Source organism: Amycolatopsis sp. NBC_01307, from assembly GCF_035975215.1.
Taxonomy (GTDB): Bacteria; Actinomycetota; Actinomycetes; order Mycobacteriales; family Pseudonocardiaceae; genus Amycolatopsis.
Genome location: NZ_CP108403.1, coordinates 8,318,209 through 8,543,280, shown reverse-complemented (window position 1 = coordinate 8,543,280; position 225,072 = coordinate 8,318,209). Strand labels below are relative to the sequence as shown.

Sequence of the window (225,072 nt, the reverse complement as noted above, 5' to 3'; positions counted from 1 at the left end):
CCCGCGTCGGTCGCCGGTACCACCTTCGGTGCGACCCAGGGATGAGGCTCGTGGGACGATTCCCGGGGTTGTCCGTACGACGGGAGGGCTGGGGGCCGTGACGTCACCGGAGCAGGGCCGGCTCGCCGGTCCGCTGTCGATGTCCGTGGCCAACCTGTGCCACCGCCTGCAGTCGCAGGTGTCCGCGCGGACGTCGGCCGGGTTCGCCGAGGTGCTGCGCCGGCTCGGCGCGCCGCTGCAGGTGGCCGTCGCCGGGCGGATCAAGTCGGGCAAGTCGACGCTGGTCAACGCGCTGATCGGGCGCCGGGTCGCGCCGACCGACATCGGCGAGTGCACCCGGCTGGTGACCCGCTTCCAGTACGGCACGGTGGACCGCGTCGAGATCGTCTTCACCGACGGCCGCAAGCAGGTGCTCCCGTTCGCCTCGGACGGGATGATCCCGGCCGAGCTGGGCGTCGACATCACCAAGGTCTCGCACATCGAGGCCTACCTGACCAACGCCGTCCTGCAGGGCATGACGGTGATCGACACCCCCGGCCTCGGCTCGCTCGACGCCGCGTCGGTGTCGCGCACCGAGCTGCTCCTCGGCGCCGCGAAGCACCGCAAAGACGACGACGAAGAGGGCTCCGACGACCTCGACGACACCTCGCGCAACGCCGTCGCCGGCGCCGAGGCCGTCCTCTACGTCGTCACCCAGGGCGTCCGCGCCGACGACCAGCAGGCGCTCGCCGCGTTCACCGCGGCCACCGCGAGCCGCGAGGCCGGCCCGGTCAACGCCATCGCCGTGCTGAACAAGGCCGACACCATCGCGCCCGAGTCGGTCGAGGGCTCCGACGGCGACATCTGGAAGGCCGCGACGATCCTCTCGGAGAAGCAGGCCTCGACGCTCAAGCCGCGCGTCGCCGACGTGCTGCCGGTGATCGGGCTGATCGCGGAGTCCGCCGAGTCGGGCGGCTTCACCTCCGCCGACGCCGAGGCGCTGCGGGCGCTGGCCGACCTCGACGACGACGTCCTGCAGACCATGCTGATCTCGGCCGACATCTTCACCAGCTGGGAGTGCGACGTCCCGGCCGGCACCCGGCTGCGCCTGCTGGAGAAGCTCGACCTGTTCGGCGTCTCGCACGCCGTCGACGTCATCCGCAAGGAACCGGAGATCACGGCGGGCGCGCTCCGGCGGTCCCTGCTGGACGCGTCCGGCCTGGAAGCCGTGCGGCAGCGGCTGTCGATCGTGTTCGCCGCCCGCGCCGACGGGATCAAGGCGGCCGCGGCGCTCGCGTCGGTCACCGCGCTCGCGCACGCCTCCGGCGACCCGGCCGAGCGCCAGCGCGTGCACGACGCCATCGAGGTGCTGCTCGCCAAGCCCGAGGCCCACCAGCTGCGGCTGCTCGAAGCGCTGACGCTGGTCGCCTCCGGCGCCGTCGACATGCCCGAAGACCTCTCCGAAGAGGTGCTGCGGGTGGGCAGCAACGCCGACATCGGCGCCCAGCTCGGCAAGCCGGGCGCGCCCCGGCCGGAGCTGGCCGCGCACGCGCTGGAGCGCGCGGGCTGGTGGCGGTCCTTCGCGTCGTTCGGCGCGACGCCCGCGCAGAGCCGCGTTGCGCACGTGGTGCACCGTGCATATTTCCTGATCTGGCAGCAGGTGCGCGAGCCACAGGCCTGACGCTTGTTTCACCTTGCCGACTTCTCCTGGAGAAGCGGCTTTTCCGCGTACTGTGGAAAGCGTGCAGCTGGAGAACACGACATCCTGGCGAGCGGGCTGGAGCAGCGAGACGGAGATCGACGTCGCGCTGTACATCCGTGACGCCTTGGCGCTGTCCGTTTCCGAAGGACAGGTCCTGCCGCCGGTGGAGCCGCAAGTCCCGGTGCACGTCCCGCCGGAGATCGACCGCGCCGCCGTCCAGGAGCAGTGGGCGGACTGGTGGAACGACCTCCTCGCGTTCCTGCGCGGCCGGGTGGACCCGGACCCGCGCAGCCCGCGCAACCGCTACGGCAGGCCCGCGCTCGCCCACGATTCGGCGATGCGCCAGGCGATCGAGTACTTCGCCCCGGCCGCGTCCCGGCACTTCGCCAACGCGCGCGGCCCGGCGCTGCGCGGGGCGGGCGAGCCGTCGGGCACGACCCCGTGGGCACCCGGCTTCTACCGGCGCCAGATCGTCGCCGGCGAGCGGCTCGGTCAGCTCGTGCGGGAGGCCGAGGTCCGGCAGGGGCGGCGCGCGTACCCGTTCCGGCTGAACGTCATCGAGATCTCCGTGGCCGGCTCGATCTGCCTGCGCACGGCCGACGACCAGCTGCTGGTCTCGTCCCGGTTCGCCGAGGACGGCCCGGGGCTGGAGGCCAAGCTCCGCGAGGTCATCAACGAGCTGGTCTGACCCCCGGCTTTCATAAACCGAGCGCGCGGTCTGATAATGGACGGCATGGAGACGACCGTCGACGAGCCGTCGTGGCTGCGCACCGGGTCCTGGGTCGGCTGCCCGCTGGCGGGCGCCGCGCTGGGCGTCGGGGTGTGGGCCATCGCCGCGTGGGTCACCGGCCTGCCGGCCTTCCCGTTCCAGGGTGTGTTCAAGGTGCTCACGAAGCTGCCGCAGCCGTGGGCGACGCTCGCCGCCGTCGCCGGCGGCCTGGTGCTCGGGTTCGCGTTCGCGGTGATCTGGGCGCACGACCGGCTGGTCGTCACGGTCTCGCCGGCCCGCGTCACGCTGGTCCGCGGTGAGAAGACACGGCGCATCGAAGCCGAGCTGGACGCCGTCTACCTCGACGGCAAGGAGCTCGTCCTGCACACCGTCGACGGCCGGGAGATCGCCCGGGAGAAGACCGACCTCGGCGGGCCCGAGCTGGCCAGGGCGTTCGCCGAACACGGCTACCCCTGGCTCGACGAACCGCCGGCCGAGCGATGAGGACGGTCGACCCCGCGAAGCACGCGGCCAAGCGCCGGGCGATCGTCGACGCCGCCGCCGGGTGCTTCGCCGAGAAGGGCCTGGAGCGGACGACGACCGCGGACATCTGCCGCGCCGCGGGCATCAGCTCCGGCAGCCTCTTCCACTACTTCCCCACCAAGCGCGCGGTGTTCACCGCGATCTTCGAGGAAGACGCGCGCGACACGGCCGAACGGCTCGCCGCGGCGGCCGAGGCGGCCGACCCGTGGACCGCGCTGCTCGACGTCGCGCTCGCGCTGGCCGCCGAGGTCGCGCACCCCGCCATCGCCCGGCTGGTGCTCGAGGCCGCCGCGCAGGCCGCGCGCGACGACGAGTTCGCCGCGCTGATCCGGCGCAACGAACGCGCGCTGGCCGACGGCCTCGCCGTCTTGATCGAGCGGGCCGTGGCCGCCGGGCTGATCGACCCCGGCGTCCCGCCGCACGCCGCGGCGGGCTGGGTCGCCGCCCTCGCCGACGCGCTGATCACGCGGGCGGCGTTCGACCCCGACGTCGACACCGCGGCCGAACTCGCGGTCCTCCGGACGATCTTGATCCGGTTCCTTCGCCCGGTTTCGCCCCCGGATGGCGTCTGAGTGCTCCAAACTGGTGGAATCTGCGGTGAGCCGGACGGGGTGGTGCGGGTGGCGTGGTTTCGGAAGGACGGCGTGGTGGATGCCGACGAGACGCCCACCGGCCAGATCCCGGCGCTGAGCATCGCGCAGATCATCGAAGAGGCCGACGCGGAGAAGGGAACCGACGGCGCGAAGCCGGCGTCGGACACCGATGTGCACCCCTTGCAGCCGGTCATCACCTCCCCGATCGACCTAGAGCACGCACTCGCCGATCGCCAGGCCTTGATCCAGATGTGCTTGTACGCACTGGATCGCGCCCGCAGCGGCGGTGTTGTCGAACGGCTCGAAGAGGGGCTGGCCGCGATCGGCGTCCAGGCCCTGCGGCCCGACGGCGAGCGGTTCGACCCGGCCCGGCACGAAGCCGGCGGCGCGCTGCCGACCGAAGACCCGTCGCTGGACGGCGTCGTCGCGGAAACCGAGGTCACCGGCTTCGCCGACCACGACCGCCTGCTGCGTGCCCCGATCGTCATCGTCTACGCGAAGAAGACCCCGTGAGCGCACCCACCGCGCCGAGCCTGCCCGCGCAGGTCCAGGCGGCCCGTGACCAGCTGCTGACCGTCGTCCGCGACGCCGACCCCGACGCCGCCAGGTGGGTCGACGCCATCCGGAAGGCGCGGCCGAAGAAGCCGGCCGTCGTGGTCGTCGGCGAGACGAACCGCGGCAAGAGCTCCCTGGTCAACGCCCTGCTCGCGCGACCGGGACTGTCCCCTGTGGACGCCGACGTCGCCACCGCCACCTACCTCGTGTTCGACCACGCGGAGACCTGGGGCGCGCAGGCCTGCTACCCCGGCCAGCTGGCACCGGTGCCGATCGACCTCGGCCAGCTGATCAACTGGGTGTCGGCCGCGCACGAGCTGCCGCCGGGCCAGATCCCGCCGCGCTACGTCGAGGTCACCGGCCCGGTGCCGCTGCTCGAACGGCTTTCGCTGGTCGACACCCCCGGCGTCGGCGGGCTCGACTCGATGCACGGCGAGCTGGCCAAGGAGGCCGCCGCGGGCGCGACGGCGCTGCTGTTCGTCGTCGACGCGTCCGCGCCGTTCACCTCGACCGAGCTGCAGTTCCTGCGCGACGTCGGCGAGCGCGTCGAAACCGTGGTGTTCGCGCTGACCAAGGTGGACATGTTCCGCGGCTGGCGCGAGGTGCTGGCGGCCGACCGGCAGCTGCTGGCCGAGCACGCGCCCCGCTTCGCCGACGCCGTGTTCCACGCGGTGTCGCCGCGGATGTTCGAGACGGCCGCGAAGGCGCCCAACGAGCAGATGGCCGCGATGCTGCGGGAGAAGTCCGGCATCGCAAGCGTCCAGACGGCGTTGCAGGAGCTGCTGGTCGGCCGCTCGGCGATGCTCGGCGAGGCCAACACGCTGCGCGCGTTGTCCAGCGCGCTCGCCGTGCTCAAGGCGAAGCTGCAGGCCGAGAGCCGGGCGCTGTCGGCGGGCGAGGCCGAGGCCGAGCAGCTGCGCGAACGCCGTGACCAGCTGCAGGCCGAACGCCGGACGTCGACCCGCGGCTGGCAGCTGAAGCTGCGGGGCGAGGTGCAGCGCACCCGCGTCGAGGTGCTGCACGAGAGCAGCCGCCAGATGCGGGACGCGCAGACCCACTTCCGGCAGCTGATCGATGCCGCGAAGCGCGACGAGCTGACCGCGTTGCCGCAGCAGGTCGACATCGCGCTGCAGACGACGTCGCAGCGGATCTCGATGCTGCTTTCCCAGCGGCTCAACCAGGTCACGAACGTCTCGCTGTCGGAGCTGTTCTCGCCGGAGGAACTGGACGTCATCCGCGCGCAGTTCGCGCGCGCCGGCGGGCCGCCGGTCGTGCTGCGCCCGCCGGACAAGAAACCGCCGACGGCCGAGGACAAACTGCTCGTCTTCATGGGCATCTCGGGCGGCGTCGGTGCGGGCAAGGTGGCCGCGCTGCCGCTGGCCGGCGTCGCGATCCTCAACCCGGTGGTGCTGCCGGTGACGATCATCATCGGCCTCGGCGCGGGCTGGTGGATGGCCCGCACGCGCAAGCACGCGGCCGACAAGCAGCACATGAAGCAGTGGCTCGTCGAAGCCATCGCGGACGCCCGCTCGACGCTCGACCAGCTCGTCGCCGAGCAGCTCATCGAGGCCGAGCAGCAGCTGTCGATGGCCCTGGACGAGGCCCTCGGCCGGCGCATCGACGCGATCGAGGCCGAGCTGAAGGAAGTCGACAAGACGATCAAGATGGGCGCCCAGGAACGGGCGAAGAAGATCGCGATCGTCTCGAAGCGGCTGAAAGAAGTCAGCGACGGCCGTGACCGGGCCGAAGCGTTCCTGACCCGGATCCGGGCATTGCGGGACAAGCCGGCCTGAGCGCGCGTCCGGTTGTGGTGGGGAACCGAACCGGCCTACGGTGAGTCATACCCTCAGACAGCAGGTCGGAGAACGGCGTTACCCGGTTCGAAGGGGGAAGTCCCATGTGGGTCGACGAGAGTGGCGGCAGCGACACCGACGCCAGTGGTGCCGAGGCGATGACCGTGCACGTCGACGGCCAGGAGTACCAGGCCGAGGTCAACTACGACGTGAACGACGACGGCGTCAACGACACCGCGATCGTCGAACACGACGACGGCACGGCCCAGGCCTTCATCGACACGAACCACGACGGCCAAGCCGACCAGTACGCCGTCCTCGACGAGACGGGACACGTCGTCGAGCAGGCCGTCTACGACGAGGCCAGCGGCGAGTGGATCCAGTCGGAAGGCGGGGGCCACGACGACTCCGACTCCGGCACCGGCCACGAGGACAGCTCCGGCGGCCACATCCACGCGGACATGCCGGACGGTGAGGTCGACGCGGGGGCGGCGACCATCGACACCGACCACGACGGACACAACGACACCGCCGTCGTCGAGACGAAGAGCGGCGGCACCATCGCCTTCACCGACAAGGACGGCGACGGCGAAGCGGACATCGCGGTGCAGGTCGACGCCGACGGCACGTCCACGACGTTCGAGCACAGCGGCCCCGGCCAGTGGACCGAGGTCTCCAGTGGACTGCTGGATTCGGGCAGCGACCAGCAGATCGGCGACCCCGCGGGTGACGCCGAGTGGGGCGGCGCCGGCACGCAGACGCTCGAGGGCGTCGCGCACATCGACTCCGGCACCGGGCAGTGGATCTCGCCCAACTGAAACGTTACCCAGGTCACAGTTTGAAAGCCCGGCGCACGCGCGCCGGGCTTTTTTCATGTCGCAAATGAAAACAAGCAGGTCACGGGTGTGAGGCCGCCCACCGCAAGATTTACTGCGAATGCACCGATCCGGTGACGTCTGAATCGATTCCCTTATCGTTCTTGTGAGAGAACGTACACGTCAGCTCTCGGTTACCTGCCGGTCATGCGGCTACTCTCGGGGAATCCCAAAAAACGCACACCGGCTTCGCCAGCCGGTGTGCGAAGCCATTCGGTCGCCGGCAACGCAGCCCGCTCCGGAACACAGCCGTTCCGAGCGGGCTCATTTGTCGTCGGAAGTCAGGAGCAGAGATGACCGCAGTCGCCATCCCCGGACTGGACACCGCGCCGACGACGCACACCGGCGTGCTGTCCTTCGTCCGGGAGGTCGCCGAACTGACCACCCCGGACCGCGTGGTGTGGGTCGACGGGTCTGACGAAGAAGCCGCCCGGATCAACCAGGAGCTCGTCGAAGCCGGCACGTTCGTGCAGCTCAAGTCGAAGCCGAACTCCTTCTGGGCCACCTCCGACCCCAACGACGTCGCCCGCGTCGAGGACCGGACCTTCATCTGTTCGGAGCGTCCCGAGGACGCCGGTCCCACCAACAACTGGACCGACCCGGCCGAGATGAAGGCCACCATGACCGAGCTCTTCCGGGGCTCGATGCGCGGCCGCACGATGTACGTCATCCCCTTCTGCATGGGCCCGCTCGCCGACGAGAATCCCAAGCTGGGTATCGAAATCACCGATTTCGCCTACGTTGTCGCCTCGATGCGCGTGATGACCCGCGCCGGCCGCGCCGCCCTCGACAAGTTCGTCGGGCCGGACGGCAGCGAGCGCGAATTCGTGCCCGCGCTGCACTCCGTCGGCGCGCCGCTCGAGCCCGGTCAGAAGGACTCTTCCTGGCCGTGCAACGAAACGAAGTACATTTCGCACTTCCCGGAGGAGCGCGCGATCTGGAGCTACGGCTCGGGTTACGGCGGCAACTCGCTGCTCGGCAAGAAGTGCTACTCGCTGCGCATCGCCTCGGTGATGGCGCGCGACGAGGGCTGGCTCGCCGAGCACATGCTGATCCTCAAGCTGATCTCCCCCGAGGACAAGGTCCACTACGTCGCGGCGGCGTTCCCGAGCGCCTGCGGCAAGACCAACCTCGCGATGCTGCAGCCGACCATCCCGGGCTGGCGCGCCGAGACCCTCGGTGACGACATCGCCTGGATGCGCTTCGGCGAAGACGGCCGGCTCTACGCGGTCAACCCGGAGTTCGGCTTCTTCGGCGTCGCGCCGGGCACCGACTGGCACACCAACCCGAACGCCATGCGCACCATCGAGCAGGGCAACACGGTCTTCACGAACGTCGCCCTGACCGACGACGGCGACATCTGGTGGGAGGGCATGGAGAACCAGCCCGAGCACGCCACCTCCTGGAAGGGCCAGGAGTGGACGCCGGAATCGAGCGAGAAGGCCGCGCACCCGAACTCGCGCTACTGCACGCCGATGTCGCAGTGCCCGATCCTCGCCGACGAGTGGGACGACCCCAAGGGCGTGCCGATCTCGGCGATCCTGTTCGGCGGCCGCCGCAAGACCACGGTGCCGCTGGTCAACGAGGCCCGCGACTGGCAGCACGGCGTCTTCATGGGCGCCACCATGTCGTCGGAGACGACGGCCGCGGCCGCCGGCGCGGTCGGCAACGTGCGCCGCGACCCGATGGCGATGCTGCCGTTCCTCGGCTACCACGCCGCCGACTACTTCAAGCACTGGCTGACGTTGGGCAAGAACGCCGACGCGAACAAGCTGCCGAAGATCTTCTACGTCAACTGGTTCCGCCGCGGCGACGACGGCCGCTTCCTGTGGCCGGGGTTCGGTGAGAACTCGCGCATCCTGAAGTGGGTCGTCGACCGCGTCGAGGGCAAGGGCAACGCGGTCGAGACGCCGATCGGCTTCGTGCCGCGCGCCGAGGACCTCGACACCGAGGGCCTCACCGAGTCGCTCGAGGACATCCAGGCCGCCCTCGACGTCAAGCCCGAGGAGTGGCGCGCGGAGCTGCCGCTGATCGAGGAGTGGTTCGACAAGATCGGCGACACCGTGCCGACGTCGCTGCGTGACGAGCTCGACGCGCTGGCCCAGCGCCTCGCCTGAGTCTCTCTGCCGAGAAGGGGACGTCCCGTGTGGACGTCCCCTTCTCTGCTGTCACCGGGGCTTCGCCCCGGGCCGGGGGCTCCGCCACCCGGACCCCCCGAAAGATCCCAGGTAGGTTCGCGCCATGAGACCGTTCCGCTTCGGGGTGGCACTGGTGACGCCCGGCTCACGGGCCGGGTGGGTGGCGAAGTGCCGCCAGGCCGAGGACCTCGGTTACGACGTCGTCGGCGTGGTCGACCACCTCGGGCGGGTCGCGCCGGTGCCGGCGCTGCTGCTGGCGGCCGAAGCGACCGAGCGCGTCAAGCTGAACACCTACGTGCTCAACGCGAGCTTCCACAACCCCGTGCTGCTGGCCCGCGACCTCACCGGGCTCGACGAGTTCACCGGCGGTCGCCTCGAGATCGGGATCGGCGCGGGGTACGTCCGCGCGGAGTTCGAGGCCGCCGGGATCGAGTGGGGCACACCCGGACAGCGGTTCGCGCGGCTGAAGCGCGTGGTCGCCGAGATCGAGCGTGCGTACGCGGGTCGCCCCCGGCCGCCGCTGCTGCTCGGCGGCCGCGGCGACCGGATGCTGGAGTTCGCCGCCGAGCACGCCGACACCATCGCCTTCACCGGCACCGCGCCCGGCGCGGCCGAGGGACGGCTGGCCCTGGCCGGTCCCGCCGCGGTCGCCGAGCGCGTCGACTTCGTGAAGCGGGCGCTCGGCGGTCGTGACACCGAGCTCAACCTGATGGTCCACCTCGTCCGGATCACCGACGACCGGCAGACGGCGCTCGAAGAGGCCCACCGGCTCGTGCCGCACCTCGGCGCCGACGAGCTGGGCGAGCTGCCTACCGTCCTCATCGGCTCGGCGGAAGCGGCGGCCGAGCAACTGCTGCGCACGCGCGAGACGCTCGGCATCAGCTACTTCACGGTGATCGAGGACGACCTGACCAGGCTGGCCCCGGTGATCGAAAAGCTCCGCTGAGTACCGTGTCCCTATGACTGGGGACTTCCGCTTCGGCGTGAACATGGTCGTGCCGGACAGTCGCGCCGCGTGGGTCGGGAAGTGCCGCCAGGCCGAGGACTTCGGCTTCGACGTCGTGTCCGCGGCCGACCACCTCGGGTTGGCGCCGCCGTTCCCGGCGCTCGTGCTCGCCGGCGAGGTCACTTCGCGCGTCAAGCTCAACACCTACGTGCTCAACACGCCGTTCTACAACCCGGTGCTGCTCGCCCGCGACGTCACGGGCACCGACCGGTTCACCGACGGCCGCCTGGAGCTGGGGCTCGGCGCGGGGTACGTCAAGCAGGAGTTCGAGGCCGCCGGGCTGCCGTTCCCGTCCGCCCGCGAGCGCGTCGACCACCTCGAACGCACGATCCTCGAACTCAAGCGGTCCTACGCCGACCCGGAGCACAAGCCCGCGCCGGCGCGTCCGGAAGGCCCGCCGCTGCTGCTCGGCGGCCGCGGCGACCGGATCCTGACCCTCGCCGCCGAGCACGCCGACATCATCGGCTTCACCGGCACGGCCAAGTCGCCGGACGCCGGCGCGCTGGTCCCGGCGAGTGCCGAGGACATCGGGGAGCGCGTCGAGTTCGTCCGGTCGAAGCTCGGCGACCGGGCCGTGGAGTTCAACCTGCTCTGCCACTTCGTGAAGATCACCGAAGACCGCGCGGGCGCGCTCGAGGACCTCGCGAAGCTGACGCACGGCGTGCTGAGCGCCGAGCAGCTCGCCAGAGTCCCGACCGCGCTGGTCGGCCCGCCCGCCGAGGTCGCCGAGCAGCTCCACGCGCACCGCGAGCGGTTCGGCCTGACCTACTTCACCGTCCTGGAGCACAACATGGCCCAGTTCGCCCCGGTCCTCGAAGCGCTCCGATGATCGACGCGAAGGGGATCGGCGTCCGCGCCGGCGACATCTGGCTGTTCGACGACCTCGACTTCAGCGTCGACGCCGGTGAGGTCGCCGCGATCGTCGGGCCGAACGGTGTCGGCAAGTCGACGTTGATGCGCTGCTTCTACGGCATGCAACGGCCGCAGCGGGGGCGTGTGCTGGTGGACGGCAAGCTGCCCGACGAGCGGGACGTCGAGTTCCGGCGGAAGGTGTCGGTGCTGTTCGACGACTCCGACTTCTTCGCCGAGCTGACCCCGTTGCAGCACCTCGACCTGCTCTCCGGCACGTTCGGCGCCGACCTCGGCGACCACCAGGACCTGCTGCGCGACGCGGGCCTCGGTGAACGCATGCACGTCACGTCCGGGCACTTCTCCGCCGGCCAGCGCCGTCGGTTGCTGCTGCTCGGCGTCACCGCGCGGCCGCACCGCGTCCTGCTGCTCGACGAGCCGGAGCGCGCGCTGGACACCGCGGGCAAGGAGTGGCTGGTCGAGGTGATCGCCCGGTCGACGGCGGCCGGCGCGGCGGTCGTGGTGGCCACCCACCACCCGCCGCTGCTGGAGGCCGCGGACAGCGTGCTCGAACTGTGGTGACCGTCGCGCCGCGGCGGATGAAGATCCCGGGCCGCAAGCGCTTCGGCGGGATCTTCAGCGGCGACACGGCGTCGTTCGTCTTCCTGTTCGGCTTCGGGTTCCTCTTCACGGCGTTCTTCCACGTCGACGGCTGGCGCCCGGCGGTCTACGGCTCGTCGCGAGTGGACTTCCCGGCCGTCCTCGGCCTGCTGACGCTGTGCTGCGCGGTCGGCTGGCGCGGCCTGCTGCGCCGCGGGTTCGCCTGGGTCGAGCCGGCCGAACTGACCTGGCTGGACTTCGCCCCTGTGGACCGCGGCCGCGTGGTCGCGCTGCGGCTGCTCGGCGCGTGGACCGGCGTCGTGGCGGTGACCGGTTACCTGGCCGCGCTGCTGCTCGCGGTCGGCGGCGGCGGGCTCGACGAGTGGCGCGCGGGGATCGCCGTCGTCGCGGCGACCGCCGTGATCGCGTACGTGACGGCGCGTCGGACGGCGTTGTGGTTCGACGCGGCCGGCCCGCTGGTGCTGGCGGTGCTCGGGCTGGCGATCGCCGCGTTCCACCTCGGCGCCGCCACGGTGGAGTTCGTCGCGGCCGGCGTGGTCGTCGCGGCCCTGCCGCTGGCGTTCGGCGGCGAGCCGGTGACGCGCGCGGGCCGGTCGGCGCTGCTCGCCGGCTGGGAGGGCCGGGTGCTGCGCTCGGTCGCCGTCACCTTTCTCGACCCGATGATGCTGCTCCCGCCGTCGGCGCCGGTCGGGCGGATCTCCGTGCGCCGCCCGACGCCGCTGCGGCTGGCCGTGGCGGAAATCGTCGGCCGGACCAAGTACGCGGGCGCGGCCGTGCTGGTCGGCTTCGCGATCGTGGTCGCGCACATCGCGCTGCCGACGCTGCCGGGCCCGGTCCTCGTCGGCCTCGGCGCGTACCTCGCGTTGACGCCGTTCAGCGCCGGGCTCGGCGAGCTGTGGCGCAACCCGGGACGTCGCCGCTGGCTGGGCTCCCCGGACCGCGACCTGGTGCTGGCGAACGGCCTGGTGCTCGCCGGCGTCGGCCTGCTGTGGGCGGTGGTGCTGTACGGCGTCACGCTGGCGGCCGGGACGTCGTTCGCCGGGCCGGCGTGGCTCGCGGTGCCGCTGTCGGTGCTTTCGATCCTGCGCACGGTCACCCGCAAGGCCGTCGACTACGGCAACCCGGCGTTCGTGGACACCCCCATGGGCCCGATGCCCGCGAACCTCGTCCGCCAGCTCTTCCGCGGGCTCGACCTGCAGGTTATCGGGATCGTGCTGCTTTCCTTGCGCATTTGACCTACCCTCGATGCGACGAATGGAGCAGTCATGGGTGGCGGACACGCGTCAGGGGTGGGGCGCCGGGCGACCAGCGAGTTCCCGCCGGGCTGGAACGACGAGCACATCATCTCGGTGGTGAAGGACGTCGCGAACGACCCGAGCGAGGCCCGGCGGCAGCAGCGGAACGGCCGTTGGCGGTGTGCCGGCGAGCGGTTCAACGTGCACATCGTCGTGCTGGTCGAGGAGAACGGCTACGTGCACACGGCCTACCCGGTGGCGGGCCCCGGCGTGACCCGCAACCCGGACGCGGCCCGCGACCCGGCGAACCCGACGGTCGCCGACCTCAAGGAGAACCGCATCAGCTTCTTCGCCGACAGCGTGCTCACGATGCTCGGCGACCGGCTCTCCCCCGAGGACTTCACGCACTACCGCACGCTGCTGTGGTCAGGCGAGTGGGAAGAGCTGGCGGACGTCCTGGCCGCGCACGCGGCCAAGGTGGACCTGAAGTTCTCGGCCGACGAGCTGTCGGACTTCGAGAAGCTGCTGAACAGCTACGACCTGCCGGTAGCGGGCTGCGCGTTCCTCAACGACCGCGACCACATCCTGACGCAACTACGCCAGAGCTAGGCGAAGGGAGCCGGGCCAACTGCACCTAGCTGGCCTGCGAAAGCGGTGGTGACGCGGCCGGCGCGACGGCCGCGCGCAGCTCGTCCAGCGGCAGGCCGACGGCGTCCGCGATGGCCGTGACCGTGAAGAACGCCGGCGTCGGGATGCGGCCGGTCTCGATCTTGCGGAGCGTCTCGACCGAGATGCCGGCTTCCCCCGCGACGTCGACCATGCTCCGGCCGGCCCGTGCCGTCCGCAGCGCCTGACCGAGGCGTTCGCCTCGCTCGCGCTCTTCCTCCGTCAGCGGTACTCGCACCATGAAACCAATTCTAATACCAGTAGTTATCCACTGCCTGTGGACAACTCTGTGCACAGGTGTGGAAAAGCCCCGCCGAACCGGAGTTCGGCGGGGCTTCCACAACACCTGGTGGCGTCAGGCGCCCGGAGGCACCGGAAGTGCCACACCGGGCAGGCTCTGGTCGTTCGGCACAACACCGTCGACCAGGTAGGCCTCCACGACCTTGTCCACACCCGCGTTGCCGCCGGCGTAGATCCCGTGGTCACCCTCGCCGGTGATCGTCAGCATCCGCGAACCCGCGAACGCCTTGTGCGCGCGGCGCGCGCCCTCGATCGGCGTCGCCGGGTCGTGCTCCGACTCGACGATCAGCACCGGCGGGACACCCTTGCCGTCCAGCACGGGCAGGGGCGCCGGGGTCTTCTTCCAGAACAGGCACGGCTGGATGAACCAGCCGGCGCCCAGCAGCGGCTGCTGCTTGTCGATCAGCTTCTGCGAGTCCTTGATGGCACTGTTCGTCGTGCCGGTCCACGGACCCTCGTTGCAGGGGATGCTCCAGAAGCTGGCGTCGTACGAGTCGCCGTCGCTCGGCACCATCAGCGGCTGCGGGCCGAAGGTGGTGGTACTCGTGTCGCCGGCCTTGACCTTCTGCGCGGCCGCGGCCTTGGCCTGCGCCGAAGCGCCGCCCTGGGTCAGCGTGCGGACGCTGACCAGGTAGTCGGCCAGCGCCGGGAAGGCGCGCTTCGAGTAGATCTGCGACGCGATGAAGGCGTCCAGGCCGTTGGCCGACACGCTCGAACCGTCGGGCAGGGTGACCGCGCCCTGAGTCAGGGCGTAGCGGACCTGCTCGTAGGTCTGGCGGGCCGCCTCGCCGGTGGTGCCGAAGTGGTAGAGCTTGTCGTACTTCGCCACCCACGGGAGGAAGTCGGACCGGAAGCGGCGCTCGAAGCCGAGCGGCTGCCAGTCGAACGACTTCTGCCAGGTCGTCGTGAACTCCGTCGAGGAGTCGAGCACGAACCGGCCGGTGCGCGCGGGGTAGGCCTGGGCGTAGTGCGCGCCCATCCAGGTGCCCGCGGAGTAGCCGACCCAGTTGATCTTGTCGCGGCCGAGCAGCACGCGCAGCAGGTCGATGTCCTTGACCGTCTGGTCGGTGTTGATCAGCGGGCCGAGCTCGCCGGACTTCACCTGGCACGACTGCGCGGCGTACTTCGTCGCCTGCAGGATCAGGTTCAGGTTCGCGCGGTCGCGGTCACGCGGGTCCAGGTCCGAGCCGGTGCCGATGGCGCCGCCGCACGTGATGTTCGTGCTCTTGCCGGTGCCGCGCGGGTCGAACCCGACGATCTCCTGGTGCTCCCGCAGCTTCGGCTGGTTGCGCAGCCGCGCCGGGAAGTTCCGGCCGGGCGCGCCGGGGCCGCCGGGGTTGGTGACGACGCTGGCCGTCGCGTCGCCGGTCGCCTTCAGGCGGCTGACGGCGATGGTCAGGTCGATCTGGGCGTTCGCCTGGTACCAGTTGCGCGGCGTCTTGTAGGTCGCGCACTCCATGTCCTCGGCGCCCGCGGGCGGGGCCGTCGGCAGCTCGGAGGGGACTGCGCACTTGTGCCAGTCCAGCTTCTGGTTCGCGTACTGCACCGGGATGTTCGTGGAGTTCCGCGGCAGCTTGGCCGCCGCGGCCTCCTGACCTGCGAACGCAGGCGTGAACCCGGCCAGCAGGGTGCCGGCGATCGCCGGGATCACCACCGCGTAGCGGAGTCGTGTCATACGGTTGCCCCTTTGGATTTTCTTCAAGTGGAGTCGCGCTATTGATATAGGGCGGGTAACGACGGGGCAACCGACGTTGGTCGGGGTGTTGGCCGGCAACGCGGTACGCGGCGATCAAATCGATATCGGACAGACGTGACGTCCCGTCAGCCAGGTTCTAAGGTCAGGCGGTCGGTTACGGGAGTGTTAGGTGAGGTCCGATGTCGACTGTGAAGCACGACGACGGGAAGGTGCGCGGGAAGCCCTTCAACCCGTGGTACCTGCTCTTGATCGTCCCGCTGCTGGTCCTGGTCACGCCACTGTTCAACATGGACGGTCCGCGGCTGTTCGGGATGCCGTTCTTCTACTGGTTCCAGTTCCTCTTCGTCGTGGTCGGCGTCCTCAGCACGTGGATCGTCTACCTGATGACGCGGGAGAAGCCGGCCGGTGACGCCCCGGACAAGCTGAGCGTCGACGACCTGGACGAGGGGGACGCTCGATGAGCAACCTGCAGTGGCCGGAACTGATCATCTTCACGGTCCTGTTCCTGCTGGTCACCGTGCTCGGGTTCATGGCCGCGCGCTGGCAGCGCGGCGGCGGGCTGGACCACCTGGACGAATGGGGCCTCGGCGGCCGCAAGTTCGGCTCGTGGGTCACCTGGTTCCTGCTCGGCGGTGACCTCTACACGGCGTACACGTTCGTCGCGGTGCCCGCGCTGGTGTTCAGCGCCGGCGCGCTCGGCCTCTACGCGCTGCCGTACACGATCGTCGTCTACCCGATCGTCCTGCTCCCGGCCCTGCGGATGTGGTCGGTGTCGCGGGTCCGCGGTTACGTCACCCCGGCCGACTTCGTGCGCGGCCGCTTCGGCTCGCCGATCCTCGCGCTGCTGATCGCCATCACCGGCATCGTCGCGACCATGCCGTACATCGCGCTGCAGCTGGTCGGCCTCGAAGCCGTGCTGCGGACGATGGGCATCAACGGCTCCGGCATCGTCGGGCACCTGCCGCTGCTGATCGCCTTCATCATCCTGGCGGTCTACACCTACCAGTCCGGCCTGCGGGCGCCCGCGCTGATCGCGTTCGTCAAGGACATCCTGATCTACATCGTCATCCTCGTGGCGATCATCTACCTGCCCTCGAAGCTGGGCGGCTGGTCGCACATCTTCGACACGGCGGCGGCGAAGCTCGGCACGCCGAACCCGGCCACCGGCAAGCCGGCCGGGTCGATCCTGCTGAACGCGAACAACCAGCTGCAGTACGCGACGCTGGCCCTGGGTTCGGCGCTCGCGCTGTTCCTCTACCCGCACTCGCTGACCAGCGTGCTGGCCTCGCGCGGCCGCAGCGTCATCAAGAAGAACATGGTCGCGCTGCCGGCGTACTCGCTGGTGCTGGGCCTGCTGGCGCTGCTCGGGTACGTCGCGATCACGGCGGGCGTCAAGCCGCTGACGAACGCGGCGACCGGCAAGCCGGACGGCAACACGATCGTCCCGGTCCTGTTCGACAACCAGTTCTCGTCGTGGTTCGCCGGCATCGCGTTCGCCGCGATCGGCATCGGCGCGCTGGTGCCGGCCGCGATCATGTCGATCGCCGCGGCGAACCTGTGGACGCGCAACATCTACAAGGAGTACATCCGCAAGAACGCGACCCCGCAGGAAGAAGCGAAGCAGGCGAAGCTCGCTTCGCTGGTCGTGAAGCTGGGTGCGGTCGCGGTGATCATCCTGATCGACCCGCAGTTCTCGATCGACCTGCAGCTCATCGGCGGCGTGCTGATCCTGCAGACGCTGCCGGCGGTCGCGCTCGCGCTGTACACGCGCTGGTTCCACCGCTGGGGCCTGATCGCGGGCTGGGTCGTCGGCATCGGCTGGGGCCTGATCATGCTGTATGGCATCCCCAACCCGGCCAACGGAAAGCTCCACTTCGGCGGTTCGGCGTTGTCGCTCGGCAACCTGTCGATCTTCGGCTGGCACCCGTTCTCGGGCTCGCTGGTGCAGATCTACGTCGGCTTCGTCGCGTTGATCGCCAACCTGGTGGTCGCCGCGATCGTCACGGTGATCGCGCGGCAGATGAAGGTGTTCAACGGCACCGACGACACCAACCCCGCGGACTACCTGGCCGACGAGAACGACAAGAACCTGCGCCCGATCGGCGCGGCTCACTGAGCGGTGCGTCTGAGGATCACCGTGCGGGAAACGAGGTAGAGCACCACGCCGTTGAGCAGGTGCCAGAGGAAGTGCGAGCCGGCCGGGACGTAGTCGCAGACGTCCCGGTCGAGCGTGCGCAAGCTCAGTGACAGCGCGAAAATCGCGCCCGCCACAGCGAAGTGCGTCCAGGAGGCGTCGCGCGAGAAGGCGAGAAGCGCGACGACGACGCCGAACGTGATGAGCGCGGAGAGGTAGAGCCCGCCGCCGAGCAACGCCGTGACGACAGTGAGCACGAGGAACGCGGGTGCGGCGAGCCAGGCGAACCGCAGGTAGAACACGCGCGCGAACAACACGACGTACACCAGCACAAAAACGAGAATGCTCACCGAATCCGCGACGCCGGCCCAGCGCGTCGCGAGCAGGTGAAACGCTGTGCTGGCCGCGAAAACGAGTCCGATCAGCCCGGCCAGCAGCCGCCCGGCGCGGTCCCCCGCGGCCAGCCGCCACACGAGCACGGCGGCCACCAGGAACGCCAGGTTGCTGAGACTGTTGAGCGGCTCACCCCAGAGCCCGGGCGCGACCCGTTCGCAGTACCCGTCGACGTAGTCCGTCACGGTGACAGCCAACCATGACTAGCGTGGAGTGTATGAGCGACGCGGTGAGCCGGTTCCCGGTGACGGAACTCGAAGACCTGCCCGACGACCTGCGCGAGCGCGTCGGCGTGATCGCGGAGAAGTCCGGGTTCACGCCGAACATCTTCCGCGCGCTCGGCCACCGGCCAGCCGAGCTGCGGGCGTTCCTCGACTACCACGACGCGCTGATGGAACGGTCCGACGGACTCAGCAAGGCCGAGCGCGAGCTGGTCGTCGTCGCGACGTCGGGCGCCAACCACTGCACCTACTGCGTCGTCGCGCACGGCGCGATCCTGCGCATCCGCGCCAAGGACCCGGAGCTCGCCGACCGCGTGTCGAGCAACCCGTGGCAGGTGGAGCTGGACGAACGCGGCCGCGCGATCGTCGACCTGGCGCTCGCGCTGGCCCAGGACTCGGCGCTGTTCGGCGAGGGCGACCTCGAAGCCGCGCGCGAGGCGGGCCTGACCGACGACGAGATCTGGGACGTCGGCGCGATCACGGCGTTGTTCGCGATGTCGAACCGGCTCGCGCACCTGACGGCGTTGCGGCCGAATCCGGAGTTCTACACGCTCGGCCGCGTCCCGCGTTAGAACTCCCGGCGCCAGATCTCCTCGGTCAGCTTCGGACCCCAGCCGTCGAAATCCGCTTCTTCGACGAGTTCGAACCCGGCCGCGCGGTAGAGCGCCCGCGCGGCGTCGAGGATGGACACCGTCGACAGCTCCATCACGCGGTAGCCGTGGGCCCTGGCGAACTCGACGCACTCGGTCACCAGCCGCTTGCCGACGCCGCGACCCCGGGCCGACGGCTCCAGCAGCAACAGCCGCAGCTTCGCGGTGTCCGCGTCGGAGCCGCGGGCGCAGCCGATGCTGCCGACGCGCTCGCCGTCGAGCTCCGCGATCCAGAAGCCCTGGCGCGCGTCGTCGTGCACGGCGAAGTCCGCGACGATCCGGGCGACCAGCCCCTCGAACCGGTTGTCGAAGCCGTACTCGCGGGCGTAGAGCGCGCCGTGCCGCTGCACCACCCAGCCGAGGTCGCCCGGTCGTGGCGGGCGGAGGACGAGCGCCGGGTCGCGCCGGCGCTCGCCGACGACGTCGCCGATCGTGCGCATGGCGGCCAGCACGCGCCGCTGGTCTTCGTCGGCGAAGCGCCGGAGCAGGCCACCGATCTGTTCGGTGGAGCGGCGGTTGAGCAGCGCGAAGGCGTCCCGGCCGGCGGCGGTCGGCCGGACGAGCTGACGGCGGGCGTCCTCGTCGGACCGTTCGCGGGTGATCAGACCGCGGCCCTCGAGGCGGGCGAGCAGCCTGCTGGCGTACCCGGCGTCGAGGTCGAGGCGTTTCCGCAGGTCGGTGACGGCCAGCGGGTCGCGCTGGGTCAGCTCGAAGAGCACCCGGGCTTCGGGGAGGGAGTACTCGGCGTCGGCCGGGCCTTCGTCCAGCACGCCGATGACTCCGGTGTACAGCCGGTTGAAGGCGCGAACCGCGGCGACCCGTTCGGCCAGCTCAGTGTCGTTCATTGACCACCTCAACAAAGTCGTTGACGGAGTCAATGATCACGCCATGAGGCGGCGCAGGCAAGAAGGTTTCGGGGAAATGGGAAACCCCGTGATGCTGCCAGGTCGGGGGTCCGCCAGCATCACGGGGTCGTAGGGGGTATCGACGCGGATTTGCGCGGCGTTACACCTTCACCAGTTTGTGGGCTAGGTCACTCGAATGGGCGACCGCCACTGGTGAGTTGGTCAGCGCATGTAGCCCGAGCGGGCCTGCGCGATCGCGATGAGTTCCTGACGAACCGTCGCGGTGGCAGCGGTGTCGATCGCCCGGTCCAGCGCCCGGCGAGTGCGAACCTCGGCGCGACGGGCTCGGAGCTTGGCGGCGATGTTGTTCATCGGTTTCTGCATCCCCTTCGGAGGGTCTCGGTGGCTTGTAGCTCTAGTATGCACCTTTTTTCACAAGGAAGCCAACGAATGTCCGGTGATGTGGCGCACTCGCCGATGAATCATCGGCAAATTTGAGAAAGAGCCGAAGAGATCATGGTGTCGGGGGTCACGACGAGGCAACCCCTCTGTCGTTGTCTACGACTGTCTAGTGATTCACCGATACTTGGCTAGCGACGCCCATAGACCGCGATACGGCCAGGTCAGGAGCGTCAGGCGCGGTCAGTCGCGGCTGAGCAGGTAGTGCCCGAAGTGCGGGACGGTGAAGGCGATCTGTCCCCGCTCGGCGGAGAACACGAGGCCCTTCTTCATCAGGCTGTCACGCGCCGGCGACAGCGACGACGGCTTCCGCCCCAGGAAGACGGCGACGTCGGCGGTGCCGGCGGCCTCGTCGCGGCCCTGGGTCAGCTCGGCCATCGCCAGCAGGTACTCGCGCTCGGCCGGCGTCGCGCGCTCGTAGCGCGAGCCGAAGAACCCGACGGCCAGCTCGGACTCCGCCTCCGGCGCGGCGACCTGGACGTCCTTGAGCGTGATCGGGTCGGCCGGCGCCGCGTCCCAGGCCGCCTTGCCGTAGGCCTGGATGAAGTAGGGGTAGCCGCCGGACGCGTCGAAGAGCGCGTCGAGCGCCTCCGGCTCGATGCTGGCGTCCTCACGCTCGATCGGCGCCATCACGGCGAAGTCGGCGTCCGCGCGGTCGAGCCGGTCGATGCGCGCGTAGCGGAAGAGCCGCTCGGAGTAGGACTTGGACGCCGAGAGCACTGCGGGCACGTGCGGCAGCCCGGCGCCGACGACGACGAGCGGCGCCCCGGACTGCGAGAGCTCGTGACAGGCGGCGCAGAGCGCCGAGACGTCGTCGGGCTGCAGGTCCTGGATCTCGTCGATGAGCAGCGCGACGCCAGTGCCGACGTCCGCGGCCAGCTCGGCGACGTCGGTGAACAGCTCCACGAGGTCGATCTCGATGTCGCCGGAGTCGGCCCGCCCCTGCGCGGCGGGCACGTCGATGCCCGGCTGCCACCGGTCACGCAGCTTCGCGTCGGCCTTGTTGGCCCGCAACGCGAACGCCTTGAGCACCCCGAGCACCTCTTCGACCCGATCCGGCGCCCGGTGCCGCACGGCGAGATCCCGGATGGCCCGGTGCAACGCGGCGGAGAGCGGCCGCCGCAGTTCGGCGTCCGGCCGCGCCTCGATCTTCCCGGCCCCCCACTTGTGCCGCACGGCCATCGCCCGCAGCTCACCGAGCAGCACGGTCTTCCCGACCCCACGCAGCCCGGTCAGCACAAGACTGCGTTCAGGCCGCCCCCGCGCCACGCGCTCCAGCACCACTTCGAAGGCCTTGAGCTCACGCTCACGCCCGGCCAGCTCGGGAGGCCGTTGCCCGGCGCCCGGCGCGAAGGGGTTGCGGATGGGGTCCACTCTGCCAAGCTATCGACGTATCTAGCGCCAGGACGATATTCGGCCATAGACAGCTAGCGCGTGTCGCCGGAGTTCGACCGGATGGCCGAACGATCACCAGCCGGGCTCGCGGGCCACACGTCGGCGTGACGGCCCCACACCGCGGCGCTGATGGCCCCTCCGCAGGCCCCGCCAACAGCAGCAGTGACAGCCTCACGGGAACCCGAGCGGCCCTTCGCCCCCACTGGCGTCCCCCACCCATCCCTGGGGGGCAGCCCCGTGTCCAGCGTATCGCCGCCCACCGACGAACCGGCTCCGTCGCCGCGATTCCGGCCCAGTTGTCCACAATCGCCACGACCTGTGGACAACCACGACCGGAAGCCGCGAGGAAGGACCACGATGTGGCACCGTGGGTGGCGTGACCGAATTGGCCGTGGGCGCGGTGGTGGCCGGCACCGTGTCGATCATCCCGAGGCCCGGCGCCATCGGGTTGTTCGTGGACCTGGGCGGTGCGCCGCAAGGATTTGTCGACGTCTTGAGCCTGCCGAGGCAAGCGACGGACTGGCCGCCCGTCGGCACGAAGACCACCTTCGAAGTCCTCACCCGAAGCCCGAAACAGATCCGTTTGTGGCCGCTCGATCCGCGATTCCGAGCAGGGCCGTTCGACAACGGCGTCTCCGAAGACGAGTGGCAGGCGCGGAAAGCGCGCTACCCGGTCGGCGTGAGCCTGACCGCGGAGGTGAGCGACACCTACATCTCGGACGGTTCTTACGTAGTCCGGTACGAAGGCGGCTGGTCCTCGATGGAAGGACAGGGCGAGCTGTCCGAAGTAGGCACCCGCGCCGAATACGAGATGGTCAGCCACCTCGACACGACCCGGCGCACACTCCTGCGCCCAGCCGGTACATAGAGACGAACAGGTCTGCAGCCCTGCTCGTCTCTACCCCCAGCGCGCACTACGACGCAGCGCTAGTCGCTCAGGTTCCGCTCCGCGTAGATCTTCATCGCGTCGCGGACGAACTCCGCCGTCGCGCCTTCGAACCCGTAGCGCGGGTCGTCCGCGTACAGCTGTCCCAGGCCCGCGAAGTAGCCCGCGGACACCGACGAAACCGCCGGTCGGAGCCACGCGTGCAGCCGGCCCGTGATCGCTTGGACCTCGGCCGAGTCCGGGGAAAGCCCGGCCGTGCGGGCCGTGCCGAACGCCGTGGAGACGTCCACCTGCTCCTGCTGGTGGGCCTGCTTCTCGTCGGCCGACAGGGAACTCCACCACCGGTCCCCCGTCGCGTACGCCGTAGCGCCCCAGCGCCGGGTGACCTCTTCCTGGTACTGCGTGTGGTCGAAGCCGTCGAACACTTCTTCTGCCATCAGTCGTTCACCTCCCTTCAGTTTCCGTAGCGTCGTGCGGACCGACGCGATCTGCCGCCCGATCCGCCGCTGCTCCTGTTCGAGCAGGTCCAGGTGGGTCTCGAGCGCGGCCGCGCGGTCGCGTTGCCCGTCGAGGACCTCGGCGATGGCCGGGAGCCCGAGGCCGAGATCGCGCAGCAGCAGGATCCGCTGCAGCCGGACGAGCGCGTGCTCGTCGTAGTAGCGGTAGCCGTTGCCGCCGATCCGGCTGGGCTCGAGCAGGCCGACCGCGCCGTAGTGGCGCAGCGTCCGGCTCGTGGTCCCGGCCGAGCGGGCGATGTCCTGGATCGACCACTCCATGACGTCGACGATAGAAGTTGACGCAGCGTCAAGGTCAAGCGCTAACGCTTTCTAGTGTTCTCTAGGAACGACACGATATTCGCCCAGACAACGCTAGGAGGGTTCGGCGCCGGGCCGAGCGGGCATTCCAGCTGTAGGTTTGACCAGGAAGAAGCCCGGACCAGGAAGGCAACGACCGTGATACTCCGTCGTGTGGCTCGTCCACTGATCGCCGCGACATTCGTGTACGGCGGGATCAACGTGCTCCGGAACACGCAGTCGCACGCGAAGACCGCCGAGCCGTTCCTCACGGACGCCTTCGACAAGCTCGAAGGCGTCATTCCCGAGCAGGTGCCGCGCGACCCGGCCACGCTCGTCCGCATCGACGCCGCCGTGAAGATCGGCGCAGGCCTCGCGTTCGCGACGGGCAAGGCGCCGCGGCTGACGTCCGCTCTGCTGCTCGGCAGCCTGGTCCCGACGACGCTGGCGGCGCACAGCTTCTGGACACTCCAGGACCCGGCCGAGAAGAAGAAGCAGCAGATCCAGTTCCTGAAGAACGCCGGCCTGGCCGGTGGGCTGATGCTGGCCGTCGCCGACACCGCGGGCAAGCCGTCGGTCGGCTGGCGGGCGCGTCGCGTGGCGAAGGACGCCGGTCACGGCGTCGAGAAGCTGGGCCGCAAGGCCGAGAAGCGCGCCAAGAAGCTGGCGAAGAAGGCCGAGAAGGCCCTCCCCAACTGACGAACGCGAAAAGGGGCCGTCCCAACCGGGACGGCCCCTTTCGTGTGCCTTACTTCTCCAGGATCGCGGTGACGCCCTGGCCGCCCGCCGCGCAGATGGAGATCAGGCCGCGGCCGGACCCCTTCTCGTGCAGCAGCTTCGCCAGCGTCGCGACGATCCGGCCGCCGGTCGCGGCGAACGGGTGCCCGGCCGCCAGCGACGAGCCGTTGACGTTCAGCTTCGCCCGGTCGATCGAGCCCAGCGGCTCGTCCAGTTCCAGCTTCTCCTTGGCGAACGCCGGGTCCTCCCACGCCTTGAGCGTGGCCAGCACCTGCGACGCGAACGCCTCGTGGATCTCGTAGTAGTCGAAGTCCTGCAGCGAAAGCCCGGCGCGCGCGAGCATCCGCGGCACGGCGTACGCGGGCGCCATCAGCAGGCCTTCCTCGCCGTGCACGTAGTCGACGGCCGCGGTCTGCGAGAACGTCAGGTAGGCCTGCACCGGCAGCTTGTGCGCCTTCGCCCACTCCTCGGTGGCCAGCAGCACGGTCGACGCGCCGTCGGTCAGCGGCGTCGAGTTGCCGGCGGTCATCGTGCCGCCCGGGCCGCCGAACGCCGGCTTGAGCTTGGCGAGCTTCTCCGCGGTCGAGTCCGCGCGCAGGTTCTGGTCGCGCGCCAGCTTGAGGAACGGCGTCACGAGGTCGTCGAAGAACCCGCGGTCGTAGGCGGCGGCGAGGTGCTGGTGGCTGGCGGCGGCCAGCTCGTCCTGCGCCTCGCGGGTGACGTCCCAGATCTTCGCGGTCAGCGCCGCGTGCTCGCCCATCGACAGCCCGGTGCGCGGCTCGGAGTTGCGCGGGATCGCCGGGACGATGTGCCCGGGGCGGATCTTCGCGACGAGCTTCAGCCGGTCGCCGAGCGTCTTCGCGGCGTTGAGCCGGATGAGGATCTGGCGCAGGTCCTCGTTCACGGCCAGGGGCGCGTCGCTGGTGGTGTCGACGCCGCCGGCGATGGCCGAGTCGATCTCGCCGAGCGCGATCTTGTTCGCGACGTTGACGATGGCCTGCAGGCCGGTGCCGCACGCCATCTGCACGTCGGACGCGGGTGTCGCGGGCGAGAGCTTGCTGCCGAGCACGCTTTCGCGGGCCAGGTTGAAGTCCTTCGAGTGCTTGAGCACGGCGCCGGCCGCGACCTCGCCGATCACCTCGTCCTGCAGCGAGAAGCGGCTGACCAGGCCGTCGAGCGCGGCGGTGAACATGTCCTGGTTCGACGCCTTCGCGTACGGGCCGTTCGACCGCGCGAAGGGGATCCGGTTGCCGCCGATGATCGCGACCTTGCGGACGGCTGGTGCTTTCTTGGGCGGCATGAACGTCACCTCTCTGGTCGGCTCTCTCACACTGTAACCTACTCGCAAGTAGGTTAGACTGCGACGTGACGCAGACTGCACGGGAGGCAACCGATGGCTGACAGGTACCAGCAGTTCACGAAAACCCCGTTGGGGAAGTTCGTGGTGCCGAAGCTCGGCCTGCCCAGCCCCGCCACCCTGCGCCGGTACCAGCCCGGGCAACCCGCCCTCGAGGGTCCCGCACTTCTCGGCGCCGCGCCCGGCGGACGCCTGGAGAAGAAGGTCCGTGACCAGCTCGCGGACGCGGGCATCACCGTCGTCACCACTTCGGGTGACAGGCATGCGGCGCTCGTCTTCGACGCCACCGGCGTCACCGAGCCCGGCCGCCTGCGCGAGGTCTACGACTTCTTCCACCCGGTGATCCGCAGCGTCGGCCCGTCCGGCCGCGTCGTCATCCTGGGCACCCCGCCGGAGCAGGTCGAGGGCCGCGAGCGCATCGCGCAGCGCGCTCTCGAGGGCTTCGTGCGCTCCGTCGGTAAGGAGCTGAAGCGCGGCGCGACGGCTCAGCTCGTGTACGTCGCCGAAGGCGCTGAAGACGCGACGGAGTCGACGCTGCGCTTCCTGCTGTCCGCGAAGTCGGCCTTCGTCGACGCCCAGGTCATCCGGATCGGCGCCGAAGGCAAGACGGCGACCGCGCCGGCCAGCTGGGAGAAGCCCCTCACCGGCAAGGTCGCGCTGGTCACCGGCGCGTCCCGCGGTATCGGCGCGGCGATCGCCGACGTACTGGCCCGCGACGGCGCGCACGTCGTCGCCCTCGACATCCCCGCCCAGGGCAGCGACCTGTCGAAGGTCGCCAACAAGATCGGCGGCTCGGCGCTGCAGCTCGACATCACGTCGCCGAGCGCGCCCGCGAAGCTCGCGGAGTACCTGAAGGAGCGTCACGGCGGCGTCGACGTCGTTGTGCACAACGCGGGCATCACGCGCGACAAGACGCTGGGCAACATGAGCGAGAGCGCGTGGGACTCGGTGATCGCCGTCAACCTCGCGTCGCAGCTCGCGGTGAACGACAAGCTGCTCGCCGACAAGATCCTGAACGAGAACGGCCGCGTCATCGGCGTCTCGTCGATCGCGGGCATCGCCGGCAACGTCGGCCAGACGAACTACGCGACGTCGAAGGCGGGTGTCATCGGCATGGTGAACGTCGGCGCGCCGCAGCTCGCGGAGTACGGCGGCACGATCAACGCCGTGGCGCCGGGCTTCATCGAGACGAAGATGACGGCGGCGGTCCCGCTGTTCATCCGCGAGGCCGGCCGCCGGCTGTCCAGCCTCGGCCAGGGCGGCCTGCCGGTGGACGTCGCCGAGACGATCGCCTGGTACGCGAACCCGGCGTCGGCCGCGGTGAACGGCAACGTGGTCCGCGTCTGCGGCCAGGCCCTGCTGGGGGCCTGACGTGGCGATCCGCGAACTCGACAGCACGCCGAGCCTGGCGACGCTGTACCCGAAGGCGCTGCTCGGCGGCGTCCTGCGCAAGCCGGCCGGCTCGTCGCTGCCGGACACGGAGCTGGTGCGCACCGGCGTCGTCGTCGACCCGGCACACCTCGCGGCGTACAACACGGTGTGCGGCTTCCGGCTGAGCGACGAGCTGCCCGCGACGTACCCGCACATGCTGGCGTTCCCGCTGCAGATGGCGCTGATGACCGAGCAAGGCTTCCCGTTCCCGCTGCTGGGCATGGTCCACGTCGCGAACCGCATCACCCAGCACCGCGCGCTGCGGCTGGGCGAGCCGCTGACGGTGCGCGTCCGCGCGGAGAACCTGCGCCCGCACGAGAAGGGGCGTCAGTTCGACGTCATCAGCGAGGCCCAGGTCGGCGACGAGACGGTGTGGACGGACGTCAGCACGTACCTGCGCCGCAGCGGCTCTACTGGCACTACCTCTCGCCGCGAGCAGCTGGCGCCCCCGACCCCGGACGCGATCTGGCGAGTCCCGGGCGACATCGGCAGGCGCTACGCGGAGGTCTCGGGCGACCGCAACCCGATCCACCTGCACCCGCTGACGGCGCGCCTGTTCGGCTTCCCGAAGGCGATCGCCCACGGCATGTGGACGAAGGCCCACGCGCTCGCGGCGTTCGAGGGGCGTCTGCCGGAGGCGTTCACGATCGACGTCCGCTTCAAGCAGCCAGTGCTGCTGCCGGCCAAGGCGGGCTTCACGTCGTGGGCCACGCCGGAAGGCTGGGCGTTCGAGCTGTGGAGCAAGTCGAAGCCCCACCTGGACGGCACGATCACCTCACTCTGAGGGCGGTGTGTTTGTGTAGGTGATGAACTGGCTTGGATGAACGATCGCTGACAGGTGGAGGGTGAAGGTCGCCAGCTCCACCCACCTCCGTCGGTGTCCGGTCTTTGCCTCCAGCCGGACCGAGCGGTCGATCCTGCCCAGTTCATGCCGCGCATCGAACTCTGCGAAGAGTTGGTGTGCCTGGTGGCCCGGGACGCTGAAGACCGACGCAAAGTCCGGCTCTTCGTCGCTCCTCGGCCTTAGCTGCCTGCGCGTTCGTTCCCACCGAAGTGGCTCGAGCTTCGGCTCGCCCAAGACGGCCAGTCGCAGATCTTGGACCACGATCGATTGGGCTCCGGTATTCTGCAAGACGAGTGGGAGCAAGATGATCGCCCGGTCAGGCGTGTTGGATCCGGAGAATGTCTGAGGTGCGAAAGACCTCAGCCGTCCTGTCCGTGCGTTCAACCACCAGAACGAGATGACCGTGAACGCCAGCGCGCAGATCGAGACAACGAACGCTGCGGCCGTCACTCCGACGGCTTCCAGACCTCGCCCTCGATGAGGTCGTTGAAGCCCAGCCAGACGAGGTTCATCAGCCAGGACGCCAGGACGCCGTCCGAGATGTCGGGGTGGTCGAGGGCCCAGTCGGCCAGCGACTCGGCCGCCCCGACCAAGGCCGCGGACAGGCCTTCGCCGGAGAACTCGGCCTGCTCGCCGACGCCCTTGCGGGTGCCGGCGGACACGACGAGCGCCGCGACCAGCTGGATCGCGCGGGCCCGCATGTCGGTGACCTCCGCGGCGAACGCGCCGCCGACCGTCAGGGCCTGGCGGTGCAGCACCGTCCACGACTCGCGGTACTCCGCGACGAACCGGTAGAACGACCGCAGGCCGTGCCACAGCTGCATGTCCGGCGGCAGGTCGGGCTTCACGCCGGCCTGGATGGCCTCCAGCAGCCGCGTCGCCTCGCGGCGGATGCACGCGCCGAACAGGTCCTCCTTCGAGCCGAGGTAGGTGTAGATCATCGGCTTCGAGACGCCGGCGACGTCGGAGATCTCGTCCATCGACGCCGCGTGGTACCCATGGCGCGAGAAGACCTGGACGGCGGCGTCCAGGATCTGGCGCTCGCGCACCGCACGGGGCAGCCGCCGAGCCCGTTCGGGCGGACGCTGATCATCCTCTGACACGCTGGACCTCCCTGTTACTGACCGGAGACGGTACCGGGCGTTGACCCGGTGGGGTGATTTCGGCACGCTTGCCCGCCTACCTACTGGCGGGTAGCCTTACGCTCGGGTAACTGGAGAGGGAGTGACCATGGCCGACAATGCCGGGATGACCAGCGCCGATCAGATCGTCGGCCTCCGCGGGGCGGCGTTGCTCGACACCCTGGAACGGCTCGACCCGCTCGGCCCCGAGGCGCACGCCCTCGACATCAACACCCTCGCCGACGCGGTCAACCCCCGCGATCTCGGCAAGGACGACTTCCGTCGGCTCCTGAACGCCCTGTTGCGCCTGGCCGAGCGCGCCCCCGCGTTCGACCTGAGCAAGGTCGACCCGGCGCGCTTCGCATCGCTGGTCGCCGCCGCTTCGCGCGCCCAGCTCGAAAGCGTCGTCGCCGAGCGGCCGCTGCGCGAGCGCGTACTGGACGAGATCTTCGCCCGGATGGGCGCCCACATCCGCCCCGACCGCGCCCGCGACCTGCACGCGGTCGTCCACTGGCGCATGGCCGGCGGAACCGGCGACGGCGGCTACGACCGCTACGAGACGGTCATCTCCCACGGCTCGTGCACGGTCAGCCGCGAGATGCGCGAACGCCCCCGCGTCACGATCACGATCGCCCCGGTGGACTTCTTCCGGCTCATCACCCACCAGGCGACACCCGCAGTGTTGTTCGTCACGGGAAAAATCAAAGTCAAAGGTGACCTCGCCTTTGCCGCCGGCCTGATCGGATTCTTCGATCTTCCGAAACCCGCCTGACCGGATACACTTTCGGCCGTGCCCCGAAATGCGGAAGACCGCCCCTGGCGATCCCGCCTGCGCGCTTCCCGCCGCCCGGTCCGCATCCGGGCGAGCCACGCGATCAACGGCTTCGCCGAGAAGCTGGTCATCGGCAACCTGACGGCCGGCCAGTTCGTCCAGGTCCTGGAAACCCTGCACATGCTGGGAAACGCGGGCGCCGGCATCGAGCTGAGTTCACTGTCGACAGACGTCCTGGTCGACGTGGTCCGCCGAGCATCCCGCGACCAGCTGAAGGCCATCGCCGACCACCCGGAACTCCGCTCGGTCTTCCTGGACGAGATATTCCGCAGAATGTCGGAACACTTTCTCCCCTCCCGCGCTCGTCACGTGGACTTCGTAGTTTCTTGGCGCTTTTCCGACGGCCAAGGCGAAGACGGCTACGACCGCTTCCAGACGGTGATCGAGGACGGAGTGTGCGTTTCCAGCACAGACCTGTCCCGCAGCCCGGACACCACAATCACCCTCTCAGTGGACGACTTCATCCGCATGGCCACGGGCAACGCAGCGGTGGCGGCGATGTTCGTGACGGGCAGGGTGAAGGTCAAGGGCGAGTACGCCCCGGCGGTCCGCTTCTCAAGCTACTTCGACATCCCGAAGCCTGGCGGTGCGTAGGGGCTCGTCAACGCGCCGACGAGCCCCTACGCACCGCCGTTCGTGACTAGCTGTCGTTGGACGTCACGATGTCGATCACCCACTCAACGACGGCCTTGCCCAGCGCGTAGATCGCGCCGCGCGCGAAGGTGGACGGCCAGCTGGGCTCTCCGCCGGCTCGCGCCGGCTCACCGGGGCGCGAGCCGGCGGTCGCACGGGGACGCGAACTGCCGGCCGAGCGCTTAGACTTGCTCATGGAGCTCCTAACTTGTTTGCCCAGGTGAGGGGTTCTGAAGGGGAAGGCCCGCCGGTGATCGCTTCCAGGCAGACCGGCTGGCTTTCCCCGACTACGTTGATTGACCCAGATGTCTCGACGAGACATCTGGCGCGGGGGCGTGCACGCGGCCGAGTGGTCACGTTGCGTGTTCGATGAGAAGTTCTCACATGCTGTCCCCTTGCTGTCGCTTCATGCGTTGTCACCGCATGCAACCGTCACTTCATGCAAAACGTGCCGCCCGTCACAAGCCTGTTCTGGGATCGTGGCCCGGGCTTGTAATGCCCGACCGTCTGCGTGCCCCGGCTTGATGTGGCGACGATGCCGTTACGGGCGCGATGCCGGTAGCGATGATGTAAGTAGTATGACCTGCAGTTCGATAGCGTTGATAGAGGGTTTCGCTTCTTTCTCTTCGTTGTCGGCGAGTGATGGCAATCCCGTTGCGCCGGTCGACTTGGAGGCAATCCCTGAGGCAATCTCTGTTGCGCCGGTCCCTTTCGTGTTGATCTCCACGGCTTGATGCAGGCTGCATCAAGCCGTCTGGCACGGTCGCTGAAACTTGGCCATGCTCAGCTGATACTTGACGAGTTCGCGCAGCTTGAGAAGCTCGGGCAAGGTGCAGGGGGCCTGAGTGTGACCGCCCTCCCGTGCGAGCGAGTGCAGCTTCCTCAAGGTTTCAACGTCGGGAACCCTGTGTGCATTCGCGAAGCGTGACAGCAATGCAGGGGAAACCCACAGCTGCCCCGCTCGGGCAGCCTGCGTCTGCTGCTTCATGCAACCGCACAGTTGCACGATGAGATCCGCGAGCTCGCGCTGCTCGGGAGTTGAATTCAATGGGTAGTTTCCCCCAGTGTCACCTAACCTCATCTGCTTCCTCTCGAATTTGGGCGCGCTTAACAGAGGTGGTGGCCCCGGCTCCTGTTGCAGGCGGGGCGTCTTGGGAATGTGTCCGCTTGGCGAGTCGGCGTTGGCGGATCAGCCTGTTGCGGATCAGCGTGTTTCAGTGTGTAGACAGTCCAGCTTCGACCTCTCCTACCTGCAGGATGTTGCGGGCCCTGCTCAGATGGGTGACAACCCGTACGGGTTGTACCGTAGCCTACTTCGCGCGCTTCAGGGCGCGAAGCGCCTCTGATGTCACGAAGTTCGCGAGAGGGCTGGAGTCGGCGTCGCTGACGAGAGCTGAACCGTTTCCCGGCGAGGGCGTGACTGCCTGGACCTGTTTGCTGAGGTCAAAGCAGTCACTGCTGGAGTACTAGCTACCGCGCCTCGATGTCGAAATGATCTTGAATCGAAGATGAGCCTTGGAGTGTTTACAAAAATTGTAAACACTCCAAGAGGTGGCTCTCCCGTGCTACAAAGGAAGAGCGATGGAGTCTTCCGATCCAGGAGTCTCCGATGTGTGACTGGAACGTGAACAGAAAGTGATGGTGGATGATGCTGCCTTCGTGGAAAGACCCCAACCTGGGGACGATGAAGCGCGTTGCCTTGTGGCTGCTGGCCGAGGTCGGCGAAGGGAACGAGTTCACCAAAGAGCAGATGCGTTCAGTCTTTCCCGGTGTTTCGCAAATTGATCGCCGCATGCGTGACCTGCGCAGCTTTGGCTGGCGGATCGACACGAACCGGGAAGACCCGACCCTCACGGCTGCACAGCAGCGCTTCGTGAGCAGCGGTCAGCCGGTGTGGGAGAAGGGAATGGCGTCGCGGATCGCTTCCGCGTCGGCCATCGGAGCAGTGCAAAGGCGGGAAATCATCTCCAATGACGGCAACATGTGCCGCTCGTGCGGGATCACCCCCGGCCAGGTCTATGCCGGCACCTTTGAAGGCGCCCAGCTCGACATCGCCCGGCGGGATGTCATCGTGTCTGGTGAGCAGACTGAGATGCAGCTGGTGACAGAGTGCAACAGGTGCCGGGTTGGCGCGAAGAACCTCGTTGCTGACCTTCCTGCAGTGGTGGATCGCGTTAACGCGCTGTCACCGGACGAACGAGAGCTCCTCGCCGGCTGGATCGCTGCCGACGAGCGAGTCTTCAGTCCTGCTGAGCGAGCGTGGGCCGAGTACCGCGCCCTGCCGGAGGACGCTCGTGCTGTGGTGCGCACTTCTCTGGGCTGACCAGGGGGTGTGACACGGGTCCGGTTATGGTTTGTAGCTGCCGCGGCACGTAGGTCGTACAGGAGAAGCATGATCAAGGATTACGGTCGGCCGCCCCGGTCTGACGAGAACCAGTCCCTTATCGAGCGTCGCCTCAAAGAAGTCACCGAGACCGGCGGCCCGCGTGAGACGCAGACTGTCGACTGGCGGGGCGGCCAAGCCCACCTGGATGTCATCCAGCTGCCCGCCGGCGACCTCTACTACAACCCGGCGACCCATCGCATCCGCGCACAGCGAAGTCATGATCCGCAGCTCGACCAGCTGGTTGACGAGGATCCCTGGAGCAGTGAGAGCCAGGACTACCTCGGGTATCTCCTGCAGGCGCTGCCGGCAGATCCCAGCAGGACCGATCCGACCTTCACTGAGCTGCTGGAAAGCCTTCGCGAGTACGATCAGACTGAACCAGGCCTGATCACGCGAGACGGCGTGCTGGTGAACGGCAACACGCGCCGGGCCGCAATGCTGAAGATGGGCGGGCCACAGCAACCCATCAGGGTTGCTGTGCTGCCGGAATCCTGTGACTGGGAGGACATCCGGGACGTCGAGCTGTCCCTTCAGCTCAGGAAAGAGCACCGCCGCGACTATTCCTACATCAACCGGCTGCTGGCCATCGACGAGCTGGTGAACCAGGGCCTGCCGATCGCGAAGATCGCCGCGATCTTCCGGACCACCGTGCCGGCCTGCAAGCAGGACCAGTGGGTCTTCGCTAGCATCAAGTCGTTGATCGAACGCAGCGAGGTGAACGGGCACCGCATTCCGCTCGTAGCGTTCGAAGATCACCAGGAGAAACTGAAGGAACTGCACAGGCGTTACCGGAAGGATCTGTCAGCGAACGGTGAGCGTGCAGAGCTGACCAAGGAGTCGCGGCTCGCGGCGATCATGCTCGGCTTCTCGAAGACCGATGTCCGTTTCATCGAGTCGGACTTCCAGTCGCGTTACCTGGACAAAGTTCTGCCCGCTGAGCTCAAGCCCGAGTCGGCGTCGGCGACGGTGGCCATTCCAGGTTTGGGTGTCTCGGTGAAGGGCGCGTCGGACGAGGTGGCAGCCGCCCGTGAACTGACGAACACCGTGCTCAAGGCGCGCACGGTTGAGATCACACACACCAGCGGGTATGCGGGTGAACCGGTCGAGGAAGCTGCGGAACTCAAGGAAGCAATGAACCAGGCGATCGAGCGAGCCGGCCGCCAGATACAGCTGCGAAAGCGCAAGCAGGCGGCGCCGGACCGGCTGAATTCCGCAACGGCGGAGATTGATCAGTGCATCACGGAGCTGGTCATGTCGCGCGCGTCCCGGGCGCTCGACGAGGAGGCGTTCAATGATGCGCTTCTGAGCTTCCGCCGAAGCCTGCGTGGCCTCGCTGTCGAGACGTCCCGGACGGTCGAGGAGCAGAACGAAGGGGTTGCGTGGCTGCGCCAGATCCTCGAACTGGAGTCCTGAGTGGAGGAAACCGTTTCTAGCCTGCTCATCGGTTTCGACCTGACCCGGACACAGGCGAAGTTGCAGACCGTAGGCCAGTTCCGGGAGAACCTCGCTAGCCTTCTTGCTGCTTTCCCTAACGGCCAGATGACAGAGCATCTTGTTGCGCTGATCCCGATCGACGAGTTCATCGGAAGTGTCGAGGTGCTGGCCGAGTGGCCGGCGCCGGAGTCGGTCGTCTGGGAGGATTCGTTCCGCAACCTGGTCATGGAGATGATCAGTGACGCGGAACGGTCGGAACGTCTCCTCGACGGTGAGGAAGACGACCTCGTCGTCCGCGAAGACGAGGTCGTTGACCAGCTCGAGCCCGGCTGGTCTGGCGACCTCACGCCGTTTCAGCGGCGGGACGTAGCAAAGCTCGTTTCGCTCGGCCATGGTGCGAACTTCAGCGTTCCCGGCGCGGGTAAGACCCGCGTGGCTCTGGCGGCGTTTTCCGCTTTTCGCCGGCGCCGTCGCGTACAGCGTCTACTCGTCGTCTGCCCGAAATCCGCGTACGAGGCGTGGCAGGAAGAGGGAGAGAAGTGCTTCGCCGACACGCTCGATGTCCAGGTCTACGACGGCAGGTCGTCGTTGTCCGCGGACGTGCTGCTGGTGAACTACGAGCGCCTGGATCGATCGCAAGGGGTCATCACCAGCTGGCTGCAGGAGACGCCGACGATGATGATCCTGGACGAAGCGCACCGAATGAAGCTCGGGAGCGCCGGCGTGTACGGAGCTGCGTGCATGGCCTTGGGCCCACTCAGCATGATCAGGATGATCCTTACCGGTACGCCCGCCCCGAACGGTCCCCGAGATCTCGAAAGCTTGATGGCTTTCGTGTGGCCTGGCCGCGGGAGGCGCGTGGTCACCAACGCGATCGACGGCGGCAATCTGATCCATGCCAGCCGTGTGCTCAAACCTCTGTACACCAGGACCACCAAGAAAGAACTCGGGCTGCCGCCGGTGTCGTTGAGCATGCGCATGGTCGACCTCCCTCCACTGCACCGGGAGATCTACGACGCCATTGTCGGGCGGTTCTCTGCCAGAGCTGAGCGGAGCAGGTCCGGTTTTGATGCGCTCGGCCGGACTGTGCTGAGGTTGATCATGGCTGCGACGAGCCCGGCGCTCCTGGCCGAGGGGGCCTCCAAGTACGAACCACTGTCACTTCAGGTTCCGCCGCTGGAGGTCCCGCCCAACGATCCGCTGCACCTGCTGCTCGGATCACTTTCCGAGTACGAGATGCCGCCGAAGTACCAAGAGGTGCTGGCGATCGTGAAGGAGAACGCTGAGCGAAAGCGGAAAACACTGGTGTGGGCCAGCTTCGTCCGCTCCATTAGCACCCTCGAAGTTCTTCTCGCCGACTTCCAGCCGGCTGTCGTGCACGGGGGCACCGTCGATCGTGAAGAACAGATTGAGGCCTTCCGCAATGATCCAGATTGTGCAGTGCTCATTTCTAACCCAGCGACTCTGGGTGAAGGCATCAGCCTGCACCAGGTCTGCCACGACGCTGTCTACGTCGACCGCGACTTCCAGGCCGGCCGGTTCCTGCAGAGCTTGGATCGTATTCACCGGCTAGGTTTGGCGCCTGACACGGAAACCCGGATAACCGTTCTGGCGACGCGCGGAACCGTCGACGAGATCGTGGCGATGAGGCTCGGGGAGAAGCTCGAGTTCATGGGCAAGCTTCTCGACGACGCTGCTGTTCAGCAGCTCGGCGACCCGTTCGAGGAGCCGTCCGTTGTCGCGGGCATGGACTCTGCGGACGTCAATGCGCTGCTCACCCACGTCCGGAAGCCGGACGCTAGCTGATCTTGGCCCGGTTCTGGCTGAACTTCTCGTGACGGTCGTGGTCTTCCTGCCCGATGAACGCCTTGAATTCACCTAGTCGGTAGGTCAAGGTCGAGTCGGATGCCCGCTCGTAGGGAACGTGGAAGTCACGGCGCAGCTGAGCAATACGTTCCTCCAGCTCGGCGACCCCATTGCGAAGCTTGGCCCGCTTGATGATCACCTCGGCGGGGACGTATCCCCCCAGCTCCTGCAGAACCTTGTACACGGGGTCGTGGCTCGAGGTCTCGCGCGAAACGGTATTGCCCTCGTGTTTGAGAGCCTTCATGATCGCCGTTCCCACGGCTTCGGCGACCGGGGGAGGGAAGGCATTGCCGATCTGCCGGTAGCGAGTCGTCTTCCGCCCGGTGAACGTCCACTCGTATCCGGGAAGCCAGCCCTGGATGCGGGCTACCATTTCGTTCGTCAGTTTCGGGCCAGGAGCTTGGTTTTTCTCGGTCCTGAACCGGGCGTCTGATGCCGGCGGGGCGTCGGCGAGGCCCATCGCATCGACGCTGAGCTCAGCCCAGGCGCGCTTAGCTCTGGTCGGCCCCAGATCGGCGCCGCCATGTTTCTTGGAGCCACCGACGATGGTGGGACCGATCTTGTCAGCGTCTTCTATCCATTGTTCGAGCCCTTCCCAGCCGTCCGCGCCCATGAGGTCGGAGATGGCGGCGCTGACCGTGAGCTGCTTGGCGACCGGCTCCGGCCATTTGAAGTACTTGGCATCCTCTTCCTGCATGGCAACGAGGACGAACCGAGGGCGCAGCTGGGGGACTCCGTAGTCGCACGCATTGAGCAGCCGCCACTCGGCGACGTACTTGAACTCGGCGAGACGATCCAGGACGTACTGCCGGTAACCCGAGAAGCGGGGCAAGCTGAGCCCGCGTACGTTTTCGAGCATCAGGGCGCGCGGCCGGACCTTGTCGACCTGCTCGACGGCCCAGGCAAAGAGGTCACGTTCGTCGCTCGCGCCCAGCTGCTTTCCGGCGATCGTGAACGGGGGACAGGGAACTCCGCCGGCCAGCAATGCGACCTCGTGGTGCTCTTCGGGGTTGAAGACAGCGGGGTCGGCGACGTCGCCCTGCAGGACGATGTCGCGCTTTTCCTCGTTGATCTCGATTTGCCCCCGGATGTTCGTCCGCAGGGTCTGGAAGGCGTTGGCGTCGAGCTCGACGGCCAGGCGGTGCTTGAACCCCGCTCGGTCGAGGCCCAGGGCTTGGCCACCTGCGCCTGCGCACAGCTCGACGACTTCGAAGGAGCTGTCGTCGGATGCGCGGGTCATCGGAGTCCTTCCGGGGGTGGCGTAGCGATGTGGCGCCTGAGACTATCTGGCGCATGCCGCGCCGTGTAACGCCCCCGGCAGCTGAGAACGAGGCGAAGCCGAAGCCCTACCCTGCTGCCGCGAACGAGGGCCGATCTCGCAACATGAAAGCCAATCGGCGAACCGACACGAAGCCCGAGGTGACTCTTCGTAAAGCGCTGCATCGGCTCGGTTACCGGTATCGCAAGGACTTGCCGATCGTGCTCGATGCCGTACGAGTCCGCCCTGACATCGTCTTCACCAGCCGCAAAGTCGCAGTCTTCGTTGATGGCTGTTTCTGGCATGTTTGCCCCCAGCACGGCAGGCAACCGACGAGCAACGAGTGGTATTGGACGCCGAAGCTCCGGCGTAACGTCGACCGCGACAAGCTGGTCACGGGCGCGCTCGAGGAGGCTGGCTGGCAAGTGGTGCGGATTTGGGAGCACGTGCCGTTGCCAGACGCCGTCACGGCTGTCGAGAACGCGATCACGTAGGGCGAACACGCGTTCGATCCTAACGCTGACCTCTTGCAACGCCCAGCAATGCTTGCATGGCGTGTCGGTCGTACGGGTTGTCAGCCTTCGATGACGCGGCCTTCGATCACCGGGTGCGGCTTCTCCTCCGAGGACGACGACGAAGGCGGCACCACCTCGCTGTCCACCACCATCACCGGCCCGCGGCGTTGGTTGGCGAACTTCAGCGCTCGCTTCTCCATCCGCTTCAGCCACAGCCGACGGGCCACCGCGCGTGACGGCGGCAGCATCAACAGCAACCCCAGGACGTCACTCACGAACCCCGGGATCAGGATCAACACCCCGCCCAGGCCGACGAGCATGCCGTCGGTCAGTTCCTTCTCTGCCGAACGCCCGGCTCGGGATGTCTCGATGAACGCGCGCATCGCCTTGGCGCCTTCGCGGCGGGCCAGCCAGGAGCCGATGAAGGCGCCGGCCAGGAGGAGGCCCAGCGTGCCGAGCACGCCGACGGCCGAGCCGACCGCCCAGATCGCGGCGATCTCGGCGAAGACGTAGAGCAGGAACGCGACAGCCATACCGGGACAACGAACGAGCTGTCCGATTTGCTCCCGGGTCCGCGGGCCACCGGCTAGTCTCACCGATCGTGTCCGACTGGCTCGCTGGCTCCTGATCGCGCTCGCCGTGCTTGCCGCGGTCGCGATCAGCGTGAGACGGCGACGGTCTCGGCTCACGTTTCCGCAGCTCAGGGTGCATTGAGATGTCCGTTCTCGCGTGGCTGTTCATCGGGATCGTCGTCGCGGGCGTGACCGCCTGCGGGTTGCTGTGGTTCCTCGGCTGGCCGCACTTGCCGAATGCCGCAGTCTTCGACGTCACCCAGGTGCTCGACCTGCTGAAGATCGCCCTCTGCGTGGTCGCCGGATTCGGCGGGGTCGTGCTGCTGGCCGTCAACTACCGCAAGCAGCGGGCGACCGATAACGAGCACGCTCTCGCCGTCGAGAAGGCCGAGCGCGAGACTACGCAGACGTCCTCTGCGGTTCGAGAACGCGCGCCTGCCTGGTTGAACCTCCGCAACGTCGAGTTGCGCAGCGGCACCAAATCCCCGAGCGGTGCGTCCGGCGGTCAGCGCAGGAGCGTCTCGATCATTGATCGCAACCCCAGCGCCAAGCGGTGGGATTCCCCGGTGCGCAGCAGGTGGAGCATCAGGTCGCTGTGCAGCGAGCCCAGCAGCAGGTGTGCGATCAGGTCCGCGTCCAGCGACGGGGCCGCCGCGGTGAGCAAGCCTGCCACGTGTGCGTGCCACGACAGGTAGATCGGGCTGTTCAGGCGGTCCGTCGACGCCTGCTCGAACGCCGCCATCACCGTGACGTTCTTCGTCGCCAAGTCGACCACCGCGTCGAAGAACGCCGCCAGCCTCGACGCCGGTGGGGCGCCCGGGCCGAGCGGCGGCGGTCCGTCGGAAAGGGCCGTGGACAGCGCTCGGACTCGCTCCTCCACCACCGCGCGCATCAGGCCTTCGCGGTTGCCGAAGCGGTGGAACACCGTGCCCTTGCCGACGCCGGCCGCCTGTGCGACGCGGTCCATCGAGACGTGCTCCAAGCCTTGGGTGGCCAGCAGTTCCTCGGTCGCGCGCAGGATCGCGCGGCGGTTGCGGGCCGCGTCGGCGCGTTCCATACATGCTCCTCGACAAGTTGACTGGCGGTCCATATAGTAGGCGACCGTAAGTTGACCGATGGTCCAGTTGCTGGGGAGAACCAACATGCGAGCAGTGGTGCAGCACGGCACGGGTGGTCCTGAAGTGCTGAAGGTCGAGGAACGACCTGAGCCCACGCGCGGCAAAGGCGAGGTGCTGATCCGCGTCGAGGCGATCTCGGTGCCGTTCTACGAAACTCAGCTGCGGGCCGGGATGCTGCCCGGTGGGGAGCCCGCGGTGTTCGGACACGAGGCCGCTGGTGTCGTCGTCGAGGCTGACGATCCGGAATTGATCGGCAAACGCGTTGTCAGCATGTCTTACGTCGGTGGCGCCTACGCCGAAGTCGTCGCCTCGAGCAGGTACACCCTGGTTCCCGCGCACGTCTCCGCGGAAAGCGCGGTCGCCGCCGCCGTGCCCGCGTCGGTGGCGCTCGTCCTGTTTCGCACGGCGGACGTCGGCGACGGCGAGACCGTGCTGGTCGAAGCCGCGTCCGGGTCGATTGGTGGTTACCTGACGCGGCTGGCGAAGGACGCGGGCGCGCGGGTCGTCGCGACCGCGGGTGCGGGGAAGACCGTGAAGGGCGCCGACGTCGTGCTCGACCACGACGATCCGGACTGGCGAACCCAGGCCCCCGACGGGATCGACGTCGTCTTCGAGTCGATCGGCGGGCCGCGGGCGGCCGAAGTCCTGCCGAAGGTCGTGCCGCGTGGGCGGGTTCTCGCGTACGGCCTGCTCAGCGGTGAGTTCCCGGCGATCACGGTCGCGATCTCATCCCACGTGGGCTCACGCTGATCGGCTTCGGCGGGCCGGACGCCTACGGCAAGGACGCCGGTGCCGCCACCGGCGAGGCGCTGGGCCTCGTCGGTGACGGCACGCTGACACCCGTGATCGACCGGACGTACGCGCTCGATGACGTCGTCGAGGCGCACGCCCGGGTCGAGAGCCGCGAAGGCGTCGGCAAGGTCCTTCTCGTGCCCTAGCTCGGAATCTCGTCCAGGTACGCCTGCGCCTGGAGCGTGAACAGGTCCGCGTAGCCCGCCTTCGCCGCCATCAGCTGCTCGTGCGTGCCGTACTCGGCGACCTTTCCGTGCTCCAGCAACAGGATCCGCTCCGCCTGGCGCACGGTCGAGAACCGGTGCGAGATGTACAGCGTCGTGCGGCCCTCGGACAGTTCGCGCAGGCGTGCGAACAGGTCGTGCTCCGCCTGCGCGTCCAGGGCCGACGTCGGCTCGTCGAGGATCAGGATCGGCGCCTCCCGCTGGAACGCCCGGGCCAGCGCGATCTTCTGCCACTCGCCGCCGGACAGGCTGACGCCCTGGTCGAACCAGCGCCCCAACGGCGTTTCGTAGCCGTTCGGCAGCCGCTCGATGCGCTCGTCGGCCCCGGCTCGGCGGGCCGAGTCCTCGATGTGGGGCCGGTCCTCGAGCCGGGTCTGGTCGCCGAGGCCGATGTTCTCCGCCGCCGTGCCCTGGTAGGTCACGTAGTCCTGGAACATCGCGCTGATCCGCGTCCGCAGCTCGTCCGGGTCGTACTCGCGGATGTCGACGCCGTCGAGGCGGATCCGGCCGCCGGTCGGGTCGTAGAGCCGGCAGAGCAGCTTGAACAGCGTCGACTTGCCCGCGCCGTTGCGGCCCACGACAGCGACTGTTTCGCCCGGGCGGATCTCGAAGCTGACGCCGTCGAGCGCCGGCTCCTCCGCGCCCGGGTAGGCGAAGGTCACCGAGTCGAACTCGATGTGACCCTCCACTGTGGACGGCATGGGCCGCGGCTTCTCGGGCGCCGTGATCTCCGGCTTCGTGCCCAGGAAGCGGTAGAGCGTGTCGAGGTAGAGGTTGTTCTCGTACATCCCGGAAAACGCCGTGAACAGCCCGGACACCGACGTCTGCACGGACGTCGCCGCGGCCGTGTACAGCGCCAGGTCACCGAGCGTGAGTCGCCCGCCGACGGCCTCCAGCGCGATGTACAACGCGATCGCCGAGCCCACGAACGTGCTCAGCAGGCCCCAGGACGTCGAGCTGATGTTGCGGTTGATCGTCAGCTTCCGCTGCCGCTCGTAGGAGACGACGCCGAGCCGGCGGAACCGGTCGACGAAGTACGGGCCGAGCCCGAACAGCTTCGTCTCCTTGGCGTAGGTGTCCGTCGTGACCAGCGAGGACAGGTAGTCCATCCGCCGCTTGATCGGCGACATCAGGAAGGTGAGCCAGAACGCGCGCGAGCCGTACTTCGACTGCGAGATGAACGCCGGGATCGGCGCGAGCAGCGCGACCAGCGCCAGCAGCGGGCTGACGGCCACGAGCAGCGCGATCATGCTGCCGAACGTGATCAGCGTCCGCACGAGCCCCAGCGCGGAGTTCATCATCGACAGCGGGCGCGTCGGCGCTTCCTGCGCGGCCTGGCGCAGCATGTCGTAGGACGCCGAGCCCTCGAAGTAGGCCAGGTGCAGCTCGCTGGCGTGCGCCATCACCTGGTGGCGGATGGTCAGGGTCATCCGCTCCTGCAGCAACGTCTGCGCGATCGACGTCACCGCGCTGCTGACCGCGGTCGCGACGAGCACGCCGAACTGGAACAACGCGACGTTGACGATGTCCATCGTCGTGCCGCGGTGCTGGATCGCCGCGACGACCGAGTCGAGCAGCAGCTTCGCGATGTACGCGGTGGCCGTCGGCAGCAGGCCCGACAGCAGCGTGATCAGCGCCAGCAGGATGGTCAGGATCGGGCTCGCCTGCCAGGTCAGCTTCACGACCTTCGGCAGGCCGCGGACCGTGCCCGAGACCGACGTCTTCGCGCGTTTCAGCCGGGAACGCCAGTCCTTCGGCTGGTCGTCCTGCTTGGGCTCCGGGATGTCGACCGGGCCGGTCAGTCCGCTGTCCGGGACTGTCGAGATGGCTCGCCGCCGGCCGCGCCGGGCGATCGCGAACTCCATCCCGCCCCCACCACCCGGGATCATTCAGCCTCCAACGCGCCGTGCAGGAACAGATCGACCACCTGGCGCGTGGTGGGCGCGTCGTCGTCCGGGGCCATTCGGCGGCCGCCGAACAGCATGGTGAGGAACAGTGCGGCCAGGTGCTCGGGCGACAGCCGGAGCCGGTCCTTCTCGGGCTCGAACAGCTCGGTCATCGCGCCGCGCATGGCGGCCATCGACTCCCGGCGGCCGCCCTTCCAGCTGCCGCGCAGGCGCTGCTCGGGGTCGCGGTGTTTGATCCGGCCGGACGCGTGGAGGGCGCCCATCAGCGCGCCCATCCGCTCGAGGTGGGCGCCGAGCGCTTCGGCGGCTTCGACGAGCCGGTCTTCGAGCGGCTGGTCGACGGGGATTTCGGCGATGGCGTCGAGGACGTGGTCGGGACGCAGGGCTTCGGCCGTGCAGGCGTCGAACAGCTCGTCCTTGTCCTTGAACGCGCGGAAGATGGTGCCCTCGCCGATGCCGGCGGCGCGGGCGATCTGGCTCGTGGTGACGGTGGCCCCGTGCTCCATCAGCAGGGGCAGCACCGCGTGCACGATCATGCTGCGCCGGGCTTCGGCGCTCATGCCCGGCGCTCTACGCCGGGTTTCGGGTGCTGGTGTCATGGCACCAGTGTGCGGAGTGAGTGCTCACTCCGTCAAGCGAGTATAAGTTGGCTCTCATGGGTGTGGTCTGGGCGATGGCGTTCCCGATGCTGCTCGTGCTGCTGTTCCTGCTGGCCGTGCTCGAGGTCTGGGGCCGCCGGTTCCTCCCGTGGCACCGCCGCGGCGACGGCCAGCGGGTGGCGAGCGTGGCCGCGACCGAGGAGGTCGAAGCGCTGCTCGGCGGCACGAAGCACCACGACCTCGAGCAACGCCAGGTCCAGCTGATGCTGGTCGACGACGAGGCCGACGGCGCCCCGCCGCGCACCCGCGTCGACCTCGACGCCGGGAAGTTCGTCGTCCGAGAGCCGTGAAGGCCTCCTTACCGGCCGTAAGAGCCGGTAAGGAGGCCTTCACGGACGATCAGTAGGTCATCGCCATGGCCGGGTCGGCCAGCAGCGCGCCGACGTCGGCCAGGAACTCCGAGCCCTGCTGGCCGTCGACCACGCGGTGGTCGAAGCTCAGCGACAGCTGCAGCACCTTGCGGACCTTGATCTCGCCGTCCACGACCCACGGCTGGTCCTTGATCGCGCCGAGGCACAGGATCGCGGACTCGCCCGGGTTGATGATCGGCGTGCCGGTGTCGACGCCGAACACGCCGACGTTGGTGATCGTGATCGTGCCGTTCGCCATGTCCGCCGGGGACGTCTTGCCCTGGCGGGCGACCTCCGTCAAGGCGGTCAGTGCGCCCGCCAGCTCCTTCAGCGACAGCGAATCGGCGTCGCGGACCTTCGGCACGATCAGGCCGCGGGGCGTCGCCGCCGCGATCCCGAGGTGCACGTAGTCCTTGTAGACGATCTCCTGCGCCGCCTCGTCCCACACCGCGTTGATGTCCGGCGTGCGCTTCGCCGCCAGGCACACGGCTTTCGCCGCGAACGTCAGCGGCGTGACCTTCACGCCGGCGAACTCCCGCGACTTCTTCAGCTTCTCGCGGAACTCCATCATCGGCGTGACGTCGATGGTCAGGAACTCCGTGACGTGCGGAGCGGTGTACGCGCTCTGCACCATCGCGGCCGCGGTCATCTTGCGGACGCCCTTGATCGGGACGCGCCGCTCGCGGGTGGCCGGGTCGTAACCCGAGTCCACAGTGGACACAGTCGCGGCGGCCGGGGCGGAGCCGTTGGCCGCCTTGTGGACGTCGTCCCGCGTGATGACGCCGCCGTCGGCGGTGCCGGTCAGCGCGTGCAGGTCGACGCCCAGCTCCTTGGCCAGCTTCCGCACCGGCGGCTTGGCCAGCGGCACGTAACCGCCCCGAGGTGCAGGGGCAGGAGCGGGCGCAACAGGGGCAGGAGCAGGGGCGACAGGAGCAGGTGCGGCGACGGCGGCCGCGGGAGCAGGCGCCGCGCCCTTCCGGGCCCGCCGCTGCGTGACGACGGCCTTGGAGCCGTAGCCGACCAGCGGCTTCATCTCCTCTTCCTCGGCCGGAGCCGAAGCGGCGGCCGGAGAAGCGGCCGGAGCCGGAGCCGCCGCGCCGCCCGGGTCGACGTCGATGGTGAGGATCGGCGTGCCGACCTCCACCGTCTGGCCCGGCTCGACGTGCAGCTCCGTGACCACGCCGGCCCACGGGATCGGCAGCTCGACGGCGGCCTTCGCGGTCTCGATCTCGACCACGATCTGGTTGACCGTCACCGTGTCGCCCGGCTTGACGTGCCACGAAAGGATGTCGGCTTCGGTCAGCCCCTCGGCCGTGTCGGCCAGGGGGAACTGCTTGAACGTTGGCATGACGCGGAAATCCCCCTTACCAGGCGAGCGAGCGGTCGATGGTGTGCAGCACCCGGTCCAGGTCGGGGAGGTAGTGCTCCTCGAGCTTGGCCGGCGGGTACGGCGTGTCGAACCCGGTCACCCGGAGGACGGGCGCCTCCAGCGAGTAGAAGCACTCCTGCTGGACGCGCGCGGCGATCTCCGACGTCAGCGACGACTCGGACGGCGCCTCCGACAGCGCGATCAGCCGGCCGGTCTTGCGCACCGACTCGAACACCGGGCCGAGGTCCAGCGGCGAGAGCGTGCGCAGGTCGATGACCTCGAGGGACTTGCCCTCGTCCGCGGCCGCGGCGGCCGCGTCGAGGGCGACCTTCACGGTCGGGCCGTACGCGACGACCGTCGCCGTCGTGCCCTCGCGCACGACCTGCGAGGAGAACACCGGCGACGGCGTGCCGGCGACGTCGATCTCCGCGCGCAGCGCGCCCGAGTGGTAGAGCCGCTTGGGCTCGAAGAACAGGATCGGGTCGTCCGACTTGATCGCTTCCTGGATGCCCCAGTAGGCGTCGACGGCGTTCGAGATCGAGACGACCTTCAGGCCCGGGATGTGCGCGAACAGCGACTCCGGGGACTCGGAGTGGTGCTCGACCGCGCCGATCCCGCCGCCGAACGGCACCCGGATCACGACGGGCATCTTGATCTTGCCCTGCGTCCGGTAGTGCAGCTTCGCCAGCTGGGACGAAATCTGGTCGAACCCGGGGAAGATGAAGCCCTCGAACTGGATCTCGCACACCGGCCGGAACCCGCGCACGGCCAGGCCGACCGCGGTGCCGATGATGCCCGACTCGGACAGCGGCGTGTCCAGCACGCGCTGCTCGCCGAAGTCCTTCTGCAGGCCGTCGGTGATCCGGAAGACGCCGCCGAGCTTGCCGACGTCCTCGCCCATGATCAGGACCTTGGGGTTCTCTTCCATCGCCCGGCGCAGGCCGAGGTTGAGCGCCTTGCCGATGGTGAGTTTCTGGAGGTCGGTCATCAGTGCTCACCCGCCGCTGCGAAGCCGTCGAGGTAGGACAGGAACTCTTCGCGCTGCGCGTCCAGCACCGGGTTGCCCTCGGCGTAGACGTTGCTGAAGATCCGCTCCGGCGGCGGCTCCGGCATGTTGAACGTGTACTCGCGCAGGTCCGCGGCGAAGGCGTCGGCCTCGGCCTGGACCTGGTCGAAGAAGTCGTGGTCGGCGCCGCCCTTGCGGGCCAGGAAGGCCCGGACGCGCTCGATCGGGTCCTTGAGCTTCCACTCTTCGAGCTCGTCGGAGAGCCGGTAGCGCGACGGGTCATCGGTCGTCGTGTGCGCGTCCATCCGGTAGGTGAACGCCTCGATCAGCACCGGACCGTTGCCGTGGCGGCACTCGTCGAGCGCCCAGCGGGACACCGCGAGGCAGGCCAGGACGTCGTTGCCGTCCACGCGGATGCCGGGGAAGCCGTAACCGCGGGCGCGCTGGTAGAGCGGCAGGCGCGACTGGCGTTCGGTCGGCTCGGAGATCGCCCACTGGTTGTTCTGGCAGAAGAACACCAGCGGCGCGTCGTAGACCGCGGCCCAGACGAAGCCCTCGTGGACGTCGCCCTGCGAGGTCGCGCCGTCACCGAAGTAGCAGATCGTGGCTTCGCCGTCGTCGTCACCGACCTTGCCCTCGAACCGCTGCCCCATCGCGTACCCGGCGGCGTTGAGCACCTGGTTGCCGATGACGATGCAGTACGGGTGGAAGCCGTGGGCCTTGTAGTCCCAGCCGCTGTGGTCGGTGCAGCGGAAGATGCCCAGCAGGTCCTTCATGTCGACCCCGCGCGCGTACGCGACGCCGTGCTCGCGGTAGCTGGGGAACGCCATGTCGTTCTGCTTCAGCGCGCGGCCCGACCCGATCTGCGCGGCCTCCTGGCCGAGCAGCGGGACCCAGATGCCGAGCTGGCCCTGGCGCTGCATCGCGTTGGCCTCGCGGTCCGCGCGGCGGACGAGCACCATGTCGCGGTACAGGTTGCGCAGGGCTTCGTCGTCGATGTCGTCGACGTACTTGTCGAACTGCGGCGACGGGACCCGCTCGCCTTCGGGGGTGAGCAGCTGAGTCAGCTCAGCGCCACCTTCGCTGGTCGCTCGCAATCCGGCGATCACCTGCTCGGGGGAAGGCTGGGCCGCGACGGCGGCCGGTCCATCTCCAGGCTCCGGGTGCGTCCACTGTTCGGACGGCATGGGCGTTGCTCCTCGGTGTCGGTGCCTCTGGCGGCCGCTTGTGGCGACCACAGCGACTGCACCGGCGGGGACCAGCGTTTCGGGTCTCCGAAGCGCTCGGTCACCGTCGGCGTTGACGGTTCACGCCGACATCCTGGCACGAAGGTCCACGTCTTGGTCAGACGCGGTTGCTGATTTGTTGCTGAGAAACGGGCTCTGAACAGGCAAAACGCTAGGAAGCCCGAGCATTGGACCTACGAGAGTATGGCGCCGGTCCGCGCGTTCACCAGGCTCGCACGCGTGGGTGCGTACCTGTGCGTGTGCGTCTTTGTGCCCTGCGGAGTCGACCTTGTGATGTGCCGCACGCCGGAACCCGCGTGGCACGATGGACGCCGTGGAGCACAAATCCGTTCGTGAATCCGTCGTGTCCGGCTGGACCGACGACGTCATCCCGAGCCTGTCCGGGCTGGTGGCCATCCCCGCCTTGTCCCCGGCGTTCGACGCCGACTGGGCGAAGACCGGGCACCTGGCCGCCGCCGTCGAGCACGTCCGCGCGTGGATCGCCGCGCGCGACCTGCCGGGCGCGACGATCGACGTCGTCGAGCTGCCGGACCGGACCCCCTTGCTGCTCGTCGACGTCCCGGCGACCCCGGGCGCGGCGGCCGAGGGCACCGTCCTGATGTACGGCCACCTGGACAAGCAGCCCCCGGTGGGCGGCTGGTCCGAGGGCCTCGACCCGTGGACGCCGGTGATCCGCGACGGCCGGCTGTACGGCCGCGGTTCCGTCGACGACGGCTACTCCGGCTACGCGGCGACGACGTCGATCGAGGCCGTGCACGCCGCCGGCGGTGAGCACGCGCGCATCGTCGTGCTGCTGGAGACCGGCGAGGAGTCCGGCAGCCCCGACCTGCCCGCCTACGTCGAGCACCTGGCCGACCGGATCGGCGATGTCTCGCTGGTCGTCTGCCTCGACGCCGGCGGCAGCGACTACGAGCGGTTGTGGCTGGTCACGAGCCTGCGCGGGATGCTGCACCTGGACGTCAACGTCCAGCTGCTGGGCTCGGCACAGCACTCCGGCGTCGCTTCAGGCGTCGTCGCGAGCTCGTTCCGCATCCTGCGAAGCCTCATCGAGCGCCTCGAGGACAGCGCCACCGGTGAACTGCTGCTCGACGAGCTGAAGGTCGACGTCCCGGCGGACCGGCTGGCCGAGCTGGAGGCCGTCTCGAAGGACTTCCCGGAGGCGCTGTCGAAGGCGTTCCCGCTGGTCGAAGGTGGTCGCGTGATCACCGAGGACGCGCTCGAGCTGATGCTCAACAACGCGTGGCGCCCGACGCTGTCGATCATCGGTGCCGACGGCTTCCCGAAGCCGGCCGACGCGGGCAACGTCCTGCGCGAGAGCACGACGTTGACGCTGAGCTTCCGCCTCCCGCCGACGGTCGACGCCGCGAAGGCGCTCGAAGCCGTGAAGCGCACCCTGACCACGGACGTCCCGTACGGCGCGAAGGTGACCTTCGGCGACAACACGCAGTCGGAGGACGGCTGGAACGCGCCGTCGGAGGCGCCGTGGCTGACGGCGGCGCTGCAGACGGTCAGCGAAGGCGTCTTCGGCCAGCCCCACCGCGCGACGGGCATGGGCGGGTCGATCCCGTTCATGGGGCTGCTGTCGCGCAAGTACCCGGAGGCGCAGTTCCTGGTCACGGGGGCGTGCGGCTCGGACTCGAACATCCACGTGCCGGACGAGTGGCTGCACCTGGAGTACGCACAGCAGGTCACGGAGGCCGTCGCGCACATCCTGGACGCCCACGCCCGCGGCTGACCCAAGTCGAGCTTTCGCTACGAAAGTGTTCCGGAGGAGGCCTCCACAACACTTTCGTAGCGAAAGTGCGGTATACGGAGAGTTACGCCAGCCGGGTCAGGTGGACCGAGACGTCCAAAGTGGACTGCCCACCCCCGGTGAAGATGCCCTTCAGCGGCGCCACGTCCGCGTAGTCCCGTCCCATCGCCACCCACACGTGCCGCGGTCCCACCGGGATCGCGTTCGTCGGGTCGTACGCCCACCAGCCGCCGGTCCAGACGTCGACCCAGGCGTGTGACTCGCCCTCCACCACTTCGCCGAGCTTCGCTTCCCGTCTCGTGTGCAGGTAGCCCGACACGTACCGCGCCGGGATGCCGATCGCGCGCAGCATCACCAGCGTCACGTGCGCGAAGTCCTGGCAGACGCCTTCGCGCGCGTTCCACGCGTCCGTCGCCGTGGAGTGCACGCCGGTCGTGCCCGGCTGGTACTTCAGCTGCTTGTGCACCCATTCGCACACCGCCAGCACCGCCTCCGCCGGATCGAGGCCGGTGCGCAGCGCGCGGGCCTCGCGGGCCAGCGCGAGGTCCCGCGGGGTGTAGTCGGTCGGCGTCAGGTACTCCGTGCGGTGGTCGACGACCGTGTCGCTGCGGAGGTCCTTCCACGACGCCACGCGGATCGGCTCGGCCTCGTCGGCCGTCTCGACCACCGACGTAGCCAGCACGGTGAACTCCGTGTGCGGCGCGTGGAGGTCGAACGACGTCACGACCGTGCCCCAGTAGTCGGTGTACCGGTACGCGCGGGTCGCGGGCGTCGTCTCGATGCGCGTCGCCACCGTCGTCTGACGGCGGTCCGAGCGCGGGGTCAGCCGCGCCTCGTTGTACGACTGCGTGGCCGGCGTCGCGTACCGGTACCCCGTCCGGTGGGCCACCCGAAGCTGCCAGGTCACAGCGAAACCTCCGCACCGCTCCACGCCACCCACGGCGACGTGCTGAAGTACTGCATGGACACGGCCTCGCCGATCTCCTTGATCGACGTCTGCAGCGTCCCGAGCCGCCGCGGCAGGTCGGTCAGCAGGTCCGACGGGCGCAGGAACTCCAGCTCGCTGCGGGCCCGGCCGAGTTCGCGCAGCGCCTCGGTCTTCTCGTTGTTGCGTGACCCGCCACCGGTGTCGAGCCGCTGCAGGCACTCCTCCGCCTGCCGCAGCGCGTGGAACACCGACCGCGGGAACAGCGTGTCCCGCAACAGGAACTGGACGACGCGGCCCGCGTCGAGCGCGCCGCGGTAGGTGCGCAGGTAGGTGTCCTGCGCACCGGCCGAGCGGAGCACCGTGATCCAGCCGGGCGACGACGCGCGGTCCGACACCCGGGACAGCAGCAGCCGCACGACCATGTCGGCGCGTTCGATCGACCGGCCGAGCACCATGAACAGCCAGCCGTCGTCGCGGCTCATCGTCGAGTCGGCGAGGCCGGCGAACATCGCCGCGCGCTCCTCGACGAACGACAGGAACGCGTGCGGCCCGGCGCGCCGGGCGTAGCGCTGGCGGTCCGGCACCGCGTTCCACGTCGCGTTCAGGCATTCCCACAGCTCGGTCGAGACGACCTCACGGGCGCCGCGGGTGTTCTCGCGCGCCGAGTTGATCGAGCCGACGATCGACGCCGGGTTGTCCTTCGCGTACGCCACCAGTTCGGTCAGCTTCCAGACGTCGAGGGACTCGGTGCCCTCCGACTCGATGCCCAGGACGGCGAGCAGCTGACGGCTCGCGTGGTCCGAGTCGACACTCGCGTCCTCCAGCAGCTGGTGGACCGAGACGTTGAGGATTCGCGAGGTGTCGTCGGCGCGTTCGACGTACCGGCCGATCCAGTACAGCGACTCCGCGTTGCGTGCCAGCACTTCGAACCCCCTAGCTCTGCTGTTGCTGCTGTTGTTGCTGCTGCTGTGACAGAGACAGCTCGGGACCCTGCTCCGCGACCATTCCGTCCACAGTGGACACCGCGCCCAGTGCCGGTTGTTCCAGCTCGCGTTCGGCGGTGGACGTCCGGGAGGCCAGCACCCACGTGTCCTTCGAGCCGCCGCCCTGCGACGAGTTGACGACCAGGCTGCCTTCCGGCAGCGCCACCCGGGTCAGCCCGCCGGGCAGCACGAAGATGTCCTTGCCGTCGTTGACGGCGAACGGGCGCAGGTCGACGTGCCGCGGCGCCAGCCGGTCCTCCACCTTCGACGGTACGGTCGAGAGCTGCACCACCGGCTGCGCGATCCAGCCGCGCCGGTTCGCCCGCACCTTCCGCCGCAACGCCGTCAGCTCCGCCGGCGTCGCCTCCGGCCCGAAGACGATGCCGTACCCGCCGGAGCCTTCGACCGGCTTGACGACCAGCTCGTCGAGGTGCGACATCACGTAGTCGAACTCGTCCGGCAGCCAGCAGCGGTAGGTGTCCACGTTGGGCAGCAGCGGCTTCTCGCCGAGGTAGTACCGCACCATCTCCGGCACGTAGGTGTAGACGAGCTTGTCGTCCCCGACGCCGTTGCCGATGGCGTTCGCGACGACGACGTTGCCCGCGCGCGCCGCGTTGAGCACGCCGGCGATGCCGAGGACCGAGTCCGGCCGGTAGTGCACCGGGTCGAGGAACTCGTCGTCGATCCGCCGGTAGATGACGTCGACCGGGCGTTCGCCCTCGGTCGTCCGCAGGTAGACGACGTTGTCACGGCAGAACATGTCGCGGCCTTCGACCAGTTCGACGCCCATCAGCCGGGCCAGCAGCGAGTGCTCGAAGTACGCCGAGTTGTGGACGCCGGGGGTGAGCACCACGACCATCGGGTCGGCGACGTTCGCCGCGGCGGCCGCGCGCAGGGCCCGCAGCAGGTGCGACGCGTAGTCGCCGACCGGGCGCACCCGGTGCTGGGCGAACAGGTCCGGGAAGACCCGCGCCATCGTCCGCCGGTTCTCCATCACGTACGACACCCCGGACGGGTTCCGGAGGTTGTCCTCCAAAACTCGGAAGGTGCCCTCCTCGTCGCGCACCAGGTCCACACCGGACACGTGGATGCGCACGCCGTTGGGCGGGTTGATGCCGTACGCCTCGCGCTGGAAGTGCTCACACGACGTGATCAGCCGACGCGGGAAGACGCCGTCGCGCAGGATCTGCCGGTCGCCGTAGATGTCGGCGAGGAACGCCTCGAGCGCGCGGACCCGCTGCGCCACCCCGCGTTCGAGCTTCGACCACTCGGCCGCCTGGATCACCCGCGGCACCAGGTCCAGCGGGAACGGCCGCTCCTGACCGGACAGCGAGAACGTGATGCCCTGGTCGACCATCGCCCGGTCCAGCGCGAGCGACCGCGAGTTGAGGTCGTGCGCGTCGAGCGCCGCGATCGACTCGTACAGCGCCCGGTACGGGCCGCGGACCGTGCCGTCGTCGGCGAACATCTCGTCGTAGGCGTCCGCGTGCGGACGTTCCGGCGAGAGGTAGCCGTCGAACCGGGCACCCGGCCGGGTGATCCGGCGGGTCGTCGCCTTCCGCGCGCGTCGACCGGAGGGGGGCAGCCGGGGCGGGATCGCGTTCATGAACGACATCCTCACCTACGTGCCCACCAACGCGCGACACTCCCACGCTGGTTGAAGCGTTGCGAAACTTCGCTGTAACTCGACAGTGCTGTGCTTTGGTATGGATGAGTGGCAATATGCGTGCTCTCACGAACTGAGAACTACGAGGAGTGACGACGTGGCCCGAGGACCCCAGCTCAAGGCGCTCGCCCTGTTGCCGGCATTCGCCCTGGTCGGACTGACCATGGCCTGCGGCGCGGGTGGTAGCGGTGCCGGCGACGTCGGCTCGAGCAGTGCCGCTCCGGCGGGTACTGGATCGGGTGACGCAGGCACGGTCGCGAAGGACGACGCGCTCGCCGCGCTGGTGCCCGCCGACGTCAAGACCGACGGCAAGGTCCTCGTCGGGCAGGACCAGAGCTACCCGCCGAACGAGTTCCAGGACAACGGCAAGGCCACCGGCTTCGACGTCGACCTCGGCACCGCCATCGGCCAGGTGCTCGGCGTGCAGATGGAGTTCCAGAACTCCTCGTTCGACGGCATCATCCCCGGCCTCGGCGCCAAGAAGTACGAGATGGGGATCTCGTCGTTCAGCATCAACGCCGACCGGCTGCAGTCGGTCGACATGATCTCCTACTTCAGCGCCGGCACCTCGCTGGCCGTGCTGAAGGGCAACCCGGACGGTCTGAAGGTCGACGACCTCTGCGGCAAGAAGATCGCCGTGCAGAAGGGCACCACGCAGGTCGAGGACCTCGACAAGAAGAACGCCGCCTGCACCAGTGGTGGCAAGCCCGCCATCGAGGTCACGCAGCTGCAGGCCCAGACCGACGTCAACCTGGCGCTGACCGCCAAGCGCGTGCAGGGCGAGCTGGCCGACTCCCCGGTCATCGACTACGCGGTCAAGCAGACCAACGGTCAGCTCGAGTCGGTCGGCACGCCGTACGACACCGTGCCCTACGGCATCGTGCTGCCGAAGAACAGCGGTGACTACGGCAAGGCCGTCCAGGGCGCGATCCAGAAGCTGATCGACAGCGGCGCCTACAAGAAGATCATGGACAAGTGGGGCCTGAACGCCGCCGGTGCGGTCACCAAGTCGGAGATCAACCCGGCCAGCTGAGATAGGACTTAGTTCGCGTGTCCAGTTCCTCCGAGGCGTCCCCCGCTGGGGCGCCAATCGACGCCGAGCCCATCAAGGCCGTCCCGGTGCGCCACTACGGGCGCTGGGTGGCCGGCGTGATCATCCTGTTCGTCGCGTTCATCGTGCTCCGCAGCGTGATCACCAACGACGCGCTGCAGTGGCCGGTCGTCGGGGACTACCTCTTCGACGACCGGATCCTGCGCGGCCTGCAGAACACGTTGATCCTGACGGTGATCTCGATGCTGATCGGGATCGTCGGCGGCATCCTGCTGGCCGTCATGCGCCTTTCGCCCAACCCGCTGACGTCGGGCGCCGCGGCGCTCTACGTCTGGCTGTTCCGCGGGACCCCGCTGATCACGCAGCTGATCATCTGGAACTTCCTGGCGCTGGCCTACCCGCGGCTCGGGCTCGGGGTGCCGTTCGGCCCCGAGTTCGTCAGCTGGGACACCAACCAGCTGATCACGCAGTTCACCGCGTCGCTGCTCGGCCTGGGCCTCAACGAAGCCGCGTACATGGCGGAAATCGTGCGAGGCGGCATCCAGTCGGTCGACGACGGCCAGCTGGAAGCGGCGGGCGCGCTCGGCATGAGCCGCACGCGGACGTTGCGGCGGATCATCCTCCCGCAGGCCATGCGGGTGATCATCCCGCCGACCGGCAACGAGACGATCTCCATGCTGAAGACGACGTCACTGGTCGTGGTCATCGGGTACTTCGAGCTGATGGTCGCGGCGCAGACCATCTACTCGCAGAACTACAAGACCGTGCCGCTGCTGATCACGGCCGCGGCCTGGTACCTGTTCATGACGTCGGTGCTGACGCTGATCCAGATGCAGATCGAGAAACGGTTCTCGCGTGGCACTTCGCGCGGTGAGGCGAACAAGACCAGGTGGGCGGGCCGGATGCTCGGTTTCCGGTTCGGCTCCGGTGGCGCGCAGGGTGGAGCGGGGGTGTCGGGATGACCCCGGTCGTTTCCGCGCAGAAGATTCGCAAGAGCTTCGGCACCGTCGACGTCCTCAAGGGCATCGACCTCGAGGTGCAGGAGCGTGAGGTGCTCTGCCTGATCGGGCCGTCCGGCTCGGGCAAGTCGACGCTGCTGCGCTGCATCAACCACCTCGAGAAGATCGACGCCGGCCGGCTCTACGTCGACGGCGTGCTCGTCGGCTACCGGCAGCGCGGCGACAAGCTGCATGAGCTGCGCGAGAGCGAGGTCGCGTTCCAGCGCAAGGACATCGGCATGGTGTTCCAGCGGTTCAACCTCTTCCCGCACATGACCGCGCTGGAAAACGTGATGGAGGCGCCGATCCAGGTGCGTCGCGAGCCGAAGGCCCAGGTGCGGCAACGCGCGCTGGAGCTGCTGGACCGCGTCGGCCTCGGTGACAAGGCGAAGAACTACCCGGCGCAGCTGTCCGGTGGGCAGCAGCAGCGCGTCGCGATCGCCAGGGCGCTCGCGATGAAGCCGAAGCTGATGCTGTTCGACGAGCCGACGTCCGCGCTGGACCCGGAGCTCGTCGGCGACGTCCTGGGCGTGATGAAGCAGCTCGCCAAGGACGGCATGACCATGGTCGTCGTCACGCACGAGATGCAGTTCGCGCGTGAGGTGGCGGACAAGGTGCTCTTCATGGACGGCGGCGTCGTCGTCGAAGAGGGCCCGCCCGACCAGGTCATCGGGGACCCGCGGGAGGAACGGACCAAGTCGTTCCTCGCGCGCGTGCTCAACCCCAACGCCTGAGGATCTCGCGGCGGAAACGGTGTTCCGGCACCGTTTCCGCCGCGGTTTCGCTACCTTGGTGGCGGGGCGAGGGGAGATCGGGCCATGTCGACCGAAAGCGCGCTGCCGCCGTTGGACCCGTTCGCGGGGATCCCCGACAAGCGCTACGAGGTCAAGGCCTCCGAGCTGCTGAAACCCGGCAACGGCGGGTTGCTGCGCTGGCGCCGGCAGGCCACGAACGCGCCGATCGTCTACGTCGAGGACGCGTACATCACCGGCACGCTGGACCTGCGGGCCGCGGACCTGAAGTACCTGTTCCGGTTCGAGCGCTGCCGGTTCGAGCAGCCGCCGGACGTGCGCGAGGCGAACCTGCTCGGCCTGGTCTTCCGCAAGTGCTGGCTGCCCGGGCTCAAGGCCCGCAACATGCGCAGCCGCAACGACGTCCGGCTGATCCGCTGCGTCGTGCAGGTCGACGGCGACGACCGCGAGATCGAGGAGACCACGGTCCAGCGCGGCGACGACCGCGAACGCGGCATGCCGAACGCCGCCGTCAACCTGACGGACGCGGTGATCGAAGGCTCGATGGTGCTGACCCGGACGGTGATCTCGCACCCGCACGGCAAGGCGATCCAGGCGGACCGGCTGGTGCTCACCGGCGCGCTGCTGGCCTACCGGATGGTCGCGAACGGCGAAGTGCGGCTCCCGGGCCTGCGGACCGGCGGTAACGTCAACTTCTCCGGCGCCACGCTGAACAACCCGGACGGCTTCGCGCTCAACGGCAACGGCCTGCACATCGGCGGCAGCCTGCTCTGCGAGGTCGACAACTACGGCCCGGCCAGTCAGCGCAAACGCTTCTCCGCCACCGGGATCATGTACCTGCCGAGCGCCACCGTGGACAGCGACATCATCCTGCGCGAGGCGAAGCTGACGGTGTCGCAGCAGGGCCCGATCGCCGTCGACGCGTGGAAGTCGAACGACCCGTACCTCGACCCGCGCCCGGCGCTGGTCGCCGACCGGCTGAGCGTCGACGGCAACCTCGAGCTGTCCGACGGCCTGCAGGCGCTGGGCACGTTGCGCATGGTCAACGCGCGGATCGGCGGCTCGCTGCGGCTGGCCGGCGCCGAGATCAGCGTCGTGCGCGGCAAGACCCCGCCGTACTACGACCGGGCGCTGCACCTGGACGGCACCGAGATCGGCGGCGACATCGAGGCGACCAGCCTGCGCGTGCCGGCCGGGCAGCTGCGGCTGGCCGACGTCACCATCGGCGGCAACTTCCTGGCCTGGAACTCGATGTTCCGCCACCCCGGCCGGGATGTGTTCTCCGCGCGACGCTCGAAGATCGCCGGCAACTTCCAGCTCACGGACGCCACGATCCACGGCACGCTGCGCCTGCAGGGCCTCGAGGTCGGCGGCAGCATCAACCTCGCGGGCACCCGGCTGACGGACCCGGGACGTCGCGCGACCAGCAGTTTCTCCCTCGACGTCCGCACCGGCCGGATCGGCCGCGACCTCCTGCTGCGCGACGACAACAGCCGCCCGTTCGTCGCCGAAGGCGGCGTCAACCTGGACGGCGCCCAGGTCGCGCGGCGCGTCGACATCCGCGGCGCCCAGCTGGGCTCGTTCCCGCCGTTCAACGTCGCTCTCGACGCCGGCGACGTCGCCGCGGACGAGTTCACGTTCACGCCGAGCAGCCCCCCGGCAGGCCGCGTGGTGCTGCGCCGCGCGCACTGCGGGACGTTGACGGACAACGAGGCGTTCTGGGCCTCGACCGAGGGCATCGAGCTGGAGGACTTTCGCTACGACGCCCTGAAGAAGGGCATCCCCCTCGACGACGACAAGTCCCTGGACCACCGCATCGAGCTGCTGCGCAAGGCCATGCGCGGCTACCGCCCGGGCCCGTACGACCAGCTCGCGCACATGCTCCGCGCGGCGGGCAACGAAGAGCACGCGTCGACGGTCGCCCTGCGCAAACAGCAGTTCCGCTACGAGGCACTGGCCCGCGGCTTCAAGTTCTTCGGCCCCGGCGTCCGGCTGTGGAGCTGGCTCCAGCGGTCGATGGTCGGCTACGGCTACCGCCCGGTCCGCGCGCTGGGCTGGCTCTTCACGCTGCTGGTGCTGGGCAGCCTGTGGTTCGGCCTGGGTACGGACGACTGCGTCAACTGGCCGGCCACGGACCAGGCCCACCAGATCATCGCCAACGGCCCCCGGTGCGTGGTGAACCAGCAGGACACGGGCCTGCAGTGGAACCCGGTGATCTACACGGCGGACCTGCTGGTCCCGATCGTCGACTTCGGCAACAAGTCCCGCTGGTACATGCACGGAGCGGACAACTGGGTAGCGGCGGGCTTCACGGCGTCAGGCTGGATCCTGGCGACCACGGTGGCCGCGGGTGTGAGCCGGATGCTGCGCCGGGAGAACTGAGTCTCGCGCTCTCTGCCGATCTCTAGAACCAGCGCGATAAGGCCCCAGAAACCCCAAGCCACTCCTCGACACCCGCACACCTGCCAGCTGCGGCGCCCGCTCGGACCCCCAGACAGCCCCCACCACTCCCTGGGGGGCGTCCCACGTCCAGCGTATCGGTCACCCCCGACAGAACCGGCTTTTCCGGCCGCTGGGCGTCGAGTTGTCCACATCGCCCGAAAGTCATCCACAGGCAGCTTCGCTGAACTGCGGTCGGTGACATACCCTCGGTATGTCACCCTCGACGCGGAGGTCACCATGAGCCAACCCGACGCCACCGGCCGGATCGAGGTCGGCGCGACTCCGGCAGCCGTGTACGACCTGGTCAGCGACCCGGCGAGGCTGGCCGACGTCGCCGAGGAGTACGCCGGGCACCGGTGGGTCGGCGGGGCGCGCGGGCCCGTCGTCGGCGCCCGGTTCCGCGGGCACAACCGGCGTGGCCTGAGGCGGTGGAGCACCTTGTCCACCATCACCGACGCCGATCCGGGCCGCCGGTTCGGCTTCGAGGTGACCTCGGTCGGGTTGCCCGTCGCGCGGTGGCAGTACGACTTCGAACCCGCCGGTGCCGGCTGCGTCGTCGTCGAAAGCATGTGGGAGCGGCGGCCGGCGTGGTTCCGCGTGCCGACGTCGACGGTCACCGGCGTCTGGAACCGGCGCGAGGCCAACACGGCGAACATCGCCGCGACCCTCGCGCGGCTCAAAACCGCCGTCGAAGCTAGTCGATGAAGCGGGACCAGAAGGGTATGTAGCGCGGGCCGTCCGGTGGGGCCGTGCAGATGCCGCCCGTGCCGAACTCGCGCTGCAGGTAATCCCGCAGGTCGGAGCCGTACACGACGATGTCGGTCTGGTACACCGACAACACCGGGTAACCGGACGTGCCGGCGAGACCGGGCAGGTAGCGGTGGCCGCACACCGGCACGAGCTGCGGCACGTCGGCCAGGCGGTGCCCCGCCTCGCGGACCGCGTCCTCGGGGCCGACCGGGCGCGTGCCCCAGTCGGGCAGCCAGAAGCCGTTGTGTTCGACGTCGTACAGGACGCCGTCGACCGGCCAGGCCAAACGTTTGCGCAGCTGCTCGGGGTTGCCGCAGCGCCAATCAGGCCAGCGGTCGCCGATCGGGACGCCCGCGGCGAGGAACGTGCGGTGGTCCGCGGCGAAGCGGAAGCCGAACCGGCGCTCGACGTCGTCGAGCTCGGCCTCGCTCAGCCCGGGACGCACCGGTTCCCGGAGGTTTTCCTGCAGGTGCCGCGCCTCCTCCGGGGAGAGGGCGCCGGTCGGCTGGACGGGAGTCATGACCCAAGAGCGTAAGTGGCGCCCGACCCCGCCGCGCGTTCTTTTCTGCTCTCTTGACGTGCGGCCAGGGGTGACCCCGGTCGGGTGAGTTTGTTCTCTCATCGGCTGGACTCCGGAACAGAGCGTGAGCGCGTGTAGTTCACTCTTGCCGTGACATCTCCCCGACCGCAGGCCCGCGTGCGCGCTCCCGAGCTGCGCGGCGACGTCTGGCTGAACACCGGCGGCCGCCCGATCACCCTGGCCGAACTGCGCGGCCGCATCGTGCTGCTGGACTTCTGGACCAGCGGCTGCGTCAACTGCCTCCACGTCCTCGACGAGCTGCGCCCGCTCGAGGCCGAGTTCGCGGACGTGCTGGTCACGATCGGCGTCCACTCGCCGAAGTTCCTGCACGAGGGCGAGCGCGCGTCCATCGAGGCCGCCGTGCGCCGGTACGAGGTCCACCACCCGGTGGTCAACGACCCGAAGATGGAGCTGTGGTCGCAGTACGCGGTTCGCGCGTGGCCGACGCTGGCGGTCATCGACCCCGAGGGTTACGTCGTCCACGTCGCCGCCGGTGAAGGGCACGAAGAGGCGCTTCGCCGCGTCATCGCCGACCTCGTGAAGAAGCACGAAGCGAAGGGGACGCTGCGCCGCGGCGGCAGCCCGTACGTGCCGGTCGAGGAGCAGCAGAGCGAGCTGCGGTTCCCGAGCAAGGCCGTCGCCACCGCCGAAGGCCGCATCCTGGTCGCCGACACCGGGCACCACTCCGTCGTCGAGTTCGCTTCGGACGGCGAGACGGTCATCCGGCGCTTCGGCAGCGGAGAGCGTGGCGGGCAGGACGGGCCGTTCGACGTCGCCACGTTCACCGAGCCGGCGGGCATCGCACTGCTGCCCTACGACGTCGCCGAGCGCGCCGGCTACCACGCCGTCGTCGCCGACACGGCTGGTCACCGGCTGCGCGGCCTCGACCTGATCACCGGCGAGGTGACCACGGTCGCCGGCACCGGCGCGCAGTGGCGCAACGGGCCGGACTCGGGCAAGGGCGTCGAGGTCGAGCTGAGCAGCCCGTGGGACGTCGAGTGGTGGGGCCCGGCCGGCGGCGTCGTCGTCGCGATGGCCGGCAACCACACGCTGAGCGTGTTCGACCCGGTGTCGGGGAGCATCCGCCGCTTCGCCGGGACGACCGTCGAAGGCCTCCGCGACGGCGACGTCAGCGAAGCGTTCTTCGCGCAGACGTCCGGCCTCGCCGCCGACGGCGACAAGCTGTGGCTCGTCGACGCGGAGACGTCCGCCCTGCGCTGGATCGAGCCGGCGGGCGACTCGTTCACCGTGCAGACGGCGATCGGGATCGACCTCTTCTCCTTCGGTCACACCGACGGCCCGGCCGACAAGGCGCTGCTCCAGCACCCGCTCGGCCTCGCCGTGCTGCCCGGCGCGCGGATCGCGATCGCCGACACCTACAACGGCGCCGTCCGCCGCTTCGACTTCTTCACGCGTGAGGTGACGACGCTCGCCACCGGCCTCGCCGAGCCGCAGGGCCTGTTGCTGACCGACGGCCGGCTGCTGGTCGTCGAGTCCGCGGGCAACCGGATCGGCCCGGTGCCGGCGAGCGAGCCTTCGGTGGTCACCGGCGACGCGCACGCCGTGCGCCGCCCGCCGACGGTCCTCGCGCCCGGCGAGATCGACTTTTCGGTCGTGTTCACCGCGCCGCCGGGCGAGAAGCTGGACGACCGGTACGGCCCGTCGACGCGGCTGGAGATCAGCGCGTCACCGCCGGAGCTGCTGGCCGACGGCACCGGCGCCGGAACCGAGCTGACCCGCAAGATCCGGTTCGCGCCGGGGGTGACCGAGGGTGTGCTGCAGGTCGTCGCCCAGGCGGCGAGCTGTGACGACGGCGGTGCGCACCCCGCGTGCCGGATCACCCGGCAGGACTGGGGCGTCCCGGTGCGGTTCGAGGAGGGCGGGGCGAGCGAGCTGAGCTTGGTCATGGCCGGGGAGCCGCGCGACGCCGAGTAGGATGCGGACCGTGTCTGACGGGCCGAAACTCGAGATCCAGATGCTGCACGACCGGGTACTCGTGCGGCTGTCGCCGGAAGAGGGCGAGCGGCGCAGCAGCGGTGGCATCGTGATCCCCGCCACCGCGCAGGTCGCGCGCCGCCTTTCGTGGGGTGATGTACTGGGCATCGGGAACAGTGTGCGGAACGTCAATCTCGGCGACCGCGTGCTCTTCAACCCGGAGGACCAGCTCGAGGTCGAGATCCAGGGCGAGGGGCACCTGGTGATGCGCGAACGCGACATCCACGCCGTAGCGACCGAACGGACCGAACACGGCACCGGGCTCTACCTCTAGAGCCCGCGGAGGGCAGGGCGTGGCAGACGACGAGGCGCACAACCGCGCCGACGCGCGCGAAGCACCGGACGCCGGCCAACCGAAGCCACCCGCCACGAGGGGTGCGACTGCCGCGGAGCTGCCTGTCGCGAACCGGGCCACTGCCGGAGAGCCACCCGCCACGAATGGGTCAGCTGTGGAGCCACCTGCCGTAAACGGGTCGGCTGCCGCGGAGCCGGGTGCTGCTTCGGACTCGCCGACGGAGGAGCCCGCGGCCGAGGTGCCGCCTGCCGAGGCGCAACCCACCACCGAATCCGACCCTGCCACGGCGACCGGATCGGCCGACGCTGAGCTGCCCCTCGCCGTCGCCTCCGGGTCGTTGCGGAATGAGTCCGCCGCCGGGGAGCAGTTCGCCGCCGATTCCGAGCCAGCGGCGGCGGCCGGTGCTGAGACGCCATTTGTCGCCGACTCTGGGGTGTTGCCGGACGGGCCCGCGAGCGAGGCGCGGTCCGCCGCCGATTCCGAGTTGACCGCCGTGGACGGATCGGCCGGTGCCGAGGTGCCGCTTGTCACTGGCCCCGGGTCGCTGCGGGAACGGCCTGAGGGCGAGGCGCGGTTCGCCGCTGATTCCGAGTCGGCGGCCGCGTACGGAGCGGCTGGTGCCGAGGTGTCAACCGCCGCTGATCCCGGGGTGTTGCCGATCGGGCCTGAGGGCGAGGTGCGGTTCGCCGCTGATTCCGAGTCGACCGCTGCGGACGGAGTGGCCGGTCCAGCCGCCGCTGATTTCGGGGTGTCGCGGGGCGGGTCTGCGGGTGAGGCGCAGCTCGCCGCTGAATCCGAGTCGGCCGCCGTGGACGGAGTGGCCGGTCCAGCCGCCGCTGATTCCGGGGTGTTGCCGGTCAGGCCTGCGGGCGAGGTGCAGTTCGCCGCCGAATCCGGGGTCGTTGTGGCGATCGGTTCGGCCGGTGCCGAGGTGCTGACCGCCGGCGACCCCGCGCTGTCGCCGGAAGTGCCTACGGTCGAGGTGCCGTCCGCCGCCGGTGGATTCGGGAGCCCTGTGGCTACCGAGGCCGCTGCGGAGGTGCGGCCCGCCGCTGAGTTCGGGCCGTTGCCGGAAGGGGCCGCGGTTGAAGTGGCGCCTGCCGAGACGGGGTTCGTTGCCGAGCCCGCGTTGCAGCCGGACGAGCCCGCGGCGCCGGCCACAGACGGTGCCGAATCTGTGCAGTCGCTGAATGAACCAGCCGCTGCTGCTACGGACGTGGCGCAGCCAGGGCCGTGGCCGGATGAGCGCGCCGCTGTCGAGGGTGGGCCGCGGTCTGGGCTGTGGTCGGTTGAGTCTGTTGGAGATGCGGCGCCGTCTGGGGCCTGGCCTAGTGAGTCCGCTGGGGATGCGGGGCCGCCTGGGCCGTGGCCCGATGAGCGGGCTGCTGCCGCTGCTGAGACTGTGGCCATCGAGGCGGTGCCTGGTGCTGCGCCTGTCGACGATGCCGTTGTCACCACTGATCTCTTCGCTGAGGACCTGCTTGGCGAACTCCTCGAGAACCCCGCGGCCCCGCCTCCGCCGGAGACTCCGGCGCGGAAGCTGCGCAAGGGTGTCGCTCGTACGATGATGATCGTCGGGCTCGCGCTGGGGCTCTTCGTCATTCTCTACGCCGTCGACCTTCTCTCCAGTGCCGGTGATGTGCCGCGGGGGGTTACCGTGGCCGGGATCGGTGTCGGTGGCATGACCCATGCCGAGGCGGAAGCCAAGCTGCGCAAGGAACTCGAGCCGCGGCTTACCCGGCCGGTTGTTGTGCACGGTGGGGATGTTCAGGCCGAACTCGTTCCGGCGCGTTCGGGGCTGGGGCTCGACTGGCCCAATACCCTCGGGCTCGCCGGGCACCAGCCGCTTAGTCCGATCACCCGGATCATGTCCTTCTTCACCAGTCGCGAGGTCGGTGTCGCTACCCGGACCGATGAGAACCAGACCAGTCAGGCCGTCCGCGCGCTGGCCGACGGCAAGCTCGACCACGCCGCCACCGAGGGCGCTGTGGGGTTCATGCCGTTGCCGGGCAGCGATGGTGGCGTCACGCCCTACCCGATCCTGCCGCGCCAAGGGCAGCAGCTGACCGATCTCGCGGGCGCCGTCCACGCCGTCACCGAGCACTGGCTGGACCCGGGTGGCGTCAAGCTGGCGATGGCCATCACGCCGGTGCGGGCGACCGCCGCCGGGGTGCAGGCCGCGTTCCAGCAGATCGTCGTGCCCGCTGTGGCCAAGCCGGTCGTCGTGCACGGGCAGGGCAAGGACGTGCCGCTCAAGCCGGACGCGATCGCCTCCTCGTTCCAGTTCGCGCCCGTCGAAGGCGGTGCCGTCGAAGTGCGGATCGACCAGGGCAAGCTGCAGGCCGCGCTCAAGGACGGCCTGGCGAGCACCGAGACCGACGGCAAGGACGCGCAGATCGTCTTCGCCGGCGACCAGCCGACCGTCGACCCGTCCGAAGACGCCCGGAAGATCAACTGGGAGAAGACCTTCCTCCCGTTGATCGACGTCCTCAAGAAGACCGACGGGCGCGATCTGCCCGTCGCCTACAACGCGTCGAAGCCCAGCGTGACCACCGAGGCCGCGGGGGCGCTCGGCATCACGGAGGTCATCGGCGAGTTCACCACCGCCGGGCTCACCGGCCCGGCGACGACGAACAACCGCACGCTGGCCGATCGCGTGTCCGGCACCATCGTCAAGCCCGGTGAGACGTTCAGCCTCGGCGGCCGCTCCGGCCCGCGCACCGCGGACAACGGCTACGTGCCCGCCCCGGCCAACGAAGACGGCACCGGTCCGACCGTCGTCGGTGGCGGCGTCTCGCAGCTGGCGTCCACTTTGTACAACGCGGGCTACCTCGCCGGCCTCGCCGACGGCGGTCACCTCGAGCACGACACCTACCTCGACCGCTACCCCGTCGGCCGCGACGCCAAGGCGATCAACGCCGACGGCAGCCCGGTCGAGCTCAAGCTGACCGACGACGCCCAGACCGGCATCGCCCTGCAGGCCGTGGTGTCCGGCGACTCCGTGACGGTCCGGATCTGGGGCACCCGGCACTACCGCGTCGAGGGCTCGACCGGCGGGCAGACGCCCGGCGACCCACCGCCGGTGCAGTTCGGGGGCGCCACCCCGTGCCAGCCGTCGATCGGCACGCCCGGCTTCAGCGTCACCGACACGCGCGTGCTCTACGACGTCGCGAGCGGCGCCGAGGTCCGCCGGACGTCGCACACCGCGACCTACGGACCGCGTCCGACGATCCTGTGTTGAGTTGTCAGCGAAGGACCATGCAACCCGCCTCCTCGAAGTCGCGCAGCCACGACGGCTCCCGGAAGTTCTTGTTCCACCGCAGATCCAGCTTGTCCAACTTGGACAGTCCGGCCACCGACGCGGGCAGCGTCACGAGCGAGTTCTCCCGCAGGTCCAGCTGACGCAGCTCGCTCAACGCCCCGATCGACGCCGGCAGCTCGCGCAGCCGGTTCCCCCGCAGGTGCAGCTCCCGCAGGGAACCGAGCGCGCCGATCGACTCCGGCAACGCCGTCAGTTCGTTGTGGTAGAGCCGGAGTTCGCGCAGCGACGCGAGCCCGGAGAGGTCGGGCAGCGATTCGATCCGGTTGTCCGTGCACCCGAGGTACCGCAGCTTTCCCAGGCGGCACAACGACGACGGGAACTCCGTCAGCCGGTTGTCGCTGACGTAGAGGTACTCGGTCAGCCCGGCCAGGTCGCCCAGCTCGTCCGGCAACGCCGGGAACCGGTTGTGCCCCAGGTCGAGCGTGTGCAACGACGACAACGCGGAGATCCCCGGTGGCAGCTCGGTCAACGAGTTCGTGGCCAGGTTGAGCACGCGCAACCCGGTCAGCCGCCACAGCGACGGCGGAACGACGGAGATCTCGTTCGCGTACAGGCTCAGGTGCTCCAACGCGGAACCCAGCGCGGGCACGGACGTCAGCCGGTTGCGATCCAGGTCCAGGCGCGTGACGTCGTCCGGTACCGACGGCACCGAAGTCAGCCCCTGCCCGCTCAGATCGAGCCACGTCATGAGCCCTCCCGGCGGCGGGTCGCGGGCAGCAACGCCCAGGTGGCCGCGTCGTCCGGCGTCGACACCTGGATCCGCAGGCCCGGCACCTCCGACACCGCCAGCTCGGTCAGCCGGAAGTTCAGCCGCCCGGCCCGCGGGTGGTCGAACCGCCGCAGCCGGGCCAGCGGCTCGGCGACCTCGTTGCGCGCCCACAGCTCGGCGAACTCCGGGCTCAGCGCCGAAAGCCGCCGGATGTCCTCCGCCCAGCACGGGTCGCCGAGGTGCCGGCCGTACTCGGCCCGCATCCGCGCGACCATGTGCGGCACCTCCTCGTCGTAGTTCAGCAGGAACGCCCGCGCGTTCGGTTCAGTGACGCAGCACCAGAGCAGGTTCTTGTGCAGGCACGGCAGGCTGTGCCACTCCCAGAACAGCTCTTCGTGCGCCGCGTTCGACACGAGGATGTCGAACCGGCCGTTGACGACCGTGGCCGGCAACGGTTCCAGTGCGCGCAGGACCTCGCACACCGCGTCCGGCACCACCTCGACCGCCGACGGCAGCCGTGAAGGGGTCAGCTCCGCCAGCCGGTAGAGGTGTTCCCGCTCGGTGTGGTCCAGCCGCAGTGTGCGCGCGACGGCGTCGAAGACCTGTGCGCTCGCGTTGATCGGCCGCCCCTGCTCCAGCCACGTGTACCAGGTGACGCCGACCCCGGCGAGCAGCGCGACCTCCTCCCGCCGCAACCCGCTCGTGCGACGGCGCAGGCCGGGCGCGAGCCCGACCTCCTCGGGGCCGATCCGCGCCCGGCACGCCTTGAGGAACCGGCCGAGTTCCTCTCGGTGGCTCACGGGGACCTGCGTCTGGGTCATGTCGGCATAGTGCCCGAGGGGTACGACAGTTTTGGAACGAAGCAGGTGCCGCCAGTACCAGCATCACCGGACTCTCGGTACCGCAAGCGAAAGAGCCGCAGGGTCAGGGGCATGACACTCACCACCCCGGCCCCGGCCGTCCCGGGCCGGAGCACGCGGCCGTGGTTCATGCTCGGCGTGCTGCTGCTCGGCCAGTTCATGGCGCTGCTGGACGTCACCGTCGTGAACGTCGCCATGACCGACATCCGCACCGACCTGCACGCGTCCGGCGCTGCGCTGCAGCTGGTCGTGTCCGGCTACACCGTGGGCTACGCGATGCTGCTGATCACCGGCGCCCGGCTCGGCGAGCTGTACGGGCGACGCCGGATGTTCGTCACCGGCGTCGTCGCCTTCACGGTCTTCTCGCTGTTGTGCGGCTTGGCGCCCGGTGCGGGAACGCTGATCGTCGCCCGGATCGCCCAGGGCGCCGGCGCCGCGCTGATGATGCCGCAGGTCATCAGCGTCATCCAGGCGCAGTTCAGCGGTCCCGCGCGGGCGAAGGCGCTCAGCGCGTACACCGCGGTCATCTCGGTCGCGTTCGTCGCCGGCCAGGTGGTCGGCGGCGTGCTCGTCGGCGCGGACCTGTTCGGCGCCGGCTGGCGGCCGATCTTCCTGGTGAACGTGCCGATCGGCGTGCTCGTCGCTGTGCTGGCGGCGAAGCTGGTGCCCGGTGGCGGCGCCCGGAACGGCCGTCGGCTCGACTTCGCCGGGCTCGCGATCGCGGTGCCGGCCGTGGTCCTCGTCGTGCTGCCGCTGGTGCTCGGGCACGAGACCGGCCGGCCCGCCTGGACGTTCGCCTCGCTGGTCGCCGGCGCCCTGCTGGCCGTGCTGTTCGTGGTCGTGGAACGCCGGGTGCGCGATCCGCTGGTGAACCTCGACGTGCTGCGGATCCGCGGCGTCGCACCGGGCCTGGCCGCGCTGGCCGCCGGCGTCGCGTCGTACGGCGGTTTCCTGTTCTGCCTGGCCCTGCACCTTCAGACCGGATTGGGTGACACGGCGTTGACGGCCGGGCTCACCATGGCGCCCGGCGGTGTGGTCTTCGGCCTGTGCGGGTTCTTCTGGCACAAGCTGCCCGCGCGCGTCCACGCGGCGGTGACGCCGATCGGGTACGCCGGATCCGCCGCGGCGTACGCCTTGCTGGCGCTGAGCCTGCGCGACGGCGGCCACGGCGGCGCGCTGTTCTTCGTGGCGCTGATGCTCTTCGGGCTCTCGATGGGACCGGCGTTCGGGTCCCTGATGGCGCATTCGCTGACGCACGTCCCGCTCGCGAGCGCGGCGGACGTCAGCGGGCTGCTGACCACGACGTTGCAGCTGGGCCAGGTCGTCGGCGTCGCGACGTTCGGGAGTGCTTTCCTGACCCTGGCCGGGGGTTCGTCCGCGCACGCCATCACCACGACGATGACCGGGGCCGCCGTGCTGCTGCTCGTCGGAGCCGGGTTCGCCGTGGTGCTGGCGCGCGCGTCGGTCAGGCGTTAGCGCGGCTGCCGCCCTTGATCCGCGCGTAGATCGCCGAAGCCGCGATGACGCCGACGACGGCGGCGACGATCTGGAAGACGTGCCGGATCCAGTCGATGCCGTTCGTGTCCCGGACGCCGAACACGCCGGCGAGCCAGTTGCCGATGAACGCGGCCACGATGCCGACGACGATCGTCAGCCAGATCGGAATCTTCTGGTCGCCGGGCGCGAACAGCCGGCCCAGCACGCCCAGGATCAGGCCCACGATGATCGTCGAGATGATGCCCCAAAGTCCGCCGAGCACGGGTGCCTCCTCGGATTGCCGAATAAGAACAACCGTGACACCGCCCGGCGCCGCCTGCCCGTTTGAACCCTCGATGGGGTGACACACAAAAAGATCCGGCCCGGCCCGCCCCCGACGGCGAACCGGGCCGGATCGGCCTGGTGGTGGTGCGCTGGTGCGTTACCTCGATACGCCGCGTCGGCCGTAGGCCCCGGCGGCGATGCTGACGCCGATGGCGGCGAGGACGACCTGGGTGAGGATCTCCAGCCAGTCGATCCCGTTGGTGTCGGCGTAGCCGATGCCACGCGCGATCGCCGTGCCGATGAACGCGGCGACGATACCGATCAGGATCGTCAACCAGATCGGGATGCTCTGCTTGCCCGGTGCGACCAGCCGCCCGAGCACACCGATGATCAGGCCGATGATGATGGCGCTGACGATGCCGGCGATAGTCATCGCTTCTCCTCTCAAGGGATCCGCGGTCCCGGTGTTCCGGGGCTCCGCGGCTCGATGGTCGGAATGCCCCGGGTGGGTGACGGCGAAACACGGTGTACCGGGAATTACCCTCCTCGCCGCCGCATCGTTACTACGTCTGCCGGACACGGCGAAGGGGCCCTCCCCAGCGGGAAGGGCCCCTTCGGGCGTGACTCAGAACGCGGCTTCGTCGAGCTCCATGAGCGCGTTGTCCGCGGCCTCCACGATCGCGCGACGCGCGGTCAGCTCCGGCAGGACGCTCTTCGAGAAGAACGACGCCACGGCGATCTTGCCCTCGTAGAACGGGACGTCCTTGGCGGACGCGCCCGCGTCGAGCTTGGCGATGGCGACCTCGGAGTGCTTGAGCAGCTGCCAGCCGATGAGCAGGTCGCCGACGGACATCAGCAGCCGGACCGTGTGCTGGCCGACCTTGTTGATGTTCTGCGGGTCTTCCTGCGACGCCGTCAGGTAGCCGATCAGCGAGCCCAGCATGCCCTGGGTGTCCTCGAGGGCCTGCTTGAGCAGCCCGCGCTCGTTCTTGAGCCGGCCGTTGCCCGCCTCGGACTCGATGAACTTCGTGATCTCGCCGGCGACGAAGGCCAGGGACGCGCCCTTGTCGCGGACGATCTTGCGGAAGAAGAAGTCCAGCGACTGGATCGCCGTGGTGCCTTCGTACAGCGAGTCGATCTTGGCGTCGCGGATGTACTGCTCGATCGGGTAGTCCTGCAGGAAGCCGGACCCGCCGAGGGTCTGCAGCGACTGCACGAGCTGCTCGGTGGCGCGCTCGGAGCCGACACCCTTGACGATCGGCAGCAGCAGGTCGTTGACGCCGTGCGCGACCTTCTGGTCACCTTCGCCGGTCCACAGCTGGTCCTGGAACGACGCCGTGTACAGGTACACCGCGCGCAGGCCCTCCGCGTACGCCTTCTGCAGCATCAGCGAGCGGCGGACGTCCGGGTGGTGCGTGATGGTGACGCGCGGCGCGGCCTTGTTCAGCATGTTCGGCAGGTCGGCGCCCTGGACGCGCTCCTTGGCGTACTCGAGCGCGTTGAGGTAGCCGGTGGACAGCGTGGCGATGGCCTTGGTGCCGACCATCATCCGGGCGTACTCGATGACCTGGAACATCTGCGCGATGCCGTCGTGCACCTCGCCGAGCAGCCAGCCCTTGGCCGGGGTGCCGTGCTGGCCGAAGGTCAGCTCGCACGTCGTCGAGGCCTTGATGCCCATCTTGTGCTCGACGTTCGTGACGAAGGCGCCGTTGCGCTCGCCCAGCTCGCCGGTCTTGGTGTCGAAGTGGAACTTCGGCACGAGGAACAGCGACAGGCCCTTGGTGCCGGCCTTGGTCTCGATGCCGGGACCCTCGGGGCGGGCCAGCACGAGGTGCATGATGTTTTCGCTCATGTCGTGCTCGGCGGAGGTGATGAACCGCTTCACGCCGTCGATGTGCCAGGAGCCGTCCTCCTGCTGGACGGCCTTGGTGCGGCCGGCGCCGACGTCGGAACCGGCGTCCGGCTCGGTCAGCACCATCGTGGCGCCCCAGGCCCGGTCGATCATCAGCTCGGCCCAGTGCTTCTGCTCTTCGGTGCCGTTCTTGTTCACGATCATCGCGAAGTTGGGGCCCGCGAGGTACATGAACAGCGGGGCGTTGGCGCCGAGGATCAGCTCGGACGCGGCCCACTGGACGGTCGGGGGCAGGCCGAAGCCGCCGAGGTCCTCGGTCAGGCCCAGGCGCCACCACTCGCCGTCGAGGAGCTGCTGGTAGCTCTTCTTGAACGACTCGGGGATCTTGACGCTGAAGGTCTTCGGGTCGTACACGGGCGGGTTGCGGTCCGCGTCGGCGAAGGACGCGGCCAGCGGGCCGGACGCGAGCTTGTTCAGCTCGGCCAGCACCCCGCGCGCGGTCTCCTCGTCCGACTCGGCGAGCACACCCTTGCCCAGGCGCTCCTGAACGCCGAGTACCTCGAAGAGGTTGAACTCCAGGTCTCGGACGTTGCTCTTGTAGTGGCCCATGTCGTCACTCCAATGTGTTCGGCTCCCCGGCCGGGCACACACTCGCCTTACTCGCCGGTAACTTCAGGATATTACCTGCGGGTAACTGGAGCAAGCAGATCCGCACTTCCGAGTACTGGAAATCCCCCGAAAAGTGGGCCTCGAGCAGCGTGACCCGGGTCAGCGGTTGCCGGGGATGGCCGTTGTGTCCGCCGTCACCGGCACGTGGCCGTCGTCCGCTCGGACGATCAGTATCCCGCCCCGGAAGGCGATCGTCACGGCGTGTGTCCGGTCGCGGGCCGAGAGCTTCCGCAGGATGCTCTTCACGTGGGTCCGCACGGTCTCGACGGACAGGAAGAGCAGCTTCGCGATCGCCGAGTTCTCGAGCCCTTCGGCGACCAGCTGCAACACCTGGTATTCGCGCCTGGACAGCGGCATCCCGCCGCGCGGCGCCGGTGGGCTGTCGTGGGCGAGGTCCCCCTTCGGCACGGTCGAGCGCTTCGGCCGGGCGGTGAGCGCGGCCAGTCCGGGGTCGATGTACCGGCGCTCGGTGTGGGCCCGCCGGATCGCTTCGGCGAGCCGTCGTGAATCGATCGACCGCGGCACGATCGCGTGCGCCCCGGCGGCGATGGCGGCCGCCAGGTACTGCTGCGTGCGATTCGCGTCACGGACGAGCGTGACGATGATCAGCGCCGGGTCGCCGGCGTTGAGCAGCTTCGTCAGGTGGCAGTTCGGATCCAGCGCCGAATCGAGCACGACGACGTCCGGTTTCACCTGCTCGCACAGCTGCAACGCGGCGTGGTGGCTCGCCGCTTGGCCGGCCCAGTGCAGCCCCTGGCTGCGGTGGACCAGCGCGGCGAGGCCGTCGCGGTAGATCGGGATCGGATCGACGACAGCCACGCCGAGACTGCGCCCGCCGGGTCCGGCCGGCCCGGTGGGCCTGCGGGTGGGCTCGATGCCGTGCATCGTGGGCCTCCGTCTCTGCGCCGTCGCTCTTGGGACGCCGGACGTGTCCCCTCGGTTTCACGCGATCCGGCACCACCCGGTCCCCCCTGCCGGGACCGGCCAAAAGTGACTCCCTCTGCTTGGTACGAGTCGCAAGTTCGCAGCTCATGACGCCAGTTCCCCCTCATGGCCCAACCCGCCGGTTACAGCAAACTCTGGGTAGAAAACCCCTCCGGGACGACTGCTCGACCGGGAGCAGAACGACCTGATGGGGCGGCGGGTGCTACTGAGGGTGGCCCGTGTCGATTCGCGTCCTCCCGGCTCGTCCCCCTCTAACGTCCAAGGTGCCGGTTGGATGCGGGTTGTGACTGGTCAGCAGGGTGCGAGCGGGGCTAGCGACTCACGACCGCGGCCCGTAGCGCGGCGAACTCCGCCGCCAGCCCGTCGGGCGTCCAGTGGGCGTTCAGGCCGCTCGGGTTCGGGAGTACCCACACGTGTGTCCCTCCGATGAGCAGCTCCTGCGGGCCGACGCGCGCCTTCGGGAAGCCGAACGCGGTCCGGTACGCCGTGATCCCGACCACGGCCAGCCACTGCGGCCGGAATTCGAGCACCTTCGCGGTCAGCACTTCCCCGCCGTCACGCAGTTCGTCGTCGGTGAGCTCGTCCGCGCGGGCGGTGGCCCGGCCGACGACGTTCGTGACCCCGAGCCCCAGGTCGAGCAGCTTGTCCTGTTCGGAGGGGGTGAACCGCCGCGGGGTGAAGCCGCCGCCGTGCAGCGCCGGCCAGAACCGGTTCCCGGGCCGCGCGAAGTGCTGCTTGAGGGCGCCGGAGTAGAGGCCGGGGTTGATCCCGCAGAACAGCACGTCGAGGCCGGCCGCGATGACGTCCGGAATGGTGGTGCCGTACGCGGCGGTCAGCTGGTCCTTGGTGGGTCGGGTGTTCACCCGTCCAGTCTCCGGTACGACTTTCGGACCGGCACGGCACAAGTCCCCCTGCCCGCGACGTCGATCACCCATCCGGTTCCGCGTGTTCGGCTCGTCGTCCGGCTCGCGAACCGGCTGCCCGCGACGTCGTCCTGACCTCGGCCGACCTGAGCTTCGACGCCTGGCTCTCCGCGGACCGGACCTGGTTCGCCGCACGGGCTCGTTGCCGGGGGTAGCGAATTCGCCACTGACCTGCGTACCCTGTGTGATCTCCCGCACAGCGTCGTACCGAGGAGGATTCGTGCAGCTTCCGATCGTCCTCGGGCTGGTCGCGCTGGTCCTGGCCGTGGCGGCCATCGTGGTCGTTCTCGAGGACCGCCGTGCCGCGAAGCGTGCCGCTCTGCAGCGCAAGGCTCGGTTAGCGCGTCTGGGCGAGGTGGATCCGCTGGCTCCGGGCCGGCTGCACGTCGACCGTTGAAGGCTTGGCCCGCAGCAGGGCCAGCAGGAGCGCTCCGAACACCCAGCCGACGCCGGCGCCGAACGTGTTGTTCACGAGGTCGTCGACGTCGAAGATCCGGTAGACGTACGGCGCGGTGCCGAAGTTCGCGGTGACCTGCGTGATCTCGATGAGCAGTGACGCCGTGAAGCCGATCAGCGTGGTGCCGACGAGCCCGCGGCGCCACAGGATCCGCGCGAACACGCCGAGCGGGACGAACAGCAGGACGTTCATGCAGGCCTGCTGGAACGTCTGCGTCATGAACCACTGCGACAGCGGCTCACCGTGCTTCAGCAGCTCGGTGTGGATGTCGGTGATCCACTGGAACGGGTGCAGCTGCACGGTCTGGCTCAGCCGCCGGGTGCCGGGCCCGGGCAGCGGCAGGAAGACGACCGCGAAGGTCATGCACCCGTAGAGCAGCACGGCCGCGGTGGTGACGATGCCGCGCAGCCGCAGGCCACCGTGCCGCGCGAGCTGGGTGAGCAGCTGCGGCACCAGCACGACGGTCCACAGCGCGAAGAAGCCGATGAGTCCGTACTGCAGGGCGGTGACCTGTGCGTTCGTCATGCCACCGACGTTATGGATCTTGCCCGGGGTGCCGCTTCGGTCGAACAGCCGGACGCCGGACACCCCCATCGGCCAACTGGCCGACCCGGCGACGGGCCGATCGGTCAGGGCCGGTGGCCGCGACAGCCGGTGTTACCGGACGCCGGCGAACTCCGGCTCGCTCGTTCGCGTGCGGCCGAATGGCTGGTCTTCCCGATGTGCGTTGCGCCACAGCTACAGGGTCACGGCCCGGCCGTGCGACTCGTGGACGCGGTCCGCGCGGCGGCCGCGGAAGCCGTCGCTGTGCACGTCTTCGAGGGGAACGCCGCGCGAGACGTGGCTGCGAGCGACTCCGTTTCGTGCCCACCGGAGACAGCAAAGACGTTCGGGGCAACGGCCGCCGCCATCTGGTGTGGCTTGCGCTCACGCGGGAATGACCGCGACGCTCGGCACGTAAGTCTTGTGGGGGAAACGAAAGGAACGCTCATGGCACCGGTCCGGGTCGGCATCGTCGGGCTCAGCGCGAACGGCGGCTGGGCCGCGACCGCGCACGTGCCCGCGCTGGCCGCGGTGGAGGGCTACGAGCTCCGCGCGCTGAGCGCGAGCAGCGCCGAGTCGGCGCGCGTGGCCGGCGAGAAGTACGGCGTGCCGCTGACCTTCGGCGACGCCGGGGAGCTGGCGCGGCACCCGGAGGTCGACCTGGTCGTCGTCGCCGTGAAGGTGCCCGAGCACCGGGCGCTCATCGAGCCCGCGCTGGCCGCGGGCAAGCAGGTGCTGAGCGAGTGGCCGCTGGGCGTCAGCCTCGCGGAGACCCGGGAGCTGGCCGAAGCCGCGAAGGACGGGCAGACGGCCGTCGGGCTGCAGGGCCGCTCCGCGCCGGCGTTGCGCTACCTGCGTGACCTCATCAAGGACGGCTACGTCGGCCGCGTGCTCTCGACGTCGTTGATCGCGTCCGGCGGGAACTGGGGCTCGAGCGTCCGCGCCGGCCGCGACTACCAGCTGCACCCCGAGGGCGGGGCGACGCTGCTGACCATCCCGTTCGCGCACACCGCCGACACGCTGCACATGGTGCTCGGCGGGTTCGCCGAGCTGTCGGCCACGATGGCGACCGTCCGGCCGCGGGTGCGCGACGAGGTCACCGGCGACGCCGTCCCGATGACCGTGCCCGACCAGATCGCCGTCTCCGGCGTGCTGACCGGCGGCGCGATCGTGTCGCTGCACCTGCGTGGCGGGACGTCGCCGGCCACGGACTTCCTCTGGGAGATCAACGGCACCGAGGGCACCCTGGTCGTCGAGGCCGCGGACCCGCTGTTCTGGATCTCGAAGCTGACGTTGCGCGGCAGCCGCACCGGGACGCTGGAGCGGCTCGCCGTGCCGACGCGGTACGAGCTGCCGCAGCTGGCCGGGCGCGCGTCCGAACCGTCGTACAACGTCGCGCACGCCTATGCGCGGCACCTAAAGGGCGACCTGCCGGACTTCGGGCACGCGCTGCGCGTGCACCGGGTGCTCGACGCCGTCCAGCGGTCGGCCGACGCGGGGACGCGGGTTCACCCGGACGCAGAGTAACTGTTACCGGCGGTTGTAGCTTTTCCGCGGACCCGGACCTACTCTCGGGTAATGGACGACGTTGTCTACGACCGCGCGGGCCACGGCGAACCGCTGGTGCTGATCCACGGCATCGGGCACCGCCGCCAGGCGTGGGCGCCGGTGTTTCCGCTGCTCACGCCGCATCGTGACGTCATCGCCGTCGACCTGCCCGGCTTCGGCGAGTCGCCCGAGCCGGCCGGCGGTTACGGCGTCGAGCCCGCGCTGGTGATGTTCAAGGACCTCTTCACCGAGCTCGGCCTCGACCGGCCGCACGTCGCGGGCAACTCGCTCGGCGGGCTGCTTTCCCTGGAACTCGGCCGCGCCGGGCTCGTCCGCAGCGTCACGGCCCTGTCGCCGGCCGGGCTGTGGAACCGGCGGCAGAAGCTCTACGCGATCGCGACGCTCAAGGCCCACCGCGCGCTCGCCCAGCGCACCCCGCCGAACGTCGTGCGCCGGCTGGCCGCGACGGCGGCCGGGCGGAAGGCCCTGGTGGGGATGATCGTCGGCCGCCCCGAGCTGCTCTCGCCCGAGATCGTCGCCGAAGACGCGCACGCGCTCGCGACCGCGCCGGGCTTCGAGCCGACCGCCGCGCAGTCCCGCGGCAGCTTCCGCTTCACGGGCCCGGTCACCGGCGTCCCGGTGACGATCGCGTGGGCCCAGCACGACCGGGTCCTCGCCCGGCCGCGCGTCGCCGAGCTGCGGAAGGTCGCGCCGAACGGGACGTTCACGCTGCTGCCGGGCTGCGGGCACGTGCCGATGAGCGACGACCCGGAGCTGGTCGCGAAGACCCTGCTCGCCGGAAGCCGTTAGATGACATTCGCTTTACGTCCGTCTTTTGACCCTGGTAGTTGACTCCGCCGCGAGGCAGAATCCTCCGCCGTGCGCCCGTGTGGGGACCTTGGGCGCGAATCGGAGGAAACACGCATGAGGCTTTCAACCCGGCTCGTGGTGCTCGCCGCGGCCGCGCTGGCGACGACGGCGGTGACCACCGCACCCGCGTCCGCGGGCCAGCGCCCGGATCCGACGACGGACGTCCGGATCATCACGTTCAACGACTTCCACGGCAACCTCGAGCCGCCGTCGGGTTCCAGCGGCCGGGTCACGCAGTCGGACGGGACCACAGTGGACGCCGGCGGCGCCGCTTACCTGGCGACGCACGTGAAGCAGCTTCGCGCGCAGGTGCGCAACTCGCTCGTGTTCTCCGCCGGGGACAACGTCGGCGCGTCGCCGGTGGTCTCGGCGCTGTTCCACGACGAGCCGACCATCGACTTCCTGAACCAGATCGGCGTGAGCGCGTCCGTCGTCGGCAACCACGAGTTCGACGAGGGCTACAAGGAACTGCAGCGCATGCAGTTCGGCGGCTGCAACCCGACCGACGGTTGCCAGTTCGACAAGAAGTTCAAGGGTGCGGACTTCCCGTTCCTCGGGTCCAATGTGTACTTCACCAACGGCCTGCCCGCGCTGCTGCCGTTCACCGTCAAGTTCGAAGGCGGTGTGCCGATCGGTGTCATCGGCGCGACGCTGAAGGACCTGCCGACCGTCGTCACACCGGAGGCCATCAAGGGCCTGAAGTTCGGTGACGAGGTCGAGGCGATCAACCGCACCGCGAACCTGCTCGACTTCCTCGGCGTCAAGTCCCAGGTCGTGCTGCTGCACCAGGGCGACAGCACCGAGATCGAGGGCCCGAACGACTGCCGGGTGCTGCCCGGCCCGGCCACCGCGATCGCGAAGGCGGTGACCCCGAAGGTCGACGCCATCTTCACCGGGCACAGCCACCAGCAGTACAACTGCGTGATCAACGACCCGGCGGGCCAGCCGCGCACGGTCATCCAGGGCGCGTCGTTCGGCCGCCTGCTGTCCGTGGTGGACCTGAAGATCAACCTGAAGACGCGCGACGTCGTCCGGTCGGCCACGCAGGCCCACAACGAGATCGTCACGCGCACGGTGACGCCGGACCCGGCCGTCTCGGCGCTGGTCGCCGACGCCAAGGCGAAGTCGGCGCCGATCGCGAACAAGCCGGTCGGCACCATCACCGCCGACCTGCCGGCGGCGGGCAACGCGGCCGGTGAGTCCTCGCTCGGCGACGTCATCGCCGACGCGCAGCTCGCGGGCACGCAGTCGAACAACGCCGTCATCGCGATCACCAACCCGGGCGGCATCCGCGCCGACCTGACGTACAAGTCGTCCGCGAACAACGAGGGTGACGGCGTGGTGACCTACGGCGAGGCGTTCACCGTCCAGCCGTTCGCGAACATCATGCAGACGATCACGCTGACCGGCGCGAACCTGAAGAACGTGCTGGAACAGCAGTGGGCGCCGGGGGTGAACCCGAAGTTCCTGCAGATCTCGAGCTCGCTGCACTACAGCTACTCGGCCGCCGCGCCGCAGGGCTCGCGGATCTCGAACATCACGGTGAACGGCACGCCGGTCGACCCGGCGGCGACGTTCCGCGTGTCGGTGAACAACTTCCTCGCCGCCGGCGGGGACGGCTTCACCGAGTTCACCAAGGGCACGAACCTGGCCGGCGGACCGGTGGACCTGGACGCGCTGATCGCGTACCTGGGCGCCCACCCGAACCTGGCCCCGCCCGCGGCGGACCGGATCACCCTGCTGCCGTAGCTCCGGTATTTCCAAGACGCCGGGTCGACAATGGACCCATGACGACTTGGGAAGACGTCGTCCGCCTGGCCTCGGGACTGCCCGAGGTCGAGGCGGCGACCTGGTACCGCACGCCCGCGCTGAAGGTGGCGGGCAAGGGGTTCGCGCGGCTGCGCACCGAGGCCGAAGGCGGCCTGGTCGTGATGTGCGGGCTCGACGAGAAGGCCGCGTTGCTGGAATCCGGCGACGCGGCCTTCTTCACGACACCGCACTACGACGGCTCCGGCTCGATCATCGTCGACCTCGGGAAGGTCGACGTCGATCAGCTGCGTGAGCTGCTCGAAGAGGCGTGGCGGCTGAAGGCGCCGAAGCGGCTCACGACTTGAGCTCGCCCTTGAGCAGGCTCATCAGGATCATGTCGTGGCGCTCGCCGTCCATCGCGACGAACGCCTCGCGGTGGCGGCCGTCCTCGGAGAAGCCGACCTTGCGGTAGACGTGCCGGGCGCGCTCGTTCCCGGCGACAACCCAGAGCGTGATCATGTGCAGGCGCATGGCGTTGAAGCCGTAGCGGCACATCAGGCGCAGCGCTTCGGTGCCGTAACCGCCGCCGTTCCGGTACCCGGCGTCACCGATGTAGACGTCCAGCTCGGCGTTGCCGATCTCGGGCTCGGCGTCCCGCAGGTCGATGACGCCGATGAGCTTGCCGTCGGCCTTGGCCTCGATCCCGAGGACGACCAGTTCGTAGCTGTTGACCGGGCGTTCCTCGGCGCGCTTGCGCAGTTGCGCGAGGGAGCGCGGGTGGCTGTTGTTCATCCACCGGCCGACCTCGGGGTCGTGAACCCACCGGTGGATCTTCTCGGCGTCCTCCGGCTCCAGCGCGCGCAGCCGGACGAGCTCCCCCTCGAGCATCGCTCCCCCTAGTCCCGCTTGAGCAGCAGGAAGTCGTGGACGTTCAGCAGGCCGAGGAACTGCCGGACGGGCGTCGGCATGGCCTGGCGCGACTCATCATGCACGAGCCGGGCGCCGTGCACGCGGTGGTTTTTCCGCCGGGTGACGACCGTGCAGCCGCCCTCGGCCAGCACGTTCTTCACCCAGTCGGCGTCCGGCCCGTAGGTCAGCGCGACGACGTAGCCCTCCGCCGTGCCGAAGACGTTCACCGGCGTCCGGTACTCCCGGCCCGACTTCCGTCCCTTGTGGACGATCATGCCGAACCCGGGCGCCCAGTTGACGACGTACTTGTTGACGCGGTTGGTCGCGATGCGGTTGAAGCGGGCGAGACCCTTGGGGAGCACCATGGCGGCCATAATATCAACGTGCGATGAATTAAGCGACCGGACGACCCCGGCTCCCGGGCCGCCGTCGCCCGATGGTGGGATACGGGGCATGCCGACCGAATGGCCGCTGCGCCAGGACCCGGAAGCACCGGTCATCATCGCCCTGGCTCTGGTGGCCGACGCCGACGCGCTGGGCTTCGTCGTCCTGGACGACGAAGACGACTGGTTCATCAGCGACGGCACCGAGCTGTCGGAAGACGTGCTGGTCAACCGCGAGAACTTCGGCAAGCTGTCGGTCCGCGAGGCCCTCGAGCTGCTCCCGCAGCTGGCCGCGCTCGCGGAGCTGCCGACGGGCATGGCCGCCGACTGGGACCCGGACCACCGCGCGTGGCTGCTGTCCTCGGTGACCGGCTCCGACGACGAGGACGAGGACATCCGCCTGCTCGCCCAGCGCCGCGCGGCCTGGGAGTTCGAAGGTTCGCCGGACGACGAGGTCCAGATCAGCAGCGGCCTCACCGAGCTCCCGACCGGCTCGGAGCGTCCGGTCCGCGCGGTCCGCCAGGTCGTCCGCGAGCAGGACGGCACGTGGCTCTTCGTCGGCTTCGAGGTCCCGGAAGCGGAAGACTTCGAGGTCGAGGGCCTGGAGCTGGAGCACGTCGCGAAGCTGTACCCGGACGTCCGCACGGTGCTGAAGGCCGCGCCGGGCCAGGTCTACGACCGCGAGACGCCGGACGCCGAGTGGGAGCTCGTCGAAGGCTGAGAAAGTCCGGCGCGGTTGTCCTGGAGACGTCCGCGCCGTTCGTCCTTACAGTGAGAGCCGGCGATCGGCGCCGGCCGACCTCTGTGAGGAGCTGTCATGCCCAAGTACGCCGCCATCATCTACGCCTCCGACGTCGACCCGACCCAGCCCGAAGCCGCCGGCATGATGCGGGACTACGACGAGTTCGGCGCGGCCGCACAGGCCGTGATCCGCGGCGGCGCGGCCCTGTACCCGACCGCCACCGCGACGACCGTCCACGTCACCGGCGGCAAGGGCGGCGACATCGTCACCACCGACGGCCCGTACGCCGAGACGAAGGAAGCCCTCACCGGCTTCTACCTCATCGAGTGCGCCGACCTCGACGAAGCCGTCAAGGTCGCGGCGCAGATCCCGGGCGCCTGGGACGGCGCCATCGAAGTCCGGCCGGTCGTCGAATTCGGCAAGTGACCTTCGCCGGTGACGCGGTCGCGCGGCTGGTCCGGGACGAGGGCACCCGGGTACTGGCCACGCTGGTCCGCGTCACCGGCAGCGTCGACCGCGCCGAAGACGCCGTCCAGGACGCGGTGGTCCGCGCCCTCGAGACGTGGCCACGCGACGGCGTCCCCGCCAACCCCCGCGGCTGGCTGCTGGTCGCGGCCCGCAGGCGCGCGGTCGACGTCGTCCGCCGCGAAGCGAAGCGCCTGGGGAAGGAGGCCGACGCGATGCCGGCCGTCGACCCGTCCCCCGACCCGTCCCCCGACCCACTCTCGGTCCGCGACGACCTGTTGAGGCTGGTCTTCACGTGCTGCCACCCGGCGTTGTCCCTGGATGCGCAGGTCGCCCTGGCCCTCCGAACGCTGGGCGGCCTGTCGACGTCAGAGGTGGCCCGCGCGCTACTGCTCCCCGAAGCGACGCTGGCGAAGCGCCTGACGCGCGCGAAGCAGAAGATCGCGCAGGCCCGGATCCCCTACCGCGTGCCGTCTGCCGAAGAACTGCCCGCACGCCTGACCGGCGTGGCGTCGACGGTGTACCTGATCTTCAACGAGGGCTACACGGGCCGCGCGTCGTTGACCACCGAGGCGGTGCGCTTGGCCCGCCTACTGGTCTCGCTGATGCCCGACGAGCCGACGGCGCTAGGTCTCTTGGCGCTGGTACTACTGCAAGACGCCCGCCGCGAGGCCCGCTTTTCGTCGGGCTCGCCGGTGCTGCTGGCTTTCCAGGATCGCTCGCTCTGGGACTCTGAGTTGATCAAGGAAGGCGTGTCGTTGGTGGGCGCGGGCCTACGTCGAACCCCCTCGGTGCCGAACGCGTACGTCATCCAGGCGGCGATCGCTGCGTGCCACGACCTCGCGCCGACATACGAGGAGACCAACTGGGACGCGGTGATCTCCTGGTACGACGTGCTGTTGTCGATCCAGGACACGCCGGTAGTGCGCTTGAACCGCGCGGCCGCGGTGGCGGAACGGGACGGCCCCGCGGCGGCTTTGGCTTTGGTGGACGCATTGCCGGGCCTGGAGGACTACCCGTGGTGGCACGCATCGCGGGCGGAGTTATTGCACCGCTTGGATTCCCCGGCGGCCTCCGAGGCGCTGGATCGCGCGGAGGCGACCGGACTTCCGGACGGTCACGCGGCGCACCTGCGTCAACGGATAAATCAGTTGCGCCAGACCCGGACAATGGACTCATGAGTTTGAAAGAGCGATTGGTCGACTGGACCGACTTGGAGGAAGCGGAATATTATCTGGCGATCGAACTCGGCGTATTTCGCGGTGACGAAGAGTGGGTCGGGATCAAGTGGATCTTCTGGTCCGCGAACAAGCTGGGCAACGGTCTCTACAAGGCACTGCTCGGGTTGGTCGACGCCGGCGTGCTCGAATACCGCGACGAACCCGACCATCAGGTGCGCTGGTGTCACGCTCGTGAATCGGAAAGCGAAAAGCCCCGGATCTGAGACCCGGGGCTTTCGACTGAGAGCGGATGACGGGAATCGAACCCGCGTATTCAGCTTGGGAAGCTGATGTTCTACCATTGAACTACATCCGCAGTGCGTGGCAAGCATACACGGCGTGGTGATCCCCCTGTCCAGACCCTCCCCTCCTTGACGTCGGCGCGTCAAGTGACAACACTTGTTGTCGACGTCGGAGGTGTGCCGGATGGATGATCCCGAGCTGTTCCGGGAGGGCGGGTTCCGGCTCGCGTCGCGGCTGTTCATCGAAGGTGACATCCGGGGTGACGAGCGGCAGGTCGCCCGGCTTCGGGAGTTCGCGCAGGTCGAGGATCGGCTGGCCGATGACGTTGTCGCCTGGATGGCACAGCAGCCGAGGGGCCAGGGGCACCGGCTCTTCGAGGACGCTCTCAAGAACGGCGCCGGGGCCGAGGGGCCGCTGGAGGCCTTCTTCGCCGCCGTTGAAGCGAAGCCCTATTGGGTTGATGACGAGCGGCTCGAGCGCGGGGCGAAGGCCATCACGCGGGCCGGGTTGCTCGGGCTCTTTCCGCTTGGCGACATGTCGCTAATGGGTGGCTACCTCGCCTCGCGCGCGACGAAGTCGCTGGTCGGGACCGGGGAGATCGAGTACAAGGCCACCCGGCGGCTCGTCGAGACCGCGGCCTGGTGGATCGATGTCACCACGCCCGGTGCCCTGAAGCACGGCGCCAAGGGGTACGCGTCCGCTCTCCGCATCCGGGTCGTGCACGCCCACGTGCGCGCCGCCATGCATCGGCGGGACGACTGGGACTACGCGGCCTGGGACAAGCCCGTCAACCAGGTGCAGACCGCCGGCACGCTGCTGCTCTTCTCGCTCGTCTACGTCTTCGGGACGCAGCTGCTCGGCCTTCGCTACTCCGCCCGCGAGCGCGGCGACATCCTGCACCTCTGGCGCTACATCGGCTGGCTGATGGGCGTCGACGACGAGCTGCTGCCCAGTGACGAAGAGGACGCGTGGCGGCTGCTCTGGCTGCTCGCCGCCACCGAGTTCATCCCCGACGACGACTCCAAGCGGCTCGCGAAGGCGCTGGTCGAGGCCAACGCCGCCGTCGGAGAAGGGCGTGGGGCCGTCGGGAAGGTGCTGTCGCACGTCTCCGTCGCCGTGCACTCCTCGATCTCGCGGCTCGTGCTCGGGAAGACCAACGCCGACTTCCTCGAGCTGCCGAACGACCTTCTCGCGCAGGCCGTGATCGTCACCGCGGCGGGTGTCAACTTCGCCGCCGAGACGGTGCGGCGGTTCATTCCCGGGGCCACCGCGCTGCAGGAACGGATCGGCGAGGCCGGGCGGCGTGGGTACGTGAAGCGGCTTGAGAAGCTCTTCTCGCCCGATGCCACCTATGCGCAGCACATGCGTGCGGCCTGAACCCACCGGATAGGCTTTGCGACGTGCTGCTCAGTGACCGTGACCTTCGCAAAGAGCTCGACGCCGGCCGGCTCGGCATCGACCCCTTCGATCCCGGCATGGTCCAGCCGTCCAGCGTCGACGTCCGGCTCGACCGGTTCTTCCGCGTCTTCAACAACAGCAAGTACACCCACATCGATCCCCAGCTGCAGCAGGACGAGCTGACCTCGCTCGTCGAGAAGGAGGGCGACGAGCCCTTCGTGCTGCACCCGGGCGAGTTCGTGCTCGGCTCGACGTTCGAGCTCGTCACCCTGGCCGACGACCTGGCCGGCCGCCTCGAAGGCAAGTCGTCGCTCGGACGGCTCGGGCTGCTCACGCACTCGACGGCTGGCTTCATCGATCCCGGCTTCTCCGGGCACATCACGCTGGAGCTGTCGAACGTCGCGAACCTGCCGATCACGCTCTGGCCGGGCATGAAGATCGGCCAGCTGTGCATCTTCCGGCTGTCCAGCTCGGCCGAGCACCCGTACGGCTCCAGCGAGGCCGGCTCCCGCTACCAGGGCCAGCGCGGGCCGACGCCGAGCCGGGCGTACAAGAACTTCCACCGCGTCGACACCTGGCGCTAAGCCGCGACCTTCTCGTTCCAGTCGATGTGGTGGTTCCACATGAACGCGTTCGGGTCCTCGCTCTGCGGCTTCGCGAACGCGCGCTTGATGAAGAAGTCGCGGATCACCCGGCCGACCGGGCCGATCACCTTGTCGTCGCCGTTGCGCTTGCCGCGCGCGACGACCGCTTCGACGCGCTCGCGCCGCAGCCCCTCGTAAGTGGTCAGCGCCTGGGCGATGTCCGGCACGTCGCGCAGGCACTTCCCCAGCGTGACGGCGTCTTCGATGGCCATCGACGCGCCCTGGCCCGCCGCCGGTGACGTCGCGTGGGCCGCGTCGCCGATGATCACCATGCGGCCGCGGTGCCAGATCGGGACCGTCGGGAAGTCGAACGTCGGCCAGGCCGGGTAGACGTCGCGGGTCGCGCGGATGATCTCGGCGGCCGGCGTCCGGTCGCGCGACACCAGGTCCAGCAGCTCGGTGCGCAGTTTCTCGCCGGCGAGCGCGGCCAGTTCCGAGCCGGTCGGCTCGGTCTTGCGGGCCGGGTTCGCGAACCACCAGACGCGGCCGTCCGGGCTGACGACGTGGCAGAAGAACAGGCGCCGGCCGAAGACCATGTTCAGCACGCCCGGCTCGTCCGGCAGCGTCAGGCCCTCGGCGAACCCGCCGGTGTTGAGCAGCGGCACGTACCGCGGCGACGGCGCGTCCGGGTCGATGATCGTCCGGACGCGGGAGCGCAGGCCGTCGGCGCCGATCAGCAGGTCGCCCTCGGCGTGCGAGCCGTCCGAGAACTCGGCCCTGACCTGCGAAGACGTCTGGTTCGCGCCGATCAGGCGCTTGCCGTACCCGGCGTGGATCCCGCGCCGCGCGGCTTCGTCGCGCAGGGCGACGTACAGGTCCGAGCGCAGCACCGTCTGGCTCACGGTGCCGTCCGGCAGCGTGCCGCCGAGCGGGAACTCGGCCAGCCGCGTGCCGTCGCCCAGGCCGATCGACATCCGCGGCGAGTCGAAGCCCGTGCTCTTGACGACGTCCTTCAGGCCGAGCGGCAGCAGCGCGTCCAGGCCGTTGACCGCCAGGGTCAGGAACGCGCCGACGCCCTCGGCGCCGCGGTCGTAGGCCTCGAACAGCAGCGGCTCGTGGCCGGCTTCGTGCAGTGCGATGGCGGTGATCGTCCCCGCGATCCCGCCCCCGATGATCAGCGCCCGTGTCATGTCCTTCGTCTCCTCGAAACTCTTAGAAACTAATTCGTTCTGTCGAACTAAAGAGTGGGCTACGCTGGTCGCCGTGTCAAGCGAGCGAGCGAAGCTGGTCGAAGAGGTCCTGCTCGGGGCGCGGGAACTCTCGACGGAGACGGTCATGTTCCACACCGCGATCGCCGAGACGCGCGGGCTGTCGCCGGTCGAGAGCAAGGTGCTGGACTACCTCGCCCGGCTCGGCCCGCAGATGCCGAAGGAGCTGGCGCGGCTGTCCGGGCTCGCGCCGGCGTCGGTGACGGCGCTGGTCGACCGGCTCGAGCGCAAGGGGTTCGTCGCCCGCGAGCCGCACCCGGACGACCGGCGCAAGGTCCTCATCGCGCTCGACCCGGGCGCGATCGAGCGCAGCGTGCACCTCTGGGACCACCTGGTCGCCAAGGTCCTCGATCTCTGCGAGCGCTATTCCGACGACGAGCTCCGCACGGTGATCGGGTTCGTCGCGGCCGCCGCGGCCATCACCCACGAGTCGACGACGCGGCTCACGCATTCCCCGGGCGGGTGATCACCGGGGTCAAAAAGGGCGGGAAAGACGGGAGCGTGTCAGGCTCCGAAAAGTCGCCTCGGCCCCCGGGAGTACCCGTATGTCGCTGTCCAGGAAGTCACTCCACCTCCTAGTGGTCCTGGCACTGGTCCTGATGGCCTCGGCAATCGCTCCCCTTGCGGAAGCGGCGGTCGTCAAGCCGTTCCAGCTGAACTACGACGAAGTCGTCTACGGCGATTTCCTGTACGCGGGCAACGGCGTGGTGCGGTGCCCGGTGAACGCGGACAACGCGCCGACGACCGGCACCGGCAACACCCCTGCGACCTGCGCGAACACCGCCGATCGGCGGGACACGCTCGTCAACGACAACTTCTTCATGCAGTGGGCCGACGTCGACGCCGACCGCGGCACGTTCGATTCCGCCAAGGCGACGGTCACCATTCCGCCGGGCGCGAAAATCCTCTTCGCGCGGCTCAACTGGGCGGGTAACACCGGCGCTTACACGACGTCGCCGGGTGTTTTGTCGCCGACGAAGATGTGCCAGTCGCGCAACAACAACACCGCCGCGATCGTGCCGCCCGGAACACCCGCGAAACAAGACGTCCGGCTCACCGTCGGCGCCGGGAAATCCGTCGACGTCCCGCCCGCGGTCTACACCGAGGACCCGCTCGACACGTTCAGCGGCGGCCAGTACTACTCGGCCTACGCCGACGTCACCAAGCAGTTCGCCGACGCGCCGACCGGGTCCGCGCTCGACCTGACCGTCGGCAACGTCTGGGCGCCGAAGGGCTTCAACTGCATGGGCGGCTGGTCGGTCGCCCTGGTCTACGCCTACCCCGAACGCAACGCCGACTACGCGCCGAACAAGCGCGAGGTGTTCATCTACGACGGGCACGTCCGGCAGAACAGCACCGACAAGCCCACGACCACGACGATCACCGGGTTCCGCGCCGCCGCCGCGGACGCGCACGTCGGCGTCACCGCCTACGAGGGCGACTGGGGCATCTCGGGCGACCAGTTCCTGATCAACGACAAACCGGCCGCCGAACCGTCGGCGGGCGGGACGTCGAACTTCTTCATCTCGAACGCCGATGGTGCCGGCGATCCCGCGGTGAAGAACAACTTCAGCGTGGACGCGAAGTCGTTCAACGTCGACACCATCCCGGCCGGCGCGACCAGCGCCAAGCTCGGCTTCGCCACCACCGGCGACTCCTACCTGGCGCAGAACCTCGCCTTCTCGACGCCGGTGCCCGAGCTCCAGATCAGCAAGCGCGCGGAACCGGCCCAGGTGCACCCGGGCGAACCGGTCACGTTCACCATCGTCGTGACCAACCCGAGCGGCGCGCCGGCGTCCGGGGTGAAGGTCGCCGACGACGCGTTCCCCGCGTGCAGCAAGGACATCGGCTCGCTCAAGGGCGGCCAGACGGTCAGCTACACCTGCACCGCGACCGCGCCGGACAAGGACTTCACGAACACCGCGAAGGCCACCGGCACCAGTGCGCTCGGCGATCCGCTGGACGGCACGGCGACCACCTCGGTGAACGTCATCCACCCGGCCATCGGCATCACGAAGATCGCCGACAAGCCCGCTTACCGCGCCGGCGACACCGTGACGTTCACGCTCAAGGTCACCAACACCGGCGACGCCAACCTCACCGCGCTGCAGGTCGCCGACCCGAAGACGCCGTCGTGCGCGCAACGGCTCGCGGGCGTGCTGAAGCCCGGCGAGACCCGCACCCTCACCTGCACGACGAAGGCACCGGTCGCCGACGGCGTCAACACCGCCACCGCCAGTGGCGTCGACGGCCTCGGCAAGCAGGTCACGGCCACCGCCGACGCGCCAGCACCGACGATCGCCCCGGCCATCGACGTCACCAAGACGGCCGGCCCGACGGTGATCCACGCCGGTGAGGCCGTCACGTGGACGATCACCGTGAAGAACACCGGCGACAGCCCGCTCGCCCCGGTGAAGCTCACCGACGACACGACGACGTCGTGCTCGCGCACCATCGACAGCCTCGACGCGGGCGCGTCGCAGACCTACAACTGCACCGCGAACCCGTCGAAGACCACGACGAACACGGTCACCGCCACCGGCACCGACCGCTCCGGCCAGCCGGTGACCGACACCGCGTCGGCCACCGTCACGGTGATCAGCCCGGCGCTGACCATCACGAAGGACGCCTCGCCGACGACCGTCCGCACCGGTGACCAGATCACCTTCACGATCACCGTCACGAACTCCGGTGACGTGCCGCTGACCGACGTCACCGTCACGGACGACCGGACCCCGGCGTGCGCCAAGACGTTCGGCACGCTGGCGCCGCAGGCGAAGCAGACCTACACCTGCACCACCCCGGCACCGGCCGACGACTTCACGAACACCGCGACCGCCACCGGCAAGGACCAGCTCGGCCGCGAGGTGAAGGTCACCGACGACGCCGTCGTCGACGTGATCCACCCGGCGATCGCGATCGTCAAGGACGCCGCGCCCGCGCAGGTCCGCGAGGGCGACACCGTGACCTGGACGATCACCGTGACCAACACCGGCGACGTGCCGCTCACCGACGTCGGCGTGGCCGACGACCGGGTCGCCCCGTGCGCGAAGCCGCTCGGAACCCTGGCGCCGCAGGCGAAGCAGACCTACACCTGCACCACCGTCGCGGGCGCCGCCGGCTTCACGAACACCGCGAAGGCCACCGGCACCGACCCGACGAGGCGGCCCGTGGACGCGTCCGACGACGCCTCGTTCACCGTGCAGCACCCGGCCGTCACGATCACCAAGGACGTCCCCGGCGGGCCCTTCCGCCAGGGCGACACCGTGCCGTTCCGGATCACCGTCCGCAACACCGGTGACGTGCCGCTGACCGGCGTCCAGGTGACGGACGCGCTCGTCGCCGGCTGTGCGCAAGCCTTCGACGGCACGCTCGAACCCGGTGGCACGTGGGGCTTCGGCTGCACCGGCACCGCGCCGGCCGACGACTTCACGAACACCGCGCAGGTCACTGGCACACCGCCGGTCGGCCCCGCCGTGACCGCGTCCGACGACGCCGCCGTCGACGTGATCCACCCGGGCATCGCGATCACCAAGGACGCCGACCCGAAGGTCGTTCGCGCGGGCGACACCGTGACGTTCACGCTCACCGTGACGAACACCGGCGACAGCCCGCTGCGGGACGTCTTCGTGGCCGACCAGCTCGCGCCGGAGTGCGCTCAGCGTCTCGGCACGCTGGCGCCGCAGGCGAAGCAGACCTACACCTGCACGCTCGTGGCCGGCGAAGCGGACTTCACCAATACCGCCACCGCCAACGGAACCGACGGCACGAACCGCCCGGTGACGTCGACCGCCGACGCCGCGGTGGACGTGATCCACCCGGCGATCAGCATCACCAAGGACGCCGCGCCCGCCCAGGTTCGTGAGGGCGACACAGTGACGTTCACGATCGTCGTGAAGAACACGGGCGACGTGCCGCTGACCGAAGTGTCCGTTGTGGACAGCCGGACGCCGTCGTGCGCTCAGACCATCGGCTCCCTCCTTCCCGGTGCCGAACGGCACCACTCCTGCACCGTAACCGCGGGCACCGACAGTTTTACGAACACGGCGACCGCGACCGGAACGGATCCGACCGATCGCCAGGTCACGGCCACCGACGACGCGTCCTACACCGTGCTGCACCCGGGGCTGGCCATCACGAAGGACGTCAAGGGCGGCCCGTTCCGCGAGGGCGACGCGGTCACGTTCACGATCACCGTCGAGAACACCGGCGACGCCCCGCTCACCGCGGTGACGGTGACCGACGAGCTCGCGCCGGCCTGCGCCAAGACGTTCGAGACGTTGGCCCCCAACGAAAAGCAGACCTACGACTGCACGATGACCGCGCCGGCGGACGACGTCGTCAACCGGGCCGAGGTGACCGGGCAGCCGCCGACCGGGCCGCCGCTGGACGCCGACGACACGGCCAAGGTCGACGTCATCCACCCGGCCGTGAAGATCACGAAGGAAGCTTCGCCGACGACAGTGCGCGAAGGCGACGAAGTCACCTTCACCATCGTCGTGACGAACACCGGCGACGTCCCGCTGACCAACGTGTCCGTTGTGGACGATCAGACGCAGTCGTGCCCCCGGACGTTCGACACCCTGGCGCTCGCCGGCGTCCAGACCTACACCTGCACCACCACGGCCCCGTCGGACGACTTCACGAACACCGCCGGTGTCAACGGCACCGACCCGACCGGCCGCCCGGTGACCTCGACCGCCACCGCCGCGGTCGACGTCATCCACCCGCAGCTCGCGCTGATGAAGGACGTGACGCCGTACGAAGTCCGCGAAGGCGACACCGTCACCTTCTCCATCCTGGTGAAGAACACCGGTGACGTGCCGCTGACCGACGTGACGGTCGCCGACGACCGCACCCCGGCCTGCGCGCACACCGTCGCGACGCTGGCGCCCGACGCCGAAGAGACGTACACGTGCACCACGGTGGCGGGCCGGGACGGCTTCACCAACACGGCCACGGCCACCGGCCAGGACCCGACGAACCGGCCGGTGACGGCGACCGACAGCGCCACCTTCGTCGTCCAGCACCGGGCCTGAGCATCACCAAGAACGTCCGCGGCGGCCCGTTCCGCACCGGCGACTCGGTGCCGTTCGACATCGTGGTGACCAACACCGGGGACGTCGACCTGCACTCGGTGACCGTCGCCGACACGATCGCCCCCGAGTGCGTGCGCAGCATCGGCGCGCTGCCGGCCAAGGGCGTCGAGCGCTACGAGTGCACGATGACCGCGCCCGCCGACGACGTCACGAACGTCGCGAAGGTGACCGGAACGCCGCCGACGGGCGACCTCGTGACCAGCGAGGCGCAGGCGGACGTCGACGTCATCCACCCGGCAGTCAAGATCGACAAGTCGGTCTCGCCCGCGCAGGTCCGCCCGGGCGACGAGGTCACCTACACGATCGTGGTGACCAACACCGGCGACGTGCCGCTGTCCACTGTGGTCGTCACCGACGACAAGACGCCGGGTTGTGCCTTCACCGTCGCGAAGCTGGACGTCGGGGGCAAGGAGACGCACCAGTGCTCGGCGACGGTCCGCGAGGACGTCACCAACGTCGCGTCGGTGACCGGCGACGACCCGACCGGGCGCCCCGTCACGGCGACCGACGACGCCAGTGTCGAATGACCCGATCGCGCCGAAATGCTCGGTCGAGATCGGCACGCTCGCGCCGGGAGAATCGTCGAAACCGATCTCCTGTTCCGTGACGATGGGCAATGACGACGTCACGAATACGGTGACCGCGACCGGCCACGATCCGAACGGAAAACCCGTCACGGCGACCGACGACGCGCCGGCCAAGGTGGCGAAACCCGCGATCGACCTGCAGAAGAAGGCCGACCCGACGATCCGTCCGGGTGGGACGGTGACCTTCACGCTCGTCGTGCGCAACACCGGGAACGTCGACCTGGCCGACGTCGACGTCACGGATCCGGCGTACCCCGCCTGCGCCCGGAAGTTCCCGCGGCTTCCCGTCGCCGGCCAGCAGGAATGGACGTGCACGACGACCGCGCCGGCCAGTGGTGATGTGAGCAACACCGCGACGGCCACCGGGACGCCCGACACCGAGCAGCCCGGGAAACCCGTGCGGGACAGCGCATCCACCACCGTCCGCGTCGTGACGACGCCGGTTCCCCCTGGTCAGGACCCGGAGCCGACGCCGTTGCCGAACACCGGTTACGACCCGGTTCCCGCGGGCCTGACGGCGTTGTCGCTGCTGGGGTGCGGTGTCCTGCTGCTACTGGGCGTCCGGCGGTCGCGTCGGAGCTGACGGAAACCGTTCTCGAAATCGTGTGTTCGCCACAATGCGAAGAGTCACAGTTCGTTAGGAGGGTTCTCGCTGTAATCGTTCCGTGATACGTTCCTGCGCCGTGTCCCCCATTGGTGAACGTGCTCGCGTGGTGATGGTGTCACTCAGTGTGCTACTCGGCGTCTTTTCCGCCGCGACCGGCACCTGGATGGCCACCGCCGAAGGAAACACCTCCGAGGCGGCCGCCGCGGCTCTGGTGCTCCCGAACGAGCCCGGCGGGTCCGGTGGCACCAGCGGCACGGACCTGAACGGCCACGCCCAGAACCACGGGGGACAGCAGCAGCCGGCCCCGACGACCTCGGCCGCGGCGCCGACGACGTCCAGCGCGGCCCCGGCGCCGACCGAGACGTCCACGCCCCCGCCGCCGTCCACTTCCGAGGCGCCGCCGACCACGAAGCCCGCGGCCCGCGTCGCGCCGTCGGTCGCCGGCCAGGTCCTCGACCTGGTCAACGTCGAGCGCGGGAAGGCGGGCTGCAAGGCGCTGACCGAGGAATCGCACCTCACCAAGGCCGCGCAGGACTACAGCGACGACATGTCGGCCCGGAACTTCTTCTCTCACACCAACCCCGAGGGCGTCACGTTCGACCAGCGCATCAAGACGGCCGGTTACTCGAAGCCGGGCGCGGAGAACATCGCGAAGGGGCAGACGTCGGCGGCGCAGGTCATGGACTCTTGGATGAACTCCGAGGGCCACCGCGCGAACATCCTGAACTGCTCGCTCACGAAGCTCGGCGTCGGCTTCACCAAGGCGGGCAACTACTGGGTCCAGGACTTCGGGTACTGAGCTAGGCCGGGTTGTTCCACCGCTCCGCGATGTCGCCGTAACGAGCTAGCACGGTCGCGCGCAGGTCGGGATCCGTCCGCGGCACCGGCTCGATGAACACCTCGGTGACGTCGTTGAACGCCTCGGTCAGCTCGGCGGCGATCCGGACGCAGGCGCGTTCGAGGTCCGCGGCGCCGAGGGAGTCGTCGAAGTCCACCCGGGTGCAGACGAGGACCTGGTCGGTGCCCATCAGCATGGTCTGCAGGTCCACGACGGCCTCGATCTCCGGCGCGGCCGACAGGTGGTCACGGACGCCGCGGACGATCTCCGGGTTGGCCTGGCGGCCGATGAGCAGGCCGCGGTTGGTCCGCCCGAGCAGGTAGGCGACGCAGGCGAGCAGCAGGCCGATGATGATCGACGCGACGCCGTCCCAGACCTCCGAGCCGGTGAGCTGGTGCAGCCCGATGCCGGCGAAGGCGACCAGCAGGCCGACCAGCGCGGCGGAGTCCTCGAATAGCACGGTCTTCGGCGCCGGGTCGTCGATCAGGCGGAGGTACGCCCAGAACGACCGGTTCTCGGCCTTGGACTCCCGGCGGGTCTGGCGCACGGCCTGCACCCACGACGTGCCTTCGAGCAGGAACGCCACGGCCAGCACGATGTAGCTGAGGATCGACGTGCTCTGCGCTTCACCGTGCCCGAAGAGTGTCGAGACGCCCTCGTAGAGCGCGAACATCGAGCCCGACGCGAAGATCGACACCGCGGCGAGCAGCGACCAGAAGTAGCGCTCCTTCCCGTAGCCGAAGGGGTGCACGCGGTCGGCCGGGCGATCGGAACGTTTCAACGCCGTCAGCAGCAGAGCTTCGGTGAACGTGTCGGCCACCGAGTGCGCGGCCTCGGACAGCATCGCGCCCGAGCCGGTGATGATCCCCGCGACCAGTTTCATGATCGCGATCGCCAGGTTCACCCCACCGGCGAGCAGAACGGTCAGGGTGCTTTCGCCGCCGGAGTTGCCGGAATCCTCGCTCACCTTGGTGAGCGTAATGGTCAGAGCCGGCGCAGGCCGTGCAGCACGCGCTCCATGAGGGCGACCGCAGGCCGGCCGTCGACGCTCACGCGGGTGTCGTGGATGGTCACCAAGCCCTGGTCGGCCATGTCGTCGAGCAGCACCCGGGCGACGCCGAGCGGGACGCTGAGCCGGGCCGCGACCTCGGCGACCGAGAGCGGGTGGTGGCACAGCGTCCGCACCGACCGGAACTCGCCGGACAGCCGGGCGCCGTTCCAGTGCGCGCCGGCCCGCGTCGAGACGAGGGCCTCGATGGCGAGGTGGCGTCGCGACTTCGTGCGGCCGCGGGTGAGGACGTACGGGCGCACGAGCGTCCGCGAGGCGGTGGCGTGGTCCTGGGGCGGGATGACGGGTTCGGCGAAGTCCTCGTCGAGCTCGACGTCACGGACGGGCGGCGGCACCGGGGCCGGCTCACGCACCACCGGGGCGGGCTGGTCGGCGGCCGGCGCGGCCGGGAACCGGGCACCGACCCGGCCGACCGAGGAGGACGGTCCGGGCAGCGCGACGCGATCCTCGACGTCGTCCGGGAGCGTGTTGAGGGCGTGCCGCCCGGACGACGGGAACCGTGCGCCCACTCGTCCGGTGGTGGTCCGCCGGTCCTCGCCCATCCTTGCCGCCCCCTGATTTTCACGATCGTCAAAGGTGATCCCGGCGGCTGCGCCGACGTCGGGGAAAGGCCAGGATACGCCGGTTGTCCGGCGGACAGTCCAGGATTTGTCCTCGTCTTGCTCCGCCATTTCGGTGATTTTTGCGATCGCTATTGGGGTAATCGATTGCCTTGAGGAATTCCCAGCTAGTGGACCATGCGAACACTCACCTGGGTACGAACTCGGCGGGCGGTGACAACGAGTAGTGCCACGGACACGACAATCAGCGCGGACTGTTCGAATATCGCGGCGGGGCCGTGTTCGATCGCCGTTTTCAGCCCCAGCCAGCAATAAGTGAGCGTCGCTCCGGCGGCCAGCGGGAACGCGGGCGGCCGCAGCCGCACGACGGCGACCACGGTGGCCGCCTCGATCGCCAGCAGCAGCCCGACAAGCAGCCACGGCAGGCTGTCCACCGACCGGAAGACCAGCTGGAACGCGGTGCTCGCGCCGAGGCCGAGCGCGAACGCGACCCACGGACGCCCCGGCGTCGACGACCACGCCGGCGCGCGGAACCGGAACGCGGCGACGGCCAGCGCGAGGACGACCAGCGCGGCCCCGGCGAGCTGCGCGGGGTGCGCGATGAAGGGCGCGAAGGCGTAGGTGATGGCGAAGGTCGCGACGGCGCCGACCAGCAGAGACGCGCTCCACAGGCTCAGGCCCACCTTCTTCAGCCACGGTTCGCGGCCGAAGAGCGCCTCGGCGATCGCGATCGGCGCGCCGATGCTCCACACGACGTGCAGCGTCAGCACGTAGAGCGTCCACGGGCCGCCGATGCCGAGCAGCGGGACGTGCCCGAACGACAGCAGGTCCTGGCCCAGGTAGTGCGGGTTGAACAGCGTCTGCGTCAGCAGGCCCTCTTCGAAGACGCCGAACGCCAGCGCGAGGGTGAGGATGGTGGGCCAGCCGCGTCCGGCGCGTCTCGCGGCTTCGCGGATGAGCAGCGCGGCCGCGCCGTAGAAGGCGACGTAGAGCGCGAACATGCCGAGCTGCTGGCCCAGCTCGGGTGGGCCGGCGAGGTACTGGTCGGCGAGCAGGAACTCGGCCGTGAACGGGGCGAGCAGCGCCAAGGTGAGTATTCGCATGCCCTCATCGTCGAGCGGCCGCGACGTCGGGACCTGGGCCAACGATCACGGCCCGGCCATGACATCCGTCGTGGCCGGGCCGTGTGCGCGTCAGGCTTCTTCGGACGTCTCCGCGAGCGACGGCGCCCCGAGGGCCACCGGCTTCGGCTCCGGCTTGCGCTTCACCGACTCGAGCAGCATCTGCGCGACGTCGACGATCTCGACCTTCTCGCTCGCGCTGCCGTCGGCCTGCCGGGCCGTGAGGCCGTCGTTCAGCATGACCTTGCAGAACGGGCAGCCCGTCGCGATCTTCGACGGCGCTGTGCCGAGCGCCTCGTCGACGCGCTCGACGTTGATCCGCTTGCCGATCTTCTCTTCCATCCACATCCGCGCGCCGCCGGCGCCGCAGCACATCGACTTGTCGCCGTGCCGCGGCATCTCGCGCAGCTGGGCGCCCGTCGCGCTGACCAGCTCGCGCGGCGCGTCGTAGACCTTGTTGTGGCGGCCGAGGTAACACGGGTCGTGGTAGGTGACGTCCTCGGCGACGGGTGCCACCGGCACCAGCTGCTTCTCCCGCACCAGCCGGTTCAGCAGCTGCGTGTGGTGCACGACGTCGAACTGGCCGCCCAGCTCCGGGTACTCGTTGGCGAGGGTGTTGAAGCAGTGCGCGCAGGTCACGACGACCTTGCGCGTCTTGCGCTCGCGGCCCTCGAACACCGAGTTCAGGATCTCGACGTTCTGCTGCGCCAGCATCTGGAAGAGGAACTCGTTGCCCGCGCGGCGGGCCGGGTCACCGGTGCAGGACTCCTCCGAGCCGAGCACCTTGTACTTGACGTCGGCCATGTGCAGCAGCTCGGCGACCGCCCGCGTCGTCTTCTTCGCGCGGTCTTCGAACGCGCCGGCGCAGCCGACCCAGAACAGGTACTCGGCGTCGCCCATGTCGCCGTCGAACACCGGGACCTCGAAGTCCAGGTCCTCGGTCCAGGCCAGCCGGTCCTTGGCGTTCTGGCCCCACGGGTTGCCCTTGTTCTCCAGGTTCTTGAACATGCCGTTCAGCTCGCTGGGGAACGACGACTCGATCATCACCTGGTAGCGGCGCATGTCGACGATGTGGTCGACGTGCTCGATGTCCACCGGGCACTGCTCGACGCAGGCGCCGCAGCTGGTGCAGGACCAGAGGACGTCCGGGTCGATGACACCGCCGTCGTCGCCGATCAGGGCCTTCTGGGACTCGGCGATCGCGAGGACGTCGATCCCGGCGTACATGTTGTCGCCGCTGAGACCCACCTCGTCGCCGGCCATGTCGCGCTTGCCGCCGGCCAGCAGGTACGGCGCCTTCGCGTAGGCGTGATCACGCAGCTGCGTGATGAGCAGCTTCGGCGACAGCGGCTTGCCGGTGTTCCACGCGGGGCACTGCTCCTGGCAGCGGCCGCACTCGGTGCACGTCGAGAAGTCGAGCCAGCCCTTCCAGCTGAAGTCCTCGATCTTGCCGACGCCGAAGGTGTCCTCGTCCGGGTCGGCTTCCTCGAGGTCGAGGACCTTGCCGCCGCTCATCATCGGCTTGAGCGCGCCGAGGGCGACGCCGCCGTCCTGCTCGCGCTTGAAGTAGATGTTGAAGAACGCGCTGAAGCGGTGCCACGCGATGCCCATGGTCATCGTGCGGGCGACGACGATCAGCCAGACCGTGGCGCTCATCAGCTTGACGAACGCGAAGACCGTGACCAGGTTCGGGCTGGCCGGCAGCAGCTCGCCGAGCGGGTTCGAGACGAAGGCGGCCCAGGTCGGCGTCTCGTGCGCGCCGAGCGCGGCCTTCGCGGCGCGGACGCCGATGATCCCGATGCCCTCGATGAGGACGACGGCCTCGATGAAGTAGGCCCACTTGAAGTTGGAGCCCTGGAAGCGCGACTGGCGGTCGGCGCGGCGCGGGTGGTTGCGCTGGCGGATCGCCATCAGCACCAGGATGCCCACGATCGTGCCGAGCCCGAGCAGCTCCATGAGCAGCTGGAACGGCGGGAAGTCGTCGAGGACCGGCCAGCCCCAGGTCGGCACGAACACCTCGCCGTAGGCCTCGAACAGGGCGAGCGAGCCGAGCAGGAAGCCCCACATGACCAGCCAGTGGGCCGGCCCGACACTGCGCTTCCGGTTCATCCGGGTGTGCGCCGCGAACTCCTTGACCAGCGTCATGAGACGCGGCACGAAGGGCCCGTTGCGGGTCGCGTCGGGCTGGCCGAGGCGGATGACCCGCACGAAGCGGGCGATCGTCGCGGCGAACATGCCCCAGGCGACGAGGCCGAGCAGGACGGAGAGCCCGCCGAGCGTCAGTTGCAGAGCGCCCATCTTTCGGGTGCCTTTCGTCCGGATGGATCAGTGGTGGTGCCGGGAGACTAACCTTCCTTACTGATGAGTAACCCGTTGAGTGGGGCTAAGTCCCACCGATGTGGTGTACGTCGCTCTTTGTTTTGGGACGATCGTTCAGGTAGTTTTCACCCTATGGGTGCGTACCTTCTCCTCGCGCTGGCGATCGCCGCCGAGGTCTCCGCGACGGTCTCCCTGAAGCTCTCCGAGGGCTTCTCGAAACTCGGCCCGTCGATCATCGTGGTGCTCGGGTACGCCGTCGCGTTCGTCGCGCTGTCGTACGTCCTGAAGAAGGGGCTGCCGATCGGCGTCGCGTACGCGATCTGGGCCGCCGCCGGCGTCGCGCTGGTCGCGATCGTCGGCGTCGTGTTCCTCAAGGAACCGGTCAACGCCGCCATGATCGCCGGGCTGGCGCTGGTGATCGGCGGCGTGGTGCTGATCGAGATCGGGAGCGCGGCGTCGTGAAACTGCAGGTCGACGGCCGGAAGATTCGCGGGGAGAAGCGGCGCGCGGAGATCATCGCGGCGACGCTGCGGGTGATCGAGCGGGACGGCGTCGCGGGCGTCACCCACCGCACGGTCGCGACCGAGGCCGGCGTCCCCACGACGTCCACGACGTACCACTTCTCGTCGCTGGACGACCTCCTGATCGCGACGCTCATCTCGTGCGCCCGCGACATGGCGACCGAGGTGTACTGGATGATCGACCGCGCCCGCTCGCGTGGCAGCCGCGGCGCCGAGGAGGTCGCGGGCCTGCTGGCGGAGGCGTTGGGACCGCGCCGCGGCCGCACGATGGCGGAGTACGAGCTGTACCTGCTCGCGGCCCGCAAGCCCGAGCTGCGCCCGGCCGCGCGGCGCTGGCTGGACGTCCTGACGTCGATGGTCCGCCACGACGACGAGGTGTCGTTCCGGGTCTTCCTGGCCGGCATCGACGGGCTGCTGATCCAGGGCTTGATCGACGACGAGCCGCCGTCCGCGGACGAGCTTCGCCCGGTTGTCGCCTACCTGCTGAAACCCAGGTGATCTAGCGTCGGCGCATGACGACGAAGCAAGAAGCCGCAGAGGCCGTTCTGGCCGCGAAGGTCCGGCTCGGTCTCAGCTGGGCCCAGCTCGCCGAAACCCTGGACGCGCCGCTCGCCTGGACGACGTCCGCGCTGCTCGGCCAGCACCCGGTGCCCGCGGAGATCGCCGCGAAGGCCGCGCAGGTCCTGGAGCTGGACGCCGACGCCGAAGCCGCGTTGCGTCTGCAGCCGACGCGCGGCGCGCTCGACGACGTGGTGCCCACCGACCCGACGATCTACCGCTTCTACGAGGTCCTGCAGGTCTACGGGCCCACGATCAAGGAGCTCATCCACGAGCAGTTCGGCGACGGGATCATGAGCGCGATCAACTTCAAGCTCGACGTCTCGCGCCGGGAGGACCCGGGCGGCGAGCGCGTGGTCGTCACGATGGACGGCAAGTTCCTGAAATATCAGTGGGGCTGAGCCGCCGGTCTTGGGTAGCTTGCCGATCATGCGGACATTCGGCGACTACGAACTCGACGACGACCGGGCGCGGCTGGACATCGAGGTGGTGTGGAAGTTCCTCTCCGCCGAGGCGTACTGGGGCCGCTGGCGCACCCGCGCGCAGATCGAGGCGGCCGTCGAAGGCTCATGGCGGGTCGTCGGCGCCTACCGCGGCGGCGAGCTGGTCGGCTTCGCCCGCGCGTTCTCCGACGGCGTCTCGTCGGCGTACCTGGCCGACGTGTTCGTAGTGGACTCCGCGCGCGGAACCGGCGTCGGCAAGGAGATCGTCCGCGAGATGATCGACAACGGCCCGGGTGCGGGCTTCCGCTGGATGCTGCACACGGCCGACGCCCACGGGCTGTACCGGCAGTTCGGCTTCGGCGAGCACACGAAGGGCCGGTACCTGGAGCGCGAGGGCGTCAACGCGGAGTCCTTGCGCTGAACCAGATCGGGCCGGCGCCGGTGAAACCGTGCCGCCGGTAGAGCGCGGCGGCCGCGGTGTTGCCGTCGGCGACCCGCAGCGTCACGCGCCGGGGTCCGGCCCAGTCGAGAACGGCGCGGACCAAGGCATTGGACCCGCCTCGACCGCGGCCCGCGAGCATGTTTTCACCGAGCACAAGGAATATCCCGGCCTCGGCGTGGAGAACCGGTGCTCTCGATCGGGGTATCGCCATCGGTGGTGACATGACCGCAGTGTGTCACCGAGGTCCGACAATTTCGCGATACCCCGATCTAGCGCCGTCAGCCCTTGTTCTCGTAGACCGGCGTGAGCACCGCGCGGGCCAGGGTGTGGCCGAACATGTTGAAGCCCAGGAACGCCGGCGTCGAGTCTTCGCCGATCTCCAGCTTGTCGACGTCGAGCGCGTGCACCGCGAAGTAGTAGCGGTGCGGGCCGTGTCCGGGCGGGGGCGCCGCGCCGAGGTACTGCTTGACGCCGCCGTCGCCCTTGAGCGTCACCGCGCCGTCGGGCAGGCCGGAGCCGTCGCCCGCGCCCGAGGCCAGCTCCGTCACCGTCGCCGGCAGGTTGAACGCGGCCCAGTGCCAGAAGCCGCTGCCGGTGGGCGCGTCCGGGTCGTAGCAGGTCACGACGAAGCTCTTGGTCTCCGCCGGGAAGCCCTCCCACGCCAGGTGCGGCGAGCGGTCCTCGCCGCCGGCGCCGAAGATGCCGGACAAGTGGGGCGTCGCCAGCGTTTCGCCGTCGGCGACGTCGTTGCTGCGGAGGGTGAAGGACGGCACGTCGGGCAGGGATTCGTACGGGCCGGGTTGCTGCGGCATGGATCCTCCTGATCACGGAACTGGAGACGTCCGCCAGGTTAGGCCCCGGAGCGCGACCCCGCGTGTCAGGGACGGATCTCAGGGTTCTTCGGGGGGTTACCCCCATGTACTGGGTGGTGCGCCGGTCCTAACGTTTTCCGGGCAGAGGGAAACTTCACTGAGGGGACCAAAGACCATGGCGCGCCCGCTTCTGGCTCTTGGTGGCATCGCACTGATCGGCGTCGGCCTGGCGACCGCGTTCGGCTGGGGCTGGGGATCGGACTTCCAGAACGACAACACGCTTTCGCAGACGATTCGCAGCGTGAAGCTCGAAGGCGACTCGGGTGACGTGAAGATCCGCACCGGCACCGGGCCGTCGACCGTGCACCAGGAGATCAACTACCACTGGCGCGGCAACCCGGGCGACACCTTCTACCGCGTCGACGGCGACCAGCTCGTGCTCGGCGACTGCGGGAACAACTGCTCGGTCGACTTCGAGGTCGTCGTGCCCGCCGGCGTGCCGGTCACCGGCAAGGTCGACTCGGGCGGGCTGGACATCGCAGGCGTGGCGAGCGTCGACGTCCAGGCCGACTCCGGGAGCGCCCGCGTCGAAGACGTCTCCGGCGCGGTGAAGCTCCACCTCAGCAGCGGGTCCATCGACCTGCACGACGTCGGCGCGGTGACGGTGCAGAGCGATTCCGGCAGTGTGACCGGGGACGACGTGCGCGGCCCGGTCGACGTCGGCGCCGACAGCGGCCGCGTCGAGTTCACGCTGGCGCAGGCGAACGACGTCAAGGTGCACGCCGACAGCGGCAGCATCGAGCTGACCGTGCCGGGCGGCCCGTACCGCGTCCAGGGCGACAGCGACAGCGGGCACCGCGAGATCGACGTCCCGACCGACGGGTCCGCCGCGCACACGCTCGACCTCAACACCGACAGCGGCAGCGTCACGGTCCGCGCGGCCTGACGCTTCTCTCGTACCGACTTTTCTTACGACACAGGGGAAATTCCGATGGGCAAGATCGAACGGCGCGTGCTGGCGGCCGCGCTGCTGGGGGCCGTCGCGATGTTCGGCGTCGTGGGTTTCACGCGCGGCGAGAACGCCGAGACGCCGGCGCAGGGGGTGCCGGTCACGGTGGATTCCCACTATCGAGTGACTTCTTGGGACGGCACCGCGGCGGAAACCGTTGCGCTGCAAGAAACTCCGGATTTCTTCCTCTCCACCTGGACCGGCCGCCGCTCCTGAATTGTCGGGGGCCGCTGTTAGGAAGGGGGCACGCCGAAAGCCGGCGTGCAGGGGGAGGAACCAGATCATGGACATGCGCCGGGTCGTCGCGTTCGCAGCGGCGGTCGTGGTCCTGGCGGCGGTGCCGGCCGTCGCGGAGGCAGCCGTCCTGCCGTGGCACCCGTGTGCCACCCAGCAGGAACCGGCCGCCGAGTGCTCGGCAGTCGACGTGCCGATCGACCGCGCACAACCAGGCCTGGGCTCGGCGCGGCTCGCGCTGGCACGGCTGCCGGCGCTCGATCCGGCCCACCGGATCGGCGCGCTGCTGGTGAACCCGGGCGGGCCGGGCGGCTCCGGTGTCGGGTTCGTGCAGTACGGCGGGCTGGCGTCGCCGGACCTCGCGCGGCTGCGCGAGCGGTACGACATCGTCGGCTTCGACCCGCGCGGCGACTGGTTCAGCACGCCGCGGATCACCTGCGACCCGGCGACGCTGTACGACCCGGCGCTGGACCGGTTCCCGGCGACCGGGCCGGGGTTCGCCGCGCTGGTGGCGCACAACCGCGCGGCGGGCCAGGACTGCCTGGCCCGCACCGGGCCGCTGCTGGCGAACGCGGACACGCAGAGCGCGGCCGAGGACATCGAAACGATCCGGGCCGCGCTCGGCGAAGCGAAGATCTCGTGGCTCGGCCTTTCCTACGGCACCGAACTGGGCGCGGTCTACGCGTCGAAGCACCCGGACCGGGTGCGCACGATGGTGCTCGACGGCGCCGTCGACCACGCCCGGCCGCTGCGCCGGGCGATCCTGGAGGAGGCCGCGGCCACCGAAGACGCGCTGGTCCGGTTCGCGGACTGGTGCCGCGGCTCGGCGGACTGCGCACTGCACGGCCGGGACGTCCTGCGCTTCTACGACGACGTCGTGGCCCGGGCGGGCAGCGGTGCCGTCTGGTCGAGCGAGCTGGGGCGGTCCGCGACGGCCGACGAGATCTCGGCGGGCGTCTACAACCACCTCTACATCCGCGAGGAGTGGCCCGCGCTGGGCCGGGCGCTGGCCGCGGCCGGCGGGGAGTTCCCCGAGGCCAGGGGCCTGACCGAGCGGAACCAGTTCCTCTCCCCGATCTACGGGGCCTACCGGGCGATCGGCTGCCACGACTTCCCGTCGCCGTTCACCGGCCCGGCGGACATGGGACTGATGGCCGGGTTGCTCCGCGTCGCGGCGCCGCACAGCTGGCGGTACTCCGAGTACTGGGACTTCACGAGCGGCTGCACCGGCTGGCCGGTCCCGGCGAAGAACCCGCCGCAGCCCCACCCGGTGCACGGCGCCCCGCCGATCCTGGTGGTCGGCGGCGCCCACGACCCGGCGACGCCACTGGCCTGGGCCCGCGGCCTGGCGGCGAGCATCGACGGCGCGGCCCTGCTGACCCGCACCGACGACGGCCACACCGGTCTGTTCAACTCCGCGTGCGCTCGCGCGGCCGAGGTGGACTACCTGATGAGCGGCCGCCCGCCGGCGCGGGGAACGGTCTGCCGGTGAGCAAGCTTCGCTCGGTGCTCGTCCCGTCCCAGGTGGACCACCTGGTGAGCGGCCTCACACCCACTCGGGACCAGGTCTGCTGCCGACTCCGGGAACAAGAACCCCGGACCGCTCGTTAGCCACCATGTAAGGTTGAGCGCAGTCGACTCAAGTCCGACTTGACGAGTCGCGTGAAGGCCCGATAGAACTTGCCAGTACCTCGCTCAAGGCGAGGACGAATTTGCAGGTCACGAACCATAGCAGGCATACACAGGAGGAAGCACCATGGCGCGAGCGGTCGGCATCGACCTCGGCACGACCAACTCGGTCGTCGCCGTCCTGGAGGGCGGCGAGCCGACGGTCATCGCCAACTCGGAAGGCTCCCGGACCACCCCGTCGATCGTCGCCTTCGCCAAGAACGGCGAAGTGCTGACCGGTCAGCCGGCGAAGAACCAGGCGGTCACGAACGTCGACCGGACCATCCGGTCCGTGAAGCGGCACGTCGGTACCGACTGGAAGACCGAGATCGACGGCAAGAACTACACGTCGCAGGAGATCAGCGCGCGAGTGCTGATGAAGCTCAAGCGCGACGCCGAGGCGTACCTGGGCGAGACGATCACCGACGCGGTGATCACCGTCCCCGCGTACTTCGAGGACGCGCAGCGGCAGGCCACCAAGGAAGCCGGCCAGATCGCCGGCCTGAACGTGCTCCGCATCGTCAACGAGCCGACCGCCGCCGCGCTGGCGTACGGCCTGGACAAGGGCGAGAAGGAACAGACCATCCTGGTCTTCGACCTCGGTGGCGGCACGTTCGACGTCTCGCTGCTGGAGATCGGCGAGGGCGTCGTCGAGGTCCGCGCGACCTCCGGTGACAACCACCTCGGTGGCGACGACTGGGACGAGCGCATCGTCAAGTGGCTGGTCGACAAGTTCAAGGCCACGAACGGCATCGACCTCACCAAGGACAAGATGGCGCTGCAGCGCATCCGTGAGGCTTCGGAGAAGGCGAAGATCGAGCTGTCCAGCTCGAACTCGGCCGGCATCAACCTGCCCTACATCACGGTCGACGCCGACAAGAACCCGCTGTTCCTCGACGAGCAGCTTTCCCGCGCCGAGTTCCAGAAGATCACCTCGGACCTGCTCGAGCGCACCCGCAACCCGTTCAACAACGTGATCCGCGACGCCGGCATCGCCGTCGGCGACATCGACCACGTCGTGCTCGTGGGTGGTTCCACCCGCATGCCGGCCGTGTCGGACCTGGTCAAGGAGCTGACCGGCGGCCGCGAGCCGAACAAGGGCGTGAACCCGGACGAGGTCGTCGCGGTCGGCGCGGCGCTGCAGGCCGGTGTGCTCAAGGGTGAGGTCAAGGACGTCCTGCTGCTGGACGTGACCCCGCTGTCGCTGGGCATCGAGACCAAGGGTGGCGTGTTCACCAAGCTCATCGAGCGCAACACCACGATCCCGACCAAGCGCTCGGAGATCTTCTCCACCGCGGACGACAACCAGCCGTCGGTGCAGATCCAGGTGTTCCAGGGTGAGCGCGAGATCGCGGCGCACAACAAGAAGCTCGGCATGTTCGAGCTGACCGGTCTCCCGCCGGCCCCGCGTGGCGTGCCGCAGATCGAGGTCACCTTCGACATCGACGCGAACGGCATCGTGCACGTCCTGGCCAAGGACCTGGGCACGAACAAGGAGCAGTCGATGACGATCACCGGTGGCTCCGCGCTGCCGAAGGACGACATCGAGCGGATGGTCAAGGACGCCGAGGCGCACGCCGAGGAGGACAAGACCCGTCGCGAAGAGGCCGAGACCCGCAACCAGGCGGAGACGCTGGTCTACCAGACCGAGAAGTTCCTCAAGGACAACGACGACAAGCTGCCCGAGGACCTCAAGGGCAAGGTCAAGTCCGCGATCGACGAGTCGAACGAAGCCTTGAAGGGCACCGACTCGGCGAAGATCCGCGAGTCGATCGAGAAGCTGAACACCGCTTCGCAGGAGCTGGGCACCGCCCTGTACGCCAACGCGAACGCCGACGCCGCGGCCGGTGCGGCCGGAGCTTCGGGTGCCGCCGGTGACACCGGCGCGGCCGGTGCTCAGGACAAGGCCGACGACGTGGTGGACGCCGAGATCGTCGAAGAGGACGAGAAGAAGTGACCCACAGCTACGACGAATCCGAGAACCAGGGCCGCGGCCCCGAGGAGCCGGTGGTCGTGCGTGATCGACGTCGCGTGGACCCGCAGACCGGGCAGGTTCGCCCGCCCGGTCCGGCCCACGCGGCGCCGGAGCCCGAGGCGCCCGTGGAACACGCGGGCCCCTCGCTCGGCGAGTCCATCATGGACGATTCGGTGGCCGTGGTCTCCGACGTCGAGAAGGAGCTTTCCGAGCGCACCGCCGACCTCCAGCGGCTGCAGGCCGAGTACGCCAACTACCGCAAGCGCGTCGAGCGTGACCGCGAAGCGGTCGTGATCGGCGCGAAGGCGACGGTGGTCAACGACCTGCTGCCGCTGCTCGACGACCTCGAGCGGGCCGACCAGCACGGTGACCTCACCGGGGCGTTCAAGGCCGTCGGCGACAAGCTGATCAGCGGTCTGCAGCGCGCGGGGCTCGAGTCGTTCGGCAGCGAGGGCGAGCCCTTCGACCCGAGCGTGCACGAAGCCGTGCAGCACAACACCTCGCCGGACGTGGCGGGCCCGACGGTCACCGTGGTCATGCGCCGCGGCTACCGCTTCGGCGACCGCGTGCTGCGGGCGGCGCTGGTCGGCGTGACCGACCACGAGCCCGGCGCGGCCCCGGTGGACCCGCCGGTCGGTGGCGAGCTGCCGCTCGACAGCGGACTCGATGAGCAGCAGCAGTAAGCAGTATCCGGTTCCAGCGGAAGGAGGAGGCGCCCGATGAGTGCTCGGGAATGGATCGGTAAGGACTTCTACCGGGAACTGGGCGTCTCCTCCGACGCCACGGCGGACGAGATCAAGAAGGCCTACCGCAAGCTGGCCAAGGAGAACCACCCGGACGCGAACGCCGGCAACGCGCAGGCGGAGCAGAAGTTCAAGTCGGTCTCCGAGGCCTACGGCGTGCTCTCCGACGCGAGCAAGCGCAAGGAGTACGACGAGGCGCGGCGCCTGTTCGGCGGCTCGGGTGGTGGCGGGTTCAACTTCCCCACCGGCGGCGGTTCCGGCGGCTTCGACATGGGCGACATCTTCGGCCAGGCCGGCGCGGGTGCGGGCCAGCAGGGCGGGATGGGCGGGCTCGGCGACATCCTCGGCGGGCTGTTCGGCCGCGGCCGGTCTTCGGCCGGCGCGACGGCGAACCGGCCGCAACGCGGTGCCGACGTCGAGACGGACGTCCGGATCGACTTCACCGAGGCGGTCAAGGGCGCGACCCTGCCGCTGCGGCTGTCGAGCCCGGCGACGTGTTCGACGTGCGGCGGCAACGGCGCGAAGCCGGGCACGTCGCCGCGGACCTGCCCGACCTGCAGTGGGTCGGGCCTGGTCAGCCGGAGCCAGGGCGCGTTCGCGTTCTCGGAGCCGTGCCGCGACTGCCGCGGCCGCGGGCAGATCATCGACGATCCGTGCCCCGAGTGCGGCGGCGAAGGCATCAGCACGCGGACCCGCACGCTGACCGTCCGGATCCCGCCGGGCGTCGACGACGACCAGCGCATCCGGCTGGCCGGTCAGGGTGAGCCGGGCCGGGGTGGCGCGCAGGCGGGCGATCTGTACGTCCGGGTGCACGTGGCTCCGCACGCGTTGTTCGGGCGCAAGGCGCTCGACCTGACGATCGCGGTGCCGGTGGACTTCACCGAGCTCACGCTCGGCACCACGATCACGGTGCCGACCCTCGAGGGCAAGGTCTCGCTCAAGGTGCCCCCGGGCACGGCGAGCGGGCGGGTGCTGCGCGTGCGCGGCAAGGGCATCGCGAAGCGCGACGGTGCGCAAGGTGACCTGCTCGTCACCCTGCAAGCGGCGATTCCCGCCAAACTGGACGACAAGGCGCGCGAGGCTCTGCAGTCGTACGCCGAGGCGATGGCCGGGCACGACCCCCGGCCGGAGATCACTGAGCTGCTCGAAGGCAGGTGAGTGGGATGTTCGGCGGGATTCCCCCGGAGGGGGACGAAGAGACCCCGGTGTTCGTCATCTCGGTGGCGGCCCAGCTGGCGGGGATGCACGCGCAGACGTTGCGCACCTACGACCGGCAGGGCCTGGTGTCGCCGGGCCGCACCTCCGGTGGCGGGCGCCGCTACTCGATGCGGGACATCGCGCTGCTGCGCGAGGTCCAGCGGCTGTCGCAGGAAGACGGCGTGAACCTGGCCGGCATCAAGCGCATCATCGAGCTGGAGAACCAGGTCGACGCGCTGCGGGCGAGGCTGTCGGAGATCACCGAGGAACTGGCCGCGGCGTACGCCGCCGGGGAGCAGGCCGCGGCGGCGGCGCACGCTTCCTACCGCCGGGACCTGGTCCCGATGAACCAGCAGACCGCGATGGTGGTCTGGCGCCCCAAGCGCCGTTAGTCCGCAAGGTCCGTGAAGGCCTCCTTACCGGCTCTTAAAGCCGGTAAGGAGGGGCGGATTCACGCAGTGGTTGCAACACCTGGTGTTTGTTGATCTGACAGTAGCTTCGTGAGGGCCTCGGTTGGTGTCCGCCAGCCGAGGGTCTCCCGAGGCCGCCCGTTCAGCTCCTCCGCCACCCGCACCAGATCATCCGCGCTGTGCTGGGACAGGTCGGTGCCTTTGGGAAAGTACTGCCGGAGCAGACCGTTGGTGTTCTCGTTGCTGCCGCGCTGCCAGGGCGAATGCGGATCGCAGAAGTAGATCTGCAACCCCGTGTCCAGGGTGATCTTCCGGTGATGGGCCATTTCTTTGCCCTGATCCCAGGTCAGCGAGCCCAGCAGCAGCGGCGGCAACGTCTGGATCATCTCGGTCATCGCCGCGGCGACGGTGGCTGCGTCCCGCCCGTGGGGCAGGTGCAGCAGCATCACGAACCGGGTCGAGCGTTCCACCAGCGTCCCGATCGCGGACCGATTGTCCTGGCCCAGGATCAGGTCGCCTTCCCAATGCCCCGGCACCGCACGGTCGGCGGCCTCGGCCTAGCCGCTCGGAAATGTTGACCATGTCCTGGATCCCGCCCGACGGGCGTTCCCGCCGGGTCTGGGCCTGCCGCCGCGGCATCCGCAACGCCCGCCCGGTCCGCAGTGCCGCGGTCAGTTCCCGGCGCAACGCGCCCCGGCCCTGCACATACAGCGACTGATAGATCGTCTCGTGCGACACCCGCATCTCCGGCCGGTCGGGAAAGTCCAGCACCAGTCTCTCGGAGATCTGCCGCGGCGACCACTTCCGGGTCAGCCCGTCCTGCACCGCCGCCCGCAACGCCGGATCGGCGCGCAGCTTCGCCGGTTTGGGTCGTTTCGCGCGTTCCTCGGCCGCGTGCTGGGCACTGCTGGCCCGGTAGTGGCCGGTCAGGCCGGTGTTGCGGGCCAGCTCCCGTGACACTGTCGAGGCCGGCCGGTCGATCGTTCTGCCGATGGCGCGTGGGCCGTGACCTGCGGCTTTCAGACAGGCGATCTCTTCCCGCTCGGCGATGGTCAGCCGGACCGGCCCGGGCTGGTGGGGTGCGTTGCTGATCACCCCGCCAGCTTGGCGGAACAGCCGCCCGCCTGTGGCGGGGGCGAAACCGGCCGCTTGCGCGGCCGGTTTCGCGGTCAGGCCTGCCCGGATCTGCTGCCAGAACAGCAGCTGCGCCGAGCGTGGTAGCCACCGATGGGTTCGTACCCGTGTCATCGCAGTTCCACCCTTCGCTGGGCGGTGTTGCAACGACTCCATGACTCCGAGAGGCCTTCACGGCTTTCAAGCCCCGGGCGCGTCAGGGCTTGAAGTTCAGCAGCTGCTTCACTTCGGCGCTACGCGACTCGATGACGCGGCGGGCCAGGTCGCGGGCCTGGGCGTTGACGCCGCCGCTCGTGCCGTTCTCCGTCTGGGCCAGCTCGACGGCTCCTTGCTGCTGACCCGTCAGGACGTCCAGGAACTTGCGGCCGAACTCCGTGTCCGGTGCGGTCTTCAGCGTGCCGACCAGGTCCGGGGCGGTCATCTGCATGCCGCCGTGGCCGGCGTGGGCCGCCGGGTTCATGTCCATCGTTTCCGGCTGCTTCCAGCTGCCCAGCCAGCTCTTCATGTCGTTGATCTCGGTCTGCTGCGTCGACTCGATCGCCGCCGCCAGGACCTTCAGTTCCGCGGGTAGCTGCCGCGTCTGCGCCAGCCGGGCGATCTCGATGCCCTGCTGGTTCTGGGGGATCAGCATCTGCAGGAACATCACGTCGGCCGCGTTGTACGCCGGGGCGGCCGCCGTCGCGCCGCTGCCGCATCCGGCCAGCAGCAGTGCGACGGCGACCAGCAGGAACCTCACTGGCGCTGCCAGAGGGCCGGGGTGTTCGGCGGCTCCCAGCCCGCGATCGCCGTGTGCGGCTGGAGGCAGCGGTAGCTCGCGCCGCCGTACGTGACGACGTCACCGGCCTTGTACGCCGTGCCCGCGGCCCACGTTCCGCCGGCCGGCGGGGTCGTGGTCGGGGGCGGGGTCGTGGTGGGCGGCGGGGTCGTGGTCGGGGGCGGCGTGGTGGTGGGCGGCGGGGTCGTCGTGCCGCCACCACCGATCTGGAGGTCGACGCAGCTGTAGAACGCGTTGGACGTGTCGGAGATGTTCCAGATGGCCAGCACCTTCACCCGGCCTGAATAGCCCGAGAGGTTCACCGTGTGCGACAGCGTCGCCGGCGGCTGCTGGTTGTTGCCGGGGAACGTCGCGACGCGCGTGTTGCCGATGTAGTAGTCGTAGCTCGACGTGGCGTGCCGGGCGGTGAACACCCAGTTGAACGTCACCGTCGTGCCGACGGACTTGGCCGGCCACGGCTTCGACTCGTCGGCCAGCTCGGCGAACTGGGACAGCCCGCCGTTGCAGCTGCGCAGGCCCTTCGGGCCCTCGACGCTCTGGGGTTCGTAGACGATCTGCCCGCAGTTCGGCACCTTCCCCGCCGCGCAGTTGGCCTGCCTGCTGGGTGGGTCGGAGATGTAACCGTGGGCACTGGCTGAGGCGGCAGGGAGGACGACCACCAGCACCGGCGCGAGGATCGCACCGGCGGCGGCCGCCAAGAACTTGCGCTTCAAGGTCATTTCGGCTCCTCGAAGGGGGAACGACGTCGTTCCGGAGGGAGGGCGAACGAGCACATCCGGGGGAGATGTGGTCTAGACCATAAGTTGATTCGGGCACAACGGTCAACGAACTACCGCCATTCGGCGGTTTTCCTGCTCCGGTCGGCTCAGCGCGAAGGTCGGTCCAAGTGTTCACCGAAGAAGTCCGTCACCCGGCGCCACGCGTCCTCGGACGCTTCGTGGTGGTAGGTGAAGCCGACGACCTTGAGCAGCAGGTTCAGCGGCGCCGCGACGTCGATCTTGTTGGCGAACCCGTGACTGGCGCCCGGGTACTCCTTGACGTCGTGCGGGACCTCACGCTCGGTGAGCGTCGTCTCGAGTTTCGCGGCCGCGCCGCGCAGGCCGAAGTCCTTCTGGCCGAAGCTCGCGACGATCGGGCAGGCGTCGTCCAGCACGGACAGGTTCTTCGGCAGCTGGCCGTAGTAGGGCGCGGACGCCTGGAAGCCGCGTGACGCCGCCACGAGCGCGAAGCCGCCACCCATGCAGAACCCGGCGATGCCGATCCGGCCGCTGCAGTCCGGGCGCGCGGCCAGGAGCGCGCGGGACGCCTCGATGTCGTCGAACGCCTGGCCCCGGTTCGCGAACATGTCCGAGAACACGCGCCGCACGCACCGGCGCATGCCGCCGCGCGAGTACAGGTCGGGGCTGAGGGCCAGGAAGCCCTCGCCGGCGAAGCGGTCGGTGATGTTGCGGGTGTCCTGGCTCAGCCCGAACGCGTCGTGGATGAGCACCACGCCCGGGTGCGGCCCCGCTCCCTTGGGTTCCGCCAGGTAACCGCCGATGCCGCCCGAAACCGGAATAGTCGTCTCCATATCGGCGACGATAGCGAGCGATCAGTCGAGCGTGAACGGGTCGTACGATATTCGTTCCAGATCGACGCCCTTGGTCAGCAGTTTCGCAATCGTCGCCTGGATCATCTGCGGAGATCCGGAAACGAGCACGTCGTGGTTCTTCCACGTGCCGCGCTGGGTCACAGCGTGGGCGAGCGTGCCGCGGTCGCCGCCGGACAAAGCGCCCTCTTCGGTAACCGGGGTTACCGTAAGCCACTTCGACGTAGCGCTCAGCCGTCGCAAATCTTCCAGCGCGTAGAGATCTTCCGGTCTGCGGCCGCCGAAGAACAGGTGCACCGGCGGGTTCCGCTTCCACCGCTGGAGGTCGTCGAGGATGGCGAGCAACGGCGTGAGCCCGGTGCCGCCGGCGATCATCAGCAGCCGTTTCTTCGTGGTGCTCGGCCGTACGCTCAGCGCGCCCATCGACGGCCCGAGCCGCCAGACGTCACCCTGCTTGGTGTGGTTGACGATGGCGCCGCTGACCCAGCCGCCCGGCACGGTCCGCACGTGGAAGGTGAGCTGGCCGTCGCCGCGGGGCGCGTTCGCCGGCGAGAGGTACCGCCACAACCGCGGTCGTTGCGGCACCTCCACGCTGACGTAACCGCCGGCGCGGTACGGGAGCAGGCCCTCGGTCTGCACCTTGACCAGCGCGACGTCGCGGGTGAGCTTCCGGTGCTCGAGCACGGTCGCCGACCACGACGCCGGCCCGGTCTCGGCCTGGGCGGCCTCGCGCATGGTCTTGGCGATGATCCCGTACGCCGTGGACCACGCGGACTCCACCTCGGGCGTCCACTTGTCCTTGAGGAACCGCTTCAGCGCCGCGAGCAGGGCGATCCCGACGGCGTCGTAGTGGCGCGCGACGACCGCGAACTTGCGGTGGTCGCGGCCCAGCTGGCCGAGGAAGGTGACGAGCTCGTCCGGCCGGTCGACCATCTGCACGACGTACACCAACGCGCGCAGCAGCCTGCTGCGCTGGGTCGTCATGGAGACCGGGAACAGGTCACGGCAATCGGGCGCGACCACGAACAACGCACCGTAGAAGTACTGCGCGAGTTCGTCGGCTTTCGCCTCGACCACCGCAAAACTTTCCCGGATCAGCCGGGCCATCTCTCGGCCCTCTCCAGCCGAAACGGGAACGGGGGTGGACACGGGCAGGGTGGGGATCTTCACGGATTCAGCAGTCATCGGGAACGGTTTTCTCCAGTCGTGCATGGCTTTGTGGCGCCGTCCACGCGGCACAGCTGTAGCGGTACCGCCCCCGAGGGTTCCCGACTGTAGGCGCATTCCCGTGCAGATGCGCGTGATTCCGCGCGTTCCCCTCGAACGGAGCAATTTCGCCACGCGCGGTCAACCCGGCCTGGCACTGCGTAAAAACGATCACCCGGAAGGATTCACGAAAACCCGTAACAATTGCCGAAGTGCAACCGACTCATTCATCGGACGGGTGCGTCACCATTGTCGGGCGCTAGTCGATCGTGAACGGGTCGTACTGGATCTGGTCCAGCGCGCTGCCCGCGACGAGCATCCGCGAGACGGTCGCCCGGATCATCGCCGGCGAGCCGGAGACGAGGACGTGGTGCCCCGGCCAGGAGCCGTAGCGCGTGACGGCCTCGGCGAGCGTGCCCTGCTCGAACCCGGGGACGTCGCCGCCGCGTTCCACCACCGGCGTCACGTTCAGCCAGGGGTTGATGGAGGCGAGCGCACGCAGTTCTTCGAGGTCGTAGAGGTCCTCGCGGGCCGCGCCGCCGTAGAAGAGGCGCACCTTGGGGTTCTCGCCCCACAGCGCGAGGTGGTCGAGGATCGAGCGCAGCGGCGCGATGCCGGTGCCGCCGGCGATCATCAGCACGTTCCGCGCGGCCTCGCGGTCGACCGCCAGCCGGCCCAGTGGCGGCCCGAGCCGCCAGACGTCGCCGGGCTGCGTGTGGCTGACGATGGCGCGTGAGACCCAGCCTCCGTCGACGGCGCGGACGTGGAACTCGATGCCGCCGTCCTCGCGCGGCGCGTTCGCCGGTGACAGGTAGCGCCACAGCCGCGGCCGCTGCGGTACTTCGACGCTCATGTACTGGCCGGGGTGGTAGGGCACCAGCTGGTCCGGGACGAGCCGCACCAGGGCGAGGTCCCAGGTCAGCCGCCGGTGCTCGACGACGGTGGCGTGCCACGACGGCGGGTTCTGGTCGGCCGCGGCGGCGTCCTGCATGGCGCGCGCGGCGATGGTGAACGCCTCGGCCCAGGCCCGCTCGACCTGGGGCGTCCACTCCCGGCCGAGGTGGTTCTTCAGCGACGCCAGCAGCGCGGTGCCGACGGCTTCGTAGTGCCGGGGCGCCACGCCGAACTTCCGGTGGTCGCGCCCCAGCTGCCGCAGGAACGGCGCCAGGTCGTCGGGCCGGTCGACCATCTGCACGATGTGCACCAGCGCGCGCACCAGCCGGCCGCGCTGGATCTCCATATTGATCGGGAAGAAGTCACGCGTGGTCGGCGCCAGGGTGAACAGCATCCCGTAGAAGAACTGGGAGATGTCCGCGATGTACGGCTCGGACCTGGCCCAGCTGTCCCGGATGAGCTGGACCATCGCGGTGACGGCCGGGGGTGCCTCGCGCGAGGTCGAGGAGCGGGGGAGCGGGCTGACCGAGTCGGCTGTCATGGGCCGGGGTTCGCCGGTCGGGGACGGAGGGTGGGCGGCACCCGGTCGGTCACCGCCGGTCCGGGCACGGCGACGGCAGTTCCGCGCACAGCCGCCTCCCGGTGTCCATCGCTTCCGCCAAGCCACTCCGCGCACGCTTCGTGCGCGGCCCGTCCGCAGAGTAGCGGCCGGGCGCCCTTTTGCCCGCATTGTTGCTCCGACCGGGTGTACTGCCGCCGGTGCGGGCGTGGGGGACCTCACCGGGCCGATGCTTGCCCTGCGCAAGTGTCCGGCAATAAACTTGTATTGCACAACTAACAGGCAGTACCGGGAGGGCTCCGATGAGTTTCGACGACACCGAGGACGACGTCCGGGTCGAGCTCATGCGTGAGCTGAAAACCGCGTCCCAGCTGCAGCACGCGTGGATCATGCAGGCCTGGCAGGACGCGCCGGGGCTGCACCCCGCGGCCGCGATGCTGCTGTCGGACCTGGCGAAGAACGGCGAGGCGCGGCCGTCCGAGCTGGCGAAACGCCGGTTCGTCGACCTGTCCGTCGTCAGCAGGCAGATCACCCAGCTCTCCGCCGCCGGGCTGATCGACCGCCGTCCCGCACCCGAGGACGGCCGGGCGACGCTGGTGAGCGTCTCCGAGAAGGGCCGCGCGGAGCTCGCCAACTGGCGGACCAACTACCTCGAGTTCATGGAGCAGGCCCTCGGCGGCTGGGACGACGCCCGCGTCACCGACCTCACCGGGCGGCTCGCGGAGATGAACACCGACCTCCGCCGCGCGCTCGGCAGCGTGGCGTGTCTCGCTGACACGACCAAGTGACGGACGGGCAATCGGTCACACCGCCAGTTGCATTCGGCGTGACCGATTGTCTCCGTTCGGTCCTGACTTCCCGGTGCTGACCAGAGCTAACGTCGATGGGTGACGCGTAGCCGGGTCGCACTGCTGTGCGCGTTGGGGATCGACAACTTCGGCTCAGGTCTGTTTCTCCCGCTCGCCCTGGTCTACGTGACCCAGGTGGTCGGCGTGCCGCTCGCCGTCGCGGGCACCGCGGTCACCCTCGGCACGGTCGGCGGCCTGGTCGTGCCGCCGCTGGCCGGACGGCTGGTGGACCGCGTCGGCCCGCGCGTCGTCGTCATCTGCGCCCAGCTGCTGCAGGCCGCCGGTGCCGGCGCGTACCTGGTGGCCGACGGCGCCGGGGCCGTGGTGTTCGCCGCGGTCCTGCTCGCCGCCGGGCAGCAGCTGTTCTACAGCTCCCTGTTCGTGCTCATCGCCGACGTCGCGGGCGACGTCCCGAAGGATCGGCCGTTCGCCGAGGTGGGGATGGTGCGGGCCGGCTGCTTCGGCCTCGGCGGGCTGGTGGCGGGAGTGCTGCTGACCTGGCAGGGGCTGGCCGGGTACCGGGTCGCGCTCCTGCTGGACGTCGGCACGTTCGTCGTCGCCGCCGGCATCCTCGGCTTCTGCGTCCGGCTCGTGCGACCGCGCCAGAAGGACTGCGAGCGGCCCGCACGGGTGCTGCGCAACCGGCCGTACCTCGCGTTGATCCTGTTCAGCGGCCTGTTCGGGCTCTCGCTCGACTTCTTCCTGATCGGCACGCCGGTGTTCGTCCTCGACCGGCTGCACGGGCCGGCCTGGCTGCCGGGCGCGATCCTCGCCCTGCTCACCGTGCTGACCAGCGTCGGCGGCACGCTCGCGCTGCGGCTCACGGCGAAGCTGACCCGGATCGGCGCGATGCGGGCCGGCTCGGCGTTGTTCTCCGCGTGGTGCCTGGTCAGCCTGGGCGTGCTGCTCGTCCCCGAGGGCTGGCGGGTGGTCTACCTGCTGGTCTCGACGCTGGTGTTCGCCGCCGGCGACCTGGTCTTCGGGCCGCGCTCGGGGGCGCTGGCCGAGGCCGCGGCACCTCCGGACGCCCGTGGACGTTATCTCGCTGCGTACCAGTACGCGTTCACCATGGCGCAGGTCCTCGCGCCCGCTGTGGTGGCCTTGTTCTCGGTCGCCGACTGGTTACCCTGGGTGCTGGTCGGGGTGTGCGCCGGGCTCGCCGTCGCCGGGCTCGGGACGCTCGCGCCCCGGTTGCCGGCGGACGCGGTCGCACCCGGCCAAAGTTGAGCGGAACAGACTCAAGTCTTCGTGCGTTGTAGAAATTGACGGGCTTCGGTCAGGCCTGTCACCAGGACTTTCTTGTAATCGAGCATGAGGTGAGGGATGGACGCTTTCAACCCGACCACGAAGACCCAGCAGGCGATCTCGTCCGCGGCGCAGGCGGCCACCATGGCCGGCAACCCGCACGTGTCGGCCGCCCACCTGCTGGGCGCCCTGCTGGCGCAGGGTGAGGGGCTGACCGCACCGCTGCTGACCGCGGTCGGGGCCGACCCGGGGGTGGTGCACAAGGAGCTCGAGCCGATCACCGCGGCGCTGCCGTCGGCGACCGGCGCGACCGTGTCGAGCCCGCAGTTCGACACCTTCGCCGTGAAGTCGCTGACGCACGCGCAGAAGCTGGCGACCGAGCTGGGCGACGAGTACGTCTCGACCGAGCACCTGCTGGTCGGGCTGGCCACCGAGGGCGGCCAGGTGGCCGACCTGCTCAAGCGGCACGGCGCCACCCCGGACGCGCTGCGTGAGGCGTTCGCCAAGGTTCGCGGCTCCGCCCGGATCACCAGCGCGGACCCGGAGAGCACGTTCAAGGCGCTGGAGAAGTACGGCGTCGACCTGACCGCGCGCGCCCGCGCCGGCGAGCTCGACCCGGTCATCGGCCGGGACACCGAGATCCGCCGGGTCGTGCAGGTGCTGTCGCGGCGCACGAAGAACAACCCGGTCCTGATCGGCGAGCCGGGCGTCGGCAAGACGGCGATCGTCGAAGGCCTGGCCCAGCGCATCATCGCCGGCGACGTCCCCGAGTCGCTGCGCGGCAAGCGCGTCATCGCCCTCGACCTCGGGTCGATGGTGGCCGGCGCGAAGTTCCGCGGCGAGTTCGAGGAGCGGCTGAAGGCCGTGCTCAAGGAGATCACCGACTCCGCGGGCGAGGTCGTCACCTTCATCGACGAGCTGCACACCATCGTCGGCGCGGGCGCGACCGGCGAAGGCGCGATGGACGCGGGCAACATGATCAAGCCGATGCTCGCCCGCGGTGAGCTGCGGATGGTCGGCGCGACCACGCTCGACGAGTACCGCCAGCACATCGAGAAGGACGCCGCCCTGGAGCGGCGCTTCCAGCAGGTGCTGGTCGGCGAGCCGTCGCCGGAGGACACCATCGCGATCCTTCGCGGGCTGAAGGAGCGCTACGAGGTGCACCACGGCGTCCGGATCACGGACGCCGCGCTGGTCGCCGCGGCGACGCTGTCCGATCGCTACATCACCGCGCGCTTCCTGCCGGACAAGGCCATCGACCTGGTCGACGAGGCCGCGTCCAAGCTGCGCATGGAGATCGACTCGCGGCCGGTGGAGATCGACGAGGTCGAACGCGCCGTGCGCCGCCTGGAGATCGAGGAGATGGCGCTCGCCAAGGAGAGCGACGCGGCTTCGAAGGACCGGCTCAGCGCGTTGCGCGCCGAGCTGGCCGAGAAGCGCGAGACGCTGACCGCGTTGACCGCGCGCTGGCAGAACGAGAAGGGCTCCATCGAGAAGGTCCGCGAGCTCAAGGAGCAGCTGGAGCAGCTGCGCGGCGAGTCCGAGCGCGCCGAGCGCGACGGTGACCTTGGCAAGGCCGCCGAGCTGCGCTACGGCCGGATCCCGGCGCTGGAGAAGGAGTTCGAGGCCGCGACGGCCGCGAACGAGGCGAGCCAGCAGAACGTGATGCTCAAGGAAGAGGTCGGCGCCGACGACGTCGCGGACGTCGTGGCCGCGTGGACCGGCATCCCGGCGGGACGGCTTCTCGAGGGCGAGACCGGCAAGCTGCTCCGGATGGAAGAGGAGCTGGGCCGGCGGGTCATCGGGCAGCCCGAAGCCGTGCAGGTCGTGGCGGACGCGGTGCGCCGCGCCCGGGCCGGCGTCGCCGACCCGGACCGGCCGACCGGGTCGTTCCTGTTCCTCGGCCCGACCGGCGTCGGCAAGACCGAGCTGGCCAAGGCGCTGGCGGAGTTCCTCTTCGACGACGAGCGGGCGATCCAGCGGATCGACATGAGCGAGTACGCCGAGAAGCACTCGGTGGCGCGCCTGGTCGGCGCCCCGCCGGGGTACGTCGGGTACGACCAGGGCGGGCAGCTGACCGAAGCCGTCCGGCGCCGGCCGTACTCGGTGGTGCTGCTCGACGAGGTCGAGAAGGCCCACCCGGACGTCTTCGACGTGCTGCTGCAGGTCCTCGACGACGGGCGGCTGACCGACGGCCAGGGCCGGACGGTCGACTTCCGGAACACCATCCTGATCCTGACCTCGAACCTCGGCTCGCAGGCCATCGCCGACCCGAACCTGGACGAGCGCCAGCGGCGGGACGCGGTGCTGGACGTGGTGCAGCGGCAGTTCAAGCCGGAGTTCCTCAACCGGCTCGACGACATCGTCGTGTTCCACTCGCTCGGCACCGAGCAACTGACGTCCATTGTGGACATCCAGGTGGCCCGGCTGGCCGCGCGGCTGGCCCAGCGCCGGCTGCACCTGGAGGTCACCGACGGCGCCCGCGAGTGGCTCGCCCTCAACGGCTTCGACCCGATCTACGGCGCCCGCCCGCTGCGGCGGCTGGTCCAGTCGGCGATCGGCGACAAGCTCGCGAAGGAACTGCTGTCGGGCGAAGTCCGTGACGGCGACACGGTCCGGGTCGACATCCCGGACATCGAGGCGGGCAACGCGCTGACGGTGACCCGCGTCTGATCCGCCACTCGGAAACCCCGAAAGTGCAAGTATCACCAGGCCAACCGGCGCTCGTCTTCGAAGACGGCGCCGGTTGGCCCGTTTTCGTCCACAGTGGCCAGCCGGATGGCCACTTCGGCGCCTTCTTCGGGAGTGCGGCTCCCGCGAAAGCCGTTGAAATCCGTGGCGACGTGGCCGGGTGCGGCGCCGTTCACCTTGATCTTCGTGTCCGCGAGTTCCCGCGCGTAGTGCGCGGTCAGCGCGTTGAGGGCGGTCTTCGAGCCGGAGTAGGACATGGACGGCTGCCCGGCCCAGGCCCCGTCTTCGCCGATCGAGCCGCGTTTGCTGGTCACGTTGACGATCCGGCCCGCGGGTGACCGCCGCAGCAGCGGCAGGAACGCGTTCGTCACGCGGACGACCGCGAACACGTTGGTCTCGTAGACCCGCCGCAGTGTCTCCGCGGTCTCGTCCGACGGCTTCCCGTACCCGCCCGCGTTGATCCCGGCGTTGTTCACCAGTACGTCCAGTTCCCCGATCGCCGCCACCGCGTTTTCGACGTCCTCGTCGGAAAGCACGTCGAGCCGGACGAACTTCGCGCCGATCTCCGCGGCGGCGGCCGCACCGCGGCCGACGTCACGCGCTCCCGAGTAGACGGTGAATCCCCGCCGGACGAGTCCGGCCGCGATCGCCTTGCCGATGCCCCTGTTCCCGCCCGTCACCAATGCTGTTGTCATGACAACACCGTACGCCGGATCTTGTTGTCATGACAACACCGTCGTAGAGTTGCCGCTCGTGGACCGGCTCAGCAAGGACGACATGGCGTTGTGGCACGCCTGGAAGCGCGCGGCCGAAACCGTGCGGGCCCGGGTCGTCGAGGACGTCGCCGCCGCGACCGGACTGTCCGATCCGGACTTCGGCGTGCTCACCCGCGTCGCCGAGGACGGGAAGGGGAGCCTGCGGCAGAACCAGCTCGCCGACTCGATGGGGTGGCACCGCAGCCGGTTGTCGCACCACCTGACCCGCATGGAGCAACGCGGGCTCGTGACGCGGCGGCCGGCCGACGGCGGGGTCGAGGTCGTCATCACCGACGCCGGCCGCGCGGAAGTCGCCCGCGCGCGGCCGGTGCACGCCGCCGCCGTGCGGGCTCACCTGGTCGAACCGCTCGGAAAGGCCGACCGGGCCACGTTCTTCGCGTGCCTTGCAGCCCTGGCCGAATCGTGCGATTAAGCGATTTGTCGACGTTGCGGGCGGGAAATGCTTCGAATGGGCGCGGCGACACGGGTACCGGCGATCATCTCTTCGGCGTAGCAGGCGATACGCTGACGATCGTGGGTATTCCGGCGTGGATCTGGTTCGTCATCGCGGCCGTCGCCCTGGTGGCGGGGCTGGGGCTGCTCGCCGCCGATCGGGCGAAGGAGGGCTCGCGCAACCGCGAGCGCATGCGCTGGGCACAGTTGCGCGGCTGGCAGTTCGTCGAAGAGGACGAGCGGCTGCCGCAGCAGTGGTCCAACGGTGCGATCGGCTACTTCGGCGCGGACGCCGCCGTCAACGTCGTCGCGGGCTCGACCTTCACCTCCGACGGCCGCCGCCCGGTGTTCATCTTCGACATCGAGTCCGAGGGGCAGATCCCGGCCGTCGTCGTCGCGGTGCGCTGCAACAAGAAGCACAAGATCCCGATCGAGATGTGGCTGTCCAGCGTGCCGTTCCAGCGCGCCGACATGCCCGAGATGCTCGGCCCGATCGGCTCCCGCTACGCCTTCGCGGACGACGCCGACGGCGCCCGCGCGGTGATCACCCAGGAGCTCGTCGACGCCGCGGACCAGCTCGGCGGCGACGTCGGCGTGGCCTGGCTCGAGAGCGAGTGGGTGCTCGCCAGCGTCGTCCCGACCGCCGGCCCGTCGCGCCTCGAGCGCCTGCTGCGCGACCTCGGCGAGATCGCGGACATCGTCGACCCGTTCGACGAGGACTACGACGCCGGTCGCCACCAGGCGAGCGCGCCGATCCCCGCCGTGGGTTCCGCGCCGGGCACCCCGGCCGCCGGGATCCCGGTGCAGCAGCCGCCGCCCACGGACACCCCGCAGGACTAGCAGGACTAGAGCACCGGCCGGTCCAGCACGCTCAGCGACACCGACGGGTGCTGGTCCAGCGTGCCGCGCACCGACGTCGTGCTGCCCTGGACGTGAACCACGCGGTCGACACCGAAGTCGCCGCTGAACGAGCCCGATGACAGGCTCTGCGACGTCCTGACCAGGCCGGACGCCGGCCCCAGCGTGCCGCCCACCTCGTGCCTCTGGCCCACGTCGAGGACACCGGTGAAGCTGCTGATGACGTGCTGCTCGGACGTCGTACCGACCGCACCCAGCTGACCGAGGTCGACGGCCTGCCCGGACGAGCGGCGGGCGGCGATCCCGCCGGTGAGGTCGCCGGTGAACAGCCCGGTGTCGAGCTGCTCGGCGTGCTCGCTCAGGACGTCGACGCCGTGGCCCAGCCAAACGCCCTGGTGGGCGCTCTCGGCGACGCCCGCGCGTTCGCCGCCCGTGGCGACGGCCTCCGTGCGGTCGGCGGCCAGCCGCACGTCACCGAGCCGCTTGCCGACGACGTCGCGGCGGGTCGCGGTGAGGGCGTCGCCGTCGTTGTTCAGCGTCGTGGTGTGCCGGTGGTCGATCGGCAGCGTCAGGTCGGACGGGGCGGCGAACGCCGAAACGGGGGCGGCGAAGAGGAGGGCGACGGGTGCCGCGCCGGCGGCGACCCTGGGCAGATAGCCGCTCTTGCGCCTGCTGTGCTTACCCATGCCGGGACGATAGCCCGGGCGCCAAACGGCTGCACCTCGGGCCCTGACCAGCGCGTATGGTTCACCCACATGACCACCACCAACGTCTTTGCCGGGGGTCCGGGTGGCGGCGCCCCCGGCCCGGGGCGAAGCCCCGGACATCACACCGCCGTGATCACCGGAGCCACCGCGGGCATCGGCGCGCAGTTCGCGCGCACGCTCGCCGCCGAGAAGTACGACCTGGTGCTCGTCGCCCGGGACGCCTCGCGGCTGGAGACCTACGCCGCCGAACTGCGCGAACGCCACGGCGTCGCCGTCGAGGTGCTGCCCGCCGACCTGTCCGAAGTGGACGGACGAACGGCCGTCGAGGAGCGGCTGGCCGCCGGCCCGATCGACCTGCTCGTGAACAACGCCGGGTTCGGGTTGGGCGGCGACTTCTGGACCGTCTCGCCGGACGCGCTGCAGCGCCAGCTCGACGTCAACGTCACCGCCGTCCTGCGGCTGACCCGCGCGGTGCTGCCGGGCATGGTCGACCGCGGCCGCGGTGACGTCATCCAGGTCAGCAGCGTCGCGGGCTTCTTCAGCGGCCGAGGCTCGACCTACACCGCGAGCAAGAACTGGGTCACGTCGTTCACCGAGGGCATCGCCGCGTCGCTGCCGAAGGGCGTCCGGATGATGGCGCTCTGCCCGGGCTTCACCGCGACCGAGTTCCACGAGCGGGCCGGCCTGGACCGGCCGGGCCCGAAGATCGCCTGGCTGGGCGTCGAACAGGTGGTCAACGAGGCCCTCGCGGACCTGCGCCGCGGCAAGGTGATCTCGGTGCCGAGCCTGCAGTACAAGGCCGTCGTGGCGATCGGCGGCCTGCTCCCGCGCGCGGTGCTGCGCAAGATCAGCGGCGGTTTCGGCGGCAAGGGCCGCACCTGAGTAGGGCTGTCCCTACCTTCGAAACGCGCGTCAGCACCAGGGAGGTCCGGGCGCTACCTGCCTAGCGTTCTTCCCATGACAACTGGGTGGCACGAGGCAGCCGACGCGGTCCGGCTCGAAGCCGTGCGCAAGGAGTACGGCGAAGGCGTGGTCGCGCTGGACGGGGTCTCGATCTCCTTCCCGCGCGGCGGTTTCACGGCCGTGATGGGCCCGTCGGGCTCGGGCAAGAGCACGTTCCTGCACTGCGCGGCGGGCCTCGACCGGCCGACGTCGGGGCGGGTCGTGCTCGACGGGCAGGACCTCGACGGCAAGAGCGAGACCTACCTGACCAAGCTGCGGCGCGACCGCGTCGGCTTCGTGTTCCAGGCGTTCAACCTGCTCCCGGCGCTGACGGTCGAGCAGAACGTCGTCCTCCCGCTGCAGCTGGCCGGGAAGCGCGCGGACAAGCGGCTCGTCTCGCGGATCCTCACGCACGTCGGGCTCGACGGCCGCCGCAAGCACCTGCCCGGCCAGCTGTCCGGCGGGCAGCAGCAGCGCGTCGCGATCGCGCGGGCCCTGGTCACCGACCCGGCCGTGCTGTTCGCCGACGAGCCGACCGGCGCGCTCGACACCCGCACCGCCGCCGACGTCCTCGGCCTGCTGCGCGAGTCCGTCCGGGCGTCCGGCCAGACGGTGATCATGGTGACGCACGACCCGGTCGCCGCGTCCCACGCCGACGACGTCGTGTTCCTGGCCGACGGCCGGATCGCCGGCCGGCTGGCCCGGCCGACCGCGGAAGCCGTCGCCGAGCGGATGACCCACCTCGGTGCCTGGGACCGGTCGGCGGTGCGGGCCTGATGTTCAAGCTGGCACTGCGCACCCTGCGCCTGCGCAAGGGCGCCTTCCTGGCGACGTTCGTCGCCGTCTTCTTCGGCGCGGTGATCGTCTCCGCCTGCGGTGGCCTGATGGAGTCCGGCATCCGCTCCGAGACGCCGGTGCAGCGGCTGGCCGCGGCGCCGATCGTCGTCGGCGGGCAGCAGACGCTCAAGCTGCCGGAGGACGACCCGGCGACCCTCGACCCCGAGGACAAGCACAAGTTCGAGAACGGCACCCTGGCCGAGCGCGTCCGGGTCGACGCCGCGCTGGCCGACCGCATCCGCGCGGTCCCCGGCGTCACGAACGTCGTCGGCGAGGTCAGCTTCGCCGCGCAGATCGGCTCCGCGAGCGCGCTCGGGCACGCCTGGGACTCCGCCGTGCTGACGCCGTACACGTTGCAGGGCCAGGCACCGCAGCCCGGCGAGGTCGTGGTGGACGCCGGGCTGGGGCTCGCTGTCGGCGCCACGCTGCCCGTCGCCGCGCACGGCGAGGTCGCCCAGTACCGCGTCTCGGGCATCGCCACCGCGCCGCAGCCGATGCGGGACGCGGCCGTGTTCTTCGCGCCTTCGGACGCCGAGCGCCTGGCCGGGCACCCCGGCCGGTTCGACACGATCGGCGTCTTCGGCGGCGACGTCGCCGCGGTGACGGCGGCGGTCGGTGACGCCGGTGTCGTCCTGACCGGCAGCGACCGGGGCCTGCTGGAGTTCCCCGAGGTCGACGCGGGCGGCGAGAACCTCATCGTGCTGTCCGCGGTGTCCGGCGGGCTGTCGGCGTCGGTCATGGTGTTCGTCGTCGCCGGGACGCTCTCGCTGTCGACGCAGCAGCGCCAGCGCGAACTCGCGTTGCTGCGGGCCATCGGCACGACCCCGCGCCAGCTGCGGCGGATGGTGCTCGGCGAGGCGCTGGTCGTCGGGCTGCTCGCGGTGGGGGCCGCGATCGCGCTCGGCCCGCTGCTCGGGCGGTGGCTGTTCGACCAGCTCGCGGCCAACCACGTCGTCCCCGACGTGCTGCGCTTCGAGCAGGGCTGGCTCCCGGCGACGGTCGCCGCGGGTGCGTCCTTGCTGGCCGTGGTCGGCGCCGCGTTCGTCGCGGGACGGCGCGCGTCGAAGGTCCGCCCGACCGAGGCGCTCGCCGAAGCCGCCGTCGAGCGGCGCTGGCTGACGCCGATCCGGCTGATCACGGCGATCCTGTGCTTCGGCGGCGGGACGGCGCTGGCGATCGTCACGGTCGCGGTGATGACCGGCCCGGTCGCGGCCAGCACGTCCGGCCCGGCCGTGATGCTGTGGGCGTTCGGCCTGGCGGCGATCAGCCCCGGCGTCACGAAGGTGATGGCGACGCTGCTGCGCTGGCCGCTGCAGGCGGTCACCGGTGTGGTCGGCCGCGTCGCGCTGCTCAACACCCGCGTCGTCGCGGTCCGGACGGCCGGCGCGGTCACGCCGATCATGCTCGCCGTCGGCATCGCGACCGCGAACATCTACCTGCAGACCACCCAGGAAGCCGTCTCGAACCAGGCCTACACCGAGGACTTGCAGGCGGACGCGGTCGTCGGCTCGCCGATCGGGCTCGATCCGTCGGTGGTCGACCGGGTCCGCTCGGTGCCCGGGGTTGCGAGCGCGTCGGAATACGTCACGAGCACGGTCTTCATCGAGAAGCCGTTCGACTCGAACCAGGACAAGGACGGCTGGCCCGCGATCGGTGTCAGTGAGCTGACCGGGAACGCCGTCACGGTGCCGGACACGCTCGGTCGCCACGTCGGCGACACGTTGTCGCTGCGGCTCGGCGACGGCACCCCGGTGGACGTGCGGGTGGGGGCCGTCGTGAGCCAACGCGCCGGGTTCGAGGACCTCGTCCTGCCCGCCGGGCTGCTCGCGCCGCACACGACCACCGGGCTCGTCCCGCAGCTGCTGGTCCGCGCCGCTCCCGGCGTCGACCCGGCGACGCTGGCTTCGCACCTCCGCGCGGCGACAGCGGGGCTGCCGGTGCAGATCGGCGACCGGAACGCGCTGATCGCGGCGCACGCCAAGGGCAACGAGGTCGGCGCGTGGGTCAACTACCTGCTCGTCGGGATGATCATCGCCTACACCGTGATCTCCGTCGTCAACACGCTGGTGATGGCGACCGGCAAGCGGCGCCGCGAGTTCGGGCTGCAGCGGCTGAGCGGGTTCACCCGCGGTCAGGTGCTGCGGATGGCCGGCGTCGAAGGCGGGCTGATCGCGACCATCGCGATCCTGCTCGGCACGGCGACGGCGGCCGGCGCGATCGTCCCGTTCTGCCTCGTGGTGACCGGTTCCGTGCTGCCGCAGGGGCCGATCACGATCTACCTGACGGTGCTCGCCATCGCCGTAGTGCTTGCGCTGGTGGCGATCTTGGTCCCGGCCTGGGCGGCGACGCGCGGGCGTGCGGTCGACGCCACATCCATCGGGGAGTGAACCCGGTCGTGTGTAAGACTCACGGCCGTGGCGAACCCCGTTCTGGATCAAGCGGCGAAACTCGAACTGGCCAGGTTGGTCACCGATCTTTCCGTGGTGCACGGAAAAGTGACCCTGGCGTCCGGCAAGGAAGCCGACTACTACATCGACCTCCGGCGGGCGACGCTGCACCACGCGGCCGCGCCGTTGATCGGCAAGCTGCTGCGGCAGCTCACGGCGGACTGGGACTACGTGGCGGCCGGCGGGCTCACGCTCGGCGCCGACCCGGTCGCGCTGGCGATGCTGCACTCCGCGGCGACCGACGGTGTCGTGCTCGACGCGTTCGTCGTCCGCAAGGACACGAAGGCGCACGGGATGCAGCGGCGCATCGAGGGCATGGAGGTCCGCGGCCAGCGCGTGCTGGCCGTCGAGGACACCTCCACGACCGGCGGCAGCGTGCTCACCGCGGTGGCGGCGCTGCGTGAAGCCGGCGCCGACGTCATCGGGGTCGTGACGGTCGTCGACCGCGACACCGGCGCGCGCGAGGCCATCGAGAAGGAAGGCCTCGAGTACCGGTTCATCCTGGGCCTGGACGACCTGGGGCTGGAAGGCTGACGCGGGGCCGGGGGCGGCCGCGCGTCAGCCCCCGGCTCACTTCTTGCCGAAGAGGTCCTTCGCGGCGTCCTTGACGTGCTCGACGGCGTCCTTCAGGCCCGCCTTCGCCTGGTCGCCCTGGCCCTCGGCCTTCAGCTGCTCGTCGCCGGTGACGTTCCCGGCGGTCTCCTTGGCCTTGCCGCCCAGGTCCTCGGCCTTGTTGCTGATCTTGTCGCCCAGCGACATGGGACACCTCCCGATCCGTGGCACCCCGGTGGGTGCCTGGTGCCGGAAGGACCCCGGCGGTGATCTTTCGTCACGGATTCGCACGAGTGATGGCTGTCACCCACAATCAGTGCGTGACGTTTCCCGGGCTCCCGTGTCCTCTTGCCGAGGAGGTGCCGTGACGACGACCAGCGCGGATCCCGGCACGCCGCTCGACGACGCGACCCTGGTGGGCCGCGCGCGGGACGGCGACGTCCGGGCGTACGAACAGCTCGTGCTGCGCTACCAGGGCCCGATGTTCCGGCTCGCGGCGAAGATGCTCGCGAACCGCGGTGACGCCGAGGACGTCGTGCAGGAGGTGTTCCTCAACGCCTGGCGCAAGCTCGACCAGCTCGGCGAGGACGCCGCGTTCGTTGGCTGGCTCTACCGGGCCACGACGAACCGCTGCCTGAACGCCATCCGGGCGCGCCGGCCGCAGGCCGACGTCGACCTGGACACGGCGGAGTCGCCGCGCCGCGACCTCCAGCCGGAACGGGCCGCGCAGGTGAGCGGCCAGCTCGCGGCGTTGAACACGGCCTTGGCGCAGCTCACCCCGGAACAGCGGGCGTGCTGGCTGCTGCGTGAGGTGCACGGCCGGTCCTACGAGGAGATCGGCGAAATCGTCGGCGTGAACGGCACTGCGGTGCGGGGCCGGATCGCGCGGGCCAGGGCACAGCTGGCGGAGGTGATGAAGCCATGGCGATGACGGACTACGAACTGCCCTGCGAACGCGATGTCGAGCAGGTGTGGGAGCGGCTCGACGCGGTCGGCGCCGGGCTGGCCGACGAGCACGAGCTGACCTGCCCGCACTGCCGGGCGGCGCGCGAAAGCCTGCTCGCGTTGCGCGAGGCGACGTCCGAGATGGTGGCCGAAGCGGACGCGCCGCCACCGGACCTGTTCGGCCGGATCATGTCGGCGGTCCGGGCCGAGGTGCGGCGCGGCTCGATGGTGCCGCTGCCGAGCCCAGAACCCGGGAGCGTCGAGATCAGCGAGCAGGCGGTGGCGGCGGTGCTGCGGTACGCGGCGGACACCGTCGTGGGCATCCGCGCCCGGCGCTGCCGGATCCACGACGACGGCGCGGGTGTCGTCGAAGTCCAGCTCACCCTCGCGGTGAGTCTGCGGAACGCTACGGGCGGTGAAGCGTTGTCGCTGGTGCGGGAGCGGGTGACCGCGGCGGCCGCGGCCCGGGTGGGCCTGACGCTGGCGAAGCTCGACCTGCTGGTGGACGACGTTTTTGAAGAGGACGCTGTCGAGGAAGACACTCTCGGCGAGGACACTGTCGGGGAGCCAGGGGAATGACTGTGGAGTACGTCATCGCCGACCCGGTGATCGCCAGCGTGGCGGCTCGGGCGGCGATCACCGCGCCGGGCGTGGTGCGGCTGGAGCCGGGCCTGCGGGGGCTGGTGACGGCGTGGACGCGGGCGGCCCGCCAGCGCTGGAAGGGCCTCGACCCGGCCCCGGCCGACGGCGTCCGCGTCCGCACGGTGGACGGCAGGCTGAGCGTCCAGGTGGACCTGATCGCGTCGGGCGCCGACCAGGCCGCGACGGTCGGCCGGTCGGTGCAGCGCGCGGTCAGCCGGTACGTCACCGCGCAGACCGGCCTGGTCGTCGACGAGGTGTCGGTGTCCATCATGGACATCGAAACGGCGAACCGGTGATCGCGGGCGAGGCGGTCGAGAAGATCATCGTCGCGATCAAGGGCATCCCGGGCCTCCGCCCGGCGACCCCGGTCTCCGCCGGCACGACGTGGCTCCCGGTGGACTGGGAAGGCATGGCGGTCGACCTGACGCCGGAACTGGTCCAGATCCGCCTGATCGCGTCCCGGCTGCCGATCCCACAACTGCTGGACCGCGCGACGGAAGTCGTGCGCCCGGTGCTGGCGGGCACGGAGTGGGAGAACGCCCACCTGCGCTTGGTCGTCACCGACCTCGACGGCGCGGCCTTCGCCTGATCGCCCCCGCCCCCACACACATACCCCCACCGCTCCCTGGGGGGACGTCCCACGCCCAGCGTACCGGCGCCCACGGACAAAACCGGTGTCGTACGGCCGATTCCGCCGAGTTGTCCACATGTGGTTCGCCCTGGGGACAACCGGCCTGAGGCCCACGGATCCGCGCCACCGACAGCGTTTCGGGGCGGCGGACCCCAGCGGACACCTGCGGCCCAAGCCGAGACCCACGTCACACGATCGGGGCAGTGACGATTCCCCATCCCCGGTGTCCTTACCTACGAACCAGGCGGAAAGCCTTGTTCCCCAGGACATTCCCAGAACACCCGAGGAGGACCTCATGACCGCGACCGCCGAGAAGACCGTGGTGACCACCGCGAACGACGCCACCAGCGCGCTCGTCTCGAAGCAGGGCACCACCACCATCGCCGACACCGTCGTGCAGAAGATCGCCGGGCTCGCCGCCCGTGAGGTCAACGGTGTGCACGAACTCGGCGGTGGCGGGGCCGCTCGCGCTCTGAGCGCGCTGCGCGACCGCATCCCCGGCGCGTCCTCCAGTGTCGGCCAGGGGGTTTCGGTCGAGGTGGGCGAGAAGCAGGCCGCCGTCGATCTGCAGCTCGTGGTCGAGTACGGCGTCGCCATCGCGGATCTCGCGCGGTCGGTGCGGCGCAACGTGATCACCGCGATCGAGCAGATGACCGGGCTGCAGGTCGTCGAGGTGAACATCAACGTCAACGACGTCCACATCCCGGGTGACGACGACGTGCCCGTCACCAGCGACCGGGTGCTGTGACCGTGAACGGCACCCTGATCGGCCTGCTCTTCGGCCTGGCGCTGGGGTTCGCGGCCGCCTTCGGCGGGTTCGGCGCTTTTGTCGCCGTGCTCGTGCTGGGCGGCCTCGGCCTCCTCGCCGGCCGCTGGGCCGACGGCAAGCTCGACCTGTCCGCCCTCGTCGGGGCCGCCCGGGATCGGAGGTAACCCCATGTCCACGGTCACCGCGCGGCACCGCCGCGACGACGTCGAGACGGTCGAAGAAGAAGAGCGCGGCGAGACGACCGTCGAGCCGCGGGCGGTCGGGCGCATCGCCGCCCGGGCCGCGCGTGAGGTCGACGGCGTCGCCGCCGACGTCACCGCGAAGGCCACAGTGGACGGTGAAGTGACCACTGTGGACATCCGGTTGCCCGTGGTCTACCCGGCGCCCGTCACCGGCACCGCCGACCGGGTCCGGGCCCACCTGCTCGGCCGCACCACCGAACTGACCGGCCTGCGCACGCAGCGCGTCGACATCACGATCGCGCTGCCGCCGGTCGAGCAGCCGAAGCGGCGGGTCCGATGAGGCGGCCACGGCGGAGCGTGCCGGCGATGCTCACCGCGCTCGTCCTGCTCGCCGCGTGCGCGTTCGTCGTGACGGCGCTCGTGCAGCGGCTGCTGGGCGTGCCACCGGTGCTGTCCTACGACGCGGTCGCCGCCCGCGTCCACGACACCTCCTGGAACGAACTGCCCGTGCTCGTCGGGGGCGGGGCCGCGGTTCTCGTGGGGTTCGTGCTGCTGGCGGCGGCGCTGCTGCGCGGCCGTCCGGTCGTCCTGCCGCTGGTGCCGGAGCCGGGTTTCGACACCGGCACCACGCGCCACGGCCTGCGGACGTCGCTGCGGGCGACCGCCGCGCACGTCGACGGCGTCTCGGCGGCCGCGCTCAAGCTGCGTCGCCGCACCGTGCGGGTCAAGGTGAAGACCCAGCGGACGCGCACCGACGGGCTCGCCGACGCCGTCCGCTCCGCGCTCGAAACGCGGCTCGGCCAGGTCGATCTGGCCACGCCGCCGCGGGTCCGCGTCCGCGTGCGAGGTGCGCGATGAACCGGCCCGCCGCGCTCAACCGCACCCTGCTCGCCCTGATCGGGCTCGTGCTGCTCGCCGCCGGCGGGTTCGCGCTGGCCACCCACTTCGGCCGGCTGCACGTCCTCGACCCGGCGTCTTCGCTGGTCCCGGGCTCGACGGCGCCGCCGACCTGGGTGTTCTACGCGGCGATCGCGGTCGCCGTCGTGCTGGGGCTGCTGTGCCTGCGCTGGCTGACGGCCCAGGCGTTCCGGCGGCCGAAGACCGTCGCCTGGCGGACCGAGGAGGCCGAGGGCGCGACCACGCTGGACTCGTCGACGGCCGCCGCGCCGGTCGCGGCCGACGTCGAGGGCTACGACGGCGTCCGGTCGGCGTCGGCCTGGCTCACCGGGCCGCGCGAGGCACCGGCGCTGTTCCTGATCGTCATGACCGATGCCGAGGCCGACGCGGGGGCGATCCGCGCCCGGATCACCGAGCACGCCGTCCCGCGGCTGCGCCAGGCCCTGGAGGTCGACGCCCTGCCGGTGCGGCTCGAAGTTCGGCTGACGGCGAAATCGGGCGCTCGCGCCCGGTGAAGCGGCGGCCGCCGGGGTTACCGTCGACGGATGGACGAGCAGCCGTCGACGCCCGGTGAGCCGCACCGCCCGAACGACCCGAACCGAAAGAAACCGGACGGCGCACCCGATCAGTACCCGCACGAGGAGCCGACGAAGTACCCGGCGAAACGGCCCCCCGAATTTCCACCCGGTGTGACGCCTCCGTCACCACCCAGGTGAAGAAGTTGCTCCGGTGGGTTGAACATCACACGCCTGGGCATTCTTCGAGCAGGCCGATTCCGATCAGCGGAGTAAAGTCCCTGGTAGGGGGATCGGGGTAAGGGGGTGGGCGGTGGCGAAGTTCCTGGCCGACGTGACCGTTGCGGTGCACATCCTCGCCTTGCTGCTGATCGGCCTCGGCGGCTTCCTCGCCTGGCGCTGGCCCAAGCTGATCTTCGTGCACATGTTCGCGGCGTTCTGGGGCATCCTCGTGAACATCACGCCGGTGCCGTGCCCGCTGACCGCGCTGGAGAACTTCTTCCGGAACCAGGAAGGCCTCGGCGACCTGCCCGGCGGGTTCAACGCGTACTACCTCTACGACACGGTGTTCCCGCGTTCGTGGCTGCCGGCGATCGGCATCATCGCGGTCGTGCTGGTGATCTACTCCTACGTCGGCGTCTACCACCGGTGGCGCCACCGCGATCACCACGAGGACGCCCGCGCGCACGCCGTCCACCTGGGTTAGGCGACAATCGACGCCGTGAGCACACCCCACGACGTCGGGCCCACCGAGTGGGTGAGCCGCGAAGAGGTCGGCGTCGGCCCCTGGCCGGGTGACTGGCCCTCGGACGACCGCTACGACCCGGACCTCCTGCGCGACGGCGACCGCCGCAACGTCGTCGACAAGTACCGCTACTGGCGCCGCGAGGCGATCGTGTCCGATGTGGACGCCCGCCGCCACCCGTTCCACGTGGCCATCGAGAACTTCCAGCACGACCACAACATCGGCACGGTGGTCCGCACCGCCAACGCTTTCGCCGCGGCCGAGGTCCACATCGTCGGCCGCCGCCGCTGGAACCGCCGGGGCGCCATGGTCACCGACCGCTACCAGCACCTCCGCCACCACGACGACGTCGCCGGCCTGCTCACCTTCGCGGCCGAGCAGGGCCTCGCGGTCGTGGCGGTCGACAACACGCCGGGGTCCCAGCCGGTCGAGACGGCGGACATCCCGCGCGAGTGCGTGCTGCTGTTCGGCCAGGAAGGGCCGGGCCTGTCGGAGGCCGCCCAGGCCACGGCGGCGCTGGTGGTGTCGATCGCCCAGTTCGGCACGACGCGCTCGATCAACGCCGGCGTCGCGGCGGGCATCGTGATGCACGCCTGGGTCCGGCAGCACGCGGACCTGTCCCAGGCCTGGTGATCAGGCCGGCGCGACCTCGACCGGGATGCCGTTCAGCACCGAGGTTCCCGACGGCACGTCCAGCAGCGTCTCGTCGGCGACCAGGTTCGAGTTGACGCCCGGGTTCGCGCTCGCCACCCGCGTGCGCGAACCGGCGACGTCGTGCCCCCAGCCGTGGGGGATGCTGATCACGCCCTCGCGGACCTCGTCCGTCACCTCCACCGGGACCTCCAGTTTCCCGGCGCGCGACGTCACCGACGCGAGACCGCCGTCGGTCAGGCCGAGGCGGGTCGCGTCGCTCGGGTGAACCTGGACCGTGCAGCGGTTCCCGCCGCGGACCAGTGGCGCGAGGTTGTGCATCCACGAGTTGTTCGAGCTCAGGTGCCGCCGGCCGATCAGCACCAAGCCGTCGTCCAGGGGGCGGGCCAGCTCGTCGCGCAGCCGCGGGACGTCCGCGACGATCGGTTCCGGCGCCAGCTCGATCCGCCCGGACGCCGTGCACAGCACCTCCGGGATCCGCGGCTTCAGCGCGCCGAAGTCGATGCCGTGCGGCGCGGCTTCGAGGTCGGCCAGCGTGACGTCGTACGGGCCGCTGCGCAGCATCAGGTCGACCAGCCGCGCGGGTCCGGTCCGGTCGCCGGTGATCTCCAGCTTGTTGCGCCGCGCGGTTTCGGCGGCGACGAAGTCGTCCAGCGCGGCGACGTCCGCTTCGGGCCCCTGACCGGTGACGATGCCGGTGAGGCGCAGCATGGTCTCCCACTCCTGCGGGAGCTTCGACGGCAGCGTCGGCGGCGTCCAGTTCGCGATGTTGCGCACCGAAAGCTGGTAGAACGCCAGGTCGAAGTGCGGCCGCTCGAGCGGTGACGGCCCGGGCAGGATGACGTCGGCCTGGCGGGACGTCTCGTTGAGGTAGACGTCGACCGAGATCATGAAGTCGAGGCCGTCGATGGCCGCGGCCAGGCGGCCCGCGTTCGGCGTGCTCAGGCAGGGGTTGCCGCTGACCGTGATCAGCGCGCGGACCTGGCCCTCGCCCGGGGTTTCGATCTCGTCGGCCAGCGTCGCGACCGGCAGTTCGCCGACGACCTCGGGGTAGCCGCGCACCCGGCTGTGCCAGCGGCCGACGGCGAACGGGCGCCGGTTCCCGGTCGGCGTGCACGCGGCCAGCGGGAACATCGCGCCGCCGGGCTCGTCGAGGTTGCCGGTGAGCACGTTGAGGACGTCGACCAGCCAGCTCGCGATCGTGCCGAACGTCTGGGTGGTGGTGCCGATCCGGCCGTAGACCACGGCGTTCTCGGCGTCGGCCAGGTCCAGGGCCATCCGGCGGATCTCGGCGGCGCCGATGCCGACGCGCGGCGCGGCGGCCTCGGGGGTGAACGGCTGAGCCAGCGCGCGGACGTCGTCGAGGCCGTTGACGTGCTCCGCCAGCCGGCCGAGCTGGACGCGGTTCTCCGTGACCAGGACGTTGACCAGCGCGAACAGCAGCAGTGCGTCGGTGCCGGGCCGGATGGCGTGGTGCTCGTCGGCGAACTGCGCGGTGCGCGTGCGGCGCGGGTCGACGACGACGATCTTGCCGCCGCGCTCGCGGATCCCGCGCAGCCGCCCGCGCATGTCCGGCGCGGTCATCAGGCTGCCGTTGGACACCAGCGGATTCGCGCCGAGGATGAGCAGGTGCCGCGTGCGGTCGACGTCGGGCACCGGGATGGCGAGCGGGTCGCCGAACATGGTGCCGGACGAGTAGTGCTTCGGCATCTGGTCGACCGACGTCGCGCTGTAGAAGTTCTTGGTGCCCAACGCTTTGTAGAGCACGCGGCTGTAGAGCGTCAGCGCGATGTTGTGCACGCCGGGGTTGCCCGCGTAGACGGCGACGGCGTTGCGGCCGTACTTCTCGAGGAGCGGCGGGAGCCGCCGGTCGATCTCGTCGTAGGCCTCCTGCCAGCTGACCTCGACGAACTCGCCGTCGCGCTTGAGCAGCGGCGCGGTCAGCCGGTCGGGATCGTGGTGCAGCGCGCCGAGCGATGCGCCCTTCGGGCAGATATAGCCCTTCGAGAAGACGTCCTGCTGGTCGCCGGTGACGCGGGTGACCTGCTGGTTCTCGTCCAGCGTCACCTCGAGGCCGCAGGTCGCTTCGCACAGCGGGCAGGTGACGTGTGCCGTGGTCATGAGTACCTCGCAGGCCGTCGGGTCCTTCAACATACCGAGCGGTATGTCGGTGGGCAAGGCAGGATTGCCCGCATGGACGTCTCGGCCGCCGAACGCGCGGTCACCTCGCGGCACCTGCGCCGGGTGTGGGGGCTGCCCGGCACGGTCCTCGGCCGCAGCGGCTGGCCGGCGACGCCGGGGCAGCGGCTGCACTGGCACTGGAACTACTGGTGGCAGGCGCACCTGCTGGACACGCTGATCGACGCCCAGCTGCGCGAGCCTTCGGCGTCCCGGCTCGCCCTGATCCGTTCGTTCGTCCGCTCGGTCCGGCTGCGCAACTTCGGCCGCTGGACGAACGACTTCTACGACGACATCGCGTGGCTGGGCCTTGCGCTGCAACGGGTTCAGGCACTGGGCATCGACGTCGGCCCGGCACTGGCGGCGATCGACACGCAGCTCCTGTCGGGCTGGACGGAGGCGGCGGGCGGCGGCATCTGGTGGCGCGTCGGCGACGAGTTCAAGAACGCCCCGGCCAACGGCCCGGCGGCGATCTTCCACGCCCGCTCCGGCAACCGCACCCGCGCCCGCGAGATGACGGACTGGCTGTCGTCGACCCTGGTGGACCCGTCGACGGGCCTCGTGTGGGACGGCATCCGGACGGACACGGGCGAGCTGGTGAAGCACATTTACACGTACTGCCAAGGGGTCTACCTCGGCGCGTGCCTGGAACTGTCCTTAATGGACGAAGCGGCCCGGACGATCCGAGCGGTGGCATCACACTGCGCGCCGGGTGGCGTGATTCGCGGCCAAAGCGGCGGCGACGGCGGTTTGTTCGCGGCGATCCTGGCCCGCTACCTGGCTTTGGCGGCGCGGTCCCTTCCGGGCCCCGAGGCTTCGGTGGCCCGATCGCTGGTGCTCACGTCGGCCGATGCGTGCTGGTCAGGCGCGTCGGAGGGCCCGGTGTTCAGCGCGTTCTGGGACCGCCCGGCACCCTCGCCGTTGCCGAAAGACGCCCCGGAGCGCGACATGTCGGTCCAGGTGGGCGGCTGGATGCTGCTCGAAGCGGCGGCGACGCTGTCACCAGACGTCGCCGGCCCGCCAGTCGGCGGTTAGCTCCCCGTCCAGGTCCAGATCCAGTGGCGCCCGGCCCGGGAACACGTAGACGCTGCCGTCGTCGTCCTCGGTGCGCTGGATTCCCGACGGTGTCAGAGAGAACGTCGGCCCGCGCCATTGCTGCCAGCCGCAGCTCTCGTACAGCGGCCTTCCGACCGTGGACGCGCTCAACGCGCCCACCTCGAACCCACCCAGCAGCGCGTCCATCTCGGCCATCAACGCACTCGCGATCCCATGCCGCCGATGGTCGGGATGGACGGCGACGCCCTCGATGTACCCGGTGTTCAGCACGCGGTCGCCGTGCAGGAGACGTCGCTGCACGAGCGAGGCGTGACCGACCAGCTCATCGCCGTCGAAGGTCAACGCGTGCATCCCGCCCAGCGTGTTCTCCCAGCCGGCGAGGTCGAAGTCCTTGAACGCGCCCTCGAGCAGGGCGCGCGCCGCTAGCAACTCGGCGTCGGACAGCTGGGCGGTGTGCAGGAGACGGTTCACCACGTCCATCATGCCGGGGCGGTCGGCAAGGACAGCTTGTCGATCTCGGTCACCCAGGTCTGTGTGATTTCCCGGGCTTCGAGGAGCAGGGTCAGGCTCTTGCGAAGGCGCCGGACAACGGGCCGTATTGCCCTGGTCATCCCCTCAGTCTGCTCCAGCATTTCGGTCATGGTCTCGATGTGTCCCAATCCCTCTGCCGCAGCTTTGGCGAGACCGGTGAGGGAGTCGCAGAACGACCGGATGTCCGTTGCCGACGTCGTCTGGCTGGCGATCTCCGCGGGAATCATCCGCAGGATCAGCGAAATCCCTTCATCGACGTTGTGCAGTTGACTCGAATAGGCGTTGGCGAGTGATTCGATCCGCGTCGTGGGTTCTTCCAATTGGCCGGCCGCCTCTTCGAGGATGGCCAAGCGCGCCGAGTACGGCTCTGCGCGCTTCACTCCGTCCTGGATCGCAGTGCCGGCTACGCCCATTATTTCGCCGATCTCGGTGATTGCTTTGCCGAGCTTTTCGAGGGTAGCGCTCCACTGCGGGAACGCCACCTCTGACTGCGAGATGATGTCGACGAATCCGAGGGCGTCGTCCGCTCCACCCGCGTCCGGAACGACCGGTTTCGGTACGGTGACCGAGGTCGCTTCGAGTGCCGAGTTGACCCGGTACATCCGTTCCGCGAGCCGGGCCACCGCCTGCCGGTACTCCGGAGATGTGCGGGAGCAGAACCGCGTCTCGGTCCAGTCCTCCCACTGGAACGACTTGATCAGACTAATGGAGTCATCCAACGGACTGTCATCCGTCAAGCCCGGGAAATCGATGTACTTGATGGGCATGACGAGCTCGGGGATTCCTAGTTCATTCGCTCGCCTGGCGAAGAAGTTCAACTCGCGACGGCACTCGGTACTCATGAAATATCGAGGCGTGATGATGGGAACGAAGAACGCAACGGATGCGAGCGTGGTGTCGATCTTCGCGCGCCACTTGTCACCCCACTCCATGCTGTCCCGGTCCAGGAAGAGGGAGATGGTCTCACCGCTGATCATCTCGAACTGCGACACGACATCCCGGGCGAGTTGCGAGATCCGCTCGCCTTCGGCCGCGTCGTCCCTGTGGACGTAGGACCAGAAACCAGACGTCTCACTCAAGACCCACCTCGCTGATTGGAAGATGTGGTCCAGGTCGCGCGGACGATTCGTCTTGTTACACGCTCAGCAGCCGCAGGACGCGCCGTGCAGGAACCTCGGCGTCAGCAGTACCGACTCCGGGGGCCGGTCCGGGTCGGCCATTCGGGACAGCAGCAGCTGTACCGCCCGGCGGCCGATATCGGCGATCGGCTGGACCAGTGTCGTCACCGCCGGGCTCACCCGGCGGGCCCAGTCCATATCGCCGTAGCCGACCACGGCCAGCTCCGAGCCGATGCGGATGCCGCGGCGGTGGGCCTCGTACTGGACGCCCACCAGCATCGCCTCGTCCGCCACCACCAGCGCCGTCGGGGAGGGCCAGCCGTCCAGGAGCTTGGCCGTCGCGCGGGCCGCTCCGCCCGACGTCGACAGGCCGCTCTCCACCAGTTCGCGGTTCCAGCGCAGGCCCGACTGCTCCAGACCGAGGCGATACCCCCGGACGCGCTCGCGGCTGACGTCCTGGCCGTCGTCGCCCGAGATCAGGCCGATCTTGCGGTGGCGGCGCTCGATCAGGTGCTTCACCAGCGTGCTCATCGAGTGGACACTCTCCGTGCCCACCTGGTCGACGTCGTTGCGCGCCGCGACGCGATCCATCAAGACCGTCGGCACGCCCATCCGGACCAGGCCGTTGACCACCGCTTCGTCGCCCGGCGTGGGAACCAGCAGCACGCCGTCCACGAGGTCCGCCCGCAGCGCGCGGACGACCGCGGCCTCTTCGCTGACGCTGTCGCCGGTGTCGGCCAGGGTGACGTCGCAGCCGGCCTGCGCGGCGGCGGCCCTGATCGAGCGCAGCAGCTCACCCGAATCGGGGTGCGCTTGCGCACCCAACGCGACGCCGATCCGGTAGGTGACCGGGGGGTCCCAGAACCGGAGCTCCGGCGAAAGTGCCGTCATAAGCCCTCGCAGACGCTCAGCCGAAAGGTATCCGCTGAGCGGCCTTAACACCCGAGAATCACTGATGTGAGTGAACCGCCGGGCAGCCGCACGACTCTCGGTGACGCAGGGTTGGCGGTAGGCGCACGGTTTCGGCCTTGCGGGCCGGGTCGTTGATGCGCGCCAGCAGCAGCCGCACCGCCTGCCGGCCGATCTCCTCGATCGGCTGCGCCATCGTCGTCAGGGGCGGGTCCACCAGGTCGGCCCACTCGACGTCGTCGTAGACGACCACCGGCAGGTCCTGCCCGATCTTGAGCCCGCGCCGCCGCGCTTCGTGCAGCACCCCGACCATCATGCTGTCGTTGCCGACCACCAGGGCGGTCGGCGGCTCGGGCAGCGCCAGCAGCTGGCTGACGGCCAGTGCGCCGCCCTCGTGCGAGGAGTTTCCGCAGGCCACGAGGTCGGCCGACCACGTCAGCCCGGAGCGGCCGAGCCCCAGCCGGTACCCCAGCACGCGCTCCTCGCTGGTCGACAGGCCGGGCGCGCCGCTGATCATGCCGATCCGCCGGTGCCCGAGCGTGGCCAGGTGCGCGGTCAGCGCCGACGTCGCCTGGATGTTCTCCGTACCCACCTGGTCGACGTCGACGCGGGTGGTCAGCCGGTCGATCAGCACTGTCGGGACGTCGAGGGAGACCAGCTCGCCGATCACCGAGCCGTCGCCCGGCGCCGGCGTGATGAGGAGGCCGTCGACGCGACGGGAGCGCAACGTCCGGACCGTGTCACGCTCCGTGTTCACCGTGTCGTGGGTGTCGGCCAGCAGCACGGTGTACCCGTGCGTGGACGCCTCCCGCTCGATCGCCTGCATCAGCGTCGCGAAGTACGGGTTCGCGACGAGCGAGATCGCCATCCCGATCGAGCGGGTGCCGCCGGTGACCAGCGAGCGCGCGATGGCGTCGCCGGTGTAGCCGGTCGTCTCGATCGCCCGCAGCACCGCCGCCTTGGTGTCCTCGGCGACCGCGCGCGTTCCGTTCACCACGTGCGAAACGGTCGTGATCGAGACGCCGGCGAGCTCGGCGATGTCCCGCTGGGTCGGCCGCGATGATCTCGGCTGGGGCATACCAATCCTTACCTGGGGGTAACTCGGCAAGCGTTTGCGCAAACGCTTGCGTCCGGGGTTGAGTCTGTCTACCTTCCCGACCATCGGCAAGCTTCGACCTATAAAAGGGTGGGAACCCATGAGACAGCGAAGTCTCACAGCACTCGCGCTGGCCGCCGTCCTCGCCACGACGACCGGGTGCACCGTGGAACGCCACTGGGGTGGCAACACGAACACCGGTGGCAGTGGAAAGGCGAAGGTCGGCCTGGTCACCAAGACCGACACCAACCCGTACTTCGTGGCGTTGCGCGAATCCGCGAAAGCCACCGCACAGGCCAACGGCGCCGATTTCAGCGCCCTCGCCGGTCAGTTCGACGGCGACAACGACGGCCAGGTCCGCGCCATCGAAAACCTCGTGCAACAGGGCGCGAACACCATCCTCATCACGCCCAGCTCGTCGACCGGCGTGCTGAAGGCGATCAAGGACGCCCGCGACGCCGGGATCCTGGTCATCGCGCTCGACACCGCGACCGAGCCGCCGGACGCCGTCGACGCCACCTTCGCCACCGACAACTTCGCGGCCGGCCAGCAGCAGGGCGCGTACGTCAAGGCGTCGCTCAAGGGCACCCCGCCCAAGCTGCTGATGGTCGACGGCACGGCGGGCAGCTCGGTCGACACCCAGCGCCACGGCGGCTTCCTCAAGGGCATCGGGCTGACCGACGGCTCGCCCGAGATCAAGGGCCACACCGCGGCCAACGGCGACCAGAGCCTCGCCCAGCAGGGCATGGAGAACCTGCTGCAGCGCACCACGGACATCAACGCCGTGTACTCGATGAACGAGCCGATGGGCCGCGGCGCCAACGCGGCGCTGAAGGCCCGCGGGCTCACGAACCAGATCGTCATGGGCTCGATCGACGGCGGCTGCGAAGGAGTCCAGAACGTCAAGGACGGCCTCTACGCCGCGACCGTCATGCAGTTCCCCAAGAAGATGGCCGAGCAGGGTGTGCTCGCCGCCGTCGAGTACGCGAAGACCGGCAAGAAGCCGACCGGCTTCGTCAACACCGGGTCCGCCGTGATCACCGACAAGCCCCTGCCTGGCGTCGAAAGCCACGACACCGCGTGGGGCCTGCAGAACTGCTGGGGAGGCGCGAAATGACCACGGCCACCGTCGCTCGTTCGTCCACAAAGGAACGTGAGTCGCTCGGCGAGTTCCTCCTCCGCGCCCCCGCGGTCGGCCCGGCGCTCGCGCTGATCGTCGCGATCGTGGTGTTCTCGCTGTCCACGGACACCTTCTTCGACCTCGACAACCTCTCCACCGTCGTCCAGCAGTCGCTGGTCGTCGGGACACTCGCGCTGGGCCAGACGCTCGTCATCCTCATCGCGGGCATCGACCTGTCCAACGCGTCGTCGATGGTCGTCGCGACGCTGATCATGGCGAAGCTCGCCGCGGCCGGCACCAACGGCTTCGTCGCGCTGCTGGCCGGCGTCGTGCTGACGATCATCGTCGGCATCTTCATCGGCTCGCTCGCCACGCGCATCAAGCTCCCCGCGTTCATCATCACGCTCGGCACGTTCACCATGCTCACCGCCGTGTCCAAGCTGATCGCCGGCGGCCAGGCCGTGCCGGTGACCGACGGCCTGCTGCAGTGGCTCGGCACCAAGCGCTACCTCTTCGGCGGCATCCCGATCACCTACGGCATGACGCTGGCGCTGCTGATGTACCTCGGGGTCTGGTACGCGCTGACGAAAACCGCGTGGGGCAAGCACGTCTACGCGGTCGGCAACGCGCCGGAGTCCGCGCGGCTGTCCGGCATCAAGGTCAACCGCACGGTCCTGTCGGTGTACATCGTGGCGGGCCTCGCCTTCGGCCTCGCCGCGTGGCAGGCGCTCGGCCGGACGCCGAACGCCGACCCGAACCAGTTCCAGCTCGGCAACCTCGACTCGATCACCGCCGTCGTCCTCGGCGGGACCAGCCTGTTCGGCGGCCGCGGCTCGGTGCTGGGCACGTTGATGGGCGCGCTGGTCGTGGCGGTGCTGCGATCCGGGCTGACGCAGATGAACGTCGACGGCAACTACCAGGACCTCGCCACCGGGGCCCTGCTCATCGCCGCCGTCGTGGTGGACCGGATCGCGAGGAGGCAGCAGTCATGACCGAACCGATCCTGCAGGCCCGTGGCCTGGTGAAACGCTACGGCCGGGTGACCGCCATCGACGGCGCCGACTTCGACCTGCTGCCCGGCGAGGTGCTCGCCGTCGTCGGCGACAACGGCGCCGGGAAGTCGTCGCTCATCAAAACCCTGTCCGGGGCCGTGATCCCGGACGAGGGTGAGATCAAAGTGGACGGTGAGACCGTCCACTTCAAGTCCCCTTTGGACGCTCGCCAGTACGGGATCGAGACGGTGTACCAGGATCTCGCCGTCGCGCCCGCGCTGGACATCGCGTCGAACATGTTCCTCGGCCGCGAGAAACGCATCGGCGGCGCGTTCGGGCTGTTCCGCAAGCTCGACACCGCCACCATGCGGTCCGAGGCGCAGCGGATCCTCGACGAGCTGGGCATCAACATCAAGTCGATCACCCAGCTCGTGGAGACGCTCTCCGGCGGCCAGCGCCAGGGTGTCGCCGTCGCGCGCGCGGCGGCGTTCGGCACCAAGGCCGTGATCATGGACGAGCCCACCGCCGCGCTCGGCGTCGCCGAGTCCGGCAAGGTGCTCGACCTGATCGGCCGGATCCGCGACCGCGGCCTGCCGGTGGTGCTGATCAGCCACAACATGCCGCACGTGTTCGACATCGCCGACCGCATCCACGTGCACCGCCTCGGCAAGCGCGTCGCGGTCGTCTCGCCGAAGACGCACTCGATGAACCAGGTCGTCGGCCTGCTCACGGGGGCGTTGCGGCTCAACGAGAACGGCGAGATCGAAGAGGCGGCTGCCGCGACCCACGTGGCCGGCTTGAAATGAGGGTGCTGCTGGCGGGCTTGTGCACCGTGGACGTCGTCCAGCGGGTCACGGAGCTTCCGGCACCGGGCGAGAAGGTGCAGTCGCTGCAGGTGGACGTCGCGGCCGGGGGGCCCGCGACGAACGCCGCGGTGACGGCCGCCGCGCTCGGGGCCGAGGCGACGCTGCTGACGGTCCTCGGTGCACACCCGCTGGCGGCGCTCGCCCGCGCCGACCTCGAAACCCACGGCGTCGAGGTCGTCGACCTGGCTCCCGAGCACCCCGATCCGCCGCCGGTCAGCGCCGTCGCCGTCCGCGACCGCGACGGCGAGCGCACGGTCGTCTCCCGCAACGCCGAAGACCGCACTGTCCTGGCGAAAGATCGGTTTTTTGGGGCTGACGGGGTTGGTGGGGCTGATGTGGTGCTGCTCGACGGGCATCTTCCGGAACTCGCGCTGGACGTCGCGAAGGCGGCCAGGGCCGCGGGTGTGCCGGTCGTGCTCGACGCCGGGAGCTGGAAGCCCGTGCTCGACGCGCTGCTGCCGCTGGTCGACGTCGCCGCCTGCTCCGCGCACTTCCGGGCACCGGAACCCGGCCTCCACCAGCGGGGCGTGCCGACCGTCATCACCACGTCCGGCCCTGGTCCGGTGCGGTGGACGACCGCGGACGGGCGTTCGGGAGAGGTGCCCGTGCCGGCCGTCGAAGCGCGGGACACACTAGGTGCGGGAGACGTCTGGCACGGCGCGCTCGCCGTCGCCGTGGCGCGAGAACACACGGTGGCGGACCGGATCCGCTTTGCCAACGAGGTGGCCGCCGAACGGGTGCGGTTTGTGGGACCGCGGTCTTGGACGACCGCGATCGCAGGAAGGAACAGGACATGACGGCGTTCGACGACCTGCTCGCCCGGGCCGAGGGGCTGACCGTGCGCGGGCAGCGCAACGTGCTCGGCATCATCGGGGCGCCCGCGTCCGGCAAGACCACGCTGGCCTGGGCGCTGGCCAACGCGCTCGGTTCGCGCGCCGCCGTGGTCGGGATGGACGGCTTCCACCTGGCGCAGGTCGAGCTGCGCCGGCTCGGCCGCGCCGAGCGCAAGGGCGCGCCGGACACCTTCGACGCGGCCGGTTACTACCACCTGATCCGGCGCCTCGCCGAAGGCCGCGAGACGGTGTACGCGCCGGAGTTCCGCCGCGAGATCGAAGAGCCGATCGCGAGCGCGGTCGCCGTCGCCCCGGAGGTCCAGCTGGTCATCACGGAGGGCAACTACCTCCTGCTGCCGGACGACCCGTGGAGCGCCATCCGGCCACTGCTCACCGAGGCCTGGTTCCTCGCGCCGGACGAGCCCGAACGCATCGAACGGCTGGTGTCGCGCCACCGCCGTTACGGCCGTTCGCTCGTCGAGGCGCGCCAGCGGGCCCTCGGCTCGGACCAGCGCAACGCCGACCTGATCACGCAGACGCGGGACCGCGCGGACCTCGTGCTGGAGAACCTCCCGCTGGTCAACTTCGCGCTGTGAGCGTCCTGATCGTCACCGGCGGCAGCCGGGGGATCGGTGCCGCCATCTGTGAGCTGGCCGCATCGCGGGGGTACGACGTCGTCGTCAACTTCTCGGGTGCTGCCGCGCCCGCGGAGGAGGTCGCGGAGCGCGTGCGGGCCTTCGGGCAGCGAGCGCTGGCGGTCCGCGCCGACGTCTCGGCCGAGGACGACGTGCGCGCGTTGTTCGACGCCGCCGCGTCCCTCGGGCCGGTCGACGCGCTGGTCAACAACGCCGCCACCACGGGAAACACCCCCGGCCGGCTCGACGGGTACGAGGTCGACGTCGTCCGGCGCACCCTCGACGTGAACGTCACCGGCGTCTTCCTCTGCTGCCGCGAGGCCGTCCGCCGGATGTCGACGCGGCACGGCGGCGCGGGCGGCGCGATCGTCAACATCTCCTCGACGGCCGCGCGCACCGGCTCGGCCGGGGAGTGGGTGCACTACGCCGCGTCGAAGGCCGCCGTCGACACCCTGACCTTCGGGCTCGCCCAGGAGGTCGCGGGCGAGGAGGTCCGGGTCAACGCCGTCGCGCCCGGGATGATCCACACCGGGCTGCACGCGGCGGCCGGCCTGCCGGACCGGATGGCGAAGTACGCCCCGCTGATCCCGATGGGCCGCGCCGGCCAGCCGAGCGAGATCGCCGAAGCGGTGCTCTGGCTGCTGTCGCCGGCGGCGTCGTTCACCACCGGCGCGGTGCTGGCCGTCGGTGGCGGTCGGTGATCGTGCGCGTACGTTACGATACCTCGAAATAACGGTCGGTCACCAGCGTCCGCGTACTGGGACGGCCGGAGACGGCGAGATCACGATTGTCCCGGGAACTTGGTCACCGACGTTTTGCCAAGCGAACGCTGTGCAACTCTGGGGAGCCGCCACGCGAAAGGACGGCTTCGAAAGCCATGGCGAAACTCATGTCCGTGCACCATCTGGCGCTGACCGTGACCGACGTCGACCGCAGTGTGCCGTGGTACGCCCGGGTCCTGGACCTCGAGGAGGTCACCCGGCGCGAAGAGCCGGACACGGGACTGCGGAAGGTCGTGCTGCGCTCCGCCGGGGACGAGTTCTCCGTCGTGCTGGTGCAGCACGCCGACACCGGCCGACGCGGCTTCGACGAACGCCGGACCGGGCTGGACCACGTCGCGTTCAAGGTGGGTTCGGTGACCGAGCTGGTCGAGTGGGAGGACCGGCTCGCCGAGTTCGGCGTCTCCTACCTGCCGGCCGCGCCGTCGCGCACCTTCGAGGGATCCCGGGTGGTCGTGTTCCGCGACCCCGACGGCATCCAGCTGGAGATCTGGGCCGACCCGGAACTCTGAGTCAGGCGCGCGCGTCGTCCGTCTCATCGGCCTTTTCGACGGGACGGCGCATTTCCTGGCGGTAGCGCAGCACGCCGTACGCGGTCCCGAACACGAAGAACGCCACGCTGGCCCAGAGCGCGGCCGTCTTCAGCCACGGCAGCACGTCCAGCAGGCCGGCGCCGTAGTAGCCGAGCAGCACGAGCGTCGGCACCCAGAGCAGCCCACCGAGCGCCGTCGCCAGCATGAACCGGCGCGGGTCCATCCGGGCGGCCCCGGCGATGAGCGGCGCGAGCGTGCGGATCCACGGGATCCACCGCGCGGCGACGATCGCGAAGAAGCCCCGGCGGTCCAGGAACTCCTGCGCGCGCTCGAGGCTCTGCCGGTTGAGCACCTTGCCGTCGCGCCGCGCGATCAGCTTGGAGCCACCGGTGCGCCCGATGTAGTAACCGATCTGGTTGCCGAGCACGGCGACGATCAGCGCGGCGCCCGACAGCAGCCACGCGTTGAGGTCCGAGCCGTGCTGGGCCAGCACGACGCCGGCGCCGAACAGCAGCGAGTCGCCGGGCAGGAACAGCCCGATGATCAGCGCGCATTCGACGAGCACGAAGCTCAGCACGATCACCCAGACGAGCACGGGCCCGGCGGTGTCCAGCCAGCTCACGCCGACGCCCGCGGCCTCCACGCTCACGACGTTCACCCCCGAAGCCTACGTGCCCCAGGTGAACGCCCCGCGGCCAACGACCGAATCGAGCGGTCCGGAAGCCGCGCCCCGCACCAACCGTGAAGGCCCCCTCACCAGCGGTGAGGGGGCCTTCGACGTGGGTTTCTCAGAACTGCGGCAGTGACTCGCCCTGGACCGCTTCGATGTCCAGCTCGACCTTCACCGTCGTGCCGACCGCCGCGACGCCGGCGCGGACCATCGCGCTGTAGTTGATCGCGAAGTCGTTGCGGTGCAGCTGCGTCTCGGCGTGGAACGCGACGCGGACGCCGCCCCACGGGTCCGGGCCCCAGCCGCCGTAGGTCAGCTCCAGCTCGATCTCGCGGCGCTCGCCGTGCAGCGTGAGGTCGCCGACCAGCGTCCACGAGTCCACGCCGCGCTGGCGCATCCCCCGGCTCGCGAACGTGATCACCGGGTGGACGTCGACGTCGAGGAAGTCCGGCGACCGCAGGTGGTCGTCGCGCATCCGGATGCCGGTGTCGATGCTCGCCGCCTTGATCTCGGCGTGCACCGACGACTGCTCGGCCGGGCGGCCGATCTCGAGCCGGCCCGACACGTCCGGGAACCGCGCCTTGATGCTCGCGATGCCCAGGTGACGGGCGGTCGCGACGACCGACGAGTGCATCGGGTCGATCGTCCACGCCCCGGCGGGCGGCAGGTCGATCGCCTCGGCGACCGGGGCCAGCACGACGTCGCCGAGCGAGCCGGTGCCGTCCGAGGCGATCTGCGCCATCCGGGCGACCGGGGTGTACCCGGCCGCCGTGACGACCGCGGTGTAGGTGCCCGGCGCGAGCGCGTCGGTGGCCACCTCGCCGCGGACGTCGGCCGCCTGCCGCGAGACCTGGCGCCCGGCCGGGTCCGTGACGGTGAGCACCGCGTGCTCCACCGCCCAGCCCTCGGCCGTGCGCAGGGTGGCGCGCAGTCCGGTCATGACCGGTCGACCAGCTCGTCGAGGGCCTGGTCGTAGCTCAGCCGGACGTCGTGGTCCGCTTCGCCACCGGTCAGCTCCACCTGGCTGGTCGCCGGCGGGTAGCCGCTCGCGACCACGGTGTAGGCGCCCGCGGGCAGGTCGCTGACCAGGTACCGGCCTTCGCTGTCGGTCCGGGCCACGGCGGCCACGTTGCCTTCGGGGTCGAGCACGGTGATCCGCGCGTCCGGGACGATCCGGTCGCCCTCGGTCCGCGCGGTGCCCGCGAGGAGCACCGAGCTGGCCAGCTCGACGTCGTGGCGCAGCACGCCGCTGTCCGGCACGGTGAGCGTCACCGCGACGGGCCGGTAGCCCGGGCCGCTGGCGACCAGGGTGTAGGCCCCGGCGCCGACGCCGATGAAGGCGTAGGTGCCGTCCGTGGTCGTGATGAACGCGCCGTTCACCTCGCCGCGGCTGTCGGTCAGGGTGACCGTGACGCTCGCCAGCGGCGCGCCGGTGGCGGCGGCCTTCACGGTGCCGGTCAGCTCGCCGGACCCGGTGAGCGTGACGTCGACCGTCGCCGGCCCGTTGCCGATCACGACGCTGGAGGCCTGCGGCTGGTGGCCGTGGGCCGACACGATCAGGACGTACGCGCCCGGGCCCTGGCTGGGCACCGAGTAGCTGCCGTCGCCCGATCCGGTGGCCCGCGCGACCTGGCGGCCGCGCTGGTCGATCAGGGTGAGCGCGGCGCCCGCGACGTGGCTGCCGTCCTGGCGGCGCACGTGCCCGATGACCGGCACGCCACCCGCGCCGACCGGCGTGTCGATTTCGGCGTCCGAGATCGAGTTCGTGATCGGCAGCGCGCCCGACACGGCCTGGTAGTCACCGTGCCCGTTGCTCAGTGCGTGCTTCCCGCCGCCCACGAGCGCCGGTTCGCGGTCGAGCGGGCGGACCGGCTCGACGATCTCGGTGGGCGCGTCCGCGAAGTCGTCGGCCTCGGCATCGGCGTCGAGGAACGCTTCGCCGCCTTCGACCGCCGCCGCGGCGGGGTTCATCCCGGCCAGCGGGATCTCCTTCATGAACAGCAGCACGACGGTGGCCAGCAGGGCCACCGCGCCCGCGACGTAGAACACCGTGGTGATCGACTCGGTGAAGCCGATCAGCACCGGGGTCTTGATCGCCTCGGGCAGGTCCTGGATGCCGCTGGTGTTCTCGGACAGGTTGGCGACCCCGGCACCCGCACCCGCCGGCAGCTTGCCGCCGAAGGCCTTGGTGATGTTCGGGCCCAGCGTGTTGAACAGGATCGTCAGGAAGATCGCGACACCGGCGGTACCACCGATCTGGCGGAAGAACGTCGCCGACGCGGTCGAGGCGCCCATGTCACTGCGCGGGCCGGCGTTCTGCACCGCGATGACCAGCGTCTGCATGCACTGGCCGAGGCCGAGGCCGATGATGGCCGCGGCGACCAGCGGGTGCCACAGCGCCGAGTTGTACTCGACCTGCGCGAAGAAGAACGCGCCGACCGCGATCAGCAGGGTGCCGAGGATCGGGAAGATCTTGTAGTGCCCGGTCTTGGACGTGATCCGGCCGGAGACGATCGAGCTGGTCATGATGCCCGCCATCAGCGGCAGCATCAGCAACCCGGACTCGGTCGGCGTGTAGCCCTGCACGACCTGCATGAACTGCGGGATCATCGTGATCGCGCCGAACATCGCCACACCGACGATGACACCGCCGATGATGGCCACGGTGAACGTCGAGTTCTTGAACAGCCGCAGCGGGATCAGCGCGGCGTCCTTCATCAGCCGTTCGATCAGGATGAACGCGATCACGCCGACGCCGCCAACGACGTAGCAGAGGATCGCCTTGCCGTCGCCCCAGCCCCACTTCTGGCCCTGCTCGGCGACGATCAGGAACGGCACGACCGCGACGACGAGCGCCAGCGCGCCCCACCAGTCGATCTTCTGGTCGTGGCGCTCGTGCGGCACGTTCAGCACCTTCGCCACGACGAACAGCGCGATGATGCCGATCGGGACGTTGATCAGGAAGACCCAGCGCCAGCCGGAGATGCCGGCCAGGGTGTCGAAGCCGGCGAAGAAGCCGCCCAGCACCGGGCCCAGCACGGTCGAGAGACCGAACACGGCGAGGATGTAACCCTGGTACCGCGGGCGTTCCCGCGGCGGGACGACGTCACCGATGATGGTCATGGCCAGCGACATCAGACCGCCGGCGCCGAGGCCCTGGACCGCGCGGAACGAGGCCAGCTCGTACATCGACGTCGAGAAGCTCGAGGCCAGCGAACCGGCGACGAAGATCGTGATCGCGGCGAGGTAGAACGGCTTGCGGCCGTAGATGTCGGACAGCTTGCCGTAGATCGGCGTGACGATCGTCGAGGTGATCAGGTACGCCGTGGTGGCCCACGCCTGCAGGTCGAAGCCGTGCAGGTCGTTGGCGATCTTGACGATCGACGTGCCGACGATCGTCTGGTCGAGCGCCGCCAGGAACATGCCGCACATCAGCCCGCTCAGGATCGTGACGATCTGGCGGTGGCTCAGCTGCGGCAAGGCCTTCGACGGCAATGGCAGATCGGGTTTTTCGACGGTGGTGCTCATGCAGTGGCCCCCTTGGCCGGTGCAGCGGTCGGCGCCTGCGCGTCCGCCAGCTGTGGAGAGTGTTTCTCGATACCTGTGTTGAGCCGGCCGAAGAGCCGGTTGAGGTTCTGGCGGTCCGTTTCCGACCAGTCCTCGAGCACTTCGGCCAGCCACTGATTGCGTTGCTTGCGGTTCTCTTCGAACACCCGGAGGCCCTCGGCTGTCGGCGCGAGCAGGCAGGCCCGCCCGTCCTCGGGGTCGGCCTGGCGCTCGACCAGGCCGTGCTGGACGAGCGAGCTCGACTGCCTGCTGATCGTCGAGATCTCGGCGTGCAGCGACTCGGCCAGCCGGCTGGTGCGCTGCGGGCCCTCGTGGATGAGGGTGAAGAGGATCGCGTAGGCCGCCCGCTCGATCCCGTCCGGTCCCTGCTTGGAGACCTGGGACTTCGCCTTGTTGATCAACCGGATGAAGCGCACGAGCTCATGGCCGAGCGAGTCGGCCAGATCCAGTTCGGCCCGTGGCCGGGCTGCTGCTGAGCTGTCGGGTGCCATGGTTGGTCCTCACGCGGCTTTGGTTGGCGGCTGCAACTAGTTGCCTCAGGCAAGGATGTGCCTTCGCGGACGGTTCTGCAAGCGAGGACCGGCCCGATGTGTCACAACACACTTTAGTTGCCGTATGCAAGCAGATTCCCGTGCCCCAGTTTGTCGCTTCTGTGCGGTTCGAGGGCGCTGAGCTGCGCTTATGGGTGACACTCGGCCGTGTGAGCGCGTCCTCCGGACTGCGGAACAACGACGGCGCCGACGGGTTGGAAGGGGTATGACCGACGACACAGCGTTGAGGGAATTCATCACCGCGCGCCGCCACGGCGTCCTGGCCACCATCCGCCGCGACGGCCGGCCGCAGCTGTCCACCATCACCCACCTCTACAACCCGGAGAGCGACACCGTCACCGCGTCCATCACCGAGACCCGGGCGAAGACGAAGAACATGCGCCGCGACCCGCGGGTGACCTACCACGTGGGCAGCGAGGACGGCTGGAGCTACGTGGTCGCCGAGGCCCGCGCGGAGCTGACGCAGCCGGCCGCCGCGCCGGACGACGCGACCGTGGAGGCGCTGGTCGACTACTACCGCCGCGCGGCGGGCGAGCACCCGAACTGGGCCGAGTACCGCGAGGCGATGGTCACCGACCAGCGCGTCCTGCTGACCCTGCACTTCGACAAGGTCTTCGGCGTGATCCGCTGACCCGGGCGTGTCCTGAAGGGCACCCTCATGGCTTGTATGTCCCTGAAGGTGCCCTTCACGGCATTGCGCGGACCGGGCGGATTCGAAAGAAGATTTCCGCAGTGCGGACTATCCGGGCTTACCATGAAGTCATGAGCGACGAAGCTTTGGTCACCCGGCTCCGCGACCTGCTCGGCAAGAGCGCCGTGCTCACCGACTCCGACGTCACGGCGTCGTATTCGCGCGACATGATGCCGCTCGCGCCGTCGGGCACGCCGCTGGCCGTGGTGCTGCCCGAGAACACCGAGCAGGTGCAGGCCGTCGTGAAGGCCTGCGCCGAGGCGAAGGTGCCGATCGTGCCGCGCGGGGCGGGGAGCGGGCTGTCCGGCGCCGCCAACGCCATCGAGGGCTGCGTGGTGCTCGCGCTGACCAAGCTCAACGAGATCGTCGAGATCGACGCCGGGAACCGGCTGGCCGTCGTCCAGCCCGGGGTCGTCAACCTGGACTTCCGCAACGCCGTCGAGAAGCACGGCCTCTTCTACCCGCCGGACCCGTCGAGCTACGACTGGTGCACCCTCGGCGGCAACCTCGCCACCAACGCCGGCGGCCTCTGCTGCGTGAAGTACGGCGTCACCACCGACTCCGTCCTCGGCCTCGAGGTCGTCCTGGCGGACGGCGAGATCCTCCGGACCGGGCGCCGGACCGTGAAGGGGGTCGCCGGGTACGACCTCGCGCGGCTGTTCGTCGGCAGCGAGGGCACGCTCGGCGTCATCACGCAGGCGACCGTGCAGCTCAAGCCGCTGCCCCAGGCGCCGGCGACGTTCGTCGCGGGCTTCAGCAGCACCGAAGCCGCCGGTGAGGCCGTCGCGCGGGTCGTCCGCGAAGGGCTTGTGCCGTCGCTGCTGGAGATCATGGACGCGTCCTCGATCAAGGCGTCCGAGGCCTACCTCAAGACCGACCTCGGCGCGGGTTCGGACTGCCGGGCCCTGCTGCTCGGCCAGTCCGACGCCGGCGGCGAGGTCGCCCGCCGCGAGCTGGCCAAGCTCGAGCAGATCTGCGTCGACTGCGGGGCCGACCTCGCGTACACCACCGAGGACCTCGAAGAAGGCCGGATGCTGCTGCAGGCCCGCCGGGTCGTGCTGACGGCCCTGGAGACCTACGGCCTCTGGCTCACCGACGACGTCTGCGTGCCGCGCACGCGCATCGCCGAGCTCATCCGCGGCTGCGAAAAGGTCAGCGAAGACGTCGGCCTGCGGATCGCCGTGGTCGGGCACGCCGGCGACGGCAACATGCACCCCACGATCGTCTACCGGCCCGAAGACCCGGACGAGTTCGCCCGCGCCCAGCGCGCGTTCGACGAGATCCTCGAGATCGGGCTCTCGCTCGGCGGTACCGTGACCGGCGAACACGGCGTCGGCAAGATCAAGCGCGAGTGGCTGGAACGCGAGATCGGTCCGGTCGGGATGCGCGTCCACCGGGAGATCAAGCGGGCCCTCGACCCGGAGAACCTGTTCAACCCGGGCTCGATGTTCTCGATGACCTGATCCGCGGAATGGCGAAGGGCCCTCACCGCCGACCGGTGAGGGCCCTTCGCCGTTTCTACGGAAAGAGTCAGTCCTTGATGCGCGGGATGCGCTGCGTGACCTCGGGGTCGGACGACGCCATCGCGGCCGACGCCTTCTTCTCGCGCCGCGACTTGAGGTACTCGAACAGGATCGGGACGACCGAGACCAGCACGATCAGCACGAAGATCGAGTCGACGTTGTTCCGGATGAAGCCGATGTTCCCGAGCAGCGACCCGAGGATCGTGATGCCCGCGGCCCACAGGATGCCGCCGATGACCGTGTACGTGAAGTAACGCTTCGGATCCATCCGGCCGATGCCGGCGATCCAGGTGATGAACGTCCGGACGAAGGGCACGAACCGGGCCAGCACGACCGCCTTGGGGCCGTGCTTCTCCAGGAACTCGTGCGTCTTGTCGATGTACTCGCGCTTGAAGAACTTCGAGTCCGGCCGGTTGAACAGCTTGGGCCCGGCGAAGTAGCCGAGGTAGTACCCGACGACGTTGCCGAGCAGCGCCGCGACCGTGACCAGCACACACACCAGCCACAGCGAGGCGTCGAGGGTGCCGTTCGCGATGAACAGGCCGGCGGTGAACAGCAGGGAGTCACCGGGCAGCACCGGGAAGATGCTGCTCTCGATGAAGATGATCAGGCACAGCACCGCCAGGACCGGCGTAGTCAGGCCGCTCAGCAAGTGCTGCGGGTCCAGCCATGACGGCAGCAGCGACATCGTGTTGACCGTGCTCTGGGCGAGAATCACCTCAAAAACGGTACAGGGTCACCCTGAGTGCCTGATAAGACCCGTTCAGACCAGGGTGAGCAGGCCCACCACGGACCCCGCGGCGAGGCCCAGCAGGACCGCCAGCATCAGGATCCAGTACGCCGGGAGCTGCGCGCCGGACGACGCCGGCTGCCGGACGGTCTCCGGCTCCGGGCGCGGGGTGAACGTCGTGGGCGCGTCGGCGTCGGCGTCGTCCAGCGCCGCGCGTTCCCGCTCGAGGGAGTCCGCGCTGGCGCCGGAAAGCAGCCCGTACGCCGAGGGCAGCTCGGCGGGGGTGGCCAGCGCGTCCGTGGGCACGGCGTCGGTACCCGGCTCGGAGTCCCGGGCCGGGGCGGGCGACACCTGCGGGGCGAAGACGGCTTGCGCGCGAAGGGCGTCCGCCAGCAGCTGCTCGGGGTCCTTCGGCTCGCTCATCCCGCCCGTCTCCTCGTGTTCGTTCAGGTGCTCAAGGTAGCCGTTCCCACCTCGGCGACCCATTGTCCCCGCCGCAGCACCTTGGCCGGCCGCAGGTCCGTGTCGAGCACGACGATGTCCGCGACCTTGCCCGGCGTGAGCGAGCCGGTGCGGTCGGCGATGCCGAGCAGCTCGGCGGGCCGCAGCGATGTCGCGTGCACGGCGTCGAGGATGCCGAGTTTCGCACCGTTGAGCAGGTTGCGGAAGGCGGTGTCCATCGTCAGGGTGCTGCCGGCCAGCGAACCGTTGTCCGCGAGGGTGGCGACGCCGTCGTGCACGTCGACCTCGAGCCGGCCCAGCGTGTAGCGGCCGTCGGCGGCGTCGGTGGCCGACATCGCGTCGGTGATGAGCACCGTCCGGTTGCGCCCCGCGTGCTTGGCGGCCAGCCGCACCACGGTCGGGTGCAGGTGCACCAGGTCGCAGATGAGCTCGATGGTGATGCGCTCGTCGTCCAGCAGCGCGCCGACCGGGCCGGGCTCGCGGTGGTGCAGCGGGCGCATGCCGTTGAACAGGTGCGTCGCGACGCTCGCGCCGGCGTCGATCGCCGGCAGCAGCTGCTCCTCGACGCCGTCGGTGTGCCCGATGGCGGCGATGACGCCCGATTCGGCCAGCTGGCGGACGGCCTTCACGCCGCCGTACAGCTCGGGGGCGATGGTGACCATCCGGATCGCGCCCTGGCCGGCCCGCAGCAGCTTGTCGACCGTGCCCGTGTCGGGCTCGAGCAGCGTCTCCGGGTCGTGGGCCCCGCAGCGGGCCTTCGAGATGAAGGGCCCCTCCAGGTGGATGCCCGCGACCTCGCCGTCCTGGACGATCTCACGCAGCGCGGCCACCTGCTCACGCAGGATGTCCACTGGATCGGAGACCAGGCTGGCGAGCATGGTCGTGGTGCCGTGACGGCGGTGCGCTCGCACCGCCGTCAACAGCTCCTCGGGATCGAGGGAGGTGAACGAAGCACCTCCCCCGCCGTGGCAGTGGGTATCGACGAATCCAGGTACGACCAGTGCCCCGCCGACGTCCACGTGCTCGCCGGACGGCGGGGTCCCCGAACCCACGCCGGCGATCCGCCCGTCGGAGACGGCTACCCAGCCGTCGTCGAGTACACGGTCCGGGGCGGCGACCCGGCCGCCCATGATCACGAAATCTCCGGCGCCTCTCACGCACCCCAGCATATATTGGTCTGGACCAAGCATGGTGATACGACTCAGTGATCGGGATGGTCCACCCGGGTCACTGTGGGGCCTGCATGGCCTTCTGGAGGGCCTCGAGCGCCCGGCTGGCGGTCGACTTGACGGTACCCTTCGAAATGCCTGCGGCCTCAGAGATCTCGGCTTCGCTCAGCCCGCCGTAGTAGCGCAGCACCAGCACCTCGCGCTGGCGGGGCGGCAGCTTGGACAGTGCGCTGACCACGGCCTGGTGCTCGCTGGAGAGCATCGCGAGGCTCTCCGCGGACCGCGCGTTGACCGCGTGCGGCGGCACGTACTCCCGGGCGGTCTTGCGGCGGCGCAGCACGCTGCGCGACCCGTTGACCACGGCGGTGCGCAGGTAACCGACAGCAGCGGCGGCGTCACGCAGCCGGCCCCAGTTGCGGTGCAGGCCGGTGAAGGCCTCCTGGACCACGTCTTCCGCGGTCGCGGGCTCGTCCACCAGCAGAATCGCCAGCCGGACCAGCCGCATCCGGTGCTGGCGGTAGAGGTCTTCGAGGTTCAGCGGCGCCGGCGTCTGCACCGGCGCCGGTCCGTCCATGACCCGCAAGTGGCCGAGGGTCGCCTCGACACTGCGTTCCGCATTGCCTTCGAGCATGAACCCCTGCCTGTCCTCGACCCCGGTTTGCACGGTGTGCCGCGTCAGCAGGTTCACGGTATTCACAGCGCTCACACAGGTACTGACGCACACCTAGCCTATCGGGTTGGCCCCGCGTCGCCAGCGTTCGGATGCTGGGACACAGAGTAGCGTCGGTCGCATCCCGCCCGTCCGAGCACGGAGATCCACATGGCCTGGTACCTCGTCGAAATCACCTACGTCCAGGAGAAACTGCAGGAGGTGCGGCCCCGCCACCGCGAGTTCTTGACCAAGCTCGCCGAAGAGGGCCGCGTCGCGGTCGCCGGCCCGCTCGGCGACGGCACCGGCGGCGTCACGCTCTACCAGGCCGACGACGAGGCGCACCTGCAGGAGACGATCGGCAAGGACCCGTACTTCCTGGAGGGCGTCATCGCCGAGCGGACGGTCCGCGAGTTCAAGCCGGTCATCGGCGCCTGGCTGCCCGAGGGCTCATAACTCCAGCACCGCGGGGCCGCGGTCGACGCAGATCCGCATCGATCCGCCGTCGGCCGTCGGCACCGCGCAGGTCCCGCAGAAGCCCTGGCGGCACGAATACGGCGTGTCGGGCAGTGCCTCCCGGACGACGTCGAGCGCGGACCGGTCGCCCGGGACGTCGAGCACCCGGCCGGACCTGCGCAACGTGAGCGTGAACGGCGCGCCCGCCACGATCGGCGGCGGCGCGAACCGTTCGAAGTGGACCGCGCCCGTGGTCAGGGCCAGGTCCACCCGGAGGCCGGCGATCATCGGCACCGGACCGCAGCAGTACACCGAAGCGCCGTCCGGCATGCCGTCGAGGAGTTCGGCGCCCGAGGCCGGGACGCCGTACTCCGTGTCCGGGCGGATCCGGACACGGCCGTAGCGCGCGAGTTCGTCGAGGAACGGCATCGTCGCCCGGCTGCGGCCGGTGTAGACCAGCCGCCAGTCGGCTCCCTTGGTGGCCGCGCGGTGCACCATCGGCAGGATCGGCGTGATCCCGATCCCACCGGCGACGAACCAGAACGGCCCCTCGCCGACGAACGGGAACGCCGTCCGCGGCCCGCGCACGACGACCCGGGTGCCCGCCCGCAGCGCGTGGACCTCGGCCGACGCGACGCCGATCCGCCGGACGGCAATGCGGTAATGGTCGTTTTCGGTTGGGTTGCCGCACAGGGAGTACTGCCGGACCAGACCGGACGGCAGCACCAAGTCGATGTGCGCGCCGGGCCGCCAGCTCGGCAACGGCGCGCCGTTCGCCAGGCGCAGGCTCACGACGCCCTCGGCTTCGGGACGCACCGCTTCGACCGTCAGCGGCAGGTTCCGGTCGACCGCGCGCACCGGCGGCCGCCGCTTCCCGCTGACCTGCGAGAGCCTGCGGTAGGCCCCGACCACGCCGACCAGTGTGGACATCAGCCGATCGGGCCGGTCGCTGCCATCCAGCCGGGTGGGCCGGCCAAGACCGGCACTTTCACGTGAAAGCGCCCACCTGGGGGCGGCACTTTCACGTGAAAGTGCCGCTTCGGGCTCGGTCACCTCGGTGCGTCCGCCGCCCGCGCGGCGGGCGACGAAGCCAGGTAGGCCACGGCCTGCTCGGTGTTGCCGGTCTCGGTCGGGTGGTACGACTTCCGGAAGTACGGCCGGATCTCGCGCAGCAGCTCACGCCCGGTCGGCAGCAGGCCCTTCTTCGCCGCTCGGCGATAGCCCCGGAGCGACGCGCGGCCCGGGCGTGTCGGATCGTTGCGCATCAGGAACCGCGTCCCGCGGGCGAAGACCCACGCCAGCACCGGCGTCACCGCGGCCATGCTGCGCACCCGGCGGGTGTAGCGGCCGTCGAGGTGCGTGAACAGGTCGTAGGCGACGGACCGGTGTTCGACTTCTTCCGCGCCGTGCCAGCGCAGCAGGTCGAGCATCACCGGGTCCGCGCCGGCCTCGGCGAGCGGCGCGTCGAGCACCCACTGGCCGAGGAACGCCGTGTAGTGCTCGATCGCGGCGATGATGCCGAGCCGTTCGACCAGCCACTCCTCGGCGGCCCGGCCGGTGAGGTCGCGGTCGCCGAGCAGCTTCCGGAACAGCCACTCCATCTGCGCGATGTAGGGCCGGACGCGCACGCCCGCGGCCTCCAGGTGCGCCGCGGCGCCGTCGTGCGCCTCGGCGTGCACGGCCTCCTGGCCGATGAAGCCGAGGACGTCCTCCTTGAGCCGCTCGTCGCGGATCAGCGGCACGGCCTGCTTGAACACCTCGACGAACCAGCGCTCGCCCTCGGGCAGCGCGAGGTGCAGCACGTTGATGGTGTGCGTCGCCTGCGGCTCGCCGGGGATCCAGTGCATCGGCAGGCTCGCCCAGTCGAAGTGGACGTCCCGGGCGTGCAGGACGACCTGCTCGGTGTCCTCGTGGGTCATTGCGCACGACCGGAAAGCTCGTAGTCGGCGGGGTCCACCTTCCGCGTCTCCAGCCAGTAGCGCCAGGTGAAGCCCGGCCAGATGGTCCGGTTGACGCCCTTGGCGTCGAGGTACCAGCTCTTGCAGCCGCCCTGCGTCCAGACGCCCTTGACCAGCTTGTCCTGGATCTCGCGCTGGAACTCGTCCTGCACGCCCGGCCGGACGTCGATGGCGGCGGCCTCGCGGGAGTCGGCCAGCTTGATGGCGTCGACGACGTAGCGCGACTGCGACTCGATCATGAAGACGACGGAGTTGTGGCCCAGCGCGGTGTTCGGGCCGAGCAGGAAGAACAGGTTCGGGAAGCCGGACACGGTGATGCCCTTGTGCGTCCGCATCCCTTCGACGGCCCACTCCTTGGCCAGGTTGCGGCCGTCGACGCCGGTGATGTCCAGGTACTCGAGCGCGTCGGTGACCTTGAAGCCGGTGCCGTAGACGATCGCGTCGACCTCGTGCTCGACCCCGGCGGCGTCGACGATCGAGTGCGCCTTGACCTCCTTGATCCCGGCGGTGTTCACGTCGACGTTCGGCCGGTCCAGCGCCGGGTAGTAGTCGTTGGAGATGAGGACGCGCTTGCAGCCCATCGTGTAGTCGGGCGTGACCTTCTTGCGCAGCGCGCGGTCCTTGATGCCCTTGGTGATGTTCCGCTTGGCGATCAGTTCGCCGGCCTTCATGACGCCGGGGTGGCCGTTGAAGCCGATGGCGCGCGCTTCGAGGACCCAGTAGAGCGCGTTGCGGTAGGCGCGCTGGGTGCCGGGGACGCGGCGGAACAGCGTCTGCGCCCACTCCGGCATCGCGTGGTCGGGCTTGGGCATGATCCACGGCGGCGTCCGCTGGAAGAGCGTCAGCTCGGCGACGTCCGGGGCGATCTTCGGGACGAACTGGACCGCGCTGGCGCCGGTGCCGACGACGGCGACGCGCTTGCCGCGCAGGTCGTACTCGTGGTTCCACTGCGCGGAGTGCCAGGTCTGGCCCTGGAAGTTCGCGATCCCGGGCAGCTCGGGGACCTGCGGGATGTGCAGGCCGCCGACGCCGGAGACGAGGAACTGCGCGGAGAACTCCCGGCCGTCCTTGGTCGTCGCCGTCCAGCGGCGCTCGCGCTCGTCCCAGTGCGCGCCGGTGAGCTCGACGCCGAAGCGGATCTTCTCGCGCAGCCGGTACTTGTCCGCGACGCCCTTGAGGTAGCCGAAGATCTCCGGCTGCGGCGAGAACGACCGCGACCAGTCCGGGTTCTGCTCGTAGGAGAACGAGTACATGTGCGACTGCACGTCGCAGGCGCACCCGGGGTACGAGTTGTCGCGCCAGGTGCCGCCCACCTCGGTGGCCTTCTCCAGGATCACGTAGTCCCGGATGCCGGCCTTTTCGAGCTGGATCGCCTGGCCGAGCCCGGAGAACCCGGTGCCCACGATCACGACCTTGAACCGCTCGGTCATCTGTCGGCCTCCGCTGCGCTGGGGGTCTGCCGCAGATGACGTTACCTCAAGTAACAGTTACTTGGAAGTATTACCTACCCGTTAGTACGCCCCGCCGAGCTTCGTGTGGTCCCAGCTGACGATCTTCGTCGGGCGGAAGACCAACCCGACCCGCTTGGGGGCCTGACCTGCGATGAAGCCGCTCAGCTCGGACGGTACGGGGTCGCCCGGCTTGGCGCCCGCGTAGCGCTGCATGAGCGTGATCCCCATCCGGGTGACTTCCTCGGTGTCTTCGACGAGCTCGACGTCGGCCTCCAGCGAGACGCCGCGGAGCTTCTCGTAGCTGCCGCCGTCCTCGATGAGCACGGTCGCCTCCGGCAGCCGCCGCAGGTTCTTCGCCTTCTGCGACGTGCCGTACGTCCAGGTCGCGACGCCGTCCTCGTGCGGGTAGTACCAGAGCGGCGCGAGGTGCGGGCGGCCGTTCGGGCCGACGCTGGCGACGTTGATGACCTTCTGCTCGGCGAAGAACGCGCGGACCTCGTCCTCGGTCATCCTGATCTGGTCGCGACGTGACATCCGCAGCTCCTACGACTTGGTGGTGGCCGCGCGGCCGCCGTGCCCGGTGACCGCGGACTCGAACGCGCCGCGGGCCTCGATGTCGGCGAGCGCGGCCCTGTCCGCCGAAGGTACCCGGCTGCGGGACCCGATCTCGATGATCGGCGGCAGGAACGCGCGGAACAGCTTGAGCCCACCGACCCAGCGCGGCACGTGGATCGTCCTGGCGCGCTTGAGGATCCCGGCTTCGAGGTCGTCGAGGGCGACGTCGAGCGGGTAGGTCTTGCCGATCAGGCCGGGCATCGACGAGCGGAGCTTGCCGAACACGGGGTGCGCGTCGGCGCTCTCGACCAGGTCGGTGCGGATCCACGTCGGGTGCGCGACGCCGACCTTGACACCCAGGTGGGCGACCTCGGCGCGAAGGCTGTTGGAGAACGCCTCGACGCCGGCCTTGGCCGCGGAGTAGTTCGCCATGCCCGGCGCGTGCGTGATCGCGGCCAGGCTCGAAATGGCCAGCAGGTAGCCCTTGCGGTCGATGACGTGCGGCAGCGTGACGCGGAACGTGCGCCAGACGCCGAGCAGGTCGACCTCGATGACCTTCTCGAACGCGGCCCGGTCGACCGAGCGGACGAAGCCCGCGGTCGCGATGCCGGCGTTCGCGATGACGATGTCGATCCCGCCGAAGTGCTCGACGACCCCGGCCGTGGCCGCCTCGAGCGCGTCCCAGCTGGTGACGTCGGCTTCCCAGGACTTCGCGTTGGCGCCGATGCGGTCGGCGACCTTCCGCTGCTCCTCGGCTTCGAGGCCGACGAGAGCGACCTTCGCGCCGCGCGCGGCGAGGCGCTCGGCCAGGCCGGCCCCGATGCCGCGGGCGGCGCCGGTGATGAGGACGACTTTGCCGTCGACCTTCTTGGTGCCGCTGAGCAGCGAAAACGGGTTGGCCACGGTGCCCTCCTGGACGTCGCACGTCGCTTCTGAAGGGCACCGTACCCCAACTTACCCGCAGTAAGCTACCCAAGAGTAGGCATCAGGCTTCGCTCAGCTCGGTGATTTCGGCGCTGGTCAGGTCGAGCGTCACCGACGCGATCAGGTCGGTCAGCTGCTCGGGCGTCCGGGCGCTGGCGATCGGCGCGGCGACCGTCGGCTGCGACCGCAGCCAGGCCAGCGACACCGTGGCGACCGAAACGCCGTGCGCCTGCGCGATTTCGTCCAGTGCCGCGAGCACGCGCTCGCCGTGGGCGTCCAGGTAGGACGACGCGCGGGCGGCGCGCGGGCTGTCGACCGTCTCGTCCTTCGAGCGGTACTTGCCGGTCAGGAACCCCTTGGCGAGGGCGAAGTACGGCAGCGTGGCCAGGCCTTCGCGCTCGACGAGCGGCGCGAGGTCCTGCTCGTAGTCGCGCTCGACGAGGTTGTAGTGCGGCTGCAGCACGGCGTAGCGCGCGAGGCCGTTCTTGTCCGAAATGGACAGTGCCTCGGTCAGCCGCTCGGCGTTGTAGTTGGACGCGCCGAGGTAGCGGACCTTGCCCGCGCGGACCAGGGCGTCGAACGCGGTGAGCGTCTCCTCGAGCGGGGTGTCCGGGTCGTCCCGGTGCGCGTAGTACAGGTCGATGTGGTCGGTTTTGAGGCGGCGCAGCGAATCCTCGGCCGCGGCCTCGATGTTCTTCGCCGAGAGGCCCGGCCGGCCGTCCCACATGCCGACCTTGGTCGCGACGACGACGTCGTCCCGGTTGCCGCGCGCGGCGAGCCAGTTGCCGAGGATCTCCTCGGAGCCGCCGCCCCCGCCGTAGAGGTCGGCGGAGTCCACGAAGTTGCCGCCGGCCGCGGTGTAGGCGTCCAGCACGGCGAAGGACTGCGGCTCGTCCGCCGTCCAGCCGAAGACGTTGCCGCCGAGGTTGAGTCCGTACACGTCGAGGTCGGTGTTGCCCAGCTTGGTCATGTCACCACGCTAGCTTTCCCACGAACTGGGAGGGTGGGAGGAAAACCGCCGTCCCACGCGTTGGAGTGTTCCATGGCAATCGAACTGGGCAAGCTCGGAATCTGGCGGTACCACGGGAACGTCGACGCGAAGTTCGCGGCCGACGCGGAGGAGCTCGGCTACGGCGCGATCTGGCTGGGCGGCTCGCCCGGCGGCGACCTGGCGCACGTCGACGACCTGCTCGCCGCGACGGACTCGCTGGTCATCGCGACCGGCATCGTGAACATCTGGCAGGACGAGCCCGCGGACATCGCGAAGGCCTACCACCGGATCGCCGGGAAGTTCCCGGACCGCTTCCTGCTCGGCGTCGGCGCGGGGCACCGCGAGGCGACCAAGGAGTACAAGAAGCCGTACGCGGCGCTGGTCGACTACCTCGACGGCCTCGACGCCGCGGGCGTCCCGGTCGAGGGCCGGGCACTGGCGGCGCTCGGCCCGAAGGTGGTGGCGTTGTCGGGCGAGCGCACGGCGGGCGCGCACCCGTACCTGACGACGCCGGCGCACACGCGCGACACCCGCGAGATCCTCGGCGCGGGCAAGCTGCTGGCCCCGGAGCACAAGGTCGTCGTGTCGACCGACGTCGCCGAAGCGCGGGCGATCGGCCGCAACACCGTGAAGTACTACCTCGGGCTGTCGAACTACGTCGCCAACCTGCGGAAACTCGGCTTCACGGACGAGGACCTCGAGGGGGAGGGCAGCGACCGCCTGATCGACGCGCTGGCCCTGCACGGCGACGCCGACACGGTGGCCCGCGGCCTGGCGGCCCACCTGGAGGCGGGCGCGGACCAGGTGATCGTCCAGGTCCTGAACGAGGACCCGTGGCCGGCGTACCGCGCGCTGGCGGCGGCGCTGCGCTGAGCGCGTGACGCCCGTCCGGCCGCCGGTTCCGCCGGTGGCCGGACGGCTTCCTTCTGAACCGATCCCACGTGCGCGGAAGTTTCGGAGCGGGGACCGGTGTGCGGCGGCGGTACACCTCGTACGATGCGGTCGGGACCCATCCCTGCCAAGGAGGAATACCGATGCCCATCGCGACCCCCGAGGTCTACGCGGAGATGCTGGATCGGGCCAAGGCGAACGAGTTCGCCTACCCCGCCATCAACGTGACCTCGTCCGAAACCGTGAACGCCGCCATCCGCGGCTTCGCCGAAGCGGAGAGCGACGGGATCATCCAGTTCTCCACCGGCGGCGCCGAATTCGCCTCCGGCCAAAAAGTCAAGGACATGGTCGTCGGCTCCGTCGCCCTCGCCGAATTCGCGCAGGTCGTCGCCGCCCGCTACGACGTCAACGTCGCCCTCCACACCGACCACTGCCCCAAGGACAAACTCGACGGGTTCGTCCGCCCGCTGATCGAGATCTCCGCCGAACGCGTCAAAAACGGCCAGAACCCGCTGTTCCAGTCCCACATGTGGGACGGCTCCGCCATCGACCTCGACGAAAACCTCGTCATCGCGCAGGAACTGCTGGCCAAGACCGCGGCCGCGAACATCATCCTCGAAGTCGAGATCGGCGTCGTCGGCGGCGAAGAGGACGGTGTCGAGGCGGAGATCAACGAGAAGCTCTACACCGCCGAAGGCGACTTCCTCAAGACCATCGACGCGCTCGGGTCCGGCGAGAACGGCCGCTACCTGCTCGCCGCCACGTTCGGCAACGTCCACGGCGTGTACAAGCCCGGCAACGTCAAGCTGCGCCCGGACGTGCTCAAGGGCGGCCAGGAAGCCGCGTCGAAGAAGCTCGGCCTCGACGCCGGGTCGAAGCCGTTCGAGCTGGTCTTCCACGGCGGCTCCGGGTCGCTGCCGGAAGAAATCCGCGAGGCGGTTTCGTACGGTGTGGTGAAGATGAACGTGGACACGGACACGCAGTACGCGTTCACCCGCCCGATCGTGGACCACTTCTTCAAGAACTACGACGGCGTCCTGAAGATCGACGGCGAGGTCGGCAACAAGAAGTTCTACGACCCCCGTTCGTACCTCAAGGCCGCTGAGGGTGGGATGGCCGCCCGGATCGTGGAGGCCTGCCAGGCCCTCGGTTCGGCTGGTACGAAGCTCAAGTAGAACGAAACGAAGGCCGCCACGAAAGGTCGTGGCGGCCTTCGTGCTGCTCAGACTTCTATGACCTCGAGCATGCTCTCGAGGCCCTGGAAGTCCTTCGCGTTACGGGTGTAGAGCGGCAGGTTTCGTGACGACGCGATCGCCGCGATCATCAAGTCCAGCTGCCGTGATCGCGGGGTCCGCCCGGCGGCCAGTGTCAAGGCGACCATCGTGCCGTACCGTGCGGCTGCTTCACCGTCGAACGGCAACGGGGTGTACTCGACGAGTGCGGCACCGAGTTGCTCGGTCCGCACGGCTTTCTTCGCCGGGTCCGTCGTCATGACGACGCCTTGGTGAAGCTCGGCCATGGTCACCGCGGTGACTTCCGGGAACTCCGGGAGCGTCGCCGGGTCCAGTCTGTCGATTTCGATGCAGGTGCAGGTGTCGAGCACGCCGGCGGTGTGACGCTCAGCCACGCGTACGCTCCCACGGGTTGTCGTCGTCGCTGAGGCGATCTTCGCCGAAGAACTCATCGGCCTCTCGTCGCAGCTCGGCGGCATCTACCCTGGGTAGTCGCTTGTGCCGCTCGACAAGTTCCTCGGCCGTGAACCTGCGTCGTCGGGACAAGGGGCGCAGCTCCGCGATCTCCGTGCCATTGCGCGTGACGTGGAATGTCTCGCCGGCTTCCACGGCGTCCATGATCGCGGCGGAGCCGTTGCGGAGCTCCCGTTGGCTGATGATCTTCACGAGTCAAGTGTAGCACCGCGTGCTACGCCGTGACCCGCCTCGCGTTCCACCGCCGGGTCACCGGGCCGGCCGCTGCCCACAGCACGAACACCGCCACCAGCGCCACCCCCGCCGTCCAGTACTCCACCGGTGGGGCCGACTCCGTGTGCGCGTCGCCCAGGACCCACGGCCTGACCTGCGACTGCACCCACAGCGCCCCGTAGCCGAACGCCGTCACCAGCAGGGCTCCCGCGCCCGCCGTCAGCAGGCCGTGACCGCGGCCGATGGTGAACGCCAGGTCCACGGCGAGACCCACGAAGAGCAGGTAGAACGGGATCGTCGAGACCGGGAAGCCCAGGCCCAGCAGCAGCGGCCACATCACCGCGCGGTACGCGATGTAGGCCAGCGCCACAAAGGACGCCGACCAGCGGCGGCCGAGTGTCTGGCGGGCCAGGGCCAGGATCAGCGCCATCACGCCGATGCCCCACAGCGGGTACACCCACTCCGGGATCGGCATCGTGAAGTGCAGGATCGCCGTCCGGTCGACCGGGTGGCCGATCTGGTTCGCCGCGAACGAGAGCAGCGACGGCTCGGCCTCCGGCGCGCCGCGCTCCCAGGCGCGCAGGCCGAGGATGCCGTACTCCTGCTGGCCGTTCGGGAAGAACGTGTTCTCCAGGAAGAACGCCCACAGCGCGAGCAGCACGCCGCTGCGGAAGCGGCCCGGCGGCGCCAGCCGGAGCCAGCCGAGCAGCACGCCCGCCTGCATGATGCCCGTGCCCAGGTAGAGCATCATGTGCGACGGGCTCCACGCGGTCAGGTCGAGGCCGTTGACGCGGTGGTTGATGACGTCCAGTGGCGCCGCGACCAGGAACATCAGCAGGCCGATCTGCATCAGCCGCAGCGACGGCTTGTCGGCGCCCAGCCCGGTGTAGCTGTGGATCGCCACCAGCACGACGATGATCACCGTGCCGACGGTGTTGATCAGATGCGGCGGAGCCAGGTCGTCGCGCAGCCACATGAAGTGCCACGACATGTCCCACGACGAGCCGACCAGCTTGAACGCGAACGCCGCCAGCCACATCCCGTAGCAGAACCGGAGCACCCAGTCCGGTGTCGGCTGCCCGGGTGCGCCGCGGTGCCAGTGCCGCGTGAAGAACAGCCGCGTCTTGCCGATGGGGCTGCGCGGGATCACGTCCGCAACCGGGACGTCCACTGCCTTGGCCATGCGGACATCATGGCCGGTCGTGGTCACGAGCGGGCCAAGACAGTGGCAAACGACGCCAAAATCGGGGTTCACCCGTAGGGGTGGACGATTTGCTTTCGAGCTGCGGGGCTTGGCAAGGTGTGCCGCCATGATGCCGAAACGAGTTGTGGCCGCGGTCCTGATCGGCGCGCTGGTGCTGGCCGGCGGCGGGGTTCTCGCGGGCCTGTTCTTCTGACCCACCAGCCCCTGACCCGCGGGCGTGAGCAGAATGGGCGCATGACGCACAACCTGCTCGGCCCCGAGCCGACGCTGCTGCCCGAGCACACCGCCGCCCAGGCCGCGCTCGACGCCGGGAACGACCCGGCGACCGTCGCGGCCGAACACCCCTACTACAGCGAGGCGTGGGCGTCGCTGGCCGAGAAGGCCTTCGAGTCGGGGGAGACCGTCGCCGCCTACGCCTACGCGCGCACCGGCTACCACCGCGGCCTCGACCAGCTGCGCCGCGCGGGCTGGAAGGGCTTCGGCCCGGTGCCGTGGACGCACCGCCCGAACCAGGGCTTCCTGCGCGCCCTCGCCGTGCTGGGCAAGGCCGCCGGCAAGATCGGCGAGACCGAGGAGTACGACCGCTGCCGGACGTTCCTCGCCGACTCCGACCCGGCCGCCGCGGAAGCCACCGGCCTCAAGTGACCCACCCCTCGTGAGTGGTAATGAGGGTTCTAACCCGAATTACCACTCACGACGGGCCGCGGCAGACCGCAGAACCAGTGAGGTGGGTCACCATGTCGAGCCCCGCTCCGCGCGGGCGGCCGCGGAAGCTCCCGGTCGCGGAGCAGCGCGCCCGCGTGCTGCAGGCGACGGCGAAGGTCGTCGCGCAGCACGGGATGCAGGGCGCGACGATGGAGCAGATCGCGCGCGAGGCCGGCGTCTCGCGCCAGGCCGTCTACGAACAGTTCGGCGACCGGACGGCGCTCTTCGCCGAGGTCGTGGCCGAGATCGAGGAGCGGGCCTTCACGGCCATCGCCGGCGCGTCGGTGGCCGATCCGCAGACCGGGCTGCGGGGGTGGGCGCGGGCCAACTACGCCACCATGGTCACGTTCGTCGCCGACAGCCCGGAGGCCTACGGCGTGCTCCGCGCGGCGGAACGCGCGGGCGACCCCGCGCTCACGCGGCTGCGGGAGCGGCTGGCCGTCGTCTACGCCGACGCCACCGCCAAGCGGTGGGCCGCGCACGGCATCGACTCCGGCCGGGCCGACCGCGCGCTCATCACGCTCGTCTTCGCGATGACCGAGTCACTGGTCCAGGCGACCTGGGACGGCGAGCCGCCGCCGCAGGACGCCCTGATCGACCTGCTGACCGAGTTCACCGTCGGTGGCGTCGCCCGCCTGCAGACCAAGGCGAGCGACGTCATCGAACGGCTGCGCTGAACCAAACCTGCGCTAAGCGGCGGCCATCGTCAGTTCCCGCGACCCGACGACGCGGTTGCGCCCGCCGTCCTTCGCCGCGTAGACGGCGGCGTCCGCGGACGCCATCACTTCCTCGATGGACGCCCCGTCGAGTGGGTAGCAGGCAACGCCGATCGACGCCGTCTGCCGCTTGATGTCCACCGCCTCGCCCTCGTTGGTGGTGGTGCTGATGATCAGCTCGCTGACCCGTTGCCGGATGCGTTCCGCCGTGACGATCGCGTCCTCTTTGGACGTCGACGGCAGCAGCGCGACGAACTCCTCGCCGCCGAACCGGCCGACCAGGTCGTGCGCCCGCGTCTCCTGCTTGACCACGGCCGCGACCGCCTTGAGCACGTCGTCCCCCGCGAGGTGCCCGTAGGTGTCGTTGATCCGCTTGAAGTGGTCGAGGTCGATCATCATGGCGCCGAAGCTGCCCTTCTCCCGCTCCGCGCGGGAGATTTCGCGCTGCGCGCCGTCCTGCCAGGTCGTGGCGTTGAGCAGCTGGGTCTTCTGGTCGGTGGTGGCGAGCTCTTCGAGCCGCTTGATCAGCATCGAGCGCTGCAGCACGTACAGCGGCAGGATCACCAGCACCGACAGCAGCGGCTCGTCGGTCAGCACCATCACCAGCAGGCCGCCGACGCACAGGGTGGCCAGCTCCAGCAGGTTGTCGTCCATGTTCCCCAGGCAGCCCTCGATCGTGGCGTTCTCCTCGTTGGCGAGGTAGAGGCCGACGCTGGTGAGCAGGGCGTTGACGACGAAGTACACGGCGACCGCGACACACACGGTCAGCACGCTGAGCTGCGGCGACACGTGGATCGCGAGCCCGGCGGTGCACGCGGAGAGGCTGGCGGTGGTGGCGTTGGCGGCGACCCGGTGCGGCTGCCCCGGCCGCGTGCCGGACCAGCTGCGCAGCGCCATGTTGAGGTAGAGCGACACGCTCAGCGCGACGACCAGGTGCGCCGGCAGCAGCAGGCCGGCCGGGATGAGCCAGACCGACGTCATGTTGACGTGCGAGGTTTCGCTCAAGCTGCGGCGCGCGCGCTCGATCCGGCGGCTGATCTCGTTCTGGGCGACGGCCAGCGCGAGCAGCAGGCCGAACATACCGATTTGGTCAAGGGAGACCGAGTTCGTGATCGTGGCGGCGGCTCCCCAAGCCAGCGCCGCGGTGATTGCGGTCAATGTGAGGGCGATCCAGCGCGGCGGCCGCCGCCAAAGTGCCCACTCCGCAACACCAAATACCCGGTCTTGTCCAGATCGTTCCCCCGATGTGACCATTTTTCCCCCAAGCTATTGCGTAGATCCGCGGTGACACCCCACTCACGGACAGTTTCAGCCCGTTTGCCTCCTGTCCACAAGGGCAATCGGTGTGTACCTTTTTCCTGACGCCGGATGAAGGGTGACCAGCGATGCGAACCAGAGACCAGTAACCAGGCGCACCGCAAGGTCGCGAGGTCTAGTGACCCGCGCGTGGGGCACGAGGATCAAGCGTGCTCGGCGCGCGGGGCTTCGTTGTCGACTCTGGACGTCGTCCCCGTGTTCATCGACCGGTGCCAGGCCACGGCCAGCGGGAGGGTGAGCACAACTCCTGCCACGCCGAAGATGCCGACCGTCGTCTGTGGACCCACCAGGTCCGTGAGCAGCCCGCCGATCAGCGGGCTCACCCCCAGCATCGTCGTCAGTCCCGTGTTGGACAGGCCCATCGTCTGCGCGCGGTTCTCGTCCGGCACCGCCAGTGTCAGCGACGCCGTCGCCTGCAGCAGCGCCACCGAGCCGAACGCGCCCGACAGGACGAAGAGGACGATCGAGAGCGGCGTGCCGGGCTGGGTAAAGCCCACCAGCATCGGCACGGCGCACAGCGCCGACAGCGGTGCGATCAGCTTCGGCCGGGCCTGGGCGGGCACCCAGCGCGTGAACACGAACGTGCCGATCACGCTGCCCACCGGGTCGGCTGCCAGCAGGAGCCCGACGAGCTCGGGGCCACCGCCCGCCGACGAGACGTACGGCGCCGCGATGCCCTCGTAGACCGGCAGCAGGCCCATCAGCCAGGTGAACAGTACGAGCGCCCGCAGCGCGGGGCTGGACCACGCCACCCGGCCGCCGGTGCTGATCATGGCGAAGAACGACTTCCGCTTCTCGGCGCTCGCGGCGGGCGGCCGGGCCTGGACGCCGAACCGGACGAAGGCCGCGGACAGCAGGAACGTGGCGGCGTCGATGACGAGCGCCAGGTGCGGGTCCACCGCGAGCAGCAGTGCCCCGCCGCCGGCGAAGCCGAGCAGCTGCGCGGACTGGACCGTCATGCTCCGCACGCCCATGCCGACCACGAACCGGTCGCCTTCGAGCACCTGCGGCAGCAGCGCGAGCTGCGCGGCCTTGAACGGCGGGTTCAGCAGCGAGACGGCGCCGACGAGCACGCAGACGACCCAAAAGGGCAACGCGGGGAGGGCGACCAGCACGATCAGGCCGGCCCGCAGCAGGTCGACGACGACCATCACGGTGCGGCGGGAGAAGCGGTCGGCGAGGCCGGTCAGGAAGATCCCGCCGAGCAGCGACGGCGCGAAGGTCAGCGCGTAGGTCAGGCCGGTCAGGGTGGCGGAGCCGGTGGCGGTGAACACCAGGATCGACAGCGCGACTCTCGCCAGCTGGTCACCGGCGATCGAAAGCAGTTCCGCGAGCCACAGCGCCCGGAACTCGGCGATTCCGAACACCTCGCGGAACGTGACTCGATCCGGCGGTGCTGCCATGCGTTTCTCCGACCCTTTGTGCCAGTCCTTTGCGCTCCCTTGACCACCGGCGTGTCACGGGGCGATCACGAGACGTGAGTTACCTCCGCCAGTGTCTCGTGACTGTTGGTGAATCTCTAGGTTCTTTCGCCGGTATCGAAGGTGTGACGAAGCTTTCCCGAACGTGTCAGACGATAGCCCGCCGTGTCTGCCCGATCGCTCAGGAGTCACCAATGGATCATTCCTCACCCGTTGACCCAGGACCAGAGGCAAAAGTAGCCACCTCGCGCGGGGCGAGGTGGCTACCGGGTGAAGTGGATCGGGCGACTCGGGCTCAGCCGTCGACGGCGAGGGCGTCCTCCGCGGGGGTCCGGGTGGTCCCGGCGGCCCGGGCCGCGTCGCGCTTGGCGACCTCTTCGCGGACGATCGGGATGACGTAGCGGCCGAAGTCGATCGTGTCGCCGAGCATGTCGTAGCCCCGGGCCGACAGGATCTCGACGCCGAGGTCGTAGTAGTCCAGCAACGCCTGCGCGACCGTCTCCGGGGTGCCGACCAGCGCGTTCGAGTTGCCCGCGCCGCCCGTCGCGGCCGCCGTCGGCGTCCACAGAGCACGGTCGAACCGCTCGCCCTGCGCGGCGACCGCCAGGAGCCGCTGGGAGCCCGTGTTCTCCGGCTCGGTCAGCTTGTGCCGCCGGGTCAGCGGCTGCCCGCCCTTCGTGCGGTCCTTGATCGCGCCGACCGTGCGGTGGGCCTTCTCCCAGGCCAGCTCCTCCGTCGGGGCGATGATCGGGCGGAACGCGACCTGGATGCGCGGCACGTCCGTGCGGCCGGCCGCCAGCGCCGCCGCCTTGACCGACTCGATCTGCTCGGCGGTCTGGGCCAGCGGCTCGCCCCACAGGCAGAAGATGTCGGCTTCGGCGCCACCGGCGGCGTACGCGGCCGGCGAGGACCCGCCGAAGGACACGCCCGGCCGCGGCTGCTGCGCCGGCTTGATGTCGCTGACGTAGTCGGCGAAGCGGTAGTACTCGCCGTCGAAGTCGAACGGCTCGGCCGACGTCCAGGCCTTCTTGATGATCTGGATGGCCTCGCGGGTACGCCCGTAGCGCTGGTCCTTCGTCAGGAAGTCGCCCTCGCGCTGCTGCTCGTGGTCGTTGCCGCCGGTGATGAAGTGGACCGTCAGCCGGCCATCGGAGATCTGGTCGAGCGTCGCGAACGTCTTCGCGGCGAACGTCGGGTACGAGACGTTCGCCCGGTGCGCGAGCAGGATCTGCAGCTTGTCCAGCTTCGTGGCGACGTACGCGGCCGCCTGCGCGGGATCCGGCGAACCCGAGCCGTAGGCGAACAGCACCCGGTCCCAGCCGAAGTCTTCGTGCGCGCGGGCCAGGCGCAGCGTGTACTCCTTGTCGAACACCCCGCCCGAGCGGGCGTGCGTCTCAGACCCGTCGTGCGTGCCCCCGATGCCCAGGAACTCCACCGGCATGACGTCCACCTTCTCTCGCGTCGCTCCCTCAACGGCTACGCCTGGACGCCCCGGCGCGGCAACGACGTCCGCAGGGTGGAACGGTTCGAGGCTGCTGCGGGAACCCCGGCGTAGCTTCGAACACGTGGCCGATCTCGCGCCGTTCACACTCGCCGTCGTGGGCGCCGGACCCCGCGGGGTCGGCGTCCTCGAACGGCTCGGCGCGAACGCCGCCGAGCTGCTCGGTGGCCGGCGGCTCGAAGTCCACCTGATCGACCCGTTCCCGCCCGGGCCGGGCCGCGTGTGGCGCTACGACCAGTCACCGTTGCTGCGGATGAACTCCATGCCCGAGGACGTCACGATGTTCACCGACGACTCGGTGAAGATGGCGGGCCCGGTGCTGCCCGGGCCGGCGCTGCTGGAGTGGGCGCGGCAGGTGCGGGACGGCTCGCTCGAGGCCGAGGTGCCCGCGGACGTCGTCGCCGAGCTGACCGCGCTGGACGCCTTCCACTTCCCGACCCGGCGGCTGCAGAGCGCGTACCTGACCTGGGTGTACCGGAAGATCCTCGGCGACCTGCCCGGCGGCATCGACGTCGTCGAGCACGCGGCGCGTGCGGTGGACGTCGACGGTTCGCTGGTCCGGCTCTCCGACGGTGCGGAACTGCGCGCGGACGCCGTCGTGTTCACGGTCGGGCACCTCGACGCGGAACCGGACGAGCGGGAGCGCGAGCTGGCGTCGTTCGCCGGGCGCCACGGGCTGGCCTACTACCCGGCCGGCTACACCGCCGACGTCGACTACTCCGCCGTCGAACCGGGGGAAACCGTGCTGGTGCGCGGGTTCGGCCTGGCGTTCGTCGACCTGATGCTGCTGCTCACCGAAGGCCGCGGCGGCCGTTTCGAGGAGCTCGACGGCGGCGGCCTGCGCTACCACCCGAGCGGCACCGAGCCGGTGCTGCACGTCGGCTCGCGGCGCGGCGTGCCCTACCACGCGAAGATCGGCTACCGGCTGCGCGGGAAACCGTTGCGGCTGCCCAGGTTCTTCGACGCCTACGCCATCGACGAGCTGGCCGGGGCGCCGGGCGCGCTCGACTTCCGCGCCGACGTCTGGCCGCGGATCGCGAAGGAGCTGGCCTGGGGCTACTACAGCGAGCTGTTCACCGGGCACCCGGACCGGGTGCGGCTGGACTTCGCCGTGTTCGCCGACGCCTTCGCCGACCTGGCCTGGGGTTCGCCGGGGATGCACGACCTCGTCGCGCGGGCCGTGCCCGCCGAGGAGGACCGCCTCGACCTCGACCGGCTGGACCGGCCGATGGCGGGCCGCGCGTTCGGGACGGCCGAGGAGTTCGGCAAGGAGCTGCGCGAATACCTCGAGGCGGACCTCTCGCGCCGCGCCGACCAGACGTTCAGCGCCGACCTCGGCGCGTTCATGGCGCTGCTCTCGGTGTACGGCCAGATGCCCGCGCTGGTCCAAAAGCGACGGTTGAACGCGGCCTCCCAAGTGTCCGATATGGACGGCTGGTTCCACGGGTTCTTCTCGTACTACGCCAGCGGGCCGCCGCCGCGCCGGCTGGAGGAGCTGCTCGCGCTGCACGAAGCCGGGGTGGTTTCGTTCGCGGGCGCGGAAATGCGCGTCACGGCGGACGCCGCGCGCGGCGTCTTCGTGGCGTCCGGGGCGAGCTACCCGGGCGAGGTCGTGTCGCGCACGCTGATCGAGGCACGGCTGCCGGGCCCGAGCGTGACGCGCGCGGCGGACGTCCTGCTGCGGCAGCTGCGTGACACGGGCCAGCTGGCGGAGGAGACGGTGGCGGACCCGGAGACCGGCGTGCACCTGCCGTCGGGCCGGATCCACACGCGTGTCTCGGACTCCCGCCTCCTGGACGGCGCGGGCAATCCGCACACGCACCGCTTCGCCGTGGGCCCGCACACCAGCGCCCGCTCGGCGGCGGCCTTCACCCGGCCGCGGACGAACGCGTCGTCGTTCCGGCAGAACGACGCCGTGGCGCGCGAGATCCTGGCGCTGGTCAACCCGCCCAGCTGACGAGCTCGTCGAGCACCTGCTCCGGCGCGGGCATGGCGGCGATCTCCCGTGCGACGCCTTCGGCGATGGCGCGCGGCTTCGGGTCGGCCAGCAGCTCGCGGGCCGCGGCTTCGATAGCGTCCATCCGCACGGCGTCGCCCACCAGGGACTGTGCCGCACCCAGAGCGGTGAGCGTCTCGGCGTTGACGAACTGGTCGGCGCCCTGCGGCAGCACCAGCTGGGGCAGGCCGGCGGCGAGCGCGGCGAGCACCGTGCCGGTGCCGCCGTGGTGCACGACCAGGCCCGCGTGCTTCAGCACCTCGGCCTGCGGCACGAACCCGGCGGCCCGCACCCGATCCGGCAGCTCGCCCAGCAGCGCGGGATCACCGGGGCCGAGCGCCACCAGCACGTCGACCGGCAGCCGGGCCAGCGCGTGCAGCGCCCCGCGCAGCACCTTCGTCGCGCCGAAGACCACGGTGCCCAGCGTCAGGTAGACGAACCCGTCGGCCGGCAGCGGCGGCAGCGGGACGTCGGGGTCGACCGGCGTCGGGCGCATCCGGAACACCTTCGGCACGCCCGCGGTGCCCGGGTCGCGGACGCTGTCGGGCCAGACGTCCACGCAGGCGTCGCCGAACATGGCGTCCGCGGGGAGCGTGCCCCAGAGCGGGGCCAGCCGTTCGGTGGCGAGGGCCAGCAGCTCCGGCGGCATGGACCGGCCGATCACGACGGAGACGGCGGGGATCCCCGCGCGGCGGGCCGCCACGCCGGCGCCGACGTCACTCTGCTCGTAGACGACGAGGTCCGGGCGCAGCCGCGGGAGCAGCGGAGTCAGGTCTTCGAGCAGCGCCACCGGCAGCAGCTCGCCGAACATCGTGATGCCGACCTCGGCGAAGCCGGCGTCCTCGCCGTGCCGCCGGTTGGCCTCGGTTTCCGCGTCGCTGATGGCGATGCCGGCGCGGTGGGCCTCGAAACCGCGGTCGCGCACGGTGGCGAGGAAGGCCTCACCGGTGCCGAACACGACGTCGTGACCGACGGCTTTCGCCGCGTCGGCCAAGGGCAGCAGGGGGAAGAGGTGGCCGTACGCCGGGCGGCACGAGAAGAGGATTCGCACCACCCGAGCGTACTGGTCAGCCCTTGACGACCGGGGCGATCTGCTGCACCCACTGCCACGGCGCGGACGTGCCGCCGGGCAGGGAGTTGAAGTACTCCCAGCCGTCGATCCCGCCGAAGTCCGGGTACTTCGAGACGAGACCGCGCACCGTCGACTGGAGGGTCGACATGGCGACGTAACCACTGCAGTTGGCGGGGTTCGTCACGGTCCCGGCGACGACCTTGCTCGCGGGCACGATGCCGCGCTTGACGATGTTGTCGTAGCCGGACGTGCTGCTCAGCGAGCCCCAGCCGCAGTAGAACTGCGTGTTGAACCAGGAGATCTGCGCGCCGCGGTCGCGGTAGAGGGTGTCGTAGTTCAGCCCGGACAGCCCGCCGCCGCCGGTCAGCTCGCTCGCCACCGGGGCGAGCGTGACGAGGAACGAGCTGCCGAAGTCCGCCCGCAGCGCGTCGATCAGCTTGTTGAGCGCGCCGTTGGACATGTGCTCTTCGACGTCCAGGTCGATGCCGGAGAGCGAGTACGTCCGGATCAGGTTGCGCAGCAAGGGGTAGTAGGTGTCGAACTGCGTTTCGAGCCGCTGGAAGCTGCCCGCCGCGGCCCCGCCGACGAAGGCGAGCACGTGCACCCCCTGGCTGCGCAGGGTTGCGAGGTCCTGCCACATCCGCGTGAACTTCGACGCGTTCGGCGGATCGTCGTTGAGGTGCACGACACCGTTCGTGTCGAGGTGGATCGCCCCGACCACGACGTCGGTGACGCCGGTGTTGTTCTGGGTGAGTGTGAGCGGTGAGACGTAGGTGGAGCCGTTGTAGATGGTCTGGTAGTAGACGATCACCCTGCGCCCGGCGGCGGCCGAAGCCGGCACCGCACCCGAAAGCAGCATCACCAAGGCCACGAAGGCCACGCCGATCCTCCGCATGGTCCAGACCATACGTCGCGGAGGGTGGTGAGGAAAGAACCCACCGTCGATCCTGTCCGGTTTTGTCTCAACCGACCTCCTGGACCGACCGTCCCGGGATCGCCGCCAGCAGTTCCTTCGTGTACTCCGCCTTCGGCTCGTGCAGCACCTGTGCGGCCGGGCCCAGCTCGACCATCGTTCCCGCCCGCAGCACGCCCACCTGGTCCGCGAGCTGCCGGACCACCGCCAGGTCGTGCGAGATGAACAGGTACGACAACCCCAGCTCCGACTGCAGCTCCGCCAGCAGCCGCAGGATCTGGGCCTGTACCGAGACGTCCAGCGCCGACACCGGCTCGTCGCACACCACCAGGTCCGGCCGCAGCGCCAACGCCCGCGCGATCGCGACCCGCTGTCGCTGGCCGCCCGAGAGCTCCGCCGGCTTTCGGCGGGCCACCGACGCCGGCAGCGCGACCTGCTCCAGCAGCTCCGGAACCCGGGTGCGCGGCAGACCGAACGCCCGCAGCGGCTCGGCGATGACGTCCTCGATCGAGAACTTCGGGTTCAGTGACGCGTACGGGTTCTGGTAGACGATCTGCATCCGGCGCCGCAGCCGGCGCAGCTCGTTGCCGCCGAGTGACGTGATGTCCTGGCCGTCGAACTCGATCGCACCGGCGGACGGCGTTTCGAGCCGCAGCAGCATGCGCGCCGTCGTCGACTTGCCCGAGCCGGATTCGCCGACCAGCGCCAGGGTCTGGCCGCGGGGGATGTCGAACGAGATGCCGTCGACCGCGCGGATGCCGCCGTCGAACGTCTTCGCCAGGTCTCGCGCCGTCACCAGTGGCTCGGCGGCCGGAGCCGCCGGACGCAGTGTGCTCGTCATGCTCGGTGCCGCCGCGAGCAGTTGCTGCGTGTAGGGCTGCGAAGGCGCGCTGACGATTTCGGCGGTCTTGCCCTCTTCGGCGACTTCGCCGCGGGAGAGCACGACGATCCGTGACGCGCGATCGGCCGCGACGCCCAGGTCGTGCGTGATCAGCAGGATCGCCGTCCCCGACTCCGCGGCCAGCGACGTCAGGTGGTCGAGGATCCGCCGCTGCACGGTGACGTCGAGCGCGCTGGTCGGCTCGTCCGCGATGATCAGCTTCGGCCGCCCGGCCAGCGCGGCCGCGATCAGCACGCGCTGCCGCAGCCCGCCCGACAGCTGGTGCGGGTACTGCTTCGCCCGCAGTTCCGGCGAAGGTACGCCCGCGCGTTCGAGCAGTTCGACGGCCTGCAGCGAAGCGGCGCGGCGGTCGGCGAGGCCGTGGATCCGCAGCACCTCCGCGACCTGGTCGCCGATCCGGTGCACCGGGTTGAGCGAGACGGCCGGGTCCTGCGGCACCAGCGCGATCTCCCGCCCTCGCACACTCCGCCACTGCTTGGGGGACAATGACGTCAGGTCGCGGTTGCCGAACGTGATCGCGCCGCCGTCGATCCGGCCGCCGCGGGGCAGCAGGCCGATCGCCGCGTGCGCGGTGGTCGACTTGCCCGAGCCGGACTCGCCGACGACCGCGACGACCTCGCCTTCGCCGACGTCGAGGCTGACGTCCTGGACGGCCGGGACCAGCCCGGCCCGCGTCCGGTACGACACGGCCAGGTTTTCGATGCGCAGCAGGGTCATCGTTCGCCTCCGTCCAGTGCGCGGGAAAGCCGGTTCGCGGACAGGACCACCGCCGCGACCGTCAATCCCGGGAACGTCGTCATCCACCAGGCCGTGGCCAGGAAACTGCGGCCGCCGGCGACGAGCGAGCCCCACTCCGGCGTCGGCGGGGTCGCGCCGAAACCGAGGAAGCTCAGCGCCGACACCTCGAGCACGGCCGTGCCGAGGGTGAGCGTCGCGAGGGCGAGCACCGGGCCGGCCGCGTTCGGCAGGACGTGCCGCAGCAGCACGCCGGACCAGCGCACTCCGCTGGCTCGCGCGGCTTCGACGAACACGCCGCTTCGCACGCGAAGCACCTCCGCGCGCATGACTCGCGCGAAGGACGCGAGGTTCGCGATGCCGACGGCGATCGCGACGTTCGTCGTGCCGAAGCCCAGCGCCGTGACCAGGGCCAGCGACAGCAGGATCGGCGGGATGGCCAGGAAGACGTCGACGATCCGCATGATCACGGTGTCGGCCCAGCCACCGCGGAAGCCGGCGAGCAGGCCCAGCGCCGAGCCCGCGATCAACGCCGTCAGCACGGCGATCGCGGTGGCGCGCAGCGAGAGGGACGCGCCGTGGATCACCCGCGCGTAGACGTCACGGCCGGTCTCGTCGGTGCCGAAGAAGTGGTGCAGCGACGGCCCTTGCAGCCGTTCGGCCGGGACGCCGGTGATCGGGTCGTAGCTGGTCAACAGCCCCGGCACGAAGGCCGCCAGCAGCACGAACGCCAGCACCACAACGGCGATCACGAGACCGGGCGGGAACGGCACTTTCACGTGAAAGTGCCGTTTGGTGGCGAGGTCAACCACGGGCCACCGCCTCGGGGGTACGCGCGATCCGCGGATCGAGCAGCGGGTAGAGCAGGTCGACGCTCAGGTTGAGCACCACGAACACCAGCGCGGCCAGCACGATCACCGCCTGCACCACCGGGACGTCCTGCGCGGTGACGGCGGCCGCGGTCACCCGGCCGACGCCGTCGCGCGAGAACACCGTCTCGGTGATCACCGAACCGGCGACCAGGTTGCCCGCCACCACCCCGGCGACGGTCAGCGTCGGCACGGCGGCGTTGCGCAGCAGGTGTCCGAAGTGGACTCTCCAGCGGCTCGCGCCCTTGGCCGCGGCGATCTCCGCGTACGGCTGCTCCTGCTGCGTGGCCAGGCTCTTCGCCAGCACCTGGCCGATGATCGCGCCGGTCGGCAGGGCGAGCGTGATCGCGGGCAGGATGATCGTCTCGAAGCCCTGCGTGCCGAGCGCGGGCAGCAGCCGCAACCGGAACGAGAAGAACTGGATCAGCACCAGGCCCACCCAGAACGGCGGCAGCGAGATGGCCAGCGACGGCAGGGACAGCAGCGCCTGCCGCAGCCAGCGGAACCGCGTGAACGTGCCCAGGAACGCCGAGCCGCCGCCGAACAGCACGGCGAGCACCAGGGCCAGGCTCGTCACGGCGAGCGTCGGCGGCAACGCCGTGACGACCATGTGCGTCGCGTCGTCGCCGGTCGCGACGCTGCGGCCGAAGTCGCCGTGCAACGCCGAGACCAGCCGTTTCAGGTACTGGACCGGCAGCGGCGAGTCGAGGCCGTACTCCGCGCGGGCCGCGGCGAGCTGCTCCGGCGTCGTCGACGACCCGGCCTCCCCGCCGGCGAGCTTCGCCGAAACGGCGTCACCCGGCAGCAGGTAGAGGATCAGGAACGACAGCGTGAACGCCGCCCACAGCACGAAGACCGCTTGCGCGACCCGGCGGAGCAGGTAGTTCCTCACGACAGCCACGCGTCGAACAGCTGCAGCCGTGACGACGCTTCGAAGTCGACGGCGTGCGCCTTGGCGCTCTCCGCGACGACCTGGGTCAGCTCGAACACCGGCACCGCGTAGGCGTGGTCGACGATCAGCTTCTGCGCCTCGTCGGCCGACGGCTCGCGCTTGGCGTTGTCCACAGTGGACGACTGGGCGTCGAGGGCGACGTCGAGCGGGTTGCCCGGCGTGAGCCGGCTGCGGTTGCCGGCCTTCGTGGAGAACTGGCCGCGCAGGATGTCCGGGTCGGCGCGGGTCACGTTGTACCAGAGGAAGTCGTAGTTGCCGCTCAGCTGGATCTGCGTGGTCTCGGCGTTGGTGTGCTGCTCGATCTTGAGGTCGAAACCGATCTTGCGCAGCTGCTGCTGGATCAGCTCCAGCACGCTGCGGTTCTGGTTGAACACCGGCGAGAACACGACGGCCGCGCTCAGCCGCTGCCCGTTCTTCACGCGGATGCCGTCGGCGCCGGGCACCCAGCCGTCGCCGTCCAGCAGCGCCGTGGCGCCCTTCTGGTCGTAGGCCAGCTGCGCGGACAGGTCGCTGTGCAACGGCGTCGCCGAGCCCAGGATGCTGGTGGCCGGCTTGTAGCTCGGCGTCAGCACGGTGTTCACGACCTCGGTGCGGTCGACGCCCTTGAGCACGGCCTGGCGCACCTTTTCGTCGGTGAGCACGCCGCGGGTGGTGTTCGCGTGCAGGTTGAACACGACCCCCGGGTTCGGCCGGATGTTCTCGGTGAAGCCGTTGCTCGTGAACTGCGGCTCGTCGACCGGCTGGACGTCGGTGATCGCGTCGAGCTGCCCGGAGGCGAGGCTGCCGGTGCGGACGCCGGGCTCCGGCACGATCTTGTAGTCGATCTTGTCGAGGTACGCCTCACCCTGGTGCTTGAACAGCGACGAGCCCCAGGTGTAGCCCTTGCGCTTGGCCAGCACGATCTCCTGGTTCTGCTTCAGGCTCTCGAAGGTGAACGGCCCGGAGCCGACCAGGCCGTTGCCCTGGCAGCGCTGCTCCGGCGTCTTCTGGAACGCCGCGGGGGCCAGGACGCCGAGCGACACCGTCGAGCTGGCCTGCAGGAACTGGGCGCTGGGCGCGGAGAACTCGAGGCGCGCGGTCCGCGGGTCGACGACGGTCGTGCTCTTGTAGGCCGCGAGGTAGCCGTAGCCGAGCTGGGCCTTCGTGCCGAGAGCCTTGATGCCGTCGAAGCTGGTCTTGATCGCGGCGGCGTCGACCGGGGTGCCGTCGGAGAACGTCGCGCCGGCGCGCAGGTGGAAGGTGAACGCCGTCGAATCGGCGTTGCTCTCCCACTTCTCGGCCAGCCACGGCTTGATCTCGCCGCTCTTCGGGTCCTGGTCGGTCAGCGAGTCGACCAGCTGGCGCGCGACGTTGATCGACGCGTTCGTGGCGGTCTGCTGCGGGTCGATGCAGTCGGGCGCGGACGAGATGCCGAGCCGGAGCGTGCCGCCGGCCTTGGGCGGACCGGCGTCGGCGGCGGACTGCTCGCCGCCCGCAGCGGAGCAGGCGGTCAGCAGCAGGGGCAGGGCGAGCAGGGCCGCGGCGTTGCGGGCACGGGAAAGCTGGGACACCGACGGCCTCCAGGGGAGCGGTTGCGACTTCAAGCGCGACGCTAGTTCCGCACTTGAGGCCGTCCCACAGTGCGAACCCGGGTCCCAACCCCTGGCACCGCAACGATTCCCCCTTGACTTCCGCTCGGCTCGAGTTGTCGTGAGTGTTTAGGGCGGTTAGAACCGCCCTAAACACTCACGACGAGCTGCGGCAGACCCGGGTCAGCAGCGGCCGAGCATGTCCGTCAGGGCCGTCTTCTCCGCGGTGTTGACGGTGAGCTTGAACTTCGTCTTCACCGCGACCCACATCTTCGCGTAGGTGCACCAGTAGCCGGTGAGCGGCGGCTTCCACTGGTCGGGCGACTTGTCGCCCTTCGACTGGTTGACGTTGTCCGTCACGGCGATGAGCTGCGGGTCGGTCAGGTCGTTCGCGTACGCCTGGCGCTGGGCCGTCGTCCACGACGACGCCCCGGTGCGCCACGCGGCGGCCAGCGGCACCACGTGGTCGATGTCCACATCGGACGCCGCCGTCCAGGTCTCGCCGTCGTACGGGCTGAACCAGCTGCCGGAGGTGGCGGCGCAGTTCGACCCGGTGACGACGTTCGTGCCGTCGCGCTTCAACACGACTTCGCGCGTGTCGCAGCTGTTGCCCTGGTCGATCCAGTGCGGGAACTTGTCGCGGCTGTAGCCGGTCTGGGACCCGTCGGCCTTCACGGTCAGCGAAGCCAGCTCGGACTTCGCCGTCGCGGCGGACGGGACGCCCGGCGGGGTGGCGTCGGCGACGCCGGCCAATGTTCCGGAGAGCACCGCGGTGGCGGCGAGGACAGCCAAGGAATGACGAACAGCACGCCTGGTTGGCATATTGCTGCCTCCATGTCAGGTGTGGGGACAGCTAACCCTGATACACCTGAGTGGCGTGTGCAACACGTATAGGTGACATGTTGCTGCCCGTTCGCCAACGCTGAGTGTCTGCTGGCTCACGTGAGAGTGAAAAACGCAGGTCAGGCCGCTCCGCGAACGAGTCGCAGATCCTCCGTGTGCCGGTACCAGGTCCACTTGTTCACCGCGCGGTCGAAGACCACGTCGTCGCGCACCGGCCGCGTGGGGATGCAGCCGATCTGGAAGGCACGCGAGTACAGCGTCGTCGGCCGCTTGAAGACGGTCCCCTTCACCACGCGCACGGCCAGGCCCGGCCCGCCCGGATCCGGCGTCACCTCGATCGACGCGGCCGGCCCGCGCAACGCGACCTGCTCGTCGCAGTAAGCCACGCCGCGGACGAGCCGCAGCAGCCCGCGCCCGACGAGCACGCCGCCGACGTCGTCGCGGATCAGCGGCACCGGGTCGACCTCGCCGCGCAACGCGAGCGCGAGCGCCTGCAGCGGCGTCTTCGGCAACCCCCACAGCGCGGCGACCGACGAGTCCGGCGAGGACGGCACGAACCCGACCGACACGCCGGAGATCGCGTCCTTCCGCAACAGTCGCAACACGACCGCGGCGAGATCGGCGTCCGTGCCCGACACCACCAGGTGATCGTGTTCGCCCAGCAAGGGGTCGATTTCCGCTTTGCCGGGACGGCTCGGCACGCGGACCGATTCGACGTCATCGACTTCTTCGAAGCCGGCCGCGTCGTCGCCACAGGCCACCACTATTCCGCGCACCCGCGGGTCCTCCGTTACAGTCATGCACCGGCATTTACCAGCGCCACCGGTGTCCGCCCCGGACACCAAACCTCACGTCGTCGAACACCTTGGAGTGTCACATGCCGGCCATCGTGCTCATCGGTGCCCAATGGGGAGACGAAGGCAAGGGCAAGGCCACCGACCTGATGGGTGACCGCGTCCAGTGGGTCGTCCGCTACCAGGGTGGCAACAACGCCGGTCACACGGTCGTCCTGCCGAACGGCGAGAACTTCGCCCTGCACCTCATCCCGTCCGGCATCCTCACCCCCGGCGTGACCAACGTCATCGGCAACGGCGTGGTCGTCGATCCGGGTGTGCTGCTGGACGAGCTGTCCGGACTCGAAGCGCGGGACGTCGACACGTCCAAGCTGCTGATCTCCGCCGACGCGCACTTGATCATGCCGTACCACGTGGCCATCGACAAAGTCACCGAGCGCTACCTGGGCAGCCGCAAGATCGGCACCACCGGCCGCGGCATCGGGCCGTGCTACCAGGACAAGATCGCCCGCGTCGGCGTCCGCGTGCAGGACCTGCTCGACGAGAAGATCTTCCGGCAGAAGGTCGAAGCCGCGCTGGAGTTCAAGAACCAGGTGCTGGTGAAGGTCTACAACCGCAAGGCGCTGGAGGCGAACCAGGTCGCCGACGAGGTGCTCGCCGCGGGCGAGAAGTTCGCGCACCGCATCGCCGACACCCGGCTGCAGCTCAACCAGGCCCTCGAGCGCGGTGAGACCGTGCTGCTCGAAGGCTCACAGGGCACGCTGCTCGACGTCGACCACGGCACCTACCCGTTCGTGACGTCGTCGAACCCGACGTCCGGTGGCGCGAGCGCCGGTTCGGGCATCGGCCCGGGCCGGATCGGCACGGTGCTCGGCATCCTCAAGGCCTACACCACGCGCGTCGGCTCCGGGCCGTTCCCGACCGAGCTGAACGACGAGTCCGGCGAGTACCTGCGCAAGCAGGGCGGCGAGTTCGGCGTCACCACGGGCCGCTCGCGGCGCACCGGCTGGTTCGACGCGGTGATCGCGCGCTACGCGGTCCGCGTCAACGGCATCACCGACTACTTCCTCACCAAGCTGGACGTGCTGTCCGGGCTGGAGAAGGTGCCGGTGTGCGTGGGTTACGAGGTCGACGGCTTCCGCACGCAGGACATGCCGATGACGCAGACCGACGTGCACCACGCGATCCCCATCTACGAAGAGCACCCGGGCTGGTTCGAGGACATCTCGGCGTGCCGCACGTTCGAGGAGCTCCCGGCGAACGCCCGCGCGTACGTCGAGCGCCTCGAAGAGCTGTCGGGCGCCCGGATCTCGGCGATCGGCGTCGGCCCGGGCCGCGAGCAGACGATCGTGCGGCACCAGTTCGTTTAAGTCAGTTTTGTGCTGACCGGCGTCTCGTTGCGGAACAGGTCGAGCACCGGGCAGTGCTCGTCGACCTCGCGCTTGAGGTCTTCGTAGCGCTCCCGGCTCGCCGGCCCTTCGAGCTCGACGGACACCCGGACGTCCCCGAAACCGGGGCGGGTGTTGAGCGAGAAGCCGAAGAAGCCGTGCAGGTCGAGGTCACCGTCGACGGTGACCTTGACCGAGTCGAGCGGGATCCCGCGCTTGGCCGCCCAGAACTGGTACGTGATCACCTGGCATGACCCGAGCGCGGCGAGCGCGAACTCGACGGGGTTCGCGGCCTGGTCGGCACCGCCGAGCGCCGGCGGCTCGTCGACGGTGAACTCGTGCCCCCGCACCTTGACGGCGACTTCGGTCCTGGTGCCGGGCTTCAGGGTGTGCTCCACGCTGAAGGACACGGCGGCGTTGTGCGGGTCGGCGTCGACGGCCTTGCGAGTGCCGTCGATGACGTCGGTCAGCGACATGGGATCTCCTGAGGATGGTGATCGGGATCTCGCCCCAGAGTGGGTGATTCCCTCACGGTTCGCGCGAGTTCCCACGCGCTGGGAGCGCCGGTTCCCGGGATGCGGAAGCGCTTGCCTGACCGGCCGATGCGGGGATCATGGCGCGGTGGTCCACCTTCTGGCGTGGGCCGGGTTCGCCGGGCTTGCCCGGCCATCCCGCCACCGAGGCCCACCCCGCCCTTCCCTTGGGGGGCCGGTCCCGCCTCCAGCGTATCGGCACCCCCGGCGCGAAAACGGGTCCGGACGAAATCTGTGGACAACCGAACCCATTGTGGATAACTCCGCTTCTCAAGCGCTGAGAAGCCGGAAACCGGTGGCACCGAGGGTTAGCGTGAGGATCATGACCATCGGAGTCACGCTTCCCTCGGGCGACACCGCCGCCGCGCCCAACCTCGTCGACGAGCTCCTGGCGCAGGCCAGGCAAGCCGCCGACGCCGGGCTCAAGTCCGTGTGGTTCTCGCAGCTTCCGCTCAGCCAGGACGCCATCACCGTCGCCGCTCTCGCGGGGCGGGAGAACCCCGGGCTCGAGGTCGGCACCTCCGTGGTGCCCATTTACCCGCGGCACCCGCTGGTGGTCGCGAACGCGGCGCAGACCGCGCACGCCGCCACCGGTGGGCGGTTCACCCTCGGCGTCGGGCTCGGCTCGAAGGGGTTCCTCGGGCCCGTCTACGGCGTCGAGTACCCGCCGCCCATCAAGCACCTGCGCGAGTACCTGACCGTGCTCAAGCAGGTCTTCACCGGCGAGGCCGTCGACTTCGACGGCGAGACCGTCCAGGCCCACGCGCCCGGACTGTCCACTGTGGGCGGTGATGTGCCGATCATCGTCGCCGCGATGGGGCCGCAGGCGCTGCGCGTCACCGGTGAGCTGGCCGACGGGACCCTGCCGTTCCTCGCCGGGCCGCGGGCGCTGGCCGAACAGATCGTGCCGCACCTGCCCGCGGGCAAGCGGATCCTCGCCGCCGTGCCCGCGATCGTCACGAACGAGCCCGACGCCGTGCGTGCTCTCGCCGTCGAACAGATGGCCTTCTACGCGCAGATCCCGTCGTATCAACGGATCCTGGCCGCGGAAGGTGTCGATCATCCGGCGGACCTGGCGATCATCGGTGACGAGAAGACCGTCCTCGCCGGGCTCCGGCGGTACTACGACGCCGGCGCGACCGATGTCCTCGTGTCGCAGACCGGCATCCGCTCGTCCGAGGAGCGGCGACGGACCTGGGAGGTGATCAGCTCAATCGGTTCGTGAGCGTCGTCGACACCGACAGCTCCTCCAGGTCCAGCTCGCGCAGCATCTTCCCGAGGATCTCGTCGTCGAGCCGGCCTGCGCGGTTCTCCTCGATCATCGCCTTGCGCTGGGTGATCAGCAGCTCGCGCCGGGCCTTCGCGAACTGCGCCTGCGGGCTGCCGGAGCGGTCCTCGCCGGACAGCGTGATCGCCGCTTTGGCGAACCGGTAGCGCGTGTCGACGAGCCGTTCCAGCCGCTCCTTCAGGCGCTCGACCTTCTCCGGCGGCAGGTCCAGCTCGGCGAGCCGGTCACGGCTGATCTCGCGCAACCGCGCGTGCGCCGCCTTCTGCGCGACTTCCCGTGCGGCGAGTTCCTCCGCTTCGTCCCGCGAGGTCTCCGACGGGTCCTGCACCTTCAGCACCCGGATCAACGGCGGCAGCGTGAGGCCCTGGATGAGCACCGTGCCGATCGCCACCGCGAACGCGAACAGCTGGATCTCCTCGCGGCCGGGCGTGTCGGCCGGGACGCCGGCCGCGGCGGCGAGCGTGACGACGCCGCGCATGCCGGTCCACGAGATCACCGCGATCGTCTGCCAGCCGGGCGCCCGGCGGACCTGGCCGAACAGCCGCAACGTCTTCGGCAGGTACGCGAACAGCGCCACCGCCGGGATCCGCACCAGCATCGTCACCGCGAGCACGGCCAGCGCCACCAGCGCGAGGGTGCCGTTGTCGCGGGCCGCGTGCGCGGCGCCGTCGAGCACGAACGGCAGCTGCAGGCCCATCAGCGCGAACACCAGCGCCTCCAGCAGGACGTCGATCGACGCCCAGACGGATCTGTCCTGCATGCGCGTCGCGGGTGACGCGTAGAGCGAGCGGTGCCCGAGGTAGAGGCCCGCGGCGACGACGGCGAGCACGCCGGACCCGCTGAACTCCTCACCGAACGGGTGCAGGTGCTCGGCGGTGACGTACGCGCCGAACGGCACGATGATCCCGAACGCCGACTCCAGCAGCGGGTCGTCGAGCAGCCGCCGGATCCCCACCACGAGCGCGCCGATCGCCAGGCCGACGGCGATGCCCAGCACGGTCGCGACGCCGAACACCGCGAAGCCGTGCCCGGCCGAGCCCGCGGTGCCGGCGACGGCGGCGAGCGCGACCTTGTAGAGCGTCAGCGCGGCGGCGTCGTTGACCAGGCTTTCGCCGGTCAGCACGCTCATCACGCGCCGCGGCAGGCCGAGCTTGCGGCCGATCGCCACCGCCGTCACGGCGTCCGGCGGCGCCACGACCGCGCCGAGGACGAGTGCGGAGGCGAACGGCACGTCCGGCAGCAGCAGGTGCACGACCAGCGCGACGACCACCGCGGTGACGGCCACGAGCACCACGCCCAGCGCGACGATCGGGCGCAGGTTGCGCTTGAAGTGCGTCACCGAGCTTTCGAGCGACGTCGAGTAGAGCAACGGCGGCAGCACGACGGTGAGGACGAGCTCCGGCTCCAGCTCGAGCCGCGGCACGCCGGGAATCAGCGCGACCCCGAGCGCGACCACGACGACCAGCAGTGGCGCGGACAGGTTGTAGCGCCGCGCGAACGCCGTCAGCGCGAGCGAACCGGTGAGCACGCCCATCAGGACCAGGATCTCCACGCGCGTGATCTTCCCGCAGGTAGAGAGCCTGCGCTTGCCTTCCGGTGAATGGAAGTGACCTGGATTACGTCGTACCCCCTGTGCATACTTGTGCGCACTACGCACACCTGTGCGGATGACGTGCACCGACGCACATCCGGAGGTTCCCCATGTCCCCTGGCACTCGCTCCTGGGTCGTGCCCCTGGCCTGGACCGCCGTTCTGCTCGACGGGTTCGACCTCGTCGTGCTCGGCTCCGTGCTGCCCGTGCTCCTGCGTGACCACGTCTGGGGCCTGACGCCCGCCACGGCGTCGATCGTCTCGACGGTCGGCCTGGCCGGGATGATGCTGGGCGGCCTGGCGATCGGCACGATCACCGACGTCATCGGCCGCCGGAAGTCCCTGATCATCTCGGTCGCGTTGTTCTCGCTGTGCACGCTGTTGTGCGCCTTCGCGCCGTCGACGTTCGTCTTCGGCCTGCTGCGCTTCGTCGCCGGGCTCGGCCTCGGCGGCTGCCTGCCGACGGCCATCACGCTGGTCACTGAGTACGCGCGCCGCGGCAAGGCCGGCAGCGCGACGACCACGGTGATGACCGGCTACCACGTCGGCGCGGTGCTGACGGCGCTGCTGGCGATCGTGTTGATCTCGCCGCTGGGCTGGCGCGCGATGTTCGTCGCCGGGGCGCTGCCCGCGGTGGTGCTGATCCCGCTGATGCTGAAGTTCCTGCCGGAGTCCGAGTCGTTCCAGCGGGTCCGCGAGACCGAGCGCTCGGCCGGGCACGCCGTCGCCGGGCTGTTCCGCGGCGGGCTGCTGCGCGCCACCATCGCGTTTTGGATCACGTCGTTCATGGGCCTGCTGCTCGTCTACGGCTTGAACACCTGGCTGCCGGAGATCATGCGCCAGGCCGGCTACCCGCTCGGCGCCGCGCTCAGCCTGCTGCTGACGCTGAACGTCGGCGGCATCGTGGGCCTGCTCGTCGCGGGCCGGGTCGCCGACCGCGTCGGCATCCGGCCGTCCGCGCGCGTCTGGTTCATCGCGGGTGCGGTGTTCCTGGCGCTGCTGAGCGTGCGGCTGCCGGCCGTCGGGCTGTACGCGGCGGTGTTCCTGACCGGCTGCTTCGTCTTCAGCGCCCAGGTGCTGGTGTACGCCTACATCGGCCGGATCTACCCGGACGCGATCCGCGCGACCGGCCTCGGCTGGTCCGCCGGCATCGGCCGGATCGGCGCGATCTCCGGCCCGCTGCTGGGCGGCGCGCTGCTGACGGCCGGAATCGCCTACCCGTGGGGCTTCTACGCCTTCGCGGCGGTCGGCGCCCTGGGCGCGGTGGCGGTCACGGTCGTCCGCCCGGGCCACGACGTCCGGGTCGAGGACTCCGTCCCGGCACGGGAAGCCCGGACTTCCTGAGTCTGCCGCGGCTTGTCGTGAGTGGTAATGAGGGTTCTAACCCTCATTACCACTCACGACAACTTGCACCGAGCGTCAGCCGAGTTCCTTGAGTTCCTGTTCCACGGCCGCGAGTTCGGCCTCCGAGCCCTGGACCTTGGGGCCCTTGAACCACTTCCGGGCCGAGAGCACCCACCACAGCCCCGCGCCGCCGAGCACCACGAGGAACGCGACCGGTGTGTAGTTGAACGAGTCCACCGTCACCGGGGAAACCTGCGGCAGCATGAACAGGATGAAGATCAGGACGACCCACGTGGTCGCGACGATGCCGACCGGCTTGCCCCAGCGGCCGAGGTGCCACGGCCCGCGCTCGAAGTCGTCACCCTGGCGGACGCGCAGGAACACCGGGATCACGTACGCCACGTACAGCCCCACCACGGCGATCGAGGTCACCGCCGCGTAGGCCGTCGCGCTCCACAGGTACGGCAGCGCGAGTATCAGCGCGCCGCCCGCACCCAGCCAGACGGCGTTGGTCGGCGTCTGCGTGCGCTTGTTGATCTTGTGCCAGAACTTCGACCCGGGGATCGCGCCGTCGCGGGCGAACGCGTAGATCATCCGCGAGTTGGCCGTCACCGACGCCATGCCGCAGAACAGCTGCGCGCCGATGCAGATCAGCAGCAGGAACTTGCCGGTGACCGCGCCGGTGGCGTCGATGAAGATCTGCGCGGGCGGGACACCGGTGGCCGAGCCGACCTCGCCCGCGTAGTCCTGGATCGCGAACGTGAGACCGATCAGCAGGATCCAGCCCGCGACGAGCGAGACGACGATCGACATCACGATGCCGCGCGGCCCGGCCGTCGCCGCGCTCTTCGTCTCCTCGGTCATGTGCGCCGACGCGTCGTAGCCGGTCAGCGTGTACTGCGCCACCAGGAGACCCAGCGCGAAGACGTAGAACGCCGAGCCCCAGCCCGTCTGGTTCACGAAGCTGCCGAAGACGAACGACGCGTCCTGGTGCTTGGCGGGCACGAAGATCAGCACGCCGACGATCACCAGCACGCCGATGAGGTGCCACCACACGCTGACGTTGTTGAGGATCGCCACGATCCGGACGCCGAAGGTGTTCAGCAGGCCGTGCACCACGAGGATGATCGCGAGCAGCAGGATCGTGTGCCCCGGCGTCGCCGAGAAACCCCACTGCAGGTCGAGGAACGCGTTGAGGAACAGGGCCGCGCCGAAGTCGATGCCCGCGGTGACGGCGATCTGCCCGACGAGGTTGAACCAGCCGGTGAACCACGACCACGCGGGGCCGTTCTTCCGCGCCAGCCGCGCCGCCCAGTAGTACAGCCCGCCCGCGGTCGGGTAGCTGGAGCAGACCTCGGCCATGCCCAGGCCGACCAGGATGACGAAGATCCCGACGAGCGGCCAGCCCCAGATCATCGCGGCCGGCCCGCCGGTCTTCATGCCGAACCCGTAGAGCGTCAGGCAGCCGGACAGGATGGAGATGATGGTGAACGAGACGGCGAAGTTCGAGAACCCCGACATCGTCCGCTTGAGCTCCTGCGCGTAGCCGAGCTGGTGCAGGCGTGCGGAGTCGTCGTCCTGGGCGGGGTCGTGGTCGGGAGTGGTCTGCTGGTCGGAGACATCCATCGGGCACCTCTTGAAAGGTATGCGGCCAGACCATTGAATTCGCCGAAGTTAGCCCCGGCGGCCGAGGGGTGTCAAGGCTTCGTCAAGAACTCGTCCAGCCGCTGGAGCAGCGGTCCGCCGCCGCGGTGGTCGTTCGAGAGGAGCGTCGCGGTGACGCCGCCGGAGTGCGTGCTCCGGAACGAGACGCCGTGGTCGCCGCCTTCGAGCCGCACGGCGCCGGGCCACGGCAGCCAGAAGCCGAGGCCGTAACCCGGGGCGTGCGGGCGCAGCATCCGGGCCACCCACTCGCGGGGCACGATCCGGCCGTCGAGGAACGCGGGCCAGAACCGCCGGAAGTCCGGCGCGGTGCTGTAGCTCCCGCCGTCGCCGTGCCCGCGCACCGGCAGGCTGAACACGTTGGTGCGGCCGTCTTCCAGGTAGCCGGTGGCGGTCCGGCCGGGCAGCGCGTCCGACCGGAGGAACGCCGTGTCCGCCATTCCGGCGGGCTCGCAGACGCGCTCGTGCACGAGGTCGTGGAACGGCCGGCCCGCGACCCGTTCGGCGAGCAGGCCGAGGACGGCGAACGCGCCGTTGTTGTAGCGGAACTCCGTGCCGGGCGCGGACCTCTGCGGATAGCCGTCGAGCGCGGCGAGGTAGTCGGCGGACGTGGCGAGGGATGGCGTCGGCGGCGGGTCCGCCTCTTCGTCGCAATAGTCGCCGATGCCGGACGTGTGCGTCAGCAGGTGCTCGACGGTGACGGCGTCGTCGATCAGCGGCAGGTCGCCGCCCAGCAAGTCGCGGGCGCGGGCGTCCAGGGTCAGCCGTCCTTCGGCGATCAGCCCGACGACGACCAGCGCGGTGAACCCCTTGGTGCCGCTGGCGATCGCGAACCGGGTGTCGACGGTGTTCTCGACGCCGTAGCCGCGGTGCGCGTACCCGGCCGCCCCGGCGAGCAGCGTCTCGTCACCGCGGCTGACCAGCACCACGCCGGAGAACGCCGTGAGGGGCACCTTCATGGACGAAGCGTCCCTGAAGGTGCCCCTCACGGCAAAGCGTTTAGCGACCCAGGAACGCGTGCAGCGATTCGAGCGCGGTGTCGCCCTGGTCGGCGAAGAAGCCGTCGACGCCCGCCTTGAGGAACGCCGCTTCTTCGGTGAACACGTCACCGTAGGCGTCCGGCTCGGCCGAGGAGCGCAGGTTGGCCGGCAGGAACGGGTTCTCGTTCCGGAACGTGTACGGCTGCACCTTCAGGCCCGCCTTGTGCGCGTCCGCGACGATCGCGGTCGGCTTCGTCAGGTTCCCGGCGGCGTCCAGCGGGATGATCTGGCTCTTGTCCGGCCCGAGGTACTTCGCGTACTTCGCGACGTCCTTCAGCCCGGACGTCGTCACGAGGTCCGCGTACGTCCGCTTGTCGCCCTTCGCGACGAAGTCGGCCGGGGCGCCGGTCGCCGACGTCAGCTGCAGCAGCGGCGTCCGGACCTGCTTGTGCAGCGCGATCAGGTTCGACACCTCGAACGACTGGATGATCGCCGGCGCGTCCGGCCGGTCGAGGCCGTTGCGCTTGAGCGCCGTCACCAGCTTCGGCTCGATCGGGTTGCCGATCGTCTGGAAGAACGTCGAGTGCTTGACCTCGGGGTAGGTGCCCAGCGTCCGGTGCAGTTCCTTGCCGAGGCGCTTGGTCAGGTCGAGCACCTCCTGGAAGGAGGCGATCTGGTAGCGCCCGTTGTACAGCGTGTTGTGCGGCCGGTTCGCCGGGATCCGCTCGACCGCGCGCAGCGTCTTCAGCTCGGCCAGCGTGAAGTCCTGGGTGAACCAGCCGGTCGTCGAGACGCCGTCGATCACCAGGGTCTTCTTGCGGGACGCGAACTCCGGGTGCTGCGCGACGTCGGTGGTGCCGCCGATCTCCGGTTCGTGCCGGGCGACCAGCCGGCCGTCCTTCGTGGGCACGAGGTCGACGTCGACCCAGTCGACGCCGAGGCGGTAGGCGAGCTCGTACGAGGCGAGCGTGTGCTCCGGCCGGTACCCGGGCGCGCCGCGGTGTCCGATGATCACGGGGTCATCGTGACCCCGCCCGTGCGCGGCCGCATCGGCGGACCCGGTCTCGGCCGCGTTGGCCGAGCCGATCGCGAATCCGGTGACGCTCAGCAACGCCAGTCCGGCGAGTGCCAGGACGCCGACACGTTTGCGCTTCATCTGGTGACCTTCTTTCACAGGGTGTGCCCTGACTACCCGCGTCACCCTTGATGCCGCAAGCGTCGTCCGGTCGTACCTGGGCGGTCAGCGCGGTAAACGGCACGTGGACACCCGTCCCGGGGACGGCGAAATGTCCGGCGCGAAGCCGTCCGGATACGCTGTGCGGCGTGCGCGTACTGGTAATCGGCTCCGGCGCCCGTGAGCACGCTCTCGTCCTCGCGGCGTCCGGCGACCCCACGGTCACCGCCCTGGCCTGCGCGCCCGGCAACGCCGGGACGGCCGCGATGGCCGAGCAGCTCGGCGTCGAAGCGGCGGACCCGGAAGCGGTCGCGGCCCTCGCGAAGAGCTGGCAGGCCGACCTGGTGGTGATCGGGCCCGAGGTCCCGCTCGTCGCCGGCGTCGCCGACGCCGTCCGCAAGGCCGGCATCGCCTGCTTCGGCCCGTCGGCCTCGGCGGCCCGCATCGAAGGCTCGAAGGCGTTCGCCAAGGACGTCATGGCCGCGGCGAACGTGCCGACCGCGCGCAGCGAGGTGGTCGACAACCCGGCCCGCCTCGACGCCGCGCTCGCCCGCTTCGGCCCGACCTGGGTAGTCAAGGACGACGGCCTCGCCGCGGGCAAGGGCGTCGTCGTCACGACCGACTACGACGTCGCGCGCAAGCACGCCATCATGCTGCTCGACGGCGGTCACCCCGTCCTCCTGGAGTCCTTTTTGGACGGTCCGGAGGCCTCGCTCTTCTGCTTCGTCGACGGCCACACCGTCGTGCCGCTGCTGCCCGCGCAGGACTTCAAGCGCGTCGGCGACGACGACGCCGGCCCGAACACCGGCGGCATGGGCGCCTACGCCCCGCTGCCCTGGGCGCCCGAGAACCTGGTCGACGACCTGGTCGAGCGCGTCGTCCAGCCGGTCGCCGACGAGCTGGTCGCGCGCGACGCCTCGTTCTCCGGCCTGCTCTACGCCGGGCTCGCGCTGACGTCCGAAGGCCCGCAGGTCATCGAGTTCAACTGCCGCTTCGGCGACCCGGAGACCCAGGTCGTGCTGGCCTTGCTGCGCACGCCGATCGCCGGGCTGATGCAGGCGACCGCCACCGGCAAGCTCGCCGAGCACCCGCCGCTGGAGTGGGCCGGCGGCGCCGCGGTCACCGTCGTGATCGCGGCCGACGGTTACCCGGGCAAGCCGCGCACCGGCGACGTCATCACCGGCGGCGAGATCGACGGCGTGCTGCACGCCGGCACCCGGCGGCGTGACGACGGCGCGGTCGTGTCCGCCGGCGGCCGCGTGCTCTCGGTCGTCGCCACGGGCAAGACGCTCAAGTCGGCGCGCAAGCACGCGTACGAAACCGTGGAGAAGGTGCACCTCGCGGGCTCGCACCACCGCACGGACATCGCACTCAAGGCGGCGAACGGCGAGGTCGGCGCCCCGGTGGCGCAGCAGAACGCCTGATCTGAGGGGCCAAGGGGGAACCGGCGGGCGACGAACTTCGTCGAATCTCAGGCTCCGGCTACGTCGTGGTTGGTAGCCTCAACGGGAATCGACCGGTCACTGTCGGTATCACGTCAGGGGAGAGCATGTCAGGACCCTCGTACGACCTCAGCACGGCCGTCCCGGTGGCGCCGGCCGCCGCGGACGTCCTGGTCCACCCGGACAAGGTCCTCGACGTCGCCCGGATCGTCGAAGAGCAGGCCAACGCGCTCGAAGACCAGCTGCTCACGCGGCTCGGCGAGCTGCGGATCGACGCGCCGTCCGCCGACGTGATCAGCACCCAGTCGATGGCGGCCTGGAACTCCGTGATCGCCGACGGCGACCGCTCCTACGCGGGCCAGGTCCGCGAGTACGTCGCGGGTCTCAAGCGCCTGGTCTCGCAGCTGCGAGACGCGGCGAAGGATTACCAAGTCAGCGAAGACGAGAAGGCGGCGGTGTTCGGTGACCGCGGCAAGCACGGTGCGTAACCGGACCTTGCGGATCACCGGTGGCGTGCTCGCGACAGCGGCGCTCGCCGGCTGCTCGGCGGGCACCGAAGGCACCCCCTACCCGGTCGAGACGGCCGCGACCGCGGCGTCGCAGAGCGCCAAGGCGGCTCAGCTGCCGCAACGGCCGGCCGAGCTGACGCTGCAGGGTGTCAACCTGTGCGATGTCTTCCCGCAGGTGCAGCTCGACGCGCTGAAGATCACCAGCGCGCCCCGGGAGGCGCCGGAGCAGGACGGGCCGACCTGCGTGTTCGACGCGGACGGCGCCGAGCCGGTGCACTCCTACCACGTGCGGGCGGTGTCGTCCGACCTCGACCAGTGGATCACCGGCGCCCGCAAGAAGAACAGCATGACCACCGAACCGAAGAACATCGGCGGTTATCCGGCGCTGACGAACTACCGCGCGGCCGGCGAACCGGCCGACTGCGAAACGCTCGTCGGCGTGGCGAGGGGCCAGACGCTGGCCGTCCAGACCTTCGCCGTCACCCGCGGCCAGCTCACGCAGCCGCAGCTGTGCGACATGTCGGCGCACGCCGCCGACTTGGCGCTGCAGTCCTTGAAGTCACGCAACTAGGGAGAGCGCGTGGAATTCTCCGAGCTCGCGGCCGGGATCCAGAACCACCGGTTCGACGGCTGGACCAACACCGCGATCGCCGACCAGATCACGCGGATGATCACCGGCGACGGCACCGGCAGCATCGGGACCGCCGTCGACGCGCTGAAGGCCGTCGCGACCGCTCTCGCCCACACCGACCAGACGCTGCGCGCCCAGCTGCTCAAGCTCGGCGTCGAGTGGCAGAGCCAGGCCGGCGGCGCGGCGAGCCAGGTGCTCACCGAGCAGGCCGGGTTCTCCCAGGACGCCACCACGAAGGTCGCGCACGCCGCGGAGATGGTGTTCGAGCAGGGTGAGGCGTTCAACCGCACCAAGTACAAGCTCCCGGACGCCGAGACCGTCCGGAAGGGGGCGGGCGGTTACACCCTCGGCGACGGCCTGCTGCTGAGCCTGATCGGCTTCGAGACCGATCACGCCCGGCAGGTCGAGGCCGCGAACAACGCGAAGGCGCAGGCGACGCAGGCGCTGAACGAGTACGCGCAGGACAGCGGCACCAACCTGCTCTCGACGCAGTCGCTGTCGGACCCGGAGTCGCTGAAGCTGGCCGCTCCCGGCGTCACGCCCGGCGTGCTGGACGTCGCCGGCGCGTCCGTCGCGGTCACCCCGGACGGCAGCGTGCGGCCGGCGTCGGACAAGGTCCGCTCGGTGCACGTCGACCCGCCGGTGGTGCAGCCGGTGTCGCACACGGTCCACGCCGACCCGCCGACCCCGGTCTACGGCACCCCGGCGCAGCAGCAGCCGTCGCGGCCGGTGGCGCCGCCGCCGCGGCACACCGGCGCGACCGTCCCGGCGAGCCAGGGCACGTCGCCCAGCTCCGCGACGGCGCCGTCGGCCGCGAAGCCGCCGACGTCACCCGGCCCCGGCTGGGTCAACGCGCCGGGTCGCGGCACGGCCGGCGAGCCCGGCCGGCCCGGCGGGTTCAACCCCGGCCAGCCCGGTGGCGGCGACCCGAACACCTTCGTCCCGCCGGGTGCGCCCGGTTCGTCCGGTCCCGGCTCTAGCTCTGGCTCTGGCTCCGGCCAGCTGCCGGGCGGGCCCGCGACCGGCTCGACGCAGACGTCGCCGATCAAGTCGCTCGGCGGTGGCGGGGCTTCCGGCAGTGGCGTGACCGGGCTCGAAGGTTCGGCGAGTGGCGCGAACCGCGGTGCGGACGGCCTGCTGGCGAAGGGCCGCACGGTCGGCGCCGCCCCGCAGGCCCCGATCGCGCCGGGGCAGTTCACGGCCGAACGCGGGTTCGCGGCGAAGCCGGGCGCGACCCCGGGCGAGCTGGGCGCGGGTGCGGCGGCGGTCGGCGCGGGTGCGGCCGGTGGCGCGCTCGCCGGCGACAAGGACCGCGAGAAGCGCAGCCAGAACCAGCCGAAGGGCCCGGTGCGGCCGCTGCCGGTCGGCGAGCTGCCCGAGGAGGAAGCCGCCGCGCTGCGGAAGTCGGAGCAGATCGGCACGAAGCAGAAGGGCGAGGACCCGCGGTTCCTGTCGAAGGCCGCGCCGCAGGAGGAGGACGACGAGCACGTCCGCCGCTTCGGCGTCGACGACAAGGACCTGTTCGCCGACCAGCGCATGGTTTCGCCCGACGTGATCGGTGACCACGGCGGGGACGGGCACTGACCGTGACGCGTGACCACGGCAGCCTCGTGCTGTCCGCGTCCGAGTTCGACGTCCTCTGGGAGTCGCTCGGACTGCCCCGCCGGCACGTCGCGCTGGACGTGCCGAGCGGGGGAACCACCCGCACGGAACGCGCGGACGTCGTCGAGGCGGCCTGGACGTCGCTGGCCGAGCGGCGCCTGGCCCGCAACCGCCGGGTGTCCGGCGAGGTGGCCGACATGCTGCACCTGCTGGCCCGCCCGCAGTTCGGCATCGACGTGTGGGTGTGGGCCGAGCGCGAGATCCGCGGCCGCGCGGTCAACGTCCGCAGCCAGGCGGTCCTGGCCGTGGTCGACAACAACGAGGTCTGGCTGATCCCGGCGACGGAGGACGGCCTCCCGGAGGCGGCGGTCTCGGTGGCGGGCGACCTCGGCCCGGGCATCGGCCAGACGGTCAGCATCCCGTACGACACGCTGCGCGTGGCGGACGCGGCGGCGAGCGGCGACCCGAAGGCGCTGGTCACGGCCTTGGAAGACCAGGGCGTCGTGCTGTTCCAGGCCCAAGAGCTGTCCGGCATGCTGCTGGGCCAGGAAGCCCGCGGCCAGTTCGGCGCGGAACGCACCGGCCGCGACGGCGTGGCCCACCGGGCGCCCCGGGTCCTGGCGTTCTTCGACACGGACGCGGGCCGCTACCTGTTCCAGGTGGCGAAGGACCGCGACGGCCGCGAGTGGGCGACCGTCACCCCGGCGGACAACGCCCTGCTGGCGACCCGGATCCGCGAACTGGTGGCGGAGGCCTGAACCCCGCCGGGGGAAGTTGGCGGAGATCGGTACGCACAGTGCGCGGGACGTCATAAAGTATGCGGGGAACCGTCCTGGTCGTGCCGACGTCTGATCGGGCGGACACAAGTTTTCCGAAGGGGATGACGAACCGTGCCTGTCTACGACGCCGACTCGATGGCCATCGCGGCCGGCCAGGTGGAGAAGCTGAAGGACGAGTTCGAGAAGTCCAAGGGCAAGCTCACCGGCATGGACCACGAGAAGGAAAGCCCCTTCGGCGGGATGGACGCCAACGGCGAGGCGCACAGCTCGGTCGGCAAGTTCAAGGACGGCGTGCACAGCCAGTTCGACGCCGCGGGCAAGCACATGGAGGCGCTGGGGTTCGCCATGCGCAAGGCCGCCGGCCTGATCGCCGAAACCGACCAGGTCGGTGCGAGCGACCTCAAGCTGCACGTCGACAAGTGAACTGAGCAGGGGGCACGAGAGTGGCATTGAACGGGGTCGGCGCCGGGACGCCCGACAATTGGGACGCCTTCCTGCAAAAGGTGAACCAGGTCGAAAAGGTCGATCTGCAGAAGATCACCGACGCCGCGACGCAGTTCCGCGACGCCGGAAAGAACGCGGGTGACCACAACGCCTCGCTGAAGACCTCCACGGACTCGCTGGACGCGCACGTGTGGGCCGGTCCCGCGGCGGACCAGTTCTTCACCTACGTCCGCCAGGTCCGTGACGCCGGCACGAAGGTCCAGACCCACCTCGAAGACGTCGCCAAGGACCTCGACGACCTGCAGCAGAACCTCGCGCAGATCAAGAAGACCGTCCAGGACAAGCAGCTGGCCGCGGAGAAGGACGTCAACGCCCGCAACACCACGGCCGAGTCGGCCATGAACAAAGCGCTGGCCGACGCCAAGACGGCGGTCGACAACGGCAAGCCGGCCCCGAGCCCCAGCGCGGCCGAGATCCTCGCGACGGCCAAGACCGACATCCACACCATCACCGCGGGCTACGACGGTGACGTGGCCGGGCTGCAGACCCAGGCCGACACCGCGATCAAGGCGTCACAGACGCTGATGTCCCAGCAGATCGAGGGCGGCTACGACCAGGTGCCGCTGCCGGCCAGCTCGGCCGCGGCTCCCAAGAGCACCGGCGGCATCCACTCCAACGGCGCGTCCCACGGCGGCGGCGGTGGGGGCGGAGGCGGCGGTGGTGGTGGCGGAGGCGGTGGCCTCGGCCCCAGCGGCGGCCCGCCCGCGTCGCCGCCCCCGGGCAACGTCCAGCAGTGGATCCAGGAGGCCATCAAGGCACTCCAGGCCGCCGGCGTCCCCGTGACCGACGCCGACATCCCCAACATCTGGGCGATCATCCAGCACGAGTCCGGCGGGAACCCGAACGCCATCAACAACTGGGACTGCGTGCCACTGGACACGCTGATCTTGACCAAGCGTGGTGTCCTGAAGCACGACGCGGTCGAGGTCGGCGACGAGACGATCGGCTTCGACCCGGCCACCGGGCGCGGCAAGTGGACGCGGATCACCAGGGTCGTCCACCACGAGGACGCCGAGCTGGTCCGGATGAGCAACTCCCGGTGGAGTGCGACCACGACACCGAACCATCGCTGGCTCAACCTGCCGCGGGTCAATGTCCGGCGTTCCGACCTGCCGGTGATTTGTCCGGAATGTGGGTGGGCGCCGCGTGCGGCGCACCAGCCGGAGAACGGCGTGGCGGTGCATCGGCGCAAGAAACACGGCTTCGTTTCGCCGAAGCAGGAGAACCGGTACGAGAACGAGCCCGGCTTCGTCGCCACCCAGGACGTCGGATCGCGTGACCGGATTCTGCTGACGGCGCCGGCCGCGACCGAGTCGACGCTGGAAATCAGCGTGCCGGAAGCCGCCGTTCTCGGGTGGATCGCCGGTGATGGTCACGTCGAAACCCGGCAGCACCGCCCGACCATGTCCATCGCCCAGTCGAAGCCCGAAATGGTGGCGAAGATCCGCCGGCTTCTCGACGGCGTGCCGCACGCGGTGTACGTCGACGACCGCGGCGGGTGCGGGCCTCGACACCAGTTCCGCCTGGACCACGACTACGCCCAGGATCTGCTGAGGCGAGCCGGAAATCCCAAGTCCGACGCGGTCGCCCAGGTGCTGGCGATGTCCAGCGGGCAGCGTGCGGCGTGGCTGGAAGCGGTCATCGACGCCGAGGGAAGCCGGTACTCGCGGCCCGGCTATTCGCGACCTCAGGTGGTCGTCTACCAGGCGGCCGGTGCCGTTCTCGACGCCATCGCGCTGGCCGGTTACCTGTCCGGATCGCGGCCTCGCGTTCTCCCGGTCGAACGGGCGAACCAGCCGAAAACGTGGCGCCGGGAGTTCTCCGTGCACCTGAACAACCCGGTCGTCACTGGAGCCTTCCTGAACAAGGAAGCTGCCGGCCGGGGTGACGTGTGGTGCGTGACGACGGAACTGGGCACGTGGACGGCTCAGGAAGGTGATCACATCTTCTTGACCGGAAACTCGAACGCGGCCGCCGGGCACCCGTCCAAGGGGCTCATGCAGTGCATCGACTCGACGTTCAACGCGCACAAGCTGCCCGGGCACGACAACATCTACAACCCGGTCGACAACATCATCGCCGGCGTGAAGTACTCGGTCGACCGCTACGGCGGCCTCGGCAACGTGCCCGGCATCAAGGCGATGGCCCACGGCGGCGCCTACCAGGGCTACTGAGCCCAAAGCCGTGAAGGCCTCCTTACCGGCCATAAGAGCCGGGAAGGAGGCCTTCACGGCTTTTCGGTGACCGGGAGCTAGCCTGGCGGCATGGTCGACCTCGGAGCCTTCGCCGGGCCCGCGCTGCGGGCCGCGGTGCCGCCCTTCCACGTCATGGACGTCATCTCCGCGGCCGGGGCGCGGCAGCGCAGTCACGGCGATCTCGTGTCGCTCGCCGCCGGGCAGCCGTCCGTGCCCGCGCCGAAGCCCGTCCTCGAAGCCGCGGAAAAGGCGCTCCGGAGCAGCCCCCTCGGCTACACCGAGCAGCTCGGCGTCCCGGAGCTGCGGGACGCCGTCGCGGGGCACTACCGGCGGAAGTACGGCCTCGACGTCAGCGCGCAGGACGTCGTCATGACGACCGGGTCGTCCGGCGGGTTCCTGCTGGCCTTCCTCAGCGCGTTCGACCCCGGCGCCCGGGTCGCGATGGCCCGGCCCGGCTACCCGGCCTACCGGAATCTGCTGTCCGTGCTCGGCTGCGAGGTCGTCGAGTTCGCGACGACCGCCGAGACGAACTTCCAGCCCACCGTGGCCCTGCTCGACGAGCTGGGGCCGATCGACGGCCTGATCGTGGCGAGCCCCAGCAACCCGACCGGCACCGTGCTGCCGCCCGGGGAGCTGGCCGCCATCACCGGCTGGTGCGCGTCGCACGGCGTCCAGCTGATCAGCGACGAGATCTACCACGGTGTCTCCTACGGCGCCGAGCTCGACTGCGCGTGGCAGTACGGCCGTGAGCCGATGGTGCTGGGCAGCTTCTCGAAGTACTTCGCGATGACCGGCTGGCGGCTCGGCTGGATGCTCGTGCCGCAGCGGCTGCACCGCGCGGTCGACGTCCTGACCGGCAACTTCACCATCTGCCCGCCCGCGGTCTCCCAGTACGCGGCCATCGCGGCGTTCACGCCGGAGGCGTACGCCGAGGCCGACGCGCACGTCGAGCACTACCGGGCCAACCGCGACCGGCTCTTCGCCGGCCTGAAGGGCATCGGCCTCGACAAGCTGGCCCCCGCTGACGGCGCCTTCTACGCGTACGCCGACGTCAGCGCCCACACCGAGGACAGCCTCAGCTGGTGTCAGCGGCTGCTGGCCGACACCGGGCTCGCCATCACGCCCGGCGTCGACTTCGACCCGGTCGACGGCGGCAAGTACGTGCGCTTCTCCTTCGCGGGCAGCGCCGACGACATCGACGAGGGCGTCCGCCGCCTGGGGGCCTGGCTGGGCCAGGGGGAACCCTGATTCATCCCTGAACGTTGCTCTTGCGAGGGGAGTTTCCCCGGCCGAGGTGGCACGCTTGAGTCACGAGGCCGGAGGGGCCACGGGAACACATCGGAGGAAGCCATGTTCTGGAAGATCGTCGGCGGCCTGATCGTCGCCTGGGTGGCGTTCATGGTGCTGGGCGCCGTGATCGGCTTCGTGTTCAAGGCCGTCCTGTGGATCGCCATCATCGGCGGCGTGATCTTCCTCGGCACGGCCGCCTACGGCGCCATCAGCGGCAAGAAGGACCCCAAGCGCATCAACCGCTACTGAGCGCGGCGCCGGAGCGGCGCCGGGCGGCTCACCCGAGCCACGCCCGCGCCGCCTCGGCACCGTTCCACAGCTGGGCCTTGAGCCCGACCGCCCGCGCGCCGTCCACATTGGACTGACGGTCGTCGAAGAACAGGCAGTCGCCCGGCTCGGCCCCGAGCTGCTCCAGCAGCAGCTCGAAGATCTTCGCGTCCGGTTTCACGCACCGGACGTCGCCGGAGAAGAGCGTCACCTGGAACAACCGCGCCCAGTCCTGCTCGCGGACCCACTCGCCGAACACCGACGGCGCGTTCGAGAGCAGGGCCAGTGACGCGCCCGCCTCGGCCAGCGCCTCGAGCAGGTCCTTCGACGACGGCTCCAGGTGCGCCCAGCCCTCGACGTCGATCCGGGTCAGCTCGTCCGACAGCGCCTCGTCGACGGGCCGGCCCAGCGCGTCGCCGACCGTCTGCCAGTACTCCAGCGGCGTGCTGCCGGCGTCGTAGGGGATCCGCAGGTCCCAGTAGGCCCGCTCGAACTCGGGCAGCGGCGCGCCGAGCTTGGCGGCCAGCTCCGGGCGGGCCGCGCTCGGCTTGCTGAGCACGTCGCCGTAGTCGAAGACGATCCAGTTCACTGCTTCTCCATCCGGCGCAGGGTTTCGTCGATGTCGGCCGCGCTCAGGTCCCGGTGCGTGACGAACCGGACCTTGCCCGCCATCGGCCCGGTGCGGATGCCCAGCGAGTCGAGCCAGGCCAGCGCCGCCGGCACGTCGGGCACCTCGGCCAGCACGATGTTCGTGTCCGGCGTGTTGGCCGGCCAGCCGTGTTCGTTCAGGCCTTCGGCCAGCCGCCGCGCGTTCTCGTGCGAGGCGGCCAGGTCGGGGACGCGGTCCAGGGCGATCAGGCAGGCCGCGGCCAGGACGCCGCCCTGCCGGACGCCGCCGCCGAGCATCTGCCGCATCCGGCGGGCCCGCTCGACGAAGTCCACGCTGCCCGCGACGACCGAGCCGACCGGCGCGCCGAGGCCCTTGCTGAAGCAGGCCGACACGGTGTCGACGCCGACCGTCAACGCCGCCGGCGGCACCTCCAGCGCGACCGCGGCCTGCCAGAGCCGGGCGCCGTCGAGGTGCACGGTCAGCCCGGCCTCCTTCGCGACGGCCAGCAGCTGGGCGTGCTCGTCGGGCGGGGTCACCGCGCCACCGGCCGAGTTGTGCGTGTTCTCGAGGCAGAGGAGAGATGTCCGTAATGTGAAGTACGGCCCGGGTTGTCCGATCGCCGCCTTGAGGGTGCTCGGCGAAGGGCGGCCCGGGCCGCCGTCGTGCTCCAGGGCTTCCGGCATGCCGCCGGCCAGCCACGCGGCCGAGCCCAGCTCGTTGGCGAGCACGTGCGCCCCGCGCGTGGCCAGGAACCGGTCGCCGCGCTGCAGGTGCAGGCTCAACGCGACGAGGTTGGCCATCGTCCCGCTCGGCACCCACAGGGCGGCCGGCATGCCCAGGACGTGGGCGGCCTTCTCTTCGAGCTCGGCGACGGTCGGGTCGCGTTCGAGGACGTTGTCCCCGACCTCGGCGGAGGCCATCGCCGCCCGCATCGTGTCGTCCGGCCGGGTGACGGTGTCGGAACGGAAGTCCAGCGGAGGCAGCGTGAAGGTCACGGAGTGATCACATCACACCGGCCGGACGGGGATCAATGAGCCCTTGAGTGGTCGAACCCGGGTGGTCCGTGCAACCGTGGACGCCCCTGATTCCGTCCTACCCACCGACGACAACAGAGCGGAGCACGACAGCGCGTGGATCAGCGCGACGAACAGGAGTTCGCGGAGTACTTCGCCGCCCGGCGGGACGCCGTGCGCCGGACCGCGTACATGCTCTGCGGCGACTGGCACCGGGCGGACGACCTCGCGCAGACGGCGTTCGTCGCGCTGCACCGGAGGTGGAAGAAGATCAGGGATCGCGCGGCGACCGACGCGTACGTGCGCAAGACGCTCGTGCGGGCGACGATCGACGAATCGCGGCGTCCGTGGCGGCGCGAGTGGCAGACCGAAGTGCTGCCGGAACGCGTCGACGACGGACCCGGGCTCGACGACCTCGTCGCGACCAGGGAAGACCTGCTGGCGGCGTTGAAGGAAGTGCCGCCCAAGCAGCGGGCGGTGCTGGTCATGCGGTTCTTCGAAGGACTGGACGTGACCGGCGCGGCGCAGGCGCTGGGCTGCAGCGAAGGCAACGTGAAGAGCCAGACCGCCCGCGGGCTGGCGAACCTGAAGCAGGTACTCGAACGGGAGGTGGAGACCAATGGATGAGCAGGAGCTGCGGTCGTTGTTCTCCGCCGCGCCCGGGGACGCGCCGTCGCCGTCGTTCGACCAGGGCGACGTCGTGCGCGAGTCCCGCCGCCAGACCGTGCGGCGCCGGAACCGGATCACCGCCGGGGTGAGCGCCGCGGCCCTGGTCGTCGTCGGGTTCGGCGCTTACGGGCTGCTCTCCGGGGGTACCCCCGAGTCGCTGACCGCGGCGAGCGACAACGCCGTGTCGGCGCAGTCGGGCCCGGGTTCGGGACAACCGAACCCCAGCGTGGCCCGTCCTCAAGCCGGTGGGGAGTCACCGAACTTCTCGTCCACGCCGCCCCAGCAGGGGGGCAGCGTAGACGGGAAGACCGGCCAGCTGGCCGAAGGCGCCTCCGGGTGCGAAGAGGTGGACGGGGAGCTCGCCATCGCCCTCGCTGGCGAGCTTCCCGGCCACGTCGCCGCCGCCCAGGCGTCCCCGGGCAGCGCCTGTACGACGGCGTCGCGGTCCGCGGGGTTCCCGGTTCCGGGCGGCGAGGTCGCCGCGGCGGTGTACCCGAAGGGCATTTCGGTGGCCTTCAAGTCCCAGCCGGCGGGCACGGTGACGGCGCGGGTGGCCACGGCGTCCGGCGGCACGTTGGTGCTGGTCAGTGTGCCGGACGCGGCGAACGCGGCCCCGTACGCGGGTGACGTGGGCCGCTTCGCGAGCGAACTCGCGCCCCGCTTCTGAGCCGCCGCCGGGCCGCTTGGCAGAATGAACGGCCATGACCGCTGCGGCAACTCCCAAGGGGGAACGACGGCGTGCCGCGCTCGTCGAGGCCGCCGCGAAGCTGCTAGTCGAGGGCGGGTTCGACGCCGTGCGGCACCGTGCGGTGGCCGAGCGGGCCGGGCTGCCGCTCGCGTCGACGACGTACTACTTCGACTCGCTGGAAGACCTGGTCGCCGCGGCCGTCGAGCACCACGGCAACGCCGAGCTCGAAACCGGCCGCCGCCGGCTGGAGGAGCTCGCGACGCGCAACCGCGGCGTCCAGGCGATGGTCGAGCTGGTGCTCGACATGCTGCTGGGCCCGGAGAGCGGCGACGAGGAAGCGGACGCCGAAGCCGTGCTGCTGCGCTACGAGCGCCTGGTCGCCACCGGCCGCCGGCCGTACCTGCGGCCGTTGATGCGGACGCTGTCGGGCCAGCTCAACGAGCTGCTGACGGAGATCTTCGCCCGCTCGGGCACGCCGGTGCGCGAGGCCGAGCTGGAGAAGCTGGTGGCGCTGGTCGACGGCGCGGTCGTCAACGCGCTGATCGCCGTCGACCCGGCGCCCCGCGCCGCCGCGGCCCGCATGCTGCAGGCGGCGCTCGACGGCTCGTGAGTGGTAATTAGGGTTCTAACCCGCATTACCACTCACGACCGCGTGCGCTGAGCCTTCGCCAGGTCGTCGCGGGACTTGGTGACCAGCGCCAGCATCGCCTGCTCGGCCGCGGCCGGGTCCTGGGCGATGATCGCGTCCAGCACCTTGCGGTGCGACGGCACCGGGTCCTCCGCCGCCGAAGCGCCGTGCACCACCTTGTCGCGCTCGGCCAGGCCGATCGCGATGATCCGCTCCATCCGCATCAAGAAGTTGTTGTGGGTGGCCGTCATCAGCCGCCGGTGGAACGCCAGGTCGGCCTGGACGCTGGCCTCCGGACCCTCGGCCGCGGCCATGTCCGACAGCGCATCCCGCAGTGACTCGATGTCCTCGTCGGACGCTCGTTCCGCCGCGATCCGGGCGGCGGCCGGTTCGACGACCGCGCGGACCTCGGTCAGCTCGTCGAGCAGGCCCGGGTCGTCGGCGGCCGCGGTCTGCCAGCGCATGACGTCGGCGTCGAGCATGTTCCACTTTTCACGCGGCTGGACGAACGTGCCGCGCTTCTGGCGCGCGTCGATCATGCCCTTCGCGGCCAGCACTTTCAGGGCCTCACGCAGCGCGGTGAGGCTGATGTCGAGCTCTTCGCGCAGTGCGGGCAGGTCGAGGACGGTGCCCTCGCCCCACTCGTTGGAGAGGATCCGGCTGGCCAGCGCCTCCACGGTCTGGCCGTGCAGCCCGCGTGGCCGGTGTTCGGTCAATGGAGGGGCCTTTCAGCTGGCGGCGGTCTAGCTGAGCGCATCCTACGCTGACGGCGAAGTCGTCATAAATTATGAATACATCTTGACAGCGACGGCGCCCGGTTGCACTCTTTGGCAGCAGTCACGCCCGTGCGGACATCGAGACAAAGGGGTCAAGAGATGACGAGTGCCGGCCTGTCCCGCCGTCGTTTCCTGCGCAACGCGAGCCTGGCCGGGCTGGGCGCGATCGGCTCGAGCAGTTTCCTCGCCGCCTGCGCCACTTCCGCGTCCAACGGCCCGGTCAAGCAGGCCGCCGGCGCGGTCACCGTCCAGTCGAACCTGTCCTCGCCCGAGGCGAAGAAGGCCATCGAGGCCCTCGCGCAGGCGTTCGGCGCGAAGGGCGGCGCGACGGCGACGGTCAACACCGTCGCGTCGGAGACCTTCCGCACCCAGCTGCCCAGCTACCTCACCGCGGCCAACCCGCCGGACACCTTCACGTGGTACCCGGGTTCGCTGCTGTCGGGCTACGCGCGCAAGGGCCTGCTGCTCGACGTCGGCGACGTCTGGCAGACCATGGGCAACTACAGCGCGGCCTTCCGGAACCTGTCCGGCGACGGCGCCGGGCACCAGGTCTTCGTCCCGACGTCGTACTACTGGTGGGGCTTCTTCTACCGCAAGTCGAACTTCGCGAAGTGGGGCGTGCGGCCGCCGACCACCTGGAGCGAGTTCCTGGCGCTGTGCGAAACGTTGAAGGGCAAGGGCATCGCGCCGATCGGCATGGGCGCCGGCGGCACCACGCCGTGGACCGCGTCGGCCTGGTTCGACTACCTGAACATCCGGATCAACGGCGCGCCGTTCCACCGCGAACTGCTGGCCGGCAAGCAGCGCTTCGACGACCCGCGCGTCAAGAAGATCTTCGACCCGTGGCGCCAGGCGCTGCCCTACACCGACCCCAACGGCACCGCGATCGCGTTCCAGGACGCCACGACCGTGCTGCTCCAGGGCCGCACCGGGATGATCCTGACCGGCACGTTCTTCGCCGACGCAGCTCCGAAGGACGCGCTGGACGACCTCGACTTCTTCCAGTTCCCGATCCTTGACCCGGCCGTGCCGGTCGCCGAGGAGGGTCCGACCGACGGCTTCTTCGCCAGCGCGCGTACCCCGCACGTCGCCGAGGTCAAGGAGTGGTTCTCCTACGCCGCGACGGCCGAGGCGCAGGAGCTCTACATCAAGAACTCCTCCGGCACGGTCCTGCCGACCAACCCGGACGCCAAGGACAACGGCACGCCGTTGGTCCGAAAAGGACGGAAGCTGCTCACCGACGCCAAGGAGATCACGCAGTTCTTCAACCGCGACTCCTCCGACGCGCTGCAGCCGACGGCCGACGCGGCCCTGATCCGGTTCATCCAGAAGCCGAACGAGCTCGACTCGATCCTGGCCGACTGGCAGACCGCCGCGCAGAAGGTCTGGCAGTCCTGAGATGGCGGTGCTGACCGCGAAACGGCCCGACACGGCGTTCCTGGCCGCGAAACGCCGTCGTCGCCGCCGGGTCTCGCCCGTGCTGCTGGCGTTCGTCCTGGTGCCCCTCGTCGTCGAGGGGTTCTGGGTGTTCTGGCCCGCGCTGCAGGGGTTCTACCTGGCGCTGACGAACTGGGACGGCGTCTCGGCGCCGCAGTTCGTCGGCCTGGGGAACTTCGCCGAGATGTTCTCCGACGACATCTTCGGCACGGCCGCGCTCGACACGGTGATCTGGCTCGTGCTCTTCGGCGGCCTCTCGGCCGTCGGCGGGCTCGCGCTCGCCACGCTGCTGCAGAAGGAACGCAAGGGCGTCGGCTTCTACCGGGCCGCGTTGTTCACGCCGGTGGTGTTCTCGCTGGTCGCGACGTCGCTGATCTGGCAGGTGATCTACCAGCCGGACGGCGTGATCAACCGGCTGCTCGCCGCGATCGGGCTCGGCAGCTGGCAGCACGCCTGGCTCGCCGACCCGAAGACCGCGCTGTACGCGGTGCTCGTGCCGGCGCTGTGGCGGCAGCTCGGGTACGTGATGGTGCTGTACCTGGCCGGGCTCAAGGGCATCGACCCGGTGCTCTACGAAGCGGCCAAACTGGACGGGGCCACGGCGTGGCAGCAGTTCCGCAACGTCACCTGGCCGCAGCTGCGCAGCGTCAACTCCGTGGTCCTGTCGGTGATCATCATCGATTCGCTGCGGTCGTTCGACGTCATCTGGTCGATGACGAAGGGCGGGCCGTACCACTCGTCCGAGGTGCTCAGCACGTACATGTACGCGACGGCGTTCCAGTCGCTGCGGCTCGGCTACGCGTCCGCGCTGGCCGTCGTGATCTTCGTGCTGGCGTTCGGCGTGATCGTGACCTACCTCGTGCGCGCATTCCGGGAGGACTCGTGAGGCGGACGCGGACCGCGGGGTTCCACCTGCTCGCGGGCGGGCTTTCGGTGCTGTGGCTGCTGCCGATCGTGCTGGTGCTGACGACCAGCGTCCGGACGTTCTCCGACATCGCGTCGAACGGCCTCGGCGCGCTGCCGGCGTCGTTCTCGCTCGACGGCTTCGGGCAGGCGTGGGGCGAGGGCGGCGGCGGGCACGCGATGCTGAACAGCCTGATCGTCACGATCCCGACGGTGCTGCTGTCGTTGCTGCTCAGCGCGGCGGCGGCGTTCGCGCTGAGCCGGTACCAGATTCCGTTGCGGCGCACGATCATCCTGGTGATGCTGTCGGGCAACCTGCTGCCACCGCAGATCCTGCTGGTCCCGGTGGCGAAGCTGTCGGAGCTGCTGGGGATCTACGACACGCTGACGGCGCTGATCGTCGTGCAGGTCGGGTTCGGGCTCGGCTTCTACACGTTCGTGCTGCAGGGGTTCATGCGCTCGATCCCGGACGAGATCCAGCAGGCGGCGCTGATCGACGGCGCCGGCGTGGTGCAGATCTTCGGCCGGATCATCCTGCCGATGACCCGCCCGGCGCTGGCCGCGCTCGGCGCGCTGGCGTTCACCTGGACGTTCAACGACCTGCTGTGGTCGATCACCGTGCTGCGCACCGGCACGGTGATGCCGGTGACGCCGGCGCTGCTCGGCCTGCAGGGGCAGTACGTGTCCAACTGGAACGTGATCGCGGCGGGCTCGGTCATCGCGGCCGTCCCGACGGTCGCCGTCTTCCTGCGGTTCCAGAAGCACTTCATCTCGGGGCTGGCGATCGGGGCGATCAAGTGACGTGGACCGTGGCCATGAAGACCACCTCGTACACCGTGGCGCTGGACCCCACTTCCCGGTGGGCCGAACTCGTCGCCTGGGGACCGGCCGGGATCGAGGACGGCCCGTCGGTGTTCACGAACGCGGGCTCGGTGCACTTCATCACCGAGGCCGACGCGGCCCCGGTCGAGTACGCACCGCTGGGCCTGCGCCCGTTCTCCGGCGCGGACGTCGCCGTGCGCGGCGGTTCGTGGTGGCGCTTCGACGGCGCCGCGTCGGATGCGGATCTGCGTCTGACCTTTGTGGACGAAGTGACCGGGTTGCGCGCGGTGCTGTGCTACCGGCCGGTGCCCGACACGGACGTGCTCACCCGCTGGGTCGAGTTCACCAACACCGGAACATCGACGCTGGAGTTCGACCGGCTCGGCTCGGCGGGTGTGTGCGTCCCGACGGTCGGCGGCGCTCAGCTGACGTACCTGACCGGCCAGTGGTCACAGGAGTTCACCCGGCAGACACTGGCTCTGCCCGCCGGCGGGTTCCGGATGGAGAGCCGGTTCGGCGTGCCGGGCCACGCGCACGTCCCGTGGCTGGCGGTGCAGGACGTCTCCGGCGGCCCTGCTTACGGCGTCTCGCTGGCCTGGCCGGGATCATGGGCGATCTCCGCCGATGTCGAGCCGTCCGGCTTGACGCGCATCCGAGCCGGACGGCTGCCGTCCCCAGGCCCGGTGTTCTTAGAACCCGGCGCCTCTCTGTCAACACCGCCGGTCGCCCTGGCGTCCAGTGTGGATGGACTGCCGGGGCTGGCATCGGTCTGGCACGACTACGACCGAGTGCTGGCCGGTTCCCGGTGGCGACGCCCGCGTCCAGTACTCTACAACTCCTGGGAGGCAACGGGTTTCGACGTCCGGAGCGAGCACCAGCTGGAACTGGCGAAGCACGCGGCCGACATCGGCGTCGAGCTGTTCGTGGTGGACGACGGCTGGTTCACCGGCCGCGACGACGACACCGGCGGCCTGGGTGACTGGACCCCGGCGGACGAGTCGTTCGGCGCGTTCGTCGACTCGGTGCGGGACCTGGGGCTGGAGTTCGGCCTGTGGGTGGAGCCGGAGGCGGTGAGCCCGAAGTCGCAGCTCTACGCCGCGCATCCGGACTGGGTGTACCGGATCGACGGGCGTCCCTTGACGTTGATCCGCAACCAGCTGCTGCTGGACCTGGGCCAACCCGCGGTGGTCTCCTTCATCAAGTCCACTCTGGACTCACTGCTGTCGACGTACCCGATCTCGTACCTGAAGTGGGACATGAACCGCCCACCAACAGAACGCGGCCGCCCTGGCTCCCCTTTCGCCGACTTGGACGCCGAGCACGTCGAGGGCTACCTCTCAGTTCTGGACCACCTACGTTCGGCGCACCCCCACGTAACGATCGAGGCCTGCGCAGGCGGCGGCGGCCGCACGGACCTGGCGACGGTAGCGCGCACGGACGTCGTCTGGCCGAGCGACAACACGGGCCCCCTGGACCGCCTGTCCATCCAGGACGGCTTCCTGCTGATGCACGCGCCGCACTTGATGAGTTCCTGGGTGACGGACGCACCGGGAGTCTTCGACCCACGCCCGCGTTCGTTGCGTTTCCGCTTCGTCACGGCAATGGCCGGAGTGCTCGGAATCGGCGCGGACCTGTCGAAGTGGTCTGACGCCCAGCACTCCGAAGCGGCTTCGCTGGTTTCTCTCTACAAGCAGATCCGCCCAGTGATCCACCACGGCACGGCCCAGGTAATCCACGGCCCAACCGCCCCCACGGCGGCCACTCAGTACACCTCGGAAGACGGCGACACGGTGGTCGTCCTGGCGTGGAACACGGGCACCTTGACCGGCGCGCCACTGGTCCCGGGCCGCTCGTCGCGAGTACGTCTCTCGGTGCGTCCGGATTCGTCCTATGTGGACGCTTCCGGCGCGCACTACTCGGGCACACACCTGAAGTACGCGGGCCTCCCGTTCGACTGGACCGCAGACCACGACGCCGACGTGGTCATCCTCCGCCGAAAGCCGTGAAGGCCTCCTTACCGGCCATAAGAGCCGGTAAGGAGGCCTTCACGGCTTCAGGGAAGCGAGACCGGCAGCACGAACGTCGGCGATCCCGTCGGGTAGCGGCGCAGCTCCGCGTCACCGGACGCCGTCAGCGTGAACGCCGTGATCGCGTCGTCGCTCTGGGCCGCGACGTAACACGTGCCGTCCACCAGGGCGAAGTGCCGTGGGTTCGCGCCGGACGGCTGGTCCGACACCGCAGCCGCGTCGTCGAGGGCGAACTCCGTGACGCAGTCCGGGCCGCGGTTCGAAACGTACATCCGTGAGCCCGCCAGCTCCAGGTGGGCCACCAGGTTCGGTGTCACCGACGACAGCGTCGACGGCGTCACGGCTACAACTGAGAAGGCGCCCGGGGACGTCTCGCGGACCGTCACCAGCGTTCCGGCCAGCTCGCCGACCACGTACGCCAGGTCCGTGCCTGGCCGCCGCACCAGCTGACGTGGGCCCGTGCCCGGCGGCAGAGAAGAGACGGCGAGTGGCGACAGGGAACCGTCAGAAGACAGCGTGTAGCTGCGGATCTCGTCCGTGCCCAGGTCGACCGCGCTCACCACCGTCGAATCGGCCGACGGGACCGCCATGTGGACGTGCGCCGCCTCCTGGCGGTCGGCAGAGGGGCCGCTGCCGGTGTGCCGGACCAAGGCCGTCCGGGAGACCAAGGCGCCCGAAGTGGACAGCGAGAACACCGCCAGGCTGCCGCCGGTGTAGTTGGCGCACAACAGGAACCGGCCGTCCGGGGTCACCGCCAGGTGGCACGGGTGGGCTCCGCCGGTAGAAGCAGTGCCCAGCACCGAAAGAGCCCCGGCAGGCGACAACGACAGTGCCGTCACAAAGCCGGTGGCGGTCTCGTTCGCCGCGTACAGCACCGGGAGCGACGGGTGCCGGACCAGCCACGACGGCGACTCCAACGGCAGCGAGGCGACCTCGGTCAAGCCGGACGACGACCGCGCGAACGTCGTGATCCCGGTGCCGTTTCCCGCCTCGCCGGTGTAGCAGCCGACGAAGACCAGCTCAGCCATGCGTGCTCCTCAACAACGTCTCGACCCGGACGGCGATCTCCTCGGTGGTCCCGCGGGTCAGCGCCGAGCCGACCCCGCAGGCCACCGCGCCCGCCGCCAGCCAGCGTGGCACGTCCTCCGGGCCGATGCCGCCGGTGGGTACCAGCGGCGCCTGCGGCAGCGCCGCCCGGACGTCCGAGATCCACGACGGCGCCAGCGCGGACGCCGGGAACACCTTCACCGCGTCCGCGCCTTCCTCCAGCGCCCGCACGATCTCCGTCACCGAGCCCGCGCCGGGGAACGCCGCGACGCCGTACCGGTGCGCGGTCCGGATCACCGCGGCGTCCACCGACGGCGACACCAGGAACCGCGCGCCGGCGCGGATGGCCAGGACCGCCGACGCCTCGTCGAGCACCGTGCCGGCGCCGATCGTCGCGTCCGGGTAGGCCGCGGACAGTCCCGAGATCGCGTCCAGCGCGCCGGGGTTCGTGAGCGGCAGCTCCACCGAGCGCAGCCCGGCTTCGATGACCGCGCGCGCCGCTTCCACCGCGGACTCCGCGTCGTGCGTCCGTACGATCCCGACGACGCCCTGACGCAGCGCATTCGCCGTGATCTCCCAGCGGTAGGTCATCGGTCCACCTCCGTGCTGATCAGTGCCAGTTGTCTCCGGTCCGGCAGGCCTTCGAGGTCGGTCCGCGTGCCGACGACCCGGGCCGCGCAGGCCGCGCCCGCGCGCAACGCCTCCTCCGGCGACGCGCCGCGCAGCCACGCCGACAGGTAGCCCGACGTCAGCGCGTCCCCCGCACCGACCGGGTCGACGACCCGCGTGACCAGGCTGTCCTGCTTCCACGAGCCCTCCGCCGTCACTGCCCGCGCGATCTTGTCCTGCTGCTTGACGACCACCGTGTGCGCCCGGCCCGCGAGCAGCGCGTCCCGTGTCTGCCCGAGCAGTTCGAGTTCCTCTTCACCGGCGAAGACCAGATCCGCCCTGGTCAGCAGCGGCCCGACGGTCTCGCGCCAGCGCTCCGGGCTGCCGAGCTTCAGCCGGACGTTCGGGTCGAAGGACACCCAGGCGCCCGAAGCGCGTGCGAGCGCGAAGAGCGCTTCGACGGCTTCACACGCTCCGGGTGACAGCATCGCCGTGATCCCGGAGACGTGCACGAGCCGAGCGCCATCGAGGCCCGCTTCGCGCACGTACGCAGCTGACAGGCGCGAAGCAGCGGAGCCGCTTCGGTGGTACTCGACCGTTTCGGTGTCCCGGAGCAAGAAGCCCGTGTAGCGCTCGGGATCAACCTCGACGCGCGAGACGTCGACGCCGTCCGCGCGCAGCGTCGCGAGGACGTGCGCGCCGGACGGGTCGTCGCCGACGCGGCTCAGCCAGCGGACGCCGTGGCCGAGCCGGGCCAGGCCGACCGCGACGTTCGTCTCGGCGCCGGCGACCGACGAGGTGAAGGTGTGCGCGCGCCGCAGCGCGACGCCGGGCTCGGCGAGCAGCAGCCGCATCGCCTCGCCGAGAGTGACGACTTCGGTGTTCATCAACGAGAGCATAGCGCGTGAAATCTTAATTTAGGATTTATTCTTGACGGAGCCTCAGACGCCCCGGCATGCTGCTCCAGGCTTAGCTCGACGCTGTAACAACCGGGGCTCCGCCCCGGGCCGGGGGCTCCGCCACCCGGAGCCCCCGCAAAGCACCTGTTCACTGGAGAAGGGTGTCCAGCAACATGCTCCTGAAGAGATCCCTAGCGGTCGTAGCAGCGGCAACCGCCGCGCTCACCGCCATCGCGATCCCGGCCCAGGCCACACCGGCCGTCGACCAAGGCGCTCCCGACTACTACGACAGCGGGGTCGCGAAGACCCCGTACATGGGCTGGAACACCTACTACGGCCTGGGCGCGCCCAGCGAGTCGTCGGTCGAGTCCGTCGCGGACTTCCTCGTCTCCAGCGGCCTGCGCGACGCCGGTTACCGCTACGTCTGGATCGACGGCGGCTGGACCGCCGCGGACCCGCGGGACAAGAGCGGCAACCTCCTCGCGGACCCGGCCAAGTTCCCGAGTGGACTGTCCACTTTGGTCAACTACCTGCACGCTCGCGGGCTCAAGGCCGGCATCTACACCGATGCGGGAGCGTCGGACGGCAAGAACTGCGCGGCCGGCTCCGGCGGCCACTACGAGCAGGACACCAAGCGGTTCGCGAGCTGGAAGTTCGACGCCGTCAAGGTCGACTTCCTCTGCGGCATCGCCCAGAACCTCAAGCCCGCCGACGCGTTCTCGCAGTTCAGCAGGGCCCTCGCCAAAGCAGGCCGGCCGATGGTGCTCAACGTCTGCAACCCGGTCACCGACGAGTGGGGCACCCCGCACGGGCCGGACCAGGTCGCCGGGATCGCCTACAGCTATGGCCCGCTCGTCGCCGACTCCTGGCGCACCAGCACGGACATCGCGTTCGGCACGCCGTACGAGGGAATCTGGACGGACGTCCTGCGCAACATGGACGCCAACGCCGCGCACCCCGAGGCCAACGGGCCGGGGCACTACAACGACCCCGACTACCTGATCCCGATGCGCAAGACCGAGCAGGGCACCTACGAGCTCAACGAGGAGGAGTCGACCACCCAGTTCGTCATGTGGGCGGAGATGGCCTCCCCGCTGATCCTCGGCTCCGACCCGCGCACGCTGCCCGCGTCGATGATCAGCACGCTGAAAAACCCGGAGATCGTGGGCGTCAACCAGGACCGCCTCGGCACCCAGGGCGTCCGCGTCGCGAACAACGGCAGCACCGACACCTACAGCAAGGTCCTCTCCCGCGACGGCGAGCGGGCTGTAGTTTTGTTCAACCGCGGTGAGACGCCGACGCAGATGACGCTCAGCTTCGCCGACGCCGGGCTCAAGGGCCGGGTGTCCGTTCGCGACCTGCGCGCCCGCGCCGACCGCGGCAGCGCGACCGGCTCGTACACGGTCACCGTGCCCGCGCACGGCACGGCGTTCCTGCGCCTGCACGGCACCGACCTCGTCCCGGGTGACGACCTCGGCGGCGACGCGTCCGCCAGCCCGGCGATCGTCCGCACCGGCGGCAAGACGGTGACGTTCTTCCGGGACCGGAACGGCTCCCTGCAGGTCAAGGGCCTCGACGGCCCGCGTCAGGTCGGCGGCGAGTTCCTCGGCCAGCCCGCCGCGGTGGCCGGTCCGAACGGCATCGACGTCTACGTCCGCGGCCTCGACAACGCCGCCTACCAGCGCACCTACGCGAAGGGCCGCTGGGGCGACTGGAAGCGGCTCGGCGGCACGCTCACCGATTCGCCGTCCGTCACCGGCGACGGCACGCTCTTCGCGCGTGGCGCCGACGGCCAGGTCTGGCTGCGGACCAGCGCCGGTCAGTGGTCCGGTCTCGGCGCGCCCGGCGGCAAGCCGATCTACGGCCGGCCCGGCGCGGCGACGTCCACGAACGGCACGGTCGTCGCGGTCCGCACCGCCGACGACAGCGTCTGGACGCGCACCAAGACCGGCGCCACGTGGTCGGACTGGACGGGCATCGGCGGCACGGTCAGCAGCAGCCCGACGCTCGTGGCGGTCGGCGTGAAGGTCGCGCTCACCGCGTCCGCGAGCGACTACTCGCTGTGGGCCAACGAGTGGTCCGGCACCTGGGCGGGCTGGTTCAAACGGCCGGAGTACCCGAGCGGGAGCATCGTGGGAACCCTCGGCGCGGCTTCCGACGGCGCGTCGCTGTGGCTCGCCGCCCGAGGGCCGGACGACCATGTCCATGTAGCCAAGTTCTAGGAACGGGAGAGGCGATGTCCACGCGCACCGCGGTGGTGACCGGAGCGGCGTCCGGGATCGGGGCGGCGACGGCCCGGAAACTGCTCGACGACGGCTACCGCGTGCTCGGCGTGGACATCGCCGAACTCCCCGACGGCGTCACGCCGATCCGGGGCGACGTCACCGAAGAGGCGACCTGGGCGGCCATCGGCGAGGTGGACGCCCTGGTCAGCAACGCCTACGTCCCCAGCACCGGGCCGCTGCACGAGATCGACCGCGCCGAGTGGCGGCGGCAGCTCGACGTCAACCTGACCGGCGCGTACCTCGCCGTGAAGGCCTGCTTGCCGTCGCTGCGGGCGCGGGGCGGGGCGATCGTGCTCGTCTCGTCGGTGCACGCGCACTTCGGCCTGCCGGGTCATCCCGCGTACGCCGCGAGCAAGGGCGCGCTGGTCGCGCTGGCCCGGCAGCTGGCCGTGGAGTACGCCCCGGCCGTGCGCGTCAACTCCGTGCTGCCGGGGCCGGTGCTCACCGAGGCCTGGAGCCGCATCTCGCCCGAGGACCGCGAGCGCAGTGCCCGCGCGACGCCGGCCGGGCGGCTCGGCGAGCCGGCCGAGGTGGCGGACGTGATCGCCTTCCTGCTCTCGGACGCCGCGTCGTTCGTCACCGGCGCCGAGCTGACCGTCGACGGCGGCTGGTCCGCCGCCAAGGATTCCGCATGATGGGGACGCAGATGGGGGACACGGGTGAAGATCACCGGGGTTGAAACGTTTCTGGTCGCGCCGCGCTGGCTGTTCCTCAAGGTCAGCACGGACGAGGGCATCAGCGGCTGGGGCGAGCCCGTGGTCGAGGGCCGCGCGGAGACCGTGCGCGCGGCCGTGCACGAGCTGTCCGAGCTGCTGATCGGCCAGGACCCGCTGCGCATCGAGGACCACTGGCAGGTGCTGCGCCGCGGCGGCTTCTACCGCGGCGGGCCGGTGCTTTCGAGCGCCTTGGCCGGGTTCGACCACGCGCTGTGGGACATCGCCGGGAAGGTCCGCGACGCGCCGGTCCACGAGCTGCTCGGCGGCCCGGTCCGCGACCGCGTCCGGGTCTACAGCTGGGTCGGCGGCGACCGGCCGTCCGGCATCCGCGAAGCGGTGACCGCGCAGGTCGAGGCGGGGTTCACGGCGGTGAAGATGAACGTCGCCGGCCCGTTGACGGCGATCGCGTCACCCCGCCAAGCCGACGCGGCGGTCGCCCGCGCGTGGGAAGCGCGCGAGGCGCTCGGCCCGGACCGCGACCTCGCGATCGACTTCCACGGCCGCGTCTCGCCCGCGATGGCCCGGCGGCTGGTCAAGATGCTGGAAGACGTCCAGCCGATGTTCGTCGAGGAGCCGATCCTGCCGGAGACGCAGGGCGACGCGCTGCGCTCGGTCGTCGAGGCGTCGACCGTGCCGATCGCGGTCGGCGAGCGGCTGTACTCGCGCTGGGAGTTCAAGCCGGTGCTCGACGCCGGGGTCGCGGTCGTGCAGCCGGACCCGTCGCACGCCGGCGGCATCTCCGAGCTGCGCCGGATCGGCGCGCTGGCCGAGATGTACGGCGCGTCGCTCGCGCCGCACTGCCCGCTCGGGCCGATCTCGCTGGCCGCGTCGCTGCAGGTCTCGTTCGCGACGCCGAACTTCTTGATCCAGGAACAGAGTCTCGGCATGCACTACCACGAGGGCACCGAGCACTCCTACCTCGTCGACCCGTCGATCTTCACCTTCCAGGACGGCTACGCGGCCCGCCCGCTCGGCCCGGGCCTCGGCATCGAGGTCGACGAAGCCGCCGTCCGCCGGGCCGACGAGATCGGGCACGCCTGGCGCTCGCCGGTGTGGCGCCACGACGACGGCGGCCTCGCCGAGTGGTGACCTGGCTCGAGCGCGGCGACCTGCGGCTCGGCCTGGTGCCGGAGCTGGGCGGCCGGCTGCTGTCGGTGCGCCACCGCGGCGTCGAGCTGCTCTGGCGTAACCCGGCGCTGCTCGGCGCCGACCTGCGCGGCGACTACGCGCCGAACTCCGGCCGGATGGGCGACTGGGTCAACTACGGCGGCGACAAGACGTGGCCCGCGCCCCAGGGCTGGGACGGCCCGGACCAGTGGGCCGGCCCGCCGGACCCGGTGCTGGACTCCGGGCCGTACGCCGTGGCCGCCGACGGCGACACGGTCACCATGACCAGCGGGCCGGACCCGCGCACCGGCCTGCGGTTCACCCGCGCGATAACCATCCTCGACGACGGCTACCGGCTGGACCTGCGCGCGGAGAACGTCAGCGACCGCGAAGTGCGCTGGGCCCTGTGGAACGTGACACAGTGCCCCGGCGGCGGCGCGGTCACCGCCGGGCTCCAGCGGCCGGACGTCGTCGCGCTGGTGGCGGGGACGGGCACGCCGGAGTACACAGTGGACGGTGACCGGCTGGTCGTGCCGCCGCAGGACGTCGTCGGCAAGCTGGGTGTGCCGGGCACGGCGGGCTGGGTGTCCTACGGCGCATTGACGCTGTCCTTCGACGTCGACCCGGCGGGCGAGTACCCGGACGAGGGCTCGCCGCTGGAGATCTGGCTGGAGCACCCGCTGCCGGAGCCGCTCGCGGAGCTGGGCGACCTGGACCCGCCCGCGCGGATCGTCGAGCTGGAGGTCCTCGGCCCGCTGACGACGCTGGCGCCGGGGGCCTCGACCGCCCTCACGATCCGCGCGACCCTCGCCTGACCTGCACAGGTATCGTGAAAGCCGTGACGGACAAGCCCCGCATTCCCAACGTGCTCGCCGCCCGCTACGCGTCGCCGGAGCTGGTTTCGCTCTGGTCTCCGGAGGAGAAGGTCGTCCTGGAGCGGCAGCTCTGGATCGCCGTGCTCAAAGCGCAGAAGGACCTCGGCGTCGACGTGCCCGACGGTGTCGTCGAGGACTACGAGCGCGTGCTGCGGCAGGTCGACCTCGGGTCGATCGCGGCCCGGGAGCGGGTCACCCGCCACGACGTCAAGGCGCGCATCGAGGAGTTCAGCGACCTGGCCGGGCAGGAGCACATCCACAAGGGGATGACCTCGCGCGACCTCACCGAGAACGTCGAGCAGCTGCAGCTGCTCCGCTCGCTGGAGCTGGTCCGCGCCCGCGTCGCCGCCGTGCTCGCCCGGCTGGCCGTGCTCGCCGTCGAGCACACCGACACCGTCATGGCCGGGCGCTCGCACAACGTCGCCGCGCAGGCCACCACCCTCGGCAAGCGGTTCGCCACGGCCGCCGACGAGCTGCTGGTCGCCTTCGAGCGGCTCGACAACCTCATCGGCCGCTACCCGCTGCGCGGCATCAAGGGCCCGGTCGGCACGGCGCAGGACATGCTCGACCTGCTCGGCGACGAGTCCACTTTGGACGAACTCGAAGACCGCGTGATGCAGCACCTCGGCTTCAACCGCCGGTTCGTCAGCGTCGGCCAGGTCTACCCGCGCTCGCTCGACTTCGACGTGCTGTCCACTGTGGTCCAGGTCGCCGCGGCGCCGTCCAGCCTGGCCAAGACGATCCGGCTGATGGCCGGCCACGAGCTGGTCACCGAGGGCTTCAAGCCCGGCCAGGTCGGCTCGTCCGCGATGCCGCACAAGATGAACACCCGCTCCTGCGAGCGCGTCAACGGCCTCGCCGTCGTGCTGCGCGGCTACCTGTCGATGATCGGCGAGCTGGCCGGCGACCAGTGGAACGAGGGTGACGTCTCCGACTCGGTCGTCCGCCGCGTCGCGCTGCCGGACGCCTTCTTCGCGCTCGACGGCCTGCTGGAGACGTTCCTCACGGTGCTGGCCGAGTTCGGCGCCTTCCCGGCCGTCATCGAGCGTGAGCTGGATCGCTACCTGCCGTTCCTCACCACGACGAAGGTGCTCATGGCGTCGGTCCGCGCGGGCGTCGGACGTGAGACGGCCCACGAAGCCATCAAGGAGCACTCCGTCGCCGTGGCGCTGGAGATGCGCGAAGGGCGCGCGGAGAACGACCTGCTCGACCGGTTCGCGGCCGACGAGCGCATCCCGCTCGACCGCGGTGAGCTGGACAAGCTGCTCGCCGACCGGATCTCGTTCACCGGGACGGCCGGGCGTCAGGTGACGCAGGTCGCCGAGCGCGTCGCGCAGGTGCTCGAGCAGTTCCCCGAAGCGGCGGGCTACGCGCCCCAGCCGATCCTGTGAGCTGACGCACGAGTCCACGGACTGGAACGAATCCACACGAACGGGCGAAATCCCTAATCTCGACCGCTGAACCCGGAGCGTCAGATCGTCTACCAGATGACCTGACGTGCTTTCCTCGCGCCACCGGCGCGCCAACCTCTGGAAGAAGCGATGAGATCCACGCTGTCGAAGATCGCCGCCGTCGTCACCGCGGGCGCGCTGACGCTGACCTTGGCCGCCTGCGGCGGTGCCGACTCCTCGGCCGCGAGCAAGACCCTGCGCGTCGGCACGCTGAGCGACGCCCCGCCGTCGATCTACCTGGAGAACGGCCGGTTCACCGGCTACGACAACGAGCTGCTGCGCGACATCGCGAAGCGTGAGGGCTTCGAGGTCGAGTTCGTCGGCACCGAGTTCTCCGGCCTGCTGGCCGGCGTCGCGACCGGCAAGTTCGACATCGGCAGCTCGACGATTTCGAGCACCGAGGCGCGCAAGAAGACGGTCTCCTTCTCCAACGGGTACAACACCGGCTTCACGACGATCGTGACCGAGAAGGGCGCGAACCTCAAGGACCCGGCGGCGTTCGCGGGCAAGCGGCTCGGCGTCGTCCAGGGTTCGGTGCAGGACGAGTTCGCGGGCAAGACCAACGGGGCCCAGGTCGTCCGCTTCCCCGACTACAACGCGGGTTTCGCGCAGCTGAAGAACGGCACGCTGGACGGCTGGGTCGTGCCGCAGGACATCGGCCAGAAGTACCTGGACCAGAACCCCGCGGTGCCGCTGGAGCTCGGCTACACCGTCGAGGACAAGGACACGCCGTCGGCGTTCGCCGTCGCCAAGACCGATCCCGACCTGCTGAAGAAGCTGAACGACGGGCTCGCGAAGGCCATCGCGGACGGCACGGTCGCGCGCATCTACGGCCAGTTCTACAAGACGACACCGCTGTCGAAGGAACTCCAGCAGGGCGGCCCCGGCCTGCCCGTGAAGAACCTGGGTGCGTGACATGAAGAAGCTGATCGTCACCGTACTGGCCGCGGCCCTCACGCTCACCGCGTGCGGCAGTGGCTCGGACAGCGCTTTCCCGACGCTGCACGTCGGCACCCTCAGCGACGCGCCGCCGAACATCTTCCTCAAGGACGGCAACTACACCGGCTTCGACAACGAGCTGCTCAAGGCCATCGCGGCCAAGCAGAACCTGAAGCTGGAGTTCGCCGCGACGGACTTCTCCGCGCTGCTCGGCCAGGTCGCGTCCGGCCGCTACGACATCGCCAGCTCGGCGATCGCGCAGACGGACGAGCGCAAGAAGACCGTCGACTTCTCGGCGGCCTACGACTTCGAGACCATGAGCATCCAGGCCAAGCAGGGCACGCCGGTCACCGACGAGAAGGCGTTGGCGGGCAAGCGGGTCGCCGTCATCCAGGCGACCGTCGGCGACCACTGGCTGGGCACCACGGTCCCGACCGCGCAGGCCGTGCGCTTCCCGGACTACGCCGCCGCGCTGACCGCGTTGAAGACCGGCGCCGTCGACGCGTACATCCTGGACCAGAGCATCGCCGAGAAGAACGTCACCGACAACCCCGACGCCAAGCTCGTCGTCGTGAAGAGCTTCGTCACGGACGTGCCGCACGGCTTCGCGGTGAAGAAGGGCAACACCGAACTGCTCGGCAAGATCGACGCCGGGCTCAAGCAGGTGATCTCCGACGGTACCTGGCTTAAGCTGCACCAGCAGTTCCTGCCGACCGCTCCGGTGCCGGCCGGGTTCCAGGGTTAGGAGACCCATGAAGAAGACACTGGTCACGGCGATCGCGGCGACGCTGCTGGCCGCGCTCACGGCGTGTGGCGGCGGCTCGGACAGCGGCGGCGGTGACAAGACCCTGCGCGTCGGCACGCTGAGCGACTCGAAGCCGAACGCCTACCAGGAGAACGGCACCTTCACCGGCTTCGACAACGAGCTGCTCAAGGCCATCGCGCAGAAAGAGGGCCTGAAGCTGGAGTTCGTCGCGACGGACTTCTCGGCGCTGCTCGGCCAGGTCGCGAACGGCACCTTCGACATCGGCAGCTCGGCGATCTCGCAGACCGACGCCCGCAAGAAGACCGTCGACTTCTCGGCGCCGTACAACTACCAGTCCCTCGGCATCGAAGCCAAGGAGACCGCCGGCATCACGGACGAGAACTCCTTGGCGAGCAAGCGGATCGGCGTCGTCCAGGGAACGGTGTCGGACACCTGGCTCGGCACGAACGCGCCGACCGCGCAGGCCGTCCGGTTCCCGAACGACGCCGCCGCGCTGGCCGCGCTCAAGACCGGCGCGGTCGACGGCGCGGTGTTCGACCAGGCCACCGCCGAGGACTACGCGAAGAACAACCCGGACGCGAAGCTCAAGGTGACCAAGGCGATCACCACGACCATCCCGCACGGGTTCGCCTTCAAGAAGGGCAACACCGACCTCATCACCAAGGTCAACGACGGCCTGAAGAAGGTCATCGCGGACGGCACCTGGGTGAAGGTGCACGACCAGTTCGAGGCCACCGCGCCGGTGCCGGCGGAGTTCAAGGCGGGGCAGTAGAACCGCGATGGATCAGTTCTTCGACACCTTCCTCGACTGGGAGTACATCTGGCAGGTCTTCCCGGACCTGCTGAAGACCGGTCTGCTCAACACACTGATCCTGGCGTTCACCTCCGCGGTGATCGGCACCGTGCTCGGCATGGTCGTCGCGGTGATGGGCCTGTCCACCAAGGCGTGGCTGCGCTGGCCGGCCCGGGTGTACACCGACATCTTCCGCGGCCTGCCGGCGATCCTGACCATCCTCGTGATCGGCCAGGGTCTCGGCACGCTCGCCCGGGACGTCGTCGGCACCAACCCGTACCCGCTGGGCATCCTGGCGCTGAGCCTGATCGCCGCCGCCTACATCGGCGAGATCTTCCGGGCCGGCATCCAGAGTGTCGAAAAAGGACAGCTGGAGGCCAGCCGCGCGCTCGGGATGAGCTACAGCAAGGCGATGCTGCTGATCGTCATCCCGCAGGGCGTCCGGCGCGTGCTGCCCGCCCTGGTGAACCAGTTCATCTCGCTGGTCAAGGACTCCAGCCTGGTGTACTTCCTCGGCCTGCTGTCCGAGCAGCGCGAGCTGTTCCGGATCGGGCAGGACCTGGCGGCCAACACCGGGAACCTGTCGCCGCTGGTCGCGGCCGGGTTCGTCTACCTGGTGATCACGGTGCCGCTGACGCACCTGGTGAACTACATCGACAAGAAGCTCCGGACCGGGCGCAAGGTCCGGGCCGACGAGCCGGACGAAGGCGACCCGGTGGAGATCGGTCCCGGCGGAAGGGTGAGCGCGTGGTGACGACGACAGCGGTGCGTTCGTCCAGTGTGGAACTGCGGGACATCCACGTCAGCTTCGGCACGCTGGAAGTCCTGCGCGGGGTCGACCTGAAGGTGCCGAGCGGCAAGACGACCTGCGTGATCGGGCCGTCCGGTTCCGGCAAGTCGACGCTCCTGCGGTGCGTGAACCGCCTGCAGGAGCCCGACTCCGGCGACCTGCTGCTCGACGGCGAGTCCGTGATCCGGTCCGACCCGGACGCCCTGCGTCAGCGTGTCGGCATGGTGTTCCAGCACTTCAACCTCTTCGGCCACCGGAGCGTGCTGGACAACATCGTGCTGCCGCTGCGCAGCGTGAAGAAGCTGAGCAAGGAGGAAGCGGCGGCGATCGCCCGCGCCCGGCTGGCGGACGTCGGCCTGGCCGACAAGGCGCCGTACCGGCCCAGCGCGTTGTCGGGCGGGCAGCAGCAGCGCGTCGCGATCGCCCGGGCGCTGGCGATGGACCCCGAGGTCATGCTGTTCGACGAGGCCACCAGCGCGCTCGACCCGGAGCTGGTCAAGGGTGTGCTGACGCTGATGGCGGGCCTGGCCGAACGCGGGCTGACGCTGATCGTGGTCACCCACGAGATGGGCTTCGCCCGCAGCGTCGCCGACGAGGTCGCGTTCATGGACGCGGGCAGGATCGTGGAGCAGGGCCCGCCGGCGCAGCTGTTCGATGACCCGCAAAGCCCGCGCCTGCAACGGTTCCTCTCGCAGGTGCTCTGACGCGGTCGTGAGTGGGAAACAGTGTTAGAACACTGTTTCCCACTCACGACTGTGGACTGCCGGGTCAGGTGGCCGTCGGCGACGAGGTGATCGTGCACTCCTGGGCCGGGCCCAGCCCGAGCACGGCCGCCGCCGAGCCGCCGTTGACGGCGACGGCGAGCCGGCCCGCCGAGTCCGCGAAGAGCACGCTCGCCCCGATGGGCACGTCCGCGAACGTCCGCCCGACCGCCGTGATCACCGCGACCCGCTCGCTGTGCACCGAAACCGCGCCGGTCAGCCCGCTCAGCTCGAGATCCGCCGGCGTCGCGGCCAGCTGGACGTTGCCGAAGTGGTCGACCGTCAGCACTTCCGACACCAGCTTGCCGGGGAACGCCGCCACGAACGGCTCGGGCAGCTCCACCAGCGTCTCGACGGCGTTGCCGAATGCAGACGGCAAGACGCCCAATGCAAGGTGCGCGGCCGCGGGCGCGAAGACGTCCCGTCCGTGGAACGTCGCCGACGTCACCGGCAGCCGCAGCGACGGCTCGGTCAGCTCGTACGCGGCCCGGACCCCGCCGAGGGCCCGCGCGGCGGGCAGCAGCAGGCCGTTGTCCGGCCCGACCAGCAGCCCGCCCTCGGCGACGACGACCACCCCACGCCGCGCCGTGCCGACGCCCGGGTCGACCACGGCGACGTGCACGGCCTCCGGCAGGTAGGGCGCCGTCTGCGCCAGCGCCATGGCCCCGTGGCGGACGTTCTGGGGCGGCACCTCGTGCGTCACGTCGATGACCCGCACGGCGGGCGCCAGCCGCGCGATCACGCCGTGGCAGGCCGCCACGAAGCCGTCGCGCAGCCCGTAGTCGGTGGTCATCGAGGCCCATGTCAGCGGCATGTGCAGCATCATCCTCGGTGGCGGAGCGTGCCCGTTAGGGTTCAGTGCGTGACACCCCTCCCCAGACACCCCAAGCTCGTCACCGGCAAGGTCCGCGACCTGTACGACGCGGGCGACGACCGGCTCCTGATCGTTGCTTCCGACCGAATTTCGGCTTTTGAACGTGTATTTGTCACCCCGGTTCCGGACAAGGGCCGGGTGCTCACGGCGATGAGCGTGTTCTGGTTCGGTGAGCTCGCCGACGTCCTGCCGAACCACCTCGTGGCCAGCGACGGGCCGGGGATCCCCGACGCCGTGCGTGGCCGGGCGATGCTGGTCGAGCGGCTCGAGATGCTGCCGGTGGAGGCCGTTGTCCGCGGCTACTTGACCGGCCGCGGCTACGCGGACTACCGCCGTGACGGCGCGGTGTGCGGCGTCGTGCCGCCGCCCGGGCTCGCCGAGGCGGCCCGGCTGCCCGAGCCGATCTTCACGCCGTCCACAAAGGCCCGTCCCGGCGAACCCGACGAGAACATCGACTTCGACACGTTCGTCTCGGTCCTCGGCCGCGCGCTCGCGGAGGAGGTCCGCGAGGCGTCGCTCGAGCTGTACCGCCGCGGTGCCGCGCGCGCCGCGGAGCAGGGCCTGCTGCTGGCCGACACGAAGTTCGAGTTCGGCATCGGCGCGCACGGCGGCCTGGTGCTGGCCGACGAGGTGCTGACGCCGGATTCGGCGCGCTACTGGCCCGCCGACGGCCACCGGCCCGGCCGGCCGTCGTTCGACAAGCAGCACGTGCGCGACTGGCTCGTCGACCCGGTGTCCGGTTGGGACTGCGCGTCCCCGTTGCCGCCGTTGCCGCCCGAAGTGGTGACGGCCACGCGGGACCGCTACATCGAGGCTTATCACCGCATCACCGGGCTGTGCCTGGCAGACTGGCCCCGTGATCCTGCTGATCTGCGGCAGCCTGCGAGCAGGCTCGGGCAATGCGGCGGTACTGGGGACCGTCGCGACCCTCACGGAGACCACGACGTTCACCGGACTCGGCGATCTCCCGCACTTCAACCCCGATGACGACCGCGACCCGCTGCACCCCGCCGTCGCTTCGCTGCGCGCGGCCATCGCGGCCGCGACGTCGGTGCTGATCTGCACCCCGGAGTACGCCGGCGGCCTGCCGGGGTCGTTCAAAAACCTGCTCGACTGGACGGTCGGCGGTGGTGAGATCTACGGCAAGCCGGTCGCCTGGATCAACGCCTCGTCCGTGGCGGCGCCGACTGGCGGCGGCGACGCACACGACTCGTTGCGCAAGGTGCTGACGTACGCGGGCGCCGAGATCGTCGAGGAAGCCTGCGCGCGGATCCCGGTCCCGCGCGCCGCGGTCGCCGATGGTGTGGTCGCCGACCCCGACCTGCGCGAGCGCATCGCCGTGGCGGTCCAGCGCCTGAGTGAAGGCGGCTGACCCTTCCGGCAACGGCCGCCCGCCCGTTCTGCGCAGTTCACGCCGACGTCAGACGCGTGCGTCCCAATGGTGGCGTGGACGCTCAGTTGCTGGTTTCGCTGTCGGGCATCACCCCGCGCACGCTGCACCGGTGCGCCGATCTCGCGGCCGAGCTCGACCGCCGCAAAGTGCCGCTGTCGGTGCTGTACGCCGCGCGCACCGGCGAAGGCCCGGTGACGGAGTGGGTGCGCACCCGCGCCCGCCGTGGTGATTCCGTGCTGCTGCACGGCTACGACCACGTCGTCACGCCCACGCACCGCACGGTGTACCTGGGCAAGAAGGCGGAGTTCGCGACGCTGCCCGCGCACGAGGCGCGGCTGCGGCTGATCGCCGCGAAGGCCGCGCTGGACGCCGCCGGGCTGGCCGTGGACGGCTTCGCGCCGCCGCGCTGGATCGCGTCCCAGGGCACGCTTCAGGCGCTGGGCGAGCACGGCTTCCGCCTGTGCGCGGACCTCGGCGCGGTGCGCGACCTCGTCACCGGCGAGGTGCGCCGCGCCCGCGTCCAGGAGTTCACCAGCCAGTCGCAGCGCACCGAGACTGTCCGCTGCTTCGCGCTGGTGCTGGCGGCCGCCCGCGCCGCGCGCCGGGGCGGCCTGGTCCGGCTCGGCGTCGACGCCATCGACCTCACCCGCCCCGGCCTCCGCCAGGCCCTCCTCGACGCCGTCGACGTCGCCCTGGAGAACCGCGCGTTCGGCGCGA

General features: G+C 70.0%; 226 protein-coding genes, 1 tRNA gene and 3 pseudogenes (1 of these 230 only partly in view). 134 read left to right on the top strand and 96 right to left on the bottom strand.

Annotated features, from left to right (window positions below; genetic code table 11):
- The first annotated feature begins 139 nt into the window (after positions 1-139).
- From OG439_RS37830 to OG439_RS37770, 13 genes are all read left to right on the top strand, one after another.
- Complete coding sequence (locus OG439_RS37830; RefSeq protein WP_247063822.1) at positions 140-1,660, top strand: dynamin family protein; 1,521 nt, start codon at positions 140-142, stop codon at positions 1,658-1,660.
- A 61-nt stretch (positions 1,661-1,721) separates the two neighbouring features.
- The gene (locus tag OG439_RS37825; RefSeq protein WP_326945347.1) at positions 1,722-2,369 is read left to right on the top strand and encodes a hypothetical protein; all 648 of its coding nucleotides are present in this window, start codon (positions 1,722-1,724) and stop codon (positions 2,367-2,369) included.
- A 45-nt stretch (positions 2,370-2,414) separates the two neighbouring features.
- Positions 2,415-2,894, top strand: coding sequence for a YqeB family protein (locus tag OG439_RS37820; RefSeq protein ID WP_326945346.1), 480 nt, complete (start codon positions 2,415-2,417; stop codon positions 2,892-2,894).
- Entirely contained in the window at positions 2,891-3,505 is a 615-nt protein-coding gene (locus OG439_RS37815; RefSeq protein WP_326945345.1) for a TetR/AcrR family transcriptional regulator, read from the top strand. Before OG439_RS37820 ends, OG439_RS37815 begins: the two co-directional genes overlap by 4 nt.
- Before the next feature lie 192 nt (positions 3,506-3,697).
- The gene (locus OG439_RS37810; RefSeq protein WP_442788314.1) at positions 3,698-4,039 is read left to right on the top strand and encodes a nucleotide exchange factor GrpE; all 342 of its coding nucleotides are present in this window, start codon (positions 3,698-3,700) and stop codon (positions 4,037-4,039) included.
- Complete coding sequence (locus tag OG439_RS37805) at positions 4,036-5,874, top strand: dynamin family protein (RefSeq protein ID WP_326945343.1); 1,839 nt, start codon at positions 4,036-4,038, stop codon at positions 5,872-5,874. Before OG439_RS37810 ends, OG439_RS37805 begins: the two co-directional genes overlap by 4 nt.
- Before the next feature lie 104 nt (positions 5,875-5,978).
- Positions 5,979-6,692: a hypothetical protein gene (locus tag OG439_RS37800; protein ID WP_326945342.1), complete on the top strand. Its 714-nt coding sequence runs from the start codon at positions 5,979-5,981 to the stop codon at positions 6,690-6,692.
- Positions 6,693-7,042: 350 nt separating this feature from the next.
- Positions 7,043-8,866 (top strand): phosphoenolpyruvate carboxykinase (GTP), encoded by a 1,824-nt coding sequence (locus OG439_RS37795; RefSeq protein ID WP_326945341.1) that lies wholly within the window; start codon positions 7,043-7,045, stop codon positions 8,864-8,866.
- Between the two features lie 124 nt (positions 8,867-8,990).
- The gene (locus tag OG439_RS37790; protein WP_326945340.1) at positions 8,991-9,833 is read left to right on the top strand and encodes a TIGR03621 family F420-dependent LLM class oxidoreductase; all 843 of its coding nucleotides are present in this window, start codon (positions 8,991-8,993) and stop codon (positions 9,831-9,833) included.
- A 13-nt stretch (positions 9,834-9,846) separates the two neighbouring features.
- Positions 9,847-10,722, top strand: a complete 876-nt coding sequence (locus OG439_RS37785; protein ID WP_326945339.1) for a TIGR03621 family F420-dependent LLM class oxidoreductase — start codon at positions 9,847-9,849, stop codon at positions 10,720-10,722.
- A complete protein-coding gene (locus OG439_RS37780; RefSeq protein ID WP_247059500.1) occupies positions 10,719-11,324 on the top strand; it encodes an ABC transporter ATP-binding protein in 606 nt (201 codons plus the stop codon). The genes OG439_RS37785 and OG439_RS37780 overlap by 4 nt, the downstream gene beginning before the upstream one ends.
- Positions 11,318-12,598 (top strand): hypothetical protein, encoded by a 1,281-nt coding sequence (locus OG439_RS37775; protein WP_326945338.1) that lies wholly within the window; start codon positions 11,318-11,320, stop codon positions 12,596-12,598. The genes OG439_RS37780 and OG439_RS37775 overlap by 7 nt, the downstream gene beginning before the upstream one ends.
- Positions 12,599-12,628: 30 nt before the next feature.
- Entirely contained in the window at positions 12,629-13,207 is a 579-nt protein-coding gene (locus tag OG439_RS37770; RefSeq protein WP_326945337.1) for an EndoU domain-containing protein, read from the top strand.
- Positions 13,208-13,232: 25 nt separating this feature from the next.
- Here OG439_RS37770 and OG439_RS37765 read toward each other — a convergent pair whose 3' ends face one another.
- Both OG439_RS37765 and OG439_RS37760 read right to left on the bottom strand, forming a co-directional pair.
- Positions 13,233-13,505, bottom strand: a complete 273-nt coding sequence (locus OG439_RS37765; protein WP_326945336.1) for a helix-turn-helix domain-containing protein — start codon at positions 13,503-13,505, stop codon at positions 13,233-13,235.
- Between the two features lie 114 nt (positions 13,506-13,619).
- A complete protein-coding gene (locus tag OG439_RS37760; protein WP_326945335.1) occupies positions 13,620-15,239 on the bottom strand; it encodes an alpha/beta hydrolase in 1,620 nt (539 codons plus the stop codon).
- A gap of 200 nt (positions 15,240-15,439) precedes the next feature.
- On the opposite strand from OG439_RS37760, the gene OG439_RS37755 reads away from it, so the two are divergent.
- Both OG439_RS37755 and mctP read left to right on the top strand, forming a co-directional pair.
- On the top strand, positions 15,440-15,721 hold the full coding sequence (locus OG439_RS37755; protein WP_326945334.1) for a DUF3311 domain-containing protein: 282 nt from the start codon (positions 15,440-15,442) through the stop codon (positions 15,719-15,721).
- Positions 15,718-17,376, top strand: a complete 1,659-nt coding sequence (gene mctP / locus OG439_RS37750) for a monocarboxylate uptake permease MctP (RefSeq protein WP_326945333.1) — start codon at positions 15,718-15,720, stop codon at positions 17,374-17,376. Before OG439_RS37755 ends, mctP begins: the two co-directional genes overlap by 4 nt.
- On the opposite strand, the gene OG439_RS37745 is transcribed toward mctP, so the two are convergent.
- On the bottom strand, positions 17,370-17,972 hold the full coding sequence (locus OG439_RS37745; protein WP_326951717.1) for a hypothetical protein: 603 nt from the start codon (positions 17,970-17,972) through the stop codon (positions 17,370-17,372). The two genes, mctP and OG439_RS37745, sit on opposite strands and share 7 nt — an antisense overlap.
- Before the next feature lie 32 nt (positions 17,973-18,004).
- On the opposite strand from OG439_RS37745, the gene OG439_RS37740 reads away from it, so the two are divergent.
- A complete protein-coding gene (locus OG439_RS37740; protein ID WP_326945332.1) occupies positions 18,005-18,580 on the top strand; it encodes a peroxidase-related enzyme in 576 nt (191 codons plus the stop codon).
- Here OG439_RS37740 and OG439_RS37735 read toward each other — a convergent pair.
- The 3 genes from OG439_RS37735 to OG439_RS37725 form a co-directional block, all read right to left on the bottom strand.
- Positions 18,577-19,503 (bottom strand): bifunctional helix-turn-helix transcriptional regulator/GNAT family N-acetyltransferase, encoded by a 927-nt coding sequence (locus OG439_RS37735; protein ID WP_326945331.1) that lies wholly within the window; start codon positions 19,501-19,503, stop codon positions 18,577-18,579. The two genes, OG439_RS37740 and OG439_RS37735, sit on opposite strands and share 4 nt — an antisense overlap.
- 222 nt (positions 19,504-19,725) lie before the next feature.
- Positions 19,726-19,875, bottom strand: coding sequence for a hypothetical protein (locus OG439_RS37730; RefSeq protein ID WP_247059489.1), 150 nt, complete (start codon positions 19,873-19,875; stop codon positions 19,726-19,728).
- 270 nt (positions 19,876-20,145) lie between these two features.
- Positions 20,146-21,336 (bottom strand): ATP-binding protein, encoded by a 1,191-nt coding sequence (locus OG439_RS37725; protein WP_247059488.1) that lies wholly within the window; start codon positions 21,334-21,336, stop codon positions 20,146-20,148.
- Between the two features lie 388 nt (positions 21,337-21,724).
- On the opposite strand from OG439_RS37725, the gene OG439_RS37720 reads away from it, so the two are divergent.
- Positions 21,725-22,225 carry a hypothetical protein gene (locus tag OG439_RS37720; RefSeq protein ID WP_326945330.1) on the top strand — a complete coding sequence of 167 codons (501 nt, stop codon included), beginning with the start codon at positions 21,725-21,727 and terminating at the stop codon, positions 22,223-22,225.
- Positions 22,226-22,284: 59 nt separating this feature from the next.
- Here the strand turns inward: OG439_RS37720 and OG439_RS37715 are convergent, their stop codons facing one another.
- The gene (locus OG439_RS37715; RefSeq protein WP_326945329.1) at positions 22,285-23,019 is read right to left on the bottom strand and encodes a MerR family transcriptional regulator; all 735 of its coding nucleotides are present in this window, start codon (positions 23,017-23,019) and stop codon (positions 22,285-22,287) included.
- 177 nt (positions 23,020-23,196) lie between these two features.
- On the opposite strand from OG439_RS37715, the gene OG439_RS37710 reads away from it, so the two are divergent.
- Positions 23,197-23,736: a DoxX family protein gene (locus tag OG439_RS37710; protein ID WP_326945328.1), complete on the top strand. Its 540-nt coding sequence runs from the start codon at positions 23,197-23,199 to the stop codon at positions 23,734-23,736.
- 49 nt (positions 23,737-23,785) lie between these two features.
- Here the strand turns inward: OG439_RS37710 and OG439_RS37705 are convergent, their stop codons facing one another.
- Positions 23,786-25,075 carry an acetyl-CoA C-acetyltransferase gene (locus OG439_RS37705; RefSeq protein ID WP_326945327.1) on the bottom strand — a complete coding sequence of 430 codons (1,290 nt, stop codon included), beginning with the start codon at positions 25,073-25,075 and terminating at the stop codon, positions 23,786-23,788.
- Between the two features lie 93 nt (positions 25,076-25,168).
- Between OG439_RS37705 and OG439_RS37700 the strand changes: the two genes are divergently transcribed.
- A complete protein-coding gene (locus OG439_RS37700) occupies positions 25,169-26,503 on the top strand; it encodes a 3-oxoacyl-ACP reductase (RefSeq protein ID WP_326945326.1) in 1,335 nt (444 codons plus the stop codon).
- A 1-nt stretch (position 26,504) separates the two neighbouring features.
- Positions 26,505-27,347, top strand: coding sequence for a MaoC/PaaZ C-terminal domain-containing protein (locus OG439_RS37695; RefSeq protein WP_326945325.1), 843 nt, complete (start codon positions 26,505-26,507; stop codon positions 27,345-27,347).
- A 506-nt stretch (positions 27,348-27,853) separates the two neighbouring features.
- Here OG439_RS37695 and OG439_RS37690 read toward each other — a convergent pair.
- Complete coding sequence (locus OG439_RS37690) at positions 27,854-28,510, bottom strand: TetR/AcrR family transcriptional regulator (RefSeq protein ID WP_247059480.1); 657 nt, start codon at positions 28,508-28,510, stop codon at positions 27,854-27,856.
- Between the two features lie 127 nt (positions 28,511-28,637).
- Here OG439_RS37690 and OG439_RS37685 point away from each other — a divergent pair, with 127 nt between their 5' ends.
- A complete protein-coding gene (locus OG439_RS37685; RefSeq protein WP_326945324.1) occupies positions 28,638-29,300 on the top strand; it encodes an SCP2 sterol-binding domain-containing protein in 663 nt (220 codons plus the stop codon).
- Positions 29,301-29,402: 102 nt separating this feature from the next.
- Positions 29,403-29,954, top strand: coding sequence for an SCP2 sterol-binding domain-containing protein (locus tag OG439_RS37680; RefSeq protein WP_326951716.1), 552 nt, complete (start codon positions 29,403-29,405; stop codon positions 29,952-29,954).
- A 46-nt stretch (positions 29,955-30,000) separates the two neighbouring features.
- On the opposite strand, the gene OG439_RS37675 is transcribed toward OG439_RS37680, so the two are convergent.
- Both OG439_RS37675 and OG439_RS37670 read right to left on the bottom strand, forming a co-directional pair.
- Positions 30,001-30,189: a hypothetical protein gene (locus tag OG439_RS37675; protein ID WP_326945323.1), complete on the bottom strand. Its 189-nt coding sequence runs from the start codon at positions 30,187-30,189 to the stop codon at positions 30,001-30,003.
- Positions 30,190-30,534: 345 nt separating this feature from the next.
- Positions 30,535-30,720, bottom strand: coding sequence for a hypothetical protein (locus OG439_RS37670; RefSeq protein ID WP_326945322.1), 186 nt, complete (start codon positions 30,718-30,720; stop codon positions 30,535-30,537).
- A 918-nt stretch (positions 30,721-31,638) separates the two neighbouring features.
- On the opposite strand from OG439_RS37670, the gene OG439_RS37665 reads away from it, so the two are divergent.
- The 3 genes from OG439_RS37665 (at position 31,639) to OG439_RS37655 (ending at position 35,619) form a co-directional block, all read left to right on the top strand.
- On the top strand, positions 31,639-32,316 hold the full coding sequence (locus OG439_RS37665) for a hypothetical protein (protein WP_326945321.1): 678 nt from the start codon (positions 31,639-31,641) through the stop codon (positions 32,314-32,316).
- A gap of 69 nt (positions 32,317-32,385) precedes the next feature.
- Entirely contained in the window at positions 32,386-33,792 is a 1,407-nt protein-coding gene (locus OG439_RS37660; RefSeq protein ID WP_326945320.1) for a transcriptional regulator, read from the top strand.
- Positions 33,793-35,619, top strand: a complete 1,827-nt coding sequence (locus OG439_RS37655) for a DEAD/DEAH box helicase (protein WP_326945319.1) — start codon at positions 33,793-33,795, stop codon at positions 35,617-35,619. It begins immediately after the preceding gene.
- Here OG439_RS37655 and OG439_RS37650 read toward each other — a convergent pair.
- Complete coding sequence (locus OG439_RS37650; protein WP_326945318.1) at positions 35,612-36,919, bottom strand: DNA cytosine methyltransferase; 1,308 nt, start codon at positions 36,917-36,919, stop codon at positions 35,612-35,614. The genes OG439_RS37655 and OG439_RS37650 overlap by 8 nt on opposite strands.
- 53 nt (positions 36,920-36,972) lie before the next feature.
- Here OG439_RS37650 and OG439_RS37645 point away from each other — a divergent pair, with 53 nt between their 5' ends.
- On the top strand, positions 36,973-37,431 hold the full coding sequence (locus OG439_RS37645) for a very short patch repair endonuclease (RefSeq protein ID WP_326945317.1): 459 nt from the start codon (positions 36,973-36,975) through the stop codon (positions 37,429-37,431).
- 80 nt (positions 37,432-37,511) lie between these two features.
- Here OG439_RS37645 and OG439_RS37640 read toward each other — a convergent pair whose 3' ends face one another.
- The 3 genes from OG439_RS37640 to OG439_RS37630 form a co-directional block, all read right to left on the bottom strand.
- Positions 37,512-37,985, bottom strand: a complete 474-nt coding sequence (locus tag OG439_RS37640; RefSeq protein ID WP_326945316.1) for an FxsA family protein — start codon at positions 37,983-37,985, stop codon at positions 37,512-37,514.
- A 167-nt stretch (positions 37,986-38,152) separates the two neighbouring features.
- Positions 38,153-38,392: a hypothetical protein gene (locus tag OG439_RS37635; RefSeq protein ID WP_326945315.1), complete on the bottom strand. Its 240-nt coding sequence runs from the start codon at positions 38,390-38,392 to the stop codon at positions 38,153-38,155.
- Between the two features lie 137 nt (positions 38,393-38,529).
- Positions 38,530-39,081, bottom strand: coding sequence for a TetR/AcrR family transcriptional regulator (locus OG439_RS37630; protein ID WP_326945314.1), 552 nt, complete (start codon positions 39,079-39,081; stop codon positions 38,530-38,532).
- A gap of 85 nt (positions 39,082-39,166) precedes the next feature.
- Here OG439_RS37630 and OG439_RS37625 point away from each other — a divergent pair, with 85 nt between their 5' ends.
- Both OG439_RS37625 and OG439_RS37620 read left to right on the top strand, forming a co-directional pair.
- Positions 39,167-39,892 carry a quinone oxidoreductase family protein gene (locus OG439_RS37625; RefSeq protein ID WP_326945313.1) on the top strand — a complete coding sequence of 242 codons (726 nt, stop codon included), beginning with the start codon at positions 39,167-39,169 and terminating at the stop codon, positions 39,890-39,892.
- A 92-nt stretch (positions 39,893-39,984) separates the two neighbouring features.
- Entirely contained in the window at positions 39,985-40,080 is a 96-nt protein-coding gene (locus tag OG439_RS37620) for a zinc-binding dehydrogenase (protein WP_326945312.1), read from the top strand.
- On the opposite strand, the gene OG439_RS37615 is transcribed toward OG439_RS37620, so the two are convergent.
- Positions 40,077-42,023, bottom strand: coding sequence for an ABC transporter ATP-binding protein (locus tag OG439_RS37615; RefSeq protein WP_326945311.1), 1,947 nt, complete (start codon positions 42,021-42,023; stop codon positions 40,077-40,079). The genes OG439_RS37620 and OG439_RS37615 overlap by 4 nt on opposite strands.
- Before the next feature lie 20 nt (positions 42,024-42,043).
- Positions 42,044-42,625 (bottom strand): TetR/AcrR family transcriptional regulator, encoded by a 582-nt coding sequence (locus OG439_RS37610; RefSeq protein ID WP_247059462.1) that lies wholly within the window; start codon positions 42,623-42,625, stop codon positions 42,044-42,046.
- 95 nt (positions 42,626-42,720) lie between these two features.
- On the opposite strand from OG439_RS37610, the gene OG439_RS37605 reads away from it, so the two are divergent.
- Positions 42,721-43,014, top strand: coding sequence for a DUF6191 domain-containing protein (locus OG439_RS37605; RefSeq protein ID WP_326945310.1), 294 nt, complete (start codon positions 42,721-42,723; stop codon positions 43,012-43,014).
- Positions 43,015-43,063: 49 nt separating this feature from the next.
- Here the strand turns inward: OG439_RS37605 and OG439_RS37600 are convergent, their stop codons facing one another.
- From OG439_RS37600 to pdhA, 3 genes are read right to left on the bottom strand one after another with little or no spacing between them, the layout of a single operon-like run.
- Entirely contained in the window at positions 43,064-44,422 is a 1,359-nt protein-coding gene (locus tag OG439_RS37600) for a dihydrolipoamide acetyltransferase family protein (protein ID WP_326945308.1), read from the bottom strand.
- 16 nt (positions 44,423-44,438) lie between these two features.
- Positions 44,439-45,431, bottom strand: coding sequence for an alpha-ketoacid dehydrogenase subunit beta (locus OG439_RS37595; RefSeq protein ID WP_326945307.1), 993 nt, complete (start codon positions 45,429-45,431; stop codon positions 44,439-44,441).
- Complete coding sequence (pdhA, locus tag OG439_RS37590) at positions 45,431-46,636, bottom strand: pyruvate dehydrogenase (acetyl-transferring) E1 component subunit alpha (RefSeq protein ID WP_326945306.1); 1,206 nt, start codon at positions 46,634-46,636, stop codon at positions 45,431-45,433. Before pdhA ends, OG439_RS37595 begins: the two co-directional genes overlap by 1 nt.
- A 373-nt stretch (positions 46,637-47,009) precedes the next feature.
- Here pdhA and OG439_RS37585 point away from each other — a divergent pair, with 373 nt between their 5' ends.
- The gene (locus tag OG439_RS37585; protein ID WP_326945305.1) at positions 47,010-48,431 is read left to right on the top strand and encodes a M20/M25/M40 family metallo-hydrolase; all 1,422 of its coding nucleotides are present in this window, start codon (positions 47,010-47,012) and stop codon (positions 48,429-48,431) included.
- Positions 48,432-48,513: 82 nt separating this feature from the next.
- Here OG439_RS37585 and OG439_RS37580 read toward each other — a convergent pair whose 3' ends face one another.
- Genes OG439_RS37580 through OG439_RS37570 form a run of 3 tightly spaced genes read right to left on the bottom strand, consistent with a single transcriptional unit; the run spans position 48,514 to position 51,975 of the window.
- Positions 48,514-49,356 (bottom strand): transglutaminase family protein, encoded by an 843-nt coding sequence (locus tag OG439_RS37580; protein WP_247059456.1) that lies wholly within the window; start codon positions 49,354-49,356, stop codon positions 48,514-48,516.
- Positions 49,353-50,300, bottom strand: a complete 948-nt coding sequence (locus OG439_RS37575; RefSeq protein ID WP_326945304.1) for an alpha-E domain-containing protein — start codon at positions 50,298-50,300, stop codon at positions 49,353-49,355. The genes OG439_RS37580 and OG439_RS37575 overlap by 4 nt, the downstream gene beginning before the upstream one ends.
- 10 nt (positions 50,301-50,310) lie before the next feature.
- Entirely contained in the window at positions 50,311-51,975 is a 1,665-nt protein-coding gene (locus OG439_RS37570) for a circularly permuted type 2 ATP-grasp protein (protein WP_326945303.1), read from the bottom strand.
- 148 nt (positions 51,976-52,123) lie between these two features.
- Here OG439_RS37570 and OG439_RS37565 point away from each other — a divergent pair, with 148 nt between their 5' ends.
- The 5 genes from OG439_RS37565 to OG439_RS37545 all read left to right on the top strand — a co-directional run bounded on the left by OG439_RS37565 (position 52,124) and on the right by OG439_RS37545 (position 57,974).
- Positions 52,124-53,059, top strand: a complete 936-nt coding sequence (locus tag OG439_RS37565) for an ABC transporter substrate-binding protein (RefSeq protein ID WP_326945302.1) — start codon at positions 52,124-52,126, stop codon at positions 53,057-53,059.
- 17 nt (positions 53,060-53,076) lie between these two features.
- Positions 53,077-54,039, top strand: coding sequence for an amino acid ABC transporter permease (locus OG439_RS37560; RefSeq protein ID WP_326945301.1), 963 nt, complete (start codon positions 53,077-53,079; stop codon positions 54,037-54,039).
- Positions 54,036-54,809: an amino acid ABC transporter ATP-binding protein gene (locus OG439_RS37555; protein ID WP_247059450.1), complete on the top strand. Its 774-nt coding sequence runs from the start codon at positions 54,036-54,038 to the stop codon at positions 54,807-54,809. The genes OG439_RS37560 and OG439_RS37555 overlap by 4 nt, the downstream gene beginning before the upstream one ends.
- A gap of 84 nt (positions 54,810-54,893) precedes the next feature.
- Complete coding sequence (locus OG439_RS37550; RefSeq protein ID WP_326945300.1) at positions 54,894-57,209, top strand: oxidoreductase; 2,316 nt, start codon at positions 54,894-54,896, stop codon at positions 57,207-57,209.
- A gap of 297 nt (positions 57,210-57,506) precedes the next feature.
- Positions 57,507-57,974: an SRPBCC family protein gene (locus OG439_RS37545; RefSeq protein WP_326945299.1), complete on the top strand. Its 468-nt coding sequence runs from the start codon at positions 57,507-57,509 to the stop codon at positions 57,972-57,974.
- Here the strand turns inward: OG439_RS37545 and OG439_RS37540 are convergent.
- A complete protein-coding gene (locus OG439_RS37540) occupies positions 57,964-58,539 on the bottom strand; it encodes a hypothetical protein (RefSeq protein ID WP_247059447.1) in 576 nt (191 codons plus the stop codon). The genes OG439_RS37545 and OG439_RS37540 overlap by 11 nt on opposite strands.
- A 177-nt stretch (positions 58,540-58,716) precedes the next feature.
- On the opposite strand from OG439_RS37540, the gene OG439_RS37535 reads away from it, so the two are divergent.
- The 3 genes from OG439_RS37535 to OG439_RS37525 all read left to right on the top strand — a co-directional run bounded on the left by OG439_RS37535 (position 58,717) and on the right by OG439_RS37525 (position 64,130).
- Complete coding sequence (locus OG439_RS37535) at positions 58,717-60,534, top strand: NHL domain-containing thioredoxin family protein (RefSeq protein WP_326951715.1); 1,818 nt, start codon at positions 58,717-58,719, stop codon at positions 60,532-60,534.
- Between the two features lies 1 nt (position 60,535).
- Positions 60,536-60,868 carry a GroES family chaperonin gene (locus tag OG439_RS37530; protein WP_247059446.1) on the top strand — a complete coding sequence of 111 codons (333 nt, stop codon included), beginning with the start codon at positions 60,536-60,538 and terminating at the stop codon, positions 60,866-60,868.
- Positions 60,869-62,168: 1,300 nt separating this feature from the next.
- The gene (locus OG439_RS37525; protein ID WP_442792357.1) at positions 62,169-64,130 is read left to right on the top strand and encodes a VanW family protein; all 1,962 of its coding nucleotides are present in this window, start codon (positions 62,169-62,171) and stop codon (positions 64,128-64,130) included.
- Positions 64,131-64,134: 4 nt separating this feature from the next.
- On the opposite strand, the gene OG439_RS37520 is transcribed toward OG439_RS37525, so the two are convergent.
- Both OG439_RS37520 and OG439_RS37515 read right to left on the bottom strand, forming a co-directional pair.
- A complete protein-coding gene (locus OG439_RS37520) occupies positions 64,135-64,899 on the bottom strand; it encodes a leucine-rich repeat domain-containing protein (RefSeq protein WP_326945297.1) in 765 nt (254 codons plus the stop codon).
- On the bottom strand, positions 64,896-65,741 hold the full coding sequence (locus OG439_RS37515; protein ID WP_326945296.1) for a helix-turn-helix transcriptional regulator: 846 nt from the start codon (positions 65,739-65,741) through the stop codon (positions 64,896-64,898). The genes OG439_RS37520 and OG439_RS37515 overlap by 4 nt, the downstream gene beginning before the upstream one ends.
- A gap of 111 nt (positions 65,742-65,852) precedes the next feature.
- On the opposite strand from OG439_RS37515, the gene OG439_RS37510 reads away from it, so the two are divergent.
- Positions 65,853-67,256 (top strand): MFS transporter, encoded by a 1,404-nt coding sequence (locus OG439_RS37510; protein WP_326945295.1) that lies wholly within the window; start codon positions 65,853-65,855, stop codon positions 67,254-67,256.
- Here OG439_RS37510 and OG439_RS37505 read toward each other — a convergent pair.
- The 6 genes from OG439_RS37505 to OG439_RS37480 all read right to left on the bottom strand — a co-directional run bounded on the left by OG439_RS37505 (position 67,246) and on the right by OG439_RS37480 (position 72,912).
- Positions 67,246-67,539: a GlsB/YeaQ/YmgE family stress response membrane protein gene (locus OG439_RS37505; RefSeq protein ID WP_326945294.1), complete on the bottom strand. Its 294-nt coding sequence runs from the start codon at positions 67,537-67,539 to the stop codon at positions 67,246-67,248. The two genes, OG439_RS37510 and OG439_RS37505, sit on opposite strands and share 11 nt — an antisense overlap.
- A gap of 159 nt (positions 67,540-67,698) precedes the next feature.
- Positions 67,699-67,974, bottom strand: a complete 276-nt coding sequence (locus tag OG439_RS37500) for a GlsB/YeaQ/YmgE family stress response membrane protein (RefSeq protein WP_326945293.1) — start codon at positions 67,972-67,974, stop codon at positions 67,699-67,701.
- Between the two features lie 192 nt (positions 67,975-68,166).
- Positions 68,167-70,002 carry an acyl-CoA dehydrogenase gene (locus OG439_RS37495; RefSeq protein WP_247059435.1) on the bottom strand — a complete coding sequence of 612 codons (1,836 nt, stop codon included), beginning with the start codon at positions 70,000-70,002 and terminating at the stop codon, positions 68,167-68,169.
- A gap of 159 nt (positions 70,003-70,161) precedes the next feature.
- Positions 70,162-70,947: a response regulator transcription factor gene (locus OG439_RS37490; RefSeq protein ID WP_326945292.1), complete on the bottom strand. Its 786-nt coding sequence runs from the start codon at positions 70,945-70,947 to the stop codon at positions 70,162-70,164.
- A gap of 371 nt (positions 70,948-71,318) precedes the next feature.
- Positions 71,319-71,870 (bottom strand): G/U mismatch-specific DNA glycosylase, encoded by a 552-nt coding sequence (mug, locus tag OG439_RS37485; protein WP_326945291.1) that lies wholly within the window; start codon positions 71,868-71,870, stop codon positions 71,319-71,321.
- A gap of 397 nt (positions 71,871-72,267) precedes the next feature.
- The gene (locus OG439_RS37480) at positions 72,268-72,912 is read right to left on the bottom strand and encodes a VanZ family protein (protein ID WP_326945290.1); all 645 of its coding nucleotides are present in this window, start codon (positions 72,910-72,912) and stop codon (positions 72,268-72,270) included.
- Positions 72,913-73,377: 465 nt separating this feature from the next.
- On the opposite strand from OG439_RS37480, the gene OG439_RS37475 reads away from it, so the two are divergent.
- The 4 genes from OG439_RS37475 (at position 73,378) to OG439_RS37460 (ending at position 77,462) form a co-directional block, all read left to right on the top strand.
- Entirely contained in the window at positions 73,378-74,457 is a 1,080-nt protein-coding gene (locus OG439_RS37475; RefSeq protein WP_326945289.1) for a Gfo/Idh/MocA family protein, read from the top strand.
- 51 nt (positions 74,458-74,508) lie between these two features.
- Positions 74,509-75,288, top strand: coding sequence for an alpha/beta fold hydrolase (locus OG439_RS37470; RefSeq protein WP_326945288.1), 780 nt, complete (start codon positions 74,509-74,511; stop codon positions 75,286-75,288).
- Between the two features lie 114 nt (positions 75,289-75,402).
- On the top strand, positions 75,403-77,097 hold the full coding sequence (locus tag OG439_RS37465) for a bifunctional metallophosphatase/5'-nucleotidase (protein ID WP_326945287.1): 1,695 nt from the start codon (positions 75,403-75,405) through the stop codon (positions 77,095-77,097).
- Between the two features lie 38 nt (positions 77,098-77,135).
- Positions 77,136-77,462: an MmcQ/YjbR family DNA-binding protein gene (locus OG439_RS37460; RefSeq protein ID WP_326945286.1), complete on the top strand. Its 327-nt coding sequence runs from the start codon at positions 77,136-77,138 to the stop codon at positions 77,460-77,462.
- Here the strand turns inward: OG439_RS37460 and OG439_RS37455 are convergent.
- A complete protein-coding gene (locus tag OG439_RS37455; RefSeq protein WP_326945285.1) occupies positions 77,452-77,985 on the bottom strand; it encodes a GNAT family N-acetyltransferase in 534 nt (177 codons plus the stop codon). The genes OG439_RS37460 and OG439_RS37455 overlap by 11 nt on opposite strands.
- Positions 77,986-77,993: 8 nt before the next feature.
- Positions 77,994-78,371: a nitroreductase family deazaflavin-dependent oxidoreductase gene (locus tag OG439_RS37450; protein ID WP_326945284.1), complete on the bottom strand. Its 378-nt coding sequence runs from the start codon at positions 78,369-78,371 to the stop codon at positions 77,994-77,996.
- Between the two features lie 88 nt (positions 78,372-78,459).
- Here OG439_RS37450 and OG439_RS37445 point away from each other — a divergent pair, with 88 nt between their 5' ends.
- The 4 genes from OG439_RS37445 to OG439_RS37430 all read left to right on the top strand — a co-directional run bounded on the left by OG439_RS37445 (position 78,460) and on the right by OG439_RS37430 (position 81,040).
- Positions 78,460-79,110 (top strand): hypothetical protein, encoded by a 651-nt coding sequence (locus tag OG439_RS37445; RefSeq protein WP_326945283.1) that lies wholly within the window; start codon positions 78,460-78,462, stop codon positions 79,108-79,110.
- Positions 79,111-79,206: 96 nt separating this feature from the next.
- Positions 79,207-79,557, top strand: coding sequence for a YciI family protein (locus OG439_RS37440; RefSeq protein WP_247059414.1), 351 nt, complete (start codon positions 79,207-79,209; stop codon positions 79,555-79,557).
- Positions 79,554-80,777, top strand: coding sequence for an RNA polymerase sigma factor (locus OG439_RS37435; protein ID WP_326945282.1), 1,224 nt, complete (start codon positions 79,554-79,556; stop codon positions 80,775-80,777). The genes OG439_RS37440 and OG439_RS37435 overlap by 4 nt, the downstream gene beginning before the upstream one ends.
- The gene (locus OG439_RS37430; RefSeq protein WP_326945281.1) at positions 80,774-81,040 is read left to right on the top strand and encodes a hypothetical protein; all 267 of its coding nucleotides are present in this window, start codon (positions 80,774-80,776) and stop codon (positions 81,038-81,040) included. Before OG439_RS37435 ends, OG439_RS37430 begins: the two co-directional genes overlap by 4 nt.
- Positions 81,041-81,061: 21 nt before the next feature.
- Here the strand turns inward: OG439_RS37430 and OG439_RS37425 are convergent.
- A tRNA-Gly gene (locus tag OG439_RS37425) sits at positions 81,062-81,132 on the bottom strand.
- A gap of 110 nt (positions 81,133-81,242) precedes the next feature.
- On the opposite strand from OG439_RS37425, the gene OG439_RS37420 reads away from it, so the two are divergent.
- A complete protein-coding gene (locus OG439_RS37420) occupies positions 81,243-82,436 on the top strand; it encodes an oxygenase MpaB family protein (RefSeq protein WP_326945280.1) in 1,194 nt (397 codons plus the stop codon).
- A 23-nt stretch (positions 82,437-82,459) separates the two neighbouring features.
- A complete protein-coding gene (dcd, locus tag OG439_RS37415) occupies positions 82,460-83,041 on the top strand; it encodes a dCTP deaminase (RefSeq protein ID WP_247059392.1) in 582 nt (193 codons plus the stop codon).
- Here dcd and OG439_RS37410 read toward each other — a convergent pair.
- On the bottom strand, positions 83,038-84,231 hold the full coding sequence (locus OG439_RS37410; RefSeq protein ID WP_326945279.1) for an FAD-dependent oxidoreductase: 1,194 nt from the start codon (positions 84,229-84,231) through the stop codon (positions 83,038-83,040). The two genes, dcd and OG439_RS37410, sit on opposite strands and share 4 nt — an antisense overlap.
- A 73-nt stretch (positions 84,232-84,304) precedes the next feature.
- Here OG439_RS37410 and OG439_RS37405 point away from each other — a divergent pair, with 73 nt between their 5' ends.
- From OG439_RS37405 to OG439_RS37385, 5 genes are all read left to right on the top strand, one after another.
- Positions 84,305-84,775, top strand: a complete 471-nt coding sequence (locus tag OG439_RS37405) for a MarR family winged helix-turn-helix transcriptional regulator (protein ID WP_326945278.1) — start codon at positions 84,305-84,307, stop codon at positions 84,773-84,775.
- Positions 84,776-84,854: 79 nt separating this feature from the next.
- Positions 84,855-89,348, top strand: coding sequence for a DUF7507 domain-containing protein (locus tag OG439_RS37400; RefSeq protein ID WP_326945277.1), 4,494 nt, complete (start codon positions 84,855-84,857; stop codon positions 89,346-89,348).
- Between the two features lie 47 nt (positions 89,349-89,395).
- Positions 89,396-89,935 carry a DUF11 domain-containing protein gene (locus tag OG439_RS37395; protein WP_326945276.1) on the top strand — a complete coding sequence of 180 codons (540 nt, stop codon included), beginning with the start codon at positions 89,396-89,398 and terminating at the stop codon, positions 89,933-89,935.
- Between the two features lie 82 nt (positions 89,936-90,017).
- Positions 90,018-90,578, top strand: a complete 561-nt coding sequence (locus tag OG439_RS37390) for a DUF7507 domain-containing protein (protein WP_326951714.1) — start codon at positions 90,018-90,020, stop codon at positions 90,576-90,578.
- A gap of 127 nt (positions 90,579-90,705) precedes the next feature.
- The gene (locus OG439_RS37385) at positions 90,706-91,401 is read left to right on the top strand and encodes a CAP domain-containing protein (RefSeq protein ID WP_326945275.1); all 696 of its coding nucleotides are present in this window, start codon (positions 90,706-90,708) and stop codon (positions 91,399-91,401) included.
- 1 nt (position 91,402) lies between these two features.
- Here the strand turns inward: OG439_RS37385 and OG439_RS37380 are convergent, their stop codons facing one another.
- The 4 genes from OG439_RS37380 to OG439_RS37365 all read right to left on the bottom strand — a co-directional run bounded on the left by OG439_RS37380 (position 91,403) and on the right by OG439_RS37365 (position 96,488).
- A complete protein-coding gene (locus OG439_RS37380) occupies positions 91,403-92,407 on the bottom strand; it encodes a cation diffusion facilitator family transporter (protein ID WP_326945274.1) in 1,005 nt (334 codons plus the stop codon).
- 17 nt (positions 92,408-92,424) lie between these two features.
- Positions 92,425-93,018 (bottom strand): DUF742 domain-containing protein, encoded by a 594-nt coding sequence (locus OG439_RS37375; protein ID WP_326945273.1) that lies wholly within the window; start codon positions 93,016-93,018, stop codon positions 92,425-92,427.
- A 218-nt stretch (positions 93,019-93,236) separates the two neighbouring features.
- Positions 93,237-94,172, bottom strand: coding sequence for a hypothetical protein (locus tag OG439_RS37370; RefSeq protein WP_326945272.1), 936 nt, complete (start codon positions 94,170-94,172; stop codon positions 93,237-93,239).
- 90 nt (positions 94,173-94,262) lie between these two features.
- Positions 94,263-96,488 (bottom strand): (Fe-S)-binding protein, encoded by a 2,226-nt coding sequence (locus OG439_RS37365; protein WP_326945271.1) that lies wholly within the window; start codon positions 96,486-96,488, stop codon positions 94,263-94,265.
- A gap of 153 nt (positions 96,489-96,641) precedes the next feature.
- Here OG439_RS37365 and OG439_RS37360 point away from each other — a divergent pair, with 153 nt between their 5' ends.
- From OG439_RS37360 to OG439_RS37345, 4 genes are read left to right on the top strand one after another with little or no spacing between them, the layout of a single operon-like run.
- Complete coding sequence (locus OG439_RS37360) at positions 96,642-96,971, top strand: DMT family transporter (RefSeq protein ID WP_326945270.1); 330 nt, start codon at positions 96,642-96,644, stop codon at positions 96,969-96,971.
- Positions 96,968-97,528 (top strand): TetR/AcrR family transcriptional regulator, encoded by a 561-nt coding sequence (locus OG439_RS37355; RefSeq protein ID WP_326945269.1) that lies wholly within the window; start codon positions 96,968-96,970, stop codon positions 97,526-97,528. Before OG439_RS37360 ends, OG439_RS37355 begins: the two co-directional genes overlap by 4 nt.
- A gap of 14 nt (positions 97,529-97,542) precedes the next feature.
- Positions 97,543-97,989 carry a cyanase gene (gene cynS / locus OG439_RS37350; RefSeq protein ID WP_326945268.1) on the top strand — a complete coding sequence of 149 codons (447 nt, stop codon included), beginning with the start codon at positions 97,543-97,545 and terminating at the stop codon, positions 97,987-97,989.
- Between the two features lie 28 nt (positions 97,990-98,017).
- The gene (locus OG439_RS37345) at positions 98,018-98,452 is read left to right on the top strand and encodes a GNAT family N-acetyltransferase (RefSeq protein WP_326945267.1); all 435 of its coding nucleotides are present in this window, start codon (positions 98,018-98,020) and stop codon (positions 98,450-98,452) included.
- Here OG439_RS37345 and OG439_RS37340 read toward each other — a convergent pair.
- Positions 98,430-98,612 carry a GNAT family N-acetyltransferase gene (locus tag OG439_RS37340; RefSeq protein ID WP_326945266.1) on the bottom strand — a complete coding sequence of 61 codons (183 nt, stop codon included), beginning with the start codon at positions 98,610-98,612 and terminating at the stop codon, positions 98,430-98,432. The two genes, OG439_RS37345 and OG439_RS37340, sit on opposite strands and share 23 nt — an antisense overlap.
- A 139-nt stretch (positions 98,613-98,751) precedes the next feature.
- Entirely contained in the window at positions 98,752-99,285 is a 534-nt protein-coding gene (locus OG439_RS37335; protein WP_247059371.1) for a YbhB/YbcL family Raf kinase inhibitor-like protein, read from the bottom strand.
- A gap of 175 nt (positions 99,286-99,460) precedes the next feature.
- Between OG439_RS37335 and OG439_RS37330 the strand changes: the two genes are divergently transcribed.
- The 7 genes from OG439_RS37330 to OG439_RS37300 all read left to right on the top strand — a co-directional run bounded on the left by OG439_RS37330 (position 99,461) and on the right by OG439_RS37300 (position 106,503).
- Positions 99,461-100,231 carry a DUF4097 family beta strand repeat-containing protein gene (locus OG439_RS37330; RefSeq protein WP_326945265.1) on the top strand — a complete coding sequence of 257 codons (771 nt, stop codon included), beginning with the start codon at positions 99,461-99,463 and terminating at the stop codon, positions 100,229-100,231.
- 45 nt (positions 100,232-100,276) lie between these two features.
- Positions 100,277-100,510: a hypothetical protein gene (locus tag OG439_RS37325; protein ID WP_326945264.1), complete on the top strand. Its 234-nt coding sequence runs from the start codon at positions 100,277-100,279 to the stop codon at positions 100,508-100,510.
- A 67-nt stretch (positions 100,511-100,577) separates the two neighbouring features.
- The gene (locus OG439_RS37320; RefSeq protein WP_326945263.1) at positions 100,578-102,020 is read left to right on the top strand and encodes an alpha/beta hydrolase; all 1,443 of its coding nucleotides are present in this window, start codon (positions 100,578-100,580) and stop codon (positions 102,018-102,020) included.
- Between the two features lie 264 nt (positions 102,021-102,284).
- A complete protein-coding gene (gene dnaK / locus OG439_RS37315) occupies positions 102,285-104,153 on the top strand; it encodes a molecular chaperone DnaK (protein WP_326945262.1) in 1,869 nt (622 codons plus the stop codon).
- Positions 104,150-104,854, top strand: a complete 705-nt coding sequence (grpE, locus tag OG439_RS37310) for a nucleotide exchange factor GrpE (protein ID WP_326945261.1) — start codon at positions 104,150-104,152, stop codon at positions 104,852-104,854. The genes dnaK and grpE overlap by 4 nt, the downstream gene beginning before the upstream one ends.
- 36 nt (positions 104,855-104,890) lie before the next feature.
- Complete coding sequence (dnaJ, locus tag OG439_RS37305) at positions 104,891-106,072, top strand: molecular chaperone DnaJ (RefSeq protein ID WP_326945260.1); 1,182 nt, start codon at positions 104,891-104,893, stop codon at positions 106,070-106,072.
- 5 nt (positions 106,073-106,077) lie between these two features.
- Positions 106,078-106,503 carry a heat shock protein transcriptional repressor HspR gene (locus OG439_RS37300; RefSeq protein WP_247059360.1) on the top strand — a complete coding sequence of 142 codons (426 nt, stop codon included), beginning with the start codon at positions 106,078-106,080 and terminating at the stop codon, positions 106,501-106,503.
- Positions 106,504-106,562: 59 nt separating this feature from the next.
- On the opposite strand, the pseudogene OG439_RS37295 reads toward OG439_RS37300, so the two are convergent.
- From OG439_RS37295 to OG439_RS37270, 6 genes and pseudogenes are all read right to left on the bottom strand, one after another.
- Positions 106,563-107,769 (bottom strand): annotated as a pseudogene (locus tag OG439_RS37295) (IS30 family transposase).
- 82 nt (positions 107,770-107,851) lie between these two features.
- On the bottom strand, positions 107,852-108,391 hold the full coding sequence (locus tag OG439_RS37290) for a DUF305 domain-containing protein (protein ID WP_326945259.1): 540 nt from the start codon (positions 108,389-108,391) through the stop codon (positions 107,852-107,854).
- Complete coding sequence (locus OG439_RS37285; RefSeq protein WP_326945258.1) at positions 108,388-109,149, bottom strand: lytic polysaccharide monooxygenase; 762 nt, start codon at positions 109,147-109,149, stop codon at positions 108,388-108,390. The genes OG439_RS37290 and OG439_RS37285 overlap by 4 nt, the downstream gene beginning before the upstream one ends.
- A gap of 146 nt (positions 109,150-109,295) precedes the next feature.
- Complete coding sequence (locus OG439_RS37280) at positions 109,296-110,000, bottom strand: dienelactone hydrolase family protein (protein WP_326945257.1); 705 nt, start codon at positions 109,998-110,000, stop codon at positions 109,296-109,298.
- A 21-nt stretch (positions 110,001-110,021) separates the two neighbouring features.
- Positions 110,022-111,125: a globin domain-containing protein gene (locus OG439_RS37275; protein WP_247059355.1), complete on the bottom strand. Its 1,104-nt coding sequence runs from the start codon at positions 111,123-111,125 to the stop codon at positions 110,022-110,024.
- A 358-nt stretch (positions 111,126-111,483) separates the two neighbouring features.
- Positions 111,484-112,659, bottom strand: a complete 1,176-nt coding sequence (locus tag OG439_RS37270) for a globin domain-containing protein (RefSeq protein WP_247059354.1) — start codon at positions 112,657-112,659, stop codon at positions 111,484-111,486.
- Between the two features lie 320 nt (positions 112,660-112,979).
- On the opposite strand from OG439_RS37270, the gene OG439_RS37265 reads away from it, so the two are divergent.
- The 3 genes from OG439_RS37265 (at position 112,980) to clpB (ending at position 117,443) form a co-directional block, all read left to right on the top strand.
- The gene (locus OG439_RS37265; protein ID WP_326945256.1) at positions 112,980-113,465 is read left to right on the top strand and encodes a MarR family winged helix-turn-helix transcriptional regulator; all 486 of its coding nucleotides are present in this window, start codon (positions 112,980-112,982) and stop codon (positions 113,463-113,465) included.
- A gap of 99 nt (positions 113,466-113,564) precedes the next feature.
- The gene (locus OG439_RS37260) at positions 113,565-114,752 is read left to right on the top strand and encodes an MFS transporter (RefSeq protein ID WP_326945255.1); all 1,188 of its coding nucleotides are present in this window, start codon (positions 113,565-113,567) and stop codon (positions 114,750-114,752) included.
- Positions 114,753-114,848: 96 nt separating this feature from the next.
- Positions 114,849-117,443: an ATP-dependent chaperone ClpB gene (clpB, locus tag OG439_RS37255; protein WP_247059351.1), complete on the top strand. Its 2,595-nt coding sequence runs from the start codon at positions 114,849-114,851 to the stop codon at positions 117,441-117,443.
- Between the two features lie 32 nt (positions 117,444-117,475).
- Here the strand turns inward: clpB and OG439_RS37250 are convergent, their stop codons facing one another.
- Positions 117,476-118,156 carry an SDR family NAD(P)-dependent oxidoreductase gene (locus tag OG439_RS37250; protein ID WP_326945254.1) on the bottom strand — a complete coding sequence of 227 codons (681 nt, stop codon included), beginning with the start codon at positions 118,154-118,156 and terminating at the stop codon, positions 117,476-117,478.
- Between the two features lie 58 nt (positions 118,157-118,214).
- Between OG439_RS37250 and OG439_RS37245 the strand changes: the two genes are divergently transcribed.
- Both OG439_RS37245 and OG439_RS37240 read left to right on the top strand, forming a co-directional pair.
- Complete coding sequence (locus tag OG439_RS37245) at positions 118,215-118,649, top strand: MarR family winged helix-turn-helix transcriptional regulator (RefSeq protein ID WP_326945253.1); 435 nt, start codon at positions 118,215-118,217, stop codon at positions 118,647-118,649.
- Positions 118,650-118,750: 101 nt separating this feature from the next.
- Positions 118,751-119,509, top strand: coding sequence for a hypothetical protein (locus tag OG439_RS37240; protein WP_326945252.1), 759 nt, complete (start codon positions 118,751-118,753; stop codon positions 119,507-119,509).
- Positions 119,510-119,514: 5 nt separating this feature from the next.
- Here OG439_RS37240 and OG439_RS37235 read toward each other — a convergent pair whose 3' ends face one another.
- Positions 119,515-120,213 (bottom strand): hypothetical protein, encoded by a 699-nt coding sequence (locus OG439_RS37235; RefSeq protein WP_326945251.1) that lies wholly within the window; start codon positions 120,211-120,213, stop codon positions 119,515-119,517.
- Positions 120,214-120,282: 69 nt separating this feature from the next.
- Here OG439_RS37235 and OG439_RS37230 point away from each other — a divergent pair, with 69 nt between their 5' ends.
- From OG439_RS37230 to pyrE, 4 genes are all read left to right on the top strand, one after another.
- Positions 120,283-121,116 (top strand): SDR family NAD(P)-dependent oxidoreductase, encoded by an 834-nt coding sequence (locus tag OG439_RS37230; RefSeq protein WP_442792243.1) that lies wholly within the window; start codon positions 120,283-120,285, stop codon positions 121,114-121,116.
- 75 nt (positions 121,117-121,191) lie between these two features.
- On the top strand, positions 121,192-121,953 hold the full coding sequence (locus OG439_RS37225; protein ID WP_247059342.1) for an ABC transporter ATP-binding protein: 762 nt from the start codon (positions 121,192-121,194) through the stop codon (positions 121,951-121,953).
- Positions 121,953-124,400 (top strand): ABC transporter permease, encoded by a 2,448-nt coding sequence (locus tag OG439_RS37220; RefSeq protein WP_326945249.1) that lies wholly within the window; start codon positions 121,953-121,955, stop codon positions 124,398-124,400. The genes OG439_RS37225 and OG439_RS37220 overlap by 1 nt, the downstream gene beginning before the upstream one ends.
- A 27-nt stretch (positions 124,401-124,427) precedes the next feature.
- Positions 124,428-124,994, top strand: a complete 567-nt coding sequence (gene pyrE, locus OG439_RS37215; RefSeq protein ID WP_326945248.1) for an orotate phosphoribosyltransferase — start codon at positions 124,428-124,430, stop codon at positions 124,992-124,994.
- A gap of 36 nt (positions 124,995-125,030) precedes the next feature.
- On the opposite strand, the gene OG439_RS37210 is transcribed toward pyrE, so the two are convergent.
- Positions 125,031-125,219: a CsbD family protein gene (locus tag OG439_RS37210; protein ID WP_247059337.1), complete on the bottom strand. Its 189-nt coding sequence runs from the start codon at positions 125,217-125,219 to the stop codon at positions 125,031-125,033.
- Positions 125,220-125,376: 157 nt separating this feature from the next.
- Between OG439_RS37210 and OG439_RS37205 the strand changes: the two genes are divergently transcribed.
- The 11 genes from OG439_RS37205 to OG439_RS37155 all read left to right on the top strand — a co-directional run bounded on the left by OG439_RS37205 (position 125,377) and on the right by OG439_RS37155 (position 130,971).
- A complete protein-coding gene (locus OG439_RS37205; protein ID WP_247059336.1) occupies positions 125,377-125,943 on the top strand; it encodes an RNA polymerase sigma factor in 567 nt (188 codons plus the stop codon).
- Positions 125,934-126,536, top strand: a complete 603-nt coding sequence (locus tag OG439_RS37200) for an Asp23/Gls24 family envelope stress response protein (RefSeq protein ID WP_326945247.1) — start codon at positions 125,934-125,936, stop codon at positions 126,534-126,536. The genes OG439_RS37205 and OG439_RS37200 overlap by 10 nt, the downstream gene beginning before the upstream one ends.
- Positions 126,533-126,895, top strand: coding sequence for an Asp23/Gls24 family envelope stress response protein (locus OG439_RS37195; protein ID WP_326945246.1), 363 nt, complete (start codon positions 126,533-126,535; stop codon positions 126,893-126,895). The genes OG439_RS37200 and OG439_RS37195 overlap by 4 nt, the downstream gene beginning before the upstream one ends.
- The gene (locus tag OG439_RS37190; protein WP_326945245.1) at positions 126,892-127,188 is read left to right on the top strand and encodes a hypothetical protein; all 297 of its coding nucleotides are present in this window, start codon (positions 126,892-126,894) and stop codon (positions 127,186-127,188) included. The genes OG439_RS37195 and OG439_RS37190 overlap by 4 nt, the downstream gene beginning before the upstream one ends.
- A gap of 337 nt (positions 127,189-127,525) precedes the next feature.
- Entirely contained in the window at positions 127,526-127,978 is a 453-nt protein-coding gene (locus tag OG439_RS37185) for an Asp23/Gls24 family envelope stress response protein (protein ID WP_326945244.1), read from the top strand.
- Between the two features lie 2 nt (positions 127,979-127,980).
- Positions 127,981-128,163, top strand: a complete 183-nt coding sequence (locus tag OG439_RS37180) for a hypothetical protein (RefSeq protein WP_326945243.1) — start codon at positions 127,981-127,983, stop codon at positions 128,161-128,163.
- A 4-nt stretch (positions 128,164-128,167) separates the two neighbouring features.
- Complete coding sequence (locus OG439_RS37175) at positions 128,168-128,521, top strand: Asp23/Gls24 family envelope stress response protein (protein ID WP_247059323.1); 354 nt, start codon at positions 128,168-128,170, stop codon at positions 128,519-128,521.
- Positions 128,522-128,547: 26 nt separating this feature from the next.
- Entirely contained in the window at positions 128,548-129,039 is a 492-nt protein-coding gene (locus tag OG439_RS37170; protein WP_326945242.1) for a DUF6286 domain-containing protein, read from the top strand.
- On the top strand, positions 129,036-129,593 hold the full coding sequence (gene amaP, locus OG439_RS37165) for an alkaline shock response membrane anchor protein AmaP (protein WP_326945241.1): 558 nt from the start codon (positions 129,036-129,038) through the stop codon (positions 129,591-129,593). Before OG439_RS37170 ends, amaP begins: the two co-directional genes overlap by 4 nt.
- A 313-nt stretch (positions 129,594-129,906) precedes the next feature.
- A complete protein-coding gene (locus tag OG439_RS37160; protein ID WP_326945240.1) occupies positions 129,907-130,299 on the top strand; it encodes a DUF2784 domain-containing protein in 393 nt (130 codons plus the stop codon).
- 15 nt (positions 130,300-130,314) lie between these two features.
- Positions 130,315-130,971 (top strand): TrmH family RNA methyltransferase, encoded by a 657-nt coding sequence (locus OG439_RS37155; RefSeq protein ID WP_247059319.1) that lies wholly within the window; start codon positions 130,315-130,317, stop codon positions 130,969-130,971.
- On the opposite strand, the gene OG439_RS37150 is transcribed toward OG439_RS37155, so the two are convergent.
- Positions 130,972-133,110 carry a molybdopterin-dependent oxidoreductase gene (locus OG439_RS37150; protein WP_326945239.1) on the bottom strand — a complete coding sequence of 713 codons (2,139 nt, stop codon included), beginning with the start codon at positions 133,108-133,110 and terminating at the stop codon, positions 130,972-130,974.
- A 72-nt stretch (positions 133,111-133,182) separates the two neighbouring features.
- On the opposite strand from OG439_RS37150, the gene OG439_RS37145 reads away from it, so the two are divergent.
- The gene (locus OG439_RS37145) at positions 133,183-134,202 is read left to right on the top strand and encodes a glycoside hydrolase family 76 protein (RefSeq protein ID WP_326945238.1); all 1,020 of its coding nucleotides are present in this window, start codon (positions 133,183-133,185) and stop codon (positions 134,200-134,202) included.
- Here OG439_RS37145 and OG439_RS37140 read toward each other — a convergent pair.
- From OG439_RS37140 to OG439_RS37125, 4 genes are all read right to left on the bottom strand, one after another.
- A complete protein-coding gene (locus tag OG439_RS37140; RefSeq protein WP_326945237.1) occupies positions 134,167-134,706 on the bottom strand; it encodes a GNAT family N-acetyltransferase in 540 nt (179 codons plus the stop codon). The genes OG439_RS37145 and OG439_RS37140 overlap by 36 nt on opposite strands.
- The gene (locus OG439_RS37135) at positions 134,703-135,833 is read right to left on the bottom strand and encodes a toll/interleukin-1 receptor domain-containing protein (protein WP_326945236.1); all 1,131 of its coding nucleotides are present in this window, start codon (positions 135,831-135,833) and stop codon (positions 134,703-134,705) included. Before OG439_RS37135 ends, OG439_RS37140 begins: the two co-directional genes overlap by 4 nt.
- Positions 135,834-135,896: 63 nt before the next feature.
- The gene (locus OG439_RS37130) at positions 135,897-136,763 is read right to left on the bottom strand and encodes a LacI family DNA-binding transcriptional regulator (protein ID WP_326945235.1); all 867 of its coding nucleotides are present in this window, start codon (positions 136,761-136,763) and stop codon (positions 135,897-135,899) included.
- Positions 136,764-136,821: 58 nt separating this feature from the next.
- Positions 136,822-137,859 carry a LacI family DNA-binding transcriptional regulator gene (locus OG439_RS37125; RefSeq protein WP_247059310.1) on the bottom strand — a complete coding sequence of 346 codons (1,038 nt, stop codon included), beginning with the start codon at positions 137,857-137,859 and terminating at the stop codon, positions 136,822-136,824.
- A gap of 118 nt (positions 137,860-137,977) precedes the next feature.
- On the opposite strand from OG439_RS37125, the gene OG439_RS37120 reads away from it, so the two are divergent.
- The 7 genes from OG439_RS37120 to OG439_RS37090 all read left to right on the top strand — a co-directional run bounded on the left by OG439_RS37120 (position 137,978) and on the right by OG439_RS37090 (position 143,614).
- Complete coding sequence (locus OG439_RS37120; protein WP_326945234.1) at positions 137,978-138,994, top strand: substrate-binding domain-containing protein; 1,017 nt, start codon at positions 137,978-137,980, stop codon at positions 138,992-138,994.
- Positions 138,991-139,989 carry an ABC transporter permease gene (locus OG439_RS37115; RefSeq protein WP_326945233.1) on the top strand — a complete coding sequence of 333 codons (999 nt, stop codon included), beginning with the start codon at positions 138,991-138,993 and terminating at the stop codon, positions 139,987-139,989. Before OG439_RS37120 ends, OG439_RS37115 begins: the two co-directional genes overlap by 4 nt.
- Positions 139,986-140,795, top strand: coding sequence for an ATP-binding cassette domain-containing protein (locus OG439_RS37110; protein WP_247059304.1), 810 nt, complete (start codon positions 139,986-139,988; stop codon positions 140,793-140,795). Before OG439_RS37115 ends, OG439_RS37110 begins: the two co-directional genes overlap by 4 nt.
- Positions 140,792-141,652, top strand: coding sequence for a PfkB family carbohydrate kinase (locus OG439_RS37105; protein WP_326945232.1), 861 nt, complete (start codon positions 140,792-140,794; stop codon positions 141,650-141,652). Before OG439_RS37110 ends, OG439_RS37105 begins: the two co-directional genes overlap by 4 nt.
- Positions 141,649-142,284, top strand: a complete 636-nt coding sequence (locus OG439_RS37100) for a nucleoside/nucleotide kinase family protein (RefSeq protein ID WP_326945231.1) — start codon at positions 141,649-141,651, stop codon at positions 142,282-142,284. The genes OG439_RS37105 and OG439_RS37100 overlap by 4 nt, the downstream gene beginning before the upstream one ends.
- Positions 142,281-143,024: an SDR family oxidoreductase gene (locus tag OG439_RS37095; protein WP_326945230.1), complete on the top strand. Its 744-nt coding sequence runs from the start codon at positions 142,281-142,283 to the stop codon at positions 143,022-143,024. Before OG439_RS37100 ends, OG439_RS37095 begins: the two co-directional genes overlap by 4 nt.
- A 176-nt stretch (positions 143,025-143,200) precedes the next feature.
- Positions 143,201-143,614: a VOC family protein gene (locus OG439_RS37090; RefSeq protein ID WP_247059298.1), complete on the top strand. Its 414-nt coding sequence runs from the start codon at positions 143,201-143,203 to the stop codon at positions 143,612-143,614.
- A gap of 1 nt (position 143,615) precedes the next feature.
- Here OG439_RS37090 and OG439_RS37085 read toward each other — a convergent pair whose 3' ends face one another.
- From OG439_RS37085 to OG439_RS37070, 4 genes are all read right to left on the bottom strand, one after another.
- A complete protein-coding gene (locus tag OG439_RS37085) occupies positions 143,616-144,293 on the bottom strand; it encodes a DedA family protein (RefSeq protein ID WP_326945229.1) in 678 nt (225 codons plus the stop codon).
- Positions 144,294-144,423: 130 nt separating this feature from the next.
- A complete protein-coding gene (locus OG439_RS37080; protein WP_326945228.1) occupies positions 144,424-145,245 on the bottom strand; it encodes a YceI family protein in 822 nt (273 codons plus the stop codon).
- Entirely contained in the window at positions 145,242-147,833 is a 2,592-nt protein-coding gene (locus OG439_RS37075) for an MFS transporter (RefSeq protein ID WP_326945227.1), read from the bottom strand. The genes OG439_RS37080 and OG439_RS37075 overlap by 4 nt, the downstream gene beginning before the upstream one ends.
- The gene (locus OG439_RS37070) at positions 147,830-148,363 is read right to left on the bottom strand and encodes a MarR family winged helix-turn-helix transcriptional regulator (protein ID WP_247059290.1); all 534 of its coding nucleotides are present in this window, start codon (positions 148,361-148,363) and stop codon (positions 147,830-147,832) included. The genes OG439_RS37075 and OG439_RS37070 overlap by 4 nt, the downstream gene beginning before the upstream one ends.
- A 265-nt stretch (positions 148,364-148,628) precedes the next feature.
- Here OG439_RS37070 and OG439_RS37065 point away from each other — a divergent pair, with 265 nt between their 5' ends.
- Together OG439_RS37065 and OG439_RS37060 are read left to right on the top strand one after the other, a co-directional pair.
- Positions 148,629-149,054, top strand: coding sequence for a PPOX class F420-dependent oxidoreductase (locus OG439_RS37065; protein WP_326945226.1), 426 nt, complete (start codon positions 148,629-148,631; stop codon positions 149,052-149,054).
- Between the two features lie 131 nt (positions 149,055-149,185).
- The gene (locus tag OG439_RS37060; protein WP_326945225.1) at positions 149,186-150,577 is read left to right on the top strand and encodes an FAD-binding oxidoreductase; all 1,392 of its coding nucleotides are present in this window, start codon (positions 149,186-149,188) and stop codon (positions 150,575-150,577) included.
- Positions 150,578-150,644: 67 nt separating this feature from the next.
- Here OG439_RS37060 and OG439_RS37055 read toward each other — a convergent pair whose 3' ends face one another.
- From OG439_RS37055 to OG439_RS37040, 4 genes are all read right to left on the bottom strand, one after another.
- On the bottom strand, positions 150,645-151,355 hold the full coding sequence (locus OG439_RS37055; RefSeq protein WP_326945224.1) for a DedA family protein: 711 nt from the start codon (positions 151,353-151,355) through the stop codon (positions 150,645-150,647).
- 45 nt (positions 151,356-151,400) lie between these two features.
- Positions 151,401-151,790: a hypothetical protein gene (locus OG439_RS37050; protein ID WP_326945223.1), complete on the bottom strand. Its 390-nt coding sequence runs from the start codon at positions 151,788-151,790 to the stop codon at positions 151,401-151,403.
- 23 nt (positions 151,791-151,813) lie between these two features.
- Entirely contained in the window at positions 151,814-152,965 is a 1,152-nt protein-coding gene (nagA, locus tag OG439_RS37045; RefSeq protein WP_326951713.1) for an N-acetylglucosamine-6-phosphate deacetylase, read from the bottom strand.
- A 91-nt stretch (positions 152,966-153,056) separates the two neighbouring features.
- Positions 153,057-153,629, bottom strand: coding sequence for an RNA polymerase sigma factor (locus tag OG439_RS37040; protein ID WP_247063810.1), 573 nt, complete (start codon positions 153,627-153,629; stop codon positions 153,057-153,059).
- A gap of 189 nt (positions 153,630-153,818) precedes the next feature.
- Here OG439_RS37040 and OG439_RS37035 point away from each other — a divergent pair, with 189 nt between their 5' ends.
- The gene (locus OG439_RS37035) at positions 153,819-154,103 is read left to right on the top strand and encodes a YciI family protein (RefSeq protein ID WP_326945222.1); all 285 of its coding nucleotides are present in this window, start codon (positions 153,819-153,821) and stop codon (positions 154,101-154,103) included.
- Here the strand turns inward: OG439_RS37035 and OG439_RS37030 are convergent.
- The 6 genes from OG439_RS37030 to OG439_RS37005 all read right to left on the bottom strand — a co-directional run bounded on the left by OG439_RS37030 (position 154,098) and on the right by OG439_RS37005 (position 159,961).
- Positions 154,098-155,033 (bottom strand): PDR/VanB family oxidoreductase, encoded by a 936-nt coding sequence (locus OG439_RS37030; protein ID WP_326945221.1) that lies wholly within the window; start codon positions 155,031-155,033, stop codon positions 154,098-154,100. The genes OG439_RS37035 and OG439_RS37030 overlap by 6 nt on opposite strands.
- 119 nt (positions 155,034-155,152) lie before the next feature.
- Positions 155,153-156,022 carry a metal-dependent hydrolase gene (locus OG439_RS37025; RefSeq protein WP_326945220.1) on the bottom strand — a complete coding sequence of 290 codons (870 nt, stop codon included), beginning with the start codon at positions 156,020-156,022 and terminating at the stop codon, positions 155,153-155,155.
- A complete protein-coding gene (locus OG439_RS37020) occupies positions 156,019-157,491 on the bottom strand; it encodes a flavin-containing monooxygenase (RefSeq protein WP_326945219.1) in 1,473 nt (490 codons plus the stop codon). Before OG439_RS37020 ends, OG439_RS37025 begins: the two co-directional genes overlap by 4 nt.
- Before the next feature lie 81 nt (positions 157,492-157,572).
- A complete protein-coding gene (locus tag OG439_RS37015) occupies positions 157,573-158,046 on the bottom strand; it encodes a pyridoxamine 5'-phosphate oxidase family protein (RefSeq protein WP_247059279.1) in 474 nt (157 codons plus the stop codon).
- Positions 158,047-158,055: 9 nt separating this feature from the next.
- Positions 158,056-158,970, bottom strand: a complete 915-nt coding sequence (locus tag OG439_RS37010) for an SDR family oxidoreductase (protein WP_326945218.1) — start codon at positions 158,968-158,970, stop codon at positions 158,056-158,058.
- An 82-nt stretch (positions 158,971-159,052) separates the two neighbouring features.
- A complete protein-coding gene (locus tag OG439_RS37005) occupies positions 159,053-159,961 on the bottom strand; it encodes an aldo/keto reductase (RefSeq protein ID WP_326945217.1) in 909 nt (302 codons plus the stop codon).
- Positions 159,962-160,033: 72 nt separating this feature from the next.
- On the opposite strand from OG439_RS37005, the gene OG439_RS37000 reads away from it, so the two are divergent.
- Together OG439_RS37000 and fbaA are read left to right on the top strand one after the other, a co-directional pair.
- Positions 160,034-160,855, top strand: coding sequence for an LLM class F420-dependent oxidoreductase (locus tag OG439_RS37000; RefSeq protein ID WP_326945216.1), 822 nt, complete (start codon positions 160,034-160,036; stop codon positions 160,853-160,855).
- A 161-nt stretch (positions 160,856-161,016) separates the two neighbouring features.
- The gene (gene fbaA / locus OG439_RS36995) at positions 161,017-162,048 is read left to right on the top strand and encodes a class II fructose-bisphosphate aldolase (RefSeq protein WP_326945215.1); all 1,032 of its coding nucleotides are present in this window, start codon (positions 161,017-161,019) and stop codon (positions 162,046-162,048) included.
- A 47-nt stretch (positions 162,049-162,095) separates the two neighbouring features.
- Here fbaA and OG439_RS36990 read toward each other — a convergent pair whose 3' ends face one another.
- From OG439_RS36990 to OG439_RS36980, 3 genes are read right to left on the bottom strand one after another with little or no spacing between them, the layout of a single operon-like run.
- On the bottom strand, positions 162,096-162,500 hold the full coding sequence (locus OG439_RS36990) for a type II toxin-antitoxin system VapC family toxin (RefSeq protein WP_326945214.1): 405 nt from the start codon (positions 162,498-162,500) through the stop codon (positions 162,096-162,098).
- Positions 162,493-162,771, bottom strand: coding sequence for a type II toxin-antitoxin system Phd/YefM family antitoxin (locus OG439_RS36985; protein WP_326945213.1), 279 nt, complete (start codon positions 162,769-162,771; stop codon positions 162,493-162,495). Before OG439_RS36985 ends, OG439_RS36990 begins: the two co-directional genes overlap by 8 nt.
- A 22-nt stretch (positions 162,772-162,793) precedes the next feature.
- Positions 162,794-163,975, bottom strand: a complete 1,182-nt coding sequence (locus OG439_RS36980; RefSeq protein WP_326945211.1) for a hypothetical protein — start codon at positions 163,973-163,975, stop codon at positions 162,794-162,796.
- A 255-nt stretch (positions 163,976-164,230) separates the two neighbouring features.
- On the opposite strand from OG439_RS36980, the gene OG439_RS36975 reads away from it, so the two are divergent.
- Positions 164,231-164,641, top strand: coding sequence for a DUF3151 domain-containing protein (locus tag OG439_RS36975; RefSeq protein WP_247059272.1), 411 nt, complete (start codon positions 164,231-164,233; stop codon positions 164,639-164,641).
- A gap of 92 nt (positions 164,642-164,733) precedes the next feature.
- Positions 164,734-165,378, top strand: coding sequence for a TetR/AcrR family transcriptional regulator (locus OG439_RS36970; protein WP_326945210.1), 645 nt, complete (start codon positions 164,734-164,736; stop codon positions 165,376-165,378).
- Positions 165,379-165,390: 12 nt separating this feature from the next.
- Here OG439_RS36970 and OG439_RS36965 read toward each other — a convergent pair whose 3' ends face one another.
- From OG439_RS36965 to OG439_RS36955, 3 genes are all read right to left on the bottom strand, one after another.
- A complete protein-coding gene (locus OG439_RS36965; RefSeq protein WP_247063808.1) occupies positions 165,391-166,554 on the bottom strand; it encodes a GGDEF domain-containing protein in 1,164 nt (387 codons plus the stop codon).
- Between the two features lie 323 nt (positions 166,555-166,877).
- On the bottom strand, positions 166,878-168,137 hold the full coding sequence (locus OG439_RS36960; protein WP_326945209.1) for an MFS transporter: 1,260 nt from the start codon (positions 168,135-168,137) through the stop codon (positions 166,878-166,880).
- A gap of 313 nt (positions 168,138-168,450) precedes the next feature.
- Positions 168,451-169,596, bottom strand: a complete 1,146-nt coding sequence (locus tag OG439_RS36955) for an LLM class flavin-dependent oxidoreductase (protein WP_326945208.1) — start codon at positions 169,594-169,596, stop codon at positions 168,451-168,453.
- A gap of 124 nt (positions 169,597-169,720) precedes the next feature.
- Between OG439_RS36955 and OG439_RS36950 the strand changes: the two genes are divergently transcribed.
- On the top strand, positions 169,721-171,613 hold the full coding sequence (locus OG439_RS36950; protein ID WP_326945207.1) for an FAD/NAD(P)-binding protein: 1,893 nt from the start codon (positions 169,721-169,723) through the stop codon (positions 171,611-171,613).
- Here the strand turns inward: OG439_RS36950 and OG439_RS36945 are convergent.
- From OG439_RS36945 to OG439_RS36910, 8 genes are all read right to left on the bottom strand, one after another.
- Positions 171,597-172,703 carry a glycosyltransferase gene (locus OG439_RS36945; protein WP_326945206.1) on the bottom strand — a complete coding sequence of 369 codons (1,107 nt, stop codon included), beginning with the start codon at positions 172,701-172,703 and terminating at the stop codon, positions 171,597-171,599. The genes OG439_RS36950 and OG439_RS36945 overlap by 17 nt on opposite strands.
- Before the next feature lie 16 nt (positions 172,704-172,719).
- Positions 172,720-173,619, bottom strand: a complete 900-nt coding sequence (locus OG439_RS36940) for a glycosyl hydrolase family 18 protein (RefSeq protein ID WP_326945205.1) — start codon at positions 173,617-173,619, stop codon at positions 172,720-172,722.
- 67 nt (positions 173,620-173,686) lie between these two features.
- On the bottom strand, positions 173,687-175,255 hold the full coding sequence (locus OG439_RS36935; RefSeq protein ID WP_326945203.1) for an ABC transporter ATP-binding protein: 1,569 nt from the start codon (positions 175,253-175,255) through the stop codon (positions 173,687-173,689).
- Positions 175,252-176,052, bottom strand: coding sequence for an ABC transporter permease (locus OG439_RS36930; protein ID WP_247059261.1), 801 nt, complete (start codon positions 176,050-176,052; stop codon positions 175,252-175,254). Before OG439_RS36930 ends, OG439_RS36935 begins: the two co-directional genes overlap by 4 nt.
- A gap of 25 nt (positions 176,053-176,077) precedes the next feature.
- Positions 176,078-177,034, bottom strand: a complete 957-nt coding sequence (locus tag OG439_RS36925) for an ABC transporter permease (RefSeq protein WP_326951712.1) — start codon at positions 177,032-177,034, stop codon at positions 176,078-176,080.
- On the bottom strand, positions 177,031-178,644 hold the full coding sequence (locus OG439_RS36920) for an ABC transporter substrate-binding protein (protein ID WP_326945202.1): 1,614 nt from the start codon (positions 178,642-178,644) through the stop codon (positions 177,031-177,033). The genes OG439_RS36925 and OG439_RS36920 overlap by 4 nt, the downstream gene beginning before the upstream one ends.
- A gap of 201 nt (positions 178,645-178,845) precedes the next feature.
- The gene (locus OG439_RS36915; RefSeq protein ID WP_247059258.1) at positions 178,846-179,484 is read right to left on the bottom strand and encodes an HNH endonuclease family protein; all 639 of its coding nucleotides are present in this window, start codon (positions 179,482-179,484) and stop codon (positions 178,846-178,848) included.
- 140 nt (positions 179,485-179,624) lie between these two features.
- Positions 179,625-180,269: a hypothetical protein gene (locus OG439_RS36910; RefSeq protein WP_326951711.1), complete on the bottom strand. Its 645-nt coding sequence runs from the start codon at positions 180,267-180,269 to the stop codon at positions 179,625-179,627.
- Positions 180,270-180,382: 113 nt separating this feature from the next.
- On the opposite strand from OG439_RS36910, the gene OG439_RS36905 reads away from it, so the two are divergent.
- Positions 180,383-181,669: an adenylosuccinate synthase gene (locus tag OG439_RS36905; protein WP_247059256.1), complete on the top strand. Its 1,287-nt coding sequence runs from the start codon at positions 180,383-180,385 to the stop codon at positions 181,667-181,669.
- On the opposite strand, the gene OG439_RS36900 is transcribed toward OG439_RS36905, so the two are convergent.
- Positions 181,666-182,163 carry an OsmC family protein gene (locus OG439_RS36900; protein WP_247059255.1) on the bottom strand — a complete coding sequence of 166 codons (498 nt, stop codon included), beginning with the start codon at positions 182,161-182,163 and terminating at the stop codon, positions 181,666-181,668. The two genes, OG439_RS36905 and OG439_RS36900, sit on opposite strands and share 4 nt — an antisense overlap.
- Before the next feature lie 379 nt (positions 182,164-182,542).
- Between OG439_RS36900 and OG439_RS36895 the strand changes: the two genes are divergently transcribed.
- Positions 182,543-183,445, top strand: a complete 903-nt coding sequence (locus OG439_RS36895) for a TIGR03564 family F420-dependent LLM class oxidoreductase (protein WP_326945201.1) — start codon at positions 182,543-182,545, stop codon at positions 183,443-183,445.
- Here the strand turns inward: OG439_RS36895 and OG439_RS36890 are convergent.
- Entirely contained in the window at positions 183,426-185,060 is a 1,635-nt protein-coding gene (locus OG439_RS36890; RefSeq protein WP_326945200.1) for a Na+/H+ antiporter, read from the bottom strand. The two genes, OG439_RS36895 and OG439_RS36890, sit on opposite strands and share 20 nt — an antisense overlap.
- Before the next feature lie 149 nt (positions 185,061-185,209).
- On the opposite strand from OG439_RS36890, the gene OG439_RS36885 reads away from it, so the two are divergent.
- On the top strand, positions 185,210-186,442 hold the full coding sequence (locus tag OG439_RS36885; RefSeq protein ID WP_326945199.1) for an MFS transporter: 1,233 nt from the start codon (positions 185,210-185,212) through the stop codon (positions 186,440-186,442).
- Positions 186,443-186,517: 75 nt separating this feature from the next.
- Here the strand turns inward: OG439_RS36885 and OG439_RS36880 are convergent, their stop codons facing one another.
- The 3 genes from OG439_RS36880 to OG439_RS36870 all read right to left on the bottom strand — a co-directional run bounded on the left by OG439_RS36880 (position 186,518) and on the right by OG439_RS36870 (position 190,240).
- Positions 186,518-188,068 carry an amino acid permease gene (locus OG439_RS36880; protein WP_326945198.1) on the bottom strand — a complete coding sequence of 517 codons (1,551 nt, stop codon included), beginning with the start codon at positions 188,066-188,068 and terminating at the stop codon, positions 186,518-186,520.
- Positions 188,069-188,139: 71 nt separating this feature from the next.
- Positions 188,140-189,063 (bottom strand): serine hydrolase domain-containing protein, encoded by a 924-nt coding sequence (locus tag OG439_RS36875; protein ID WP_326945197.1) that lies wholly within the window; start codon positions 189,061-189,063, stop codon positions 188,140-188,142.
- A 40-nt stretch (positions 189,064-189,103) separates the two neighbouring features.
- Positions 189,104-190,240: a glycerophosphodiester phosphodiesterase gene (locus tag OG439_RS36870; RefSeq protein ID WP_326945195.1), complete on the bottom strand. Its 1,137-nt coding sequence runs from the start codon at positions 190,238-190,240 to the stop codon at positions 189,104-189,106.
- Between the two features lie 167 nt (positions 190,241-190,407).
- On the opposite strand from OG439_RS36870, the gene purD reads away from it, so the two are divergent.
- From purD to OG439_RS36820, 10 genes and pseudogenes are all read left to right on the top strand, one after another.
- Entirely contained in the window at positions 190,408-191,682 is a 1,275-nt protein-coding gene (gene purD, locus OG439_RS36865; protein ID WP_326945194.1) for a phosphoribosylamine--glycine ligase, read from the top strand.
- A gap of 125 nt (positions 191,683-191,807) precedes the next feature.
- Positions 191,808-192,188 (top strand): hypothetical protein, encoded by a 381-nt coding sequence (locus OG439_RS36860; RefSeq protein ID WP_247059243.1) that lies wholly within the window; start codon positions 191,808-191,810, stop codon positions 192,186-192,188.
- A 25-nt stretch (positions 192,189-192,213) separates the two neighbouring features.
- Positions 192,214-192,780 (top strand): DUF3558 domain-containing protein, encoded by a 567-nt coding sequence (locus OG439_RS36855; RefSeq protein ID WP_326951710.1) that lies wholly within the window; start codon positions 192,214-192,216, stop codon positions 192,778-192,780.
- Between the two features lie 9 nt (positions 192,781-192,789).
- On the top strand, positions 192,790-194,424 hold the full coding sequence (locus OG439_RS36850) for a hypothetical protein (protein ID WP_326945193.1): 1,635 nt from the start codon (positions 192,790-192,792) through the stop codon (positions 194,422-194,424).
- 2 nt (positions 194,425-194,426) lie between these two features.
- Positions 194,427-195,200, top strand: coding sequence for an ESX secretion-associated protein EspG (locus OG439_RS36845; RefSeq protein ID WP_326945192.1), 774 nt, complete (start codon positions 194,427-194,429; stop codon positions 195,198-195,200).
- Positions 195,201-195,332: 132 nt separating this feature from the next.
- A complete protein-coding gene (locus OG439_RS36840; protein WP_326945191.1) occupies positions 195,333-195,644 on the top strand; it encodes a hypothetical protein in 312 nt (103 codons plus the stop codon).
- A gap of 20 nt (positions 195,645-195,664) precedes the next feature.
- Positions 195,665-195,973 (top strand): annotated as a pseudogene (locus OG439_RS36835) (WXG100 family type VII secretion target); the annotation flags it as partial.
- A gap of 1,710 nt (positions 195,974-197,683) precedes the next feature.
- Positions 197,684-197,899, top strand: a pseudogene (locus OG439_RS36830) (transglycosylase SLT domain-containing protein); the annotation flags it as partial.
- 90 nt (positions 197,900-197,989) lie between these two features.
- Positions 197,990-199,168, top strand: a complete 1,179-nt coding sequence (locus OG439_RS36825; protein WP_326945190.1) for a pyridoxal phosphate-dependent aminotransferase — start codon at positions 197,990-197,992, stop codon at positions 199,166-199,168.
- A 102-nt stretch (positions 199,169-199,270) separates the two neighbouring features.
- Positions 199,271-199,459, top strand: a complete 189-nt coding sequence (locus OG439_RS36820) for a hypothetical protein (protein ID WP_247059237.1) — start codon at positions 199,271-199,273, stop codon at positions 199,457-199,459.
- Positions 199,460-199,487: 28 nt separating this feature from the next.
- Here OG439_RS36820 and OG439_RS36815 read toward each other — a convergent pair whose 3' ends face one another.
- Together OG439_RS36815 and OG439_RS36810 are read right to left on the bottom strand one after the other, a co-directional pair.
- The gene (locus OG439_RS36815; RefSeq protein ID WP_326945189.1) at positions 199,488-200,066 is read right to left on the bottom strand and encodes an HAD family hydrolase; all 579 of its coding nucleotides are present in this window, start codon (positions 200,064-200,066) and stop codon (positions 199,488-199,490) included.
- Positions 200,063-201,082 (bottom strand): threonine aldolase family protein, encoded by a 1,020-nt coding sequence (locus OG439_RS36810; protein WP_326945188.1) that lies wholly within the window; start codon positions 201,080-201,082, stop codon positions 200,063-200,065. The genes OG439_RS36815 and OG439_RS36810 overlap by 4 nt, the downstream gene beginning before the upstream one ends.
- A 135-nt stretch (positions 201,083-201,217) precedes the next feature.
- Between OG439_RS36810 and OG439_RS36805 the strand changes: the two genes are divergently transcribed.
- From OG439_RS36805 to OG439_RS36795, 3 genes are read left to right on the top strand one after another with little or no spacing between them, the layout of a single operon-like run.
- Entirely contained in the window at positions 201,218-201,727 is a 510-nt protein-coding gene (locus tag OG439_RS36805) for a SigE family RNA polymerase sigma factor (RefSeq protein ID WP_326945187.1), read from the top strand.
- Positions 201,720-202,436: a hypothetical protein gene (locus OG439_RS36800; RefSeq protein WP_326945186.1), complete on the top strand. Its 717-nt coding sequence runs from the start codon at positions 201,720-201,722 to the stop codon at positions 202,434-202,436. Before OG439_RS36805 ends, OG439_RS36800 begins: the two co-directional genes overlap by 8 nt.
- 34 nt (positions 202,437-202,470) lie before the next feature.
- On the top strand, positions 202,471-203,067 hold the full coding sequence (locus OG439_RS36795; protein WP_326945185.1) for a TetR/AcrR family transcriptional regulator: 597 nt from the start codon (positions 202,471-202,473) through the stop codon (positions 203,065-203,067).
- A gap of 32 nt (positions 203,068-203,099) precedes the next feature.
- Here the strand turns inward: OG439_RS36795 and OG439_RS36790 are convergent, their stop codons facing one another.
- A complete protein-coding gene (locus OG439_RS36790) occupies positions 203,100-203,801 on the bottom strand; it encodes a FadR/GntR family transcriptional regulator (RefSeq protein WP_326945184.1) in 702 nt (233 codons plus the stop codon).
- Between the two features lie 159 nt (positions 203,802-203,960).
- Here OG439_RS36790 and OG439_RS36785 point away from each other — a divergent pair, with 159 nt between their 5' ends.
- Genes OG439_RS36785 through OG439_RS36770 form a run of 4 tightly spaced genes read left to right on the top strand, consistent with a single transcriptional unit; the run spans position 203,961 to position 209,029 of the window.
- On the top strand, positions 203,961-205,259 hold the full coding sequence (locus OG439_RS36785) for an ABC transporter substrate-binding protein (protein ID WP_326945183.1): 1,299 nt from the start codon (positions 203,961-203,963) through the stop codon (positions 205,257-205,259).
- 1 nt (position 205,260) lies between these two features.
- Positions 205,261-206,184 (top strand): carbohydrate ABC transporter permease, encoded by a 924-nt coding sequence (locus tag OG439_RS36780; RefSeq protein WP_326945182.1) that lies wholly within the window; start codon positions 205,261-205,263, stop codon positions 206,182-206,184.
- On the top strand, positions 206,181-207,002 hold the full coding sequence (locus tag OG439_RS36775; RefSeq protein WP_326945181.1) for a carbohydrate ABC transporter permease: 822 nt from the start codon (positions 206,181-206,183) through the stop codon (positions 207,000-207,002). The genes OG439_RS36780 and OG439_RS36775 overlap by 4 nt, the downstream gene beginning before the upstream one ends.
- 14 nt (positions 207,003-207,016) lie before the next feature.
- Positions 207,017-209,029 (top strand): alpha-galactosidase, encoded by a 2,013-nt coding sequence (locus OG439_RS36770; protein ID WP_326945180.1) that lies wholly within the window; start codon positions 207,017-207,019, stop codon positions 209,027-209,029.
- Between the two features lie 47 nt (positions 209,030-209,076).
- Here the strand turns inward: OG439_RS36770 and OG439_RS36765 are convergent, their stop codons facing one another.
- Genes OG439_RS36765 through OG439_RS36755 form a run of 3 tightly spaced genes read right to left on the bottom strand, consistent with a single transcriptional unit; the run spans position 209,077 to position 211,593 of the window.
- The gene (locus tag OG439_RS36765; RefSeq protein WP_326945179.1) at positions 209,077-210,078 is read right to left on the bottom strand and encodes a lactonase family protein; all 1,002 of its coding nucleotides are present in this window, start codon (positions 210,076-210,078) and stop codon (positions 209,077-209,079) included.
- Positions 210,071-210,688, bottom strand: coding sequence for a bifunctional 4-hydroxy-2-oxoglutarate aldolase/2-dehydro-3-deoxy-phosphogluconate aldolase (locus OG439_RS36760; protein ID WP_326945178.1), 618 nt, complete (start codon positions 210,686-210,688; stop codon positions 210,071-210,073). The genes OG439_RS36765 and OG439_RS36760 overlap by 8 nt, the downstream gene beginning before the upstream one ends.
- Positions 210,685-211,593, bottom strand: coding sequence for a sugar kinase (locus tag OG439_RS36755; protein WP_326945177.1), 909 nt, complete (start codon positions 211,591-211,593; stop codon positions 210,685-210,687). The genes OG439_RS36760 and OG439_RS36755 overlap by 4 nt, the downstream gene beginning before the upstream one ends.
- A gap of 185 nt (positions 211,594-211,778) precedes the next feature.
- On the opposite strand from OG439_RS36755, the gene OG439_RS36750 reads away from it, so the two are divergent.
- The 10 genes from OG439_RS36750 (at position 211,779) to OG439_RS36705 (ending at position 222,031) form a co-directional block, all read left to right on the top strand.
- A complete protein-coding gene (locus tag OG439_RS36750) occupies positions 211,779-213,827 on the top strand; it encodes a hypothetical protein (protein ID WP_326945176.1) in 2,049 nt (682 codons plus the stop codon).
- Between the two features lie 14 nt (positions 213,828-213,841).
- Positions 213,842-214,525 carry an SDR family NAD(P)-dependent oxidoreductase gene (locus OG439_RS36745; protein ID WP_326945175.1) on the top strand — a complete coding sequence of 228 codons (684 nt, stop codon included), beginning with the start codon at positions 213,842-213,844 and terminating at the stop codon, positions 214,523-214,525.
- Between the two features lie 24 nt (positions 214,526-214,549).
- Positions 214,550-215,695, top strand: coding sequence for a galactonate dehydratase (dgoD, locus tag OG439_RS36740; RefSeq protein ID WP_326945174.1), 1,146 nt, complete (start codon positions 214,550-214,552; stop codon positions 215,693-215,695).
- Positions 215,692-216,528, top strand: a complete 837-nt coding sequence (locus OG439_RS36735; RefSeq protein WP_326945173.1) for a DUF4380 domain-containing protein — start codon at positions 215,692-215,694, stop codon at positions 216,526-216,528. Before dgoD ends, OG439_RS36735 begins: the two co-directional genes overlap by 4 nt.
- Positions 216,529-216,551: 23 nt before the next feature.
- A complete protein-coding gene (gene purB / locus OG439_RS36730; RefSeq protein ID WP_326945172.1) occupies positions 216,552-217,979 on the top strand; it encodes an adenylosuccinate lyase in 1,428 nt (475 codons plus the stop codon).
- Positions 217,980-218,129: 150 nt separating this feature from the next.
- Positions 218,130-218,954 (top strand): substrate-binding periplasmic protein, encoded by an 825-nt coding sequence (locus OG439_RS36725; protein ID WP_326945171.1) that lies wholly within the window; start codon positions 218,130-218,132, stop codon positions 218,952-218,954.
- Between the two features lies 1 nt (position 218,955).
- Positions 218,956-219,723, top strand: coding sequence for an ABC transporter substrate-binding protein (locus tag OG439_RS36720; RefSeq protein ID WP_326945170.1), 768 nt, complete (start codon positions 218,956-218,958; stop codon positions 219,721-219,723).
- Between the two features lie 7 nt (positions 219,724-219,730).
- Entirely contained in the window at positions 219,731-220,516 is a 786-nt protein-coding gene (locus OG439_RS36715; RefSeq protein WP_247059211.1) for an ABC transporter substrate-binding protein, read from the top strand.
- 7 nt (positions 220,517-220,523) lie between these two features.
- On the top strand, positions 220,524-221,291 hold the full coding sequence (locus OG439_RS36710) for an amino acid ABC transporter permease (RefSeq protein WP_247059210.1): 768 nt from the start codon (positions 220,524-220,526) through the stop codon (positions 221,289-221,291).
- On the top strand, positions 221,288-222,031 hold the full coding sequence (locus OG439_RS36705) for an amino acid ABC transporter ATP-binding protein (RefSeq protein WP_326951709.1): 744 nt from the start codon (positions 221,288-221,290) through the stop codon (positions 222,029-222,031). Before OG439_RS36710 ends, OG439_RS36705 begins: the two co-directional genes overlap by 4 nt.
- Positions 222,032-222,095: 64 nt before the next feature.
- Here OG439_RS36705 and OG439_RS36700 read toward each other — a convergent pair whose 3' ends face one another.
- Entirely contained in the window at positions 222,096-222,902 is an 807-nt protein-coding gene (locus OG439_RS36700) for an SAM hydrolase/SAM-dependent halogenase family protein (protein WP_326945169.1), read from the bottom strand.
- A gap of 48 nt (positions 222,903-222,950) precedes the next feature.
- Between OG439_RS36700 and OG439_RS36695 the strand changes: the two genes are divergently transcribed.
- From OG439_RS36695 to OG439_RS36685, 3 genes are all read left to right on the top strand, one after another.
- Positions 222,951-223,949 carry a phosphoribosylaminoimidazolesuccinocarboxamide synthase gene (locus tag OG439_RS36695; protein WP_326945168.1) on the top strand — a complete coding sequence of 333 codons (999 nt, stop codon included), beginning with the start codon at positions 222,951-222,953 and terminating at the stop codon, positions 223,947-223,949.
- A complete protein-coding gene (locus OG439_RS36690) occupies positions 223,843-224,334 on the top strand; it encodes an NADPH-dependent FMN reductase (protein WP_326951708.1) in 492 nt (163 codons plus the stop codon). The genes OG439_RS36695 and OG439_RS36690 overlap by 107 nt, the downstream gene beginning before the upstream one ends.
- Before the next feature lie 74 nt (positions 224,335-224,408).
- On the top strand, positions 224,409-225,072 hold the 5' portion of the coding sequence (locus OG439_RS36685) for a DUF2334 domain-containing protein (RefSeq protein WP_326945167.1). The gene runs 32 nt beyond the window's last position; 664 of the gene's 696 nt are visible here — the first part of the coding sequence; the start codon lies at positions 224,409-224,411; its stop codon lies off the right edge, out of view.

Bases quoted from the DNA above. Each gene is read 5' to 3' on its own strand.
- fbaA (WP_326945215.1), top strand. From the start codon at position 161,017: ATGCCCATCGCGACCCCCGAGGTCTACGCGGAGATGCTGGATCGGGCC.
- OG439_RS37630 (WP_326945314.1), bottom strand. From the start codon at position 39,081: ATGGAACGCGCCGACGCGGCCCGCAACCGCCGCGCGATCCTGCGCGCG.
- OG439_RS37530 (WP_247059446.1), top strand. From the start codon at position 60,536: ATGCGGACCGTGTCTGACGGGCCGAAACTCGAGATCCAGATGCTGCAC.
- OG439_RS37450 (WP_326945284.1), bottom strand. From the start codon at position 78,371: ATGGTGCTCCCCAAGGGTCTCGCCCGCTTCAACCGCATCGCGACCAAC.
- OG439_RS37715 (WP_326945329.1), bottom strand. From the start codon at position 23,019: ATGGAGTGGTCGATCCAGGACATCGCCCGCTCGGCCGGGACCACGAGC.
- OG439_RS37480 (WP_326945290.1), bottom strand. From the start codon at position 72,912: ATGACGAACGCACAGGTCACCGCCCTGCAGTACGGACTCATCGGCTTC.
- OG439_RS37400 (WP_326945277.1), top strand. From the start codon at position 84,855: ATGTCGCTGTCCAGGAAGTCACTCCACCTCCTAGTGGTCCTGGCACTG.
- OG439_RS37195 (WP_326945246.1), top strand. From the start codon at position 126,533: ATGACTGTGGAGTACGTCATCGCCGACCCGGTGATCGCCAGCGTGGCG.
- OG439_RS37105 (WP_326945232.1), top strand. From the start codon at position 140,792: ATGAGGGTGCTGCTGGCGGGCTTGTGCACCGTGGACGTCGTCCAGCGG.
- OG439_RS37150 (WP_326945239.1), bottom strand. From the start codon at position 133,110: ATGACCACGGCACACGTCACCTGCCCGCTGTGCGAAGCGACCTGCGGC.
- OG439_RS37570 (WP_326945303.1), bottom strand. From the start codon at position 51,975: ATGTCGTTCATGAACGCGATCCCGCCCCGGCTGCCCCCCTCCGGTCGA.
- OG439_RS37040 (WP_247063810.1), bottom strand. From the start codon at position 153,629: ATGCTCGAAGGCAATGCGGAACGCAGTGTCGAGGCGACCCTCGGCCAC.
- OG439_RS37210 (WP_247059337.1), bottom strand. From the start codon at position 125,219: ATGTCGCTGGGCGACAAGATCAGCAACAAGGCCGAGGACCTGGGCGGC.
- OG439_RS37175 (WP_247059323.1), top strand. From the start codon at position 128,168: ATGTCCACGGTCACCGCGCGGCACCGCCGCGACGACGTCGAGACGGTC.
- OG439_RS37200 (WP_326945247.1), top strand. From the start codon at position 125,934: ATGGCGATGACGGACTACGAACTGCCCTGCGAACGCGATGTCGAGCAG.
- OG439_RS36770 (WP_326945180.1), top strand. From the start codon at position 207,017: ATGAAGACCACCTCGTACACCGTGGCGCTGGACCCCACTTCCCGGTGG.
- OG439_RS36900 (WP_247059255.1), bottom strand. From the start codon at position 182,163: ATGTCGCTGACCGACGTCATCGACGGCACTCGCAAGGCCGTCGACGCC.
- OG439_RS36785 (WP_326945183.1), top strand. From the start codon at position 203,961: ATGACGAGTGCCGGCCTGTCCCGCCGTCGTTTCCTGCGCAACGCGAGC.
- OG439_RS37760 (WP_326945335.1), bottom strand. From the start codon at position 15,239: ATGACACGACTCCGCTACGCGGTGGTGATCCCGGCGATCGCCGGCACC.
- OG439_RS36860 (WP_247059243.1), top strand. From the start codon at position 191,808: ATGTCAGGACCCTCGTACGACCTCAGCACGGCCGTCCCGGTGGCGCCG.
- OG439_RS36905 (WP_247059256.1), top strand. From the start codon at position 180,383: ATGCCGGCCATCGTGCTCATCGGTGCCCAATGGGGAGACGAAGGCAAG.
- OG439_RS37820 (WP_326945346.1), top strand. From the start codon at position 2,415: ATGGAGACGACCGTCGACGAGCCGTCGTGGCTGCGCACCGGGTCCTGG.
- OG439_RS37170 (WP_326945242.1), top strand. From the start codon at position 128,548: ATGCTCACCGCGCTCGTCCTGCTCGCCGCGTGCGCGTTCGTCGTGACG.
- OG439_RS37390 (WP_326951714.1), top strand. From the start codon at position 90,018: ATGGGCAATGACGACGTCACGAATACGGTGACCGCGACCGGCCACGAT.
- OG439_RS36875 (WP_326945197.1), bottom strand. From the start codon at position 189,063: ATGAAGGTGCCCCTCACGGCGTTCTCCGGCGTGGTGCTGGTCAGCCGC.
- OG439_RS37755 (WP_326945334.1), top strand. From the start codon at position 15,440: ATGTCGACTGTGAAGCACGACGACGGGAAGGTGCGCGGGAAGCCCTTC.
- OG439_RS37090 (WP_247059298.1), top strand. From the start codon at position 143,201: ATGGCGAAACTCATGTCCGTGCACCATCTGGCGCTGACCGTGACCGAC.
- OG439_RS37325 (WP_326945264.1), top strand. From the start codon at position 100,277: ATGGGCAAGATCGAACGGCGCGTGCTGGCGGCCGCGCTGCTGGGGGCC.
- OG439_RS37610 (WP_247059462.1), bottom strand. From the start codon at position 42,625: ATGAGCGCCGAAGCCCGGCGCAGCATGATCGTGCACGCGGTGCTGCCC.
- OG439_RS37650 (WP_326945318.1), bottom strand. From the start codon at position 36,919: ATGACCCGCGCATCCGACGACAGCTCCTTCGAAGTCGTCGAGCTGTGC.
- OG439_RS36800 (WP_326945186.1), top strand. From the start codon at position 201,720: ATGGATGAGCAGGAGCTGCGGTCGTTGTTCTCCGCCGCGCCCGGGGAC.
- OG439_RS37125 (WP_247059310.1), bottom strand. From the start codon at position 137,859: ATGCCCCAGCCGAGATCATCGCGGCCGACCCAGCGGGACATCGCCGAG.
- OG439_RS37065 (WP_326945226.1), top strand. From the start codon at position 148,629: ATGACCGACGACACAGCGTTGAGGGAATTCATCACCGCGCGCCGCCAC.
- OG439_RS37685 (WP_326945324.1), top strand. From the start codon at position 28,638: ATGGCCGACAATGCCGGGATGACCAGCGCCGATCAGATCGTCGGCCTC.
- OG439_RS37665 (WP_326945321.1), top strand. From the start codon at position 31,639: ATGATGCTGCCTTCGTGGAAAGACCCCAACCTGGGGACGATGAAGCGC.
- OG439_RS37675 (WP_326945323.1), bottom strand. From the start codon at position 30,189: ATGAGCAAGTCTAAGCGCTCGGCCGGCAGTTCGCGTCCCCGTGCGACC.
- OG439_RS37495 (WP_247059435.1), bottom strand. From the start codon at position 70,002: ATGGGCCACTACAAGAGCAACGTCCGAGACCTGGAGTTCAACCTCTTC.
- OG439_RS36895 (WP_326945201.1), top strand. From the start codon at position 182,543: ATGACCATCGGAGTCACGCTTCCCTCGGGCGACACCGCCGCCGCGCCC.
- OG439_RS37645 (WP_326945317.1), top strand. From the start codon at position 36,973: ATGCCGCGCCGTGTAACGCCCCCGGCAGCTGAGAACGAGGCGAAGCCG.
- OG439_RS37740 (WP_326945332.1), top strand. From the start codon at position 18,005: ATGAGCGACGCGGTGAGCCGGTTCCCGGTGACGGAACTCGAAGACCTG.
- OG439_RS37470 (WP_326945288.1), top strand. From the start codon at position 74,509: ATGGACGACGTTGTCTACGACCGCGCGGGCCACGGCGAACCGCTGGTG.
- mctP (WP_326945333.1), top strand. From the start codon at position 15,718: ATGAGCAACCTGCAGTGGCCGGAACTGATCATCTTCACGGTCCTGTTC.
- OG439_RS36725 (WP_326945171.1), top strand. From the start codon at position 218,130: ATGAGATCCACGCTGTCGAAGATCGCCGCCGTCGTCACCGCGGGCGCG.
- OG439_RS37765 (WP_326945336.1), bottom strand. From the start codon at position 13,505: ATGGTGCGAGTACCGCTGACGGAGGAAGAGCGCGAGCGAGGCGAACGC.
- OG439_RS37320 (WP_326945263.1), top strand. From the start codon at position 100,578: ATGGACATGCGCCGGGTCGTCGCGTTCGCAGCGGCGGTCGTGGTCCTG.
- OG439_RS37130 (WP_326945235.1), bottom strand. From the start codon at position 136,763: ATGACGGCACTTTCGCCGGAGCTCCGGTTCTGGGACCCCCCGGTCACC.
- OG439_RS37785 (WP_326945339.1), top strand. From the start codon at position 9,847: ATGACTGGGGACTTCCGCTTCGGCGTGAACATGGTCGTGCCGGACAGT.
- OG439_RS37705 (WP_326945327.1), bottom strand. From the start codon at position 25,075: ATGCCGCCCAAGAAAGCACCAGCCGTCCGCAAGGTCGCGATCATCGGC.
- OG439_RS37625 (WP_326945313.1), top strand. From the start codon at position 39,167: ATGCGAGCAGTGGTGCAGCACGGCACGGGTGGTCCTGAAGTGCTGAAG.
- OG439_RS37515 (WP_326945296.1), bottom strand. From the start codon at position 65,741: ATGACCCAGACGCAGGTCCCCGTGAGCCACCGAGAGGAACTCGGCCGG.
- clpB (WP_247059351.1), top strand. From the start codon at position 114,849: ATGGACGCTTTCAACCCGACCACGAAGACCCAGCAGGCGATCTCGTCC.
- OG439_RS37430 (WP_326945281.1), top strand. From the start codon at position 80,774: ATGAGTTTGAAAGAGCGATTGGTCGACTGGACCGACTTGGAGGAAGCG.
- OG439_RS37815 (WP_326945345.1), top strand. From the start codon at position 2,891: ATGAGGACGGTCGACCCCGCGAAGCACGCGGCCAAGCGCCGGGCGATC.
- OG439_RS37370 (WP_326945272.1), bottom strand. From the start codon at position 94,172: ATGCGAATACTCACCTTGGCGCTGCTCGCCCCGTTCACGGCCGAGTTC.
- OG439_RS37330 (WP_326945265.1), top strand. From the start codon at position 99,461: ATGGCGCGCCCGCTTCTGGCTCTTGGTGGCATCGCACTGATCGGCGTC.
- OG439_RS36700 (WP_326945169.1), bottom strand. From the start codon at position 222,902: ATGCCGCTGACATGGGCCTCGATGACCACCGACTACGGGCTGCGCGAC.
- OG439_RS37520 (WP_326945297.1), bottom strand. From the start codon at position 64,899: ATGACGTGGCTCGATCTGAGCGGGCAGGGGCTGACTTCGGTGCCGTCG.
- OG439_RS37445 (WP_326945283.1), top strand. From the start codon at position 78,460: ATGCCGACCGAATGGCCGCTGCGCCAGGACCCGGAAGCACCGGTCATC.
- OG439_RS37615 (WP_326945311.1), bottom strand. From the start codon at position 42,023: ATGGAGTTCGCGATCGCCCGGCGCGGCCGGCGGCGAGCCATCTCGACA.
- OG439_RS37790 (WP_326945340.1), top strand. From the start codon at position 8,991: ATGAGACCGTTCCGCTTCGGGGTGGCACTGGTGACGCCCGGCTCACGG.
- OG439_RS37250 (WP_326945254.1), bottom strand. From the start codon at position 118,156: ATGACAACAGCATTGGTGACGGGCGGGAACAGGGGCATCGGCAAGGCG.
- OG439_RS36970 (WP_326945210.1), top strand. From the start codon at position 164,734: ATGTCGAGCCCCGCTCCGCGCGGGCGGCCGCGGAAGCTCCCGGTCGCG.
- OG439_RS37510 (WP_326945295.1), top strand. From the start codon at position 65,853: ATGACACTCACCACCCCGGCCCCGGCCGTCCCGGGCCGGAGCACGCGG.
- OG439_RS36880 (WP_326945198.1), bottom strand. From the start codon at position 188,068: ATGGATGTCTCCGACCAGCAGACCACTCCCGACCACGACCCCGCCCAG.
- OG439_RS37285 (WP_326945258.1), bottom strand. From the start codon at position 109,149: ATGACCTTGAAGCGCAAGTTCTTGGCGGCCGCCGCCGGTGCGATCCTC.
- OG439_RS37070 (WP_247059290.1), bottom strand. From the start codon at position 148,363: ATGGCACCCGACAGCTCAGCAGCAGCCCGGCCACGGGCCGAACTGGAT.
- OG439_RS37455 (WP_326945285.1), bottom strand. From the start codon at position 77,985: ATGCTCGAGGGGGAGCTCGTCCGGCTGCGCGCGCTGGAGCCGGAGGAC.
- OG439_RS37780 (WP_247059500.1), top strand. From the start codon at position 10,719: ATGATCGACGCGAAGGGGATCGGCGTCCGCGCCGGCGACATCTGGCTG.
- OG439_RS37230 (WP_442792243.1), top strand. From the start codon at position 120,283: ATGACCACCACCAACGTCTTTGCCGGGGGTCCGGGTGGCGGCGCCCCC.
- OG439_RS37145 (WP_326945238.1), top strand. From the start codon at position 133,183: ATGGACGTCTCGGCCGCCGAACGCGCGGTCACCTCGCGGCACCTGCGC.
- OG439_RS37140 (WP_326945237.1), bottom strand. From the start codon at position 134,706: ATGATGGACGTGGTGAACCGTCTCCTGCACACCGCCCAGCTGTCCGAC.
- OG439_RS36745 (WP_326945175.1), top strand. From the start codon at position 213,842: ATGTCCACGCGCACCGCGGTGGTGACCGGAGCGGCGTCCGGGATCGGG.
- OG439_RS37235 (WP_326945251.1), bottom strand. From the start codon at position 120,213: ATGGGTAAGCACAGCAGGCGCAAGAGCGGCTATCTGCCCAGGGTCGCC.
- OG439_RS37280 (WP_326945257.1), bottom strand. From the start codon at position 110,000: ATGGAGACGACTATTCCGGTTTCGGGCGGCATCGGCGGTTACCTGGCG.
- OG439_RS37060 (WP_326945225.1), top strand. From the start codon at position 149,186: ATGAGCGACGAAGCTTTGGTCACCCGGCTCCGCGACCTGCTCGGCAAG.
- OG439_RS37110 (WP_247059304.1), top strand. From the start codon at position 139,986: ATGACCGAACCGATCCTGCAGGCCCGTGGCCTGGTGAAACGCTACGGC.
- OG439_RS37490 (WP_326945292.1), bottom strand. From the start codon at position 70,947: ATGCACGGCATCGAGCCCACCCGCAGGCCCACCGGGCCGGCCGGACCC.
- OG439_RS37300 (WP_247059360.1), top strand. From the start codon at position 106,078: ATGTTCGGCGGGATTCCCCCGGAGGGGGACGAAGAGACCCCGGTGTTC.
- cynS (WP_326945268.1), top strand. From the start codon at position 97,543: ATGACGACGAAGCAAGAAGCCGCAGAGGCCGTTCTGGCCGCGAAGGTC.
- OG439_RS37115 (WP_326945233.1), top strand. From the start codon at position 138,991: ATGACCACGGCCACCGTCGCTCGTTCGTCCACAAAGGAACGTGAGTCG.
- OG439_RS36760 (WP_326945178.1), bottom strand. From the start codon at position 210,688: ATGACCTACCGCTGGGAGATCACGGCGAATGCGCTGCGTCAGGGCGTC.
- OG439_RS37220 (WP_326945249.1), top strand. From the start codon at position 121,953: ATGTTCAAGCTGGCACTGCGCACCCTGCGCCTGCGCAAGGGCGCCTTC.
- OG439_RS37555 (WP_247059450.1), top strand. From the start codon at position 54,036: ATGACCCCGGTCGTTTCCGCGCAGAAGATTCGCAAGAGCTTCGGCACC.
- dnaK (WP_326945262.1), top strand. From the start codon at position 102,285: ATGGCGCGAGCGGTCGGCATCGACCTCGGCACGACCAACTCGGTCGTC.
- OG439_RS37080 (WP_326945228.1), bottom strand. From the start codon at position 145,245: ATGACCGGACTGCGCGCCACCCTGCGCACGGCCGAGGGCTGGGCGGTG.
- OG439_RS37460 (WP_326945286.1), top strand. From the start codon at position 77,136: ATGACGACTTGGGAAGACGTCGTCCGCCTGGCCTCGGGACTGCCCGAG.
- OG439_RS36750 (WP_326945176.1), top strand. From the start codon at position 211,779: ATGCTCCTGAAGAGATCCCTAGCGGTCGTAGCAGCGGCAACCGCCGCG.
- OG439_RS37440 (WP_247059414.1), top strand. From the start codon at position 79,207: ATGCCCAAGTACGCCGCCATCATCTACGCCTCCGACGTCGACCCGACC.
- OG439_RS37640 (WP_326945316.1), bottom strand. From the start codon at position 37,985: ATGGCTGTCGCGTTCCTGCTCTACGTCTTCGCCGAGATCGCCGCGATC.
- OG439_RS36825 (WP_326945190.1), top strand. From the start codon at position 197,990: ATGGTCGACCTCGGAGCCTTCGCCGGGCCCGCGCTGCGGGCCGCGGTG.
- OG439_RS37830 (WP_247063822.1), top strand. From the start codon at position 140: ATGTCCGTGGCCAACCTGTGCCACCGCCTGCAGTCGCAGGTGTCCGCG.
- OG439_RS37270 (WP_247059354.1), bottom strand. From the start codon at position 112,659: ATGACAGCCGACTCGGTCAGCCCGCTCCCCCGCTCCTCGACCTCGCGC.
- OG439_RS37730 (WP_247059489.1), bottom strand. From the start codon at position 19,875: ATGAACAACATCGCCGCCAAGCTCCGAGCCCGTCGCGCCGAGGTTCGC.
- pdhA (WP_326945306.1), bottom strand. From the start codon at position 46,636: ATGCCGTCCGAACAGTGGACGCACCCGGAGCCTGGAGATGGACCGGCC.
- OG439_RS37035 (WP_326945222.1), top strand. From the start codon at position 153,819: ATGGCCTGGTACCTCGTCGAAATCACCTACGTCCAGGAGAAACTGCAG.
- OG439_RS37005 (WP_326945217.1), bottom strand. From the start codon at position 159,961: ATGACCAAGCTGGGCAACACCGACCTCGACGTGTACGGACTCAACCTC.
- OG439_RS37420 (WP_326945280.1), top strand. From the start codon at position 81,243: ATGGATGATCCCGAGCTGTTCCGGGAGGGCGGGTTCCGGCTCGCGTCG.
- OG439_RS36940 (WP_326945205.1), bottom strand. From the start codon at position 173,619: ATGCGGAGGATCGGCGTGGCCTTCGTGGCCTTGGTGATGCTGCTTTCG.
- OG439_RS37465 (WP_326945287.1), top strand. From the start codon at position 75,403: ATGAGGCTTTCAACCCGGCTCGTGGTGCTCGCCGCGGCCGCGCTGGCG.
- OG439_RS36765 (WP_326945179.1), bottom strand. From the start codon at position 210,078: ATGGCTGAGCTGGTCTTCGTCGGCTGCTACACCGGCGAGGCGGGAAAC.
- OG439_RS37660 (WP_326945320.1), top strand. From the start codon at position 32,386: ATGATCAAGGATTACGGTCGGCCGCCCCGGTCTGACGAGAACCAGTCC.
- OG439_RS37800 (WP_326945342.1), top strand. From the start codon at position 5,979: ATGTGGGTCGACGAGAGTGGCGGCAGCGACACCGACGCCAGTGGTGCC.
- OG439_RS36935 (WP_326945203.1), bottom strand. From the start codon at position 175,255: ATGACCCTGCTGCGCATCGAAAACCTGGCCGTGTCGTACCGGACGCGG.
- OG439_RS37015 (WP_247059279.1), bottom strand. From the start codon at position 158,046: ATGTCACGTCGCGACCAGATCAGGATGACCGAGGACGAGGTCCGCGCG.
- OG439_RS37030 (WP_326945221.1), bottom strand. From the start codon at position 155,033: ATGTCCACACTGGTCGGCGTGGTCGGGGCCTACCGCAGGCTCTCGCAG.
- OG439_RS36820 (WP_247059237.1), top strand. From the start codon at position 199,271: ATGTTCTGGAAGATCGTCGGCGGCCTGATCGTCGCCTGGGTGGCGTTC.
- OG439_RS37340 (WP_326945266.1), bottom strand. From the start codon at position 98,612: ATGCTCGCGGGCCGCGGTCGAGGCGGGTCCAATGCCTTGGTCCGCGCC.
- OG439_RS37500 (WP_326945293.1), bottom strand. From the start codon at position 67,974: ATGACTATCGCCGGCATCGTCAGCGCCATCATCATCGGCCTGATCATC.
- OG439_RS37050 (WP_326945223.1), bottom strand. From the start codon at position 151,790: ATGAGCGAGCCGAAGGACCCCGAGCAGCTGCTGGCGGACGCCCTTCGC.
- OG439_RS37545 (WP_326945299.1), top strand. From the start codon at position 57,507: ATGAGCCAACCCGACGCCACCGGCCGGATCGAGGTCGGCGCGACTCCG.
- OG439_RS36955 (WP_326945208.1), bottom strand. From the start codon at position 169,596: ATGCCGGTGGAGTTCCTGGGCATCGGGGGCACGCACGACGGGTCTGAG.
- OG439_RS36755 (WP_326945177.1), bottom strand. From the start codon at position 211,593: ATGAACACCGAAGTCGTCACTCTCGGCGAGGCGATGCGGCTGCTGCTC.
- OG439_RS36720 (WP_326945170.1), top strand. From the start codon at position 218,956: ATGAAGAAGCTGATCGTCACCGTACTGGCCGCGGCCCTCACGCTCACC.
- OG439_RS37795 (WP_326945341.1), top strand. From the start codon at position 7,043: ATGACCGCAGTCGCCATCCCCGGACTGGACACCGCGCCGACGACGCAC.
- OG439_RS37365 (WP_326945271.1), bottom strand. From the start codon at position 96,488: ATGGGCGCTCTGCAACTGACGCTCGGCGGGCTCTCCGTCCTGCTCGGC.
- amaP (WP_326945241.1), top strand. From the start codon at position 129,036: ATGAACCGGCCCGCCGCGCTCAACCGCACCCTGCTCGCCCTGATCGGG.
- OG439_RS37605 (WP_326945310.1), top strand. From the start codon at position 42,721: ATGGGTGTGGTCTGGGCGATGGCGTTCCCGATGCTGCTCGTGCTGCTG.
- OG439_RS37025 (WP_326945220.1), bottom strand. From the start codon at position 156,022: ATGACCCACGAGGACACCGAGCAGGTCGTCCTGCACGCCCGGGACGTC.
- OG439_RS37345 (WP_326945267.1), top strand. From the start codon at position 98,018: ATGCGGACATTCGGCGACTACGAACTCGACGACGACCGGGCGCGGCTG.
- OG439_RS37550 (WP_326945300.1), top strand. From the start codon at position 54,894: ATGTCGACCGAAAGCGCGCTGCCGCCGTTGGACCCGTTCGCGGGGATC.
- OG439_RS37185 (WP_326945244.1), top strand. From the start codon at position 127,526: ATGACCGCGACCGCCGAGAAGACCGTGGTGACCACCGCGAACGACGCC.
- OG439_RS37595 (WP_326945307.1), bottom strand. From the start codon at position 45,431: ATGACCGACCTCCAGAAACTCACCATCGGCAAGGCGCTCAACCTCGGC.
- OG439_RS37360 (WP_326945270.1), top strand. From the start codon at position 96,642: ATGGGTGCGTACCTTCTCCTCGCGCTGGCGATCGCCGCCGAGGTCTCC.
- OG439_RS37700 (WP_326945326.1), top strand. From the start codon at position 25,169: ATGGCTGACAGGTACCAGCAGTTCACGAAAACCCCGTTGGGGAAGTTC.
- OG439_RS37225 (WP_247059342.1), top strand. From the start codon at position 121,192: ATGACAACTGGGTGGCACGAGGCAGCCGACGCGGTCCGGCTCGAAGCC.
- OG439_RS37000 (WP_326945216.1), top strand. From the start codon at position 160,034: ATGGCAATCGAACTGGGCAAGCTCGGAATCTGGCGGTACCACGGGAAC.
- dnaJ (WP_326945260.1), top strand. From the start codon at position 104,891: ATGAGTGCTCGGGAATGGATCGGTAAGGACTTCTACCGGGAACTGGGC.
- OG439_RS36870 (WP_326945195.1), bottom strand. From the start codon at position 190,240: ATGAAGCGCAAACGTGTCGGCGTCCTGGCACTCGCCGGACTGGCGTTG.
- OG439_RS37600 (WP_326945308.1), bottom strand. From the start codon at position 44,422: ATGCCAACGTTCAAGCAGTTCCCCCTGGCCGACACGGCCGAGGGGCTG.
- OG439_RS36715 (WP_247059211.1), top strand. From the start codon at position 219,731: ATGAAGAAGACACTGGTCACGGCGATCGCGGCGACGCTGCTGGCCGCG.
- OG439_RS37540 (WP_247059447.1), bottom strand. From the start codon at position 58,539: ATGACTCCCGTCCAGCCGACCGGCGCCCTCTCCCCGGAGGAGGCGCGG.
- OG439_RS36915 (WP_247059258.1), bottom strand. From the start codon at position 179,484: ATGCCAACCAGGCGTGCTGTTCGTCATTCCTTGGCTGTCCTCGCCGCC.
- OG439_RS36795 (WP_326945185.1), top strand. From the start codon at position 202,471: ATGACCGCTGCGGCAACTCCCAAGGGGGAACGACGGCGTGCCGCGCTC.
- OG439_RS36885 (WP_326945199.1), top strand. From the start codon at position 185,210: ATGTCCCCTGGCACTCGCTCCTGGGTCGTGCCCCTGGCCTGGACCGCC.
- OG439_RS37120 (WP_326945234.1), top strand. From the start codon at position 137,978: ATGAGACAGCGAAGTCTCACAGCACTCGCGCTGGCCGCCGTCCTCGCC.
- OG439_RS36975 (WP_247059272.1), top strand. From the start codon at position 164,231: ATGACGCACAACCTGCTCGGCCCCGAGCCGACGCTGCTGCCCGAGCAC.
- OG439_RS37410 (WP_326945279.1), bottom strand. From the start codon at position 84,231: ATGACACGGGCGCTGATCATCGGGGGCGGGATCGCGGGGACGATCACC.
- OG439_RS36710 (WP_247059210.1), top strand. From the start codon at position 220,524: ATGGATCAGTTCTTCGACACCTTCCTCGACTGGGAGTACATCTGGCAG.
- OG439_RS36780 (WP_326945182.1), top strand. From the start codon at position 205,261: ATGGCGGTGCTGACCGCGAAACGGCCCGACACGGCGTTCCTGGCCGCG.
- OG439_RS37100 (WP_326945231.1), top strand. From the start codon at position 141,649: ATGACGGCGTTCGACGACCTGCTCGCCCGGGCCGAGGGGCTGACCGTG.
- OG439_RS37735 (WP_326945331.1), bottom strand. From the start codon at position 19,503: ATGAACGACACTGAGCTGGCCGAACGGGTCGCCGCGGTTCGCGCCTTC.
- OG439_RS37275 (WP_247059355.1), bottom strand. From the start codon at position 111,125: ATGGCCCGGCTGATCCGGGAAAGTTTTGCGGTGGTCGAGGCGAAAGCC.
- OG439_RS37475 (WP_326945289.1), top strand. From the start codon at position 73,378: ATGGCACCGGTCCGGGTCGGCATCGTCGGGCTCAGCGCGAACGGCGGC.
- OG439_RS36980 (WP_326945211.1), bottom strand. From the start codon at position 163,975: ATGGCCAAGGCAGTGGACGTCCCGGTTGCGGACGTGATCCCGCGCAGC.
- OG439_RS37075 (WP_326945227.1), bottom strand. From the start codon at position 147,833: ATGAGCACCACCGTCGAAAAACCCGATCTGCCATTGCCGTCGAAGGCC.
- OG439_RS36960 (WP_326945209.1), bottom strand. From the start codon at position 168,137: ATGGCAGCACCGCCGGATCGAGTCACGTTCCGCGAGGTGTTCGGAATC.
- OG439_RS37020 (WP_326945219.1), bottom strand. From the start codon at position 157,491: ATGACCGAGCGGTTCAAGGTCGTGATCGTGGGCACCGGGTTCTCCGGG.
- OG439_RS37335 (WP_247059371.1), bottom strand. From the start codon at position 99,285: ATGCCGCAGCAACCCGGCCCGTACGAATCCCTGCCCGACGTGCCGTCC.
- OG439_RS37770 (WP_326945337.1), top strand. From the start codon at position 12,629: ATGGGTGGCGGACACGCGTCAGGGGTGGGGCGCCGGGCGACCAGCGAG.
- OG439_RS37265 (WP_326945256.1), top strand. From the start codon at position 112,980: ATGAGTTTCGACGACACCGAGGACGACGTCCGGGTCGAGCTCATGCGT.